Raw genomic sequence first — 185,530 nt, 5'->3', positions numbered from 1 at the left:
TTTCTGTCAAACATGGTAATGCCAAACATCGGCGCGTTTATCGCGTGGGGCTTTATCACTGCTCTATTTATCCCAACTGGATGGCTACCAAACGAAACGTTAGCCTCTATGGTTGGCCCAATGATTACCTACTTGCTGCCACTACTTATCGGTTACACCGGTGGTAAATTAGTTGGTGGCGATCGTGGTGCGGTAGTCGGTGCAATCACAACAATGGGTGTGATTGTCGGCACAGACATCCCAATGTTTATGGGGGCAATGATGGTCGGCCCAATGGGCGGCTGGGCTATCAAGAAATTCGATAACTACATCGATGGTAAAGTAAAAAGTGGCTTCGAGATGTTGGTTAACAACTTCTCTGCGGGCATCATCGGCATGCTATGTGCGATCCTTGCCTTCATCTTTATCGGTCCATTCGTAAAAATTCTTTCTGGTGGCTTGGCGGCTGGCGTTAACTTCCTAGTTTCTGCTCACCTACTACCACTGACTTCAATCTTCGTTGAACCTGCGAAGATCCTGTTCCTAAACAATGCGATCAACCACGGTATTTTCTCTCCACTGGGTATCCAACAAGCGTCTGAAACAGGTCAGTCGATCTTCTTCCTAATCGAAGCAAACCCAGGTCCTGGTCTAGGTATCCTGCTAGCTTACATGGTGTTTGGTAAAGGTACGGCTCGTCAAACGGCAGGTGGTGCATCAATCATCCACTTCTTCGGCGGTATCCACGAGATTTACTTCCCATACATCCTAATGAACCCTCGCCTAATCCTTGCGGCTATCGCAGGTGGTATGACTGGCGTATTCGTTCTAACTATCTTTAACGCAGGTATTGTTTCTCCAGCATCACCAGGTTCAATCTTTGCAATCTTGTTGATGACTCAGAAAGGCTCAATCGTTGGTGTTCTAGCGTCTATCGCAGCAGCAACAGGTGTGTCATTCGCGGTAGCAGCACTGCTAATGAAGACGCAAACGTCAACAGAAGAAGACGGTGATGAAGCAGCACTAGAAAAAGCAACATCACAAATGAAAGACATGAAATCTGCATCTAAAAACGATGCGGTGGTAAACAGCCAAAGCAAAGGTGACGTAGACCTAGCGACAGTACAAAGCATCATTGTCGCTTGTGATGCGGGCATGGGCTCGAGTGCAATGGGCGCGAGCATGCTACGCAAAAAGGTTCAAGACGCAGGTCTGAACATCCACGTAACCAACCTTGCCATTAACAGCTTACCAGAGAGTGCAGATATCGTGATTACTCATAAAGACTTAACGGATCGTGCACGTAAGCATGCTCCAAACGCACACCACATTTCATTGACTAACTTCCTAGACAGCGAGATGTACAACCAGCTAGTCACCAAACTACTAGCAGCGCAAAACCAATCCGCAGCCAATGACGACCAAATGGTAAAAGTGTCGCTCGTGGCTGCAAACGACGACAACTTCGAGCCACAGCAAACGTCGGTGTTCCAAATCCAGCGTGAAAACATTCACCTAGGTTTGAAAGCTGCCAACAAAGAAGAAGCGATTCGCTTCGCGGGCAACAAGTTGGTCGAACTTGGCTACGCAGAACCAGAATACGTAGACGCGATGTTTGAGCGTGAAGCATTGGTTCCAACTTACCTAGGCGAATCTATCGCAGTGCCTCACGGCACGGTAGAAGCGAAAGACCGCGTGAAGAAAACCGGCATTGTAATCTGCCAATACCCATCGGGTATCCAATTTACTGAAGACGACGATGATGTAGCGAAACTGGTTATCGGCATTGCCGCTAAGAACGATGAGCACATCCAGGTGATTACCACCATTACGAACGCGCTCGATGAGCCGGAGGCAATTGAGAAGCTAACCAGCACCAACGATGTGGAAGAGATTCTGAACATCCTTGGCGGTCAACAAGCGGCTTAATTACCCCTTTAATTTGCTCCTGAGGCAAATGAGGTCAGCTGTCACCCCCTATGCGGTTGGCCTCCCCCTAGTTTCGTAAGTCAACATTTTAGACATTGGTAGGTAAGAATTATGAAAAACGCAGTTCATTTTGGCGCAGGTAACATTGGTCGTGGCTTCATTGGAAAACTCTTAGCAGATGCAGAAGTCGAGGTCACATTTGCAGACGTTGACGCTCCACTCGTCGACCAACTGAGTCACAAGCAAGAATACAAAGTAAAAGTGGTCGGTACTGAGTGCCAAATCGACACAGTAACTCACGTCACCGCGGTAAACTCAGCCAGTGAAGATGTCATCGACCGCATTGTAAAAACCGACTTGGTAACAACAGCGGTTGGCCCTAACGTACTGGACATCATTGCAAAAACCATCGCTACCGGCATTGCTAAACGCTTTGCAGCAGGTAACGATAAACCATTGAACATCATCGCGTGCGAAAACATGGTTCGTGGCACGACTCACCTAAAAGGTGAAGTGTACAAACACTTGGATGAATCATTGCACGCAAAAGCAGACGAGTTGGTTGGCTTTGTCGATTCAGCGGTAGACCGCATCGTGCCACCAGCAGAAGCGGCGAACGATGACCCACTAGAAGTGACGGTAGAGAGCTTTAGCGAATGGATTGTGGATGAGCAGCAATTCAAGGGCGAAATCCCTGACATCGCAGGCATGGAAAAAACCAACAACCTAATGGCGTTTGTAGAGCGTAAGCTGTTCACTCTCAATACAGGTCACTGCATTACCGCTTACCTAGGTTGCTTAAAAGGCCATCGCACTATTCGTGAAGCGATCGAAGACCCAAGTATTCATTCTGAAGTAAAACAGGCGATGCAAGAGAGTGGTGAAGTGCTGATCAAACGTTACGGCTTCGACCGTGACATGCACAACGCCTACATCGAGAAGATTCTGGGACGCTTTGCCAACCCATTCTTAGTGGATGAGGTTGATCGCGTAGGTCGTCAACCAATTCGTAAATTAGGTGCAAACGATAGATTAGTGAAGCCTTTACTCGGTACAATTGAGTATGGCACTGAAAATAAAACACTTTTGAAAGGCATTGCCGCTGCGTTGAAGTACACTAACGACACTGACCCACAAGCCGTAGAGCTACAAAACTCATTAAAAGAAGTGGGTGTGAAGAAGACGCTAGCGACATACACAGGTCTTGCAGAAGACAGTGATGAAGTGACTCAAATCGAGACACTTTACAACCAACTTTGATTTACCTAGGGGAGCTCGGCTCCCCTTCTATGTCCTTCTCTGCTTGAAGAGTTGGGATAGCTAATAATTAGAAATGTATTCAGTATATGGCAGATAACATCAACGAAACCGAGATCATTGAGCGATTAAACAGCGCACCATCGGTACGAGGCTTTTTCATTGCAGCAGTCGACGTTTTTAACGATTCGATCGACGGGTTGGTGCAAAGAATCTTTCGTAAAGATAACTTCGCTGTTCAATCGGTTGTCGGTCCGCTGCTACAAGACTCTGGACCGCTGGGCGATCTGTCTGTTCGTTTGAAGTTATTGTTTGGCTTGGGAGTGCTCCCCGATGACATTTACCACGACATCGAAGACATCATCAAACTCAAAAACCAACTCAATAGTGACGCTTCAGATTACGAATTCACTGACCCGAATATTCTAGAACCAATTAAGAAACTGCACTTGGTGAAGAAAATGGGCATGGTGCAACTGGAAGTCAGCGAACCAGATGACGACATCGACCTTGAGTTTTATCAGCTACAACTGCAACGTCAACAACAAATCATTAAGTCAGGGCTCTCACTTGCCATTGTCGAGATTTGCAATGAGCTCGGCAAAGACAGCCCTTTTTAATCGAAAAACTGGCAAGGAAGCCTCCTCAACTCGCCCCTCTTTTTGCACATTCTTCTATACAACGTGCGTGAAAGCCATCACAGTCCATATTCCGATGTCTCTGTAACATCAGACCAATCTATCGCTAGTATTGAAACGGGATCGCATGCTTTCAATCGAAGACACTAAAACTAAGTGGGAGTTTTTCCAGAAACACCACTGGGTATCTCCAGAATTTTCCCGCACTCCCGTCCTCGAGTCGTGGGAGCGTTGCATAAAGCAATGCAGCCCTTACACCTGGTCAAAGCCACATATTGCCTCTGGATTTACCTTCTCATCTCTGATGAAACGCAACGAGCACCTCATCGAATGCGCCACGACCGTACTTGAAGACACTTACGACATGCTAGGGGACGAAGACCTGCTATTGATGGTAACCGATGGCAACGGCTGTATTCTCTCCACCGTCGGGCACGACTCTATGCGACAAGAGATGCAAACGCTCGGCATAAAACAAGGCTGTTTTCTCTCCGAAGGAAAGATAGGCACAAATGCAGTCAATCTCTGTATCAATACTCATATCCCGTGTGAAGTTTTTGCTGCCGAACATTTCAATCGCCACTTGCACTCTTATGCCTCTGTAGCTGCGCCTGTTTTTGACCAATTTGGAAAATTACGCGGTACAACATGCCTTTTCAGAAAAGCGGAAAGCTATAAGAAAGAAGACTTAGTCATCATCGCGTCGAGCGCGAAAGAAGTCAGCTTGCAAATCCACATTCAGTCGGAACAAGAAAACATGAACCGCCTCACTTGTGCGCATAACGCAACGTTAGAGTGCATGGATGACGGCCTTCTAGCGTGGGATGAAGAAAATCGCATCACCATGGTAAATCACCAGTCCGAGCGTTTGTTAAACATTGAAGCCAGTCAGGTCTTGGATAAAGAAGTCTTTTCTGTTTTGCGCTTCCCACCGAATGTCCTTACTAGTATTGAGTCAGGTGCGAGCATAAACCGTAAACTCACAACGGTAGAGGTTCGTGGCGAGTTTGTTGAGGCGATCATCACCTTGCGTCCACTCAACGACGGCACACACTTATTGTTCTTGCACCCTATCGATAAAATTCGCGAACTTGCTCAACAACAAATAGGTGGCAGTGCGCGCTATACGTTCAGCACTTTGCCCGTCATTTCACGAAAAATGAAGCATGTCATTACCGTGGCAAAACGGGCCATAAAGTCAAAATCACCGATTCTAATTACAGGTGAAGAAGGCGTAGGAAAAGCCACTCTCGCCATGGCGATTCATAACGAAAGCGCCTACAAAGAAGGACCATTCATTACGCTCAACTGCCGCTCCATCAATACAGAGCAACTGGTCAAAGAAACCCTGGGGTACGACGAAGGGCAAGGCATGCCTTCAAAGTTTGAGCTCGCCCATGGCGGTACGCTCTTTTTAGAAAAGGTGGAATATCTGTCGCCCGATTTACAAGCCGTGCTACTTAAGTTGTTAAAAACTGGGCTCGTCAGCCGCAGCGACAGTTTGCGATTGATCCCCGTAGATTTTCAACTTATTACCAGCACCGCTTCAGAGATCAGCGAGTATGTCACTCAGCGCTCATTTGGTCGGCAACTTTATTATGAAATCTCCTCGAACGAGCTGCATATTCCACCACTACGAAAGCGTAAAGAAGACATTGAATTTCTCGTCCAGCAGCTTATCAGCCATTACGAACGCCGCCACAATGTGACGATCTCGATAGAGCCAGTCGCACTGGAAGCGTTGATGAATTTTCGTTGGTCAGGCAATAACTCCGAATTAAGAAATCGAACTGAGCGAATTTTGCTTAACCGCAGTTCCAACTTAATCAAGCTGAACGATATTCCTGAAGACATTAAACTGAATTCTCGCCATACCGCAGAAAATACGCCAGTAATCACGTTAGAAGAAGCCGAGAGAAGAGCGATTGTTCAGGCTTGGAATCAGTGTGATGGCAAAATGCATGATATGGCGAAAGCATTGCAAATTGGCCGCACGACCTTATGGAGAAAAATTAATAAGTTTGGGCTACAGGAGCAAATGAAGCTGTATTAAGTCGTGAATTGGCGTTCCTATAACAAAAGTAAAACCGGCGTAAGCACGCCGGTACAGGTGTACTAACGATAAGGTATCGATTAAACATCGACAGACAACTGACGAATCTGCGCTTTTAGTCCCGGTAGCATGCTCGAACTGGCGCTGAATTTTCGCAACCCCACGCGGAGCAATGTTTCTGTGGCATTTGGATCGCCAGCCATCTCACCACACATACTAACCGGTATGCCCGCGCGATCGCCTGCTGCACACGTGAGCTCAATGGCTTTTAGTACCGATGGTTCAAAGTAGTTCACCAATTCAGCAACAGCAGCGTTACCTCGATCGGCGGCCATAACATATTGAGTCAAATCATTGGTGCCGATAGAGAAAAAGTCGACTTCTCGAGCTAACGCATCAGCATTCAACACCGCGGCTGGCACCTCAATCATAATACCAACGCGCAAATGAGTCGCATCCAAGCCGAGTTGGTTTGCTTGATGCGCCAACAGCACTTTTACTTTTCTCACTTCTTCAACCTGAGCCACCATCGGTATCATCAATTGAATATTCGGTTGCTCGTGAAAGGCTCTCAGAATGGCTCGAAGTTGAGCGGTAAACAATGACTCATGTTGAAGGCACAACCGCACCCCTCTCAAACCTAAAAATGGATTATCTTCCGCTGGCATAGGATAAGCGGCTAAAGGCTTATCACCGCCAACATCTAGACTACGAATCGTAAGTGGCTTATCACCAAGTGCGGCGGCAATATCACGATACACTTGGTATTGCGCTTCCTCAGTTGGCAACTCATCACTGTTTTGAAATAGAAACTCAGTCCGAAATAGACCAACGCCCTCAGCTCCTGATGTTAGTGCATCATCAATATCTTTCGGTCCACCAATATTGGCGAGTACTGGAATATGGACACCATCACAGGTGACTGCGGCTTGCTGAGCACTCGCTAGTGCACTTTGTCGGGTGCTTTGCCACTCAATTTGTTGCGCTTCTAATTCCTGCTGTATGGCATCTGAAGGAGAGAACCATAAATGCCCTCGAAAGCCATCAATAGTCACCACTTGACCAGCACGCACAGCATCAAGGCAGCCCTGAGCTTTAACGATGGCAGGAATCCCCATCGCACGGGCAAGAATCGCACTGTGAGAGGTTTTCCCTCCCTCACTCAAACAGATACCAAGCACTTTCGATTTATCAAGCCCGGCCACATCAGAAGGCATCAGGTCGCGGGCCAACAAAATACTCGGTTCCTGAATGTCGATGGCATTAGGCGTTACGCCTGTCATTTCGACCATAACTTGGCGTGCGATATCATGTACATCTGCTTCGCGTTCCCGCATGTACTGACTTTCTGCCTGGCGAAACTCTTCGGCCAACGTTTGCAGTGATTCTACCCAAGCTTGCTCGGCTATCATGCCCGTTTGAATTCGCGACTCGACCGATGCCCATAATTCTGGGTCACTGAGCATCATGCTATGAGCAGCAAATATTTCCCCTTTCGGCTGCTTCGCTTGCTCCTGCAAATGTTGAACAACCACGCCTATCGCACGCTTAACCCGTTCAATTTCATCTTGTTCACTTTGGAAATCACGTTCAGGCACTGCTGGCATTTCATGAGTAAAAAGGACAGCAGGAGCAGTAGCGATACCGTCATTGACTCGAATACCAACAACAGCACCTTCAATCTGATTTGAGGCCATGCCATCGAGCAGAGTATCTGAACTTTCTTCAGGTTCGATAATGCCTTGCTCAACCGCCTCTTTTTCTCCGAAGTGCTCATAAGCTAAGGCTTCAAATGCCTTGATTGCTTCACTGGATTGAGAGCCGAGTGCGCACAGCGTGATCGTCTCTTGGCTACGAACGCCAAGTTTCGCAATGCTGTTTAAGCTTTTCGCGTTCACACGGCGCTCGCCTTTTTTCAACCATAATTGGCAGTCAAAAGGCGCGAGTGCACCAACAATGGCCGCAGCGGGACGAGCATGTAATCCATGCGGATTTTGCACTACCCAATCAAATGTCCATTCTTGCTCAAAGTTCTCTGATACTGGCGCTATCTCAGCGGATGTTAGTGGCTGATCACCAAGGTGCTCTTGTTTTACGCTTAACGCATTCTGTGCCTCTTCGACTACCGTCGATAAAGGCAGTCCGGCGGCGGCAGCCACCGACGCCGCCATGGTTCCTTCAACAATAGGTGCCGAGATAAGGGTGACATTTTCCCTCACATGATCATCAATCAGATCCAGAGCCATTTCCGTGCTAAGCAACGCGCTGCCAAGATCCATCAACACAACAACCCCTTGTTGATCTTGTACCTGCTCAATCGCTTCCATCACGGCAATGGCATCGGTTCCGATCGGGTTCTCTGGATCATCAATCCCAGCAGCAATCGCAAGCTTGGCTTTGCCTTGCGTCATTTGGGTGGCAAGTTCTGCCACCCCTTCGGCAAGTCGACGACTATGAGATACAACTACAATTCCCACCATCTTAATTACCTGCTATTGCCTGCTGTAGTGCTTTAATCATTAACAAAGAAGAGGTTGCACCGGGATCTTGGTGACCAATACTGCGTTCACCTAAATAGCTTGCTCGCCCTTTTTTCGCCAACATTTCAATCGTGGCAACCGCGTTCGTTTCTGCTAGCTCAACCATTTCATTAAGTAAGTGATCGGCGCTCATGCCATTTTCTAACGACGCCTTCACGCTAACTAAAACGGGTAACCAAACATCACACATGGTTTTATCACCCAGCTCTGCTTTACCACGAGACACCACGCCATCCACACCGCTTTTTAGTGCATCCACTAACTCTTCAAACGTTAATTGCTCTCGAGTTCCGACAGCGGCAGCCGTACGAATAAACAGCGTGCCATACAGCGGGCCACTTGCCCCACCGACACTAGAAAGCAAGGTCATACCCGTATTCTTGAGAATGCTGCCGATATTTTGGTCCGCAAATTGCGGCAGTTTTTCAGCAACTTTTTTAAAGCCACGGTTCATATTGAGACCGTGGTCGGCGTCACCAATATCACGATCAAGGTCGGTCAGAAAATCTTGATTCTCTTGATACGTTTTTGCACATAACTCTAGCCAGTGAACGATATGTTGTTTTTCAATTTGCATGTTTGCTCTCCCCTGTTACCACTTGATCGCGGCCGTATCGACAGGAGCATCAAACAGCTCCAACATCTCTTTGTCTGCCTTTAGCAACGTAATCGAAACGCCTTCCATATCAAGTGACGTACAGAAGTTACCAACCATATTACGCACGATACGGAACCCTGCTTGCTCGCAGTTATGAGCCAGACGACGGTACACTCCGTAAAGCTCTGAAGTTGGCGTACCACCCATACCATTCACCATCACGATGTAGTCGTGTTCAGCGGCGAAAGGCTCAATGCTGGATTCCACTTCATCCCATTCACCTTCGTCACGATTCCAAATACGCAATGTGCGCTGATAAGGTGTGTTTTCAGCAACTTCAGCAAACATTTCATTCACTAACGTATCGACATCGGTGTATTTCACTCGCTTGATACCTGGTTCACCATGGATACCAACACCAAACTCAACTTCATCATCTTCCAGAACAAAAGATGGTTTACCTGCTGCGGGTACAACACAAGCATTAAGCGCCACGCCAAATGAACGACAGTGATTATTAACGCGACGAGCCAGTGCTTCACATTGCTCCAACGAATAACCTTTGCTCGCGGCAGCCCCAACTAACTTTTCAACCAATACCGTTCCAGCTACGCCACGGCGACCAGCGGTATACAGGCTGTCTTTGACTGCAACATCGTCATCCACCAACACCGACCCAACTTTGATGCCATCGGTATGAAGCAGCTCCACAGCCGTTTCAAAGTTCAACACGTCTCCGGTGTAGTTTTTAATGATAAATAGCACGCCCTCACCGGTATTCACTTGGTTACCACATTCGTACATTTGATCTGGCGTTGGTGAAGTAAACACCTCACCAGGACAGGCGCCTGTCAGCATGCCTTTACCAATAAAACCAGCGTGCAAAGGTTCATGACCACAGCCACCACCAGAAACCAATGCCACTTGCCCCGGCGTTTCCTCATGCCACATGTAACGAGGTTCGTAGTTCGCTTTTAGCTCAGGGCGGGACAATGCCAGGCCTTCCATTTGCTGCAATACAACATCATCAACTTGGTTAATTAATTTTTTCATCGTTCTATCTCATTCCATTTATATTTTTATGTAGGGTATGAATTCATCTTAAACAGAGAAAAAGCGTGCTCAACAAAAATCAATCCGTTTCATATTGAAACGAAATCTTCGGCATTTTTGTTTCAATATGAAACGTAAAACGACAAATTTTCCTGAATAGTGATCGTCGCCATAAAGCATGCTGATGCTTATTACTTCTGACAGTCGGTTTGACACAGAGGTCATAAAAGCATGGAACAAAAGCAGAGATATCCTTCACCACTTACCACACCAAACCTAATATAAACCTTATCCCTACAATGGATATTCATTGCAGTCCAAAACACACATAAAAAGGTTAAAGGTTTGAATTATGGACAAAATTATTATCAGCCCAAGCAAATACGTCCAAGGTGAACAAGTACTTACATCTATCGCTCACTATGTGAAAACATTGGGTGAACGTCCGTTAGTAATTGCCGATGAGTTCGTGACTAACCTGGTTGGTGATGACGTCAAGCAAAGTTTTGCTGACGAAAAGCTTCCACTCACTATGAACATTTTTGGTGGCGAATGTTCGCGCGTTGAGATTGAACGCATCACGGACATTTGTGCGACTCAAAAACACGATGTCATTGTCGGTATTGGTGGTGGTAAAACGTTAGATACAGCAAAGGCTGTTGCGTTTTACACCAAAATTCCTGTCGTGGTGGTTCCTACGATTGCCTCGACTGATGCGCCAACCTCAGCGCTTGCGGTGATATACACACCTGAAGGTGAATTTGCAGAATATTTGATGATCCCTAAAAACCCAGACATGGTCATCATGGATACGTCAGTCATCGCCAAAGCCCCTGTTCGCTTACTTGTATCGGGGATGGGCGACGCGCTTTCCACCTACTTTGAAGCTCGTTCCAACATGACTTCTGGTAAGGCAACAATGGCTGGTGGGTTAGCGACGCGTTCAGCACAAGCGCTTGCGAAACTTTGCTATGAAACCTTGCTTGAAGATGGTGTAAAAGCAAAAGCTGCGGTAGAAAATGGTGTGAGCACCAAAGCGGTAGAAAACATTATTGAAGCCAATACATACCTAAGCGGTATCGGTTTTGAAAGCAGTGGCCTAGCAGGCGCTCACGCTATTCATAACGGCCTAACCAAGCTCGAAGAGTGTCACCATCTCTATCATGGTGAGAAAGTCGCGTTCGGCACACTTGTTCAGCTGGTACTAGAAAACGCAGCGATGGAAGAGATTAATACGGTTCTTGCATTCTGCCGCTCTGTAGGTCTACCAACCAACTTATTTGATATGGGCGTTAAAGAGCTTAACCACGCTAAGTTGCGCGAGGTCGCCGAAGCCTCAACGGCCGAGGGAGAAACCATCCACAATATGCCATTCCCAGTGACGGCAGAAAATGTCTACTCTGCAATTCTAACCGCTCACCAGTTGGGTCAATAACTCACAAACCTTAAATGGGTTTAAATAAAAAAGCGGCACATACTCTCGCATGTGCCGCTCAGGATCTTTGCTGTTAAGCGTAATTACTCAACCGTTACCGCTTTCGCTAGGTTACGTGGTTGGTCTACGTCCGTACCTTTGATCAGTGCTACGTAGTAAGACAGCAATTGCATTGGGATGGTGTAGTAGATCGCCGCCGTGATTTCACTAACGTGAGGCATCGTGATGATCTTCATTGTTTCATCGCCTTCGAAGCCTGCGTCTGCATCTGCGAATACATACAGAAGACCGCCACGCGCACGTACTTCCTCAACGTTTGATTTTAGCTTTTCAAGTAGGTCGTTGCTTGGTGCAACCACAACAACAGGCATGTCAGCATCAATCAGCGCAAGAGGACCGTGTTTTAGTTCACCCGCCGCGTACGCTTCTGCGTGGATGTAAGAGATCTCTTTCAGTTTTAGAGACGCTTCCATCGCGATTGGGTAGAACTCGCCACGGCCTAGGAACAATGTGTGGTGCTTGTCTGCAAAATCCGTTGCTAGTGCTTCAATTTCTTTCTCGAAAGAAAGTGCCGCGTTGATTTGCTTAGGAAGTGCATGCAGCGCTTCAACAATCTCTTTTTCTTTCTCTTTGCTGATGCGGCCTTGCTCTTTACCTAGTGCCGTTACCAACATAAGTAGTGCAGAAAGTTGAGTCGTGAACGCTTTGGTTGAAGCCACACCGATTTCAACACCAGCGCGAGTCATGAACGCAAAATCTGATTCACGAACCAGAGAAGAGCCTGCTACGTTACAAATGGTCATCGCCGCCATATAACCTTTCTCTTTTGCTAGGCGAAGAGCTGCTAGGGTATCAGCGGTTTCACCAGACTGAGACAACGTAATCAATAGGCTGTTTGGACGAGTCACAAACTTGCGGTAACGGAATTCAGACGCAATTTCTACATCACAGCTAACGCCTGCAATGTCTTCAAACCAGTAACGTGCCGTCATACCTGCGTTGTAAGACGTACCACACGCCACGATTTGTACGTGTTCTACTTTGCTTAGAATGTCTGCCGCGTGCACACCGATCGCGTCTGTCACAACAGAGTCTGCCGTGATACGACCTTCCATTGTGTTGATCAACGCTTTAGGTTGCTCATAGATTTCTTTTTGCATGAAGTGACGGTATTGACCTTTATCACCTGCATCATGCTCTGCATTAGATTCAACAATTTCACGCTCAACTGGCTCACCCGTTGCATCAAACACAGTGACTTCACGGCGAGTAATTTCTGCTACGTCACCTTCTTCTAGGTACATGAAACGGCGCGTAACGTTAAGTAATGCAAGTTGGTCAGACGCTAGGAAGTTTTCACCTACACCAAAACCGATCACGATCGGGCTGCCTGAACGCGCTACTACGATGCGTGAAGGATCTTTGCGATCCAACGCTACCGTGCCGTATGCGCCTTCAAGTTGTTTTGCTGTTTTTTGTACCGCTTCTAATAGCGTTTCTGAAGTACGAAGTTCCCACTCAACCATGTGTGCGATAACTTCTGTATCCGTTTGCGATTCAAACACGTAGCCACGAGATTGAAGCAGCTCACGCAGCTCTTCATGGTTTTCGATGATGCCGTTATGTACCACTGCGATATCACCAGACATGTGTGGGTGAGCATTGATTTCAGAAGGTTCACCGTGCGTCGCCCAGCGAGTGTGCGCAATACCAGTTCCGCCGATCACTTTTGCTTCTTCTACTGCATCAGCCAATTCTTGTACTTTACCCAAGCGACGAACGCGCGTTAGGTTTGATTCGCCATCAACAACCGCAACGCCAGCAGAGTCGTAACCGCGGTACTCTAAGCGGCGTAGACCTTCAACCAAAATTTCTGCAACATCTCGTTGTGCTACTGCACCTACGATTCCACACATGTGTTTATCTCCGTTTGTAGTTTTGTTCTTCCCTAGCCATGATTTCAAATAGAGGCAGCAAGCAAAGGCCTTTATCCAGAGGGAAGTAAAATATGAAACTGATTACATTATTAGGCGCAAATGACTTTCACGCCATGTTGTTCAATCTGTACTTTATGCTCTGCTTGGATATCTGCATCGGTCACCAACACATCAACTTGATGCCAAGCGAGCTCTAAGTTTGGGATCTTACGGCCGATTTTTTCGGACTCGATCATTACGATCACTTCACGTGACGCTTCTGCCATTACCTTACTTAAGCCAACCAACTCATTAAATGTCGTGGTTCCACGCTCGAGATCGATGCCATCCGCACCGATAAACAGTTGATCAAAGTCGTAAGCTCGTAATACAGATTCGGCTACTTTGCCTTGAAAGGACTCTGAGTGCGTATCCCAAGTACCGCCAGTCATCAGCAGTGTCGGTTCGCTCTCTAATTCATTTAGGGCGTTAGCAACATGCAACGAGTTGGTCATGACCACTAAGCCACGTTTGTCATTCAACTGTTGAATCAGCGCGGCAGTCGTGCTGCCACTGTCGATCACGATGCGATTATGATCGCGAATCAATGATGCTGCTGCTTTTGCTAAGCTTAACTTTCGAGTCGAAACATTAGCGCCCAATTCTTCGTGAATGACTTCCTTTGGGATAGCAATCGCACCGCCATAGCGGCGTAGAAGTTGGCCGTTTTTCTCTAAAGAAGCTAAATCCTTTCTAATCGTGACCTCTGAGGTTTCGAATTTCTGAGCAAGTTCATCAACGCTGACTTCTCCTAGTTCAGAAACCAAGTTAGAAATGGCGTGTCTTCTTAATTGAGTGTTTCGTTTCGACATTTAAGTTTTGACTTTAAGTTTCGATGTGAAACTTATTATAGTCAAACCGAAACTTTTAAGTCCATTTATTTCGATCCAAAAAATTAATATTTCTCGATAAAACCTTGTCCTAAGACAATTCTTAAACAGTGATATTGGATTCATTCAGTGGTAGAATTCGCCACCGAAAAGAAAAAAAATTACAGAATTGAAGGCTATTTTTTTGCAACTTTCTGCATATAAAGTGGGATTAGTCACAAAAAGGTAACCAAAATCGCCGATCTTTTAGTCATAAAATGACTAAACTTGGTGAAAGACTTTCAGAATCTGAAGTTCTAATAATGAGACGAAAAATCGGTGGGTGACAGGTACTAAATGTCATCAAAAACGTCCTGACTTCAGAGTAAATAACCGACTTTCAAATTGTAACTATACTTACCGGAGAGTATCTTCCATGAAAAAGACCAAAATCGTATGTACGATTGGCCCTAAAACAGAATCTGTAGAGAAGCTAACTGAACTAGTTAACGCAGGCATGAACGTAATGCGCCTTAACTTCTCTCACGGTGACTACGAAGAACACGGCACTCGTATCGCGAACTTCCGTAAAGTAATGGAAGCTACTGGCAAACCACTAGCAATTCTTCTAGATACTAAAGGTCCAGAAATCCGCACTATCAAGCTAGAAGGCGGTAACGATGTTGATCTAGTAGCAGGTCAAGAATTCACTTTCACAACTGACACTTCAGTTGTAGGTAACAAAGATAAAGTTGCAGTAACTTACGCTGGTTTCGCAGCAGACCTAAACGTAGGTAACACTATCCTAGTAGACGACGGTCTAATCGAGATGGAAGTTATCTCTAAGACTGAAACTGAAGTTAAATGTAAAGTTCTTAACAACGGTGCACTGGGCGAAAACAAAGGTGTTAACCTTCCTGGCGTTTCTGTAAACCTACCTGCACTATCTGAAAAAGATAAGAACGACCTAAAATTTGGTTGTGAGCAAGGCGTTGACTTCGTAGCAGCTTCTTTCATCCGTAAAGCGTCTGACGTTCAAGAAATCCGTGAAGTACTTGCTGCAAACGGCGGCGAGAACATCCACATCATCTCTAAGATCGAAAACCAAGAAGGTGTTGATAACTTCGACGAGATCCTAGAGCTTTCTGACGGCATCATGGTTGCTCGTGGTGACCTAGGTGTTGAAATCCCAGCTGAAGAAGTAATCTTCGCTCAGAAAATGATGATCGAGAAGTGTAACCGTGCACGTAAGATGGTTATCACTGCAACTCAAATGCTTGATTCTATGATCAACAACCCACGTCCTACTCGTGCGGAAGCAGGCGACGTTGCTAACGCAGTAATGGACGGTACTGACGCAGTAATGCTTTCTGGTGAAACGGCGAAAGGTAAATACCCTGTTGAAGCGGTAACTATCATGGCTCAAATCGCGAACCGTACTGACTCAGCGCTAAAAGCTGAACTAGGTTCTCGTCTAGACAGCCCACGTCTTCGCATCACTGAAGCAGTATGTAAAGGCGCTGTAGACACAGCTGAGAAACTAGCAGCTCCACTTATCGTTGTTGCAACTGAAGGCGGTAAGTCTGCACGTTCAGTACGTAAGTACTTCCCAACTGCAAACATCCTAGCGCTAACAACTAACAAGAAAACTGCTGCACAGCTAGTTCTAACTAAAGGTGTTACTCCTGTAGTTGTTGATTCAATCGAAAGCACTGACGCATTCTACGTAGCGGGTAAAGAACTTGCTCTAGAATCAGGTCTAGGTAACAAAGGCGATATCGTTGTTATGGTTTCTGGCGCTCTAGTTGCTTCAGGTACTACGAACACAGCTTCTGTACACGTACTATAAGACTGAACTTTTAACACTTCAGTTTCTTGAGAAGGAGGGCTTATGCCCTCCTTTTTTATATGGCTTTCTTGCTCTCATAATAGGCTAATTGTATTATTCACCTCTATCAGAATTTCGTACTGTTTAATTTTATCGTCACGATTAAAGTTTCTTCTATGAGGTGTATGTGTCTAGTCCCACTCTTACCGACAAAGTATTAAGAATGATCCGTCAGGATATTCTCGATGGCGAGCTTAAACCAGGTCAAAAACTCGTGGTTGCCGAACTCAAAGAGAAGTACAACGTAGGAGCGTCACCCATTCGAGAAGCATTGGTGCAATTATCTTGGAGCAAATACGTCAAACTCGAGCCGCAAAAAGGCTGCTGGGTTGCACCTGTATGTAAAGATGAGTTACATGACTTGTACGAAAGCCTGCAAATGGTCTCCGCATGCTTACTCAGTAAGGCAATCATGATTGGCGATGAAAAATGGGAACTGGATGTACTAACTGCTTATCACAAGTTATCCCGAGTAAAACCTGGCGAAAGCTTTTGTTGGAGGGAATGGGAAGAGCGCCAAAATCAGTTTCTTACTGCGCTGTTTGAAGGTGCTGGCTCTGTCAATATGTTTGGGTTTTTCCGCGATCTACTCACGCAAATTAAACGCTACCAATACTTCGCGATGCTGATTTTAGGCACAGGGAACCCTGGGCACTGTAATCTCGATGAGCAAGAAATACTGATGAAGGCATCGCTAGACAAAAAGAGTCAGGATGCTTTAGGTTATCTAGAGCGTTATTTGAGACAGTCAATACAGTGTATCGAAGCCGCCATCGACAACCAATGTCGCATACTGGCTAGCGAATAACGCTGAGACTGAAAAAGCGGGGTCTATCCCCGTTTATTCGTTTTTGTAAAAGCGCTAAGCAATATCATCATAACTATGACACAGCGATACGCAGTTACGCCCTGCACTTTTTGACTCATACAAAGCAATATCAGCACATTTATACGTTCTTGTACGATCAGAGGTTAAATCACTATACCCAGCACTGACAGTAATGCCTCTATCACTACGCATTTGAACCGCGACACGTAGCCTGTTCAATACAATTTCAGCCTCTTCTAGTGTTGTATGCGGCATAATCACTGCAAATTCCTCACCACCGACACGAGATACAAAGTCTGTGCTGCGGACTTCTTCTAGGAGGGTTTCTGCGACACTACAAATCACCTTGTCTCCTTCGTCGTGGCCAAGCTCGTCATTAATACGCTTAAAATGGTCAATATCAAACAACGCCAAACAAGCAGGAGGGCTATCAGGATAGCGTTCAATAATCCCCGCATATTGCGCCAATTGCTCTTCAAATTTTCGGCGGTTCCACAACCCCGTCAAGCCATCTTTTTCGCTTAGGTTTCGTAATTTTTCTTCTAACTCTTTTTGCCCAGAGATATCCACCAGAGACGTAATGTAATAACTCACTTTACCTGATTTGGTTAAATTCGCCTGAATACGCATTATTGCAGTAAAGACTTGATTAAACTTAGTTCGACAACGAATCTCCCCTTCCCATACGTGTTCACTCTTCAGTGTTTTCCAGATACTCAGGTTTGCTTCGAGATCTTCAGGTAAGAGAATTAAATGATGTGCACTCCAACCTTGGGCATGCTTGGTTGAGTAACCCATCATGTTTTCAAACTCTTGATTAACCATGATGATTCTATGTGAAGCATCCGAGATCATCACCGCAGTCATACCATCAAGAGCAGCTCGAGCCAACTTCGATTCCATACTATGACGCCGATAATGCAGAGCAAGGGCTGCCGTCGGCAAAGTGAAGCCGAGCACCAAACTTAGAACAAAAAACGCTTCTTGGATTAAGTCATCAATATCCCTCTGAGCTCGGGATAATAACTGCTCATTGGTAAGATCAATAACCAGATGAAGAGGTTCGCTAGAAACAAACTGGATGGTGCGATACGCGACCAAATTCGAACCATTGTAAGCATAGCCCGAATCTTTTGAATTTAAACTACGCCAAATGTTTGGGTACATCCGGCCAAAATTAAATTGAGAGCGAGCGGGAATTATATGGCCATACAAACGAGCTGATTTAGGGCTATCAATGTAAAATCCGTCACTTTTAATCAGCTCAATATGGAAATCAAGCACTGACGAATAGTTGAGTCGAGAAGATAAATAGTCAATATCAACATTAAGGACGAGATACCCTTCGCGCTTTCCGTTAAGCGAAATAGGCATCAAAATGCGCAGTGACGGGCTATAGGGATAGACTAACTCGCCATACTCTCGTTCTAAACCTATCCCCCACGAAGCGATTTCGCCATCGTCTAAGTTCTTAGCGAATTGAAAGTAATCTCGCTCTGACTTATTTTGCAATTTGATCGCGGGCAACGCAGCGCCTGTTTCAATCTCATAATTAATCCTCACTTTTTCTCGACCAGAAACATCAAGAAAGCGAATTTGCTTATACAACTTTTGATTGATTGCGACCGAGATCCACATGTCTTCTAAGATGGAACGGTTCACCCGGTTAGGTTGGCGCAGATATTCATACAGACTTTGGCTGTGACCAAGTAGGTCACTGATCGTTTCGATTTGATCCTGAATATTGCTGTATTCACGGCCAGTATAGGCCAATTGATGTAACGCTTCTTGAGCGGTGTTCTCAACATTGTTTTCTAACAACGTCAGATATTTCTGATAGTAGTAAGCGGCAGTGAGTGCACTAAAAAATAGTGCTGTCGCCAATAAGGTGCCGACTCGCTTAGGTACTTTCACACGTCTAATGCCTATCATGCTTACTAAAACGACAATTATATCATTAATTGTTATTTTCTAAACAAAAAAGCCACTTAGATTAAGTGGCTTTTCTATATGCAATCAGAGAGTTAAGGTTTGAGGGCTCGCTCTCCTCGCGCAATGCCAACGACACCACTACGAGCAACTTCGACAACTTCGGTCACTTCGGATATCGCTTGAATGAAGGCATCTAGCTTTTCACTCGTACCCGCAAGTTGTACGGTGTATTGGGAAGCCGTGACATCCACGATCTGGCCACGAAAGATGTCTGCCGTCCGCTTCACTTCTGCTCGCGCAAAACCACTGGCTTTCACTTTCACCATCATCAGTTCACGCTCAATGTGCTCATACTCGGTGACTTCTTGCACTTTCAGCACATCGATCAATTTGTGTAACTGCTTCTGAATTTGTTCCAACTGCATCTCATCAGATGTCGTGGTAATGTTCATTCGCGACAGGGTTTCATCATCAGTCGGTGACACCGTCAAAGATTCAATGTTGTAACCACGTTGAGAGAACAAACCAACAACACGAGACAACGCACCTGGTTGGTTTTCCAATAGCAATGAAATAATGTGTCTCATATTAAGTTCTCTCCGTTTTGCTTAGCCACATTTTATCCATACCCTCACCTTTGATTTGCATCGGGTATACGTGTTCGGTTTCGTCTACGTTGATGTCCACAAACACCAGACGATCTTTCATATCCAACGCTTTTTGTAGCCCTTCTTCGAGCTGATCAGGCGTTTCGATACGAATACCGACGTGACCATAAGCTTCTGCAATCGCTGCAAAGTCAGGAACAGAACTCATGTAAGAATTAGAGTGACGACCTTGATAAATAATGTCTTGCCACTGTTTTACCATGCCTAAGAATCGGTTGTTCAGGTTGATGATCTTCACTGGAATGTCGTATTGCATGGCTGTAGACAATTCTTGAATGTTCATCTGAATACTGCCGTCACCAGTCACAACCACGACCTCTTCTTGTGGCATGGCAAACTTCACGCCCATACCAGCCGGAAGACCAAATCCCATGGTGCCAAGACCACCAGAGTTTATCCAACGGCGCGGCTTATTGAATGGGTAGTACAGCGCCGCAAACATCTGATGCTGGCCCACATCAGACGCCACATATGCGTCGCCATTAGTTAGCTTGTGCAGCGTTTCAATTACTTGCTGTGGCTTGATTCGTTCTGGAGACGTTTCATAAGACAAGCAGTTGCGGTCACGCCATACTTGAATGTCATCCCACCATGCAGTGATAGCATCTTGATCATTTCCACTACCTTGCTCTGCAAGCAGCCCGAGCATGGTTGTCAGCACTTTTTCCGCAGAACCTACGATCGGCAAATCCACTTTCACGTTTTTCGAGATCGATGACGGGTCGATATCAATATGCATCACTTTTGCGTTTGGGCAGTACTTTTCAAGGTTGTTGGTTGTACGGTCATCAAAACGCACACCGATACCAAAAATAAGATCGGCTTCATGCATTGCCATATTAGCTTCGTAAGTGCCGTGCATACCCAACATGCCCAGTGAGTTTTTATGTGTACCCGGGAATGCCCCCAAGCCCATCAAAGTACTCACAACGGGTAGGTTCAGTTTGTCGGAAAGCTCTAAAATATGTTCATGGGCGCCAGAAATCACCGCACCACCACCGATATAAAGCACTGGTTTTTTCGCTTCTAATAGCGATTTAAGCGCTTTTTTAATCTGGCCTTTATGGCCCGAAGTTGTCGGCTTGTAAGAGCGCATTGAAAGCGTTTCTGGATATTGATAAGGCAGTTTGATTTGCGGGTTCATTACATCTTTTGGCAAATCAATCACAACTGGACCAGGTCGACCTGTAGTCGCGATATAAAACGCTTTTTTGATTGTTTCAGGAATATCTTCCGCTTTTTTTACTAAAAAGCTGTGTTTGACCACTGGGCGGGAGACACCGACGATGTCACACTCTTGGAAAGCATCATTACCAATTAGGCTATTCGGTACGTTACCCGAGATAACGATCATTGGGATAGAGTCCATATACGCTGTTGCAATACCCGTAATGGTATTGGTCGCGCCCGGCCCCGAGCACACAAGTACGACACCCGGTTTACCGGTAGCTCGAGCGTAACCATCTGCCATATGAGTGGCGGCTTGCTCATGCCTTACAAGTACGTGTTTGATTTGATCGGTTTTGGCATGCAGTGCATCGTAGATATCCAAAACAGAGCCACCTGGGTAGCCAAAGATCTGCTCTACGTGCTCTTCTATCAGAGATTGAACCACCATCTCTGCGCCTGACAACATTGCTGTCATAATTGCTCTCCTTAGCCAGTTTCCTCACCGTAAGGTCAACGGATTGGTCTGGTTTTACATAGTCTAGGTCTTATTCGTAGCCTAATCGAAATACTTCCACGTTTTCGGCTATGTCTTGCGTTCGTCATAACATCCCGCAAGGTTACCCAACAAATGTAACGTTTTATTATCAAAGGGTCTAATGAGAGATTGGTCTACTTTTTAAACAAGATACTAGTAATTAGAATGTTAGTAGGAATAGCAGCCACACATCTCCTATTTCACAGTACAACCTAAAAAATTAACGCTTAAAAAAAGAACATTATTTCATAAGCTTTTAGCTACAGGGTGCGAAATAGCGTTATTTGACGAGCAGAACAGAAAAAATCAATACAAACAAAAATCCCCAGCAATGCGCGATCACATCACTGGGGATTTTTTCATCAATATAAAATCTAAGTCAGCTTAAGTTACTTTTTATCCGACTTTTCCTTATACATTTCTTCAATTTCATCTTGGTATTTGTCATTGATGACTTTACGACGAAGTTTTTGAGTTGGCGTTAACTCACCATCATCCATAGAGAAAGCTCTTGGTAACAATTTAAACTTCTTCACTTGTTCAAACTTTGCCAACTCTTTTTGAAGATCGTTCACACGCTTCTCAAGCATTTCGACCACCTGGTGGTGCTTAATCAACTCAACGCGATCGTGATATTTGATATTCAGCTCTTTCGCGTACTCTTCTAGCGAGTCATAACAAGGCACGATAAGCGCAGAAACAAACTTACGAGTATCCGCAATGACTGCGATTTGCTCGATGAAGTGGTCTTTACCAATCGCACCTTCAATCATTTGTGGAGCGATGTATTTACCACCTGAAGTTTTCATCAACTCTTTGATACGATCGGTGATGAACAAGTTGCCATTTTCATCAATGTAACCAGCGTCGCCCGTTTTTAGGAAACCGTGCTCATCAAAGGTCTTTTCCGTCTCTTCTGGCATTTTGTAATAGCCACGCATCACCATTGGACCACGAACCAGAATCTCGTTGTTTTCGCCGATCTTAACCTGTGCGCCAGGCATCGACATACCAATAGAGTCGGGGTTAAAACATTTATCATCCCAACACGATACTGTCGCCGTGGTTTCAGTCATGCCGTAGCCCAACTTAACGTTGATACCAATCGCATGGAAGAATCGACCGATGGTTTCATCCAGCTTTGCACCACCACAAGGCATAAAGTTGATTTGCCCGCCAAGTAGCGCACGCAGTTTGCTCAGAACCAACTTATCCGCCAAAGCGTATGACTTACGCAGCAAGAGCGATGGCTGACGTTTTTCTTGATGACAAGCGGCCATTTTTGCGCCCATGTTGACTGCCCAAGTAAACATGATCTTACGATGAATCGGCGCGCGAGACACTTTCTCGTGAATCGCAGAGAAGATCTTCTCATAGAAACGCGGTACGGCACACATCACGGTAGGTCGCACCTGGCTCAGTGCATCACGTACTTGCATGGTGTCTTGCAAATAGCAGTTGGTCGCCCCTTTGTACAATACATAAAAGGTCCAAGCGCGCTCAAATACGTGTGACAACGGAAGGAAACATAATGACACGTCACTTTGAGAAAGGCTCAAGCGCTGATCGTGCCCTTCCAATTGCGCCGCAATGTTTGCGTAGTCCAACATAACGCCTTTTGGCTGGCCTGTTGTACCCGAGGTGTAGATCAGCGTGAGTAGATCATCTTCTTTTGCCTGATCTAAACGCGCGTCCAATTCAACTTGATATGTAGCGTCGCCTTTGGCAACAAATGCTTGCCAAGAGATAACGAAATCATGATCGCCAAGTTCTATATCATCAGACATCGCAACAATGAGCTCTAACTGTTCGCACTGGTCGAAAATGCTCACTGCTGCATCAAATTGAGGCTGTTCACCAACAAACAGAACTTTGACGTCTGCATTGTTAATGATGTACGCCGACTGGGCGGCAGTATTGGTTGGGTAAATAGGTACTGTCACGCTGCGTAATTGCAGTGCTGCGATATCAGCGATCGTCCATTGCGGCATGTTGTTCGAGAAAATGCCGATCTTATCTTGGACTCCTAATCCCTGAGCCAAAAGTGCAAGTGATAAAGCATCAACTTGCTGACCAAATTGCGTCCACGTAATACCTTGCCACTCCTCACCCACTTTATGCTTGAGTGCAACGCGTGTACCACCGTTCGCAATTTGTTCACGAATACGTTTAACGATATGAAAATCTAACTTGGCCATTCTTTTACTTACCTTTTGGCTTACAGGCGTAAGCTAATTGAGCGAACAAGTGTACTCACGGCTTGCTAAAACGCAACTGACCAGTATCAAACTTATCACTAATAAGAGACAACTATCACTTATACGTCGCGAACGTACCTCAAATTGCTGAATGATTACTCTATTTAACTTACTGTTTCGATTGTTGATTACGAAAACAAAAAGCCCCGAGAGACAAAAATCGCTCGGGGACCAATGAATTGTAAAAATTGATGATTACCAATATGGTCTAATCGAGAAGACCAAACGTCATCTTATTTTGCGGCAACGACTTCACCACAAGTGATCATCAGTTGATCGCGCAGCCAAATGTGGCCTTTATCTTTTTCGCTTGATTCATGCCAGCTTAAGAAGCCGCTGATTTCTTTGTTCGCAAATGGGAAATCAAGAATTTGCAGTTGATCGCTGTTTACCGCATTTTCCGCCATCCAACGTGGTGCAATAGTCACAAGCTCAGATTGACCCACCACGTATAGTAGGTTGCTTAAACTAGAACCTTCATACGCCGCTTGGCAATCCAGTTCACGGTACGCTTGCTCTGAGAAACTACGTTGGCCATGCACTTTCGATAACTTCGCATGCTTTTCGTTAAGCAGTTGCTCAGCCGTCACACCACCTTGAATGCGTGGGTGTGTTTTTGATGCGATAACCACTAATTCATCTTTGAAGATTTCAGTACTTGAGAAACCTTGCTCATCAAAACGAGCGTAGTCGATCACGAAATCAATTTCTTGGTAGCGCATACGCTCAGACAACAAACGGTCAAATTCTGCATCTAGGTGAAGCTGAACGTTTGGTGCTTGTTGATTCACTTTTGCCATGATCTTCGGAGCAAAACGCATGTCACAAGGGCTGCAAATCGCAAGCTTGAATAAGCGAGTCGAAGATTCTGGTTGGAATACAGAGCTAGGAAGTTCATTGCGAATCAGCTGTAGTGCTTGGCGAATAGGGCCAAACAGTTGACGAGCTCGTTGCGTAGGCTGAATACCACGGCCTTGGCGCATGAATAGCTCGTCGTTAAACATCACTTTTAAGCGTGCCACGGCGTTACTTACTGCCGGTTGAGACATGCCTAGGTTATGTGCTGCACGAGTAATATTTTGCTCTTGCATTACAGCATCAAATACAGTCAGTAGGTTTAAATCTACACCACGCAAAGTGCTTTCCATACGGTAGCTAGCAATTGCGCTCATCGCGTCTTTCTTCTCTAACATTGAGTGCGCCTCTTTTGTAATCGTCAACTTTGTTCATTAAATTCATAACGAATAGAATCCCATCTCGCACAAAAGACGGCGGCTGGATTCGAATCATTTTACGAATAGATAACCTAACTTTTTATTATATTTATCGTCCGGATACTTCCGGCTCGAACTGTACTATCAACTAATCGATTGCGGTTTCGCAACTAGATTGATATTTAATCAGTAAATTTTAGCCAATTAGGTATTTATTTGTTAAATAACAAATACTTGATAAAAACATAAAAAACTATAAAACACGTAAAAATGCATTCTTTGAGGACGTATTTAGCAAATTGATAGGACAGGCGGTCAACACAAGCATGCATTTAGCTCAGTTATTAGTTGGAATAAGAACAACAGATGACAGCTATATCTCTGATTGAATTTTGCACTTATCAGTCAAATTATCAGCAAATACACACTGAATAGAAATGAGAGAGGAAGAATAAAAATGCAGCCTTCCAAACAGAAAGGCTGCAACAAAATCGTGTCAAAAATGGAAGGAACAATGTACTTAGAACAACGTACTTAAATGTTCGACACGTAACTTGGAAAATCAACCTGCTCCCACAGCTGTCTGGATAACTCTGCTTTTGAATCCCATGCACCTTGCAGTACCCAATGAACAATAGCCTGAGCAACATCTGGGTATTTCACACTTTCGGCTTGTTGCTCCTTTAGCCACTGGCGTACTGCGGAAATGTCTAAGCTCTCCATCGACATCGCAAGCCCTAAATCTTCTAAGGTCGCAACATTGCTCTGCTGCTCGAATTGACCCGCGAGTGGCTTTAGTAACAATTTTTTCCCCAAAGACAAGGCTTCTGAAGGAAGCTCAAACCCACCATTAGCAATGACACCACTACAGCGATGCAAATGATGCTGGAAGTTGCTGTGGCATAAAGGGCGCAGTTCTATGTTTTCTACCTGCTCACATTCGATCACATCCGGGTGATAACAGATAAACGCTTGTTGATTAAAGTGGAACAATAAGTCCGAGATATCTTCAATCGATTCGAACGGTAGATACACCAACACGAAGTCGTCGTTTTCTGCTTGGCTATCGACGGTATGCACTATCGGTGGTAACAAAGGTTGATCAAAATGATGCCAATGCAAACCAAGGTGGTGTTGAGAAGGCGCAAAGTATTCAATGACGGATTTATCTAACCAACTTGCTCCCTTTAGTGGCACCGGATAACGGAAAGCATTTTGGTGGCTGATACCAATAGAAGGCTTATTTTGTTGTCTCGCTGCCCACGCAGTCACAGGTTCGAAATCATTAATGATAAGATCGTAGGACGATAGATCGAGTTGCTTAACTTCTTTGAAAAACTGCACCAAATTGTTATTCAATGCTGTTTTCGCGTAGTTTACAGAGCCTTTTTCGGTAATAAAGGTGAAGCCTCGGCGAGTCTGGTAATCGCCAAATGCTTCCATTGAAAAGTATTTTTCCGGCGCTCGCCCAGAAAACAAAAAGTCGACCTCAACATCGTGCTCTTTAAACGCATGACTCATCGCCCTTGCGCGTGCAATATGTCCGTTTCCTGTCCCTTGAACACCGTACAAGATTTTCATCAATTAGCCTCCTAACATCGCAATCGCTAATCCACCACAAAGACTGCCAAGCAGTGCACCAATGATGACATCGGTAAAAAAGTGCACACCCAATAAGATTCGCGCGGTTCCGATTAAACTTGCCCAAAAGAATGCAGCAACGCCTAGGCTCGGATAGAAATGATCAATCAGCGTCGCCATGACAAACGCAGCGGCAGTGTGTCCTGAAGGAAGACTATAGCGATCAGAGGGGGTAATAAAAGCAGGAAGGAGTGCACTAAGCTCTTCAGGGCGACGACGCTTAAAACTATTTTTCAGCGTCCAATAAATTGGTAGCTCGATAGCAAAAGCAAGTAAACCCGCCAGTAAAAACCAGACTCCTTGCTCCTTATCTAAATACCAAGCTAATAACCCCAACACCAAGTAAAGATGCCCGTCACCACTGTGGGAAACTCCTTTACTGATATTGGCGACTTGTTGATTAAAACGGTGCTTAAGACAAACACTAGAGAGCGCTAAATCAAACTTAGCAATGGTTGCAATTGGCTGTGTAATTGTCTCTATGGTTCTCATGTGACCTTTCCTTACTTTGACAACGCCTTTTTGTGAAAAGTAGGAGGTTTAGGTGACAACAGCATGACGGGAGTTTGGACAATTAATGACAAAGGCCAAATTAAGGTGTGCCCAACGATTTATCTATTGGGCATAACCATAAAAATAGAACATTAAGAAGGGTTTGATGGTTGCGGTTGAGGGGTGTCTATATACCAGACTTTTCTCTTCTTGCGGCAGGCGCGCAAAGAGCCTGTCGTCATGTCACCATCTTTTGTTAGCTCATAGCTCAGTGAGCGGCAAGTATAGTTTCCCGACAGTTCATGCTCTATACTCGTTTTCTCCGTTTTACTCGAGTTAGGCTCTAGTAGAGGGTTAGGCTGAGTAGATAAAATGTCACGATTTATCACATTGCTGCGCGCATAATCCTTATGGACATAACCTTTTATCACTCCTTTCTGTTCAACGAGAAACCAAGGTTGATCAACCACTTTTGCTAGCACATTAAAGACTTCCCCTTTCGATAATACGCCAAGCTTTGCCCCTTCAAGACTCGGTTTGGAGCGTAGGTTTAATGTGGTCTTAGAGCGGTAAGAGACATCCATAAACTCTACTGGGTTTGAGGTATCGACACCTTCAGTGGTTGGTCGGAAAACTTCCGCTTGCTGTTTCTCACTAGGCTGGACACGGATCTTCCACCAAGAATACGTTTCCGGATCTTTACCTTTAAACTTATTTCGGCTGTCAGACTCAAGGGCAACAAGCATCTGATTCAAGAACGATTCGCGTCCTTCATAACTCAAAAATCGATCCATTTGATCATTGATGACCATGACGCTCTGTGAGTGATCATTCATAACAACGGGGGAAGCCACTTCCACATAGGTCTGCGATTGAAACAGCTGACAACCCGACAAGCTGACCAGAGTAAATACTATGGCTGAACGTCCAAATTGTTTTGTTAACCTCATTCTTTCCCTAACCCTTATATTTCTTTTACCTAGTGCAACTGCACTACTATAAATGGTCATTCAAAACTTTTGCCAAACAATTCGGACCTTTGTGTGACAAGTCGCAATCCCGATGCTTGTTTTGGTAATGAAACGTCGCAAACTTGATGAGAACTTACTTCTTCTAGCACGTTTCTATCGCATCATGTCGTTTCACTTAGTGCATCATTTTTTTCAAGCAAACGAAAAGACTCATCCGATATGAATAAAAAATCGACTTTAGGGTTGACGCGCTTCATGGAGTGCGGTACTAATTTGTTAACTTAATTATGTGGAAAGCTTAACAACTATGTCAGCTCATTTTTCTATCCTGCTTAGCCTCCTCCTGATCGTGACCAGTTCGCGCGGGTAGGCTGTGGAAGAAAAATAACCACACCAATTTCTAAGAACCCGCATGAGAATGCGGGTTTTTTTATATCTAAATACTGGAAGTAAACGATTCACTTGCGCGAAAGTGCAGAAATCAGGAAGGAAGCAAACATGAACGATCAGGTCATTATATTCGACACCACATTGCGTGATGGCGAGCAAGCGTTGTCAGCAAGCTTGACGGTTAAAGAAAAACTGCAGATTGCCTATGCGCTGGAAAGACTCGGCGTTGATGTTATCGAAGCTGGCTTCCCAATCTCTTCACCAGGTGATTTCGAGTCTGTACAAACCATCGCAAAAAACATAAAAAACAGTCGAGTTTGTGCCCTTTCGCGTGCCGTTGCGAAAGACATTGATGCTGCCGCTGAAGCCTTAAAAGTGGCCGACCAATTCCGTATCCACACGTTTTTAGCCACTTCCACCATTCACGTAGAAGACAAACTACGCCGCAGCTACGACGATGTACTAGAAATGGCAGTCAACGCCGTTAAACATGCACGTAACTACACTGATGATGTCGAGTTTTCTTGTGAAGATGCTGGTCGTACTCCAATCGACAACCTATGTCGCATGGTAGAAGCCGCCATCAATGCAGGTGCGAGTACAATCAACATTCCAGATACCGTTGGCTACACCGTACCAAGTGAGTTTGGTGGGATTATTGAAACTCTATTTAACCGCGTTCCGAACATTGATAAAGCGATCATCTCCGTTCACTGTCACGACGATTTGGGGATGTCAGTTGCCAACTCTATTGCCGCCGTTCAAGCTGGCGCACGTCAGATAGAAGGCACGATCAATGGCATTGGAGAGCGAGCGGGTAACTGTTCACTTGAAGAGATCGCAATGATCATCAAGACTCGTCAAGAGTTTTTGGGCGTTCACACTGGCATTAAGCATGATGAAATTCACCGCACCAGTAAGTTGGTTAGCCAGCTATGCAATATGCCTATTCAAAGCAACAAAGCAATTGTGGGTGCAAATGCGTTTAGCCACTCTTCAGGCATCCACCAAGATGGCATGTTGAAGAATAAGAATACCTACGAAATCATGACCCCTGAGTCTATTGGCCTAAAAAACCAAGCTCTGAACCTAACCAGCCGCAGCGGTCGCGCTGCCGTGAAGAGCCATATGGATACCATGGGTTACAACGAAGACGAGTACAACCTAGACGCGCTGTATGCGGATTTCTTGAAACTTGCTGATCGCAAAGGCCAAGTGTTCGATTACGACCTAGAAGCCCTAATGCACTTCTCGAACTTGCGTGAAGAAGATGACTTCTACAAATTGAGCTACCTAAGCGTGCAGTCTGGCAGCGTAATGGCTACCACCAGCATCAAAATGCAATGCGGTGATGAAGAAATGTGTGAAGCAGCGGTCGGTAATGGCCCAGTTGATGCGCTATACCAATGTATCTACCGCGTGACAGGCTACGACATCGTTCTGGATAAATTCGACCTAACCGCGAAAGGTGAAGGTGAAGATGGTTTGGGTCAAGCAGACATCATTGCCAACTACAAAGGTCGCAAATACCACGGTACGGGTGTTTCCACCGACATCGTTGAGGCTTCCGGCCAAGCATTATTGCACGTTATTAACAGCATTCATCGTGCAGATAAAATCGAAGAAATGAAGCAGAAAAAGATTGCGACTGTGTAATAACAACCGGGCTACACGGCTCAGGAAAGAACACGCTCGTTGAAATAATTAAGCTCAAAATTAGAAAACTTAAAGGATTAACATGACAGACAAATCGTACAAAATTGCCGTCCTACCCGGTGACGGCATTGGCCCGGAAGTAATGGCGCAGGCACATAAAGTATTGGATGCAATCGAAAAGAAACATGGTATTGCGTTTGAGCGTGACGAGCATGATGTCGGTGGTATCGCGATCGACAATCACGGTTGCCCACTTCCAGAGAGCACAATAAAAGCATGTGAAGAGTCTGATGCAGTCCTATTCGGCTCGGTTGGCGGCCCTAAGTGGGAGCACTTACCACCAAACGACCAACCTGAACGCGGTGCCCTACTTCCACTACGAAAACACTTCCAACTGTTCTGTAACTTACGTCCAGCGCAAATTCACTCAGGTCTTGAAGCTTTCTCACCGCTACGTGCAGACATCTCGGGTCGCGGCTTTGACATCGTGGTAGTCCGTGAACTGACGGGTGGTATCTACTTCGGCCAACCGAAAGGTCGTGAAGGTGAAGGCGCAACAGAAAAAGCATTTGATACTGAGGTGTACCACCGCTTTGAGATCGAACGTATTGCAAAAATCGCTTTTGAATCTGCACGTCTACGCCGTAAGAAGGTGTGTTCAATCGATAAAGCGAACGTTCTGCAAAGCTCAATCCTATGGCGTGAAGTGGTAGAAGAAATCGCAAAAGATTACCCAGATGTCGAGCTGTCACACATGTACATTGATAACGCAACAATGCAGTTGATTAAAGACCCAGCTCAGTTTGACGTGATGCTTTGTTCAAACATCTTCGGCGACATCATTTCTGATGAGTGTGCAATGATCACTGGCTCAATGGGTATGCTACCTTCAGCAAGCCTAAACGAAAGTAAATTTGGTCTGTACGAGCCAGCAGGTGGCAGTGCACCCGATATCGCAGGTAAGAATATTGCTAACCCTGTGGCGCAAATCCTATCAGCAGCACTGATGCTGCGTTACAGCCTAGGTGAAGAAACTGCGGCGCAAGACATTGAAGCCGCAGTATCAAAAGCACTTTCAGCTGGGGAGCTAACGGGCGATCTTGCTGGTGACAACCCTGCGCTTACAACATCTGAGATGGGCGATAAGATCGCTGAGTACATCTTAAACTCGTAATACAGAACAGATTCATAATAAATACTAAATCCTCTATCCACCAATGACTTACCTCTAAGTCATTGGTGCTAAAACAAAGCAACAAGGATAACGAGGAAAGGAAGCAAACAATGGGCAAAACACTATACGAAAAAGTCTACGACGCACACGTTGCCGTCGCAGCAGAAGGGGAAAACCCAATCTTGTACATCGACCGTCACTTGGTACATGAAGTGACGTCTCCGCAAGCATTTGACGGCTTGCGTGAAAAAGGTCGTAAGGTGCGTCAGGTCAGCAAAACTTTTGCCACCATGGACCACAACGTTTCAACAACCACCAAAGACATCAACGCATCCGGTGAGATGGCTCGTATCCAGATGGAAACGCTATCGAAAAACTGTGAAGAGTTTGGTGTTACGCTTTACGACATTAACCATAAATATCAAGGTATTGTGCACGTTATGGGCCCAGAGCTTGGTATTACCCTACCGGGCATGACCATTGTTTGTGGTGACTCGCACACTGCTACACACGGTGCGTTCGGCTCGCTAGCTTTTGGTATTGGAACATCTGAAGTTGAGCACGTATTAGCAACTCAAACGCTAAAACAAGCGCGCGCTAAAACGATGAAGATCGAAGTAAAAGGCAAAGTGGCTCCGGGCATCACGGCTAAAGATGTCGTGCTAGCGATCATCGGTGAAACCACAGCTGCTGGCGGTACAGGCTACGTGGTTGAATTCTGTGGTGAGGCGATCACCGACCTTTCAATGGAAGGCCGCATGACCGTATGTAATATGGCAATTGAGCTAGGTGCGAAAGCCGGTTTGATTGCACCAGATGAAACCACGTTCGAATACATCAAAGGCCGTAAATTCTCACCCCAAGGTGCCGACTTTGATGCAGCAGTAGAATACTGGAAAACATTAAAAACGGACGATGATGCTCAGTTTGATGCAGTCGTGACACTAAACGCAGCGGATATCAGACCACAAGTCACTTGGGGTACTAACCCAGGCCAAGTGATCGCAGTAGATCAACCGATCCCAGCACCAGAAAGCTTTGCCGACCCAGTAGAAAAAGCATCGGCAGAAAAAGCATTGGCTTACATGGGCCTAGAGGCAGGCAAGTCATTGTCTGATTACAACGTTGATAAAGTCTTCGTTGGTTCTTGTACTAACTCACGTATCGAAGACATGCGCGCAGCCGCTGAAGTAGCGAAAGGTCGCAAAGTCGCGCCTCACGTTCAAGCGCTAATCGTTCCTGGCTCTGAGCAAGTAAAAGCGCAAGCAGAAGCGGAAGGCTTGGACGTTATCTTTAAAGAAGCGGGCTTTGAGTGGCGCCTACCAGGTTGCTCGATGTGTCTAGCAATGAACAATGACCGTTTGGGTCCACATGAACGTTGTGCGTCTACTTCAAACCGTAACTTTGAAGGCCGCCAAGGTCGTGATGGCCGTACCCACCTAGTGAGCCCTGCGATGGCAGCGGCAGCAGCAATTGCTGGTCACTTTGTAGATATTCGTGAACTAGACTAAGGAGCAAACCAATGTCAGGCTTTAAACAACACACAGGCTTAGTTGTTCCTCTAGATGCAGCGAACGTTGATACTGATGCCATCATTCCAAAGCAGTTCCTACAAAAGGTCTCCCGCCTAGGGTTTGGTAAGCACCTATTCCATGACTGGCGCTTCCTAGACGATGCTGGCGAACAGCCAAATCCAGAGTTCGTGATGAACGCACCTCGCTACCAAGGCGCGTCTATCTTGCTGGCTCGTGAAAACTTCGGCTGTGGCTCATCTCGTGAGCACGCACCGTGGGCACTAGCGGATTACGGCATCAAAGCGATGATCGCACCAAGCTTTGCCGATATTTTTTACGGCAACTCGATCAACAACCAAATGGTGCCAGTTCGTTTGACTGAACAAGAAGTGGATGAAATCTTCCAGTTTGTTGAGGCAAATGAAGGTGCAGAAGTCGAGGTCGACCTAGAAGCGAATGTCGTTCGTGCCAACGGCAAAGAATATGGTTTTGAAATCGATTCGTTCCGTCGTCATTGCTTGCTAAACGGTTTGGACAACATTGGTCTAACCCTTCAGCACGAAGATAAGATTGCCGAGTACGAAGCAAATATTCCAAGCTTCTTACGTTAAGACGCGTTAGTAAATACACAAATCAAGGGCTGGCAATTGTCGGCCCTTTTAATGTTTTGGGTAACCGTTCTCATATCGCTTTGCTTACAGAATACCGAACGCCTCTGTTGAAATTCGTCATCCTGAACAGCGGCGAAGGAGTGTAATTCAGGATCTACTGCCAGAGCGCACTGTGCAGATTCATACTGTCTTTACTCAAGAGTTTGTGGGTATTAGATTCCTGATATCGCTTATGCTCCTCAGAATGACGGCGAATAAAGGCCACTGATTACTGAAAGAAAACAAGCACTAAACTGGTCTACACTATCAACAATATCTCATTCAAAGGTATCTCTATGAAGCGTCTGTTATTGCTGTTGTGTGCTCTGGTTTCTTTCTCGACATTGTCCGCTCCAAAATCCGACTTATGGCCATATTGGAAACAATCGAATCAAGCCAACCAAACCCAAATTTCTCATCAAGAATGGCAACAACTACTCGATACTTATTTAGTTGAACAAGGCGAGAATACCTTGTTTCGTTACAGCCAAGTCTCCTCTGTCGATAAAACCAAGCTGAAACAATACATCCAGCGTTTGGCAAAACTAGACCCTCTACAATACAGCCAAGCAGAGCAGTATGCCTATTGGGTAAACCTTTACAACGCCATCACGGTAGATCTTATTTTGGATAACTATCCAGTCGAATCAATCACCAAGCTAGGTGGCTTATTTAGCTTTGGTCCTTGGGGAGACGATGTGGTCGTAGTCAACGGGAAGGATCTAACTTTAAACGATATTGAACATCGCATTTTACGTCCAATTTGGAATGACCCGAGAACACATTACGCGGTTAACTGTGCCAGCTTGGGATGCCCTAATCTGCAGTCTCAAGCATTCACTGCTGACAACACGCAAGTTCTACTGGATAGTGCCGCCAAAACATTTATTAACAGCAGCAAAGGCGTATCTATCCAAGGTAACACGGCACAGCTGTCTTCTATTTATGATTGGTTTGCAACGGACTTTGGTGGAGAAAAACAAGTCTTCAACCACATCGCAAAGTACGCACCGCAATACAAAAATTTCTCTGGTAAAGTGAAATACGAATACGATTGGGACTTGAATCAAGCCAACTAAACTGGAGAGATTTGAGGTCAATTAGCGTTAGGATCATGGTAGGCCAAAAGCTAAAGACACCGGCAACTCAAAAACTAAGACATAAAAAAGGGCACTGAGTGCCCTTTTTAAATCCAATACTTGATAGAAAACGTCCGACTACTTGAAGCCTTTGACTTTCTTAATCAGATCGTAAGCGTTTTGAATCTCTTGAGATTTCTCTTTCGCGACGTTCATCATCTCTGGTGGTAAACCTTTAGCCATCAATTTGTCCGGGTGATGCTCGTTCATCAGTTTACGATAAGCACGCTTAACGGTTTTACTGTCGGCATCTGAAGACACATCCAGAATTTTGTACGCGTCGGCCAACTGATCCGCTTGTGAAGCTTGTTGCCAGCTACCACCAGAAGATTGGCCTTGATGCTGACCATGAAAACCACCCTGGCTTTGGAAACGGAATGCGGCTTCTTGCATTTGCAAGCGACGCTCTAGCTGCTCAGAAGAGAAACCCAAACCACGTGCTATTTTGTGTAACACATTTCGTTCACTAGGATGAATCGAGCCATCTGCAAAGGCCGCCGAGATTTGCAGCTCTAAGAAAAATTGCAACAAGTCAAAGCGACCAGCTGTCGAAATTTTCACACGAACAAGAACATCTTCTAACGGAAAGTCGCTGTCTTTACCTTCACGAAACGCGTCTTGCGCTGCGCGACGCTGTTCGCCATGCAAATTCATGCGGTCCATCATGGCAGAAGCCAGTTGGATTTCCTCTTTGGTGACTTGGCCTTTCGCTTTTGCCACATGTCCCATTACCGCAAACGCCGCTTTAAAAAACTCTTCTTGGCGCTGAGCTTGACTTGGCCCTTTTCCAAAGCCGCCAGTAGAGAACCCGGCTTGACTCAAGCGACGTGCTTTATCGAATTGATGGCCAATAAATAAGCCAAAGAGTAAACCTAGCGGCCCGCCAAGTAACAAGCCAAAAAAGGCACCCAGAATTTTGCCAAAAATATGCATTATGTGTTCTCTATCAATGAATTTTTATCGACGACGGCGGTCTTATAGTGCCGGATGCAACGATTTCCTTTATGATAATGGAATTAGTTTTATTTCGGCTAGGCCATTTCGCCTGCTTATCTTTGCAGCTATTTTGTCGTCATTATGCCACAGTGAATCAATACGCTGGGATAAATGCGACTATAGTTGATTCATTTGGCTATTACGCTAGGGTACAACAAGCCCTATAGCCATCGAGTAGTAGTGACACAGGAAAGTTCAATTCAATGCAACATTTCTCCCGCACATTTTTAGCGGCCTCTATCAGCACCGCCTTGTTTGTACCCACCACTCAAGCTGAAGCGAATATCCATGATAGTGTGCAGGAAATGCCCGCCACAGATCAATGTTTGGTCGATACAAGTGGCGAGGAGGACGCTCTTAATACCCCAGTAGTGGTAGAAGCTGACACCCTGCAAGCCATCAATGGTGACAAAGCTCAGTACTCAGGTAATGTACAAGTCACCCAAGGCCAGAAGAAAATTACCGCAGATAGCGTAACGCTGCACCAACAAGACAACGTCGTGGTTGCCGAAGGCAACGTGACTTTCAATGACGGCCAAGTCAAAGCTCGATCTGATCGTGTTACTAACGACATTAATCAAGATACGTTTTCACTTGAGAACACCGATTATCAGTTCCTTTGCCAACAAGGCCGAGGCACTGCAGCCTATATCGCTCGCACAGGTCAGTCGGTTTATGAACTCGAAGACGGCTCTATCACATCGTGCCCTCAAGGCGATAATTCATGGCGATTGGTTGCGTCAGGCATCGATGTTGACCAAGATGAAGAGACAGCGACGCTGCACCACCCTCGATTTGAAGTGTTAGATGTGCCTGTTTTCTATGTGCCGTATCTAACCATGCCAATTGGAGATACGCGTAAAACGGGTTTCCTCTTCCCTTCTTTATCGTACGGTTCTAGTGATGGTATGGAAGTCGAGGTGCCATTCTATTGGAACATCGCGCCTCAATATGACATGACACTCACCACGCTCTATATGCAGCAACGTGGTACAAAACTCGATACTGATTTCCGCTACCTAACAGATGGTTGGGGAAATGGAGAAATCAAAGGCGAATACCTCAATAGTGATCGCAAATATCAGGACGAGTCTCGTTGGGGCTACCAAGTTAAACACGACGGTATCATCAATAAACAGTGGATAGTCAAAGTCGATTACTCAAAAGTGAGTGATATTGATTACTTCCTCGATCTCGACTCCGACATTGGTAACCGTGAAGATGGTCAACTGGTCCAAGAAGGACAAGTACAATATCGTTCTGACTTCTGGGATGCCTCGTTAACCGTTCGTGACTTCCAAATCTTATTGAAAGAAGAGAACCGCCCTTATCGCCTGCTTCCTCAGTTAGACTTGAACTACTACACGCCGTTGTGGGGAGATTACCTTAACTTTGACGTGAAGAGCCAAGTCAGCCGCTTCGATACCAGCGATGCTGCGCGACCAAATGCGACCCGTGTTCACATTGAACCAGGGCTTACATTACCACTCTCAAACTCATGGGCAACGTGGACAACAGAAGCGCGTGTGCTCTCTACGTATTACTCTCAAGACTTAACGGGTTTGACAGATGTAAACTTGCAAAACCAGTTGGATGATGAAGTTTCTCGTGTTATTCCTGAGTTCCGTACGCATGCGCAACTTTACTTAGAGCGAGATACAAGCTGGATCAAGGGCTACACACAAACACTGGAGCCTCAGCTGCAGTACTTGTACGTACCTGAAGAAGATCAAACCAACATCTACAACTACGATACCACCTTGCTACAAACCGACTACTACGGGCTATTCCGCAGTCGTAAGTACAGTGGCATTGATAAAATCGCCTCGGCGAACCAGTTAAGCTACGGTGCGAGTACTCGCTTCTTTGATGATGACTATAAAGAGCGTCTTAACGTTTCATTTGGTCAGATTTACTACTTCGATAAAAAGACCAAACTGAGCAACAGCCCAAATCTTCCGGATGAGACAACCAATTACTCATCATGGGCAATTGAAGCTGATTTCAACTACAACGATTACTTGTTCTATCACGGTGGAATTCAATACGATATTGATTTGAGCTCCATGCAGTTGGCAAACAGTACCTTGGAATACCAATTCAACGGCGGCTTTATTCAGGGTAACTATCGCTACGTTACGCGTGAATACATCGAAGATACGATCATTCTCGAAAACCTAGACACAATTACTCGTAAAGGTATTTCTCAAGCAGGTATTGTAGCGGCCTACGAGTTCAACCCGAACTGGTCTGCGAGTGGTCAATACTACTACGACCTCAATGAAAATGCGGACCTAGAATGGTTAGCGAGCCTACGTTACCAATCTGACTGTTGGTACATTGGCGTCACTTACTCAAACCAATTGCTTGGTTGGGAAGACCAAGCTATCGGCAGCACCGGGGCATCACCTGAATACGAAAATAACTTCAGCGTTAACTTCGGTATTCAAGGCTTTGCGACCAACCAGCGTGAAGACACTGCTGTCAAAGAACTGGATGGTTCTGACAACGCGATTAAGTACGGCCGCCCATTCTATCTGAACAATTAATCAAAATAGGCGTCTTAAATGAATAAGACGCCTATTCAAAAATACTGACGGAATTTTAAATGAAAATTTGGAAATCAATCTTATTCACGACCCTACTCTCTTGCGGAGCGGTTGCAGCACCAGTAGAGATCGATAAGGTTGCGGTCATCGTGAACGACGGTGTAGTTCTACAAAGCGACATCGAAACAGCGATGAAAACGCTGCAAGCCAACGCACGTCAAAGTGGAAAGAGCTTACCTTCCACCAGCGTGTTAAAAGAACAAGTCGTTGAAAAACTTATCATTGATACGTTGCAAGGCCAAGAAGCAGACCGTATTGGTGTGCGTATTGACGACAACCGTTTAAACCAAGCGATTGCAGAGATCGCACGTAATAATGAGCAATCGGTAGAACAACTCGCCGCTTCTGTAGAAAGTGAAGGTTTAAGTTACCCAGAATTCCGCGAACAAATTCGTAAGGAAATCGCCGCATCAGAAGCTCGCAATGCACTGGTTCGTCGCCGTATTAATATCCTTCCAGCAGAGGTCGATAGCCTTGCTGAGCAACTATCACAAGAAACCAATGCGACTGTTCAATACAAAATTGGACACATTCAACTGCGCTTCTCTGACGATAAAGAAAAGTCAGCTGTAGAAGCAGAAGCTAAAGCGCTCGCGAAAAAGCTAAACGAAGGTGCAGACTTTACGGAGATGGCCTACACCTACTCAAAAGGTCCTAAAGCTTTACAAGGTGGTGACTGGGGCTGGATGCGTAAAGAAGAGATGCCAACCATCTTTGCTGATCAGATCAAGATGCAAAACAAAGGCAGCATTATTGGTCCTTTCCGTAGTGGCGTTGGTTTCCACATCCTAAAAATAGAGGATGTAAAAGGCCTAGAAACGGTTGCGGTAACAGAAGTAAATGCGCGTCATATTTTGATTAAACCAACCGTGATTCTGAGCGACGAAGGGGCGAAGAAGCAACTGAATGAATTTGTACGCCGCATCAAAGCCGGTGAAGCAACGTTCGCTCAATTGGCAACACAATACAGTCAAGATCCTGGCTCGGCAGCACAAGACGGTGAACTAGGTTATCAAACACCAGATCTTTACGTGCCAGAATTTAAGCACCAAGTAGAAACTCTGCCAGTTGGCTCAATCAGCGAACCGTTCAAAACCGTTCACGGCTGGCATATCGTTGAAGTGTTGGATCGTCGCCAAGTTGACCGCACTGACTCAGCGATGAAGAACAAAGCTTACCGTATTCTATTTAATCGTAAATTTAATGAAGAAGCGGGCGCATGGATGCAAGAGCTACGCGCAAGTGCGTTTGTTGAAATCGTGGATGACAACAATGACAACTAATACAATTCGTAGAATTGTCGTAACCGCAGGGGAACCTGCGGGTATCGGCCCAGACTTAGTGCTTGCCCTATCGAAAGAAGATTGGGCGCACCAAATTGTCGTCTGTGCCGATAAGAATATGCTGACGGAGCGAGCCAAGCAGCTTGGCATCGAAGTCCAACTGTCTGATTACAATCCAGAAGAAGCACCTAAAGCACAAAAAGCGGGCACGCTTATCGTTGACCATATCCAAATATCAGAACCTGCGGTCGCAGGCGAGCTCAATGAAGCGAATGGCCACTATGTACTAAAAACGCTAGAAAGAGCGGCTTTAGGCTGTATGAATGATGAATTTGATGCTATTGTCACCGGCCCTGTTCATAAGGGGGTGATTAATCGCGCAGGTGTTGCATTCAGTGGTCATACTGAATTTTTCGCCGAGAAGTCACAAACGCCGCTAGTCGTAATGATGCTAGCAACGGAAGGACTACGCGTGGCGCTGGTTACAACACATATTCCTTTAGCTTATGTGTCCAAAGCTGTCACCGAAGAGCGATTAGAAAAAATCATCGATATTCTTCATAAAGACCTTGTAGAAAAGTTTGCTATCGCACAACCAAACATCTACGTTTGCGGGCTTAACCCTCATGCTGGCGAAGATGGCTGCTTAGGTCGTGAAGAGATCGAAACCATCACTCCGACACTGGAAAAAATTCGACAAGAAAAAGGTATCAACCTGATCGGCCCTCTGCCGGCTGATACCATTTTCAATGAAAAATATTTAAATGATGCTGATGCTGTTTTAGGCATGTACCATGATCAAGTGTTGCCAGTATTAAAATACAAAGGCTTTGGTCGTTCAGTAAACATTACTCTTGGTCTACCTTTTATTAGAACATCGGTGGACCACGGTACTGCATTAGATCTGGCAGGGACAGGTCAAGCGGATACAGGGAGTTTCCGAACAGCGCTCACGCATGCGATAGATTTGGTAGAGAAGAAACAATGAGAAATGATGTCCATTTAGGACACAAAGCGCGTAAACGTTTTGGTCAAAACTTCCTGAACGATCCATACATTATTGATGGAATCGTATCAGCGATTAACCCAAAACCAGGTCAAAACCTGGTTGAAATCGGTCCTGGTCTTGGTGCAATCACTGAGCCGGTAGGTCGTGAAGTAGATAAGTTCACAGTTATCGAATTAGACCGCGATCTGGCGGAACGCCTACGTACTCACCCTGAACTGGCAGATAAGTTGATCATCCATGAGGGTGACGCTATGCGTTTTGACTTCACTCAACTAGTGAAGCCAAACAACAAGCTGCGCATTTTTGGTAACTTGCCATACAACATCTCTACACCATTGATGTTCCACCTTTTTGAGTTCCATAAAGACATTCAAGACATGCACTTTATGCTGCAAAAAGAAGTGGTAAACCGCTTAGCCGCCGGCCCTGGCAGCAAAGCTTACGGCCGTTTAACGGTAATGGCTCAGTACTACTGTAAAGTGGTACCGGTACTGGAAGTACCGCCAACGGCATTCGTTCCACCACCGAAAGTGGATTCTGCCGTTGTTCGTTTAGTGCCTTACGAAGAGCTGCCATGCCCGGCGAAAGATCTGCGTTTGCTCGATCGCGTTTGTCGTGAAGGCTTTAACCAACGTCGTAAAACCGTTCGTAACTGCTACAAATCGTTGTTAAGCACAGAAGTACTAGAAGAGCTAGGTGTTAATCCAAGCATGCGTCCAGAGAACCTGACGCTAGAACAATTCGTCGCAATGGCGAACTGGCTTGCGGATAACCCGCAGCACTAAGAACTCAAACAATGAGCCAAACCCTTGTAGGTTTGGCTTATTATTATTGGGATATTACGTTTCTGAGGAGTGCACATGGACGTCATTCAACCTTGCATCAAAATTCAAGTTCACACCAAATACATCGAAGAACAGTCCAACCCAGAGCTACAACGCTACGTTTTCGCTTATATCATCACCATCAAAAACCTTAGCCAGCAAACCGTACAGTTAGTGAGCCGCCGCTGGCTAATCACAGACTCGAATGGCAAGCAAATGACGGTTGAAGGTGACGGAGTGGTAGGCCAGCAGCCCTTTATTCCAAGCAATGATGAATACACGTACAGTAGCGGAACCGCGTTAGAAACCCCTGTCGGCGTTATGCAAGGACACTACAAAATGCTGGATGAGAAAGGGCAAGAGTTCATCACCGAAATCGAACCATTTCGCTTGGCTGTTCCAAATGTTTTAAATTAGTAAATTGGAGATTCAGTGGCTACCTATATTGTTGGTGACATCCAAGGCTGTTTTGATGAATTGCAGCGACTACTAGAAAAAGTATCTTTCTCTGCGAAAAAAGACCAACTTTGGCTTGCTGGTGATTTGGTCGCCAGAGGGCCTAAATCACTAGAAACGTTACGCTTTGTGAAGTCACTTGGCGCAAGCGCAATCGTGGTGCTTGGTAATCACGACCTCCATCTTCTCGCTGTGGCTCACGGGATAAAAAAGGTCAAAGACAAAGATAAAACCGCACCTATTTTCACGGCCCCCGACAAAGAGGAATTACTGACATGGCTAGCTCAGCAACCTCTATTGGCCGAGCATGACGAGTTCGTGATGTGTCACGCTGGCATATCACCGCAGTGGAATCTAAAAACAGCGAGAAAGTGTGCCCGTGAAGTTGAGCGCATCATCCAAAGTGAAGAGCTGCCTTGGCTATTAAAAAACATGTACAGCAATCAACCGGATTCCTGGGATGACTCTCTACAGGGTTTGGACCGATACCGCTATATTATCAATGCTTTTACGCGGATGCGCTTTTGTTTCCCTGATGGTCGTTTGGATATGGATTGTAAATTGCCACCGCAACAAGTTTCTGGTAACGAACTTATTCCATGGTTTGATGTGCCTAAACGTATCCACTTAAACAAAGCGGTGCTCTTTGGGCACTGGGCTGCACTGCAAGGTTATATGAACAACGAAGTCATCGGGCTAGATACTGGCTGTGTTTGGGGCGGAAGCCTAACCATGATCCGTTGGGAAGATAAGAAAATTTTTACTCAGGATGCGTTAAGTTAAACACTGAATAACAGTCGATAATCCATAGTAGGAGGAATACCTGTCACTTAACACCTCCTGTAGGGTCATTCCAACGAGCCTTAACGAGACTAGAAATCTAATATCCTCGCGCTGCGAATAGATAGAAATACCTTTGACAACAAAGTACTCGTATAGAGGCTCCTGAATCTCGCTCTTTCGTCGCTTTTAAGGATGACGGTAGGTTGGGATGGCCGCTCGCTGTTATACGAGCGGCATTACCGTATTAACTACGCGGTGTTAATCTCGAATTACTTTTCTAACACAGTAAAGCGCATGTTGTAGGCGTTCTTCTCATCGGCTTGATACATTTCTGAGTAAGTTTCCTTAAACTCGTCTCCCCAATCTGGGAACTGAGTATCACCATCAATCGCGGCTTCAATGTGTGTTACATACAGTTTATTGGCCATAGGCAGACAAGTGGTGTAAATCGCACCACCACCAATGATCATCACTTCTTCCACATCACCTGCGACTTCCAGAGCCTGCTCAATCGATGTTACGGTAGTGACACCTTCGATCTTTAGTGTCTCATCACGGCTAATAACAATATTCAAGCGACCTGGTAAAGGGCGACCAATAGACTCATAGGTTTTGCGTCCCATCACAACCGGTTTTCCCATGGTACAACGCTTAAACCAAGCGAAATCGGCGGGAAGATGCCAAGGCATTTGATTGTCTTTGCCAATGATGCGATTGTCGGCCATCGCGGCAATCATACTAATGATCATGTTAGGTCCTTATACAATTGGTCTGCGGCGATAGAATAACAGCCCTGGAACCGCAAGACCAACAGCTAAACCTGCAATAATAAACATGGCCTTAAGAAAGTTTTCCATACAGGTTGCGACAAGCTCGGGTGAGTAGCCAACATGATTGATCTCTACCATAGCGATCATTGCTTTGTACGCAAACACACCCGGCACCATCGGGATCAAAGCAGCCACAGTAAACACTTTTGGATGCGCGAGAAAACGGTGAGACCAGTACACACCAATCATCCCAACTAACGTCGCGGCAAAAAAGGTTGCCCACTCAATAGGAATGCCAAACTGCATCATCAAGTAGCGGCTACCATGACCAATCGCGCCACCAACAGCGCAATACACTAAGGCTCTTTGTGGCACGTTAAAAACCAATGCAAATCCTACGGCGGGAATCGCCGCAAAAAACATGTCATTCAAAAGGCCAAACATCAAATCAAATAAACTCATTAGATAGCCCACCCCCAAATTCCAGTTACACTCATCGCAGCAACGATCCCCAAACATGTCGCCAACGTTAGTAAACTAGCCATCACAAATCGAGCAATGCCCATATTAATGTGGCCTTTCAACATATCTGCGACAGAGTTAATGAGTGGGAAACCAGGTACAAGCATTAATACCGACGATGCCATTGCTACGGTAGGTAGATTACCGATTTGGTAAATTTCCGCCTGTGCTGAAATTAAGGTAGTCACAAAAGCGGTCGCAGCAAAGTTCAATAGAGGGTTGAAATGACGATGACCAATTTCTTGGCGAACGATCATGCCACCAGCTGAAGCTAAAAAGGTCATGATGAATACTCCCCAATCACCACCAGCTAGATGACTGAATGCCGCACAAGACAAGCCAATCATAAACACCACCAACCAGCGGTTATAACGCTCTGGACTGATAGCGTTCAGCTTTTTCTGCGCCATGGTTGAATCGAGCAAACCACGTTCCATCATGATACAGATTCGTTGAATTTGCGTAATAACGCGCATATTGATGCCACGATCAGCGCAGCTTCGGGTGGTGGTGATGCAGTGTCCATCCATTACCGTCGTCACAACCAATGCATTAGCTGATAGTGCTACCGCAACTTCATTCACCCCACAAGCAAGGCCAATACGACGCATAATATCGCTCACAAGAGTACTTTCAGCACCATGAGCAAGTAGCATTTGTCCGGCTTGGGCGACAAGACGAGAAATCGATCGTTGAGTAGATACCGCCAACTCTCTAGGCGGTATGGTTTCTAGAGTCATAAATAAGTCTAATTCCTTTTAGGGTGTTACTCATTCATACGCGCGAGGGCCAAACTAACCCTCAAAAAACACGACGTATCGGTTATTGTGCCGTAAATCACATCACCTAAATATGATTTAGATACAAAAAAAGCCGCAATAAATAATTGCGGCTTAATGAATTATAGGCAAACAGGCATTGTTTGACCGTTCTGATTAGTCACGAACGTAGACAACGTGACCGTCATCTTCTTCATCGTCCCAGTCATCCCAATCGTCGTCGTCATCTTCAGTGATAACGTCTTTACCCGCCATCGCATCTTTATGGTAATCATCCCACATGAAGTTAACTTTATCTTCTTCAGCCACTTCTTCCTCTTCGCGAGGTAGGTTATCCATAAAGTCAGCCAGTTTGTAACAAAGCTCTTTAGTACCGTTACGATTGATCGCCGAGATCTTAAAGTACTCGTCTTCCCAACCTAGTGCGTCTAAGATTTCTTGGATCTTCTCATTCGCTTCTTCTTCAGGCATTAGATCAACTTTGTTGAACACTAACCAGCGCGGCTTACTTGCCAGTTTTTCGCTGTATTGTTCTAGTTCATCAATGATCGTCAATGCATTTTGCACCGGATCGGACTGATCAATTGGCATAATATCGATCATGTGCAGCAACACTCGACAACGCTCTAAGTGCTTCAAGAATCGAATACCAAGGCCAGCGCCATCTGCTGCACCCTCGATCAAACCAGGGATGTCTGCAACAACAAAACTTTTCTCTGGTACGACACTTACGACACCCAAGCTTGGGATCAAAGTCGTGAATGGGTAATCAGCGACTTTCGGTTTTGCTGCTGATACTGCGCGGATAAAGGTTGATTTACCAGCATTAGGTAGACCAAGCATACCCACATCAGCAAGAAGCAATAGCTCAAGGCGAATTTCGCGTACTTCACCTTTTGTACCCAATGTTCTCTGACGAGGCGCGCGGTTTACTGAAGATTTGAAACGCGTGTTACCTAGACCGTGCCAACCGCCTTTTGCGATCATCACTTTCTTACCGTGTTCAGCAACTTCCGCCACGATTTCATTTGTGTGGATATCCACAGCGCGCGTACCCACAGGTACACGAAGAACGATGTCTTTACCACGCTTACCTGTACAGTTACCACCGCGACCGTTTTCACCACGCTCAGCTTCGTAGAAGCGCTGGAAACGGTAATCAATCAGGGTATTTAGGTTTTCATCGGCTTGGATATAAACATCACCACCGTCACCGCCATCACCGCCATCAGGGCCACCTTTAGTGATGAATTTTTCACGCCAGAAACTGACAACGCCACTACCGCCATCACCAGCCTGAACTTTTACTACCGCTTCATCTACGAACTTCATCTTTTACTCCGACTACTTCGTGCGTGGATTAAATCTTACTATGTCATCCGACAATTTTAGCAGATGACAGATCTAAGCTCCCAGATTCAAATCGCTTAGGATCTTAGCGAGAAACTTCGATATGTCGACTGCAACAAATAAAAAACCCCGCCGATTCGGCAGGGCTTTTGAATTCAGCTTAAAGCTATTAAGTAATTTGGTTAAAAACCTAATTACTCAGCTTCGATGCTTACAAACTTACGGTTCTTAGGACCTTTCACTTCGAACTTCACTTTACCTTCAGTAAGAGCGAATAGAGTGTGGTCTTTACCGATACCTACGTTGTTACCAGCGTGGAACTTAGTACCACGTTGACGAACGATGATGTTACCTGCAAGTACAGATTCACCACCGAAACGCTTAACACCTAGACGTTTGCTTTCTGAATCGCGGCCGTTACGAGTAGAACCACCAGCTTTTTTGTGTGCCATTGTTAAACTCTCCTAATAGATTAAGCGTTGATACCAGTGATCTTCACTTCAGTGAACCACTGACGGTGACCCTGTTGCTTACGAGAGTGCTTACGACGACGGAACTTAACGATTTTAACTTTATCGCCACGACCGTGTTGTACAACTTCAGCAACAATTTTGCCGCCCTCTACAAGAGGAGCACCAACTTTGATGTCTTCGCCGTTAGCAACAAGAAGAACTTTATCAAATTCTACAGTTGCACCAGTTTCAACGTCTAATTTCTCTAAACGAAGAGTTTGACCTTCGCTTACACGGTGTTGTTTACCACCAGATTGGAAAACAGCGTACATATTTTACTCCGCTTTTTCCGCACAGCCTTTCTTGAGGGTGTGCGCTAAACTAATCATCAATAGGGCGCAGATTCTACAGAATAGATGCTCCTATGACAAGCCATATTTTGAAAAAATTGGCGAAAAGCTAATCGCCAAAGAAAAGTGCGGCAATCATGCCCTTTAGTAATGTATTAATCAACGTTTTTTAGTGTATTATTCGACAATTATATAAATCGAATAAGCCTTGCAGGGTCTAACTTCAGCCGGATATACGATGGATTTTAAAACTATCCAAGCGCTTACTGCCGATGACATGGCAAAAGTGAATGAAACAATTCAAGCCCAACTTAATTCTGATGTCTCTTTAATCAACCAGCTCGGTTTTTATATCGTGAGTGGTGGAGGCAAACGTCTAAGACCGCTTTTAGCGATACTGTCAGCCCGTGCACTTGGTTACCAAGGCAATGGTCATACAATGGCAGCTGCGTTTATTGAGTTCATCCATACAGCGACTTTGCTGCATGATGACGTGGTAGATGAATCAGACATGCGCCGTGGTAAAGCCACTGCGAATGCAGCATTTGGCAATGCGGCTAGCGTATTAGTTGGGGACTTTATCTATACACGCTCATTTCAGATGATGACGGAACTAGGATCCATGAAGATCCTTAAACTAATGAGCAATGCCGTAAACGTGATCGCCGAAGGTGAAGTACAGCAGTTGATGAACTGTAACGACCCTGACACGACAGAAGAAAGCTACATGCAAGTCATCTACTCTAAGACTGCGCGCTTATTTGAATCCGCAACTCAAATCGGTGCGATCTTAAATGACGCTCCTGAGCATGTGGAAATTGCAATGCAAAATTACGGTAAGTATCTAGGCACTGCGTTTCAGCTCATTGATGACGTCATGGATTACACTTCTGATGGCGAAGACATGGGTAAAAATGTGGGTGATGACTTGGCCGAAGGCAAGCCAACTTTACCTCTACTCCATGCTATGCGTAATACCACACCAGAAAACGCCATCATGATTCGTGAAGCGATTGAGAAAGCGAATGGCATGGATCGCTTAGAAGAAATTCTTGCGGTCATGAAAGAAGCAGGCTCTCTGGAATACACAACGCAAAAAGCTCTAGAAGAAGCAGACAAAGCAATCGCAGAACTATCAGTGTTGCCAGAGTCTGAATACAAACAAGCGCTTGTTACTCTGGCTCATGTCGCTGTACAACGCACGAAGTAATCAATAGCTACCCATAACGCAAGGCTTATAGCTAAAAGGAAGAGCATGCTCTTCCTTTTTTACGTTTGATACCTAATGACGACGCCCGAGACGCTAGTAATATCTGTCACTACCGCCATGCAGTTGTGGATCATCTTCTATTTCATCAAAGCTAACAGCGAGCTGCTGTTCAGTCCCTTGTTTGGACAACAATACCGTCTCTGCTTCATGGTCGACCACTAATATCGTACCGACGCCTTGTTGGCACTCAACAACCATGCCTTTACGGATTCGACTCGCTTCCATCATCTTCTCCTTCACTACGTGGTTTTATTCGACCATTTTTACGAAGTTGAGAAATCAAGGATCAAAAAAGCCGATCAAAATGATCGGCTTTCTTCTTATATAGGCTTTCTAGATTACTTTGCGAATTCAACACCAATGTTGATGTCGCCATTTAGTGTTTCTAGCATACCGTCTAATGCAGACTTTTCGTAATCGCTGAGTTTGCCGTAGCTTAGTACTTCTTCAACGCCTTCTTTACCCAGTTTCACAGGTTGCGCGAAGTACGTCGCGTGTTCGCCGTCGCCTTCAACGTAAGCGCACTCAACTACGCCTTCTTCACCTTGAAGAGCACGAACCAGAGACAGACCAAAGCGACATGCAGCTTGGCCCATTGATAGTGTTGCACTACCACCACCCGCTTTCGCTTCTACAACTTCAGTACCTGCATTTTGAATACGTTTCGTTAATGCTTCTACTTCTTCAGCTGTAAACTCAACACCTTCTACTTGAGACAGTAGAGGTAAGATCGTTACGCCAGAGTGACCACCAATTACTGGCACGCGAACGTCACCTGGATCTTTGTCTTTTAGCTCAGCAACAAACGTTTCTGAACGGATAACATCCAACGTTGTTACACCAAATAGACGACGCTTATCATAAACACCCGCTTTTTTAAGAACTTCAGCAGCAATTGGCACTGTTGTATTTACAGGGTTTGTGATGATACCAACACAAGCTTTCGGACAAACAACCGCAATCTTCTCCGCTAGCGATTTAACGATACCAGCGTTTACATTAAATAGATCCGCACGATCCATACCTGGCTTACGCGCAACACCAGCAGAAATTAGCACAACATCCGCGCCTTCTAGTGCTGGAGTAGGATCTTCACCAGCGTAACCTTTGATAGAAACTGGCGTAGGGATGTGGCTAAGATCAGCGGCCACACCAGGAGTTACTGGAGCAATATCATATAGGGCTAGATCAGAACCAGCAGGAAGACGGTTCTTAAGTAGAAGGGCCAGGGCTTGACCGATGCCACCAGCGGCACCAATAACGGCTACTTTCATGTAGTTCTCCTTGAGAGTATTTCTCTTATAAACGTATTCGTAGGGTAGTTTGTAACCAACTTAAATAAAGCTATCGGAATCACAACTTGATTACAATCAATTAACGCTAGCTTTGCGACCTCGCGCAACTCGCTGTTACCGTGCTACAAATGGGGCTTGGATTATTCTTTTATTCTGTTGAAATGACAAGGAATTCAAGAAAACAGATACAGCCCTACTTCAGCGCGCTAAAGAATTCTATGTGGTTCATAGTTTACAGTGACGCATCTAACATAATCCTGGGACTCTTTGGCACTGCCTGAATATATATGCGAGAATATGCAAAATTGCTGACCCGTAATAAGAGATTTGTAATGACTATGCGCAATTCAGAAAAACAAGACAACTTAGTTCGCGCCTTTAAAGCCCTGTTAAAAGAAGAAAGCTTTGGCTCACAGGGCGAGATTGTTGACGCACTCAAACAGCAAGGGTTTGAGAGTATCAACCAATCTAAAGTCTCACGTATGCTGACTAAATTTGGCGCCGTCCGTACGCGCAATGCAAAAATGGAAATGGTTTACTGTCTTCCTGCTGAGCTAGGTGTCCCAACAGTCAGCAGCTCTCTGCGTGAACTGGTACTAGACATCGATCGTAATGCAGCGTTAGTGGTAATTCACACCGGCCCAGGTGCAGCACAGTTGATTGCTCGCTTGCTTGATTCACTCGGTAAATCCGAAGGTATTCTTGGCGTTGTCGCGGGTGACGATACCATTTTCATTACGCCAACCATGGCAATTACGACTGAGCAACTCTTCAAATCAGTGTGCGAGCTGTTCGAATATACTGGTTAAGTTCTATAAAGCTTCAATCAGCTAACTCATTGTGGGTTATAAAAGAAGTCTCATTTTGTAGCCCATAATTTATGTAAATTTTTTGCTTACTCCGCTCATTATTCAACCACCCATTTTGTGATTAACATCACGCAATTGATCTTTTTCATTTCAGTCACTAAACGTTAATTAAGTAATTGTTATAAAAAGAATTAAATCACAAATTGAATCCTATCCCCTGATACAAAATTCAGACTTATCAACTATAACATTTAACAATTGGATAATTTTCTGCCAATTTTTTGTTATGATTCGCTCGCTTTTTCAAACGATTGGATTGAAAAAGGTGCCGTTTCCAAATAGGAAACTCCAGAAGTGATTTATGGTTATTTCCGGGTAAATAATGAATATAAGGAAGGGAAATTCATGGCATTTAACAAACTTCTCAAAGTAGGCGCTATCGCTGCAGCCGTAATGGGCGCAAGCGCAGTTAACGCTCAAGAGTTTATTACCATCGGTACTGGCTCTGTGACAGGTGTTTACTACCCAACTGGTGGTGCTATCTGTAAGTTGGTAAATAAAGGTCGTAAAGACCACAACATCCGTTGTTCAGTAGAATCGACTGGTGGCTCAATTTACAACGTTAACACTATCCGTGCAGGCGAATTAGATTTTGGTATCGTGCAATCGGATTGGCAGTACCACGGCTACAACGGTACGAGCAAGTTTGAAGAACAAGGCCCGTACAAGAAGCTACGCGCAATGTTCTCTCTTCATACAGAACCTTTCAACATCATTGCGCGTGCAGATTCAGGTATTGAAAACGTTGAAGACCTGAAAGGTAAGCGTGTAAACATCGGTAACCCAGGCTCTGGTGACCGTGCAACGATGGGCGTTGTCATGGAAGCGATGGGGTGGACAAACGACAGCTTCAAATTGGCGTCTGAGCTAAAAGGCTCTGAACGCTCTCAGGCACTTTGTGATAACAAAATTGACGCCTTCATTTACATGGTCGGCCACCCGAACGGTTCAATCAAAGAAGCAACCACATCATGTGATGCGAAGCTAGTTTCAGCAACAGGCCCTAAAATCGATAAAATTGTTGCCGACAACCCATACTACGCCTTTAGCTCAGTACCGGCTGGTATGTACCGCGGTACAGACAAAGACGTAAACAGCTTTGGTGTTGCAGCAACAATGGTAACGACCTCTGATGTTTCAGACGATGTCGCTTACAACGTAGCAAAAGCTGTGTTTGAAAACTTTGATACCTTCAAACGTCTACACCCTGCATTCGCAAACTTGAAGAAAGAAGACATGGTGAAAGCTGGTCTTTCTATTCCTCTTCACCCAGGTGCAGAAAAATACTACAAAGAAATGGGTCTAATTAAGTAATTTCCTCAGACTCTACATACAGGCAGGAAAGAATATTTTCTGCCTGTTTGAGCATACAGGTTGTAGCACGTTCTAACTGTATGCTTCATTCGCCAGTTTTCTTCTGATAACTGCGAGCTCATACCCAAGAAAACTTAAACGCCGCCTAACAGAGTATCCAACAATCAACACTTTGAGTTCAGGCAGCAAAATACTCGAAAGCAAACTTCGCTCCATTCACTACACTGATAGAGGCGAAGTGTGGTTCTCGATAAAAATCAGACAGGACCATCAATAATAAGGAAAAAGTACATGGCGACGAATCAAGCTCCGTCACAAGATGTGCAAGAAATGGTGGCTCAGGCAGACACAGGTGCACGTAGCCCTTCGGGAATGCAAGGACGAATCCTTTGGTTTGTTCCTCTGTGTTGGTCACTATTTCAATTATGGTACGCATCCCCGTTACCATTTATTTTCAATTTTGGCGTACTGAACGACACGGAAGCGCGATCTATCCACCTTACTTTCGCGATCTTTTTGGCTTTCACTGCTTATCCAGCGATGAAGAATTCTCCTCGCGATCATATCCCTCTTGTTGATTGGATACTCGCGTTGGCTGGCAGCTTTTCAGCAGCCTATATATACCTTTTTTATACCGAGCTAGCAGGACGCTCAGGCGCACCGACAACGGTTGATATCGTTGTTGCTGTTATCGGTATGATCCTCCTTTTAGAAGCAACACGCCGAGCTCTTGGTCCACCATTAATGGTCGTGGCTGCTGTTTTCCTTACTTACACCTTTGCAGGCCCTTACATGCCTGACGTTATCGCGCACAAAGGGGCAAGCTTGAACAAGGCCATGTCTCACTTGTGGCTAACAACAGAAGGCGTATTTGGGGTTGCGCTAGGTGTTTCTACCTCTTTTGTCTTCTTGTTTGTATTGTTTGGAGCAATGCTGGAACGCGCTGGTGCTGGTGCTTACTTCATTAAAGTTGCCTTCTCGTTGCTTGGCCATATGAAAGGTGGTCCAGCTAAAGCGGCCGTTGTTGCATCAGGTTTATCTGGTCTGGTTTCTGGTTCTTCAATCGCAAACGTAGTAACAACTGGCACCTTTACCATTCCACTGATGAAGCGTGTTGGCTTTCCCGGCACAAAAGCGGGTGCGGTAGAGGTAGCGGCTTCAACCAATGGTCAGTTAACACCGCCAATCATGGGTGCAGCCGCATTTTTGATGGTGGAATACGTCGGTATCTCCTACGTTGAGGTGATTAAAGCTGCCCTACTTCCAGCGCTAATCTCTTATATTGCTTTAATTTACATTGTTCACCTTGAAGCATGTAAAGCAGGCATGACAGGCCTTCCTCGTCGCCACAACCCAACACTAGTACAAAGTCTGCTGTCCTTTACTGGCACAATCTTAGGATTGTGTGTGATCAGCGCATTGGTTTACTACGGAGTGGGTTGGACAAAGGACGTCTTTGGTGATGCCGCGACACCAATTGTTACCGTCGCACTATTAATCGCGTACGTTGGGTTGGTGAAAGTCTCAGCAAATCACGTGCAAGATGGCGCAATTGAGATTGATGCAGAATTAACAGAAGTACCTGATCCTGGCCCAACCGTTAAGTCAGGCTTGCACTACCTACTCCCTATCGTCGTATTGGTTTGGTGTTTGACTGTCGAACGTTTCTCACCTGGCCTTTCGGCATTCTGGGCAACGGTGTTCATGATTTTCATTTTGCTGACTCAACGTCCGTTGATTGCACTGCTGTCAAAGCAAGGTGACATGCTTCAGCAAACCAAAGATGGCTTTGTCGATCTTGCCGAGAGCTTAGTTTCTGGTGCGCGCAATATGATTGGTATCGGCGTTGCAACCGCGGCAGCGGGCACCGTTGTTGGTGTTGTTACACTAACGGGTATCGGCCTAGTGATGACCGACTTCGTCGAGTTTATCTCTGGTGGCAGCATCATTCTTATGCTGCTCTTTACCGCCATCATTAGCTTGGTTCTGGGGATGGGTCTGCCAACAACGGCGAACTACATCGTGGTCTCTACGCTAATGGCGCCGGTTATTGTTACGCTCGGCGCAGCGCATGGCTTAATTATTCCGTTGATAGCGGTGCACTTGTTCGTTTTCTACTTTGGTATTTTGGCCGACGATACCCCACCTGTAGGCCTTGCGGCTTTTGCAGCAGCAGCAATTGCGAAATCAGATCCAATTCGTACTGGTATCCAAGGTTTTACTTACGATATTCGAACCGCTATTTTGCCGTTCATGTTTGTGTTCAATACCCAGCTATTGTTAATGGGGATTGACTCTTGGTGGCATTTGGCACTCACGGTCATCTCATCGATCATTGCAATGCTGATTTTCTCTGCGGCAACTCAAGGGTGGTGGTTCACGCGTAACAAGTGGTGGGAAACAGTCCTATTATTAGTACTGACGTTTTCGTTTTTCCGTCCAGGTTTTTGGTGGGACATGCTGTACCCAGCGAAAGTTCTTTCTCCTGGCGTTGAGGTAGCTCAAATCACGGAAACACTAAATGTAGGAGAATCATTGGAGTTACGTGTTGCCGGTGAAAACCTTGAGGGCGACTACATTGAGAAAACGGTTCGTCTTCCATTCGAAGACAGTGCGACAACAGCAGACGCACGTATTTCATCTATGGGTCTAATGCTGACCGAAAGTGACAACAAAATGATTGTCGATATGGTTGAATTTGGTAGTCCAGCAGAGTCCGCAGGTATCGACTTTGATTGGGAAATCAAGTGGGTTATCCAGGATGCAGACCGTCCGATGAAAGAGTGGGTGTTTGTACCATGCTTAATGATTTTGCTGGTGCTTGCAATGAACCAAAAACGTCGTGCTCGTAAGGAACAATTGAGCGCATAACCGATTTGGCCCCGAGGATAAAGGGGCCTTAATGAGAGACATTGAATGTACAAACAAATTCTTGTTCCGGTTGATCTAAATGACCAAGGCTTTTCAGACCGAGCGGTTGAACTAGCGGTTTGGCAGGCAAAGCAAGCAAATGCTCAAATCCATCTTCTGACGGTACTACCTGGTATTCACATGTCGATGGTTGCCACATACTTTCCGAAAGATGCTGCGGCCAAAATGAAGCAAGACGTGAAGCAGCAACTAAAAACTTTCGCTAATGAGCATATTGCTGAAGATGTGGTTTACCAAGTGCATGTTGCTGAAGGCAAGGCCTACGCGACCATTCTTGATTATGCAGAACGTTTAGGCGCAGATCTCATCATTATGCCAAGTCACAAGCGCTCTAAAATCAATAAAGTAATGCTTGGCTCTGTCGCGAGTAAGGTTGTGGAATATTCTCCAATCAATGTGATGGTCGTAAAACCGCAAGGCTAAGTAAATACAGAAACGAAAAAGGACGCTAACATTAGCGTCCTTTTTATATTAAACAAGTAAGGGTTATGCCATCACTGGGTAATCGGTATAACCTTCTGCTCCACCCAAATAAAAGTGTTCTGGTTTCGCCTCATTAAGAGGTGCATTTTTCTTAAATCGCTCAACTAAATCTGGGTTTGCGATAAAGGGAACGCCAAATGCGACCACATCAACTTTGTTTTCTGCAATTGCTGTTGCCGCTTCTTGTGCACTGTAGCCCACGTTCGCCATTAAGTGACCTTTATAGTTTTCGCGTGCTGGCTTGAGAACATCTGCTTTTTGTACGCCTTTCAGATCCGCACGCATCACGTGCCAATAAGCAAGATCGAAAGAATTAAGTTGCTCTGCTAAGTAACGCATCAAGCCAACTGGATCACTGTCTTTCATGTCATTAAATCCATTTAGCGGAGATGTGCGCAGACCGACTCTTCCAGGTCCCCACACCTCAACGACTTCTTTCACTATCTCAAGTAAAAATCGAGCACGATTTTCAACCGAGCCACCGTATTCATCGGTACGTAAATTTGAGCCGTCACGAAGGAAGTTATCAATAAGATAACCATTGGCGCCATGTATCTCGACCCCATCAAAGCCGGCTTTCTTGGCGTTTTCTGCACCTTGTTTAAACGCCGCAACAATGGAAGCTATCTCATCCACTTCGAGTGCTCGTGGTACCGTATATGCTTGCTTACCCGAAGGGGTATGGACTAATTCATCACGAATGGCCAATGCGCTCGCCGCTACAGGTGTTTTTCCTTCATTCAGATCAGGATGACAAGCTCGTCCCGCATGCCAAATTTGCAGTACAATCTTACCGCCTCTCTCATGAACCGCATCCGTTACCTTTTTCCAAGCTGCGATTTGCTCTTCGCTGTAAATGCCCGGCTCTGCCATGAAAGCAGACGTACCTTCCATCACCATGGTGCATTCAGCAATGATAAGTCCGGCACTCGCACGTTGAGCGTAGTATTCAACCATAAGGTCATTAGGAATATGGTCCGCACCAGCACGAGCTCGCGTTAAAGGCGCCATAATGGCACGGTTATCTAATGCTAATTGACCGAGTTCGATAGGAGAAAATAAGTCTACAGAGTTGGACATGTTGTTTACCTCAAATGACAATAACTTGATGGCTAAGGATGAGGTGCCAGACTATAATCAGATTAATATTGAAACAATATGGATAATTGAAAGTGATTGTTCGCAATTTAGAAACAATTGACTTTAGAACGCTTTCTATCTTTGTCACAAGCTGTCGACTACTGAGCTTAACCAAGTGCGCGCTGGAGTTAAACCTACCGAAATCTACTGTTAGCAAAGCCATAACCAAACTCGAACAACACTTTGAAGCCAAACTGCTAGAGCGCACAACCCGAAAGTTAGTGATCACCGAAGCTGGCCAAATGGTTTTAGAGCGTGCTGCAAGCTTAGTTGAGGAATTCCACTCAATTGGCCATGACGTTCAGGAGATGGAACAACAGATCCAAGGCCGGCTGCGTATTTCCGCGCCACCAGCGTTGGATGCGTATATGGCGGAGCACATCTTTTTGCCATTTTTAAAACAATGGCCAAAAGTACAAATTGCGTTAGAAGCATCGAACGATTTTGTTGATCTGTTTTCACACGGCTTTGATATGGCAATTAGAGTCGGTCAGATAGTTGATGATCGATTAATCGCAAAAAAATTAGGCTATACCACTCGAGTCCTGGCTGCTAGCCCTGAGTATTTAGCTGAGTTCGGTGTACCTGAAACGCCAGAAGATCTGACAAAACACAACTGTTTGAGGTATCAATATGTTTCAGAAATAGGGCCTTGGACGCTGATCTCACACGATAATACCGTCAATGTTTCAATAACCAGTAACTTCTCAAGTACAACTGTAGAAGCAATATTAAAAGGCGCACTTAAAGGACTAGGCATCGCGAACTTACCTGTGCAGAACATGACGCAAGAGCTAGAAAGTGGCACCTTAGTCAGAGTGTTACCGCAATGGCACACGGTACCAATGCCTATTTATTTAGTCTATCGTCCTGGAGCAAACCGCCCACGGCGTGTACAAGCAATGATTGACCATATCATGAGCTTAAGATCTCAATTTGAATTTGGCCCTCGGCATGGTTTGTGTTGCGGAGAAGCATAACCTAGCAACTATCAGGCACTAGCATGCTGCTCGGATAAATGCCGCAAGCTTCTCACTAGCATGCTGTTCACTCAATGCAGACATATCACCCGCGGCTTCCACTTTACCATCTGCCACAAACACAAAGTGGCTGGCAATCGCTTTGGCATCGCTTAAATGGTGCGTGACCATCAATACGGTTATTCCCCGCTCTGCTGCCAGTTTTTTTACCAAGCCTAGCATCTCTTCACGCAACACCGGATCAAGCGCCGAGAACGGCTCATCCAACAGCCACATGGGATGAGGCTGAACAAAACAACGCGCTAAGGCAACACGTTGACGCTGGCCACCAGAAAGATGCTCTGGCAAACGGTCGAGGTACTCTGCAACACCAACTTGCTGCGCGGCTTGTTCAATCTGACGATTTTGGTCCACCGTAAGCTTTAGCCCTGGGTGTAAGCCCAAACCGATGTTGTCACGCACCGATAAGTGAGCAAACAAATTGTGCTCTTGGAACAACATAGAGAACGGACGCAGATAAGGCTCTTTACGCACAATGGACTCACCATCAACACAAATATCACCACGGTCAGGATGGATGAATCCTGCCACCAACGCCAGCAAGGTTGACTTCCCTGCCCCACTTGGTCCCATCAGCGATACAATCTGTCCTTGCTCAATCGTTAAGTCAAAACGAAACAGTTCACGTTGGTAGGTGTACTGCACATCATCCAACACTAACATTACGCTCTCTCCTTCGTTTTCAATACTTTCTCAATCAAGGCAAAACAGCCCACACTCAACAACAATAGGGTCACCGATACCACCGCAGCTGCGTCCATCTGATAACTGCCAAGCAACTGGAACAAATACAGAGGTAAGGTACGAAACTCTTGTCCACCAAACAGTGCTATGGCACTTAAATCCCCTATTGCAAACATAAAGCTGATCGCAAACGCATGTGCAAACGGCTTGCGTAGCGCCTGCCACTCCACCACTTTAAACCGTTGCCAGCCACGCATGCCTAAGCTGGCACATACATACTGATACTGTTGTTCAATGTGCAGCATTGGCTGCGCTAGCGTTTTGATCACGTAAGGCAAAGCCATCAAACCGTTCACCAAAATCACGACAAAAAATGCCAAGCTAAAAACATCGGTAAATGCGCGCAGTAGTAAGAATAAACCGGTGCTAATCACCAGACCTGGAGTCACCAAAATAACGGTGCCGATTAACTCAATCTGATCGGCTCGCGTGTTTTTGTACTGCAACCGCCAACGGCGACTGGTCAATAGTATGGACACCCCTGCAGCGACCGCAAGCGCGCTAGCGACACAGGCGACTTTGAGGGAGTTCAATAGCGCAGACCAAAAACGCTCATCGGTTAATACTGTCCAAACTTGTTGGTTGATGCCACTCAGTAACACCATCAATAACGGCGGTATTACCAGTAAAAAGGCACCTATGATCCAAAAGCTATCCCAAGCTTTTGACCACCCATGATCCTTCGTTAAATATTGCTGTACCGATGTGCTTCCAGCACTGATAGAAACAGGCCTTGTTAACTTCTGCACTCCAATAGCAAGCAGTCCACATAACAGCATCTGCCACAGCGCCAATAACGCCCCAGCTTGTAAATCAAAATCAAACTTAATCGCTTGGTAAATGGCCAATTCAATGGTGGTGGATTTTGGCCCGCCCCCCAATGCCATTACAGTGGCAAAACTGGTAAAGCACAACATAAACACCAACCCACAAACGTGGGGAAGCTGCTGCCTTAAACGCGGCCATTCTACCCAGCGAAACTTATCCCAATGGCTCATCCCAAGATGCGCGCAAAGCTTATGCTGCTCGGCAGGAATAGACTCCAAGGCTTGCAGAAGCAATCGTGCCGCGTAAGGTAAATTAAAGAACACATGGGCGAGTAAAATGCCGTTCAAACCGTAAATAGAGAATGGCAGTTTAGTGTCGAAACTTTGCAACCACTGCGCCAACAAACCACTGTTGCCATAAATCGCTAACAGCCCAAAAACACCAACCAAAACCGGCAAAACCAGTGTCGATGCAAACAGCTTAAGCAGTAATGATTTACCAATAAATTGGCGACGCGAAAGTGCGTGCGCTACTGGAATGGCAAAGCCAACACTGAGCAATGTGGAAAGAAACGCTTGGTAGAAACTGAACTTGGTGACATGTTGATAGTACGGGTCGCCCCATACCACAGACACATCAAGTGAAGGGGCTTGAACAATCAAAGCACCTAGGGCAGAAATAACAAAGGTCGCGATGATCATCGCGACCCCTAAACCTATTTTTGGAACAGAATTCAAAGGTAAAACCTATCTCATTCAGATGAGGATGGAAACGTCAGCTAAAACGTCAATGCGCTTTGCCATTCGCGAATCCAAGACTTACGCATTTTTGCCACTTCATCAGCACTAAAGCTCAACGACTTGCTTGGAACACTCAAAGTTTCAAAACCTTTAGGTAACTCAACGTCAGTGACTGGGTACATCCAGTTACCCGTTGGCATCGCCGATTGGAACTCATCACTTAAAATGAAACTCATAAATTGATCAGCAAGTTCTGAATTTTTTGCCCCTTTCACTTTGGCGGCTACTTCAACTTGCATGTAGTGGCCTTCAGCAAAATTCGCCGTAGCAAACTTCGAATCGTTTTCCGCAATTAAGTGGTACGCAGGTGAAGTGGTGTAAGAAAGCACTAAATCGGACTCACCATTGAGGAACATAGAATACGCCTCAGACCAACCTTTCGTGACCGTTACGGTTTTGCTCGCTAGCTTCTGCCACGCTTGCGTCACATCGTCGCCATAAATAGATTTCATCCATAGCATTAAGCCTTGGCCCGGCGTTGAAGTCCGCGGATCTTGGTAAATCACTTTCAGATCGTTGCGCGTTTCCACCAGCTCTTTCATGCTTTTCGGCGGATTAGCCAGTTTCTCTTTGTTGTACACAAACGCGAAGTAGCCGTAATCGTACGGTACAAACGTCGTGTCACTCCAACCGTTTGGTAACACTGTGTTAGCCGTATCCACATTGTGCTCGGCAAGCAGATCGGTTTTCTTCGCTTCTGCCATCAGATTGTTATCCAAACCTAATACGATGTCCGCTTTGCTATTACCGCCTTCAAGACGAAGACGATTCAGAATCGACACACCATCGTCCAACGCTACGAAGTTAACGTCACAGCCACATTTTGCTTCAAAAGCTTGCTCGATTTTAGGACCCGGCCCCCAATCTGCGGCAAAAGAGTCGTAGGTATAGATGGTTAATGTGTTTTCAGCGGCAAACGCTGAAGTAGAAGTGATTGCAGCTAAGGCAATCAGATTTAGAGTGGGTTTCACTGCTCGCTCTCCATGAGTATTTCAGAGAAATAAGTTGAGCGGCACAGGGTTTGAGGCGGCTATTAAGGACTTCCAATATCCAGACTCAATTCCTACGCCAGCATTATCTGGTTCAGGTAATACGGGTCCCTAGTTAAACACTTAGGTCTCAGCGCCCCAATGCATTGATTGACTCAATGCTAAATGGGTTTGCTCCCCGATGAGTTGGATGGATTGTAAAGGTATTTGAGTGGTTACACAATCAGCTCACGATCGCTGGTCATAACCCCAACGAGGCACCAAACCTTGCTCAATACCTAAGTGGTCAAGAATTCTCGCCACCATAAAATCCACTAAGTCTTCAATACTCTTTGGCTGATGATAGAAGCCTGGAGCTGCTGGCATGATGGTGACGCCCATTTGCGACAGTTTGTGCATGTTCTCCAGATGTAGCGTTGAAAATGGTGTTTCGCGAACCACGAGCAACAGCTGCCCGCGCTCTTTCATTACCACATCAGCGGCCCGCTCGATCAAGTTATCTGACATACCATGCGCAATCGCTGCAACGCTTCCCGCAGAACATGGGCAAACCACCATTTGCTTTGGTGCAGCAGAACCAGACGCAACCGGTGAGAACCAGTCATCTTTACCGCAAACGGTGATGTTATCGGGATTGCAGTTCAGGTGCTCTACCAATGCTTGCTGCGCCGCTTCTGGGCCACTTGGTAGCTTAAGATTATGCTCGGTTGCCATCACAACACGAGCCGCCGAAGAAATCAGAACGTAGACATGATAATCCGCCGCAACCAAGCATTCTAAAAGACGAAGGCCGTAGGGAGCACCAGAAGCACCCGTTAATGCCAACGTGATGGCTTTTTTATGAGAGGGTTGTGTTTTGTTTTGCATATCAATCAGGCTTTTTGTTTTAACTGCTCAAGAAGTTTTCCGTGAATACCACCAAAGCCACCGTTGCTCATGACTAGAATTTGGTCACCTGGTCGCGCACGTTCGACGATCTTGGCTACAAAGTTATCTATATCCGCATCGACAAACGCTGGCTGTGTGCATTGGTCGGCAATGTCTTGCACAGACCACTCGATATTATCTGGCTGGAACAAGAAGACTTCATCTGCACTGTGTAGTGACTCTGCAAGTGTGTTTTTGTGTACACCTCGCTTCATGGTGGCAGACCGCGGCTCTAACACAGCAAGGATGCGTTTTTCACCTACCTTGTTACGCAAACCACCGACAGTAAGTTCAATTGCCGTTGGGTGATGCGCAAAATCATCGTAAACCGTCACACCTTGTTCTTCACCTTTCAGCTCTAAACGGCGCTTGGTATTGATGAAACGCCCTAATGCCTGGCAAGCAAGATCCGGAGTGACTCCAACATGTCGTGCAGCAGCGATTGCCATCAGCGCATTATCCACATTGTGGTCACCCACCAAATTCCATTCGACGGTACCAACCTTCTCGCCTTGCAACGCAACGTCAAATTTTGAGCCATCAAGCACTAATTTGTGCGCTTGCCAGTCACCATTCTCACCAGAGAACTGTTTTTCAGTCCAGCAGCCACGCTCTAATACATCCGCTAACGCTTGATCTTTCCTCGGCGCTAAGATCAATCCATTGCCCGGTACAGTTCGCACTAAATGATGGAATTGGCGCTTGATCGCTTCTAGATCATCGAAGATATCAGCATGATCGAACTCAAGGTTATTCATGATTAAAGTGCGAGGATGGTAATGCACAAACTTAGAACGCTTATCGAAAAAAGCACTGTCATATTCGTCGGCTTCAACGACAAAAAACATGCTTTCACCCAAACGAGCAGACACTCCGAAGTTACCGAGTACCCCACCGACTAAGAAACCCGGTTGATAACCACAATCTTCAAGTATCCAGGCAAGCATGCTCGACGTGGTCGTTTTCCCATGTGTACCCGATACCGCCAATACCCAACGATCATGCAGCAAAAACTCGTTGAGCCACTGCGGGCCAGAGGTGTAACGCATGTTAGTGTTGAGCACATGCTCGACACAAGGGTTGCCACGGCTCATCGCATTACCAATCACCACAAGATCTGGTTGAGGGTCGAGTTGAGACGGGTCAAAGCCTTCAATAATTTCAATACCTTGAGACTCAAGCAGTGTGCTCATTGGCGGATAAACGTTGGCATCAGAACCAGTGACTTTATGTCCTAATTGGCGCGCTAGAATCGCTGCGCCGCCCATAAATGTGCCACAGATACCCAAGATATGAATGTGCATAAACTAAACCTTGTAATGCGTTTTTTAATGCTTTCATTATCGCGATTACCGCCTGAAAAGCGAGTGACTTTAGCCTTCTTCTTGCAGTCCCTTTCACAAATATGACAAGGTTGAACACAGACTGTACAACCTCTTGCTTACTGATGAATCCCTCAAACAAGTCTACAAATAAATTGAGATCTCAAACAGTTACTTCATTACCATTAAAAAGATCTGCGACTTAAACTTACATCCAGCGCAATCGTTTAACATCCATAAAGAGATGCTCACTTGCGCACTACCCCCAATGAAATGAAAATGTAAGGATTAACCATGTCAGGACTGCGCACCCTAGGCGAGTTCATTGTCGAAAAACAAGCGGATTTCCCCCACGCTAGCGGTGATCTATCATCCCTTTTAGCCTCCATTCGTTTAGCTGCAAAAATCGTTAACCGCGAAATCAACGCAGCGGGTCTCGGTGATATCACTGGTGCTGTAGGCACGGAAAATGTCCAAGGTGAAGATCAGCAAAAGCTCGATGTTTACGCGAACGATAAGTTCAAAGCCGCGCTTGAAGCTCGTGATCAAGTGTGTGGCGTTGCCAGTGAAGAAGAAGACGAAGCAGTTGCGTTCAATAAAGAACTCAACCAAAACGCCAAATATGTAGTACTGATGGACCCACTTGATGGTTCTTCTAACATCGATGTGAACGTCTCTGTTGGTACTATCTTCTCGATTTACCGTCGTGTTTCTCCAATCGGTACCCCACCAACTGAAGAAGACTTCCTACAACCTGGTCACAAACAAGTGGCTGCGGGCTACGTAATTTACGGCTCCTCCACCATGTTGGTATACACAACTGGTAACGGTGTAAACGGCTTTACTTACGACCCATCTATCGGCAGCTTCTGTCTTTCTCATGAAAACATGATGATTCCTGATGATGGTAAGATCTACTCCATCAACGAAGGTAATTACATTCGTTTCCCTCAAGGGGTGAAGAAGTACATCAAGTACTGCCAAGAAAACGTGCCAGAAGACGGTCGCCCATACACTTCTCGCTACATTGGCTCGCTGGTTGCTGATTTCCACCGCAACCTACTGAAAGGCGGTATCTACCTTTACCCAAGCACACAAAGCCACCCACAAGGCAAGCTACGCCTGCTTTACGAATGTAACCCTATGGCATTCCTCATTGAGCAAGCTGGCGGCATTGCATCGGACGGCGTGAATCGCATTATGGACATCAAGCCTACTGAGTTGCACCAGCGTGTACCTTTCTTTGTGGGTTCGAAGAACATGGTTCGCAAAGTTGAAGAGTTCCTTGAACTGCACCGCGACGAAGAATAATTTCAGACCTTTGTCCAACGCGGCAGGTGTTTACCTGCCGCGTTTTTGTCGCTAAAGTGAAACGCGAATTTATCATCAGATGAAGCCGCTTTTGTGTGACTCATCGTTAATGAAAAGGAATATTCTAATGAGCTTAAACCATGTACCAGCAGGCAAGTCGCTGCCTGAAGATATCTATGTCGTGATCGAAATTCCTGCAAATGCAGATCCAATCAAGTACGAAGTAGATAAAGACTCTGGTGCTGTATTTGTCGACCGTTTCATGTCTGCACCAATGTTCTACCCATGCAACTATGGCTACGTGAACAATACCCTGTCTCTTGATGGCGACCCAGTCGACGTATTGGTACCAACACCATACCCACTCATGCCAGGTTCAGTCATTCGCTGCCGTCCTGTTGGCGTTTTGAAGATGACAGATGAATCGGGTGAAGATGCAAAAGTGTTTGCGGTTCCCCACTCAAAAATCTCGAAAGAGTACGAGCACATCCAATATGTGGACGATATCCCAGAACTACTGAAAGCGCAGATCACGCAATTCTTTGAGCGTTACAAAGAGCTTGAAGCAGGCAAATGGGTGAAAGTGGATGGTTGGGCAGATGTTGCTGCCGCCAAAGCTGAAATCCTAGAATCTTACGAGCGAGCTCAGAAAAAATAAGCATCACTGCTGATACAAAATTAAAAAGAGCTGCTCTAGGGCAGCTCTTTTGCTTTCATCTTACCTGTGTCAACTAGATAGGTGCGCCTGCTGAAGACATTCGTCCAGCGTCGTAGTCATGTTGAAAGAAGGGGTCAACATCATCACAAATGCCAAAATACGGCCGCCCGATAACACCGAGCATATAAGCACTTTGCTCGCAATACTCTTGCTTGCCTTGCTGGTAACCCGCTTGATAAGCCATTATCAGTTCTGGCGTCGCATGGTTAACATCATCCAGCTTCGCAATTCGCTCCTCAGATAACTCCCGTAATCCATCTAAAGCTGACTGCTTACCAAACACTTGCCAATCGGTCACATTATTCGAAGTCGGTAGTGTTGTTTGTGCGCATGCAGCAAGAAGCAACGCCATTGATCCAATTACGAATGTTTTCATCGTGACTCCTTAGTGTTTAGCTCGTTGCTATTGATAATGTCAGTATAGCTCACACCTTTTGACACCAATCTCCGGAAGCGATTTCTTCGGTTAATTGCTCAGTATCTTGATATAAGTAGATCCAAGCTTGGCCAAACGGCGTAACGATGCTCTCTCGGCGATATTCCACTGGCACATCTTCTAACCTATCTAGCTCGGATAAGGTTTCATCATCAATCAGATACACTTCACCTTGAATCGAGCGTTGCCCATCAGACAACGCTGGATAAGGGCCTAAGTCATACATTGCAAATTGAGCATCCGTTTCATGTAAACCAAGAAACTGCGCCGAGCGCAAATACTGATGGTTGTACTCTCCCTTGCGTAACGTGCCGTAGACAAAAATCAAATGCTGCATAACCACTCCTTAGTCATGACTGTGTATGCTTAGGTTAAAGCACTTTAATCGAACTCAAACTGATAGAGTAGGTCAACGGCGCTATCTACACCAGATACCGCTTCTAAATACAAGTCTTGCATCAATCGGTAACGCACAGTGAACTCACCTAGGGAGTTAAAGATGCCGACACCATATTTCACCTGCAAACCTGGCAGAATATAACCACTCACCGTCACTTGCGAGTCATCGCCCGACCCAGCAGTGTCCAGCTGTAAATCCTGTACGCCAAAGGCTTCACCGATTTCACCAACCACACGCCCACTCTTCGCCAAGCTTAAACCAATTAAGGTAGTCGTCATTGCATTACCACCGGCTTCACCATCAATATCTTGACCACGAAGTAGATAAGAAAGTGCATTGGCTTGGTTCATCGCGGGCTCTGAGAAAATTTCTATACTCGGATCAGATGCTGGGCCCGACACTTGTACCCCCGCAATGACATCATCTTGGGTATTGTCTGGATTACGAATCGCTTTGATAGACAAGTAAGGTTGATCTGGTGGACCATTCATCAGAATCTTACCTTCTTTAATCAATAAGTCCTGACCAAACGAACGATAAGAACCGTCGACAACATTCACTTCACCAACGATGAAAGGACCTTTGTCTTTTTGTGTCACGTTTAGGTTCCCTTTCAACCCACCTTTTAAACCAAAAGCGGCAAGTTGGAAGTCATCACCAATTTTAATGTTGATGTTCGTTTCCACATCAAACGGCATCGCAGCGACATCGTCCACTGGCTGCAAGTTTTTATCGAGAATAACGGTATCACTCGATACACCTACCGCACTTGGTGGAAGCTCTTCGACGACAATTCTGCCCCATGGCAAATTAATATCACCCTCAATTTTCGCAAGCTGAGGAGTCACATCTATTGTCATGTCAGGCTCAACTTTGATTTTTACCATTGGAGGCAAATCAACATTGAGCTCTTTAGCAAATACACGCGCTTTAGTGCGCCAGTTCTGTAAGTCCTGCCAGTTGGCATCACCGGTAACGTTCAACTCACCATCCGGGGTTAAAATTCCGGCATCCAAGTCCGCTTGATGGCCTTTAAAGTTGATGACGACCTGCCCTGAGTTTATATCTATCGGTGTGACTTCACCCTGTAGCTTCATTTGGTCAATCAAGAACTGACCATTAACCTTCGGATGCATGACGTCACCTGATATCGTTAGGTCAGTATTCATGTTTGCTTTAAACAAGCTGTACTCACCAATCAACGGTGCCAAGAAATCCAAGTGGAACGTAGAGAGTGAAACCTTACCATCAATAGTGGGCTTTTCAGTCGAGACATTCAGTAAAGAAACCTTACCAGACAAGTCGCCGTTATCTTTCACATCAAATAGCCACTCGGCATCAAGCTTGTCTTTCGCTAATGCTGCTTTAAAGTTGAAGCTTTCCCAACCGACTTTAATTGGCTGTTCAAGCGCTTGTTCAACTTGGCCTTTTGGCATATTGACACTTAAGGTTACTTCAGGCTTTTTCTCTGGTGCCCATTTAGCAAAAGCCTGTGCATTAACCGAGCCTTGCAGCTTGGTTTCTGGCGGCAGGAATTGTTTGATTTGGTCAAAATCAAAATCATTGATGGCTAACTTCGCCTGGCCACTCTTACCGACACTAATGTCTTCGGTTAGACATACGCTCGACTCCGCTTGCAACCAACAATGCGCTTGAACGTTCGCGATCTGTTTGTCGATATTGACCTTCACCGCGGTCGATTTTTGCAACGCCCACGGGCCTTGTTGCGAGCTCAGCGTCAAGCGGCGCAGCGCCCCATCCCAAATCATTTCTGGTTTCTGCTGGAATGTCCCTTCAATTTCTAAACTGGTCGACACCAGGTCAGACACTACATCGAGTGTCAGTTGATGCAGTTTTTCATCCCCAGAGACTTCAAGGTCAGCACTATCAACTTTTATGTCGTCATAGGTAATGTTGTTCGCAATTAGGCTTATGTTCGCTTTTGGTGCTGGCAGAGGCTTCACATCACCCTTTAAGGTGATCGTTTCTACGTTCGCCTGTTGCTGCCAGTTTATCTGATTTAAAGCGAGATCAAGATTGATGTCTGGTTCTTTCAAGCTACCACGTAGTGCGACTTTACCTTGCATTTTACCTGCAAGGTCCGGAACACTTTTTGCAAAATCAGGGAAGTTAACCTCAACATCCATCAGAATTTGCTTATCGATCTTACCCTTTGCACTCAGTTGGTTCGGGCCATGAGAAAGCGCTAAACCCTGAGTGGTAAGTTGGATGTCTTCGCCTTTGCCGTTCTTATCAGACGCTTCAAGTTGCCCTTCAACATTCAGCGGATACCCTCGCAAAATGCCGTCAATGTCTAACTTAGGCAAACTGACTTGCCAACCGCCTTGTTCTGTTAACGACCCCGAAGTCGAAAGATTACCGCTGATATCCCCTTCGGCTTCTTTCCACTGCAATCCTGGTTGAATGTTCTTCAGGTTTAAGTCAGCTTGCCAGTTGATTGGCGCGGCCCAATTGGCCATGACTTTCCCAGAGAGTTCGCCCCCTAAGGTTTTCACTACAAGGCTTTCGAGGTCAATTTGCTCTAACGTACCTTTGCCGTTTAGTGCGACATCAACGGCGGGAATATCTTTGCCTGACGCTTTGGTTTCTAATGCGACTTCGTAGCCATCAAGTGAGCCTTTTGCCGCCAAGCTTGGTACAGAAACCTGGTAATCGCTTTGTCCAAATAGCGGCCATTGCGCCTGTACATTTTTAATCGCGACATCAAACGGTAACTGCGTTTTAAGCGGTTGAATATCACCTTTGATCTCCGCTTGTACAAGCTCAGAAAGCGTAGCATTTAGTGACAAATCACCAACCGAACCCGAGACCGAAAGCGACAGTTTTTGTCCCTTCGCATCTGCTTGCTTCACTAACGCGTCCAATTGCGCTTTGATAGGGTAATCAGAAGAAAGCGTCACTTGTGTGCTCAACTTGCCTTCCACTTCTGGCATGTCGAGCTCTAACGTTTTGACATCAACACGCTCACCGCCTGCTCTTGCAACCAAACCAAGATGATTGACGATCACTGGCGTTTCACCTGCCAGTTTAAAGTTGTGAATATCCAGACGGCGCGCTTCCACCGTCAGTGGAATCCATACTTCGGGTAACACAATATCTTGCGGCGTAGCATCGGCTTCTTTCGGCTCTTCAACAACCGCTTCTGGGGCCGCTTCACTTGGTGCGAGCGCAACATTAATGTCTTTCAACGCAGTTGGTGCGATCACCAAACGATCGCCTTGCATCGACAAAGCGGTCGAGAACGTTTGCCAATCAATTTGATTACCCAGCACATTGACATTGATGTCATTAAAGCTGACTTTATTAACAAAAATTGGCACTGGCGTACTGATAGAACGCAGTGGTGGTGTTTCCTCTTGCTCCTCGCTTGCTGGCGGTAGCTCTGGCATCTTAAAGTCAAGCCCCTGCAGTCTTAACTCATCGACACAGACCTTAGGGTCAAAGAAACAGCGGAAGTTCACTGCCAAAGCTAAACGCTCGACTTTGGCGTCGATATTCAAAGACTCATCGACAAAACTGACGTTATGCAGTTCGAAGCGAGGAAACAATGAACCCTGCACTTTTTCAATCTGCAATTGTGGTAGTGCTTTTTCGGCTCCCCACAAGGCAAATTTGAGGCCTGGGTGGGTAAATAAAACTGTCGCGACAATAATGATGAGCAACAGCAATAGACCAATCAAACTGAGCGACAGCCATTTGGTCCACTTAAACATCATTTTGATCATAGCTCAGGCCCCAATGAGAAGTGGATACGAAACTCTCGTTCTGGTTTTGCATCCAACCCCCATGCAAAATCAAAACTAACAGGGCCCACCGGAGACGCCCAGCGGATACCAACACCAGCACCTGATTTCCAATCTGGTGTTTCATTAAACGCATCACCAATATCGTAAAACGTTGCAGCCCACCAGTTTCCATAAACACGATATTGGTATTCTAATGTACTGCTAACAATGTATTTACCCCCCGTCAGGGCGCCACTCTCATCCACAGGTGAAATAGATTCATAGCCGTAACCACGAATATTATTGTCACCACCAGCGAAGAAACGCAGCGACGGTGATAGTTTTTCAAGTTCATCGGTAATATTCGCACCACCTTCTAAGCGGAACAAACCACGATGATTCTCTCCAATACCACGAATCCAAGAAGTCGAGCCAATTAAGCGGAGCACTCTAGTTTCAGAAAGCATAGCGGTATCACCATACTCAATAGTGATGCTTTGCTTGTCTCCCCACATTGGCATATTGCCCCCTCGAACCCTAGTCCGAGAAAATGTCGCACCTGGAAGTACGAAGTTGAATTCATCATCTTGTAAACCTTGCGTAAAGCTCTCGTACAAATGACGAACATAAACGGTATTATGCCAACCACCGTCTGCTAACCAATGACGCTCCACTGCAAGGTTAGACTCGATACTCTGCGTGTCACGGTTGTCTAGGTTTTTAAGCCCATATTGAACTTGATAATAATCGTTAGCGACATCTTCTAAAGGAATTTTGTAAGAAGCAGTCACGGTTTGCTCTGGCTTAGATAGGGATAAAGCAGTGTTGAAACTGTGTCCTCGGGAGCTCACCCAAGGTTTCTTCCACTTCAACGTTCCTCGAACGCCGACATCCGTTGAGTAACCAATACCCGTCTCGATCTGATTCTTAGAAGCAGGAGATAAAGACACTTTAATTGGCAAGTCTCGGCCATCATCAAGCCTATCCAATTCAGGCTCAACAAAAACTGAGGAAAACCACTCCGTATTTGATAGCTTCTGGTTAAACTCGCCCAGCTTCGAAACGTTGTATGGGTCCCCTTCTTTAAAAGGTTGTAGTGATGCGACACGGTCTTCCCAGATGTGGTTGCCAATAAAAGAAACGTCGCCAAAATTGAAACGTATTCCACTGCTGTAGTGCAAACGGACATTAGCTTCGTTCAGATCAGGGATAACCTCTAATCGACTTAGCGTAAACTCACCATTGAAGTAACCACGCTGAAGCGCCAAGTTACGAATGCCTGACTTAAGGCTGTCGTATTGGCCTTGATTCAAAACTTGACCAACTTTTAGCGGAGAGCGCTCAATAAGTTTTGCAAACTCTTCATCGTCCTTAGCCTCTCCAGTGATGACCACATCCATGACTTTCACTTTCACTGGCAAGCCCGGCTTGATGAGCACAATTAACTCATCATTCGCTTCAGGAATAGAGTATGAAATTTTTGCATGATAATACCCAAGCGCGTTAAGCGCTTCAGTGATACTTTGATCTAATCTCGCTTGAAAACGCAGAGAAGTGGAGTAATCCTTCTCTGGAATAGATGATAGATACGCACTGACATTCTCTTCTAAAGCGCCATCAATGCCTTTCAAAGTCAAAGAAACATCGGCATAGGCACCATGAGAAAAGGCAAACAGGCCAACAATGGTGGGGAGAGCTTTTTTTATCATGCTTTTATGGCTGAATGAGGTTAAGTAAACGTAAATAATGATAACGCCAATTAGATTCTAAGTCTGTAATATTAATAGGTTTAACGCGGTCTATGTCATCACAGCATCAGATACAGACGAAATGAAAAAGTTCGCAAATTTAAGACACGTATTGAAGGACAAATACCATGCTCAACAAACAAACATTGATCAGTATAGAAGATGCCTTGCCAGGTAGAGATCAACCAATGCAGATTGACGATCATCATTTTGTAAATAAATCTAACCTAAAGGCGCCTCTTGCGTCACACCAACAGCAGATTTTGCTCGGAATGGGCTGTTTTTGGGGCGCTGAGCGCGTATTTTGGCAACTCGACGGCGTTGTATCTACTTCGGTCGGTTACGCTGGGGGGTACACACCCAATCCCACGTATGAAGAGGTCTGTACAGGTAAAACGGGTCATACAGAAGTCGTACGAGTCGTTTTCGATGAACGCGTCATCTCATTAGAAAAGCTACTGGCTGTTTTTTGGGAAAAACACGACCCAACTCAGGGAATGCGTCAAGGTAACGACTTAGGTACTCAATATCGTTCTGCAATTTACACTTATTCGACGGGGCAACTCGAGAGCGCAGAGAAATCGAAACTCTTGTATCAGCAAGCACTGCAAGAAGAGCAACGCGCGAACATCACCACCGAAATACAACCAGCAGGTCCGTATTACTTTGCGGAAACCTACCACCAGCAATATTTGGCGAAAAACCCTGATGGTTACTGCGGCATCGGAGGAACGGGAGTTTGCTTCCCACCAAGCCTCCAAGGATAAACCTAACCAGCAACAAAAAGAGCGACCGATATGGTCGCTCTTTTCTAAATCTAAGTGGGTACCAAGCTAACTAAGCCGATAATGATGCTATCACTTGGTTGACTTCTTTAAAGATGGTGAGCCTTTTATGATCGTTGACGTCAGGTAGTAACACTTTGCCATTGTCGAACTGAAAACAGCCAACCCCAACAATAAAAAACTGACCTTTGAACAACGTTTTAACAAAACGGGCCACTTGTAATGGTCGATATACAGCAAACTCACGTAGCATAACTCACCTCAATTCCTTTGAGAAAACACGGATTGCTTATTTTTCCTCTGCAATCTTAATGCGCAATTTGCGACGGAACTCATTTTAGCAAATTCTAAATATAACGCAAGATTACACCACTCCATACGTTAAATAAATGTTACCAACGGTCCTACAAATTTCTAGGTTCTGGATATATACTGGAAGCTTCCAAACCTCGTACGGAATATAACAATATGAAAACTAAGACTCTCCTACCTCTATTACTGGCCTTAACGCCAAGCTTGACCTTTGCACACAACTTGTCAGTGGGAAAAAGCGTTCCTCCTGTCAATGTTGCCGCTTACGGCGAGATTGTTTTACAAGGCGAAGGCGTTGCATACCAACCCTGGGCAACTCAACATATGCAAGGCAAAGTTCGTGTCATTCAAGCCATTGCAGGCCGTAGCAGTTCAAAAGAAATGAATGCCCCTTTAATGTCGGCAATAACAGCGGCAAATTTTCCACAAGAAAGCTACCAGACCACAACTATCATCAACCAAGATGATGCAATTTGGGGGACAGGCTCTTTCGTGAAGTCTTCAGCTCAAGACAGCAAAAAAGAGTTCCCATGGTCATCCATGGTTCTTGATGAAAATGGCGTAGTTGCTAATACTTGGGACCTGAAAGAAGAAAGTTCGGCCATTATTGTTCAAGACAAAACGGGCAAAGTTCTGTTTGTCAAAGAGGGCGCACTTGAGCAAGATGAGATAACAAAAGTCATTGAGCTTATTAGACAGAACATCTAGCTTCATTGAATGGCTCCTTGTTCTTGTTGTAAGGAGCTATATGAATTTGATTAGAAGCATGGGCAGTGACAACTCTGCTCTTTATAAGTGCGACACTTCCACAGAGAGTATTACCAATATTTTTCGGCACGTATGTGTGGAGTTAAATTTTTCTGCTAGCCAACAAAAGAGTGAACTTTTATTCATTATGGGTGTTATATTATAACAGTCGGTAAGAGGAGCTCAGATGTACCACCACCAGCAAAAAACACTAAGATATTGGTATCGCACTGCTTTATTTTTCAGTGTTGCGTTGCTGATCGCTTGGAACTTTGCGGTTGTACTCCATCAAGTCGATCTGACGCCCGACCATCATACCCATCATCATTGCCAATTATTTTCTGGTGTTCAGCACGGTATAGCAAAGGTACAACCTACCCTCTCTACACCGACTTTTACGCGCGCCCAGCATCATCATGTTTTTTTGCATCTCGTGTACGGCGAAGAAGTTCTTGGCGCTGCTCGTGCCCCTCCTTATTTTGCTTAATTTCCAAACTATTCCACACTCAAAATTATTGAGTTCATTTCCGCACCTAGTGTGTCAGGAACAATAACTTAGTGAAACTCGAATCTGAGCAATACCGCCTTTGGTTAATGCCAGTAAAATTAGGAAAAATACAATGTCATCAAAACACGTTTTAGCCCTTGCTATTGGCCTCACTTTATCGACAGCAGCGAATGCAAACGAATACCGCCAGCATGGTGCTCATGTGCATGGTCACGTCGAGTTTAATATCGCCCAAGATGGCAAAGATCTGTTAGTAGAGATCACAGCTCCTGGAGCTGATGTTGTGGGTTTCGAACATGCTCCAGAAAACGCACAACAAGAGCAAGCGCTTAAACAAGCCGTCGCTACACTCGAAGACAGCAACGCATTGTTCGCTATTAACTCACAAGCTGATTGTAATGTTGAAGAAGCTTACGTGAGCCACAACCTAAGCGAAACTCATGAGGAACATGATCATAGTGAGCACGACCATGATGACCATGCACATCACGATCATGAAGGACACGAACACCATGATCATAATGAACATCATGATAAACATGACCACCATGACGATCATGATGAGGCGCACGATCATGGCGGTCACGGTGAATTTTCGGTGCAATATCGCTTCAATTGCGAACAAGTTAATCAGCTTAGCCAAATCCAAACCGATTGGTTTAACCAATTCCCAACTACAGAGTCCATCAGCGTCAATATATTCACTGATACCATGCAATCAGCAATTAAATTAAGCAAAGATAACACCCAAATCGTAATCAAATAACACGAGTGGCGTGTGAGTACCCACTTACACGCCACAGCTTTGGTGATTTAATATGACTGAAACCACACCAAATGTTGTCGAGCTAGAGGATGCCCAATTTTTCTGGCCCGGTTCAACCAACCCAACCATCCACATCCCCAAATTACACATTACACAAGGCGAGCATGTGTTTATCAAAGGTCCAAGTGGCTGCGGTAAATCGACCTTGCTCGCTTTGTTGACGGGGATTAACACATTAACTTCAGGCTCTCTATCTGTACTCGATACTGACCTTGCTAGTTTAAGTGCCAGTCAGAGAGACCGCTTTCGCGCCAATCATATTGGCTACATCTTTCAACAGTTCAATTTATTGCCGTACCTTAACGTACTTGAAAACGTATTATTGCCATGTCAGTTCAGTAAAATACGACGTGACCGTGCCCATTTAGGTGCCTCATCTCAAACATTAAATGAACAGGCTCAGGCCCTACTAGAACGACTGCACTTGCCAAACGAGCTTCATACACGCCCTGTCTCTGAATTGAGTATTGGTCAACAACAACGTGTGGCTGCGGCTCGAGCTCTGATAGGACATCCAGAGTTAGTGATCGCTGACGAACCAACCTCAGCTTTAGACTATGACAATCGTAAAGCATTTATTGAGCTCCTTATGGAGCAAGCGAATCAAGCCAATGCCACACTGGTATTCGTTAGCCACGACCCAACACTCGAACCCTTATTCGATCGCACGCTCAATCTACCCGACATTAATCAAGTATCTAGCCTAGGAGCCATATCATGAGTGCTGTTGTAAAGCTCGCCTGGAAAAGCTTGATGAACCGCAAAGCGACGGCAATTCTAACCATCATGACCGTTGCGATTTCAGTGGTACTCCTCTTGGGCGTCGAGCGTATCCGAACTCAAGCCAAGGATAGCTTCTCCAATACAATTTCAGGCACTGACCTCATTATTGGTGGACGCTCTGGGCAAGTGAACCTATTGCTCTATTCTGTGTTTCGTATTGGTAATGCGACCAACAACATCGATTGGAAAAGCTACCAAGAGTTTGTCAATCATCGTTCAGTCGATTGGGCTATTCCAATCTCGCTTGGCGACTCGCATAAAGGCTTCCGAGTTATGGGAACCAATCACAGTTACTTTGAGCATTACAAGTTTGGAAGTAAGCAACCACTAACATTTAGCAAGGGCAGAGAATTCAATGGTTTATTTGAAACCGTGCTAGGTTCTGATGTCGCTAAACAACTTGGTTATGATATCGGTAGCGAAATCATCATTGCCCACGGCATTAGCGACGTTGGCTTTAGCCGTCATGACAATCTGCCATTTAAAGTTGTCGGTATCCTTGCACCTACAGGAACACCAGTCGACAAAACTGTCCATGTATCATTGGAAGCCATCGAAGCCATTCACGTCGGATGGGAAAGTGGTGCGCGTTTGGGCCCGACACCCAAGGCACAAGATCTCAAAAACAGAGACTTTCAGCCCAAACAAATTACCGCTATGCTCGTTGGTTTGAAATCTCGTATTCAAACTTTCGCCCTGCAAAGACAAATTAACACCTACCCCAAAGAGCCGCTCAGCGCCATTATGCCCGGCGTTGCGTTGCATGAGTTATGGGGAATGATGTCGGTTGCAGAGCAAGCCCTAATGGCAGTATCTGGTTTTGTCGTGATCGCAGGGTTGTTAGGTATGTTAAGCAGTCTATTAACTAGCCTACAGGAACGCCGCCGTGAAATGGCGATTTTGCGAGCCATGGGAGCAAGGCCTCGTCATGTTTTCTCACTATTAATTAGTGAAGCCAGCTTGCTCACTGCTGCTGGTATTATTACTGGCGTTACTGGGCTGTATGCCATTCTGGCTATCGCGCAGCCGATCATCCAACAGCACTATGGAATACATCTCACCTTAAGCATCTTATCTACTTATGAGTGGATGCTATTAGGTTTCGTACAATGCGCTGGTATTGTGATTGGTTTCATTCCCGCACTCCGCGCCTACCGACAGTCACTGAGTGACGGAATGACAATAAGGATTTAATAAAATGTGGAAAAAAATACTCGCAAGTTGCTTGCTGGTCGTCGCATTCACAGCGCCTGTTATGGCCAGCGAAGAACCATTAAAGCTTGACTGGATTGACCTTGTTCCAGAAAAAGAGCGTAAATTGTTCGACAGTATAGGCATGCCCGCATCTGATCACAGTGGTGGCGCAGCCCAGCAGTCCAAGATTGGTAACGTTCGACCAGAACTGAACGGAAGCCAAGTTAAAATTCCGGGGTTTGTTATCCCACTTGAAGGTGATGCCGATACCGTCACCGAATTTTTATTGGTGCCATATTTTGGAGCTTGTATTCACGTGCCACCACCGCCTCCAAACCAGATCATTTACGTGAAGTTTCCGAAAGGCGCGCCTGTTCAAGAGTTGTGGGATGTTATATATGTGGTTGGAACGTTGAAAACCGAGACGATAAACCACGAACTGGCAGAAACGGCTTACGTTATTGAGGGATCAGAAATAGAAGCCTACGACGATATGTAATTTAAGTCGTCGATAAGCCTCGCTACACCTAAGGCGTCACACTGGCGCCTTTTTTAGCTTTGTGCTACACGATATAACGAGATAAATACGCTAATACGCCCACATAAATAACCAAAAGAAACGCTATCGACAGGTGCTTTTTGAGTTTACCTGCTTCTGAGAACTTCATAGCCCCTCCAAAATAACGATAACAATTTTAACAACTCATTATCATTTTGAATAGCCCTATTCGTTCAAAAACTGAGAACTCCTGTCTGGTCGCTTGGTCAGATAAGGTGTAAATTTAAACGTGCGAACCGCGCAGTTCTTGGTAGGAAAACGAATGGCAGACCCGACAAAGCAACCTGTTGTCATCGAACATCAGTCAGACACAAAAAAAAATACGCAACAAGAAAAGAAACAAGGCTACATAAAAGACAGTGCTAGTAAGGTAAAAACCATTGCCCAAATACACGGTCTTGACGCCTTACTGCAAACCGAACCGCCAGCCAAATCTGCGTTTGAAAGAGCCCAATTGCGAGAGCAAAGACGCCAAGAACAGCGACAAAAAAACTTAGAACAGATTTTAAAATTAGCGCACAGTTCATGCCGAGATGAGACAGCGGGAGAGCCAGACCAAGATTGGTTGCATCGATTTTTTGAGATGGCTCAAGACATCCATAACAGCGCGATGCAAAAGCTATGGGCTCAAGTGATGAAGCGTGAAGTGACCAATCCGGGTTCAACATCCATGAAAGCGTTGAAAACCCTCAAAGATATGTCACCAAAGGAAGCACAAACTCTGCAAAGAGCCGCCTCTTTAGCGTGCAGTTTTGGAGGGGATCACAGCAGAAAACTGCTGATTGGTTACAAAGCGCAAGGAGGCATATTTAGCTTCGGCAAGCGAGACGTCGCTAACAGCCTAAATATGGGAAGTTTTCAACTGCCGTATTCAAGCTTGTTGCTCTTAATTGAATTAGGGCTGCTGCACAGTGCCGAACTTGAATCTGGCGAAATTAGTATCGAGACACCGTTGGTCCTCACCTACCAAGGTAAAAACTTGTCGCTGAACGTAAACAGTAAAGGTGTCCGCCTTTTATATTACCGCTTCACACCCACAGGCAATGAGCTCTGTACCTTGCTCGGAAACAAACCACATGCCGAATACTACGATCAAATGCTTGCACTGTTAAATCATAGATTTAGTGTCCATAGTGAAGCTAAAAGTACGGTTCATCATACTGTCTAGCCAGTTGGAGAAGCATTTGACCACCTATGATCCAAATACTTCTCCAGCCGCTCAAAGAGCTTTAGGTCACCTATGATCTAAATGCTTTTTTATCGGATCACACCGCGTTGTTTAAGATCGATTAAGCACAAATCCACCAACTCCTCGACACTCTTTTCTCCTGCGGGCAAATCGATTTCAGGGTTCTCTGGCGCTTGATATTCCGAATCAATACCAGTGAAATTAGGAATCTCTCCCGCACGGGCTTTACGGTATAAACCCTTAGGATCTCGACCTTCGCAAACCTCTAGAGATGCATTGACATACACTTCAATAAACTCGCCTTCTGGCAATAAATCGCGCACTAACTTCCGCTCTGCACGATGCGGTGAAATAAACGCCGACAGAACAATTAAACCCGCATCTGCCATCAACTTCGCCAGTTCACCAATGCGACGAATGTTCTCGCGACGGTCCTGTTCAGAAAAACCTAAATCGCTACACAAACCATGCCGTACATTGTCACCATCCAATAAATAGGTGTGGTAACCCAATGCTGCAAGGCGATTTTCCAACGCCCCTGCTACGGTTGATTTACCCGCTCCAGATAAACCAGTGAACCACAATACGGCAGGTTTTTGCTTCTTTAATTCAGCACGAAACTGTTTATCAACCGAATGCTGGTGCCAAACAATGTTTTCATCTTTTACCGTAGTTTCGGCAGTCATAACGTATCCTTGTAAATATCGGAATTAAAACGGGAAAAAGACCGGGATCAAAGTAAGTACTAATACAGAGTACACAATCGAAATTGGCACTCCAATTCTCACGTAGTCGGTCAATTTGTAATTTCCTACGCTGTACACCAGCAGGTTAGTTTGGTAACCGTAGGGAGAGATAAAGCTCGCACTCGCGCCGAACAAAACCGCCATGATGAATGGCATCGGATCCACGCCATAACCCACCGCCATGCTATAGCCGATAGGAAAAGAAAGCGCAGCCGCGGCATTGTTTGTCACCAATTCAGTGAGTACCAATGTCATGATATAAGTCGCCACCAAGGCACCAAATACTCCCCAGCCATTAAACGCTTCAATAAACATCACTCCCATTCTTTCTGACAATCCAGAAGAGATCATCAGTTGAGCAATAGACAAAGCGGAACCGACAATCACGACGATATCGATCGGAAAACGGCGGCGCAGTTCTGAAATCTGCACAATACCAAACGCAATAAGCGCGATAAGGTACGCAGCTAGACCTTTAATAATCGGTACTAACTCTAATAGAGCGCATCCAATTACGGCTGCAAAGCCCAGTAATACAATAGAAGACTTATTCGTATCAAGCCGAGCGCTAGAGTCCAAGTCATGCACTAAAACAAACTCTTTACGATGAGCTCGGCGTTCAGACTCAAAACGCTTTCCTGGAACCAGAACTAACGTGTCTCCTGGCGCTAAGGCAATACTACCCAAGCCACCTTCTAGGCGTTCGTGGCCTCGGCGAATCGCCACAACAACGGCATCGAATCGATCGCGGAATCGGCTCTCTTTGAGGGTTTTGTAGCAAAATGTCGCCGACGAGCTCACCACAACTTCGATAAAGTTTTGCCCATTTAAGTGCTGCTGACCAAACAACTTGAGGCCCGGAATTTCTTGCAGGGTCGCGACGCTCTCAACATCGCCACAAAATAACAGACGGTCTTTTGCATTGAGCACAAAATCCGGTCCCACAGAAGAAACAGTAACACCATCGCGCACCACTTCTGCAAGAAACAGTTTGCGCAGCGCACGTAAATTATTCTCGCTGATCGTACGCCCAACTAGCGGTGAGCCTGGCTCAACGCGAGACTCAAGAAAGTAAGGTAAATCTTCTTGACTTTGATCATCATAATTCGGTAGCAAGTAGCTCAGTGGGATAAGAATCAGCATCCCTCCCACCAGCACAGCCAAACCTATCATCGTAGGTGTAAAAAAGCTCAGGCTCGGTAAGCCTGCGTCTTCGACAAAGCTGTTGATGATTAAGTTAGTCGACGTACCAATCAAAGTTAACGTGCCACCAAAAATGGCGGCATAAGACAAGGGAATAAGTAATTTCGAAGGTGCATGCTGCTGATTACGCTTAATCGCCCCAATCAATGAGACAACCACAGCGGTATTATTCGTAAATGAAGAAAGCAAGGCGGTCGACACACCGAGCTTAGCAATCACGCTGCCTAACTGACCCTCAGAGATACTTCGGCTCACCCAACTGATCAGCAGTGTTTTTTCTAGAGCACAGGATGCAAGAATCAATAGAACCAGGGTTAACAATGAAGAGTTGGTAAAATTGGATGCGATAGTGGCTGAATCCATCATCCCAGCCATGAATGCAATAAAAGCGGCACCCGCAAAGACGTAACTAGGCTTAATTTTCGTGACAAGCAAGCAAGTGATAATGCCAAGCAAAATCGCTAACACAAACCCTTGTTCCCACATAGCCTTTCCTTACCAAATAGCCCCAAAGGGCACAACAACGACTCATTTATCCATGAAACACCGACAAACGAGTAAACAGACAAAAATCAGCGCAAGCGAAAAGAACATCAGAATGCTCGGTTTTCTTGGGCTCCACCGAAGCATTCTGGTATTAGGAGAATACCTAACGACATCTCGCAATTCAGTTAGGTAGCGACGCCCCAAGTACAACAGCAGACAGAGCCTGAAATTATCGTACTTGGGTAAGCCAGTTACTTTTTCAGAAACTGGCTGACGTCTTTTGCTTCCCAGTGTGGGAAGTGTTTACGGACAAGCGCATTAAGCTCAACTTCAAACGCAGAGATGCCCGTCAAATCGCGCTCAACCACGGCGAGGCTCTCTTTAACCATGCCAGCACCAACCGTCACGTTTGTCAGACGATCGATAATGATAAAGCCACCGGTATCTGCACAGTCTTGATAATTGTCCAGCGCGACTGACTCATTAAGAGACCATTCACACAAACCAATACCATTCAATGGCAGCTCTGCCGAGCTATGAGTCGAGAGATTATTAATGTCATATTGATGACGAATCGCTTCAACATGACCTACGGTTTTCTTACCTGCGATTTTGATGTCATAGTCACGACCCGGTTGCAGGGGGTGCTCTGTCATCCATACCACATCGGCAAGCAAATGGTTTGTGGTTTCCACTTGAGCATTATCTAGAACAATCAAATCGCCACGGCTAATATCGATCTCATCGCTTAGCGTCAGAGTGACAGCTAATCCGGCACGAGCTTCTTCGATATCACCATCAAAGGTCACAATACGAGCCACAGTTGACGTTTTACCCGATGGCAATGCTTTAATGGCATCACCGACTTTGATCGAACCAGAAGAAATGGTCCCCGCAAAACCACGGAAATCGAGGTTAGGACGATTAACGTATTGCACAGGGAAGCGGAATTCACCCGCGCCTTTTTCTTGATCCACATCGACCGTTTCAAGAAGCTCAAGCAATGATGGGCCTTTAAACCAAGTCAGGTTTTGGCCTTTATCCACCACATTGTCCCCTTCAAGCGCTGAGATCGGGATGATTTGAATATCAATATCCCCTGTCAGATTCTCAGAGAACTTCAGATACTCATCGCGGATCTCTTCAAAGCGCTCTTGGGAGTAATCCACTAAGTCCATCTTGTTGATCGCGACAACAAAGTGCTTCAAGCCCAACAGGTTGGAAATGAAAGAGTGACGACGAGTTTGATCGAGAATGCCCTTACGTGCATCAACCAGAATCACAGCTAAGTCACATGTCGATGCACCTGTAGCCATGTTACGTGTGTACTGCTCGTGTCCAGGAGTATCTGCAATGATGAATTTACGTTTCTGCGTCGAGAAATAGCGGTAAGCTACATCAATCGTGATCCCCTGCTCGCGCTCAGCTTGTAAGCCATCGACCAACAACGCAAGGTCAGGTTTTTCACCCGTGGTGCCCACACGTTGGCTGTCTGAATGCACTGCCGCTAGCTGATCTTCATAAATTTGTTTTGAGTCATGGAGTAAGCGACCGATTAATGTACTTTTACCGTCATCCACCGAGCCACAAGTCAAGAATCTAAGTAACGACTTGTACTGGTGTTGTGTTAAATAGCCTTCGATACCAAGCTCGGCTAATTGAGCTTCAACTGCACTGTTCATTATCTTTCCTTAGATCCTTTAGAAGTAACCTTGACGTTTCTTAAGCTCCATCGATCCTGACTGATCGTGGTCGATCGCTCGGCCTTGGCGCTCACTCGACGTTGCCACTAGCATCTCTTCAATAATGCCAGTTAAAGTGTTTGCTTCAGACTCGATGGCCCCGGTCAATGGATAACAACCAAGGGTACGGAAGCGCACACTCTTCTCTTCAATCACTTCACCCGGTTGAAGCTCCATACGATCATCATCAACCATGATCAGCATGCCATCGCGTTCAACAACTGGGCGTTTGTCCGCGAGGTAAAGCGGCACGATCTCGATGTTTTCTAAATAGATGTATTGCCAGATATCAAGCTCAGTCCAGTTAGACAGCGGGAATACACGAATGCTCTCACCCTTATTGACCTGGCCGTTGTACGTCTTCCATAGCTCAGGACGTTGGTTTTTAGGATCCCATGTATGGTTCTTATCGCGGAATGAATACACGCGCTCTTTCGCCCGTGATTTCTCTTCGTCGCGGCGCGCACCACCAAAGGCCGCATCAAAACCGTACTTGTTCAGCGCTTGTTTTAAGCCTTGAGTCTTCATGATGTCAGTGTGCTTAGAAGAACCATGAACAAACGGACTACAGCCCATGGCTAGACCTTCTGGATTCTTATGTACCAAAAGCTCAAAACCGTATTTGGCCGCGGTGCGATCACGAAATTCAATCATCTCGCGGAACTTCCAATCGGTGTCGACATGCAGCAATGGAAATGGAATCTTACCTGGGTAAAAAGCTTTACGCGCTAGGTGCAGCATCACTGATGAGTCTTTACCAATCGAATACATCATGACTGGGTTATCAAACTCAGCCGCAACTTCGCGGATAATATGGATACTCTCCGCTTCGAGTTGTTTAAGGTGAGTTAAACGTTGTTGGTCCATGTTTTGTATTTCCTTTTTAAGCTTGAAGGCGCATTACGTCTCTAATCTTTGGTCTGAAATTATATGGAGTTGGCAATAGCACTTTTGTTGAATTCAGTACTAGACAAAAACCAGTCTAACTTTTGAGACAGTCGCACTACCTCTCCGACAACAATCAAAGATGGCGATTGTGCTTCCTTCGATAAATCAGAGAGTTGGGAGAGTTCTCCCGTAAATACTTTTTGTTGAATCTGCGTGCCACGCTCAATAATGGCAATCGGAGTCGACGCTGAACGGCCATGCTTAATGAGTTGATTCTGAATATAGTGTGATTTCATCAGCCCCATGTAGATCACTAAAGTCTGATTCCCACGCGCCAACGTGGACCAATCCATCTCATCACTTTCTTCTTTCAAGTGGCCAGTCACAAAGATGGCCGATTGCGCATAATCACGATGAGTCAGTGGAATACCAGCATAAGCGGTTGCGCCAGCTGCTGCGGTAATGCCAGGGACAACTTGAAAACGAACGCCGGCATCAGCAAGCACTTCTAACTCTTCACCACCACGACCAAATACAAACGGATCCCCACCTTTAATGCGCACTACTTTGTAGCCCTGCTTGGCAAAATCCACCAAAAGCTGATTCGTCTTCTCCTGCGGCACACTGTGATGCCCAGCTCGCTTCCCAACGCACACCAAAATCGTATCGCTTGGAATCAATGCCATGATTTCTTCAGACACCAAGTAGTCGTACAAAACCACGTCAGCTTGCTGCAAGCAGTTCAGTGCTTTCACCGTCAGAAGTTCAGGATCGCCTGGTCCTGCACCTACTAAGGCGACTTCACCAGGCTGTAGCGATTGCTTTGCAAAACGAGTAACACCAGCGACTGGGTTGTCAGAAACTAACCGGGGCTTTGGTTTAGGAAAAGAAGTGACTGAATCGTTCGTTGCCATGTGCTTGCTCATCGTCCATTGATATCGTCATGCAAGCATTATGGCGGGGCGTTTATATTACCTGAAATTCTAAAATTTCATTTTTTATTCAAAAATCTGCTAAGAAGTTTTTGTTTGGTCTCATTCAAAAGCGTGAAAAAGTCGGCGGTTAATATGAATAAGGTTCAGTAAACTGATTAATGTTCACAGTTTTCTGTATCTTTATCATCGAGTTGCATCTGTGTTTGATACATTACGCAGTGCGATTTCCCCTTATCATTGAATTGGAGCACCAAATGAAAGTGGCAGTTCATCCTATTTCCCTCGCAGTATTAAGTGGCATGCTAACGCTTGCTGGCCCAACAATGGCCGATACCATCAAGCTTCGTATTATCGAAACCACCGACATTCACACCAACGTGATGGATTACGATTACTACAAAGACCAACCATCACAGCAAATCGGTTTAAGTCGCGCAGCGACAATAGTGAAACAAGCTAAGTCCGAGACAGAAAACACGGTACTAGTAGATAACGGTGATTTAATTCAGGGCAGCCCAATGGGCGATTACATGGCGGCGAAAGGGATTAACGCTGGCGAAATCCACCCGGTATACAAAGCGATGAACCAGTTGGATTACGATGTGGGTAACATTGGTAACCACGAATTCAACTACGGCCTTGAGTTCCTGAAAAACTCTATCGACGGTGCGAACTTCCCTTATGTTAGTGCTAACGTTTTCGACAAGAAGACAGGCGAGCACTACTTCAAACCTTATCTAATTAAAACGCACACGTTCAAAGACACTGATGGTCAAAGCCACGAAATCAAAGTGGGTTACATCGGCTTCGTCCCGCCACAAATCATGGTATGGGATAAGAAGAATCTAGAAGGAAAAGTCTTCGCTGAAGACATCACTGAGACAGCGAAAAAGCTGGTTCCTCAGATGAAGAAAGAAGGCGCAGACGTTATTGTGGCGATTCCACACTCAGGCATTTCTACTGATCCATACAAACTAGGCGCTGAAAACTCTGTTTACTACCTCACAGAAGTTGAAGGTATTGATGCGATTGCTTTTGGCCACTCTCACGCCGTCTTCCCAGGGAAAGACTTCGCAAACCTACCTGGTGTTGATATAGATAAAGGGACCATCAATGGTGTAACGTCCGTGATGCCGGGCCGCTGGGGAAGTCACGTAGGTGTGATGGATTTGATGCTGAAAGAGAAAGACGGCAGATGGCAAGTCGTCGAAGGCCAAGCAGAAGCACGCCCTATCTTCGATAAAGTAAATAAGAAGTCATTAGCTAAAGCCGATGCAGATATTGTGAAAGCGTTAGAAGAAGATCACAAAGGCACTCGTGAATTTGTAAACCAACCAATCGGCAAAGCAAATGATGTCATGTACAGCTTCTTGGCATTAGTGCAGGACGACCCCACCATTCAAATCGTTAACCTTGCTCAGAAAGACTACGTAGAACGCTTTATTCAAGGCGACCCAGACCTTTCTGACATTCCAGTACTGAGTGCGGCAGCACCATTTAAAGTCGGCGGTCGTAAGAACGATCCGAATAACTTTACAGAAGTAGAATCCGGTCAGCTCACCTTCCGTAATGCGGCCGATCTTTACTTATATCCAAACACCTTGGTTGCGATGAAAGTGAAAGGTAAAGAAGTTCGCGAATGGCTAGAGTGCAGTGCGGGTCAATTCAACCACATCGACATCAACAATCCTAAACCGCAATCTTTGATTGATTGGGATAATTTCCGTACGTACAACTTCGATGTTATTGATGGGGTTAACTACCAAATCGACGTTACCCAACCGCCGAAGTACGATGCGGATTGTAAAGTGATTAATCCAGATTCTCAGCGCATTGTGAATCTGACGTTCAATGGTAAGCCTGTCAATCCGAAGCAAGATTTCATCATCGCAACCAATAACTACCGTGCTTATAGCAATACTTTCCCTGGTACAGGCCCAGATTTCATTGCATTTGACGCACCAGATGAAAACCGCTCTGTCGTCGCCACTTATATTTCTCGCGTGAGTGAAGAAAAAGGAGAAGTGACACCAAGCGCTGACAACAACTGGTCTTTCGCACCGATTAAGTCCGATAACAAGCTAGATATTCGTTTCGAAACCTCCCCTAGCGATAAAGCGGCGCAGTTCATCAAAGAGAAAGGACAATACCCAATGAAACGCGTGTCAACAGACGACATTGGTTTCGCAATTTATCAAATCGATCTGAATAAATAAGGTTGATTTGACAGCAACACTAAGCGGCTCTCATGAGCCGCTTTTTTGTTATCAATAAAACCCGTTAAAATAAAGAAAACCGTTTCCGAGTTATCACATGCACATCGATCTTTTTTCAGACTTAGTCAATCATGGCTTTTTAGAGACAGAAGCAAACCAACTTATTGAAAATGGTGAGTTGCTCGAACTGCCTACACGCCACATTCTTAATCACCAAGGGGAGTTGAGCTCACACCTTTACTTCATCATTGAGGGGTTATGCCACGCAAGCTATCTCACGGAGCACGGCAAAGAATTCAGTAAAGAATTTTATTGGGAGAAGGACTGGGTTATCGGGTTTGAGAGCATAATAAAGGACCAACCTTCGCCTTACTTATTGGAAACGCTGAGCGCTTGTCAGCTATTTTGCTTGCCAATTGAAACGTTGCATCACTGGCGAGCAGAAAAGCACGCCATTTACTTAAAGCTACTCGAAAACCAACTGGTTAATAAAGAGAATAAAGAACGCTTTATGTTGCTCTACTCTCCAGAGGAACGATATCAATTATTTTGCGCTCATTACCCAGATTTAAAGCAACGTATTACCGATAGTCAAATTGCGGCCTACCTGGGCATTACGCCAATCAGTTTGAGTCGAATCAAAGCACGCTTAACCAAAGATCACACTCTCAAATAAACTCAAAAAAGAAAAAAGCTCTTCAAACGAAGAGCTTTTTCTCTGCTATTTGAGCTATTTAAGAATTCGCGCCCGGAACTGGCGCCCTTTCATCTTGCCGTTACTAATGGTTTGTAGAGCCTTTTTAGCCACAGACTTTTCGACGGCAACATAAGCGCGCACAGGGAATAGGTGAATCTTTCCGACTTGAGAGCCTAGAATACCATTTTTTCCTGTCAAACAACCTAAAATATCACCCGGTCGTACTTTCTGTTTCTTACCGCCATCAATGTTAATCGTCACCATTTTCGCTTGGTATGGCTGCTGATTTGATTTGGCAGGCAATGTTGCTGGTACCACGTCCATCTCTAGGTATTCTTCAATACGAGCTACACGTAAACCGTCTTTCTCACCAAAAAAGCTAAACGCTAAACCTTTACTACCCGCACGACCTGTACGACCAATACGGTGCACATGAACCTCAGGATCGCGTGATAGCTCAAAGTTAAAGACAGCATCAAGATTATCAACGTCTAAGCCACGCGCCGCAACGTCTGTTGCAACAAGGATAGACACACTCTTGTTAGCAAACTGCACCAATGCTTGGTCGCGTTCACGCTGCTCTAAGTCCCCATGGATATCGATAACGCTGAATCCTTTGTGATGCAACTCATCTGCGACACTTTGCACTTCTTTTTTGGTATTACAAAAAACCACCGCGGACTCTGGCTGGTGAGTCAGCAGCAAATTCGCCAACGCTTCATCACGTGCTTCCGAGCCTTCAACTTTATAGAAGTACTGCGCAATGCTTGAGGTATCATGCGTCGATTCCACCTTAATCACTTCCGGTGTCTGCATTATACGCTGCGCAATTTGCTCAATTTTCTCTGGAAAAGTAGCACTGAAAAGTAGAGTTTGGCGCTGCTTTGGCGCTGCATCGATGATTGCATCTAATGCGTCTTGGAAACCCATGTCCAACATGCGATCAGCTTCATCTAGCACCAAGGTATTCAGTTCGCTAAGATCAATTCGGCCTTTCTCAAGGTGATCCAAAATACGACCAGGAGTACCAACTAGGATATGCGCACCATGCTCTAACGAACCAATTTGTGGCCCCATTGGCATCCCACCGCAGAGAGTAAGCACTTTAATATTATGAATGCCGCGACCTAAAGTACGAATTTCCTTCGCTACTTGATCTGCAAGCTCACGTGTTGGACACAATACTAATGACTGGACACGAAAGCGTTTGACGTTGAGGTTCGATAAAACCCCTAAACCAAATGCAGCGGTTTTACCTGAGCCCGTTTTACCCTGCCCGATGACATCACGATGTTTTAGGATTGCAGGCAAGCTCAAAGCTTGAATTGGCGTCATGTGGGTATAGTTCAGGGAATCAAGTGTGGCGAGTAACGCTGGGTTCAGCCCAACTTGATCGAATGTTTGTTTGCTCACGGGGATATCCTCAGGTGAGATGGAAAGAGGGCACATTATCACCAGATTTGGTGGGAAAACCAGTGCTAATTAACCTTTGTTAATGAGTATGAGCTCAAAACAAAGTAAAGTCAGTCACTCTATTCTCATTACGGATAACAACATGCTCACTTGGATTACTTTGCCCTTTGCTCAGCTAACAACCACACAGCTGTATGAAATGATGAAATTGCGTGTGGATGTATTCGTTGTTGAACAAACCTGCCCTTACCCTGAACTTGATGGTAAGGACACACTGGAAGGCGTTTATCATCTAATAGGCTATCACGGTGATGAACTGGTTGCTTGCGCAAGATTACTGCCCGCAGGCACTACGTATGACAATGTGAGTATTGGTCGAGTGGTGACAAAGCAGACCGCGCGAGGCGGTGGCTTAGGTCATAAGTTATTGGACAAGGCCTTGGCACAATGCGAAACATTATGGCCAGGACAGACAATAGATATAGGTGCTCAAGAACACCTCATCCAGTTTTATGCTAGTCATGGATTCAAGGTTATCTCAGAGTGCTATCTTGAAGATGGTATCCCTCATGTGGATATGCGGAAAGAATCCGTAGCGCTATAAGTTTCAATTCGATTGGTTACTATGAAAACTAATCGAATTAAAAAACTAACTAAAAAGACGCGATATATTCGCGTCTTTTCATTTGAAGCGTTTACTTGTTACGCCCAAAGGCCCCATCCGACAAACGGAAAAACATAACGGACCGCCCGCTTTTTTCCAGCTGTAGCATATCTAACTCGCCTTCGTCACTAAGCTTAAAGCGAATCAACTGTCCCTGCTTTATTTGGCTTAGCGGCTTATCACTGCCTTCTATTTTGACCAGAGCGCTAAGATCCGCCATAGAGAGCTGATTACTTCTGAAAACCTGCGCTAATGTATCACCATTTTTAACCGTGTACTCTTTCCAATCTTCAGATTTCGGTCCAGAGTTCTGAGAGGTTCTCTGCTGGCTTAAACTCTGCGCGTTCAGCTCAATCGCTACGCGTTGATGATCGACCTCAGTCTGCTCAACTGGTTGATCTGTTTTATTTGGCAAAGGAATAACAAGGAGTACCAGAATCAATGGCACTAAGACCATCAAAGCACGCTGATGAAATTTAGGCAGACGCAACCAAAACTGCTTAACAGGCTGTATACGCTCCAACCATTGCTCTTTGTTGAACGGCTGCTTCCAGTCGATAGCAGCGAATTTTTGTTTAACCAATTCGACATAGTCGACTTGCTGCTTTTTCTTTCTGCGACGATTCATTGTAATGAGTCCCTTAATACTTCTACGGTCAGTATAAAAATACCGACGCGGAGAGTATATGTTTTTCACCAAACTAAAATGGAATTGGGATTAAATTAGCAGAAATTTCACTTGGAGTAAGAGATAAGTCACAACCTGGCCGCCTCAATTAAGCATTCAGTCGCAATCATTTAAACCTAAGCTCGAAACTGATATCCTGTTACCTTTATCACTCCTAATAAGAGCGACATTCATGTCTGAAATTAAATTTGAAACTGCAGAACAAAAAGCAAGCTACGGCATTGGTCTGCAAATGGGTCAGCAACTTGCAGGCTCTGGTCTTGAAGGTCTTAGCGTTGATGCTATCGCAGCAGGTATTGCAACAGCACTAACTGGTGACATGCCATCAATCGAAATTGATGAAATCAACAAAGCACTACAAGAACTTCACACTCGTGCAGAAACAGCTCGCCAAGAAGCAGCAAAAATTGCGGCAGCAGAAGGCGAAGCGTTCCTAAAAGACAACGCTCTACGACCTGAAGTTAACGTTCTAGACTCTGGTCTTCAGTACGAAATCATTTCTGAAGGTACTGGTGCAGTTCCTACAGCAGAAAGCTCAGTTCGCGTTCACTACCACGGTGAGCTAACTGACGGTACTGTATTCGATAGCTCTGTATCTCGCGGTCAACCTGCTGAATTCCCTGTTACAGGTGTAATCAAAGGTTGGGTAGAGGCACTACAACTAATGCCTGTTGGCTCTAAGTGGAAGCTATACGTACCACAAGATCTTGCGTACGGTGAGCGTGGCGCTGGTGCGGCTATCCCTCCATTTGCAGCTTTAGTTTTCGAAGTAGAACTATTAGATATTATCTAATTGAAACCATTTTCAATTATGATTAAATAAAACGGCGCACTAGCGCCGTTTTTTTGTCTAAACTGAATAGACTTTCTCACCTCTGAACCTTTCACTCTGATAGCCTTTAAAAATAAAATCACTTTTAAAAAACGCTCAACCTTTGGAGGTACTATGCGTAAAACACTCCTAACTCTAGCACTCCTATCAATCAACATTGGTAGTGCGCACGCATTCTTAGATTCAGTCACTCAAAAAAGTAAAGAAAGTGGCCTGATGGACATGGTCGGCAGCAGCTTGAACACCGAGTCGTCTCCATTAACAGACATGCTAACTAGCCAATTACCAGTATCCACTGAGCAAGCAGCCGGAGGCAGTGGTGCACTACTCGCTTTGGCTCAAAGCCAGCTTTCGCAAGAAAATAGTAGTGAGTTACAGTCTTTGATTCCTGGACTTTCAAACTTGCAAGGAGCACAAAGCTTACTAGGAAATATTGAGAATATCAGTGCAGTAAAAAGTGCATTCGATACGTTAGGTTTAGACCCATCTATGATCAGTCAGTTTGCTCCAGTAATCTTGGATTACTTGAACAAGCAAGGCGCTAGCGAAGGGCTTCTAAGTTCGTTGGGCGGGTTGTGGAATACTAGTAAATAAGCGCAAGTGATAGTCACTTTTTAAATTGCCAGTCTGCATGGGTTGAAATAAATGCAGGCTGGATATAAAGGTTTACTGAATTACAGATACAAAAAAGCCGAGCTAATGCTCGGCTTTCTCGTTCTTACGAACTGATTACTCAGCAGCTTCTTCAGCAGCTGGGCGATCTACAAGCTCAATGTAAGCCATTGGAGCTTTATCACCAGCACGGAAGCCAGCTTTTAGGATACGAGTGTAACCGCCCTGACGAGCAGCAAAACGTGGACCTAGTTCGTTAAATAGTTTTGCAACTACTTCGTTGTCACGAGTACGTGCAAATGCTAGACGACGGTTAGCAACACTGTCAGTCTTAGCTAGTGTAATCAAAGGCTCAACTACGCGACGTAGCTCTTTTGCTTTTGGCAAAGTAGTCTTGATAACTTCATGACGTACTAGAGAGCTAGCCATGTTGCTGAACATCGCTTTGCGATGTGAGCTGTTGCGGTTGAGTTGACGACCACTCTTACGATGGCGCATGACCTAATCCTTCTAACTAGTATCGATTAATCTTCAGCGATTGATGCAGGTGGCCAGTTTTCTAGGCGCATGCCCAGAGACAGACCACGTGACGCAAGTACGTCTTTAATCTCAGTAAGAGATTTTTTACCAAGGTTAGGCGTTTTAAGTAGCTCAACCTCAGTACGTTGTACTAGATCACCGATGTAGTGAATCGCTTCTGCTTTCAAACAGTTAGCAGAGCGAACTGTTAGTTCAAGATCGTCTACAGGACGCAGTAGGATCGGATCGAATTCTGGCTTCTCTTCCTTCTCCTCAGGAACTCGTACATCACGAAGATCTACGAATGCATCCAATTGTTCAGCTAGGATTGTAGCTGCACGACGGATTGCTTCCTCAGGTTCTAGAGTACCGTTTGTTTCCATATCGATAACAAGCTTGTCTAGATCAGTACGCTGTTCTACACGAGCTGCTTCTACAGCGTAGGCAATTTTGTCTACTGGGCTGTAAGTAGCATCTACTAGTAGGCGACCGATAGGACGCTCGTCTTCTTCGTTATGGATACGCGCAGAAGCTGGAACATAACCACGACCACGTTCAACTTTGATACGCATTGCGATCTCAGCGTTGTCATCCGTCAGGTGACAAATTACGTGTTCAGGGTTAGCGATCTCTACATCACCATCATGGGTGATGTCACCTGCAACCACAGGGCCCGAGCCTGATTTGTTCAAAGTAATGAACACTTCATCTTTGCCTTCGGCAACGCGCACAGCCAAACCTTTAAGGTTTAGAAGAATTTCAAGAATATCTTCTTGAACGCCTTCTTTCGTGCTGTACTCATGAAGTACGCCTTCAATTTCTACTTCTGTTACAGCACAACCTGGCATAGAAGATAGAAGGATGCGGCGAAGTGCATTACCCAGAGTATGACCAAAGCCACGCTCTAATGGCTCAAGAGTTACTTTTGCGTGAGTCGAGCTGATTTGTTCGATGTCAACTAGACGTGGCTTAAGAAATTCTGTTACAGAACCCTGCATTGTGTCCTCTCTTTAGTTTAAACCTTACTTAGAGTAAAGCTCGACGATCAATTGTTCGTTGATGTCAGCTGATAGATCAGAACGTTCAGGCATACGCTTGAATGTACCTTCCATCTTGCCACCATCTACTTCAATCCAAGTTGGTTTTTCACGTTGTTCAGCAACTTCTAGAGCTGCTTTGATACGAGCTTGCTGTTTAGCTTTCTCGCGAATAGAAACAACGTCATTAGCCGCTACTTTGAAAGAAGGAACGTTTACAACTTTACCGTTTACTAGGATAGCTTTGTGGCTAACTAGCTGACGTGCTTCTGCGCGAGTTGCGCCAAAGCCCATGCGGTAAACTACGTTATCAAGACGACCTTCAAGAAGCTGAAGTAGGTTTTCACCAGTGTTGCCTTTTAGGCGAGCAGCTTCTTTGTAGTAGTTACGGAATTGTTTTTCTAGAACGCCGTACATACGACGTACTTTTTGCTTCTCACGAAGCTGAACGCCATACTCAGATAGACGACCGCGACGAGCGCCGTGTACACCTGGTGCGTTATCAATTTTACACTTGGTATCGATCGCGCGAACACCAGACTTAAGGAATAAGTCAGTGCCTTCACGACGGCTAAGCTTCAGCTTAGGACCCAAATATCTTGCCATGATTCTTCTCCAATTGTCCTAGAAACGTTATACGCGACGTTTCTTAGGTGGACGACAACCGTTATGAGGGATTGGTGTAGCATCAACGATGTTTGTGATGCGGAAACCAGCGGCGTTTAGTGCACGAACAGTAGATTCGCGACCTGGACCAGGACCCTTAACCATAACTTCCAAGTTCTTTAGGCCGTATTCTTTAGCCATTTCAGCACAACGCTCAGCAGCAACCTGTGCAGCGAACGGAGTAGACTTACGAGAACCACGGAAACCAGAACCACCTGCAGTAGCCCATGCAAGAGCGTTACCTTGACGGTCAGTAATGGTTACGATTGTGTTATTGAAAGAAGCATGGATGTGCGCAACGCCATCTGCAACTTGCTTGCGTACGCGCTTACGAGCGCGAGTTGGTTGTTTAGCCATTGTACTCTACCTTCCCGATTATTTCTTGATCGGCTTACGCGGACCCTTACGGGTGCGAGCGTTGGTTTTAGTACGCTGTCCACGTAGTGGTAGACTGCGACGATGACGAAGACCACGGTAACAGCCAAGGTCCATAAGACGCTTGATGTTCATAGATACTTCACGACGTAGATCACCTTCTACAGTGTACTTAGCTACACCATCACGCAGTTGATCGATCTGCTCTTCAGTTAGTTCACTGATCTTAACATTTTCAGCAATACCCACTTCAGCTAGGATAGCTTGAGAGCGAGTTTTACCGATGCCGTAGATCGCTGTTAGAGCGATTACTGCATGTTTCTGATCAGGAATGTTAATGCCTGCTATACGGGCCATTATTCACTCCTAAGTGTTTCTATAAAAGAATTAGCCGCAGCAAAGCCCGTTATGGATACGCTGCGGAATACTACTTCTTTTGCACGCAAAAGGTAGGCCGAGGAATATACTCGACCCAACCTTCATTTTCAAGTAAAAATTTCTGCTAATTAGCCTTGGCGCTGTTTGTGCTTTGGCTCACTGCAAATCACGCGAACGACACCGTTACGCTTGATCACTTTACAGTTACGGCAGATTTTTTTAACGGAAGCACGAACTTTCATTGCTAAACTCCGTAAATGAAACTGAGTCTACCGCCGGATTAACGGCCGTAGCCTTTCAGATTCGCTTTCTTCAACACAGAATCATACTGTTGAGACATCAGATGAGTCTGTACCTGTGCCATAAAGTCCATAATTACAACAACTACGATTAGTAGCGATGTACCGCCGAAGTAGAAACGTACGTTCCACGCGACCATCATGAACTCGGGAATCAGACAGATAAAGGTAATGTACAGTGCACCAGCAAGGGTTAAACGTGTCATTACTTTATCAATGTATTTCGCTGTCTGCTCACCTGGGCGGATACCGGGTACGAATGCACCAGACTTCTTCAAGTTATCTGCTGTTTCACGCGGGTTGAAAACCAACGCCGTGTAGAAGAAACAGAAGAAGATAATTGCTGCTGCATAAAGCATTACATACAACGGTTGACCTGGGCTAAGAGCCAAAGACACGTCAGTTAACCAACCGAACGCGCTGCTCTCACCGTTTTGACCAAACCACTGAGCCAATGTTCCTGGGAACAAGATAATACTTGATGCAAAAATCGCTGGAATTACACCTGCCATGTTAATTTTAAGAGGCAAGTGCGAGCTTTGCGCAGCAAATACTTTACGACCTTGTTGACGTTTCGCATAGTTAACGACGATTCGGCGTTGACCACGTTCCATGAAAACAACGAAGTAAATTACTGCAAAAGCTAATACCGCGATTAGCAACAGAAGAAGTACATGCAATTCACCTTGACGCGCTTGCTCGATTGTTTGACCGATTGCAGAAGGCAATCCAGCAACAATACCTGCAAAAATCAGTATCGAAATACCGTTACCAATTCCGCGCTCTGTAATTTGTTCACCTAACCACATCAAGAACATGGTACCGGTTACTAAACTTACGGTAGCAATTAGCGTAAACATGGTTTGGTTGATAACAACCAGATTGTCGACCATGTTTGGTAGGCCAGTTGCAATACCTATAGCTTGGAAGGTTGCAAGTACAAGCGTGCCGTAGCGTGTGTATTGGCTTATCTTACGACGGCCTGCTTCACCCTCTTTTTTGAGTTCAGCTAACGCTGGATGAACTACAGTTAGCAATTGGACAACAATAGATGCCGAAATATACGGCATGATGCCCAATGCTAATATAGATGCACGCTCAAGAGCACCACCGGAGAACATGTTAAACATTTCAACGATGGTACCTTTTTGCTGTTCGAACAAATCGGCAAGTACAGCAGCGTCAATACCAGGAATCGGCACAAAAGAGCCGGCTCGGAATACTAAAAGTGCACCAATTACGAATAACAAGCGCGACTTTAGTTCACTTAAGCCGCTCTGAGCACTACGAAAATCTTGTCCTGGTTTCTTAGCCATCTGTACCTCGTTCCTCGAGATTATTCCTCGATTTTACCGCCTGCAGCTTCGATTGCAGCTTTAGCGCCTTTAGTCACACGTAGACCTTTAACAGTCACTGCTTTGTTGATTTCACCAGAAAGAACAACTTTTACAAATTCGATGTTCTTAGTGATGATGTTAGCAGCTTTAAGACTGTTTAGATCAACTACGTCACCAGAAACTTTCGCTAGCTCAGCTAGACGAACTTCAGCAGACACTAGGCTCTTACGAGAAGTGAAACCGAATTTTGGTAGACGTTGTTTCAGAGGCATCTGACCGCCTTCGAAACCTGGACGAACACTGCCGCCAGAACGTGATTTTTGACCTTTGTGACCACGGCCACCAGTTTTACCTAGGCCTGAACCGATACCACGACCTACTCGCTTCGCAGAAGTTTTCGCGCCAGCAGCCGGTGCTAGAGTATTCAAACGCATTCTGATTACTCCTCAACTTTAACCATGTAGTAAACCTTGTTGATCATACCGCGAATACACGGAGTATCTTCAAGTTCTACTGTGTGGTTGATTTTACGAAGACCTAGACCGCGCAAAGTAGCTTTGTGCTTTGGCAGACGACCAATTGAGCTTTTAGTTTGAGTTACTTTAATAGTTGCCATGGTGTTCTTACTCCGAAATAGATTCAACAGTTAGACCACGTTTAGCAGCAACCATTTCTGGTGACTTCATGCTACCTAGTGCATCGATCGTTGCACGAACGATGTTGATAGGGTTCGTAGAACCGTACGCTTTAGATAGTACGTTGTGTACACCAGCAACTTCTAGTACTGCACGCATCGCACCACCTGCGATAACACCAGTACCTTCTGCAGCAGGCTGCATGTAAACTTTAGAGCCCGAATGGCGACCTTTCACTGGGTGGTGAAGAGTGCCTTCGTTTAGAGCGATCGTAGTCATGTTACGACGCGCTTTTTCCATTGCTTTTTGAATCGCTGCAGGTACTTCACGAGCTTTGCCGTAACCGAAACCTACACGACCGTTACCGTCACCAACTACTGTTAGTGCAGTGAAGCTCATGATTCGACCACCTTTAACCGTTTTAGAAACACGGTTAACTGCGATTAGCTTTTCTTGCAAATCATTCGCTTGAACTTGTTGTTCTTTAGCCATCTTCCAACCCTACCTTAGAATTTCAGACCAGCTTCGCGAGCAGATTCTGCTAGCGCCGCTACTCGACCGTGGTATTGGAAACCAGAACGATCAAATGCAACTGCAGTTACGCCCTTCTCTAGAGCGCGCTCAGCAATAGCTTTACCCACTGCTTTAGCTGCATCAACGTTACCAGTGTATTTCACTTGCTCACGGATCGCTTTTTCTACAGTAGAAGCTGCTGCGATAACCTCAGAGCCGTTAGCCGCGATAACCTGTGCGTACACGTGACGAGGAGTACGGTGTACAACTAGGCGAGTCGCACCCAGTTCTGCAATCTTACGACGTGCACGTGTAGCACGACGGATGCGAGATGCTTTCTTATCCATAGTGTTACCTTACTTCTTCTTAGCTTCTTTAGTACGCACATTTTCATCTGCGTAACGAACACCTTTGCCTTTGTATGGCTCAGGCTCACGGTAAGAACGAATGTCAGCCGCAACTTGACCAACTAGTTGCTTGTCAGCACCAGTGATCACGATTTCAGTTTGGCTTGGACATTCAGCTTTAATACCCGCTGGCAACTCGTGCTCAACTGGGTGTGAGAAGCCTAGTGTTAGACCTACAGCGTTGCCTTTGATAGCAGCACGGTAACCTACACCTTTAAGAGTTAGCTTCTTAGTAAAGCCTTCAGTAACACCAACAACCATGTTGTTAACTAGAGCGCGAGCAGTACCTGCTTGAGCCCATGCGTTAGCAACACCTTCTTTAGGACCGAAAGTCAGGTTATTTTCTTCCTGAGCGATTACAACTGCGTTGTTAAGAACGCGAGTTAGTTCGCCTTTCGCACCTTTTACAGTGATTTCTTGGCCGTTTAGTTTCACCTCTACGCCAGCTGGAATAGCGACAGGTGCTTTTGCAACACGAGACATAGTCTACTCCTTATTAAGCTACGTAAGCGATGATTTCACCACCAAGACCTGCTTTACGTGCAGCGCGGTCTGACATAAGACCCTTGGAAGTAGAAACGATAGCAATACCAAGACCACCCATTACAGAAGGAAGTTCATCTTTCTTCTTGTAAACACGTAGACCTGGACGAGAAACACGTTTAAGTTGCTCGATTACTGGTTTAGCTTGGAAGTACTTAAGTGTAACTTCTAGCTCAGGTTTTGCTTCGCCTTCAACAGCGAAGTCAACGATGTAACCTTCAGCTTTTAGTAGTGCAGCAATTGCAACTTTAAGCTTTGAAGAAGGCATTTTTACAGCAACTTTGTTTGCTGCCTGACCGTTACGAACGCGGGTCAGCATATCCGAAATCGGATCTTGCATGCTCATATGATTTACTCCAAATGATTAAGTGGCAATTACCAGCTAGCCTTACGAAGACCCGGAATCTCGCCTTTCATGCAAGCTTCACGAACCTTAATACGGCTTAGACCGAACTTACGTAGGTAACCGTGTGGACGACCAGTTTGGTTGCAACGGTTGCGCTGACGTGATGCACTTGAATCACGTGGAAGAGATTGCAGTGTAAGAACCGCGTTCCAACGATCTTCTTCAGATGCGTTTACATCGCTGATGATAGCTTTTAGCGCTGCACGCTTTTCAGCGAACTTAGCTACTAGCTTCGCACGTTTTGCTTCACGTGCTTTCATTGAATTTTTAGCCATAACAGTAACCCTTCACCTTACTTACGGAATGGGAAGTTAAAGGCAGCCAGCAGAGCACGGCCTTCCTCATCAGTACCAGCAGACGTCGTAATAGTGATGTCTAGACCGCGTACTCGATCAACTTTATCAAAGTCGATTTCCGGGAAGATGATTTGCTCGCGAACGCCCATGCTGTAGTTACCGCGACCGTCAAAAGACTTAGCGCTAACACCACGGAAGTCACGTACACGTGGAAGAGCGATGTTAATTAAACGCTCAAGAAAATCCCACATACGTTCGCCACGCAAGGTTACTTTACAACCGATAGGGTAGCCTTCACGGATTTTGAAACCTGCAACAGATTTGCGCGCTTTTGTGATAAGTGGCTTTTGACCAGAGATCGTTGCCATATCAGACGCTGCATTTTCTAGCAGTTTCTTATCGTTGATTGCTTCACCAACACCCATGTTTAGGGTGATTTTCTCGATTCTAGGGACTTGCATGACGCTTGTGTAACCGAACTGTTTGGTCAGTTCAGCGACTACAGACGACTTGTAGTAATCATGCAGTTTCGCCATAGTAGAACTCCAAATTACTTCTATTAGTTAGAAACGGTTTCGCCGTTAGACTTGAAGAAACGAACTTTTTTGCCGTCTTCAAAACGGAAACCGATACGGTCAGCTTTACCAGTAGCTGCGTTAAAGATAGCCACGTTAGAAACGTCGATAGCTGCTTCTTGCTCTACGATACCGCCTTGGATACCCATAGCTGGAACAGGTTTCTGATGTTTCTTAACTAGGTTGATACCTTCAACGATAACTTTACCAGTTGCTAGAACCTTAGTTACTTTACCTTTCTTGCCTTTGTCTTTACCAGCAAGAACGATTACTTCGTCATTACGACGGATTTTAGCTGCCATTTCTACGTGCTCCTTACAGAACTTCTGGAGCCAGTGAAACGATCTTCATGAACTTATCGCCACGAAGTTCGCGTGTCACAGGACCAAAGATACGTGTACCGATTGGTTGCTCAGTATTGTCGTTTAGCAATACGCAAGCATTTCGGTCGAAGCGAATGACAGAACCGTCAGGACGACGTACGCCTTTACGGGTGCGCACTACCACCGCCTTCAGAACATCACCTTTTTTAACTTTACCGCGAGGGATTGCTTCCTTCACAGTAACTTTGATGACGTCACCGATATGTGCATAACGGCGGTGAGAGCCACCCAGAACCTTAATACACATTACGCTGCGTGCGCCTGAGTTATCAGCTGCGTCCAGCATACTTTGCATTTGGATCATGTTAGTGCTCCGCTAAATATTAATAACTAGACCCATCACGGGTCGGGCTGCCTCTTTAAAAGGGACGCGAATTGTACCACCCTTTTTTGTGATTGGGTAGTCAAAAAATAAACGGCTCCAAAAATATTTTGGAGCCGCTTTAGTTTCATAGAATTAACGAGATTAAATCTTCGCCTTTTCTAGAACTTTTACCAAAGTCCAAGACTTAGTCTTAGACAGTGGACGACACTCTGCGATTTCAACTGTGTCGCCTAGGCCACACTCGTTGTTCTCGTCATGTGCGTGTACTTTAGTCGTACGTTTTACGTATTTACCGTAGATTGGGTGTTTTACGAAACGTTCGATAGCAACAGTGATAGACTTGTCCATCTTGTCGCTAACAACACGACCTTGTTGAGTACGTTTTACTTCGCTCATTATGCGCCTGCCTTCTCAGTCAAAACAGTTTTCACACGTGCGATATCACGGCGTACAGCTTTCAGAGTATGAGTTTGCTGTAGTTGACCAGTCGCAGCTTGCATGCGCAAGTTGAACTGTTCGCGTAGCAAATTCATTAGCTCAGCGTTAAGCTCTTCAACGCTTTTCTCGCGTAGATCTTGTGCTTTCATCACATCACCTGCTTAGTTACAAATGTAGTTTTGAAAGGCAGTTTACGTGCCGCAAGACGGAACGCTTCACGTGCCAATTCTTCAGGTACACCACCCATTTCGTACATAACCTTACCAGGTTGGATTTGGGCTACCCAGTACTCAACGTTACCTTTACCCTTACCTTGACGAACTTCAAGTGGTTTTTCTGTGATTGGTTTGTCTGGGAACACACGGATCCAGATTTTACCTTGACGCTTAACGTGACGTGTCATTGCACGACGTGCCGCTTCGATTTGACGAGCAGTTAGACGACCACGGCCAACAGCTTTAAGACCGAATTCGCCGAAGCTTACATCAGTACCTTTAGCTAGACCACGGTTACGACCAGTCTGAACCTTACGGAACTTAGTACGTTTAGGTTGTAGCATCTGTCGACTCCTTACTTACGGCCTTTACGCTGCTTCTTAGGCTTGTCGCCTTTAGGCTCTACAGCGTTAGCTGCTGGCATACCACCTAGGATTTCACCTTTGAAGATCCAAGTTTTAATGCCGATCACACCGTATTGAGTGTGAGCCGAAGAAGTTGCGTAATCAATGTCAGCACGTAGAGTGTGTAGAGGCACACGGCCTTCACGGTACCACTCTGAACGTGCGATTTCAGCGCCGCCTAGACGACCGCTTACTTCCACTTTGATACCTTTAGCGCCTAGGCGCATTGCGTTTTGTACTGCGCGCTTCATAGCACGACGGAACATAACACGACGCTCTAGCTGAGACGCGATGCTGTCACCAACAAGTTGCGCATCTAGTTCAGGCTTACGTACTTCAGCGATGTTAATTTGCGCTGGTACACCTGCAATTTTAGCTACAGCTGCGCGTAGCTTCTCAACGTCTTCACCTTTCTTACCGATAACAACGCCTGGACGAGCAGTGTGAATAGTCACACGGATGCTCTTAGCAGGACGCTCGATAACGATACGTGATAGAGACGCTTTTTTCAGTTCACTTGTAAGGAACTGACGTACCTTGAAGTCGCCGTCTAGGTTGTCAGCGAAATCTTTGGTGTTAGCAAACCATGTAGCATTCCAAGGCTTAACGATGCCTAGACGAATACCATTTGGATGTACTTTTTGACCCATTGCTTACTCTCCTAGTCTCTAGCGATCTGCTACAACAACAGTGATGTGGCTTGAACGCTTCAAGATACGATCCGCACGACCTTTAGCACGAGGCATAATACGCTTCATGGTTGGGCCTTCATCTACAAAGATTTTTGCGACATTCAGATCGTCAATATCTGCACCTTCGTTGTGCTCCGCGTTAGCGATAGCAGACTCTAGAACTTTCTTAACTAGTGCAGCAGCTTTTTTGTTGCTGAACGTTAGGATTTCTAGAGCTTGGTCAACAGATTTACCACGGATTAGATCCGCAACTAAGCGAGCTTTCTGAGGCGAAATGCGAGCAAAGTTATGTTTAGCAATTGCTTCCATTATCTACTCCTTAGCGCTTCTTAGCTTTCTTATCCGCAGCGTGACCGCGGTAAGTACGTGTTGGTGCGAATTCACCCAGTTTGTGACCGATCATTTCATCAGTTACAAATACTGGTACGTGCTGACGACCATTATGGACAGCGATGGTCAAACCGATCATCGTAGGGATGATCATTGAACGACGGGACCAAGTCTTAATAGGCTTTTTGTCTCCGCTTTCCACCGCTTTCTCTACCTTCTTCAGCAAGTGTAGGTCAATAAAAGGACCTTTCTTGAGAGAACGTGGCATGGCGATTCCTCTTTATATAGATTACTTGTTACGACGACGTACGATGTACTTGTCAGTGCGTTTGTTCTTACGAGTCTTGAAGCCTTTAGTAGGCATACCCCAAGGAGATACTGGGTGACGACCACCAGAAGTACGACCTTCACCACCACCATGTGGGTGGTCAATCGGGTTCATTACAACACCACGAACCGTTGGACGGATACCGCGATGACGTGATGCACCTGCTTTACCAAGTTCACGTAGCATGTGCTCAGAGTTACCAACTTCACCGATTGTTGCACGGCCTTCAGAAAGAACTTTGCGCATCTCGCCAGAACGTAGACGGATAGTTACGTACGCACCGTCGCGAGCAACGATTTGAGCGTAAGCACCAGCCGAACGAGCTAGCTGACCACCTTTACCAGGCTTAAGTTCAACGTTATGTACTGTTGAACCTACTGGGATATTACGCATTGGTAGAGTGTTACCAGCTTTGATTGGTGCATCAACACCAGACTGAATAACATCACCAGCTACAACACCTTTAGGTGCTAGGATGTAGCGACGCTCACCGTCTTTGTAAAGAACTAGAGCAATGTTTGCGCTACGGTTTGGATCGTATTCAAGACGCTCAACTGTCGCTGGAATACCATCTTTAGTACGTTTGAAGTCAACTACACGGTAGTGGTGCTTGTGACCACCGCCGATGTGACGTACTGTGATACGACCCTTGTTGTTACGACCACCGTTCTTAGAGTTTTTCTCTAGAAGAGGTGCGTATGGCTTGCCCTTGTGTAGGTCAGCGTTAACAACTTTAACAACGTGACGACGACCAGGGGAAGTCGGCTTACATTTAACAATAGCCATTTTTAACTACTCCTGTTATTCCGCGCCGCCAACGAAGTCAAGATCTTGACCTTCTTTCAAAGTAACGTACGCTTTCTTAACGTCGCTGCGGCGACCTTGGCGTAGACCTTGACGTTTGGTTTTACCCTTAGTGATAAGAGTATTTACAGACTTAACTTCAACTTCAAATAGCTTTTCTACAGCTGCTTTGATCTCTTTTTTAGTCGCATCTTTAGCTACTTTGAAAACGATAGTGTTCGCTTTCTCAGCTGCCATAGTTGCTTTTTCAGAGATGTGCGGTGCACGTAGAACTTTTAGGATACGCTCTTCAGTGATCATGCTAGCATTTCCTCTACTTGCTTAACTGCTTCTGCAGTCATTACAACTTTGTCAAACGCGATTAGAGATACTGGATCGATACCAGCAACATCACGTGCGTCAACTTTGTATAGGTTACGAGCAGCTAGGAATAGATTCTCATCTACTTCGCTAGTCACGATTAGAGCGTCAGTTAGCTCAAGCTCTTTAAGCTTAGCAACTAGCTCTTTAGTCTTTGGTGCTTCAACTGAGAAGTTATCAACAACGATTAGACGCTCTTGACGAACAAGCTCAGAAAGAATGCTCTTCATAGCACCACGGTACATTTTTTTGTTTACTTTTTGGCTGTGATCTTGTGGTTTCGCAGCAAAAGTAACACCACCTGTACGCCAGATTGGGCTACGGATTGTACCAGCACGCGCACGGCCAGTACCTTTTTGACGCCATGGCTTAGCGCCACCGCCAGAAACTTCTGAACGTGTTTTTTGAGCACGAGTACCTTGACGAGCACCTGCTGCGTACGCAACAACTACTTGGTGTACAAGAGCTTCGTTAAACTCACGTCCGAAAGTAGTTTCGGAAACAGTTAGTGCATCGGCACCTTTAACCATTAGTTCCATTACTTACTCCTGAGACGTTATGCTTTAACAGCTGGTTTAACGATCACGTTGCCGCCAGTTGCGCCTGGGACTGCACCTTTAATAAGAAGCAGGTTGCGCTCAGCGTCAACACGTACGATCTCTAGGTTTTGAGTCGTTACACGCTCAGCACCCATGTGACCTGCCATTTTCTTGCCTTTAAATACGCGACCTGGAGTCTGACATTGACCGATAGAACCAGGAGCACGGTGAGACAATGAGTTACCGTGAGTCATATCTTGAGTACGGAAGTTCCAACGCTTAACAGCGCCTTGGAAACCTTTACCCTTAGATGTACCAGTAACGTCTACTTTCTTAGTTTCGTTGAATAGTTCAACAGTTAGTTCTGAACCAACTTCGAACTCTTCGCCGTTTTCTAAACGGAATTCCCAAAGACCGCGACCAGCTTCAACGCCAGCTTTAGCAAAGTGACCTGCTTCAGCTTTGTTTACACGGTTAGCTTTCTTAGAACCAGCTGTAACCTGGATTGCTGCGTAGCCGTCAGTTTCAAGAGTTTTCACTTGAGAAACACGGTTAGCTTCAACCTCAACAACTGTTACTGGGATAGAAACGCCTTCTTCAGTAAATACGCGGGTCATGCCCACTTTACGACCGATTAGACCAATCATACTTCTAATCTCCCTTAACCTAGGCTAATTTGAACGTCAACGCCCGCAGCAAGGTCTAGACGCATTAGAGCATCAACAGTCTTGTCTGTTGGCTCAACGATGTCGATTAGACGCTTGTGAGTACGGATTTCGTACTGGTCACGTGCTTTCTTGTTAACGTGTGGAGAGATAAGAACTGTGAAACGCTCTTTACGAGTTGGCAGTGGGATTGGACCACGAACCTGTGCGCCAGTGCGCTTAGCTGTTTCAACGATTTCCGCTGTAGAAGCATCGATTAGTTTGTAATCGAAAGCTTTTAGGCGGATACGGATACGTTGGTTCTGCATGAGACAGAGCTCCAAATTTAATAAATTACACAAACAATATCGCCACTCAAACTCGTCAAGACGAGAGAATGCCGATTGATTTATGTGAAACCGTAGCATCCAAGATTAGGACGCATTGTCAGTTAATTTTCGATTAACTATCCCTATATGCCAAAGTCACCTTTGAGGATAGTTTTTCCGAAGAAAAGATAGCTAATTGTATTAACCGCGAACATAAGCTGAGTATACATTACCTCGCAAATCCTTAGATTTGCTCGCTCCTCACTGCTCATTGGTTCACAACTGGCTTAACCAGTGCGCTGCATTATACAGATCACACTTTAGGTTGCAAGCGCTGAGTGAAAAATAATCGGGAATATTCCAAACCCCATACATTCCTCTTCGCTTGGTAGCCATTAAAACAAAAAGGACGCCGAAGCGTCCTTTTCTAAACTGTAATCGTAATAGCGGCTGCTATTATTTCTTACCGCTTGATAGTGCACCGAAACGCTTGTTGAAGCGATCAACACGGCCGCCTGTATCAACGATACGTTGCTTACCAGTGTAGAATGGGTGACACTTGTCACATACGTCTAGGTGGATAGACTCTTTACCTAGAGTAGAGTTGAACTCAAAAGAGTTGCCGCAAGAACAAGTCGCTTTTACTGCTTTGTATTCTGGGTGGATACCAGCTTTCATGGGATAACCTCAATAGTAGGCCGTGTCGCTATACGAATCTAAGCCGCACACCACACGCAATTAATAATAAAATGGGATACCGCATCAACTAATTGCCGAAGCCATATCTCAAGGCGCGATATAGTAAAGAATCACATTGCTCGGATCAACACATTTGGCAACTTTTTCGCCACTTTTTTAGCCAGACTAATCATAGAGGCACGATTCACGCTGAATCGCATTGCTTTACTCGAATTTCCATACCGATTTTAATAGACTCTCATTTCCTTTCCCTCTTTTTTAATAGCTAAGAATTTATGCGTCCAACCATTGCTAGAGTGGCATTACCCGTTCCGCTCGACAAACAATTTGATTACGCCATTCCGGGGCACCTGTTTCCGATCATTGGTGGACGCGTTTCCGTACCTTTTGGACGCCAAACGTTAGTCGGCATCGTCACCGCAATGGTTAATCACTCGGACTTTCCCAAAGATCAACTCAAGCCAATCAAAGCAGTTCTTGATTCTCAGCCGATATGGTCTGAAAAGCTTTATTCGTTGCTGACTTGGTGCAGCCAGTTCTACCAATACCCACTTGGAGATACGCTACACAATGCGATGCCAGCAGCTCTACGTAAAGGAAAGCCTGCAGATTTTGCGACGCTACAAGAGTGGCAAATTACCGAATCCGGTAAAGACAAGCTGATGCAAGGGCTTGATCGTCGAGCGGTCAAACAACAGAAGGTCTTACAAATGTTGGTTAACGGCGCTTTGCCTCACCAGGAATTTGTCGACCAAGAGATAGCCTCAACAGTACTAAAGTCTTTAGAAGAGAAAGGCTGGATTGAACGTATCGAGAAGAAGCCTGCAATCACCCAGTGGGGACAGCACGTTGAATGCGACGTCGAGAAGCCAAAGCTCAACCACGAACAAGCGCTGGCTATTGCGAGTGTAAATAGCCAAACAGGTTTTGCTTGCTATTTATTAGAGGGAGTAACTGGCTCTGGTAAAACAGAAGTTTACTTAAACCTTATCAAACCAGTTTTAGAGCAAGGGAAACAAGCATTAGTTTTAGTACCTGAGATCGGTCTAACGCCCCAAACCATCAACCGCTTTAAACGCCGTTTTAATGTGCCAGTTGACGTCATCCACTCCGGGTTAAACGAGACGGAGCGTATGAATGCGTGGCTTTCTGCACGCGACAAAGCGGCCGGAATCATTATCGGCACACGCTCTGCCCTACTCGCGCCTTTTGCTGATCTCGGGATTATCATTGTGGACGAGGAACATGACACCTCTTACAAACAGCAAGATAGCTTGCGTTATCATGCACGCGATGTTGCTGTAATGCGCGCTCATAAAGAACAAGTTCCGATTGTTCTGGGCTCAGCCACACCTGCACTGGAGACATTGCACAATGCCTTGTCAGGCAAATATCACCATTTAACACTAACCCAACGAGCTGGCTCTGCCGTGCCAACCACTAATAAAGTGTTAGATGTAAAAGGTCAGTATTTAGAAAGTGGCTTATCTGCCCAACTGATTGCCGAGATGCGCAAGCATTTAAAAGCGGGCAATCAAGTAATGTTGTTTCTTAACCGTCGAGGCTTTTCGCCCGCTTTGATGTGCCATGAATGCGGTTGGATTGCAGAATGTAAACGCTGTGATGCGTACTATACGTTCCACCATTACAGCAACGAAATACGCTGCCATCACTGCGGCTCACAACAACCGGTGATTCATCAATGTCAGGGGTGTGGTTCAACCCAATTGGTTACCGTCGGCGTAGGAACGGAACAACTCGAACAACAATTGGCTCAGTTATTTCCAGAATACAACGCCATTCGCATCGACAGAGACAGCACACGTCGCAAAGGTAGTTTGGAAGATGCCCTTGAATCGATTCGTAAAGGTGAACATCAAATTCTGATTGGCACCCAAATGCTGGCTAAGGGGCACCATTTTCCAAATGTAACGCTCGTTGCTCTTTTGGATGTTGATGGCTCTCTCTATAGTAGTGACTTCCGCGCTTCCGAGCGACTAGCGCAGTTGTTTATTCAAGTCGCAGGTCGTGCCGGCCGCGCAAGTAAACCTGGCGAGGTTATCCTACAAACCCACCATCCTGAGCACAGCTTGCTGCAGGCCCTGCTTCAAAAAGACTATCGCCACTTTGCTATGACTGCTCTGGAAGAACGCAAATTGGCTCAGCTTCCGCCTTATAGTTTCTTGACTCTGTTTAAAGCAGAGGCGAACCAAAGTGAGGTAGTTGAAGACTTCCTGCGTCAGGTTCGCTTTACGTTAGAGTCACACCCTCTGTTCGATGATTCCTGCATGGTGTTAGGCCCTACTCCTTCACCTTTGGCCAAGCGGGCTGGTAAATACCGTTGGCAACTATTACTGCAAACTCAGCATCGTTCATTGATGCAAAAGTTATTAACCAGTGCCAAACCTGCTATTGAGTTGTTGCCAAATGCTAAGAAAGTACGCTGGAATTTAGACATAGAACCACAAGATCTCAGCTAGCAAACGTTTAACTATGTAATGAATTACCACTTAATGTGACCAGAATCACACCAAGATTACAATTTTTGTTAAACAGACCGTAACTTTCACTTTAGAAATGAATAGACTATCCAAATTAGAAAAGTCTAAAGTGACTTGTTTGCACAGGCTTAGATTAAAACAATGACTATTCCCACAAATTGATATCGCGGTGAAGAATCCATTTTCCCACTCGTTAACACGAACTGAGCGAAGAGCAAACACAGCTCTAACTCGGTTTGATTACTCTGATTTCAAACCGGAATAACGTCATCTTGGCAAAAAATAAATGAGAGGTTAAAAACTATGGCGACAATGAAGGATGTTGCCCAGCTTGCGGGAGTGTCTACGGCTACGGTATCTCGAGCCTTAATGAATCCAGAGAAAGTCTCTTCTTCTACAAGAAAGAGAGTAGAAGATGCCGTACTTGAAGCGGGTTATTCTCCAAACTCATTAGCGCGTAACTTACGTAGAAACGAATCAAAAACCATTGTTACTATCGTTCCCGACATCTGTGATCCTTATTTTTCTGAAATTATTCGCGGTATTGAAGATGCAGCCATGGAACATGGCTATCTAGTCCTGCTGGGCGATAGCGGACAACAGAAGAAACGCGAAAGCTCTTTCGTTAACCTCGTATTTACTAAGCAGGCAGATGGAATGCTACTGCTTGGTACAGATCTACCATTCGATGTCAGTAAGCCAGAGCAAAAGAACTTACCTCCGATGGTAATGGCGTGTGAATTTGCGCCTGAACTCGAGCTTCCGACAGTACATATTGATAACCTGACCTCTGCATTTGAAGCAGTGAATTACCTGACCCAATTAGGTCATAAACGCATTGCTCAAATCTCTGGACCAGATACAGCAATATTGTGTCAGTTCCGCCAGCAAGGCTACCAACAAGCCCTGCGCCGTGCCGGCATCAATAAAGATCCACAATATAGTGTCATTACTGAGTTTTCTTTTGATGGCGGAGCAAAAGCCGTTCGTAAACTGCTCGAATTGCCAGAACCACCAACGGCTATTTTCTGTCACTGTGACACAATGGCCATCGGCGCAATTCAAGAAGCGAAAAAGCTTGGCTTACGAGTACCGCAAGATCTCTCTGTTGTGGGCTTTGATGACATTAACTTCGCTCAGTACTGCGATCCACCGTTGACCACCATCTCTCAACCTCGCTATGAGATTGGTCGACAAGCGATGCTAATGATGCTCGAGATGTTAAAAGGCCACGACGTGCATTCAGGCTCGCGTCTGCTTGAAACTAATCTCGTCATTCGTGGAAGTGCAGCGCCACCACAGCGCCCTTAACCTGAAGATTAGGTATTCATCCCCAAAGCGGTGCTAAGGCGCCGCTTTTTTATTTACCCCTCCTGCTTTTTGTATATCCCCGAATAAATATAAGCGAGAACAGAAACACACTCCTACACTCGGGCGTTGTCGCGCTTTAGCTATCAAGATTCTATCAATAGGGTGTTTTCTCAACTCGTTCTGGATTAACATATTTGCAAGAATCCTTGATGACCAGAAATAACCGTGGCAAATAGAGATTATGTAAGACGGGGGCGAGGCGCCCCAAAAAAGTCGACAAAAAAACAGCCGCCGAGAAGAAAAAAACCTTGGCGCAGTGGCCTGCTCGCTATCTTGCTCGTGGGCGGTTTTGGCTATGGTCTTTACCTTTTGAGTAGCGACCCAGAACCTAAACAACCAGTCGTGAAGCAGCCAACAACCACTGTAAGCAAACCAAAGCCGAAAAAAGACTTGCCGCCACCACCAGAAGAAAAATGGGAATATGTTGAGTCACTACCGAAACGTGAAGTTGAAGTTGTGGCCAAAGAAATTGAAGTTTCTAAAATTCCTTACATCATGCAGTGTGGCGCGTACAAAACTCAGGCACAAGCCGAAGAGCGCAAGCTTGCAATCGCGTTCCAAGGGATGTCGAGCAAGATTCGTAAGAAAGAAGGCAGTTCATGGTATCGCGTGGTGCTAGGTCCGTATAAGTTCAAACGTGATGCAGAACGTGACCGTCATAAACTGCAACGCGCGAAAATCGAGCCGTGTGCGATTTGGAAAGAAAATCTTTAAACTCAGGCCCTAGGAGCTAAGATCCTAGGGCCTTTCTTTTTGCCCCCTTGAATCCCCATTTCTCCTCCCCCATATACTGAATTAAATCCAAAGAGAAATAATCAAGAGGTCGACTGTGACTACCATTGTATCTGTACGTCGAAATAATAAAGTCGTCATCGCGGGTGATGGCCAAGTATCTCTAGGCAATACCGTAATGAAAGGTAATGCGCGCAAAGTTCGCCGCCTATACAACAACCAAGTACTAGCGGGCTTTGCCGGCGGTACTGCGGATGCCTTCACCCTTTTTGAGCGCTTCGAAAGCAAACTGCAAATGCACCAAGGTCACCTAACCAAAGCGGCAGTTGAGCTAGCCAAAGACTGGCGTAGCGATCGTGCTCTGCGCAAGCTCGAAGCCTTACTTGCCGTTGCCGACGAAACCGCATCGTTAATCATTACCGGTAATGGTGATGTCGTACAGCCAGAACACGACCTGATTGCGATTGGCTCTGGTGGTGCTTACGCACAAGCTGCCGCAACCGCCCTACTAGAAAACACAGATCTAGATGCTCGTGAGATCGCGGAAAAAGCTCTCAATATCGCGGGTGATATTTGTGTCTTCACGAACCATCACCACACGGTAGAAGAGCTAGACTCAACAGTAGAGCCTGAAAAACCAACCGCGTAATCGTAACGAAGTAAGGAAAGAATATGTCTGAAATGACGCCTCGCGAAATCGTTCATGAATTGAACCGCCACATTATCGGTCAAGAAAAAGCCAAGCGTTCGGTTGCGATTGCACTTCGTAACCGCTGGCGCCGCATGCAGCTTGAAGAAAGCTTGCGTGCCGAAGTGACGCCAAAAAACATCTTGATGATTGGTCCTACTGGTGTTGGTAAGACTGAAATCGCACGACGCCTCGCAAAACTGGCAAATGCCCCTTTCATCAAAGTTGAAGCGACAAAATTCACCGAAGTGGGTTACGTTGGTAAAGAAGTTGAAACCATCATCCGTGACCTAACAGATGTCGCTGTGAAAATGACGCATCAACAAGCGATGGAGAAAGTGAAATTCCGCGCAGAAGAGCAAGCGGAAGAACGTATTCTTGATGCGCTACTGCCACCAGCACGTGATAGTTGGGGTCAAGCAGAGCAAACGGAAGAGTCTTCTCACACTCGCCAGATCTTCCGTAAGAAACTGCGTGAAGGCCAACTAGACGATAAAGAAATTGAAATCGACGTAGCCGCACCACAAATGGGCGTAGAGATCATGGCGCCTCCTGGTATGGAAGAGATGACTAACCAGCTGCAAGGCATGTTCCAAAACCTGGCAGGCGACACTAAGAAAAAACGTAAGCTGAAAATCAAAGACGCAATGAAAGCGTTAGCGGAAGAAGAAGCGGCGAAACTGGTAAACCAAGAAGAGCTAAAAGAAGCAGCGATTTTCAACGTTGAAAACAACGGCATCGTATTTATCGATGAGATCGACAAGATCTGTAAACGCGGCGAGAGCTCAGGCCCAGACGTTTCACGCGAAGGTGTTCAGCGCGACCTACTTCCATTGATTGAAGGCAGCACGGTATCAACCAAGCACGGCATGGTAAAAACAGACCATATTCTGTTTGTTGCATCTGGTGCATTCCAAGTGGCAAAACCATCTGACTTGATCCCAGAATTGCAAGGTCGTCTACCAATTCGTGTTGAGCTAGAAGCACTAAGCAGCAACGACTTCAAACGCATTCTGACAGAACCAAAAGCCTCTCTAACAGAGCAGTACGTTGCGTTGATGAAAACGGAAGATGTGGACATCGAATTCACAGAAGACGGCATCACGCAAATCGCGGAAGCGGCATGGACGGTCAACGAAAGCACAGAAAACATCGGTGCTCGTCGCTTACACACCGTAATGGAACGCTTGATGGATGAAATCTCTTACGACGCAGCGGAGCAATCTGGCGCTAAATTCGTTATTGATTCCGCTTACGTGAAAGCGCGCCTAGGCGACACAATTGAAGATGAAGATCTAAGCCGCTTTATTCTTTAAACGCAATCTATTTTACCAAAGCCCAGAACCTTGTTTATGGGCTTTTTGTTTAGAATGGCGGTGACTTTGACAACATCTAAATCAAAAGCTCTCGTCATTCTAGCGAGCTCAAGCGAGACTAAGAATCTGGTAACAACAGACGCCTACTCTTCCTCGCTCACCTTAATCACCGCACAATCGGACGATAGATTCTGAATCACACTCGTTCCTCGCTGTTTAGAATGACGGTGACTTTGACAACATCTAAATCAAAAAGATCTCGTCATTCTAGCGAGCTCAAGCGAGACTAAGAATCTGCTAACAGCAGACGCCTATTCTTTCTAACTCACCTTAACCACTTCACAACCGGACGATAGATTCTGAATCACACTCGTTCCTCGTTGTTCAGAATAGCGGTGGCTTTGACAACATCTAAATCAAAAGATCTCGTCATTCTAGCGAGCTCAAGCGAGACTAAGAATCTGCTAACAGCAGACGCCTATTCTTTCCAACTCACCTTCACCACCGCACAACCGGGACGATAGGTTCTGAATCACCTCGTTTCTCGCTGTTCAGAATGACGGTGACTTAGATAACATCTAAATCAAAAGATCTCGTCATTCTAGCGAGCTCCAGCGAGACTAAGAATCTGCTAACAGCAGACGCCTTTCTTTCCCACTCACCTTCACCACTGCACAACCGGATGATAGATTCTGAATCACCCTTTGACTTCTAGTTGAGTTGTTTTAGGTCAATAGCGTATCTGCCTCTTTGTGCTTATACTGGGCACATTGGTTACTAGCACGAAATTTCCATGAAACAATCTCTACAGATCTGGCTTGAAGCCGCTCGTCCAAAAACATTACCTCTGGCATTGGTCTCTATCTTAACAGGTAGCGTGCTCGCCTACTCGGCGGGTCATTTCTCACTGACGATTGCCATCATGGCTTTCGTAACCGCGACATTGCTGCAAATTCTGTCCAACCTGGCAAACGACTATGGCGATGCCGTTCAAGGTACAGATAACGACAAACGCCTCGGCCCATTACGAGCGATGCAGTCAGGCGCGGTAAGTGCTAAACAGATGAAACAAGCGATTATCTTTAACATCGTTCTGACCGCCATTTCAGGCTTGGTGTTAGTTTTCTATTCACTAAGTTCACTGGAAAGCATTGTTACTTTTATCGGGCTGGGAATTTTGGCCATTCTCGCAGCCATTGCTTATACCATGGGTAGCAAACCATACGGTTACGTGGGGCTTGGCGATATATCAGTGTTCTTGTTTTTTGGTTTACTCGGCGTATCAGGTACCTACTTCTTGCATACCGGTCACGTAGACACCACGCTATTCTTACCTGCTTTAGGCTGCGGTTTACTCGCTGTTGCAGTACTCAACATCAACAATATGCGTGATATAGAGAACGACCGAGAGTGTGGTAAACGCACGGTGGCGGTACGCTTAGGTCAACGTAAAGCCAAGCAGTACCACTTTATCTTACTTGGCGGAGCTATCCTTGCCTTTGCGGCTTACTTGTTAATTCAAGACAAACCCGTTTGGATTAGCTTGCCATTTTTACTTAGTATTTATTTCGTGGCCGATCATGGTAAAGCAGTTTGGCATACACAAAAGCCCGCTCAGATAGCACCAATGATGCCAGTCATCGTGAAATGCTCTCTAGTCACCAACGTTTTGTTTGCAACAATTGTGGTAGCTCAAACTCTAGTAAGTTAAAAAAGGATTGTCATTGCATTGACTTAATGCCTAGATATACTCAAAGACAACCAATTTCTGTTTAGAAAGGTACGCTATGGAATACAATACCTCAGCACTCTGTGATATCTACCTCGATCAGGTAGATGTGGTTGAACCAATGTTCAGTAACTTTGGCGGTCGCGCTTCATTTGCCGGGCAAATCACCACCATCAAGTGTTTTGAAGATAATTCGTTGATCCGCGAGACATTAGAGCAAGATGGACTTGGTCGCGTTTTGTTAATTGACGGTGGCGGTTCCCTACGTAAAGCCCTTATCGATGCAGAAATCGCAACCATTGCGGAAGAAAACGAGTGGGAAGGCATTGTCGTTTACGGCTGTGTTCGTGAAGTAGATGAACTTGAAGATATGAACTTAGGCATTCAAGCCCTCGCCTCTATTCCTGTTGGAGCGACCAGTCAGGGTATTGGCGAATTGGATGTACCAGTCAACTTTGGCGGCGTTAGCTTCCTTCCAGAAGATTACATTTATGCTGATAGCACCGGAATTATCCTGTCGCCTGAACCATTGAATATTGATTTAGAGTTGGATGAAGAAGCATAGCGAGTCTTAGGTGTCTAAGTTATAGGGTCTTCTCTTAGCTATCAGCGCCTAGCCTTGTCTTAACATTTTCTACTTCCCTAAAACACAAACACCCGCTTAGCGCGGGTGTTTTTAATTTGGAATGAAGAAGCTGAATTATTCCACTTCGTCCATTTTGCCAAGTAGTGCACGAATGCGCTCTTGCCATTGTGCGTGCTCTTGCTGTGCTTGTTGTGCTTTTTGCTCTAGCTCTTCACGTTGAGAGCGAAGCTCGTTAGCTTCTTCCGCAAGTTTAGCTTTATCTTCTTTCAGCTCTTCGACTTCCATCTGAAGAAGAGTGATTGTGTCAACTGCAGTTTGAATTTTAGATTCTAGTTGTTCTAGTACTTCAAAAGACATCTTGGCCTACCTATGTTATTCCGTTGGGACGATGTGCGAGATTGATGCACACCTAACCTATATAAGGTTCATTCTACTCAGCGTCGCGATGAGAAACACTCACTATATTCGATATTTTGCATCATTCGGTCAAAAAATCAGCGCAATCTCACTAAACGCTGACTTTTCTTGTCGCCGAAGCATTTTTGAGCAAGGATTTTGCGTCTCGCTACGCTGAAAATCGCCCTAAGTATTGATCAAATTCAAGTTAGATAAAGTAAAAGCCTCGCAAAAAGGCAAACGTTTACTCGACCTTGTGATAGAATCGCCGCGCAAATTCTTCTTCCCTCTTGCTTACTTGGAGACATCATGAAACGCGATTTAGCAATGGCATTTTCCCGTGTGACTGAAGGTGCAGCTCTGGCTGGTTACAAATGGCTTGGCCGTGGCGATAAAAACGCAGCCGATGGCGCAGCTGTTGAAGTTATGCGCACGCTACTGAACAAAACAGATATCAGTGGTGAAATTGTCATTGGTGAGGGTGAAATCGATGATGCGCCAATGCTGTACATTGGTGAGCAAGTGGGTATTGGTGGTGATGAAGTAGATATTGCAGTCGACCCGATTGAAGGAACGCGTATGACGGCAATGGGACAATCGAACGCACTAGCCGTACTTGCCGCAGGTGAGAAAGGCAGCTTTCTTAAAGCGCCAGATATGTACATGGAAAAACTGGTTGTTGGCCCTGGTGCAAAAGGCGTAATTGACTTAGAAAAGCCGTTAAAAGAAAACCTAGAGAACGTAGCAAAAGCCCTGAACAAGCCACTTGATAACCTAGTCGTTATTACCCTTGCGAAACCTCGCCACGATGACGTTATTGCAGAAATGCAAGCAATGGGCGTACGTGTTTTTGCGGTGCCTGATGGTGACGTCGCTGCCTCTATTCTGACTTGTATGCCAGACAGTGAAGTGGACATGATGTACTGCATTGGCGGCGCGCCAGAAGGGGTAGTATCAGCAGCGGTAATTCGAGCGCTAGACGGTGACATGCACGGTCGTCTGCTTCCTCGTCACGAAGTAAAAGGCGATACTGAAGAAAACCGCATTTACGGTGCAGATGAACTAAAACGCTGCGATGAAATGGGCGTAAAAGCAAATGTTGTCCTCAAAATGGAAGACATGGCTCGTAGCGACAATGTGGTATTTTCAGCTACAGGCATCACTAAAGGTGACTTGCTGGAAGGTATCTCTCGTCAAGGCAATATGGCGACCACAGAAACGCTGCTCGTGCGCGGTCGATGCCGTACTATTCGTCGCATTAAGTCGACTCACTACCTAGATCGTAAAGATCCAGAAGTACGCGATATTATTCTTTAAGCATTTCTCGAGGCTCTCGCTCAGTCTGAGCTTGAGCCTTTCTTTCCGCACAGCCGGACAGTAGATTCTGAATCACTCTCGTTCCTCGTTGTTCAGAATGACGGTGGCTTTAACTAGCCCTAAATCAAAAGAATTCGTCATTCTAGCGAGCCCCAGCGAGACTAAGAATCTAGTAGTAACAAGCTCCTATTCTTGCCTGGTCACCTTAACCACTACTCAACCAAAAGATAGATTCTGAATCACACTCATTCCTCGCTGTTCAGAATGACGGCTACCATAGCAAGCTCTAAATCGAAAAAACTCGTCATTCTAGCGAGCCCCAGCGAGACTAAAAATCTAGTAGTAACAAGCTCCTATTCTTTCCTGATCACCTTAACCACTGCTCAACCAGAAGATGGATTCTGAATCACCTCGTTCCTCGCTGTTCAGAATGACGACATATATTGGCTCATATGAACATAGCCCCTACAAATCCACACTCAAATTAAGTCAACACTTTTCTTTACTAACCCTATCGCGCATAATATGTACTGACGTATAAATGGTGGGTATATGAAGACCGTAGATAGGATATTGCAAATCGTTAAGCGTGATGGCTCCGTCACTGCAAAACAACTCTCTTCTGAGCTAGGTATGACAACCATGGGGGCTCGTCAGCACCTACAAAGTTTAGAAGATGATGGCATTCTTTCTATCCATGACGTAAAAGTGAAAGTTGGTCGCCCTGCTCGTCATTGGTCTCTCACTCAAAAAGGTCATGAGCAATTTGCTGACCGTCACGGTGAGTTGACCATTCAGTTTATAGAAGCTGTCGAACATATCTTTGGCAAAGATGGACTGGAAAAAGTCACATCAGAAAGGGAAAAACTCACGTTACAAAGTTATCGTCAGCATCTTGAGCAATGCGACTCTCTGCAAAGCAAACTAGAAACACTTGTCACATTAAGAGAGCAAGAAGGCTATATGGCCGAGCTCGAGAAAGATGAGAACGGATTCATCTTGATCGAAAATCACTGTCCGATTTGTAAAGCCGCAACTCGCTGCCCAAGCTTGTGCCAATCAGAATTAAGTGTCTTTCAGTCTTTACTTGGACGTGACACCAAAGTAGAGCGTACCGAACACATCATTAGTGGCCAAAGACGCTGCGTTTACCGCATCCAACAACTGCAGTAACCACCACAACCAAACATCGACATGCCGCACTTATTCAATCTCAAGCTTGAAAGCTTCTCTTATAAGTGAGACGGCTGAAGAATTCATCCTCTCTCCTCTTTCTAGTGGTATAGGCTTTTAGTAACTAAAGGCAATTTCCATAAGGATTTGGAGAGCATCGATGTCTACTCTACGTCATATCCCACCCCAAACGCTTCCTCCATTCGATGAAATGGTTCGAATGGCAGAGCGAGACCCAGAAGCTTTTGAGCAATTTCGTCATAAGATGGCGAAAGAGATGATCGAAAGCGCATCAGAAGATATGAAAGAAAGATTGTGGGCTCAACAAAGCCACATTGATAGAGTCATCAGCACGTGTAAAAACCCTCATCACACCAATGTGGTATTGATGAACGAGTTGCGAAAACAGGTCGTAAAGTTCAAAGCAGCGCTAGAAGGGGAAGCGGCACCGACACAAAAAGCGGATGTGGTTAGCTTAAATGCGTTTAAAGATAGGGATGATTTTTACTGATACTCAATAGATAGATCGAGAAAGTTAGGGTTCGTTTCTCTTACCAAGGCTAACTTCCACTCACGCTTCCACTGCTTGAGCTGCTTTTCTCGGTTTATAGCATTAGCCATATCGTCGAATAACTCAAAGTAAACGAGCTTATGAACGTTGTATTTCTTGGTAAACCCTTCCACTACTCCATTTTTATGTTGCCATATTCTTTGGGGCAGCTGACTGGTAACACCTATGTAGAGAACGGCGTTGTTATTTGACGTTAGGATATAAACGCAAGGTGTCTTATCGATGATTCATTCTCCTTCATTATTCGCTGTTACTTTTCCATTGTAATTCGCGAGCTCAGTCAGTTTATTTCAAACTCGGAGCACTCTGTGCGTAGATTCTGAATCACACTCGTTCCTCGTTGTTCAGAATGACGGTGGCTTTAACAGCCTCTAAATCAAAAGAGTTCGTCATTCTAGCGAGACTAAAAATCTCGTAACAGCAAGCTCCTACTCTTTCACACACAGCTTAACCAGGGCTCAAGCGGACGATAGATTCTGAATCACACTCATTCCTCGCTGTTCAGAATGACAGTGGCTTTAAGAGCCTCTAAATCAAAAGAGTCCGTCATTCTAGCGAGCCTCAGCGAGACTAAGAATCTAGTAACAGCAAGCTCCTATTCTTTCCCACTCAGCTTAAACACTGCTCAAGCGGACGATAGATTCTGAATCACACTCGTCCCTCGCTGTTCAGAATGATGATGACTTTAACAGCCTCCAAACCAAAAAGGATCGTCATTCTAGCGAGCCTTAGCGAGACTAAGAATCTACTTTCAGCACGCACGATACTTGAGGCAATTACTCCGGCTCAGGGCCATATTGGTTTGGTCCTGATGTCCCCTTTAAGAGACCACATTCAATTAGAATCCATAAACCACAAATCAGAGAAATGGAAGCGACGAACATCTGTGGGGTCGACGGCTCTTGCACGGCTGGGCTGGTCATTGGCGTGGCAATTCGTCCGATAATCAACGGAATATTCAGTGCTAGCCAATAGATCGATTTGTTGCGGTCGTGCCAACGCTTGGTAGTTATCGCCAAATCAGGGAGCAACAGAACCACCAAGAAAATAGGAAGAAGCACATAGGAGAGAGTAGGAAGCAGTTGGCTGATACCGGCACCAAAGCCTAGAATGGACACATAGTAAATGACGTTCCAAATCCAGTAGGTTTTACGGTTTATACGTCCTTGAAAAGAAAACAGTAACTCTTTAGTCGACATCAAATTTTACCCCAAAGTAGAAAGGTTATAGATTAGCCGAGTCGATATAGTTTGGAAAGGACACCGATAGCTTGGGTGCCCACAACGTCCATATAACAAGCAGAGCCAGGCTGAGAATTCGTAACAATAACCCCTCGCTATTCTCGGGCAATCCAGCACCACCTAGTTCACTACCTTTTGGAAGCTATCTATATCCATGTCTCGGATATTGACCGTTAAACTGTGCACGTGACTAGCTTGCTCTTGAAGTATCGCCATCAAGGCTCGTGACAGTTCTCGCTTTTGTTCTTGGGAGCGACCAGATAACAAATCAAAGTTGATATGGATAAAGTCGAGGCTATCACCCTCCTCTCCTATCAACCAATTGTGGCACCGGAGCGTTCTAGATTTCACTGACGCGAGTTCAAAAAGGCCACTTTCTAACGCCGTTTTATGTAAATCCTCCAGCAACCCCTGAACATTGACGCGTTCTTCCACCGAGTTTGAATACTCTAAAACGAGATTTGGCATTTCGATTCCTTTCTACAACAATTAATTCCAGCGCGTAGTAATACCAATCTCAGCAGCAATTTCCGAGGAATGAACTATCATTCTGTCTACGCGATCACCAATCGGTTGCTTTTGACAAAAATAACAGGATCGATGCTTGGTCGAATCAACAAAGAAAGCCGGACAAGACATGACGCCAATCATGATCTGTTCACATTATTCTGTTATATTCCTACGTAGATTTTTTACATTAATTGACTATTTACATTAAAGATAAGGGAGATATTCCTATGCGTCGTCCTGTAGTGATGGGTAACTGGAAACTAAACGGCAGCAAAGCAATGGTAACTGAGCTGCTAACTGGTCTTAACGCTGAACTTGAAGGCGTTGAAGGTGTTGACGTAGCAGTCGCTCCACCAGCACTTTACATCGACCTAGCAGAGCGCGTAATCGCTGAAGGCGGTAACAAGATCATCCTGGGTGCTCAAAACACTGACCTAAACAACAGCGGTGCGTTCACTGGCGATATGTCTCCAGAAATGCTGAAAGATTTCGGTGCTACTCACATCATCATCGGTCACTCAGAGCGTCGTGAATACCACAACGAATCTGACGAGTTCATCGCTAAGAAATTCAATTTCCTAAAAGAAAACGGTCTAACACCTGTTTTCTGTATCGGTGAATCTGAAGCGCAAAACGAAGCTGGCGAAACTGAAGCAGTATGTGCACGTCAAATCAACGCAGTTATCGACACTTACGGTGTTGAAGCTCTAAACGGCGCAATCATCGCTTACGAACCAATCTGGGCTATCGGTACTGGTAAAGCAGCAACTGCTGAAGATGCACAACGCATCCACGCTTCTATCCGCGCACTAATCGCAGCGAAAGACGAAGCAGTTGCAGCACAAGTAATCATCCAATACGGCGGTTCTGTTAAGCCAGAAAACGCTGAAGCTTACTTCTCACAACCAGACATCGACGGCGCTCTAGTTGGCGGTGCTTCTCTAGACGCGAAAAGCTTCGCAGCAATCGCTAAAGCAGCGGCTAAAGCAAAAGCTTAATCTCGTTTTTACTGAGAGTAAAAATAACAAAGGGATGCATCATGCATCCCTTTTTGTTTGTGTATTAGATTACACACGATCATCTTAACTAAAGTCTAATCACTACCAAATAGGTCTCGCGTGTACACCTTATCAGCCACATCAGTAAGTTCTTCAACCATACGGTTAGAGACAATCACATCGGCGCTTTGTTTAAACTCATTCAGGTCGTTGATTACACGTGAGTTAAAGAACTCGTCTTCCTGAAGTACTGGTTCATACACCACCACTTCAATACCCTTTGCCTTGATACGCTTCATAATACCTTGAATAGACGAAGCGCGGAAATTATCTGAGCCAGCTTTCATTATCAAACGGTATATCCCAACCACTTTAGGTTCTCGTTTGAGAATAGACTCAGCAATAAAGTCTTTACGAGTGCGATTGGCTTCCACTATGGCCCCAATAATACTGTTTGGGACATCTTGATAGTTTGCACGAAGTTGCTTGGTATCTTTTGGTAAACAATAACCACCATATCCAAATGAAGGATTGTTGTAGTGGTTACCAATACGGGGGTCCAAACCAACACCTTCGATAATTTGGCGAGAATCAAGATTATGCGCCTCAGCATAAGAATCTAACTCATTGAAATAAGCTACGCGCATTGCAAGGTAAGTATTTGAGAACAACTTAACCGCTTCAGCTTCTGTAGAATCAGTAAACAAAACTGGGATGTCTTCTTTTACCGCCCCTTCAACTAGAAGATTGGCGAATGTCTCAGCACGTGCACTGCGCTCACCAACAATGATGCGAGATGGGTGGAGGTTATCGTAAAGTGCTTTGCCTTCGCGAAGAAACTCTGGCGAGAAAATAATATTTTCACAACCTAACTCTTGCTTAATGCGTGCAGTATAACCCACAGGCACTGTAGACTTAATTACCATTACAGCATTTGGATTAATCGCCATTACATCTTTTATCACCGCTTCGACGGAAGCCGTATTAAAGTAATTGGTTTGTGGGTCATAATCCGTTGGCGTTGCTATAACAACAAAATCAGCACCTTTGTAGGCGAGCTCTTTGTCCGTGGTAGCAGTAAAGTCTAGTTCTCGATTAGACAGAAAATCTTCAATTTCTTTATCTACAATGGGTGAACACTTGTTGTTAAGCAACTCAACTTTTTTTTCTACAATATCAAGTGCAACAACTTGGTGGTTTTGGGCTAACAACATCGCATTAGAGAGCCCGACATACCCCGTACCGGCAACCGCTATTTTCATTCCAATACCCTAATCTTTAGTTCTTATATCAGAATATCAATAGTTTTAATTTTTGGATAGTGAAACAATATTGTGCAACCTAAGCTTCATACATTAGAAAATAAAAAAGCGGCACATTGGCCGCTTTTATACATCGTACTGTTCTATGGGTTTAGTCTAACTGAGTTGATAAGTAACGCAGGTAGGCGTTACGTAAGCGAATCTTATTCTCTTCAAAGTAATCGCTACCATAACGACCACGGTTGAAGTAACGACGTAGCATGCTGTTGTCCATGATAAGCTCATCACCTTGTCCATCACTTAAGAAATTGACGTCATTGCCTACTCGCGTCATCACATTAAAGTCATAAGCTTCGTTACCTCGAACCTGCAATAAGCCAGGAGACATATCACGCCAAGGTGTTAGTGGTAGCTTGACTGACACAGCGACAAACTGCTCTTCATCAGTATCTTTGTACTTAGTAACCTGATAAGTAGCAGAAACCTCAATATCCTCAAACCAATGCGATGTTGTTAGCTTAGCACCAACATCGCCCCGCCAAAACTCACCCGCTGTCGCGTTAAACTGCCAATCCCATTCGGGCATTGAAAAAGTATAGCGAGCTAGCGAAGTTTGACGATCGAGAGTTTCATAGCCATTTTCATCTTTCTCATCGACGTGCTGGAAGTAGCTCATTTCCAAACTCAAAGCGTGCGCACCAGACTGAGAAAACCATGTAGACTCACTTCTCGCGCCAATATAATCTGTTTTCGCCAAACCGATGGATACTTGGTTCGCAATATCGACATAAGGTAAACGGAAGAATTGGTGCAGCATTGCGCGTTCGATATCATTTTCGTAAGCACTATCCTCAAAGTATCCCCATTTTTCATAATCGTCAGTTTCCGCTAACGGCAAAATATGGCGAACATCGACAGCCGCGCCAGACCAAAGGTAGGTATATAAGTTGCTCGACATCGCAAAAGAGTAGTCATAAACACCAAACTCGGTCGCAACGGCATGACGAACCATTGGTGAAAAGACAAGTTGAGAGGCTAGTGCGCCGCTATTTACGCGCTCTGTTTTCCAGTTAACCAACTCAAGTTTTTCGGCTAAATCTCGTGTCGTGAACTTAATATCCTCGCACGCAGCAGAACCATTGATAAAACTCTGATAGCACGTTGAATTCACTTGCACGCTCACAACGGGCTTTTGGTTTGCGAGCATAAATAGCTCAATACGCTCTGAATCACCACCCACTTCTGATACCGCGTTTTGACCTAGGTGGCTAGAGATGATCCCCATAGCAACACCTAAACCATCTACTTGGTTATGGTTATAACGACGGTTTTCTAGCGCCACTACGGTTGTTTGATTCAGCAAACCGATTTGAATATTCACAAAGCCTTCATTACGAAGCGCGCTCACTAAAGCAGAGATAGAAGCCTCTTTAGCTTTATTCTGCTCCAAAGACAGCTTTTCCATTAACGTGAGATTATTGCGCGAGTAATCGCGAGAACGTGTATACCCAGTAACTAGAGGTACTGAAAGTGCCGCGTTCCAAATATTTTGTTCATCAGTATTGTGGCCAGAGTAAAGCTGATAACTGAGCGAGGCTGTCACATCATAAGGCAATGTGCCTTGTGGGGTAAAAAGCTTGACCGAAGAGTTAAACTCCACTGCGTCGTATTCTCCGCTAACCTGCAAAAAGCTCAATGGTTGATATTCAATACCACCGAACGGGCCATCCATCACACCCAATCCGATATCAGAAAGCCCATAACCTGCAGAAACGCGAACCGGAGCAAAGCCGAACGAGTAATCTGCAACCGCATATTTCGTACTGAACTGATTGGCTGAGCCACCTAAGTCCTGAATACCTAGAGCAAAGTCGAGATTCTCCGAACCCCAAAAGTTAGGGACCTGATACTTGAAAGACATAGATAAATCACGGGTATCACCACAATCGTAAAAACAATTTGAAGTATAGTCATCCGTTACAATTCTTCCGTGAGCTTCCAAGCCATCAAACATACCGAACGAGAATTTTAGAGAATCTAAATCTTGAACTGCCGTCCTAAATGGTAAGCCTTGAGCGTAGGTAAAAGAAAAATCGCCGTAATTTAAAGACTGTGCATTGGGCGTAAAAGTCAATCCGGTAAAGCTTTGGTTCGAAGGCAGCGTCGCCAACTCCTGAGCGGTAAGAGAAGTACTTACCAGTAGCGGCAGCGATAATGCTGCTATCCCTGTTTTTATCGTTTTCTGTGCCATCAGTTTTAGCCACTGTTAATGTATTGAATACAGAAAAAGGCACTCAGAAGTGCCTTTTTGAGATTACGACATGTTCACGTTACGCTCGTAGTAAACAAATCACCACTGCGAGTACCAAGACAACATATCTTATTAATTTTTCTATTATTTACCAACCAGACAAAAGCATCAAGTTTCACTTGCATTACTTTGCTTTGGTTCAAAAGTATATAACTCCGCAGTGCGAGTATTTTGCTTCCATACGAGATCTTCAATGCCGTCCACCGGATTAAAGCCTGTAGGAGCATCGAGTAACAAGCGACGAATCACTTCGTGTTGGAAGTTGTGACAGGCGACATCGAGCTTGTCGATTAAGATTTCATACTCCTTTAGTGGTAGGTAACTTTCTTGCGCGGTCATAATACGTGCGTGTGCCGTTTCGGAAACATTGTCATCTCCAATCAACAGCTCTTCATATAACTTCTCTCCCGGTCTCAAACCTGTGAAGAGAATCTCTATATCGCCATGAGGATTGTTTTCATCTTTAACTTCGAGCCCTGACAGGTAAACCAAGTTCTTCGCTAGATCGACAATCTTAACGGGCTCCCCCATATCGAGAACAAATACATCGCCACCTTTACCCATCGCCCCAGCTTGAATAACCAACTGGGCCGCTTCTGGAATTGTCATAAAGTATCGAGTAATGTCTTTGTGGGTGACCGTAATAGGTTCTCGCTTCTCAATCTGTTTTTTGAATACAGGAATTACCGAGCCAGACGAACCCAAAACATTACCAAAGCGCACCATGCAGAAACGCGTACCCAGATTAGGGTTGCTCTCACGAATTCGGTTTTGTTGCTGTGCCAACGCCTGTAGACCCAACTCAGCCATACGTTTAGTCGCACCCATCACGTTCGTTGGTCTAACAGCCTTATCAGTAGAAATAAGAACAAAATTCTTCACACCTGCATCAATCGCCGCTTGCGCTGTATAGTAAGTGCCAAACACATTGTTTCTTACACCTTCAACAACGTTGTACTCCACCAGCGGAACATGTTTGTACGCCGCAGCATGGTAAACCGTGTCCACTTCAAAGGCTTTCATGGTAGTTTCTAAGCGATTTTGTCTCTGCACAGAGCCAACCAATGGAACGACGACAATGCTCAGATTGTTAGCTTTAATGATTTGACTCAATTCACTGTGCACCTGATACAACGCAAATTCAGACAGTTCAAATAAGATCAATGATTTTGGCGAGTAGTTTAAAATCTGACGACATAACTCAGAGCCAATTGAACCACCAGCTCCCGTCACCATCACTACTTGATTCTTGATGTTCGCTTCCATTAATACTTGTTGCGGCTGAACAGGGTCTCGACCTAACAAATCACCAATCGGAACCTCTTTCAGTTCATCAATTTTCGCCTTACCCGTAAGGATATCTTTCATATCTGGAACGGTTTGGATTTCAACAGGCAGTTTAGAAATTCTATCTAATACTTCCTTACGGCGTTTGTTTGAAGCGCTAGGAATAGCAAGTAAGATTTTTTTTACTTCATACTTTCTAATCGCCTTCATCGCGTTATCCGCTGTATAGACTCGGTAACCCATTAGCATTGTGTTTTGAAGCGTTTTGTCTTCGTCGACAAAGCCAATAACTCGGTAGGTTTCTGATTGTCGCAGCGCAAACGCAAGCTCACGACCGGCACTACCCGCACCATAAATAAGAACTGGCGCTCCAGCTTTGTGTACCGATTGAGCAACCAAACTCCTTACCAGCAGACGGCTAGTCCCTACACCGATCGCAAGATAAGCGGCATAAATAAAAGGAATCGAGCGTGGTAGTTGGGCATCAAATGCGAAAGCAAAGCTGGCCACACAAAGCGCAGATAGAATCGTACCCAACCCGACGACTGCCAGAACATGAAAGCCTAAATAGCGTAGCACCGCTCGGTAGAGGCCAAACGAGACAAAAACAGCAAGAGTACAGACAATGGTTGCCAACAGTACATAGTTACTGCTTATATCTGGAAGTGGGCGGAATTCACCAATGCGAGACCAATAAGCAAACATAAAAGCAGCAGAGATAATAAAGAAATCCACTCCGATACTAATAAGGCGCTTTTGATATCTCGGTAAAGACCAAATGACGTTAAGTTTGGAATTATTTTCAATCATGACAGTATGTAAGCCTCATTACCCCAAGTTTATTTTTAGAGTTTGGTGGTAATGCTAGTTAATATTATGAGATAGCCTGAGCAAAGATTATACAACCTGATGATTATGTATAGAACCATTAATTGCATATTATCTCACTGCATCGCATCTTTTAAGCAATCTGCGTAGCAGACATTTTACATTTTCATCAAGTGGTGGGACGCTGTTACAGGAAAACATAAATAACGACATATTAAAGCACTATTATTTATGCGTCCCACTTAGACTGAACTGGTTTACTTCTGCGCTTCTAACAACACTTCACGGATCACACCGCACGTTTTAGCGACTTCTTCTGACGATAATGTTGGATGAACCAAAAACATTAAACTGGTTTCACCTAACTGCACTGCATTCGGCAAACGTTTTTCTGGTCGCCATGGCGTATTATCAAATGCTTTTTCTAAATACACCTCAGAGCAGCTACCTTGATAAGCCGGAACACCACGCTCCACAATGGCTTCCACAATGCGATCTCTCGTCCAGCCCTCTGCCAAATGTTTAGGCTCAACAAAAAGGTAATGTTTGTATTCAGCGTGCTGCGAATGCTCAGGCACGTGAACGCGTCGAACGATATTGAGATCTGCAACAGCCTCATCGATTTGTGCCGCATTGGCTTGGCGTTTTGCCGTCCACTCTGACATGCGAGTCAATTGAATACGACCAACCACAGCTTGTAGCTCAGTCATACGCCAGTTGGTTCCAAAGCTGTCGTGCAACCAGCGAAAGCCTGGTGGATGCTGACGGTTATAAATCGCGTCATAGTTTTTACCATGATCTTTATAAGACCACATTTTTGACCACAAATCTTTATCATTCGTGGTCACCATGCCGCCTTCACCGCCTGTCGTCATGATCTTATCTTGACAGAATGACCAAGCACCAATGTGACCAATTGTGCCGACACTGCGGCCTTTATATTTCGCGCCATGTGCTTGAGCACAATCTTCAATAACATAAAAACCATGTCTTTCTGCAAGCGCCATGATGTCATCCATTTCTGCCGGCATACCAGCCAAATGAACAACGATGACCGCTTTAGTCTTAGGAGTTAGGACCGCTTCAATCGACGCTGCCGTAATGGCTTGGCTATTGAGATCCACATCAGCGAACACAGGGTTGGCGCCAGCCGTAACAATAGAAGACGCAGAAGCAAGGAACGTTCTAGGCGTCGTAATAACCTCGTCCCCTTCACCAATCGCTAACGCTTTAAGCGCGACATCGAGTGCAAGGGTACCATTGCTTAGTGCAACAGCATGATCACATCCAACCCAAGCTGCGAATTCTTTTTCGAACTCACGGCACTCACTACCCGTCCAGTAGTTTACTTTGTTTGACAGTAGTACACGACTAACTGCGTCGGCTTCTTCTTGAGTAAAAGAAGGCCATGGAGAAAATGGAGTATTAAGCACGATGCCACCTAAATAAAAATTATTCTGAGAATGTTATTTTGAGTTTACGAGCTGTGCAGGCGTACCCACAACAGTTTGCAAGTCTGGTACATGGTTCAGGACAGTCGCGCCGGCTCCTACCATTACGCCCGTACCAATGGAAATAAGTTGTTTAACTTGGCTTCCGATACCGAGCCAGCTACCCTCACCGATGGTCACTCCACCAGCAATATTGCAACCAGGACTAACGTGCACACCATCAGCCAAACTGCAATCATGGTCTATAGTTGCAGCCGTGTTAATAATGCATGCTTTACCAACTTTGACAAAAGGATTGATGACAGCACCAGCCATGACCACCGTACCTTTATCAAGCTGACTATGCCGACTAATTGTGGCCCTAGGGTGCTCTAGTACAGAGAATTTAGCGCCAGCTATACTCAGTTGCTTCTGCTTTTCTAACCTGATTTTATTATTGCCGATGGCTATCACCGTTAGATCAAACTGCGCCGCTATCTTTAACAAGGTTTCGGAATTCCCTTTGACTGGCCAATGCTCCACATTTTGCAACCCTGGCCAGCGATCATCAAAAAACTCAATGTTTGTATAACCATTTAGCTCCGCAATTTCAGCAACGACTTTCCCGTGACCACTAGCGCCTAAAATTGCGCAAGTTCTATTCATGGACTTCGCTCTGCTTTGATTGACCAGTAAAAGGTTCTATCGTGACATGGCCATCTGCCGATATTCCTTCTTTCACAAACACTTTTTTAACGGTTAGGAACAGAATTTTGATATCTAGCCATAGGTTACGATTATCGACATACCAGACATCGAGCTTAAACTTATCTTCCCAACTAATCGCATTACGCCCATTAATTTGAGCCCAGCCCGTTACGCCAGGCCTGACTTCGTGACGTCTTGCTTGCTCTTTACTATAAAGCGGTAAGTACTGCATTAATAAAGGACGTGGCCCCACTAAACTCATCTCACCTTTCAATACGTTCCACAACTCCGGAAGCTCATCGAGACTTGAATTTCTCAATTTGTCTCCGAACGGAGTCATTCGCTCGGAATCAGGAAGTGGATTTCCTTGTGAATCGACTGCATCTTTCATGGTACGGAACTTAACCATTTCAAATGGTTTGCCATGCAAACCAGGACGTGTTTGACGAAACAACACGGGCGAGCCTAAGTTCTTGCGTATTTTCCAAGCTACGAGCGCGATAATCGGTGAAAGTAAAATAAGGGCAAATAAAGAAGCCGTGAAATCAAATGATCTTTTCATTATTTACCTCTGCAGATTTCACATCTGTTTGAGCCGTTCCTACTACCCACTGAACCCATTTATCAGCTAACAACTGACGGTCAAACTGACTTTCAGCAAGCTGTCGAGCGGATGCCCCCATGTTAACAAGCGCCCCTCGATTATCTGCCGCCTGCTCTAAGGCATTTGCAAATGCCTGCGGATTTTCCGGAGCCACAGTAAAGCCACACTGAGAATCTTCTATCATCCCTGCTAACCAACCTGGGTAGTTATTAATCACAGGGAGGCCCGCAGAAATATAATCGAAAAATTTATTCGGAGATGTTCCGTAATAAAAAGCAGGGATATTTGCCAACACTTGCATTCCAACATCAGCGCTTGCCATCAAACCCGCCAACTTCTGCTTATTTACAGGAGGGTGAAATACAACGTTATTCAGCTGCATCTCTTTAGCTTTCGCCTCCAATTGTGGTTTTAGCTTACCTTGCCCCACCAAAACTAACTTAATATCGTTTCGGCCACGGCTTTGTAACTCTGTCGCTGCATCTAAGACAGCATCCAAACCGTTCGCCATACCATGAGTGCCAGTGAAAACCGCCATCAAATCTTCTTGCGTGACACCTTCTGGTCGCCATGGCTCGCTTGGTTGAGTAAAGATGGAGAGATCACAGCCATTGGGCACCATCGCGATTTTGTCTTTAGGTACTCCACGCTTCTTGATTCCCTCGACAATGCCAGGAGAAAGGCCAATACAGCGATTCGCACTGCGATAAGACGCCCATTCTAATAGAGACATCAAACCCAAAATGATAGGGTTTGTAATTACCCCCATTTCTTTTGGTAATTCAGGCCACAAATCCCTTACTTCAAATACAAACGGCTTTCCACGTAACCAACGTGCAAAAATACCTGGAATACCCGCTGTTAATGGTGTTGTTGTTGCAAACAATACATCGTATTTCTCTGTAAAAGCTAAGCCGATACTTTTGAGTGCAAACTTAACAAATGTCATGCTTCTTTTAAGAAAGCCATCTGAGTTGGAATACGCCAAATCAAACTCAATGATGCGGATACCATCGACGACGCCCTCACGTTTGCCACCAATAAACTCTGACTCTAACCCTGTCTCTCCTCCACCATATGTGCCACATACCATAGTGACATTATGCCCATGGTGAATTAGGCGCTTTGACATCTCGTAGGAACGTATTCCTGTGGAACCTTTAGGTGTTGAAAAATGTTGATGAAAATAAAGAATATTCATTATCTGTAATTATACTCTGTCGTTATTTTGCCATCTGACGTTACTTCGATTTCCAAAACAGGAATGGAAGTTTCTTGGTAGTAATAGCGAGACTCTTTTCCTTCGACTAACTCAAGTCGTTTGATGTCGGTATTACTATTTATCGTTATAGAATGAATATGGTTGGTGATGCGATTGCCTTCTATCATCCATTCCCCTGGACTCAGGCGCCAACGTAGTATCGCTTTGTTCTGTACACCGTGGATATCATCGACAACTCGCAGCGCACTGTTCGAAAGAGAAATCTCTCTTTTATGACTGCACCCCAAATAGTCACGGTAACTAGCGCTACAATATTGGCGATCTTCATCCCAATGGACATTTTCAGCCTTAAGCCAAGCACCTAAGAGAAATCTGCTCAAGCGTGGCATTTGTTCATGCTCATCAAACTGAACCGTATTATGACTTTGCGTTCCACCATAGTAATCGATATATGCTTGACCAGCATTGTAACTAAAGGTGCCACCGTCTCTTAACAGGTTTACACCATCAAGCCAAAAGTCCACATGTAGAGCATCGTTTTGAGCAGGTCGAAAACGAAATATAGGGTAATTGAATAGTGCAAACGCTCCAGTTTGGCTTCTTAATCCGGCGTATCCGCCTTGCGCAAAATGAAACGAACTTGGTTTGTTAAGTGCTTGCTGTGGTTTACTTAACCCCAGAAGTTTAAGTGGTTCATCATAGCTACCTGCTTTTTCCCAAGCAGATGACTGCAAGAACAGGACTGAGGCGAGCTGAACCGTTGGGCGAAAATCTCGATAATCCGAGTCACTTAAAGGTAACAACCTTGCGCCATCGTTATGACCTAAATTAGGTGCATCCCCATTTACTTCTTGAGTCAACTGATATAACCATTGAGTCGCCAAACCAATTTTTGTATACAACGACGGACTAAACGACTTGAGATTAAGCTCCCGTCTCCATAGCTCTGCCATTGAGTAAGTATCTAACATAACTCGGTGATAGTTGACTGAATACTGGCTGAATGTTCCATCACAATCGATTAAATGCTTTGCTCGATTCTCTAACCACTTACGCCCCATTTTTTGCCAGCGCATAGCGCTTTTATCACCACTGGAAACAAGCCAACTTCCACCGATAAATAGGGCGGCAGCTTCCGAAGTGCCATGGTTGTTATCTTGAGCAACGGCATAAGAGATGGTCGGGGCAATGCGTTTTAAGTGGGCTTTAACAAATGCCAACAGTGCAGGTTCAGGACTTTCAACTTGATTCAGTAATTTAGCAGCCATAGCCAAATGCATGACTCTTATTGAGGCTTCTTGACCACACTTCCAGTTCGGCCCCAAATAAGGAGAATTGTGTTTTAGCCAATCTTTCGTAGTTGCATTCAGCTCATCAAGCGCTTGCTCTCTTCCAGAAAGATAATCCTTCGCTAAGCCTAGTACCCAGTCGAATCTAGATGCTTCCCAAATCCCTTTAATATCACCAACATTAGAATCAAAGTCAGACAAACAAAACCAAGGTTTATTCATGTTGGAGTAGCATTTTCCAGTTAATGCGCTCTCCGCCCATCGCAATTCACTGACTAATCGCTTCGGCCTCCAACCAAAAGGGGAGAATTGGTATCGCTGACTAGATTTACATTGAACTGAAGCAGATAAAGGACGAAACAAAAGCCCCGATATCGAGGCTTGATTGAGACGCTTAACTGGGTTTAATCCGCTTCGGACACCTAGTTGGTAAACTGCCACTCTGGCTAAATTGAAAACACCCAAGTTCTTTGCAGTTTGCGCTTTTAGTTTGAGACTCATTGTTGTTTACGCAATTGCTCTGCTATTTCAATTGTCACTCTTGCTACTTCGAATAGCTCTCGAGGTGGAATCGGCGACTCTTTACCTGATTCAATAGCACTAAGGAAAGCAGCCGCACAACCTGTTTGCCCTTTGTCTTGTTTCCATAAATTCATTTTACTAAAGCCAGGCCAACCAAAACCTTTTAACTTACGGAAGTTGTCTAATTGAAGTACTCTACCTGCTGCGAAAACTTCTACGCGCTCTTTCGGGAAGTTAGCAGCACCATTAGCTAAGTAGTGGATAGTGCCGAAAGAACCATCAGCAAAACCAAGAATAATCGCAGCTTTATCTTCCGTGATATCAACACTATCAACATCACCCATACGACGACACTGCACAGAAACAATCTCTGAATCAGCTAGGTATCTCATTAGATCAATGAAATGGCACGCCTCGCCAATAATACGACCACCGCCAATTTCATTATCTTGCGTCCAGTGATCCGCAGGGATAGATCCAGCATTCATGGTCATCATAAAGCTCTTAGGTTCTTTCACTGACGAAAGTAGCTCTTTCATTTTTTGCACTTGAGGCGAAAAACGGCGGTTAAAGCCAACCATTAACTTTGGCGCTGAAGCAGTAGATGCTTTCGAATAATAGGTAGCTTCCACTTCCGCAAGCTCTTCTAGAGTGACGGCTAAAGGCTTTTCTACAAATACGTTTTTACCTGCATTAAGCGCTTCAGAAACAAAATGAGCATGGCTGTTATGGCGCGTAACAATTGCAATTGTGTTAATTTCTGAGTCAGAAATCATGGCGCTTGTATCAGTGGTGGTTTTTGCAAAACCAGCTTTTTCGCCATGAGTTACTCCATTAATACCACCAGAAGTGGCAATAGTATGTAGTTGAGCGCCTCCCGATTTAAACGCAGGGATCAACATGCGAGAAGCGTAGTTCCCTGCCCCAACAAACCCAACAACAGGCTTAGATGCTTCAAAAGTCGCTTCGCTGTTAAGTGTGATAGACTTTTCGTGGCGAACACTGGAATCACTCTGATATTGAAGCAAAATACCTAGCGCTGACTTATCAGAAGTCAGTAATTCATATGCTTGCGCTGCATCTTCAAATTTAAATCGATGAGTAATAAGTGGTTTAACATCAACTTGGCCAGAGGCCATCATGTCCAATATAGCTTCGAAATTTCGTTGTTCAGTCCAACGTACAAAAGCATATGGGTAATCTTGACCATTATCTTCGTAGTTGGCATCGTAGCGACCAGGGCCATAAGAACAAGAGACTTGGAAGGTTAGTTCTTTCTCATAGAAATCCGCACGATTTAGCTCTAAGCCAGTCACACCAACAAGGATAATGCGGCCGCGCTTACGACTCATTCGTGCAGCTTGTGTCACTGGATCATTTGATTTTGTCGAAGCAGTAATAATTACGCCATCGACGCCGTTTCCACGGCTAAATGCCATACCAGCTGCAACAGGATCTTCACCTTTACCAGGGTTACAAACTTCCGCGCCGAATTGCTTCGCCAGCTCCAACTTCGCATCATCGTAATCAATCGCCAGTACACGACAACCTTGAGCACGAAGCAATTGAACGGTTAGTAAACCAATTAAGCCAACACCAGTAACCACAAACGCCTCACCTAATGTTGGTTCGGCTAAACGAATCCCTTGTAGACCAATACTCGCCACAACCGTAAACGATGCTTCCTCATCGGATACGTTGTCTGGAATTAAAGCGCACAAATTTTTAGGCACACGGACGACATCTGCATGAGGGCCGTTCGATACAACGCGATCACCTTCTTTGAAGCCCTGAACACCCTTACCAACGGCGTTAACGACACCAACGTTGCAATAACCCAAAGGTAATGGTTGTGCCAACTTAGACTGCACTGCTTCTAATGTTGTCACCAAACCATCTGTCTGCACTTTTTCCAACACCATTTTTACTTTGTCTGGCTGCTGGCGGGCTTTATCTAACAAACTCGCTTTACCAAAATCTACGAGCATACGTTCTGTGCCCGCAGAAATTAAAGAGATAGTGGTATCGATTAACACATTACCAGCAGTAGCTTTTGGTGCAGGGGCTTCAACTAAATTAGAGCCACCTTTAGCCATATCTTGGAGTATTTGTTTCATTCTCTAGCCTTAATTATTTTTGCAGGTACACCTGCACAAATTGAATTTTTTGGTATATCTTTAGTTACGACGCTCCCTGCGCCGACAATACTTCCAGAGCCTATAGTAACTCCGGGGAGAATCACGCATCCAGCACCAATCCATACATCATTCTCGATATACACTGGCTTTTTAACATGTCCAGACTGGAAAACTTTCAATGGAAGGTTTGGGATTTTGTGGTTCGAAGTTAAGATATGAGTATGGTAACCGATTAGTACTCTATCACCGATACTCAATCCACCATCAGTTGTTACTAAAACACCCTTCGCAAAATCAACATCATCTCCAATAACAAGATTTCTACCAGAAAAAATCCAGACACCAGGGTAATATACAATCCTTCTCCCAACTTTAGCCTTAAACAAAAACCTCAAATACAAAGACTTAAAACTGTTAAAAAAGCGCAGCCTTGGAAGGAAAAATACAATATAGCTTAAATATTCAACCAAACAAACAGCATCATATCTAACGTAATCCTTATATAAACTCTTCAATAATTTTGACATATTCTCTAAACTTTTCTTTCGTACTAGGCAATTCTTTTAGTTTCAATTTACCTGCGTCTATATAAGATTTATATCTATCCGCATCAATCACTACTTTATAAACTTCAACCGCAGATGCTTGAACATTATCCAGGTCTATATATATTGCGGCATTTCCACACGAATCACGAGCATATCCAGCATCTTTACATACTAATAATCTACGCGAAGCCCACGCCTCAACCCAATTATTAGAAAAACTCTCAAGCTCAGCTACATTTATGACAACATCCGATTCCAATAAAACTTTAGGAACATCATCTGGCTTTATAGGCCCGATATTATTTAACACACCATCAATACTGAGTCGGGAAAATTCTTCCATAATTTTGTCAAAGTAAGCACCTTCCGGCAAAGTCACCGTCATATTTACCTTTAGACCAAGCTCAATTATTTCTTTTAAAAAAGGCCCTAATCTGTGAATGTTCTTATTAGGATGAGCTCCAGATAAGTAAAGAAAATTAACAACCCCCTCCTCACAACGTGAGTTAAATCTCTTTGCGTCTGGGATTTCCTTGAGACGCTTTAGAATCAGCGAGCTAGGAGCCATATTAACTAGCCGTAAAGGCGTATCATTAAACACCTCATTACTTCTGGCCAATTCAATTAGTCTATTAGTTTCAAGAATAATAACATCACTAGTGCTAACAAGTTTTCTTATCAACTCATCTTTTATATTCTTTATCCATTTTTTCCAGAATGGTAGAAATGCCCAAAAATCAACTTGACGCTCGATTATATTAGATCTCGCGAAACCAGATATTGCAATTGAACGGCCTCTAAATAAAGGAGCAGTACCAAATAAGGTAAATATGGCAACCACATCATTTTTTCTAGCAAAAAAATAGTTGCCAAATATTTCGTACCGTATACGAAACAGAAAGGTGCAATTAAATGATCGATATGGCAGGTTTTGTTCTATACAAAATAGCTCTAACTCACTTCCTTTTCTAACAAAAACGGTAAACTTAAAACTTACATCAGTCATACTGAGTTCAGTCAAAAATGAAAGCGCATTTTGCAACCCTCCACCGGCCGCAACAGGAATTAAGTTAATGATTACCATTATTAATAAGACCTCTATAAGTCAATAAACTAACCAAATAAGAGACAAACATTACCAAGCCCATCTCAAATGCTGAGGAGGCCAAGAAAAATGCGCCGGAAATATATAGAGCAGCATAAAAAGCACTCATAATAAACGCCTTTTTATAGATGCCATTAGCAAAGAAAATGTTTATTTTCGCCTGATAAATAACACTTAATAAAGCACAAAAAACATATACTACAATTACAGGGGTTATTTGCTCGGAATATCTTGGATATATCATTGATGATAAATATGATAGCGGAAGAATAAACACGGATGTTAATACACATAAAAATAACAGGCTTCTTTTATATACTTTAACATAATATTCATCCCTTAAATTTGCTACGGAAACATTGCTAACCATCCCTGGAATCAGGGTAATCAAAATAAACCATTGAAAAGCAATATTAAGTAAAACGACTTCAATTTTATCAGCGGCTATTTGAAGGATGTTTAATGCAGCCAAATGTACTGGCGCACCCATAAACACCGTAAGAACTAGAAAAGTCAAATCACTTGATTTAAAATTTTTTGATACTGTTTTTGATTGTGGCACTTTGCCTGTTCTATTATTAATATATATAAATGTAATCACTGACAATAGAGGAAAGATTAAATATAGGATGTAAAAATAAAATTCACTTTTAGATGCGACTGCATAGACGACAAGAAAAGAAAATAGGAAACAACCCACAAAATTAACTTTATTAAGAACTTTACTATAATCCAGAGAAATAATTCTTAAATTAAAAACCCCTGATATATATACAAAAGCAAAAAACGCTAATGAAAAAAAGCAACCCAACATGTCCAGATCAAAAGAAAACAATGAAATAAGAGCTACACCACTAGCCCCAAGCCACATTAAAGTGCATGTGATTAACTTAAAAGAAAGAGTATTAAAAAAATTTGCAATATAGTTATTTATAGCAATTAGCGGTGTGGCAACCATTGCTGAAACAACATATGCCGAAGACAAAGCATAAAAATCATTTTCTGATAAATAGTATGCAGATAATATGTTAGCAATAAAAACAGCTCCTCTTGAAAAAAACAAAGGTATAAGTTTAGTTGCCAAGCTTATATATGTACTAAATCTAGCCTTCATTTTTAATTCTTACTAACTCTTTAGGAGTCAATTGGTAAATAAACCAATAAAATAGAGAGCAGTAACAAAATGATTTAAGAAAGAAACCAAAATCTGACCGCTGACCTGAAACAAAATAAACAGCTAGCAATATAGCAACACCAAACTTAAGATCTGAATGATTCTTTTCATGCTTGACAATGAAATATATAACAAAAATTGCCAACATGGCATACATGAAATAACCAAAAAATCCAAAGTTCCAATAGAAATCCGCTAGTAACATAAAATCATAGCCCATATTTTCATTAGTATTAAATAAATCGTTAAATAAGTAGGATGATCTTAAGTAGAATTCATTACCATCAAATGCATAAAGAATAAAACTTGGCGTAAATATTCCAATCAAATAATTGATAAATGTTTCGCCATATAGGAAACCTGTCGTATTAGCCACATAATATTTGACATAAGCAAGAATCTGAGATGCTCCCAAACCACCGATAGTGCCACTAAGAAAACCATAGATTAGATAATCAGCTTTAGCCGTACCTTCTGCCCGCACTATATAAGATATTAAAATGGAAAAGAAACCTAACATTAGGTATATCATTTTTCTAGAAAAAATAATTTTTATAATCTTACCATCATCATTTCTAAATAAGAAAAAAATCAACATGACTAAGTATGAGAAAACTATCCTTCTATCACCATTAGATATTTCAGAGAAAATAGATAGTAATACAAATAATATAATGACAATCTTTGATGTTTGATATCTCCAAAATGCGACAGTGTATATTATAACTAAAGGAAAAGTTAGAATCCCCAACCTAGATATAGCAGACATGAAGCCTCTGTCGAACTGACCAACCCCTCTACTAATTGTAGAAAATGTCCAATTGACATTTAGCAATGCGGTGATTGAAAACAATAGCAATATAGCTGTCATAACATAATATAAATAACCTCTTTTATATCTTGTCACATATACTCTAGCCTTATGGTCACAGCCAATTTTTAGCTTACAGAAGATAGTATATATAGTGATCAATAAAGCAAATACTAGAATAGAGTCGTAAATAGCACTTTCTTCATAGCCTAGTGGAAAAAAAGGAGAGAAGTCAAAAACCCCAGCATAATCTGCATACTTTGTAACGATATAAGCACCAAAAAAGTTACAAAAAAGACCAACTAATAAAACTATACTTGCACGCATCTCTTTCCCATACTTTAATAGATACCCTTGGTATCGATAATCAAGCCATTAGTTAGAGTTACTAATTTGAACTCTTTATGATCAACTAATATAACCTGGACATCACCTTCATTTGCTGCGATATCAAAGTCTACAAGTTCAACTTTCTTTAGCTTCTCAGGAATTGAGTCAATATTTGGCTCTACAACAACAACACGGCCAGCATGCATTTCAGCAATTTTTTGTGTGATAGCCATCGCTGGGCTTTCACGTAAGTCATCAATATCAGGTTTAAATGCCAAACCGTAACAAGCAACCGTTACTTCACGGGCTGTTTTATCTGGGTTAGCTTGCAAAAACTCGGCAATTGCCAGTTTTACTTTATTAATTACCCATTCTGGTTTCGCATCGTTTACTTTGCGTGCGGTATGAATGATTCGTGCTTCTTCTGGTGTTTTCGACACAATGAACCAAGGGTCAACCGCAATACAGTGGCCACCAACACCAGGGCCTGGCTGAAGGATGTTTACGCGAGGGTGGCGGTTCGCGAGTGCAATCAATTCCCATACATTGATGTCTAGCTTGTCGCAAATGATTGAAAGTTCGTTAGCAAAAGCGATTTGAACATCACGCGAGCTGTTTTCTGTCAGTTTTGCCATTTCCGCTGTGCGCGCATTTGTCACGACACATTCACCTTGCACAAAAGTACGGTACAACTCTACTGAGCGCTCAGAGCAGCGAGTAGACATACCGCCAATAACGCGATCATTTTCTACCAATTCACGAACAACGTGACCAGGCAATACACGCTCCGGGCAGTGAGCGATATTCACATCTGCTTGTTCGCCATGCGTTTGTGGGAAAGTCAGATCACCACGAGCTTCAGCTAGCCAAGCGGCCATTTGCTCTGTGGCTCCCACTGGTGACGTAGATTCAAGAATAACGAGGTCACCTTTTTTAAGAACTGGTGCAATGGCTTTACTTGCCGCTTCAATGTAAGACAAATCAGGCGCTGGTACTTCGCCTTCTTTACATGGCAAAAATGGCGTTGGGACCGCAATCAGAAATGCATCTGCCGGCTCTGGCGTTGTGGTTGCTTTCAAGTAACCTTCAGACACTGCTGCACTTACGATCATATCGAGATCCGGCTCAACAATATGGATTTTGCCTTGGTTGATGGTATCAACTGCGTGCTGGTTTACGTCAACACCTACTACCTTTTTCTTACGTGATGCAAACATCGCTGCGGTTGGCAATCCGATGTAACCTAAGCCAATAACTGAAATTGTTTCAAAAGACATGATTTTTCCTAACTAAATGATTATTTTGCTAATTCTTCTAAAATACGCTGACATGCTAGACCATCACCATAAGGGTTGTGTGCAAAGCTCATCGCTTGGTAAGCCTCTTTGTCATTAAGTAGCACATCTAAACCAGTGACAATCTTATCTACATCTGTACCCACTAGCTTTACTGTGCCCGCGGCAACGGCTTCTGGTCTTTCTGTTGTGTCACGCATAACTAATACAGGTTTGCCTAGGGAAGGCGCTTCTTCTTGGATGCCGCCAGAGTCGGTAAGAATGATATGTGCTCGACTCATTAGGTAGATAAATGGCAGATATTGTTGAGGCTCGATAAGATGCACATTATCTACGTTTGACAGAATGCGATTTACTGGCTCTCTTACATTCGGGTTTAGATGTACTGGGTATAAGATTTGTGCTTCAGGGTGGTCTTGCGCAGTTTTAGCTAAAGCTTCACAAATGCGTTCAAAACCGCCACCAAAACTTTCGCGACGGTGACCAGTAACCAAAATCAGTTTTTTGTTTTCATCAAGCATTGGAAACTGGCTTGCCAATTGTTGGTTAAGCGCGCTGTCGTTATCAATTTTGTCTTTAACCATCAATAGAGCATCGATAACGGTATTACCTGTGATGCTGATATTGTCTGAATTGATGTTTTCTTGTAGCAGATTGTGTTGCGAGGTTTCTGTAGGAGCAAAGTGATAAGTAGTTAACGCACCAGTTAATTTTCGGTTTGCCTCTTCTGGCCATGGCGAGTAAATATTGCCAGTGCGCAGACCTGCCTCTACATGGCCCACAGCAATTTGCTCATAGTAAGCTGCAAGGCTTGCAGCAAAGGTAGTTGCAGTATCACCATGTACAAGCACTACATCTGGCTTAAACTCCTGAAGTACTGGTTTAAGTTCCAGTAAGATACGGGCCGTTACATCGTTCAGTGATTGACCAGCCTTCATCAGGTTAAGATCGTAATCAGGCTTAATTTCAAATAACTCTAAAACCTGATCCAGCATTTCTCGATGTTGAGCGGTAACGCAGCACTTAGCGTCAAATCGCTCATCATTTGCAAGCGCATGAACTAGAGGAGCCATTTTTATGGCTTCTGGACGTGTACCGAATACGGTGAGAATTTTCTTTTTAGACATTGTAAATAACCTAGGCCAAAGAATAGGACGTTGATGTGAATAATCGCGAGTGGTGGACACAACACTTCTTCTTACATTAAAAAGCAACAAAGCATTGTTTCCGGACAGCACAATAACCCCAGAGGAAAATACGCAAACGAACGCGCCATACCTTTGAGGAGCAGAAATCTAGGTAGACAATTTAGGCAAGTCAGTCATTTTCGCAAAGAGGAAACTCTTGTGAAGACTGTGGTTGATAGGTATTGGTTGATAAACCTGATGCCTAGCCATTATCTTTTTAAAACAGTGTTCATTACTGTTTTGTCCTCCTCTGACGTAATAGGAGGTGCTTTAAGTGTTTGTTTGAAGTCTCTATTTTACTTATAGAGCCTTGCCAGAAATGCAACAGTGTGCTTAATTGTATTTATTGTCTGACGACATTTTTATGTCACTCGGAGAACTTTTTTGCTTTTTGGCACGCTACCGCCCTTAGGTCTGGCTCCTAAAGGCAATGCATTTGTTTTTTTATCATTTGTGCTCAAGGCAAAGGATTGTATAGCAAACAGGTTGCAACGAAAAGCACAACGCTGACAAAAAAATGGCTTTCTTATGACAACTGGCCAAAATGCAAACTGTCAGTTTGACAAGAAGATCGTAAATTCTGCCTACCTAAAACGCGTTTTATAATACGCATTTATTCATTTTTATTTATTACAAAATGCAAAAAGTTGACCATGTGGAATATGCATCACAATTTAGTGCAACTAAAAATACCATTTGACACTCTCCTAGCATTTTGACTCCTACTTTTGTGTTTATCTGGCTGGTTGCCTCTCCCTCTTCTTTCTTGAATTCATTACATTGATGCTCATGAAAAGGAGATCGTTATGAAAGTACTTCATCATGGTGGGAAGAATACGGTGACAGGCTCTTGTCACGAACTGCAACTCGAGCACGGGAGCATTTTGATCGACTGCGGATTATTTCAGGGTAAGGATGCATTGGTAGGCCGTCATGACCGTTCGATGGCGATAGAATTTTCCTTAGCCAAGGTAAAAGCACTGGTGCTGACTCATGCTCATATTGACCACATAGGCCGATTACCGTGGTTACTCGCTGCGGGTTTTAAAGGAAAAATTTACTGCACACAAGCTACTGCTGAGTTGGTCCCTCTTATGCTAGAGGATGGATTAAAGCTGCAGCTGGGTTTAGGCAAGCATCAAAGACAGCACATCTTAAATCTAATTAAGCAGCGATTGGTGCCGTGCCGGTACAACACATGGCTTCCTCTTAAGGGGTTGGCTTATTTACGCTTTCAACCTGCGGGCCATATTTTAGGCTCTGCTTATTTGGAATTTAAACTCTCAAATAATGACGTAATTGTATTCTCCGGCGATCTCGGCCCAAGTGATACGCCTTTACTTCCTGATCCTAAGCCACCAGAAAAAGCGGACTATTTGTTTATCGAATCGACCTATGGTGATAAGCATCATGAAAGTGTGAAAAGTAGAAGTGCTCGGCTGCTTTCTATTGTCGAACATGCACTGGAAGATGGTGGTGTGATTGTTATTCCTGCTTTTAGTGTAGGTAGAACACAAGAACTGTTATTCGATATTGAACAGCTTTTGTACCAGGAGTCTTTACATGGAGCCCTACCGATTATTCTTGATTCGCCTTTAGCACGGAAGGTGACAAAAACTTATCGGCGCTTTAAAAAGCTTTGGGGTAAAGAAGCGAAGCAGCGTTTGGAGCAGCAACGTCACCCTTTAGCGTTTGAACAATGTATTACGATCGAGACTCATGCTGAACATATGAGATTGGTGAATCGTCTGGCGAGCACGTCTGAGCCAGCTATTGTGGTTGCGGCTTCTGGGATGTGCGAAGGTGGTCGAGTGGTAAATTATCTTAATGCGTTGTTACCCGATAGCCGTAATGATGTGCTGTTTGCTGGCTATCAAGCAGAGGGAACGCTAGGGAGAGAAATTCAAGAAGGGGCGAGTAAGGTTGATATCGAAGGAAAGAAAATTAAAGTGAAAGCTCAAATACATACGATGTCTGGCTATTCTGCTCATGCAGATCAATCTGATCTAATTCGATTTGTAGAAGGAATTAATCCGCCGCCAAAAGAAGTGCATTTGATTCATGGTGAAAGAATGGCAAAAGCGGAGCTGTATCAACATTTTGCCAGGAAAAAAACGAACATTGTGCTTTAATTTACTGATAAGTAAATCAGGAGAAATAGTGTAAAAGTAACGTTTTGCTACCATTTCGTTGCTTATTTTCTCCTTGAGATAGTTACCTTGTCGGTTAAAATAGCCGTCGAATAATTACAATGGCAGTTGGCACTATTATGTTTCTGGAACTTCTATTTATCTTCTTTTCTTCGTTTGCCACTTTGTTTCTCATGCGTAAGGTTGCTAAGTCGGTTGGCTTAGTCGATAAACCAAACGAAAGGAAGTTACATGAAGGTGCTGTTCCACTTATCGGTGGGATCTCTATCTGCATTGTTCTTATCCAGTTTCTCACCTTTAAACCACAAGTTATCGAATACAGTTGGCTGTATGTATGTTCTATCGCACTCTTAACGCTTATCGGAGCCATCGACGATAAGGTCGACTTGAGTTTCAAGATACGCATGGGGGTTCAGGCTGGCTTGTCTTTAGTGATGATTCATATTGCTGGTATTGAACTGCACAGTTTAGGAAACATGTTCGGTTTTGGTGAAATCAACTTAGGTTGGACTGGCATTGTGATTACAGTGTTAGCGGTGATAGGTGCAATCAATGCTTTTAATATGGTAGACGGCATTGATGGTCTTCTGGGTGGGCTTTCTATTGTAACCTTTGGCGCTCTTGCCTATTTATTGAGGGTAGACGCCCAACACGGCTTAGCTTACCTCTGTGTGGTAATTATTGTTGCCATGCTGCCGTATATTTTCATGAACTTGGGTATTTTAGGGCGCGCTCGAAAAGTATTTATGGGTGACGCAGGCAGCATGATGATTGGCTTTACAGTTATTTGGCTGTTGCTCGGTGTCAGCCAAGCAGAAAGCAAACCTTTGATGCGTCCAGTAACAGCATTGTGGTTAATTGCGGTTCCGTTGATGGACATGGCGGCGATTATGATTCGCCGCGTTCGCCGCGGGGATTCGCCATTCAAACCTGACAGAGAACACTTGCATCATATTTTCCAACGTATGGGTTTAAGCTCGAAACAAACTCTTGTTGTGATTTGCCTGATTGCATCTGCATATGCGGCATTTGGTATCTATGGTGAATTGACCGGTCTATCTGAAGCTATCATGTTCTATACCTTCATCGCCTGTTTTATTGTGTATTCAATTTTACTTGCTTATGTGTGGCGAATTACGAGTTACTTTCGTAGTAAGTTAAATAGTAACGAAGCGACAGCAACCGAGCTTTGATACAAAAAGGGCTCTCAGCCCCCTTTTCAAACTCGACCTACAGTTTGTTTGCTAAAGCTAAGTAAACATATTTTGTAAGCTTTATTTGTCTAAATATTCTTGATGGCTCAGAGAGTAGTCGATATAGCCATTCTAAGTTCAGACGACACCAAAAATCAGGCGCTCTCTTAACCTCACCGACAAAAACATTATAAGTTCCGCCAACCCCCATCATAAAGCAAGTTAAACCACTATCTTTTGCTTTCTTCATAAATAGCTCCTGCTTTGGAGAACCAAGAGCCACAGAAAGGATTTTAGCTCCGGAGCGCTGAATCTCACTGATAAGTAACTCTTCGTCAGAGAAATAACCATCCTGAAATCCAACAACGTTAACACCTTGTTGCTTGAGCTTCTCCACCGTTCTGAGCAATACGTTCTCTTTTGCACCCAAAATAAAAACAGGAGTGTCGGCTTCAGCCGCTGCGAGCATTAACCGCTCCCAAAGCTCGCAACCAGGAATTCGACTAACTTTTTGGCCAAGTTTCTTTGATGCGACCCAAACGGCTCCCATTCCGTCTAAGTAACGAAAACTTGCAACTTCAATGGCGTTTTTTGTTTCTAAGTTTGTTCTAGAAGCGAGAATTTTTTCAGGATTGATAGCTACAGCGATTGTTGCGTTATCAAGATTGTGAGTCATGATAGTGCTCACAGCAGATTCCATTTTTTCGAAGCAATGAACCTCAAAATTATCGATATTAGTCTTAAGCACTGTATTCGACATTCTTTAAAAACCTCTTTGTAACTGGCTCGGGAGAATATTTACTAAGTACATATTCATCTCCTTTTATATCTCTCATTTCTGCTGCTTCTTGTATGGCACAAGCCAAAGAGACAGGGTCATCATTGTCGATCAAAACTCCCATGCCTTCAGGCACTACGTCTGGTATCGCTTGGAAATTGAGAGCTACAACGGGAATATTAGCTGATAAAGCTTCTAAATAAACCATACCAAAAGAGTCGAATCGAGAAGGTAGACAAAACAGGTCAGTATTGGAAAACAATTCAAGCTTAGACCCATAATCAACCCAACCAAGAAAGGTAACTCTATCGCTCAGTCCTAATGCTTGAACTTGCTTCTTAAGTTGCTCTTCTAGAGGGCCCGAGCCAGCAATTGAAAGTTTATAATTACTAGGTAGTATATGGAGTGCGTTAATAATTTCTCTAAACCCCTTTCCTTCGACGAGCCTAGTCATTGCAAGTATGTTAACGAACGCCGTTTCTTCGAGTTTCTTACCTTCTAAAAAACGCACTTTATTTTCTTCGATAAGCTGGACTAACTGAGAGTCTATCGGATTAGGTGAGACAAATACTTTTTCATCAAATCCATGATGTGCAAACTCACTTTTCCACCAATTGGTCAAAACAACAAAGTGATCAGAAAGGAAATATAGACATTTAAGACAGAGTCGGCCAAATGAACTATGTAAGTAATGATGAGTTTTAGCTGAATGAAAGTGTACTACGACCTTAGCTCCTTTCAATTTGCATATTAGTATAAAAATACTTTTCCTAAGAATTGAAAACCAAGGACCAACGTGAAACCAGCAAACATCACCACTTTTTACTCGAAAAGCAGAAGCCAAAGCTTTAAAGAAATTACCAACCTTGTTAACCCCTGAGTGAGTTGTAACTAGGTTTATTGGAACATCACGTTCACGCAATGATTCAACGTAACCTACTAAAGCGGTGCTAATACCACCTTTACCACTTTTTAATTCCGTACTAAAAATATGAATCATGCCTTTTCTCATAAATAATCAAACAGGAACACCACTAGGCAAAAGATACATTAAAAAGACAAAAACTAAGTTCGTAACTAAAATTGCAAAACAGGAAAAATGCAGCAACAAATTACTCTTTCTATTACTTACAAAAGTCAAAACCTTAACAAGTAAAAATGCAACTAAAACAAAAGAAAGCTCAGCAACTCTAGATGCAATGATAAATTGATTTGATAGCATAAGAGATATTGACAAAAACACCAAAAGGTTAACCATCCTTATCGAAACTCTAATATTTTTATCTTTCAAAAACAAGCTAGAAATATTTTTGTTTATAAAATAAACCAAACAAAACACAAACAAACAACGACCTAATATTAATATATACTTTAATAGCTCAGTACTATTTTCAAAAGAATTTTTTCCATCCCTCATTAGAATGGCATTGATTGACACTAGCACTGGATTATTGAACCCTAAAAAATCAATAACTACATTCAATAATATTAGAGTTATTGGAAATGCGAATAATATTATTGCATAAATAAGTCTATCTGATAATAATAGATATCGAGCAAAACAATATAAAAAGTAGAGCAATGGCATTAATATTATTGTTTTATGAAAAAAAAATGCCAACAATATAAATAAGAATGAAGTTAGATATGACCTATTACTAAAAAATGCAATTGCAACAAGAGAAATAACAATCGCTATAGCAGATCTAATAGCCTCATATGGACCTGGTAAAAAAGCAATCAATATATAAGCTGATATGAAAGGGGAAAACTTTACACCAGTGATTAGAGAAGATAAACTCAAAAATAACAATGTCATTAATGCAAATAAAAACAACACCCCCCTAAAACCTAAATTATAATAACTCGAAAAATGAACTAATATATGAAAGGTTGGTTCATACTTTTTATTTAACAAACCAACAGAATTATTAAAAGTAATTAGAGAAAAGTCTAAGTTAGAAATTTCAGAATAAATACTATAATAATTATTTAAATCATACCCAAGCTGCCTTACCGTAATTAATATCAATATAGGAAAGATAAAAAACAGCATTAGTTCTTTATAACTATGCTGATAAGCAACATTAGCATATGAGAAAACAAATAATAATGTTAAGAGAAGCAACTCAATTAGCATTTTATTCTACCAGTTTAGAAAAAATCTTCTTGTAGTTTTTTTCTAAATAAACTGCCTGATAAATATCACACACTTTTTTCCTTGAGTTATCTAGATCTTTAAATTGAAATTTAGATAACTCATCGTAGAAAAGAGGGTAATCATTGCCTAACAAGCTCACCAAAGGCTTATGCCTTAAAGATATAATAGGCAACTTCCAAGACACATAATCAAGAATTTTGATAGGAAAGGTCATTGAGTCATATTTGTTCAATGGTCTAGTATGTACAGCAGCAATAACATTACCTCGGCCAATTCTTTCTTTAACTCCGTCGCGATCATGAGAAAGTAGCTCAACTTTTTCGCTTACTAAAGAAAAATCTGGATGTTTGTAAATCAGTGCTTTATCTCTAGTTATCAGTAGGAGCCTTACATTACTATCTAAGCTCATCGCAAACTTAATTAGGTTATCTACACCCGAGTATTTATATCCCAACCCGCCGACGTGTAGGATATAGTTAATACGTTGACTTGAAATTGGAAAATCAAAAGAATCATATTCATCGACAACAATCCCTGGTGGTAAGTCAGAAGTGGGAGAATTACAATTATAGTAGTCAAGAAATTCTTTAGCCATATCTTTTGTTGGAAAGTACAATTTTGTTGCAACAGAAATATATAATCTATTCGTGATATCTAACAATAATTTAGTAACTTTTTTCCTTAAGGATCTATAATCTTCTGGAAATAAGATCGTGTAACAATCCCTAATGTAAACTCTTATATCGCATCTTTTGATATATTTTAAAAAAACAAGAGAGATAATATCAGCGATATTGAGTCTGTTTGTTGAAGATTCAACATAAACTAAGCTCTTTTTATGCAAGCTCATAACTGAAGTTATTTTTTCTAAAAAACCACCGGAAACTATAGCATCAAATACATTTGACTCTACAATGTTAGTGACCCTAACTGATGGACCACTATTTTTATTTGAAATATCAGGAACGACATATAAAATTTTACTTTTCATCTTGAATTACAATTAACCTAAATTATTTAATAATCATATTTTTCTATTTTTAACAAATAATAACAACTTTCTAAAGTTAACTTTGTACGTGATAAGCAAAAACACAAGAAAAGTAAGCCATAGTGTTGGTATATATAAAGGGAAATTTTCTCCGTATAAAGCAGAAGAAATCGCCCCCACAACTAATAGAAATGTAACTGTATATAACTTTAATCTTTTAATCGGAATCCACAGCCTTGATGAGAATTCTGTTCTTAAAACAAATAAAACAAAAAATGCAATACACGTGCTAATGCCAGCACCTTTGGCTCCCAATTGTGGTACTAACAAATAATTACCAATAATATTAGTTAGAAACGCAATTATCGAAGCTAACATTGAGAAGCTTGATCTGCGTGTTATCCCTATGCCTACTGCTGTTGTTTCTGATAGGGTATACAATAATGGCGCACCCATGCACACAATTAAAACCCATTGGACGCTAATATACTCTTCAGGTAATAGAAATGTTACTAACCATGAACATGCCCCAGCTAGTGAAAACAATACTCCAACTGCTAGCGTAATGTAGCTTGTTACTTCATGTACTTTATCTATATTTTCATTATTACTAGCCCACTTATAAACCGTTGGAGCCCATACAGTAGAGAACACAGACTGTAGAATAGTTGCAGCACTCGCAAAACTAATCGCAACAGAATATAAGCCTAATTCCTTATAAGTGGACAATGCCCTTAACATTAATTTGTCAGCAGCTGTTAGCCCCCAATATGCAAATGCACCTAGAACTAAAGGTAATCCAAACGAAAGCATTTCCTTGAATTTAGTCGAATCAAAGACTTCATCGATTGCTTTCTTTATTGTGTTTCTGACAGTCCAGGCCAATACAACTCCCCCACCTACCCCAGCAATTACATAAGCGTAAAGTAGGTGGTCAAAGCTTTTCCTTATATCAAGGATTATGTAAAGCCCAAGGACAACCAACACCATAATTTTTGGTAGCACTTGACTTAGCGAATAAGCTAGTCCTCTCTCCTCCATTCTCAGGATAAGAGAGAAGAATCGAGCACTCAGCGAAGTGACAATCAAAAGTATTGTCAATAAAGTAAGAGAAATTGAGTCTAACTCGAATAATAGAATAGATAATTTTGTATCAGTAAAAATGATGGTAAGTGTCGCGGCAACTAATAGAAATAGTGAGGTCGGTAACCATACTATCTTGAATAAACGTGCTTTATTATTTTCGTCATGATACTCCCTAACATAACTTTGATCTAACCCTAGGCAAAATACAAGAGTAGTCAAGCTAACGGTAATTTGGAGCATTGATATTCTGCCAACATCCTCCTGATTAAAAAACCAAGTTATAATTGGTAATGAAACTAAACCTAGGAGTGCACCAGCAATAGGACCTAATGCAAATTTAATTACTTTCTTCAACTCCATTAGTTCACTCAATTAGTTTTCTTGCATCGATCAATGCTTTGGTTTTAACTTCCATTGAGTCTCGTCCTATGTATGCTTTTAGGAATGTGATATTTTCCTCAATTTCATCTTTAGTCAATCGAGACTTCCAGCTGTCTTTTTCTAACTCTCCGATTTCAAAAACATGAACATTATGGCTTGTTAGGAAAGTATATATTGGATTTTCCTTATCAAGGAAGACTTTTGCACCAATAGATAGTGCAATAAATATATTACCTAGCCCTTGTTGCCTTTTATGAGGCATAATAACATATGCACACTCTTCTAATATTGAAAAGTATTCATTAATCGGAAGAAATTCCTTTAGAAAGTTAGCATTCCCTTGGTAATTTTCATTGACATAATCTTCAACTAATTGAGCATACTTACTACATCCATAGCTTAACGGAAAAACTAATTCATTCTTCATGCCGAGTCGGCTTACCAAGTCTATTGCATCAAAATGATTACAAGTTATATCAGCACTATTGCCTATGAGAATTTTATCTCCAGAAGCTGTGACACTGCCAACACTCCAATTATCCTCATATGTACCATAATTCCAGTCCATTAGTTTAGGTTTTTTTATTTTAGCCCAATTAATTAAATCATATTCTACATCTAATACAGGACAAAAGTAGTCAACTCTCTCAATCATACGAATTTTCTTAAGCATTCGAAAATGCTTTATAATTTTAAAATTCTTTACTTTACTAATGATGCTAGAATTCAGTTTTTTTTGATTAATATATACTTCTTTTGTTTTTTCAGATAAAAAAGACGTATAATCCCCGATAAGATCATAATAATCATACCCAAAACCAATCCAAATAACCTTAATCCCACTCGGTATATTGAAACCACTACAAAACAATGAATGAATAACTACTAGTCTGTAATCGCTCCAGAAACCTTCTTCTTTTGCTTCTTTTATTAATTGTTTCTGTGAAATAATCTTGTGAGGTTTACTTTTTACGTAAAAGAGACTGTCTCTATTCGATAAAATGAGCAAGTCGTTATTTCCAGAAGAAACAGATTCAAACATATTTAAGCCCATGTCTATGAACTTTTCATCTTTTGCAATATGTAGTATTCTGCTCATTATTTATTGCAACCAAATCTACTCAAAAAGTCAGCTTCAAAATTAAGTAATTCTCTTCGTCTTTCTTTTACCTTTCTTGCAGGACTCCCAGAAATAATAACAAATTCACCATATGACTTTGTTACGAGGGATAGAGCACCAACAGCAACTCCAACACCCAATTCCACTCCTGGTAAAACAATGCTGCCACTCCCGACAATTACATGCTTACTAAGGAATACGGGCTTAGAGCTTACATTGGTAAACTCATCTCCGACGGTTGGATTAGTCATAAACGCACCAGAATAGTCATCATTACTACTATAGATACTTACTCTGGATGATATTCCAGAAAAGTCATCAAGACTAATTTTACCCTGCCCCATGATTGAGCTATATATTGCAATATGAACATTTCTTCCAATATATATCCCTCCCTCACCAGCAGACAAAACTGCAAAGTCATCAATTCTAGAATGATCTCCAATTGATATATTCTTATGATTATATATACTGGCTTTACGTGATATTTTTACGTTATCACCTAAATATTTAAAACCCATACCATCTAATTCTTGAGAAGTGTAAAAACTCATTCTAATACTCCAGAAACTATAGCCGAAATCATTTTAACTTGTTCTACAGTCATGCCTGCATAAAAAGGTAAGCAAAGAATACGTTTGCTAACACACCTCGATTTAGACTGAACATTCATAGAGCATGTATGGTAAATAGTATCTAGTGAAGGGTAGAAATAGCGCCTCGGATATATGTCATTTTTCTCAAGGGCATCTTTAACACTTATAAGCTCTTTCTCATCTTTAAATATGACTGGCATATAGGATAATAATTCAGACGCTCCACTTATTAAGGCTTGCCTCCCAATATATTTAGGCAAAAACGTGTTATAAGCTAATAATAGTTCACGCCTTGCTGCTTTAATATGTTCTATTTCATCTAGCACACAGAGGCCCATTGCTGCCTCAAACTCATTCATTTTTGCATTAGTGCCCAAACTATCGACAAGCTTTCCATCTTCTAAGCCGAAGTTTATTAATCTCTTGACCTTCGCAGCAATTTCATCACACTGAGTGATAATTGCCCCACCTTCAATAGTGTGGAAGATCTTAGTAGCATGAAAGCTAACTGTACTTATATCTCCATAACTAAACAAACTTTTATTTAAATAGTTTACAGAGAACGCATGAGCAGCATCATAAATAACTTTCAAATTGTGCTCACTAGCTATTTTCCCAATATTTTCAACATCACAAGGATTACCAAAAACATGAACAGGGAGAATACACGATGTATAATCATCAATTAAAGACTCTAGAAGGTTAGGGTCTAGATTTAGGGTATTCTCATCAATATCACAATATACAGGTTCAAGCCCTTCCCATACTAACGTACTTGAAGTCGCAGCAAAGCTAAAAGGAGTGGTTATTACTTTACCTCTCAACTCTAACGCTTTATAAGCCACTTGGAGCGCTACACTACCATTTGCAACACAAATTACATGCTTAACTCCCAAATAACTCTCTAACCTTCGCTCCAATTCTTTTTGAAGTGGCCCCGAGTTGGTTAAATGACAAGAGCTATAAATATCATCAACATATGATTTGTACTTTTTTTTACTTGGTAAGTAGGATTGCGTAACATTTAACATTATTATCTCTCGACAAGACTCATCAAATATTGACCATATTCATTCTTTTTCATTTTTGAGCCTGATTTTTTTATATCCGAGCTACTAAGCCATCCATTGTTAAAAGCAATTTCTTCTAAACAAGCAATTTTAAAGCCTTGTCTCTTCTCTATGGTTTCAACAAATTGCGCTGCCTCAAGTAGACTTTCATGGGTTCCTGTATCTAACCAAGCAAACCCTCGACCTAGAAGCTCAACCTTTAGCTCTTTATTTTCTAAGTACTTTTGATTAATAGAAGTTATTTCTAGCTCACCTCTCTCCGATGGCTGAATTGATTTCGCAAATTCTATAACTCTATTATCATAAAAGTATAAGCCCGTTACAGCATAGTTCGACTTAGGATTTTCTGGTTTTTCTTCTATTGATTTTGCATTAAAGTCTTCATCAAACTCAACAACACCAAAACGCTCCGGGTCTTTCACTTGATACCCAAAGACTGTTGCTCCCACTTCTTTATTAAAAGAATCTTTTAGTTTTGTTGAAAAACCTGGACCATAGAAGATGTTATCTCCCAAGACAAGACAAACCGAGTCTTTGCCTATAAAATCTTCCCCAATAATAAATGCTTGGGCTAAACCGTCAGGACTTGGTTGTACTGCATAACTAAGATTAATTCCAAATGCAGAGCCATTACCAAGTAGGCGCTCAAAGTTTGGTAAGTCTTCAGGTGTAGTTATCACCAAAATATCTTTGATACCAGCGAGCATTAAAACTGATAATGGATAATATATCATCGGTTTGTCATACACTGGAATCAGTTGCTTAGAAATACCTTTTGTAATTGGGTAAAGACGTGTGCCAGAACCTCCAGCTAAGATTATTCCTTTCATTGTTTTCCTACACCTAAACGTTCTAGATTATAAGAACCATCTAAAACACGTTGCCACCAGTTCGTATTTTCTAAGTACCACTCAACAGTTTTCTTAATCCCACTCTCAAATGATTCATTTGGTGTCCAACCTAACTCTTTCTCAATTTTACTCGCATCAATTGCATACCTCTGGTCATGCCCAGGACGATCGGCAACGAATGTAATGAGATCTTCATAATTTTTGATATTTTGGAGTTTATTTGGTTTTAATTTGTCGAGTATTCGACAAATCGTCGTCACTACTTCAAGATTCGTTTTCTCGTTGTGTCCACCGATATTGTATGTTTCTCCAAGAACCCCTTTTGTTGCCACAAGATACAAAGCACGTGCATGATCCTCTACAAACAGCCAGTCTCTTATTTGTTGACCATCGCCATAAATAGGTAGAGCTTTTCCTTCCAGTGCATTTAATATAACTAAAGGTATAAGCTTTTCAGGAAAGTGATATGGCCCATAGTTATTGGAACAGTTTGTAACGACTGTAGGAAATTGATAAGTTCGAGCCCATGCTCTTACTAGATGGTCACTCGAAGCCTTTGAAGCAGAATAAGGGCTACTTGGAGAATAAGAAGTCGTTTCTGTGAATAAATCGGAAGTACCTTCTAAATCCCCATAAACTTCGTCAGTTGATATATGATGGAAACGAAAAATTTTTTTTCTCTCTTCATCAAGCTGTTCCCAATAATTTCTACTCACTTCCAACATGGTATAGGTACCAATGATATTCGTCTCTATGAACGCGGATGGACCATCAATGGAACGATCTACATGGGACTCTGCAGCAAGATGCATTACTAAATCAGGGTTATGTTGCTTGAAAACCCTTTCTAGCTCTTCTCTGTCACAAATATCGACTCTTTCAAATGAATAGCGATCGCTACTTGAGACTTCCGTTAGCGACTCTAAATTGCCTGCGTATGTCAGTTTATCAATATTAACAACGCTATCATTAGTATTAGTAATTATATGCCTAATTACAGCGGAACCGATAAAACCGGCTCCACCTGTCACAAGAATTCGCATTACCAGATACCCTTAGTATCAATTAAAAAGTCTGAACTAATAGATTGTTCTTTAAATTCTGTGTGATCAACGAGCATTATATGAATATCAGCAGTCGACTTTGCAAAGTCAAAACTCTGAAGTTCAACGTGCTCCAATGAACTTGGTAACTGGTGAATATTAGGTTCAACAGCAATTACGTTCCCAGTGTGAAAAGAAGCTATTTCTTTTACGATCTGCATTGCAGGGCTTTCACGTAAATCATCGATATCAGGTTTAAAGGCTAAACCATAACATGCAATTGTAATCTCTTTGGCTGTTTTATCAGCATTCTCTTGCAAGAAATCCGCAATTGCCATTTTTGTTTTATTGACAACCCAACTAGGCTTGCTGTCATTCACTTTACGTGCAGTATGAATAATCTGAGCTTCTTCCGGCGTTTTTGAAACGATAAACCAAGGGTCTACGGCGATACAATGTCCACCAACACCCGGACCAGGTTGAAGGATGTTCACGCGTGGATGACGGTTTGCTAGTGCAATTAGCTCCCAGACATTAATTTCTAACTTGTCACAAATAACAGAAAGCTCATTTGCAAATGCAATCTGAACGTCACGAGAGCTGTTTTCAGTCAACTTTGCCATTTCAGCAGTGCGCGCATTAGTAATAACACATTCGCCTTGAACAAATGTTTGGTACAACTCAACTGATCGTTGCGAACATTTAGGTGTAAGGCCGCCAATTACACGATCATTTTCAACCAGTTCTCGAACGACATGACCTGGCAACACACGCTCCGGGCAATGTGCAATGTTAATGTCCGCGTTTTCGCCATGAGTTTGAGGGAAAGTAAGGTCTGAACGTGCCTGAGCTAGCCAATCTGCCATCTGCTCAGTAGCTCCTACTGGTGAAGTCGATTCTAGGATAACTAGATCTCCCTTCTTTAAGACAGGAGCAATTGCTTTACTCGCAGCTTCAATGTAAGAAAGGTCAGGAGCTGGGACTTCACCTACTTTGCAAGGTAAGAAGGGGGTTGGAACAGCTATAAGAAAAGCATCAGCCGCTTCTGGAGTTATCACCGCTTTTAGGTAACCTTCTTTAACTGCGGCATTTACGATCATATCAAGCTCAGGCTCAACGATATGGATTTTACCTTGATTGATAGTGTCAACAGCATGTTGGTTAACATCAACACCAATAACTTTTTTTTTGCGTGATGCGAACATTGCTGCTGTTGGCAAACCAATGTAGCCCAAACCTACAACTGATACTGTTTCAAAAGACATATATACTTCTCGTTAAATTAAATTATTTTGCTAGAACATCTAGAATTCGTTGACATGCTTTTCCATCCCCATAAGGGTTATGTGCAAAGCTCATTTCTTTGTATGCTTGTTCATCCTGAAGCAGCGTCGTTAAACCAACAACGATTCGGTCTATGTCAGTACCAACCAACTTAACGGTGCCAGCTTCTATAGCTTCTGGGCGCTCTGTAGTGTCTCTCATTACTAATACCGGTTTACCTAGAGAAGGCGCTTCTTCTTGAATGCCACCCGAATCAGTAAGTATGATGTGCGCTCTATTCATTAAGTAGATAAACGGTAAGTATTGTTGAGGCTCGATCAAATGCACATTGTTGATGCCCGCAAGAATTCGATTAACGGGCTCTCGTACATTCGGATTCAAATGCATAGGATAAACAATTTGAACTTCTGGATGTTTTTGCGCTGTCAAAGCTAGAGCCTCGCAAATACGCTCAAAGCCGCCACCAAAACTCTCTCTTCTGTGACCTGTAACGAGTACTAACTTTTTATCTTCACAAAGGAATGGGAATTGCTCCGATAACTGCTGATGAAGAGACTTATCATGATCAATTTTATCTTTAATCATCAATAGTGCATCGATAACCGTGTTCCCCGTCACAGAGATATTCTTTTTATCGAAATTCTCTTGTAACAAGTTATTTTGGGATGTTTCTGTTGGCGCAAAGTGATATTGCGTTAATGCTCCCGTCAACTTTCTATTTGCTTCCTCAGGCCAAGGAGAGTAGATGTTGCCTGTCCTTAAACCTGCTTCTACATGACCAACTGAAATTTGTTCGTAATATGCAGCAAGGCTAGCTGCAAATGTAGTTGCAGTATCACCATGGACTAAAACAACATCAGGTTTAAACTCATGTAATACTGGTTTTAATTCCAATAAGATCCGTGCAGTCACGTCATTAAGTGACTGACCTACTCTCATTAAGTTAAGGTCATAATCTGGTTTTATCTCAAATAGCTCAAGGACTTGGTCCAGCATCTCTCGATGTTGGGCTGTCACACAGCACTTTGCTTCAAATCGTTCGTCGGAAGCTAAAGCATGAACTAGAGGCGCCATCTTTATTGCTTCTGGTCGAGTACCAAATACCGTAAGAACCTTTTTTTTCATGGTCAAGATCAATAATCCCTAAGTTATAAAATTCAATGAGCTTAAGACTCAATCGACTTATTCTTCTTAAAAAATGACAACCTTATTAATACAATAGCCACACCAAGCATTCCTCCCAGTAAAGTACCTAAAACACACATAATTGCTCTTTTAGGTCCAGATTTAAGCTCTGGCGCGACAGCAGGATCAACAACTTTAAAGACAAACTCGTCTTGTGCCTGAGCAAGCATTAAACTTTTAGTCTGTTCTTCAATTAAGCTATAGAAGGTTGTCTGCATTTCTGAAATAGAAGTTTTCTCTAACTGAGCATGTAAATAATTAAGATTATTTGTCGCATCAGATATCGCTCTATCTCTCATGACGTCATTAATGTCTTCTATCAACCAGTCTACCCATTGCTTAGCAATAAAAGGAGAAAAGTGGCTTACTGATAAGTTGTAAAGCCCAGTATCTTCATTTAGTGAAACGCTTAGTACCCTTTTAATGAACACTTCATATGCTTCTTGGGCAGTAGGCTCAGCTCCTCGCATTCCGTCCGCTGGTCGCAGCCATGTTTGCGATTGGATGTCATAAACTTCAGGATCGATAACAAGCTCATTATCTCCTAAGTTCCAGCCTGTACTCGCCATTAAAGGAACGAGTAATCCATGCTTAGTAATGAACATATTTACGAAATTTCGGGACTGTATAACTTGAACAGCCAAACCACTTTGACTAGATTCACCAGCACCTAAATTTACCCCTGCTAAAGCCGCAATACTTCCCAATTGTCCGGAAACATTGCCAAACCCAGATGCGGAACTCATCTCGGATGGAGCCAATAGGGCATCTGCTCTGTATATGTTTGGTAAAGATAAGGAGTAAGCAACTGAGGCTATCGCAAAAATAACTAAAAAGCCGATAATAGTCACTTTGCCTTTCCACAGTACCGACAATAACTCTTTCAGTGAAACTTCATCATTATTGAAGTTAACCTGCGGTTCTTGCATAGACATAAAAATCACCTTAAGACCAATTAAAAGAGCACAAATTATCTAAGTGCATTAATCGCAACACCCGTTTGGTAAAGGATCTGTGTAGCAGCAGTCCAGGTGCTTAATGCATCACGGTAGTCTGTATCAATTGGGACTACGATCGTATCACCAGCTTTTAGTTCTTCTGTGTTATTTCCAAACCAATAACCAGAGGATGGTTTGTAAACTGAACCATCAGCTCGTACTACAAAGATACGGTCTTCGTCCGCTTGCTTCTTGGCACCACCGGCTTTGTTAAGATAGTCATCGACATCAAGTTTGTTGTCCAACAAGTAAGTAATTGGAACCTGAACTTCACCCATAATTGAGACTGTGTTGCGGAAGGTCGGCACAAAGAGGAAGTCTCCATCTTCTAGCATAAAGTCTGCTGAACGCTCACCTTTTAAGATACGGTTTAACTGTACCACCATACGGCCAAGTGCTTTGCTGCGACTTGCTTCCTCTACAAACGCTAACGTTTTCTCTGGGTCTGAAATTACAGAACCTATATTACTATCTGCTCGAAACGTCTTCTTCGCTGTTTCTTTTCGCATATCTGCGGCGTATTGATTTAAGAGCTTCTGCTCTTGTAAGCGTAATGCTTCACGCGTAAATATTGCTCCTTGAGGGTGAGCAAATTCGGTTAGGCCGCCCGCTCGGTCCAATAACTCACTTAAGGTTTCACCTTGGCGCACGGTATAGGTTCCAGGGAAGCGAACTTCACCTTGTAAAGTGACTGTGCTTTGTAGCTTCACATTTGGCTTTTCGAGGATGTTCAAACGATCTCGGCCTACGATAATTGCATCGTCTGAAGCACTGCCTTGTATTGCTTTACGTAAATCAATGCGTTCAACATCAATATACGCACGCTCATCCGCACTATTAATCGCGGTTCGCGCTAGTTCTGCATTAATTGTGAATGCGTTGTAAGTCAAACCACCAGCAGCTTCAATAAGCGTTGATACCGTCATTCTTGGAGTGATCGGGTAGCGTCCTGGGTGCTTCACTTCACCAAAGACTTCAGCAATTTGAGGGGCTAGTCCCAAACGAGACTGTTGCTGAAGTTGTAACAACACTGGGGCAAGTAAAGTGCGACGAGTATTTTGCTTCAGCTTTTCAAAATCTTCCTCTGTAATCTCTTTACCACGGAAAATGATTTTAGCAGGTTTCGCCTGCTCTGTGGCGTTCTGGTTGTTCAGCATACCGTTTTCTGAATGCGAAACGGCAACAGAAGAGCTCATAACTTCTTGCTCTTTCTGTTGTTCCAGCTCAGCTTGCTCTTGCGCTTGCTCCAATGTTTTTGCTTTTGAAACAGCCTCTTGTGTTGCCAATGTATCCAAATCTTCGTTATTAAAGCGGTTGAAAACCAATATACGATCTCGTGAGTGTAACTTAAGGTTGTCTTGGCTACCTGGTGATAGAATCGCGTTGGCTAAGCTTAGTTGGAACACCTCAATATCACGCTGTGGATTAATCTCTCTTACCACAACCGCATAGTTAACATCAGCTGTAGAATTAAAAGCTGAGTCAACAGATTTGAAAAGATCGGCAACACGAAGGCCATTGCGCCATTCCACATAGCCAGGATGACGAACATCTCCCTCTATCTGCACGTAACGAGTAAGCTCTTCGCTTTTTTTCAAGATCTTGATGGCGTCTCCATTTTTAACTTTACTCTGTCGATCTTGCGTTTTATTGAAATCAAGCGTCAAAGCCTCACGAGCGCCATGTGAAGCGTAGCGTTTTATCTCCAACTGCTCGGCATGAGCATTCGCAGTAAAACCACCAGCCATCTGAATAAGTTGCTGGTAAGTTTCACCTGCCTTGACTTCATAAATTGCCGGACGGTTGATCTCGCCTTCGATAGACACTGTATCGTTAACAGAACCAATTAAAACAACATCATCCGGTAGTAAGCGCACATCATTACTTGCATCACCTTTTAATAACAGGTCATACATATCCAACTTACGAATGATTTTACCATCACGCTTTAGCTGGATATCTCTCAGCGCCCCACTTTCACCAAAACCGCCGCTGTAATAAATAGCTTGTGAAATTGTCGTTAATGCGCTAACCGTGTAGGCACCTGGCTTATATGCATCACCCATTACAAACACTTGCATTGTGCGCAATTCACCCAATGAAATATCACTGCGCACACCAATCATTTGTTCTTTTACACGTTGTGTAAGAGAGTCTCGAACATCAGAAAAGTGCATGCCAGCAACATTTACCGGCCCAAGTGAGGGGAAGTTGATTGTGCCTGCGCGATTTACACGTAAGCGATGTGTCTCGTTCTCCTTACCAAACAACTGCACAATGATTTCATCACCAGCCCCCACAGTGTAATTTGCCGGTACAGGAACATCACTGATCGGAGCAAACGTGCTTGGAGAACCAGCAAAAAGATCTAAACCAAAGCGTTTAAGCTCTTCCTTCTCGTCTTTTTTGAGCCATTGTTCCTCTATATTGGAAGATACAGCACCACTAGATTCAGCCCTAGGTTTGATTACTTGCGGGTTTTCGTAAGGAGACTTGTTTGAAGATGAACTAGAAGGAATGGAGAAACCATATTTACTCGCCAAGGCCTGTTGTTGGTCGGCGGGTAGATTTTGAAACATTTTTATTTGTTCTGGAGTGGGTGTTTGTGCCATCGAATAAGACGCAAACGTACTTGCCAATATAAAAGCGGCAATAGAGAAATATCCTTTAAACATGGTATGTCACTATAATAATTGAATAAAAGACCCTAGCCCCAAGTTTGAGCTCTAGGTATTTAAATTAGAATCGGTGCTGAAAACCCAGTGTAATCGAGTTAAGGCGAACTTGGTCTTCAGAGACGTTATCAACGAACTCAAATATCACCGCGCTTTGGTTGTTTAAAGCGTAGTGCATACCTAACCCAAAACTAAATCCTTGTTCTTTGTGAGAACCTACATTTTGTAGATCGAGCTGAACGCTTGAATACCCAGCTAAACCATAAAGTGCAACTCGCTCTGAAACTGGCATATTCAACTTAACAAAGCCGCTCAAAACGCTATCAACGGCAAGACCGCTGTCACGTTGAACTGATGTCCCATAACGCCCTTCTAAGCCAATATAGTCATTAAAGAAATAACCAGCTTGCGCACTAAGAAGAAAAGGACTCCCCTCTTTTACGGACTCAGAAGACGAGCTTTTCAGTTCTGCATTTGAGTAGCTCACTAACGCACCAGCATAAAAATCGGCTGACGCTGAAAAAGAACTCAGGCTTAAGCCCAGTGCACTAAGTATTCCTAAACAATGCTGCTTTCTTATCACGTAAAAAGTTCCTAGTACTGGTAATAATATGGACTGCCAAAGCAAAGTTAAGCGTGCTATGCAGGCCATTAAATACTGAAGAGTTGGTACGCTACCGCCCTGAGGCGTTGAGCGTAAGCCACTGTATCGCTTTCCATATGGTGTAAGTAAAAACGACCTATTAACTCCAAACCTCTAGTCCTGGAGGAAATAGGCCGACAAATTATGCACTCTTGATAGTTTATCAGCAAGCAAGGGAGCAAGATAACCGCACAATGTCACGCTGGTGTTAGAAATGAGATCGTAAGCCATAGCAAAATAAGAAACTATTTACATGCTAAGGCTTTTTTATCTAGAATATAATTTGGAGCATTTTTTATGCTACCAAACATCGATGTTTTTATACCGGATATACAAGGATTAATAATGAAGAATACAGCTCTAGCTATTCTTATGGCTCTAAGCGCATCAACTGCATTTGCAGCAGAAGAAGCAGGTTCAGCAGGCGCAGCTTCTGCATCTGCAACAGGCACAACAGCTGTAGCAGTAGGTGCGGCAGCAGCAGTAACTGTAGTAGCAGTTGCAGCGTCAGATAGCGATTCAACATCTACTTCAACATCTACTTCTACTTCTACTTCTACTAACTAATTTCGTTTCGTAGACAGAAGATAATCGCCCTGAATGATTCAGGGCGATTTTATTTGCAAGAGGGATCAATGAACATCTTCAGAACGTCCAAATGGATACAACCACTCCTCACTCTTCCGCTACTAGGTTTGCTCTTTGGCTGCACACAGAAATTCAATGATGTTTCAGCAACCGTCCAAGAAGCTTACGGTAACTACATCGATGTAGAGATGACCCCAGAAGAAATAAATGCCGTTCCTTATGCCAGTGCCTATTTGAGACTTGGGAATCAAAAACAGGTCTTTGTTGTTTTAGCTTTTGCAGAGAAAAACCCTCTCAATGGAAAAACACAACTAAAATGGGTAAGTGCTGACAAAGCTATGATCGTTACGGAGAATGGGCATATCGTCAAAACGATAGGTCTACAGAATGGGGACTTAGCGGGTGTTTATGGTGATGTGCCAGATTTTTCTTCTGATTCAGCCTCTGTCAACTACGCACTCTCATACGACTGGGCGACACAATATCGTTATGGCTTTCCAGCAAGTGTGACTCGTTCTTACTCTGGTCAAGAAACGTTGACGACACCAATGTCTAGCGCGACGACCAATGTATATAAAGAAACTGTTGAGTTTAGTAGTCTTTCCCACAGTGTCGAGAATATTTATTGGGTTGATGAACTAGGTCAGGTTGTTAAAACCTTACAATATTTAGGACCTAATATGATTCCGGTTGAGTTGACCATTTTGAAGGGGTATCGCAAATCATGAGCAAGCGACTAATCACATTATTCTGTTTGGTCATGCCACTTTTGAGCTCATATAGTTTAGCTCAAACAGAAACCTCTACTACACAGCCATTAAATGTTGAGTTGCTGGACGTAGGCAAACAGCTACAATTCCAAGGTTCAGCTCGTTTAGAAAGTGTGTTAGAACTTGCTAAGGAGCAAAGCGCCTCTCTGCAATACTCTCTTGGTACGACTTTGTTTGACAAATCGGATCGTGCCGAGAAAACCTCTACCGCTTTAAAGAACTCGGTACTCAATCAAATGATTCAACACAATTTGGTTGCACACCCATTCTACAAATTCATTAAGAAGCAAAGCTTTGCTCCACGCTTACTGTCCGCGATCGATGTTGATAAAATTCGACTAAATAAATTCGACAACCCACTGTTGCGCGGCAATTACCTACTCGCAAGCCCTCTACGCGAGGAGAAAGTGTATTACTTGGGAAACCTAAATAGCGTGTATTCCGTTAAGGACCAGGCAGGCATCCCTTTGCAGAGACAAATAGAGAGTTTGAAAAGTAACATTGGTACGTTATCAACACCGCCAGTGTTGATCTACCCAGATGGTCATGTAGTTAAACCGCATCACGGAGCTTGGTTAACAACACAATATTATTTACCACCTCTGACATTGGTATATGTCCCGTTTGGTGATCTTGAATACTCCGAAATGGACCAAGATATTGTCCGCCTACTCACTCAACTGATACCAAATTCCGCAAAGAGACCACAATGATGCCAATTAGAAAAAGCTTAACTCTTGCTTTAATGGGCCCAGCATTGGTTTGGGCTCAAGAGATGCCCTTTGAGGCTCCTCCTTTACGACCATCCCAAACAGACTTCGGTGGCGTTGGTTTAATGCAAATGCCAACAGGACGTATGGCTCCTGAAGGGGAATTCAACTTTTCTGTTACCGGTAGTGATGAGTACCTTTTTTACAACATCACTCTACAACTCATGCCTTGGCTAGAAACAACCATTCGTTATACTTCTGTTCGAGATTTACTTTATAGTAGTGACCCGAGTTTCTCCGATGATACTAACTATACTGATAAAGGCATTGACTTCAAAATTCGTTTACTGAACGAATCAGAATACCTTCCCGAACTTTCGCTTGGAGTGAGAGATTTTGCGGGCACTGGCTTGTTCGATGGAGAATACATAGCGGCAACCAAGCGATACTCCAATCCAAAGTTAGGTACCTTTGATCTTACCTTAGGTATGGGCTGGGGTTCGCTAGGCACTCGTGACAATATTTCTAATCCGGCTTGTAAGCTATCAGAGCGATTTTGTGAACGTCCTGCCGATTTTTTAGAAACGGGTGGGACAACCAACTTTGACCGTGTGTTCAAGGGAGCAGCAGCATTGTTTGGTGGTGTTGAATATCAGACATTACACGCCCCTCTTCGCTTTAAGCTTGAGTACGACAGTAACGATTACAGCGAAGAATTCCCTGTGGTGAGCGGTGGCGTAGACATGACACCACATACTCCATGGAACTTTGGTGTGCTCTACCGTCTAGGAATGGCCGATTTCCGTTTAAGTTATGAACGCGGAGACACTTTGGTCGCAGGTTTAACGCTCAACACTAACTTCAATGACATGCCATCATTCTGGCGAGATGAGCCTACGCCAGAAGTCGAAGATAACCAACCAGAAGAACTGTCTGATGTTGACTGGGAACGTGTAACAGAAGATTTAGACAAAATTGCTGGTTACCGAAACACGCGTGTTTATGTTGATAACAATACAGTAACTGTCGTTGGTGAGCAGAAAAAATATCGTGACCGTACAGAGGCACACGAAAAAGCGGCAGCTGTACTCCATAATGAAATGCCTGACGATATTGATACCTATGCGATCAATGAACGTAGCCGAGGCTTAGTCGGCGAACAAACGATTATTTCCAAGGAGAAATATCGCGACTTTGCCCAAGTTAATTACATCAACCCCAAAATAGAAGACGCAACCGCAAAAGCTAGCAATAAGCCAAGTGGAGAATCTGTCTATGATGGTTTTGAACGTTTTGATTGGGGTTTTGCACCGAAGCTTGTTCAAACTCTCGGTAACGCAGAAGACTTCTACCTCTTTAGTGTAGGACTAAGCGGTAATGCCTCATACTGGCTGACGGACAACCTTGAAATTGGCGGCTCGTTATACTGGGATTGGTATAACAACTACGATAAGTTTAACTATGTCACTCCACCTGATGGTACTACCGTTCCTCGTGTTCGCACCATGTTCCGCGCTTACCAAAATGAACATGCTGTAACCATGTCAAACCTACAATTGACTTGGTTCCAAGAGTATTCCAATACAATGGACCAGCAATTCTACGCGGGTTATCTGGAGAGCATGTTTGCCGGAGTAGGTACCGAGTTTCTTTACCGACCACAAGGAGCTAACTGGGCGATTGGCGCTGACGTCAACTTAATTTCTCAACGTGATCCACAAAGTTACTTCGGTGTTTACGATGAGAAATGGCAAAACGTGCCAGAATATGGACGTCCGTTCCAAGTTATTGATAAAGGCTTCACTGGTTTTGTATCTGGATACTACTACCCTCAATGGGAATTCCTACAAGATTTGATGATCCAAGTCGATGTTGGTCAGTTCCTAGCTGGTGATGTTGGTACACAAATCAATGTTTCTAAGCAGTTCAAGAGTGGCGTAATTGCTGGTGCCTTTGCGTCATTTACAGACTTGTCTGCGGATGAATTTGGTGAAGGTAGCTTTACCAAAGGTTTCTACTTGTCGATTCCATTTGACATCATGACCGTTAAGCCAAGCAACAATCGTGCGAACTTTAGTTGGCAGCCTCTTACTCGTGACGGAGGACAGAAACTCGGACGTAAATACAGCTTGATTGAGTTGACCGATGAGCAAAACCCTTGGTATCAAAGGCCTAACCGTTCGGATGTGGAATAAAGTAATCAAGGGAGCTTCGGCTCCCTTTTTCATATCTAGATACTGAGTCATAGAAGACTCAAACCTATCTCCCTGCTTCCAATAGCGCTACTTTTCGTTTCTTGCTAGAATTCGTGAGAAAATTTTAATCTATGGTGGAAGTTCTATGATCATCGTAACTGGTGGCGCTGGCATGATCGGCAGCAACATTGTTAAAGCACTAAACGAAGCTGGTATTAACGATATCCTGGTTGTCGACAACCTAAAAAATGGCAAAAAGTTTAAGAACTTAGTTGATCTGGACATCACAGATTACATGGATCGTGACGACTTTCTGACCCAAATTATGGCGGGCGATGATTTTGGTCCGATTGAGGCAATTTTCCACGAAGGTGCTTGCTCTGCAACGACTGAGTGGGATGGTAAGTACATGATGCTAAACAACTACGAGTACTCTAAAGAGCTGCTTCATTACTGTTTAGATCGCGAGATTCCATTCCTATACGCTTCTTCAGCAGCCACTTACGGCGATACAGATACTTTCGTTGAAGAACGCGAATACGAAGGCGCACTAAATGTATACGGTTACTCGAAACAGCAGTTTGATAACTACGTTCGTCGTCTATGGCAAGACGCTGAAGAACATGGTGAGACCCTTTCTCAAATCACCGGCTTCCGTTACTTCAACGTATATGGCCCACGTGAAGATCACAAAGGCAGCATGGCATCTGTTGCATTCCATCTGAACAACCAACTAAACGCAGGTGAAAATCCAAAACTGTTTGCAGGTAGCGAGTCTTTTAAGCGTGATTTCGTTTACGTTGGTGATGTATGTAAAGTAAACCTGTGGTTCCTTGAAAATGGTGTTTCTGGCATCTTCAACTGTGGTACTGGTCGTGCAGAATCTTTTGAAGAAGTAGCAAAAGCGGTCATTGCCCATCATGGAAAAGGCGAGATTGAAACCATCCCATTCCCTGAGCACCTAAAAGGCGCTTACCAAGAATTCACACAAGCGGATCTGACCAAACTGCGCACCGCAGGCTGTGATGTTGAATTCAAGACAGTTGCAGAAGGCGTTGCCGAATACTTGACTATCCAAAACAGTTAAGCACCACAAGGTGGTAGAACCATAACCTGCCACCTTTACTCAAATGCAATAGCCTGTATCATTCCTAACTATCTTTTTTCTCATTTAAACCACTTCGCCCGTACACGAATAGGTAACTAGACACGCCATGACCATAAAACGTGATGACTTCGACCCTAAAGCATATAACCCTGAGTTTAAGCGCCACTTTCTGTCGCCTAAGTACTGGGGCACGTGGTTAGGTGTTATCTTATTTTTACCTTTATCATTAATGCCACTGGGTTTACAAAAGTGGTTGGCGAAAACCATAGCCAAAAAACTGTCGAAATCCCACAAGGGGCCAGCTCACCGAGCGAGGGTTAACTTTGAGCTGTGTTTTCCGGAAAAGTCGTTCCAAGAACGTGAAGCTTTGATAGAAAAAACACTCTACACAGCAGCCATGTTCTTTTTTCGCTTCGGGTTACTAAGTTTACGCTCACCAAAATGGCTTCAGAACCGTTGCCAAATTCGCGGCCTAGACATTTTACGACAGCACATTGATAACAACGAAAATGTGATTTTAATGGTTCCCCACTCTTGGGCAATTGATGTGCCTGCTATCTTGCTCGCGTCAATGGGAATGCCAGTTTCTGCAATGGCGAAGAAACAAAAGAATGATGTTGCTGACTGGCTAATGCACAAGCAAAGAGTCCAATACGGTGGCCGTGTTTATGAACGCTCAGGTGGCATTAAGCCTTTCCTGAAATCCATTCGAGATGGCTATGTAGGGTATTACCTACCCGATCAAGATCACGGCCCAGAGCATAGTGTGTTTGTGGATTTTTTTGCAACACGTAAAGCAACGCTACCTGGTTTAGGCAAAATTGCGAAACTATCACGCTCAAAAGTACTGCCTCTATTTGCGTCGATGAACACTGAAGATGGTACGTTTGATATTGAGATTTTACCAGCGTTTGAGCTGGATAAAGGCGAAGAGCAAGACGCTCGTACCTGTAATGAAGCCATTGAATATTTTGTCGGTGATAAACCCGAACAATATATGTGGGTACTACAGTTGCTGCACTCTCAAGAAGACGGCAATAACTATTACAATTTGTTTAAACCAAGATATAACAGCGACTGGAAAGTGCAGTGAAAGTATTTGTCGTAAGCTTGGCTCGATCTCTAGATCGCCGAGAACGTATTGAAGAAAAGTTAAAACAACAAGGCATTACGTTTGAATTTTTTGATGCAATAGATGGCTCTGTTGACCGTTTTCTTCATTCAGAAAAAAGTCGTCCTACCATTACTCTACGCCGCAAAGGGTATCAATTAAAAACCAGTGAAGTCGCCTGTTTTGCAAGCCATTACGAGTTGTGGGTTCGCTGTGTTGAGCTTGATGAACCGATCGTCATCTTAGAAGACAACGTCGACCCCGTCGAAGGGCTGAAGCAAGTACTCGAACATACCCTTCCATTGACTTCTAATTATGACTACATCAAGTTGTCTGCCACTCAGAAGCGTGTATTCACCCCAATCGTACCTATTGATGATAATCATATGCTAGGGGGATACTCAGCAGGCACTTGTGGTACCACCGCTTATATCGTCACACCTAAAGCAGCCTCAAAGTTTGTTATGCATGCTCAAGAGTTTATTGAACCAGTCGATGACTACATGGAAAAACCATGGAGACATGGTGTTCAAGTTTACAGCGTGTCTCCAGATCTCTTTACTAGAGCAGAGATTGCTTCGACGATTGGTGGTAAAAGAAAAGATAAATCCAAAATGACTCTTGCGAATAAAATATACGCTGAACTTTTTAGAACTTATGAGTCAATTTTGAAATTCCTATACTGGAAAAACAAAGCATGAAGATTTTAGTCATTGGCCCTGCATGGGTCGGCGATATGGTAATGTCGCAATCGTTATATATCGTATTAAAGCAACGCCATCCAGATAGCCAAATTGACGTTATCGCTCCAGGATGGTGTAAACCGATTCTTGAGCGTATGCCAGAAATCCATCAAGCGATTGAAATGCCTATCGGTCATGGTGAGTTTAACTTATTAGGCCGCAGGGAAATTGGTAAATCATTACGTGAAAAGCAATACGACCACGCCTATATCTTGCCTAAATCAGCAAAATCAGCACTGATCCCATGGTTTGCAAACATTCCTCTTCGTACTGGCTGGAAGGGCGAAATGCGCTATGGTTTATTGAATGACTTACGCCCTAACATGAAGTCTTTTCAGTACATGGTAGAGCGCTATGTAGCGTTAGCTTATCCAAAAGCAGAAATGGTGGATTCTAACTCTCTCGGCGGGCTTGAAACCTTGCCTCGCCCACGCCTTGCAATCAACGCGGCAGAGCAACAAGCCACGATAAAAAAGTTCAACTTAACGCAAGACCAACCAATTATTGGACTGTGCCCAGGAGCAGAGTTTGGTCCAGCCAAAAAATGGCCCGAAACACACTACGCTGAAGTTGCGACGCAAATGGCTCGATCTGGGCATCAAATCTGGTTGTTTGGCTCTCAAAAGGACTTAGAGACTTGTAACAATATTCGCGCACTTGTTCCGACACAATTCCATGAGCACATTCATGTTCTAGCAGGCCAAACTAGCTTAATTGAAGCGGTCGACCTACTTGCTGCATGCAAGACTGTTGTCGCGAATGACTCAGGCTTAATGCATGTGGCAGCTGCGGTTGGTTGTAATGTTGTTGCCGTATATGGCTCAACTTCACCGAAGTACACCCCCCCACTCGCAGAAAAAGTGGAGATTGTTCATACCGATATTGATTGTCGCCCTTGTTTCCAGCGTGAATGTCAATACAAACACCTCAAGTGCTTGACAGAACTTTCGCCTAAGCAAGTGCTAGATAGCATCCAAAAATTTGACGCCATTACGATAAGCTCATGTTAGTTCGTATTGTTTATACCTTACTACTCGCCCTAGCGTCACCGCTACTTTTATTTGGTTTGTACAAGAGCAAACCAAATAAGCCTAAGTTCGGCTCTCGCTGGAAAGAGCACTTTGGTATCACTCCCAAGCTAAAAAGCAACGACAAACCTATTTGGATACATGCCGTATCTGTTGGTGAAAGCATAGCAGCAACACCTTTAATTAAAGCCCTTAAGGAACAAAACCCCGAACAATCTATTCTAGTTACAACAACAACAAGTACGGGAGCTGAACAGATTGCTAAGTTGGGTGATTTAATTGAACACCGCTATATGCCAATTGACTTTGGGTTCGCTATCAAAGGTTTTCTTAAAGCAGTGCAGCCAAAACAGATGTTGATCATTGAGACTGAGCTGTGGCCAAACACGCTTCACAATGTTCACAAAGCGGGTATCCCTATAACTGTCGTGAATGCGCGCCTATCTGAAAAATCGTGTCAGAACTACGCCAAAATACAGCGGCTTTTTAACCAGCTTCATCCATGCCTAACTCAAGTACTCTGCCAAACGGATTCAGATGCAGAGCGCTTCGAACGCTTAGGCGTTGAGAAAAAGAAACTATCCGTTACTGGCTCGATTAAGTTCGATATTCAAATATCAGAGCAAGTGAAACAGCAAGGACAGCAGCTTCGAGCCCAACTTGGAAACGATCGTCCGATTTGGATTGCAGCTAGCACCCACAAAGGCGAGGACGAACAGGTATTAGATGCACATAGACAAGTTTTAAAATCTCATCCAAATGCTTTACTCGTTTTGGTTCCTCGCCATCCAGAACGATTTGATGATGTATTCACGCTTTGCCAACAGCAAGGATTTAAAACTGTGCGTCGTACTTCAACGCATGCAGTAGAGACGAATACTCAAGTATATCTCGGCGATACAATGGGTGAGATGCTAACGTTGATGGGCGCAGCGGACATCTGCTTTATGGGTGGAAGCCTAATTGGAGATAAGGTTGGTGGTCATAATGTGCTAGAGCCTATTGCACTCTCTAAACCAACTATCAATGGACCAAGCTACTTCAACTTTATAGAAATAATAAATAGTCTTCGTGAATGTAAGGCGATCTACCTAATTGATGATTTTACATCCTTAGCAGAAACAATACTAATCATTCTATCATGTAACACAGCGTCAAAAAGTGTTCATAGAGCTAACTTGTGGCTAAAAGAAAATAAAGGCGCATTAAATAGAACTCTTAACAAAATATAAGTATCTAATATAAAAATTCAACCCCATTATTAATGAACAACTCTTTTCTAGTTTTTATCGTATTTGAGAGGCAAAATGACTAATAAAATCTTAGTCCAACTTCCAATTGGAGCTCATAGTCCAAACCTAGAAATAACGCTTAGCTATACTAATGAACTGATTAAGCAAGGTAATGATATTACGATATTAACTTGCTCGGGTTCCGATGATAGCTGCTTATACAATCCTCTAGGCCTTCCATCTACCTGCCGTTCTTGTAAACGTCGGACTCGAGAAGCGTTGTCTCACCTTATCGGTGGCTATAAACACGAGGAAACTTTAGGATTAAGAAGTTATAAATTTAACTACCATTCCACTGAAGAACTAAAAGCTATTAAATATAAAGGTACAAATGTGGGCTACTCAGCCTTATCTAGTTATGCATCTCTTACACGTAGTGTTGATATTGACTATAGTAATAAAAAAACTAGATTAATTATAGATAAATATCTGTCTACTGCCTGTAAGCTAACCGATTCTGTTGTGCAGTTACAACAACATTTTTCATTTGATAAGTTCGTATTATTTAACTCTCGTTTGAATACTTATCGTAGTTTTTTTGATTTAGCAAAAATAAAAAATATCCCAGTTACTGTTGTTGAGTTAAACTTTAGCAAAGACAATGCAATGATTTTTGAAAATGCAATGCCTCATGATATTGCATATAATGGATATTTAGTAGAAAGCTTGTTTAAAAATCTGGGCTATGCAAAGACTGAACAAAGAGCGATAGAATTCTTCAATAATAGAGCAAAATCACTATTTAGCAATGAAGAGTCTTATACCAAACAGCAGAATAAAGACCTCTTACCTGACAACTGGGATCCAAAAAAAAAGAAGATCGCTATATTCAATAGTTCAGAAGATGAATTTATGGCCATTGGAGGAAGCTGGGAAGAAAACAGATTATTTAAAAACCAATATGAAGGCCTTACGTTTATTTCTAATTACGCGAAGGATCATAATATTATTTTCTATCTTAGGATTCACCCAAATCTTCGTGGCACTCAAAAATCTTACCTAGAAAAACTATTGGCACTAAAAAGTGATAACTTTGTTGTAATTCCACCTGAAAGTAAAATTTCAACTTATAATCTAATGTATAATTGCGATGCAATTATAACATTTGGTAGTAGTATTGGTGTAGAGGCGACATACTGGAGCAAACCATCAATCCTATTAGGTAACTGTTTCTATCGACATTTAAATATAACTTACAACCCAACATCAACCAAAGAACTAATTACCTTAATAGAAAGCGATTTGGAGCCAATAGATAATAAATTAGGTTGCCTAAAAATGGCAAGCCATATGATAAATCCAGGATTCAAGGTTCACGGATATTCGTTTAATAACAAGAAAGGCTATATAAATGGCAAAGAAATAAAAAGGAAGAAGTCTCTACTACAAAAAATAGAGAGTAAATATACAAAATATTACTTAAAATCAATAAAATCGTAGTTCTACTTTTTAACCAAACATAAGCAATGCTCAGCTAGGTATTGCTTATGTCTAGACTAGAAAATAAAAACTCATCATTAAAGCACTTAAATCCTCTTTAATCGTCTTACCTTTCAATCTATTACTACTTTCTAAAAATCACACACTACTTTTAAAGTATAGATAGGAGTGTGTGATTTTTTACTCGCTATTAGAATATAAAAAGAGGATTGAACTTAGTTATAACCGTTAGATAAGTTCAAAAGAGACTGGAGTTCCACGACTAATATTCTTTTTTACAGTTTTTCCAATCACTTCATCATAATACTTTGGTGCTAGACCAAATCCGGGACGAATACTACGAACATGTTCTGGCGTTAATATTTCGCCCTCTTTAATATCTTTCACAATGTAAAGAGAGCGACGAAACTTCACATTACCTTTTTCCGCTTCAGTTCTTTCATAATTAACCTTACCAAGAGCTTGCCACGCTGTTTTCGTATCTTTACACAATGCCTGTAACTCTAGAGGCTCCAGTGAGAAGCTATCATCAGCGCCACCACCATTGCGATCCATTGTTACATGCTTCTCAATTAAGCAAGCACCAAGGGCGATAGATGTCACTGCTGTCGCGTTATCAATAGTGTGGTCAGATAAACCTGAAAGAACATCAAAACGCTCGGCAATATCTGCAATCGTTCTTAGATTGTATTGGTCTGCAGGTGCAGGGTAACCACTGACACAATGAAGCACAACCAACTCCTGACAACCATTATCTTTTGCTGTCTTAATAGCTTCAGCAATCTCTTCTTGATTCGCCATTCCCGTTGAAATGATCATTGGCTTGCCTGTTTGGGCAACGCGTTTAATAAGAGGTAGATCAATCACTTCAAACGAAGCAATCTTATAAGCCGGAGCATCGAGTTCTTCCAAAAGCTCTACTGCGCTAAAATCGAAAGGAGAACTAAAGATAGTAATACCTAACTCTTGAGCTTTTTCGAATAACGGCTTATGCCATTCCCATGGCATATGAGCACCTTTATATAACTCATACAAAGTCTGCCCATCCCATAAACCACCATGAATTTGAAACTCTTCAGAGTCACAATCCATAGTAATAGTTTCATGAGTATAGGTTTGTAATTTTATCGCGTCTGCACCCGCCTTCTTCGCTTCTTCCATGATTTGGAAAGCACGATTAATATCCCCATTATGGTTAGCGGATAATTCTGCGATGATATAAGGAGGGAAGTCTGGCCCAACTTTACGGCCGTCAATGGTAATAAATGGTTTCATTTTTGCCTCAATCGATTGGTCGTCGAATGTAAGTTTCTTCGTCGATTTGTTGGTAGCAACATTTTTGGAAGAGTCGTTGAGATGCACTATTTGCTTTCAATACCGTAGCATGTAGAGTGACATCAGGATGAATTGCATCCACAATACTTAGAGCTTTAAACGCAATCCCTTTTCCATAGCTTTTAGGGTCAAGAAATATTGATACCAAATAATGTCCAGGTTCTGTTCTATCTAAGCGTACTGCTCCAACTTTATTGCCGTCATCCCTACTAACAATCATGTAAAAGTAGTCAGAGGCTGATTTCAGTTTTTTAAACATCCAAGCTTGGTGCTCAACCCATGTAGGGACCTCAGGAGTCAATGCGTACTTTCTCGTCTCTGGGTGACACTGCCATTCATAAATCAATGCGATATCTTCTTGCGAAGCAGGCTTGAGAGATAATCCATCAGTCGTCTCATCAAGTAACAACTCAACCTCATAAGAGACTCGTCGCGCCCCCCGCCCGTCGCAAAGGGAAAGATTAGCATCTTTGAATTGGGGCCACTGCTTCAGAACTGTCAAGAACTCACTTAGCAATCGACTAGGGATATCCTCGATATCAACTTTTAATGATGCTGAATGCTTTACTAACTGCTTACAGATTAGTTGCTGGTTCTCTGCTAAAGGAACGATTACGTTGGGTAGCCCAAGACAAGCTCTTTCCCAACTTGTGGTACCTGGAGCCCCTATAGCGATGTCATGCTCTAGCATTAAACTTGCCATATCAGAGACAAAGTCGAGATGCGAAACGTCAGCTCTAGATGCACACAACTCTTTAACTTGGTCAAAGTGAGGCGCTCTAGGCGACAACAATACAGTAAACTTGGCCTCTACTTTGCCACATAAAGATTCTAATACTTTGAAAGTTGCGTTAGGAGCATCAATCCCACCCATCGATACCAGCACTTTCAGAGGATTGTTAGAAATATCTCTAGAAAGCGCTGATTCTCGCTTGCTCGCGAAATCTGATCTCAATAAAGCAAACTCACTGCCCGCTAAGACCTTAGATTGGGATGCAGAGTAAGCAGCTTCATCACGCCCTAACGTTTGATCCAAGATCAAGTCAGCTTTATGGCATCGCCCGAGATCATCAATAGCAAGCATTCGACAATCTAATGAAGCGATAACTTGCTCTTGCCATTCAATCCCGATTGCATAGTGATCAGTGACAACAAGGTCTGCATAAGTGATTTCTGTTAGGAAATCTTGCACATCTTCAGATATGCTCTTTTGAAGCCAAGCTGCATAATCGGCATCGTGAAGCGGTTCTATAACTTCCCTTGGTTTGGCAAGAGTTGTCACCTGAAATCCACGTTCACGAATAAACGCACGCATGTCTCCTTCTAATGGAGAACAAGCAAATTCGACGTCATGTCCTTTGTGCGCAAACTCTTCAGCCAAGACGAGACAACGCATAACATGCCCACTACCAACCAACAAAGATGCATCGACTCGAAAAACAACCTTCATACTTCATCCTAAATGTTAATTGGTGAGCTTTAGCACAGAAAATAAAGATTCAGCAAGCTCCCAATCTTCGGGGGTATCAATATCTTGAACTCGATTACGAGGTAAAAGTACCGCTTTCGAATGAGGAGAAAAAATAGAGTACTTTTCTAAAAATGCTCTGGTTTTCCCCCAATAAAACTGTCCTGCATCGTGATAAGCCTCTTCGAGATCTTGAGACCTTACCTGTTCATTTTCAGGGGAAAACATCGAAACAGAGCCGTCTGAATCAAGTTTAATCGCGCGTTGAATTGGGAATGGAAATGAAGTAGCACTAAAAGCAAATTGCACACCTTCGCCTTGCAAAAGTGCATAGCCTTGTTGTAAATCCTTCGGCAATACAAATGGAGCCGTTGCATATAAACAACATACAGCGTCAATATCCCAACCTTCATCTTGACACCAATGGATAGCATGAGCCATGACATCCATTGTTGTAGCATAGTCATCGGAGATATCTGCTGGACGGAGAAATGGAACATGCGCACCATGAGCCTCGGCAACGGCTGCAATTTCTGTATCGTCGGTCGAAACGATCACTTTATCAAAGCAGCCAGAGGCAATGGCAGCTTCAATAGAGTAAGCAATCATAGGTTTACCATGAAATACTTTGATATTTTTTCTCGGTATGCGCTTACTACCGCCACGTGCAGGAATAATTGCGACTTTCATTAACGCCCCTGCAATACATCAGTAAGAACTCGAACAACCGTATCTTGCTGCTCTTCACTCATCGCGTGGAACATAGGAAGAGAAATAGCTTCACGGTAATAGCGTTCAGATTCTGGGAAATCACCTTCACTGAAGCCCATTTTTTCATAGTAAGGTTGAGTATGGACTGGAATGTAGTGCAGGTTGACTCCGATACCTTTGCCTCTCAGTGCGTCAAATACCTCTTTGTGTGTCAAAGAGATCTTGTCCAACCGCAAACGAATTACATAAAGGTGAAGGCCCGAGTAGGTATTCTCCAATTGATATGGCAATACCACTGGTAAAGACTTCAATAGCTGATTGTAACGATCTGCAAGGTGATGACGAGCGGTAATAAAAGCGTCTAAACGATGCATCTGAGATACACCCAGTGCCGCCTGAAGCTCGGTCATACGGTAGTTAAAACCTAAATCAACCTGTTGATAATACCAACCACCATGGCTTTCACCCTCCATTTGCTCAGGGTCACGAGTAATACCGTGACTTCGAAGCAAAGTCATCTTGTCAGACAAAGCCTTTTGGTTGGTCATTGCTGCGCCACCTTCAGCCGTCGTAACAATTTTAACGGGATGGAAGCTAAAGACAGTGATATCCGAGTATTCGCAATTCCCTATCGGCAAGCCTTGATATTTGCCGCCAATTGCATGTGAAGCATCTTCAATGACTTTGAAGTCGTACTCTTTCGCCAGTTTGGCGATCGCCACCATATCGCATGGTTGACCACATAAGTGCACCGGCACAACAACTTTCGGAAGCTGACCTTCTGCTTTCGCTTTGATTAACTTTTCCTCAAGGCGTTTTGGACACATATTGTAAGTATCAGGGTCAATATCTACGAAGTCGACTTGTGCACCACAGTATAAACCGCAGTTTGCTGACGCGACAAAGGTAATAGGCGACGTCCAAAGCCAATCCCCCTCACCTAGTCCCAGCGCAAGACAAGCAATGTGTAATGCTGATGTAGCGCTATTTACAGCCAGGGCATAGCTTGCACCTGTATGATCGATAAGTGCTTGCTCAAATACAGGAACTTGGGGGCCCTGCGTCAGAAAATCCGACTTCAAAACGTCAATAACACTGTCAATGTCTTGCTGGTTAATATCTTGCTTACCGTAAGGAATCACTACTATTCTCACACTGTAAAGTTTGGATCAACGTGCTCTTTGATTAGCTCACGTAGGCCTTCAATACTTTCCCACTCTGTATTCGTACCTGAATTGTATTTGAAACCAAACGGTACTTTTTTCGCTTTGTGGTGTTCGAGGTATTCTTGCTCTGTATAGGTGAACGAAACAGAAGGAAGAATTGCGTAGTATTTGCCAAGGTCGATCGTATTTAGCGAATCAGTATCGGTGATCATCTCTTCATGGAGCTTTTCACCTGGGCGAATACCTACAACTTTAGTTTCACACTCAGGAGCAATAGCTTCAGCGATATCTAAGATTTTGTAAGATGGGATTTTCGGTACAAAAATCTCACCACCTAAGTGATTTTCCAGAGCGTACATCACCATGTTCACACCATCTTGCAATGAGATATTGAAACGCGTCATATCTTCATGAGTGATTGGTAGAATACCTTCTTCGCGTTTGCTCAAAAAGAATGGGATCACTGAACCACGAGAGCCCATGACATTACCATAACGTACAACGCTGAAACGGATATCTTTAGAGCCTTTGATGTTATTGGCAGCAGTGAACAACTTATCAGACGCCAGTTTCGTTGCACCATAAAGGTTTATGGGAGCGCACGCTTTGTCTGTGGAAAGAGCTACAACATCTTTTACACCGCAATGTAACGCCGCATTAATAACGTTCTCTGCGCCCGTAATATTAGTTCGTATACACTCAGTTGGGTTATATTCTGCAGTATCAACTTGCTTTATCGCCGCGGCATGGATGATGACATCAACGCCTTCACAAGCTTGAATCATACGATTTTGGTCACGCACATCACCAATGAAGAAGCGAAGTTGAGGAAAGTCTTTTGCAGGATACTTTTGTTTCAGCTCAAACTGTTTTAGTTCATCACGAGAAAAAATGATGATTTTTTTAACTTCTGGATAGCGTCCAAGAATGGTTTTAATGAACTGTTTACCGAACGAACCGGTACCACCTGTAATTAAGACTGTTTTTGAATTCAACATAATATGCTCTTTCTTGTTCAGGTTCGAAACCTGTACCTCAAATAATTTAGAATGCTAATTGCGATATTTTAGCACTTAGACAAATGTGTTGTACTAGGTATAAACTCTTAGCAATGTCCTCACTTTACATATCCTAAAAATTCACAACGGCACTTACGAGTTCATCAAAGTCCGTTTTAGACCAAATAATATTCTTACTTTTTAATTCTTTCTCAAAAGAGCGCTTTAACCTATCTAGGTTTTGATGCTTCCAGTCACCAGAAGTTTCAAAACGACACTTATCAAAATCGATAATCCATACCTTATCTTTGTCGTCGATCAAGATATTGTGGATATTCAAATCAGTATGGTTAACGCCAACCTGATGCATCTTGGCAATTTCTTGCCCTATTTTCTGATACATTTCTACCGATAAAGACTGTTCTTGCAAGATACTAACCAGATCTCTGGCGTTTGGGATTCGCTCACTTAATAAATCAGCTTGATAGAAGAGTCCTGACTTTACGGCTCTTGCTGCAATAGGACGAGGAACGTGCACCCCAGCCTCAATTAGCGCCAACAAAAGCTGAAACTCTTGCGCACAACGGGTGTTATCCCAGCCAGAGAACCAATAATGATCGTTAACTAACTTCCCAAACAAACCGCCACGACGGTAATGACGTAGTGCCGCTTGCATGTTCTCTAGTTGGATAAACCATGTCGTGCCTCGCCCTGTCGCACTGCCAACCACCTTGTCGGAGGACTGCCAGTATTCCGCATCAAATATCGGTTGGCTAGGGTCTGTAATGATCTCGTCATCAAACCAGATCACTTGGTTGTTGTTTTTATACTGTTGAATCATACGCTCACCCTCTAGCCTAAATACCGGCTGGCTAATATATACAACCAAGTAAATGCAGCAAACGCCAAAGCAACCATAACGGCAGCAGAGCCTATATCTTTAGCTCGACCACTGAGTTCATGCCGTTCAATACCGATACGATCCACTACCGCCTCAATCGCTGAGTTTACAAGCTCTACAATCAAGACTAATACCACGACCCCGATCATTAAGATACGCTCAACCATGCCGACATCCACTAGCCAAGCCAAAATCACAGCAATACTCAACAGAGCCAACTCTTGTCGAATGGCAGCTTCATGCTTAAAAGCCGCTTTTAATCCTTGGATCGAATAACCCGTCGCTTTAACGATGCGCTTTAGTCCGGTATTACCCGGCTTGCCAGATTCTTGCGATTGATGTGGTGTTGTCTTTGACATTGCAGAACACTTATCAGTACTTAGCTATATTCGAGCCGTGTATTTTACATTTATTGGGGATGTCTGCATAATTTACCTGCCTCTATTCATCGAATCAGACAATAATTATGTTCACTTCTGCCCCATCGTCACTATGCGTCTTGCGTTTGTCCGCTATCGGAGACGTTTGCAATACTATCGCCACCATTCAAGCTATTCAGAAACACTGGCCTTCGACCCAGATTACTTGGATAACGGGTAAACTTGAAGCCCAGTTATTAGCCGCCATCGATGGTGTAGAAGTGATTGTTTTTGATAAAAAAGCGGGACTTGATGGCTACAAATCACTTTGGCGACAGCTGAAAGGCAGAGAGTTTGATGCGCTATTGCATATGCAGTACGCGATTCGAGCGAGTGTCGCAACGTTGGGCATTAAAGCAAAATACAAACTTGGTTTCTCTTCTGATAGAAGCCAGGACTTTCAAACACTATTTACCAATGTCAAAGTGCCTTCCCCGCAATCTCTGCATGTCGCAGATGGCTTAATGGCCTTTGCCCATCAAATTGGGGTACCAAAGGCAGGACTAGACTGGGTACTTTCTTATTCAGACCACGACCAAGCTTGGGCAGAGTCTCATATTTCTCGTAGTAAACCTAACCTGCTGATTGTGCCTGGTGCGAGCAAAGCTTATAAAAACTGGAACGCGGAAGGTTATGTGGATGTGATTCATCACGCCAGAGCAAAAGGCTGGAACGTGATTCTGGCAGGCAGCCCTGCTCAGGTAGAATTGGATCTGGCAGAAGCCATTCAATCTCGCTTGGAAGAGCCGTGTCTAAATTTAGTTGGACAAAGTTCAATTCTGCAAATGCTTGCGTTAATAGATAAGGTTGAAATGGTCATCGCCCCCGATACCGGACCAGCACACATGGCGAATGCCATGAAAACGCCAATCATCGGGCTCTATGCACACCATAATCCGCTGCGAGTGGGACCTTACCGTTATCTAAAATACGTTGTCTCAGTGTATGAAGAAACGATCTTTGCGGAAACAGGTAAAAACAGTCACGAGTTAAGTTGGCGAACTCGCGCTAAAGATGAAACGGCAATGAACCGCATTACCAGCACTCAAGTAATGAGCATGTTCGATCAAGTCTTAGAAGATTTGTATCCTCAATACCAGTAAACTTACTGTCTTGATTTGTTAAGAAGGAAATGACCTTGCCCAAACCAACCTTAGCCGTTGCCTTAATTGTAAAAAATGAAGAGAAGCACTTACAAGCTTGTCTAGACACAGTAAAAGATTGGGTCGATGAGATTGTCCTTCTAGACTCGGGCAGCACTGATCGCACTGAAGAAATCGCCCGACAATACACAGATAAGTTTTACACCAACCTAGATTGGCCAGGATTCGGTAAACAGCGCCAACTGGCGCAGCAATACGTTACGGCAGACTACGTTTTGTGGCTTGATGCGGACGAACAAGTCACTCCAGAGCTAAAAGAAAGTATCTTACACGCGGTATCAGCCAATAAGCCGAACGTTTTATACAAACTTAATCGACTAAGCTCAGCGTTTGGTAAGTTCATCTACCATTCTGGTTGGTCTCCAGACTGGATTGTGCGCTTATATCGCACCGAATATACACAATATAATGATTCGCTCGTTCATGAAAAAGTTGATGAGAAAAACTATCAAACTGAAAAACTGGATGGTCGACTGCATCACTACACTTACGAGCACCTTCATCATTACATCAATAAAACCACTGGCTACCTCAAGGCCTGGACGGATGAACGTGAAGGTAAAAAGAAAGCGGGTTTAACGACCGCTATCGTTCACGCTCTTGCTAGCTTTTTGAAGATGTATGTTCTCAAACGAGGCTTCCTTGATGGCAAGCATGGCTTCATTCTAGCTTGGCTAAGCATGCACTCTACTTTTGTAAAATATATCGATCTCTACTTACGTGAACAGGCAAAAAAATCATGAAAACGACTTTAATTATCACCACTTACAACTGGAAAGAAGCATTAAAAGCGGTGTTAGAAAGCGTGAAACGTCAAACCGTTTTGCCTGACGAAGTAATTGTTGCAGATGATGGCTCTCGAGACGATACCAAAGCAATGGTTGACCAAATGCGTGAAGGTTTTCCGGTTCCACTGATTCATAGTTGGCACGAGGATAATGGCTTTCAGCTTTCAATGAGCCGCAACCGTGCGATCGCCAAAGCATCAGGTGACTACCTCATCATGATTGATGGCGACATGGTGCTGTCCCAAACGTTTATTGAATCACATAAGCAAGTCGCAAAACCAAATTGGTTTGTGCAGGGTGGACGTGTGTTAACGGATGAAAGCTGCAGCAAGGCCATCATGGAAAACGGCTTAGTGCCTTCCATTTTCAGCAAAGGCATTCGCAATCGTAAAAACTGCATCACCAACGCCTTGCTATCGAAATGGTTCTCTTACGAGCGGAATAACGATAAAGCCACTCGCGGTTGCAACATGGCATTTTGGCGACAAGATGTCATCGAGGTGAATGGCTTCAACCAAGATTTTGTTGGATGGGGACGCGAAGACAGCGAGTTTGTTCATCGCATGTTGAATGCGGGTAAGTCACGTCTTTACCTAAAATTCGCAGGTGTAGGCTACCACTTGTACCACGTAGAAAACTCTCGTGCGTCACTCGGACAAAATGATGAGATTTTAGAGAACACCATTAAAAACAAGCTTAAACGCTGTGAGAATGGTGTTGATCAATTTCTAGAAGCTTAAGATTATAAAAAAGGGGCGTTTCGCCCCTTTTTTATTGTTGCTGAGATAAAGCGAAGTACTTATCGGCAACCATCAATGAGATCAAACGCTCTTTACGTTTATCTTTGAACTGCTCAACCCACTGGTGCGCATTTTCAATGATCGCTAATGCTTCTTGCTCATTCGCTAGGTAATAATCCATCTTTTCGGGTAAATCCGAATAGTCATCCTTCACTTCAACATAGTGGACGCCTGCCTCTAACTTACCTTCCATAAACCAAGTCTCATATTTTGGCTTTGACATAATAACCAAGGAGTTAGACGACATAGCCCACTTAAGGTTGGTGGCCACATCATTGCCTTCTATACAGAGCAAAAACTTATACTGCAGTTGCTCTTCAATACTCATAAAGCCCTTTTCCCATGGTTTCCCTTCTACCGGGCGGGTCTGGCCAATATTGCATTGCGGATGGTTGTAAAACGCATGAATCACCTTTTTACGATGCGGCTGAAAACCCACGCCGCGCCACGCTACCATGTCCTTTTTATCTTGATAGCGAACAGGATCATCAATAAATTTAAAATGACGAACTTGATTAAGTTTCAACACCACTGAATTTTGGTTGTTACCAAAAATAGGGCGGCTTTTTATAAAGCTCGGTACATTGGGGATGTGTGTAACATCGCCGTTGATGTAGTTAAACGCAAAACTGGAAGGGAAATAGCGTACAACTTGGCGAAGATCGAAAAAATACGTCCAGCCTTTCGTTTTTTTGAATGTATCGATGGTCGAGTAACTTTGTTCTCGGCTATCAACTGAAAACGGCGTTTCACACTTATTGTAATAGTTCACCCGCTCAATACAGCGTTGCTGCTCTGCTTCGGTCAGATTCGAAAGTAAACGCTTGGCTTGTGCTCGATATACAAAGCGAGGGATAAGTATCGAGAGAGCGTTTGAGAAATAATAAGGGAACTTACTGTCTTTCATTCAGTTTTTCCCCAATCGCGATGGCTACTGGCTTGGGAACGAATTGTTCGATACTTCCGCCATGAATCGCGACTTCTCTCACGATAGTCGACGATAAAAACGCAAACTCTTCTTCAGGAGTTAAAAATACGCTCTCAATTCCTGGTAATAGCTTTCGGTACATGTTGGTCAGTCCAAACTCGTATTCAAAGTCTACCGTTGTTCGTAAACCACGAATAAGAACCTTAGCTTTCTCATTTCTCGCGAAATCCACTAATAACCCGGAGAACCCCTTTACCGTCACACCAGGTAAATGCGCTACAACGTCCTGCATCAGTGCAACGCGCTCTTCCAATGAAAACATGGTGTTCTTCGATGGGCTTGCGGCTACGCCAATCACAACCTCATCAAACATTTCGTGAGTACGTTCTATTAGATTGAGGTGACCATTGGTCACTGGATCAAAAGTGCCTGGATAAATGACTTTCATATAATTTACTAAGTTATTCGAAACTGATTGAATTATTGAGGCTCGAACGCAAGATTACAACAACTTAAGCTCGATAATAGCTCGACTTACTTCTGACACTCACTACAAAAGAAGGTATTACGTTGGCCAATCTTTAGCTCTTGAAGTCGTTCGCCGCACTCTTGGCATGGCTCTCCGGCTTTTCCGTAAACCAATAACTCTTGTGCAAAGTAACCCGGCTTTCCATCGGCTTGCGCAAAGTCTTTCAGCGTAGTCCCACCTTGCGTAATGGCAATCTCAAGTGTCATTTTGATATTTTCAACAAGTAACCCCCACTCTTGAGAAGTCAACTTACCTGCGGGCCTTGAAGGGTGAATTCGAGATTTAAACAACGACTCATTCGCGTAGATGTTCCCAACACCAACCACGACTTTGTTGTCCATGATGAACTGCTTGACGGCAACACGCTTATTTTTAGCTTTCTCTACTACATATTCCGCATTGAATTCTTCAGTTAAAGGCTCAGGCCCCATGTTTGCTAGTACAGCATGTGACTCACCAGGAGCACACCACAGCCATGCCCCAAAACGACGCGGATCGTTATAACGCAGTATTTTTCCACTGCTTAGTTTGAGATCCACATGATCGTGCTTTGCTGGCGGAAAGTCGGCGTCTAGAACACGTAAAGACCCCGACATGCCCAAATGAACAATGGCTGTACCTGTGTTTGTCTCGATCAGTAAGTATTTCGCACGACGACTAATCGCACGGATCACCTGCCCTTCCAATTTTTTAAGCTCTGTAGGAATATCCCAGCGCAATTTAGGCGTTCGAAAAGTAAACGACTGGATCGTTTGTCCAACCATGTGGGGGCTAATCCCCATACGGCTGACTTCAACTTCTGGCAACTCAGGCATTAGATTCTCCAATTCACCGGCTAATAGTTCTCGCTGCTAGCATAATCGAAAAGAAAAACGATAAATAGGGAAGCTTATTAGGGGTATAGACGCAAAAAGGCTTTACTCTGGCATAAGGTAGTTTTCATCAACGGAGATAGCTACCCATTTGTCTTGCCAGGTTTTAAATAGCCAAAAATCAGGTAAACGAAAGAAAGTCACCCGCTGCGGCTCTTCGAGATCCTGATACCAGACTTCTACCGTTTCAGGTACCGCTAGGTTAGGTTTTAAATGGTCGTACTGTTCTGAGGTAAGCTCGGTCCCTTCCAATGATTGCCAGCGTGATACAAGCTCACTGATCGGTGCATCAACTTTGATGTTGGATTGCCACCGTCCATCATGCAGCTCAAACTCCCAGCCACTATAGTACAAAGACTCCACCGTATAGTCGGAGCGAAGTACATTTGGGTAAGGGTCTGCTTGGGCTGTTAATAGGTAAGTTTTGATCCACATCGGCGCATTTAAGATCACTATAAACGCGATAATGCCCAGAATAAGAATATTGTTCCATCGGCGGCGACGAGCCGGACTCACACGCATAACCATCTCTACTCTCTTATCGTTATGAGTAAATTACCAAAGAGTATTGAGCTTGACTAGAACAACGGTGTGCAAGTGTGTAGGGAGTGGTGACTAAGCGGCAGAGGCGATCAATCAAAAATTCGAGTATAGAGTCGGACCAGTAGAATAACTTCAGCAGTGCCTTATAACCCGATGACGTACTGAGCCTTTTCTTCAGCACTTTTATTCAGGTAATAAAAAACCCAACTCGAAAGTTGGGTTTTTCAATTCATCAAAGAGACTGAAACCAATTATTTGATTTTTGCTTCTTTGTACATAACGTGCTGGCGAACTACTGGATCAAACTTTTTGATCTCAAATTTGCCTGGCATGTTACGCTTGTTCTTATCAGTTGTGTAGAAGTGGCCTGTACCTGCAGAAGATACTAGACGGATTTTCTCACGAACGCCTTTCTTTGCCATTGCTTATTTCCTCTTAAACGTTTTCGCCACGTGCACGCATGTCTGCAAGAACAGTATCAATACCTTTCTTGTCGATGATGCGCATACCTTTAGCAGATAGACGTAGTTTAACAAAACGTTTTTCGCTCTCTACCCAGAAACGATGAGTTTGTAGGTTCGGCAGAAAACGACGCTTAGTAGCATTTCGTGCGTGTGAACGGTTGTTACCCGTTACTGGACGCTTACCAGTTACTTGGCATACTCGTGACATGAATGTCTTCTCCAAAATCGTTTCAGCTCGATATCAACCTTGGTGGCCGAACCTCTCTATCTCTCGAAAAGAAGTTAGAGGTTAAGAACCGCTATGGAAAATCCATACAAGGCTATCAAAGGTCGCGCATTATACTAACTTGATATGCATTGCTCAAGACCCGAACAGATCCTTTTTACAGGTTTTCGTGATCTTTTTTTAGACAGCAGATTTTTTTAGCAGTCCAAGCTGAATTCAGTTAAAAATTTAGTGGCGTGGATGATAGCAGATTTTTAGCAACTAACAACCTAAAAAACGCACAGTTATATCCAGCCTCTTTCAGCAAAAGAGACACTTTCCCCATCTCCGATGACGAAATGGTCCAAAATACGAATATCCACCAATGCTAATGCGTCGGTGAGACGCCTTGTAATCCTTCTGTCAGCTTGGCTCGGCTCAGCAACGCCTGAAGGGTGATTGTGCGCTAGCAAGAATTAATTTTTGTATTTATGAATCCTGAGAGAAGCCAGTAATCTCAATGGATTCACAACTTCCTCCACAAAAA

General features: G+C 43.9%; 181 protein-coding genes, 1 pseudogene and 1 riboswitch. Of the genes and pseudogenes, 65 read left to right on the top strand and 117 right to left on the bottom strand.

Annotated elements, in window-relative coordinates; translation table 11 throughout:
- From R7070_RS11710 to dhaR, 4 genes are all read left to right on the top strand, one after another.
- Positions 1-1,908 (top strand): PTS mannitol transporter subunit IICBA (locus tag R7070_RS11710; protein WP_318128694.1); only part of this gene is annotated, 1,908 nt, incomplete at its 5' end.
- 111 nt (positions 1,909-2,019) lie between these two features.
- Entirely contained in the window at positions 2,020-3,168 is a 1,149-nt protein-coding gene (locus R7070_RS11705) for a mannitol-1-phosphate 5-dehydrogenase (protein WP_054728471.1), read from the top strand.
- An 86-nt stretch (positions 3,169-3,254) separates the two neighbouring features.
- Positions 3,255-3,785, top strand: coding sequence for an MltR family transcriptional regulator (locus R7070_RS11700; RefSeq protein WP_005379708.1), 531 nt, complete (start codon positions 3,255-3,257; stop codon positions 3,783-3,785).
- Between the two features lie 145 nt (positions 3,786-3,930).
- Positions 3,931-5,856, top strand: a complete 1,926-nt coding sequence (gene dhaR / locus R7070_RS11695; RefSeq protein WP_054728466.1) for a dihydroxyacetone kinase operon transcriptional regulator DhaR — start codon at positions 3,931-3,933, stop codon at positions 5,854-5,856.
- An 80-nt stretch (positions 5,857-5,936) separates the two neighbouring features.
- Here dhaR and ptsP read toward each other — a convergent pair whose 3' ends face one another.
- Genes ptsP through dhaK form a run of 3 tightly spaced genes read right to left on the bottom strand, consistent with a single transcriptional unit; the run spans position 5,937 to position 10,047 of the window.
- Positions 5,937-8,336, bottom strand: coding sequence for a phosphoenolpyruvate--protein phosphotransferase (gene ptsP, locus R7070_RS11690; protein WP_256900293.1), 2,400 nt, complete (start codon positions 8,334-8,336; stop codon positions 5,937-5,939).
- 1 nt (position 8,337) lies between these two features.
- On the bottom strand, positions 8,338-8,973 hold the full coding sequence (gene dhaL, locus R7070_RS11685) for a dihydroxyacetone kinase subunit DhaL (protein ID WP_005379705.1): 636 nt from the start codon (positions 8,971-8,973) through the stop codon (positions 8,338-8,340).
- Between the two features lie 15 nt (positions 8,974-8,988).
- Positions 8,989-10,047, bottom strand: coding sequence for a dihydroxyacetone kinase subunit DhaK (gene dhaK / locus R7070_RS11680; protein WP_149192006.1), 1,059 nt, complete (start codon positions 10,045-10,047; stop codon positions 8,989-8,991).
- A gap of 352 nt (positions 10,048-10,399) precedes the next feature.
- Between dhaK and R7070_RS11675 the strand changes: the two genes are divergently transcribed.
- Entirely contained in the window at positions 10,400-11,482 is a 1,083-nt protein-coding gene (locus R7070_RS11675) for a glycerol dehydrogenase (protein WP_206958327.1), read from the top strand.
- An 83-nt stretch (positions 11,483-11,565) separates the two neighbouring features.
- Here R7070_RS11675 and glmS read toward each other — a convergent pair whose 3' ends face one another.
- Both glmS and R7070_RS11665 read right to left on the bottom strand, forming a co-directional pair.
- Positions 11,566-13,398, bottom strand: a complete 1,833-nt coding sequence (gene glmS, locus R7070_RS11670) for a glutamine--fructose-6-phosphate transaminase (isomerizing) (RefSeq protein WP_033906046.1) — start codon at positions 13,396-13,398, stop codon at positions 11,566-11,568.
- A gap of 110 nt (positions 13,399-13,508) precedes the next feature.
- Positions 13,509-14,270 carry a DeoR/GlpR family DNA-binding transcription regulator gene (locus tag R7070_RS11665; RefSeq protein WP_005379701.1) on the bottom strand — a complete coding sequence of 254 codons (762 nt, stop codon included), beginning with the start codon at positions 14,268-14,270 and terminating at the stop codon, positions 13,509-13,511.
- Between the two features lie 433 nt (positions 14,271-14,703).
- Here R7070_RS11665 and pykF point away from each other — a divergent pair, with 433 nt between their 5' ends.
- Together pykF and R7070_RS11655 are read left to right on the top strand one after the other, a co-directional pair.
- Positions 14,704-16,116 (top strand): pyruvate kinase PykF, encoded by a 1,413-nt coding sequence (gene pykF / locus R7070_RS11660; RefSeq protein ID WP_005392243.1) that lies wholly within the window; start codon positions 14,704-14,706, stop codon positions 16,114-16,116.
- A 160-nt stretch (positions 16,117-16,276) separates the two neighbouring features.
- Positions 16,277-16,963 carry a GntR family transcriptional regulator gene (locus R7070_RS11655; protein WP_213869777.1) on the top strand — a complete coding sequence of 229 codons (687 nt, stop codon included), beginning with the start codon at positions 16,277-16,279 and terminating at the stop codon, positions 16,961-16,963.
- Between the two features lie 54 nt (positions 16,964-17,017).
- Here R7070_RS11655 and R7070_RS11650 read toward each other — a convergent pair whose 3' ends face one another.
- The 8 genes from R7070_RS11650 to R7070_RS11615 form a co-directional block, all read right to left on the bottom strand.
- A complete protein-coding gene (locus R7070_RS11650; RefSeq protein WP_005379698.1) occupies positions 17,018-18,898 on the bottom strand; it encodes a GGDEF domain-containing protein in 1,881 nt (626 codons plus the stop codon).
- A gap of 110 nt (positions 18,899-19,008) precedes the next feature.
- Positions 19,009-19,503 carry an acetolactate synthase small subunit gene (gene ilvN, locus R7070_RS11645; RefSeq protein ID WP_005379697.1) on the bottom strand — a complete coding sequence of 165 codons (495 nt, stop codon included), beginning with the start codon at positions 19,501-19,503 and terminating at the stop codon, positions 19,009-19,011.
- 1 nt (position 19,504) lies between these two features.
- Positions 19,505-21,229 carry an acetolactate synthase 3 large subunit gene (locus R7070_RS11640; RefSeq protein WP_005379695.1) on the bottom strand — a complete coding sequence of 575 codons (1,725 nt, stop codon included), beginning with the start codon at positions 21,227-21,229 and terminating at the stop codon, positions 19,505-19,507.
- Between the two features lie 449 nt (positions 21,230-21,678).
- Positions 21,679-23,487, bottom strand: coding sequence for an AMP-dependent synthetase/ligase (locus tag R7070_RS11635; protein WP_005379694.1), 1,809 nt, complete (start codon positions 23,485-23,487; stop codon positions 21,679-21,681).
- Between the two features lie 293 nt (positions 23,488-23,780).
- Entirely contained in the window at positions 23,781-24,740 is a 960-nt protein-coding gene (calR, locus tag R7070_RS11630) for a LysR family transcriptional regulator CalR (protein ID WP_005379693.1), read from the bottom strand.
- 555 nt (positions 24,741-25,295) lie between these two features.
- Complete coding sequence (locus tag R7070_RS11625; protein WP_005379691.1) at positions 25,296-26,342, bottom strand: MJ1255/VC2487 family glycosyltransferase; 1,047 nt, start codon at positions 26,340-26,342, stop codon at positions 25,296-25,298.
- A gap of 3 nt (positions 26,343-26,345) precedes the next feature.
- A complete protein-coding gene (locus R7070_RS11620; protein WP_005379690.1) occupies positions 26,346-26,894 on the bottom strand; it encodes a phosphatase PAP2 family protein in 549 nt (182 codons plus the stop codon).
- Between the two features lie 152 nt (positions 26,895-27,046).
- The gene (locus R7070_RS11615) at positions 27,047-27,844 is read right to left on the bottom strand and encodes an SH3 domain-containing protein (protein ID WP_256900294.1); all 798 of its coding nucleotides are present in this window, start codon (positions 27,842-27,844) and stop codon (positions 27,047-27,049) included.
- A 519-nt stretch (positions 27,845-28,363) separates the two neighbouring features.
- Between R7070_RS11615 and leuA the strand changes: the two genes are divergently transcribed.
- The 5 genes from leuA (at position 28,364) to R7070_RS11590 (ending at position 34,328) form a co-directional block, all read left to right on the top strand.
- A complete protein-coding gene (leuA, locus tag R7070_RS11610) occupies positions 28,364-29,911 on the top strand; it encodes a 2-isopropylmalate synthase (protein WP_005379685.1) in 1,548 nt (515 codons plus the stop codon).
- 82 nt (positions 29,912-29,993) lie between these two features.
- Positions 29,994-31,085: a 3-isopropylmalate dehydrogenase gene (gene leuB, locus R7070_RS11605; protein ID WP_042522421.1), complete on the top strand. Its 1,092-nt coding sequence runs from the start codon at positions 29,994-29,996 to the stop codon at positions 31,083-31,085.
- A 110-nt stretch (positions 31,086-31,195) separates the two neighbouring features.
- Positions 31,196-32,596 carry a 3-isopropylmalate dehydratase large subunit gene (leuC, locus tag R7070_RS11600; protein ID WP_042522422.1) on the top strand — a complete coding sequence of 467 codons (1,401 nt, stop codon included), beginning with the start codon at positions 31,196-31,198 and terminating at the stop codon, positions 32,594-32,596.
- An 11-nt stretch (positions 32,597-32,607) separates the two neighbouring features.
- A complete protein-coding gene (gene leuD, locus R7070_RS11595) occupies positions 32,608-33,210 on the top strand; it encodes a 3-isopropylmalate dehydratase small subunit (protein WP_005383071.1) in 603 nt (200 codons plus the stop codon).
- Between the two features lie 335 nt (positions 33,211-33,545).
- Positions 33,546-34,328, top strand: coding sequence for a DUF547 domain-containing protein (locus R7070_RS11590; protein ID WP_256900295.1), 783 nt, complete (start codon positions 33,546-33,548; stop codon positions 34,326-34,328).
- 138 nt (positions 34,329-34,466) lie between these two features.
- Here R7070_RS11590 and djlA read toward each other — a convergent pair whose 3' ends face one another.
- On the bottom strand, positions 34,467-35,321 hold the full coding sequence (gene djlA, locus R7070_RS11585; protein ID WP_005383076.1) for a co-chaperone DjlA: 855 nt from the start codon (positions 35,319-35,321) through the stop codon (positions 34,467-34,469).
- Positions 35,322-35,587: 266 nt separating this feature from the next.
- Between djlA and lptD the strand changes: the two genes are divergently transcribed.
- The 6 genes from lptD to apaH all read left to right on the top strand — a co-directional run bounded on the left by lptD (position 35,588) and on the right by apaH (position 42,348).
- The gene (gene lptD / locus R7070_RS11580; RefSeq protein WP_005379673.1) at positions 35,588-37,933 is read left to right on the top strand and encodes an LPS assembly protein LptD; all 2,346 of its coding nucleotides are present in this window, start codon (positions 35,588-35,590) and stop codon (positions 37,931-37,933) included.
- A 59-nt stretch (positions 37,934-37,992) separates the two neighbouring features.
- Positions 37,993-39,276, top strand: coding sequence for a peptidylprolyl isomerase SurA (gene surA / locus R7070_RS11575; protein ID WP_005379672.1), 1,284 nt, complete (start codon positions 37,993-37,995; stop codon positions 39,274-39,276).
- Positions 39,266-40,264 carry a 4-hydroxythreonine-4-phosphate dehydrogenase PdxA gene (gene pdxA, locus R7070_RS11570; protein WP_005383085.1) on the top strand — a complete coding sequence of 333 codons (999 nt, stop codon included), beginning with the start codon at positions 39,266-39,268 and terminating at the stop codon, positions 40,262-40,264. Before surA ends, pdxA begins: the two co-directional genes overlap by 11 nt.
- Positions 40,261-41,070, top strand: coding sequence for a 16S rRNA (adenine(1518)-N(6)/adenine(1519)-N(6))-dimethyltransferase RsmA (rsmA, locus tag R7070_RS11565; protein ID WP_085569674.1), 810 nt, complete (start codon positions 40,261-40,263; stop codon positions 41,068-41,070). Before pdxA ends, rsmA begins: the two co-directional genes overlap by 4 nt.
- A 75-nt stretch (positions 41,071-41,145) precedes the next feature.
- On the top strand, positions 41,146-41,526 hold the full coding sequence (gene apaG, locus R7070_RS11560; protein ID WP_005379668.1) for a Co2+/Mg2+ efflux protein ApaG: 381 nt from the start codon (positions 41,146-41,148) through the stop codon (positions 41,524-41,526).
- A 15-nt stretch (positions 41,527-41,541) separates the two neighbouring features.
- The gene (gene apaH / locus R7070_RS11555; protein WP_047101938.1) at positions 41,542-42,348 is read left to right on the top strand and encodes a bis(5'-nucleosyl)-tetraphosphatase (symmetrical) ApaH; all 807 of its coding nucleotides are present in this window, start codon (positions 41,542-41,544) and stop codon (positions 42,346-42,348) included.
- 269 nt (positions 42,349-42,617) lie between these two features.
- Here the strand turns inward: apaH and folA are convergent, their stop codons facing one another.
- The 6 genes from folA to rplU all read right to left on the bottom strand — a co-directional run bounded on the left by folA (position 42,618) and on the right by rplU (position 46,553).
- Complete coding sequence (gene folA / locus R7070_RS11550) at positions 42,618-43,097, bottom strand: type 3 dihydrofolate reductase (RefSeq protein ID WP_005379666.1); 480 nt, start codon at positions 43,095-43,097, stop codon at positions 42,618-42,620.
- Between the two features lie 9 nt (positions 43,098-43,106).
- A complete protein-coding gene (locus R7070_RS11545) occupies positions 43,107-43,580 on the bottom strand; it encodes a threonine/serine exporter family protein (protein ID WP_005379665.1) in 474 nt (157 codons plus the stop codon).
- Complete coding sequence (locus R7070_RS11540) at positions 43,580-44,380, bottom strand: threonine/serine exporter family protein (protein ID WP_005379664.1); 801 nt, start codon at positions 44,378-44,380, stop codon at positions 43,580-43,582. Before R7070_RS11540 ends, R7070_RS11545 begins: the two co-directional genes overlap by 1 nt.
- Before the next feature lie 195 nt (positions 44,381-44,575).
- Entirely contained in the window at positions 44,576-45,751 is a 1,176-nt protein-coding gene (gene cgtA, locus R7070_RS11535) for an Obg family GTPase CgtA (protein WP_005383091.1), read from the bottom strand.
- Between the two features lie 212 nt (positions 45,752-45,963).
- Positions 45,964-46,221, bottom strand: coding sequence for a 50S ribosomal protein L27 (gene rpmA / locus R7070_RS11530; RefSeq protein ID WP_005383095.1), 258 nt, complete (start codon positions 46,219-46,221; stop codon positions 45,964-45,966).
- A gap of 20 nt (positions 46,222-46,241) precedes the next feature.
- Positions 46,242-46,553, bottom strand: a complete 312-nt coding sequence (gene rplU / locus R7070_RS11525; RefSeq protein ID WP_005383096.1) for a 50S ribosomal protein L21 — start codon at positions 46,551-46,553, stop codon at positions 46,242-46,244.
- Between the two features lie 256 nt (positions 46,554-46,809).
- On the opposite strand from rplU, the gene ispB reads away from it, so the two are divergent.
- The gene (gene ispB, locus R7070_RS11520) at positions 46,810-47,781 is read left to right on the top strand and encodes an octaprenyl diphosphate synthase (protein WP_005383097.1); all 972 of its coding nucleotides are present in this window, start codon (positions 46,810-46,812) and stop codon (positions 47,779-47,781) included.
- Between the two features lie 93 nt (positions 47,782-47,874).
- Here the strand turns inward: ispB and R7070_RS11515 are convergent, their stop codons facing one another.
- Positions 47,875-48,066, bottom strand: coding sequence for a hypothetical protein (locus R7070_RS11515; RefSeq protein ID WP_005379661.1), 192 nt, complete (start codon positions 48,064-48,066; stop codon positions 47,875-47,877).
- Between the two features lie 113 nt (positions 48,067-48,179).
- Positions 48,180-49,115: a malate dehydrogenase gene (mdh, locus tag R7070_RS11510; RefSeq protein ID WP_005379660.1), complete on the bottom strand. Its 936-nt coding sequence runs from the start codon at positions 49,113-49,115 to the stop codon at positions 48,180-48,182.
- Between the two features lie 359 nt (positions 49,116-49,474).
- On the opposite strand from mdh, the gene argR reads away from it, so the two are divergent.
- From argR to R7070_RS11490, 4 genes are all read left to right on the top strand, one after another.
- Positions 49,475-49,945, top strand: coding sequence for a transcriptional regulator ArgR (argR, locus tag R7070_RS11505; RefSeq protein ID WP_005379659.1), 471 nt, complete (start codon positions 49,475-49,477; stop codon positions 49,943-49,945).
- Positions 49,946-50,350: 405 nt separating this feature from the next.
- Positions 50,351-51,319: a TAXI family TRAP transporter solute-binding subunit gene (locus tag R7070_RS11500; protein WP_054579268.1), complete on the top strand. Its 969-nt coding sequence runs from the start codon at positions 50,351-50,353 to the stop codon at positions 51,317-51,319.
- Between the two features lie 291 nt (positions 51,320-51,610).
- Positions 51,611-54,190, top strand: coding sequence for a TRAP transporter permease (locus tag R7070_RS11495; RefSeq protein ID WP_005383099.1), 2,580 nt, complete (start codon positions 51,611-51,613; stop codon positions 54,188-54,190).
- Positions 54,191-54,235: 45 nt separating this feature from the next.
- The gene (locus R7070_RS11490) at positions 54,236-54,673 is read left to right on the top strand and encodes a universal stress protein (protein ID WP_005379654.1); all 438 of its coding nucleotides are present in this window, start codon (positions 54,236-54,238) and stop codon (positions 54,671-54,673) included.
- Positions 54,674-54,736: 63 nt separating this feature from the next.
- Here R7070_RS11490 and R7070_RS11485 read toward each other — a convergent pair whose 3' ends face one another.
- Positions 54,737-55,813, bottom strand: coding sequence for an alkene reductase (locus R7070_RS11485; protein WP_047101924.1), 1,077 nt, complete (start codon positions 55,811-55,813; stop codon positions 54,737-54,739).
- A gap of 92 nt (positions 55,814-55,905) precedes the next feature.
- Here R7070_RS11485 and R7070_RS11480 point away from each other — a divergent pair, with 92 nt between their 5' ends.
- On the top strand, positions 55,906-56,853 hold the full coding sequence (locus R7070_RS11480) for a LysR family transcriptional regulator (protein ID WP_005379650.1): 948 nt from the start codon (positions 55,906-55,908) through the stop codon (positions 56,851-56,853).
- 18 nt (positions 56,854-56,871) lie between these two features.
- Here the strand turns inward: R7070_RS11480 and thiQ are convergent, their stop codons facing one another.
- The 5 genes from thiQ to mpl all read right to left on the bottom strand — a co-directional run bounded on the left by thiQ (position 56,872) and on the right by mpl (position 62,445).
- On the bottom strand, positions 56,872-57,576 hold the full coding sequence (thiQ, locus tag R7070_RS11475; RefSeq protein WP_047101922.1) for a thiamine ABC transporter ATP-binding protein: 705 nt from the start codon (positions 57,574-57,576) through the stop codon (positions 56,872-56,874).
- Positions 57,576-59,162 carry a thiamine/thiamine pyrophosphate ABC transporter permease ThiP gene (thiP, locus tag R7070_RS11470; protein WP_017820277.1) on the bottom strand — a complete coding sequence of 529 codons (1,587 nt, stop codon included), beginning with the start codon at positions 59,160-59,162 and terminating at the stop codon, positions 57,576-57,578. The genes thiQ and thiP overlap by 1 nt, the downstream gene beginning before the upstream one ends.
- A gap of 41 nt (positions 59,163-59,203) precedes the next feature.
- A complete protein-coding gene (thiB, locus tag R7070_RS11465) occupies positions 59,204-60,196 on the bottom strand; it encodes a thiamine ABC transporter substrate binding subunit (protein WP_047101920.1) in 993 nt (330 codons plus the stop codon).
- Between the two features lie 72 nt (positions 60,197-60,268).
- Positions 60,269-60,405, bottom strand: a riboswitch (TPP riboswitch).
- A gap of 37 nt (positions 60,406-60,442) precedes the next feature.
- A complete protein-coding gene (locus R7070_RS11460) occupies positions 60,443-61,081 on the bottom strand; it encodes a flavin prenyltransferase UbiX (RefSeq protein WP_033906022.1) in 639 nt (212 codons plus the stop codon).
- A 5-nt stretch (positions 61,082-61,086) separates the two neighbouring features.
- Complete coding sequence (mpl, locus tag R7070_RS11455) at positions 61,087-62,445, bottom strand: UDP-N-acetylmuramate:L-alanyl-gamma-D-glutamyl-meso-diaminopimelate ligase (protein WP_033906021.1); 1,359 nt, start codon at positions 62,443-62,445, stop codon at positions 61,087-61,089.
- A 312-nt stretch (positions 62,446-62,757) separates the two neighbouring features.
- Here mpl and fbp point away from each other — a divergent pair, with 312 nt between their 5' ends.
- Complete coding sequence (gene fbp / locus R7070_RS11450) at positions 62,758-63,774, top strand: class 1 fructose-bisphosphatase (protein WP_005383114.1); 1,017 nt, start codon at positions 62,758-62,760, stop codon at positions 63,772-63,774.
- Positions 63,775-63,901: 127 nt separating this feature from the next.
- Positions 63,902-64,432, top strand: coding sequence for an inorganic diphosphatase (ppa, locus tag R7070_RS11445; protein WP_318141224.1), 531 nt, complete (start codon positions 63,902-63,904; stop codon positions 64,430-64,432).
- A 73-nt stretch (positions 64,433-64,505) separates the two neighbouring features.
- Here the strand turns inward: ppa and R7070_RS11440 are convergent, their stop codons facing one another.
- The 4 genes from R7070_RS11440 to R7070_RS11425 are packed head-to-tail and all read right to left on the bottom strand — an operon-like array spanning position 64,506 to position 70,783.
- On the bottom strand, positions 64,506-64,868 hold the full coding sequence (locus tag R7070_RS11440; RefSeq protein WP_053306847.1) for a DUF2799 domain-containing protein: 363 nt from the start codon (positions 64,866-64,868) through the stop codon (positions 64,506-64,508).
- 49 nt (positions 64,869-64,917) lie between these two features.
- The gene (locus R7070_RS11435) at positions 64,918-65,265 is read right to left on the bottom strand and encodes a gamma-glutamylcyclotransferase (protein WP_033906019.1); all 348 of its coding nucleotides are present in this window, start codon (positions 65,263-65,265) and stop codon (positions 64,918-64,920) included.
- A 44-nt stretch (positions 65,266-65,309) separates the two neighbouring features.
- Positions 65,310-69,074, bottom strand: a complete 3,765-nt coding sequence (locus R7070_RS11430) for a translocation/assembly module TamB domain-containing protein (RefSeq protein WP_318141223.1) — start codon at positions 69,072-69,074, stop codon at positions 65,310-65,312.
- Positions 69,071-70,783, bottom strand: coding sequence for an autotransporter assembly complex protein TamA (locus tag R7070_RS11425; protein WP_005383121.1), 1,713 nt, complete (start codon positions 70,781-70,783; stop codon positions 69,071-69,073). Before R7070_RS11425 ends, R7070_RS11430 begins: the two co-directional genes overlap by 4 nt.
- 167 nt (positions 70,784-70,950) lie before the next feature.
- Here R7070_RS11425 and msrA point away from each other — a divergent pair, with 167 nt between their 5' ends.
- A complete protein-coding gene (gene msrA / locus R7070_RS11420; RefSeq protein WP_017820282.1) occupies positions 70,951-71,589 on the top strand; it encodes a peptide-methionine (S)-S-oxide reductase MsrA in 639 nt (212 codons plus the stop codon).
- Between the two features lie 70 nt (positions 71,590-71,659).
- On the opposite strand, the gene R7070_RS11415 is transcribed toward msrA, so the two are convergent.
- Complete coding sequence (locus R7070_RS11415; RefSeq protein ID WP_005379612.1) at positions 71,660-71,860, bottom strand: DUF1107 domain-containing protein; 201 nt, start codon at positions 71,858-71,860, stop codon at positions 71,660-71,662.
- 215 nt (positions 71,861-72,075) lie between these two features.
- Here R7070_RS11415 and R7070_RS11410 point away from each other — a divergent pair, with 215 nt between their 5' ends.
- The 7 genes from R7070_RS11410 to R7070_RS11380 all read left to right on the top strand — a co-directional run bounded on the left by R7070_RS11410 (position 72,076) and on the right by R7070_RS11380 (position 77,704).
- Positions 72,076-72,627, top strand: a complete 552-nt coding sequence (locus R7070_RS11410; protein ID WP_213869768.1) for a YtfJ family protein — start codon at positions 72,076-72,078, stop codon at positions 72,625-72,627.
- Positions 72,628-72,853: 226 nt separating this feature from the next.
- Positions 72,854-73,153: a DUF2607 family protein gene (locus R7070_RS11405; protein WP_005379608.1), complete on the top strand. Its 300-nt coding sequence runs from the start codon at positions 72,854-72,856 to the stop codon at positions 73,151-73,153.
- Positions 73,154-73,286: 133 nt separating this feature from the next.
- Positions 73,287-73,940, top strand: coding sequence for a zinc uptake protein ZrgA (gene zrgA / locus R7070_RS11400; RefSeq protein WP_025768357.1), 654 nt, complete (start codon positions 73,287-73,289; stop codon positions 73,938-73,940).
- Between the two features lie 52 nt (positions 73,941-73,992).
- Complete coding sequence (locus tag R7070_RS11395; protein WP_005379603.1) at positions 73,993-74,721, top strand: ABC transporter ATP-binding protein; 729 nt, start codon at positions 73,993-73,995, stop codon at positions 74,719-74,721.
- Complete coding sequence (locus R7070_RS11390; RefSeq protein WP_213891728.1) at positions 74,718-75,977, top strand: ABC transporter permease; 1,260 nt, start codon at positions 74,718-74,720, stop codon at positions 75,975-75,977. Before R7070_RS11395 ends, R7070_RS11390 begins: the two co-directional genes overlap by 4 nt.
- 4 nt (positions 75,978-75,981) lie before the next feature.
- Positions 75,982-76,476 carry a DUF3299 domain-containing protein gene (locus R7070_RS11385; RefSeq protein WP_005379600.1) on the top strand — a complete coding sequence of 165 codons (495 nt, stop codon included), beginning with the start codon at positions 75,982-75,984 and terminating at the stop codon, positions 76,474-76,476.
- Positions 76,477-76,798: 322 nt separating this feature from the next.
- Entirely contained in the window at positions 76,799-77,704 is a 906-nt protein-coding gene (locus tag R7070_RS11380) for a TIGR03899 family protein (RefSeq protein WP_005379599.1), read from the top strand.
- Between the two features lie 89 nt (positions 77,705-77,793).
- On the opposite strand, the gene cysC is transcribed toward R7070_RS11380, so the two are convergent.
- The 5 genes from cysC to cobA form a co-directional block, all read right to left on the bottom strand.
- Positions 77,794-78,411 carry an adenylyl-sulfate kinase gene (cysC, locus tag R7070_RS11375; RefSeq protein ID WP_033906013.1) on the bottom strand — a complete coding sequence of 206 codons (618 nt, stop codon included), beginning with the start codon at positions 78,409-78,411 and terminating at the stop codon, positions 77,794-77,796.
- Positions 78,412-78,435: 24 nt separating this feature from the next.
- The gene (locus R7070_RS11370; protein ID WP_318141222.1) at positions 78,436-80,160 is read right to left on the bottom strand and encodes an SLC13 family permease; all 1,725 of its coding nucleotides are present in this window, start codon (positions 80,158-80,160) and stop codon (positions 78,436-78,438) included.
- Positions 80,161-80,411: 251 nt separating this feature from the next.
- A complete protein-coding gene (gene cysN / locus R7070_RS11365; protein ID WP_047101905.1) occupies positions 80,412-81,842 on the bottom strand; it encodes a sulfate adenylyltransferase subunit CysN in 1,431 nt (476 codons plus the stop codon).
- A gap of 18 nt (positions 81,843-81,860) precedes the next feature.
- Positions 81,861-82,769 carry a sulfate adenylyltransferase subunit CysD gene (cysD, locus tag R7070_RS11360; protein WP_005379592.1) on the bottom strand — a complete coding sequence of 303 codons (909 nt, stop codon included), beginning with the start codon at positions 82,767-82,769 and terminating at the stop codon, positions 81,861-81,863.
- Between the two features lie 59 nt (positions 82,770-82,828).
- A complete protein-coding gene (gene cobA / locus R7070_RS11355) occupies positions 82,829-83,704 on the bottom strand; it encodes a uroporphyrinogen-III C-methyltransferase (protein WP_031780800.1) in 876 nt (291 codons plus the stop codon).
- Positions 83,705-83,979: 275 nt separating this feature from the next.
- Between cobA and cpdB the strand changes: the two genes are divergently transcribed.
- Complete coding sequence (cpdB, locus tag R7070_RS11350; RefSeq protein WP_047101902.1) at positions 83,980-85,941, top strand: 2',3'-cyclic-nucleotide 2'-phosphodiesterase; 1,962 nt, start codon at positions 83,980-83,982, stop codon at positions 85,939-85,941.
- 97 nt (positions 85,942-86,038) lie between these two features.
- Positions 86,039-86,617: a Crp/Fnr family transcriptional regulator gene (locus R7070_RS11345; protein WP_005379584.1), complete on the top strand. Its 579-nt coding sequence runs from the start codon at positions 86,039-86,041 to the stop codon at positions 86,615-86,617.
- Between the two features lie 54 nt (positions 86,618-86,671).
- Here R7070_RS11345 and dbpA read toward each other — a convergent pair whose 3' ends face one another.
- Positions 86,672-88,051: an ATP-dependent RNA helicase DbpA gene (gene dbpA, locus R7070_RS11340; protein ID WP_318141221.1), complete on the bottom strand. Its 1,380-nt coding sequence runs from the start codon at positions 88,049-88,051 to the stop codon at positions 86,672-86,674.
- Positions 88,052-88,193: 142 nt separating this feature from the next.
- On the opposite strand from dbpA, the gene R7070_RS11335 reads away from it, so the two are divergent.
- Complete coding sequence (locus R7070_RS11335) at positions 88,194-88,655, top strand: GNAT family N-acetyltransferase (RefSeq protein ID WP_017820295.1); 462 nt, start codon at positions 88,194-88,196, stop codon at positions 88,653-88,655.
- 91 nt (positions 88,656-88,746) lie between these two features.
- On the opposite strand, the gene R7070_RS11330 is transcribed toward R7070_RS11335, so the two are convergent.
- Complete coding sequence (locus R7070_RS11330) at positions 88,747-89,343, bottom strand: LysM-like peptidoglycan-binding domain-containing protein (RefSeq protein WP_206225462.1); 597 nt, start codon at positions 89,341-89,343, stop codon at positions 88,747-88,749.
- A gap of 232 nt (positions 89,344-89,575) precedes the next feature.
- Here R7070_RS11330 and R7070_RS11325 point away from each other — a divergent pair, with 232 nt between their 5' ends.
- Both R7070_RS11325 and R7070_RS11320 read left to right on the top strand, forming a co-directional pair.
- Positions 89,576-90,196, top strand: coding sequence for an FKBP-type peptidyl-prolyl cis-trans isomerase (locus R7070_RS11325; protein ID WP_005383137.1), 621 nt, complete (start codon positions 89,576-89,578; stop codon positions 90,194-90,196).
- A 153-nt stretch (positions 90,197-90,349) separates the two neighbouring features.
- Complete coding sequence (locus R7070_RS11320; protein ID WP_017820297.1) at positions 90,350-90,829, top strand: DUF2780 domain-containing protein; 480 nt, start codon at positions 90,350-90,352, stop codon at positions 90,827-90,829.
- Between the two features lie 135 nt (positions 90,830-90,964).
- Here R7070_RS11320 and rplQ read toward each other — a convergent pair whose 3' ends face one another.
- From rplQ to rpmE, 29 genes are all read right to left on the bottom strand, one after another.
- On the bottom strand, positions 90,965-91,345 hold the full coding sequence (gene rplQ / locus R7070_RS11315) for a 50S ribosomal protein L17 (protein ID WP_005383141.1): 381 nt from the start codon (positions 91,343-91,345) through the stop codon (positions 90,965-90,967).
- 26 nt (positions 91,346-91,371) lie between these two features.
- The gene (locus tag R7070_RS11310) at positions 91,372-92,364 is read right to left on the bottom strand and encodes a DNA-directed RNA polymerase subunit alpha (RefSeq protein ID WP_005383143.1); all 993 of its coding nucleotides are present in this window, start codon (positions 92,362-92,364) and stop codon (positions 91,372-91,374) included.
- Positions 92,365-92,388: 24 nt separating this feature from the next.
- Positions 92,389-93,009 carry a 30S ribosomal protein S4 gene (gene rpsD / locus R7070_RS11305; protein WP_005383146.1) on the bottom strand — a complete coding sequence of 207 codons (621 nt, stop codon included), beginning with the start codon at positions 93,007-93,009 and terminating at the stop codon, positions 92,389-92,391.
- A gap of 27 nt (positions 93,010-93,036) precedes the next feature.
- Positions 93,037-93,426, bottom strand: coding sequence for a 30S ribosomal protein S11 (rpsK, locus tag R7070_RS11300; protein WP_001118870.1), 390 nt, complete (start codon positions 93,424-93,426; stop codon positions 93,037-93,039).
- An 18-nt stretch (positions 93,427-93,444) separates the two neighbouring features.
- Positions 93,445-93,801, bottom strand: a complete 357-nt coding sequence (rpsM, locus tag R7070_RS11295; RefSeq protein WP_005383154.1) for a 30S ribosomal protein S13 — start codon at positions 93,799-93,801, stop codon at positions 93,445-93,447.
- Between the two features lie 149 nt (positions 93,802-93,950).
- Positions 93,951-94,064, bottom strand: a complete 114-nt coding sequence (gene rpmJ, locus R7070_RS11290; protein ID WP_000868186.1) for a 50S ribosomal protein L36 — start codon at positions 94,062-94,064, stop codon at positions 93,951-93,953.
- A gap of 38 nt (positions 94,065-94,102) precedes the next feature.
- Positions 94,103-95,437: a preprotein translocase subunit SecY gene (secY, locus tag R7070_RS11285; RefSeq protein ID WP_005379562.1), complete on the bottom strand. Its 1,335-nt coding sequence runs from the start codon at positions 95,435-95,437 to the stop codon at positions 94,103-94,105.
- A gap of 20 nt (positions 95,438-95,457) precedes the next feature.
- Positions 95,458-95,892, bottom strand: coding sequence for a 50S ribosomal protein L15 (gene rplO / locus R7070_RS11280; RefSeq protein WP_005383155.1), 435 nt, complete (start codon positions 95,890-95,892; stop codon positions 95,458-95,460).
- A 5-nt stretch (positions 95,893-95,897) separates the two neighbouring features.
- Positions 95,898-96,074 carry a 50S ribosomal protein L30 gene (gene rpmD / locus R7070_RS11275; RefSeq protein ID WP_005379565.1) on the bottom strand — a complete coding sequence of 59 codons (177 nt, stop codon included), beginning with the start codon at positions 96,072-96,074 and terminating at the stop codon, positions 95,898-95,900.
- Between the two features lie 7 nt (positions 96,075-96,081).
- Complete coding sequence (rpsE, locus tag R7070_RS11270) at positions 96,082-96,585, bottom strand: 30S ribosomal protein S5 (RefSeq protein ID WP_004745894.1); 504 nt, start codon at positions 96,583-96,585, stop codon at positions 96,082-96,084.
- Between the two features lie 14 nt (positions 96,586-96,599).
- Positions 96,600-96,953, bottom strand: a complete 354-nt coding sequence (gene rplR, locus R7070_RS11265) for a 50S ribosomal protein L18 (protein ID WP_005379568.1) — start codon at positions 96,951-96,953, stop codon at positions 96,600-96,602.
- Positions 96,954-96,962: 9 nt separating this feature from the next.
- Positions 96,963-97,496, bottom strand: coding sequence for a 50S ribosomal protein L6 (rplF, locus tag R7070_RS11260; RefSeq protein ID WP_005379570.1), 534 nt, complete (start codon positions 97,494-97,496; stop codon positions 96,963-96,965).
- Between the two features lie 13 nt (positions 97,497-97,509).
- Positions 97,510-97,902, bottom strand: coding sequence for a 30S ribosomal protein S8 (gene rpsH / locus R7070_RS11255; RefSeq protein WP_005379572.1), 393 nt, complete (start codon positions 97,900-97,902; stop codon positions 97,510-97,512).
- A gap of 29 nt (positions 97,903-97,931) precedes the next feature.
- On the bottom strand, positions 97,932-98,237 hold the full coding sequence (gene rpsN / locus R7070_RS11250; RefSeq protein WP_004410442.1) for a 30S ribosomal protein S14: 306 nt from the start codon (positions 98,235-98,237) through the stop codon (positions 97,932-97,934).
- Positions 98,238-98,254: 17 nt separating this feature from the next.
- Complete coding sequence (gene rplE, locus R7070_RS11245; RefSeq protein ID WP_005379573.1) at positions 98,255-98,794, bottom strand: 50S ribosomal protein L5; 540 nt, start codon at positions 98,792-98,794, stop codon at positions 98,255-98,257.
- A gap of 23 nt (positions 98,795-98,817) precedes the next feature.
- Entirely contained in the window at positions 98,818-99,135 is a 318-nt protein-coding gene (gene rplX, locus R7070_RS11240) for a 50S ribosomal protein L24 (RefSeq protein ID WP_005379574.1), read from the bottom strand.
- 13 nt (positions 99,136-99,148) lie between these two features.
- On the bottom strand, positions 99,149-99,520 hold the full coding sequence (rplN, locus tag R7070_RS11235; protein ID WP_004410450.1) for a 50S ribosomal protein L14: 372 nt from the start codon (positions 99,518-99,520) through the stop codon (positions 99,149-99,151).
- Between the two features lie 162 nt (positions 99,521-99,682).
- Complete coding sequence (gene rpsQ / locus R7070_RS11230; RefSeq protein WP_005379575.1) at positions 99,683-99,937, bottom strand: 30S ribosomal protein S17; 255 nt, start codon at positions 99,935-99,937, stop codon at positions 99,683-99,685.
- Entirely contained in the window at positions 99,937-100,128 is a 192-nt protein-coding gene (gene rpmC / locus R7070_RS11225) for a 50S ribosomal protein L29 (protein WP_005379576.1), read from the bottom strand. The genes rpsQ and rpmC overlap by 1 nt, the downstream gene beginning before the upstream one ends.
- The gene (gene rplP, locus R7070_RS11220; RefSeq protein ID WP_005379577.1) at positions 100,128-100,538 is read right to left on the bottom strand and encodes a 50S ribosomal protein L16; all 411 of its coding nucleotides are present in this window, start codon (positions 100,536-100,538) and stop codon (positions 100,128-100,130) included. Before rplP ends, rpmC begins: the two co-directional genes overlap by 1 nt.
- An 11-nt stretch (positions 100,539-100,549) precedes the next feature.
- Positions 100,550-101,248 (bottom strand): 30S ribosomal protein S3, encoded by a 699-nt coding sequence (gene rpsC / locus R7070_RS11215; RefSeq protein WP_005383161.1) that lies wholly within the window; start codon positions 101,246-101,248, stop codon positions 100,550-100,552.
- An 18-nt stretch (positions 101,249-101,266) separates the two neighbouring features.
- Positions 101,267-101,599 (bottom strand): 50S ribosomal protein L22, encoded by a 333-nt coding sequence (gene rplV, locus R7070_RS11210; RefSeq protein ID WP_005383164.1) that lies wholly within the window; start codon positions 101,597-101,599, stop codon positions 101,267-101,269.
- A gap of 10 nt (positions 101,600-101,609) precedes the next feature.
- Positions 101,610-101,888: a 30S ribosomal protein S19 gene (gene rpsS, locus R7070_RS11205; RefSeq protein WP_004394525.1), complete on the bottom strand. Its 279-nt coding sequence runs from the start codon at positions 101,886-101,888 to the stop codon at positions 101,610-101,612.
- A 21-nt stretch (positions 101,889-101,909) separates the two neighbouring features.
- Positions 101,910-102,734 (bottom strand): 50S ribosomal protein L2, encoded by an 825-nt coding sequence (gene rplB / locus R7070_RS11200; protein ID WP_005383168.1) that lies wholly within the window; start codon positions 102,732-102,734, stop codon positions 101,910-101,912.
- A gap of 15 nt (positions 102,735-102,749) precedes the next feature.
- The gene (rplW, locus tag R7070_RS11195) at positions 102,750-103,052 is read right to left on the bottom strand and encodes a 50S ribosomal protein L23 (protein WP_004398471.1); all 303 of its coding nucleotides are present in this window, start codon (positions 103,050-103,052) and stop codon (positions 102,750-102,752) included.
- Entirely contained in the window at positions 103,049-103,651 is a 603-nt protein-coding gene (rplD, locus tag R7070_RS11190; RefSeq protein ID WP_005379556.1) for a 50S ribosomal protein L4, read from the bottom strand. The genes rplW and rplD overlap by 4 nt, the downstream gene beginning before the upstream one ends.
- A gap of 17 nt (positions 103,652-103,668) precedes the next feature.
- Positions 103,669-104,298, bottom strand: a complete 630-nt coding sequence (rplC, locus tag R7070_RS11185; protein ID WP_005379555.1) for a 50S ribosomal protein L3 — start codon at positions 104,296-104,298, stop codon at positions 103,669-103,671.
- 14 nt (positions 104,299-104,312) lie between these two features.
- Complete coding sequence (rpsJ, locus tag R7070_RS11180) at positions 104,313-104,624, bottom strand: 30S ribosomal protein S10 (protein WP_004410492.1); 312 nt, start codon at positions 104,622-104,624, stop codon at positions 104,313-104,315.
- A 456-nt stretch (positions 104,625-105,080) separates the two neighbouring features.
- Positions 105,081-105,302 carry a 50S ribosomal protein L31 gene (gene rpmE, locus R7070_RS11175; RefSeq protein WP_005379546.1) on the bottom strand — a complete coding sequence of 74 codons (222 nt, stop codon included), beginning with the start codon at positions 105,300-105,302 and terminating at the stop codon, positions 105,081-105,083.
- A 296-nt stretch (positions 105,303-105,598) separates the two neighbouring features.
- Here rpmE and priA point away from each other — a divergent pair, with 296 nt between their 5' ends.
- From priA to rraA, 7 genes are all read left to right on the top strand, one after another.
- Entirely contained in the window at positions 105,599-107,803 is a 2,205-nt protein-coding gene (gene priA, locus R7070_RS11170) for a primosomal protein N' (protein WP_171344406.1), read from the top strand.
- A 303-nt stretch (positions 107,804-108,106) separates the two neighbouring features.
- On the top strand, positions 108,107-109,135 hold the full coding sequence (gene cytR, locus R7070_RS11165) for a DNA-binding transcriptional regulator CytR (RefSeq protein ID WP_254901949.1): 1,029 nt from the start codon (positions 108,107-108,109) through the stop codon (positions 109,133-109,135).
- Between the two features lie 225 nt (positions 109,136-109,360).
- Complete coding sequence (gene ftsN, locus R7070_RS11160) at positions 109,361-109,909, top strand: cell division protein FtsN (RefSeq protein ID WP_017820300.1); 549 nt, start codon at positions 109,361-109,363, stop codon at positions 109,907-109,909.
- A 115-nt stretch (positions 109,910-110,024) separates the two neighbouring features.
- On the top strand, positions 110,025-110,576 hold the full coding sequence (gene hslV, locus R7070_RS11155) for an ATP-dependent protease subunit HslV (protein ID WP_005383176.1): 552 nt from the start codon (positions 110,025-110,027) through the stop codon (positions 110,574-110,576).
- 23 nt (positions 110,577-110,599) lie between these two features.
- Positions 110,600-111,931 (top strand): HslU--HslV peptidase ATPase subunit, encoded by a 1,332-nt coding sequence (hslU, locus tag R7070_RS11150; protein WP_025768349.1) that lies wholly within the window; start codon positions 110,600-110,602, stop codon positions 111,929-111,931.
- A gap of 793 nt (positions 111,932-112,724) precedes the next feature.
- Complete coding sequence (locus R7070_RS11145) at positions 112,725-113,642, top strand: 1,4-dihydroxy-2-naphthoate polyprenyltransferase (protein WP_005383178.1); 918 nt, start codon at positions 112,725-112,727, stop codon at positions 113,640-113,642.
- Between the two features lie 76 nt (positions 113,643-113,718).
- Positions 113,719-114,225 (top strand): ribonuclease E activity regulator RraA, encoded by a 507-nt coding sequence (rraA, locus tag R7070_RS11140; protein WP_005379537.1) that lies wholly within the window; start codon positions 113,719-113,721, stop codon positions 114,223-114,225.
- Between the two features lie 135 nt (positions 114,226-114,360).
- Here rraA and zapB read toward each other — a convergent pair whose 3' ends face one another.
- Complete coding sequence (zapB, locus tag R7070_RS11135) at positions 114,361-114,603, bottom strand: cell division protein ZapB (RefSeq protein WP_005379536.1); 243 nt, start codon at positions 114,601-114,603, stop codon at positions 114,361-114,363.
- Between the two features lie 348 nt (positions 114,604-114,951).
- On the opposite strand from zapB, the gene glpX reads away from it, so the two are divergent.
- The 3 genes from glpX (at position 114,952) to R7070_RS11120 (ending at position 117,643) form a co-directional block, all read left to right on the top strand.
- Positions 114,952-115,959: a class II fructose-bisphosphatase gene (gene glpX / locus R7070_RS11130; RefSeq protein ID WP_262628102.1), complete on the top strand. Its 1,008-nt coding sequence runs from the start codon at positions 114,952-114,954 to the stop codon at positions 115,957-115,959.
- A 552-nt stretch (positions 115,960-116,511) separates the two neighbouring features.
- A complete protein-coding gene (locus R7070_RS11125) occupies positions 116,512-117,132 on the top strand; it encodes a helix-turn-helix transcriptional regulator (RefSeq protein WP_005379532.1) in 621 nt (206 codons plus the stop codon).
- Positions 117,133-117,292: 160 nt separating this feature from the next.
- Positions 117,293-117,643, top strand: a complete 351-nt coding sequence (locus R7070_RS11120; protein WP_053306840.1) for a DUF3135 domain-containing protein — start codon at positions 117,293-117,295, stop codon at positions 117,641-117,643.
- Here R7070_RS11120 and R7070_RS11115 read toward each other — a convergent pair.
- The 3 genes from R7070_RS11115 to R7070_RS11105 all read right to left on the bottom strand — a co-directional run bounded on the left by R7070_RS11115 (position 117,637) and on the right by R7070_RS11105 (position 119,412).
- Positions 117,637-117,903: a GIY-YIG nuclease family protein gene (locus R7070_RS11115; RefSeq protein WP_394623038.1), complete on the bottom strand. Its 267-nt coding sequence runs from the start codon at positions 117,901-117,903 to the stop codon at positions 117,637-117,639. The genes R7070_RS11120 and R7070_RS11115 overlap by 7 nt on opposite strands.
- 576 nt (positions 117,904-118,479) lie before the next feature.
- Positions 118,480-118,902: a DUF805 domain-containing protein gene (locus R7070_RS11110; RefSeq protein WP_186584499.1), complete on the bottom strand. Its 423-nt coding sequence runs from the start codon at positions 118,900-118,902 to the stop codon at positions 118,480-118,482.
- A gap of 162 nt (positions 118,903-119,064) precedes the next feature.
- Positions 119,065-119,412 (bottom strand): 5-carboxymethyl-2-hydroxymuconate Delta-isomerase, encoded by a 348-nt coding sequence (locus tag R7070_RS11105; RefSeq protein WP_053349707.1) that lies wholly within the window; start codon positions 119,410-119,412, stop codon positions 119,065-119,067.
- Positions 119,413-119,681: 269 nt separating this feature from the next.
- Between R7070_RS11105 and tpiA the strand changes: the two genes are divergently transcribed.
- Positions 119,682-120,452, top strand: coding sequence for a triose-phosphate isomerase (tpiA, locus tag R7070_RS11100; RefSeq protein WP_005384863.1), 771 nt, complete (start codon positions 119,682-119,684; stop codon positions 120,450-120,452).
- A 95-nt stretch (positions 120,453-120,547) separates the two neighbouring features.
- Here tpiA and R7070_RS11095 read toward each other — a convergent pair whose 3' ends face one another.
- From R7070_RS11095 to wecB (R7070_RS11025), 15 genes are all read right to left on the bottom strand, one after another.
- The gene (locus tag R7070_RS11095) at positions 120,548-121,714 is read right to left on the bottom strand and encodes a nucleotide sugar dehydrogenase (protein ID WP_047101868.1); all 1,167 of its coding nucleotides are present in this window, start codon (positions 121,712-121,714) and stop codon (positions 120,548-120,550) included.
- A gap of 151 nt (positions 121,715-121,865) precedes the next feature.
- The gene (locus R7070_RS11090; RefSeq protein ID WP_213885607.1) at positions 121,866-123,965 is read right to left on the bottom strand and encodes a YjbH domain-containing protein; all 2,100 of its coding nucleotides are present in this window, start codon (positions 123,963-123,965) and stop codon (positions 121,866-121,868) included.
- A 168-nt stretch (positions 123,966-124,133) separates the two neighbouring features.
- Positions 124,134-126,122, bottom strand: a complete 1,989-nt coding sequence (locus R7070_RS11085; protein ID WP_318141220.1) for a nucleoside-diphosphate sugar epimerase/dehydratase — start codon at positions 126,120-126,122, stop codon at positions 124,134-124,136.
- 275 nt (positions 126,123-126,397) lie between these two features.
- The gene (locus R7070_RS11080) at positions 126,398-127,573 is read right to left on the bottom strand and encodes a DegT/DnrJ/EryC1/StrS family aminotransferase (RefSeq protein WP_258655218.1); all 1,176 of its coding nucleotides are present in this window, start codon (positions 127,571-127,573) and stop codon (positions 126,398-126,400) included.
- 33 nt (positions 127,574-127,606) lie between these two features.
- Positions 127,607-128,236 carry an acetyltransferase gene (locus R7070_RS11075; RefSeq protein WP_318141219.1) on the bottom strand — a complete coding sequence of 210 codons (630 nt, stop codon included), beginning with the start codon at positions 128,234-128,236 and terminating at the stop codon, positions 127,607-127,609.
- Positions 128,229-128,840, bottom strand: a complete 612-nt coding sequence (locus R7070_RS11070; RefSeq protein ID WP_047103859.1) for a sugar transferase — start codon at positions 128,838-128,840, stop codon at positions 128,229-128,231. Before R7070_RS11070 ends, R7070_RS11075 begins: the two co-directional genes overlap by 8 nt.
- Entirely contained in the window at positions 128,824-130,083 is a 1,260-nt protein-coding gene (locus R7070_RS11065) for a glycosyltransferase family 4 protein (RefSeq protein WP_318141218.1), read from the bottom strand. The genes R7070_RS11070 and R7070_RS11065 overlap by 17 nt, the downstream gene beginning before the upstream one ends.
- A complete protein-coding gene (locus R7070_RS11060) occupies positions 130,083-131,615 on the bottom strand; it encodes a heparinase II/III-family protein (protein WP_318141217.1) in 1,533 nt (510 codons plus the stop codon). Before R7070_RS11060 ends, R7070_RS11065 begins: the two co-directional genes overlap by 1 nt.
- 275 nt (positions 131,616-131,890) lie before the next feature.
- Positions 131,891-134,032, bottom strand: coding sequence for a bi-domain-containing oxidoreductase (locus R7070_RS11055; RefSeq protein ID WP_318141216.1), 2,142 nt, complete (start codon positions 134,030-134,032; stop codon positions 131,891-131,893).
- Positions 134,029-134,580 carry an acyltransferase gene (locus R7070_RS11050; RefSeq protein ID WP_318141215.1) on the bottom strand — a complete coding sequence of 184 codons (552 nt, stop codon included), beginning with the start codon at positions 134,578-134,580 and terminating at the stop codon, positions 134,029-134,031. Before R7070_RS11050 ends, R7070_RS11055 begins: the two co-directional genes overlap by 4 nt.
- Complete coding sequence (locus R7070_RS11045; RefSeq protein WP_318141214.1) at positions 134,552-135,685, bottom strand: glycosyltransferase; 1,134 nt, start codon at positions 135,683-135,685, stop codon at positions 134,552-134,554. The genes R7070_RS11050 and R7070_RS11045 overlap by 29 nt, the downstream gene beginning before the upstream one ends.
- On the bottom strand, positions 135,672-136,820 hold the full coding sequence (locus tag R7070_RS11040; protein ID WP_318141213.1) for a hypothetical protein: 1,149 nt from the start codon (positions 136,818-136,820) through the stop codon (positions 135,672-135,674). The genes R7070_RS11045 and R7070_RS11040 overlap by 14 nt, the downstream gene beginning before the upstream one ends.
- A complete protein-coding gene (locus tag R7070_RS11035; protein WP_318141212.1) occupies positions 136,810-138,018 on the bottom strand; it encodes an O-antigen polymerase in 1,209 nt (402 codons plus the stop codon). The genes R7070_RS11040 and R7070_RS11035 overlap by 11 nt, the downstream gene beginning before the upstream one ends.
- A 14-nt stretch (positions 138,019-138,032) precedes the next feature.
- Complete coding sequence (gene wecC / locus R7070_RS11030) at positions 138,033-139,298, bottom strand: UDP-N-acetyl-D-mannosamine dehydrogenase (protein WP_318141211.1); 1,266 nt, start codon at positions 139,296-139,298, stop codon at positions 138,033-138,035.
- Between the two features lie 20 nt (positions 139,299-139,318).
- Positions 139,319-140,443 (bottom strand): non-hydrolyzing UDP-N-acetylglucosamine 2-epimerase, encoded by a 1,125-nt coding sequence (gene wecB / locus R7070_RS11025; protein ID WP_256900465.1) that lies wholly within the window; start codon positions 140,441-140,443, stop codon positions 139,319-139,321.
- A gap of 866 nt (positions 140,444-141,309) precedes the next feature.
- On the opposite strand from wecB (R7070_RS11025), the gene R7070_RS11020 reads away from it, so the two are divergent.
- Together R7070_RS11020 and wecA are read left to right on the top strand one after the other, a co-directional pair.
- A complete protein-coding gene (locus tag R7070_RS11020; protein WP_258482103.1) occupies positions 141,310-142,635 on the top strand; it encodes an MBL fold metallo-hydrolase RNA specificity domain-containing protein in 1,326 nt (441 codons plus the stop codon).
- A 137-nt stretch (positions 142,636-142,772) separates the two neighbouring features.
- Positions 142,773-143,846, top strand: coding sequence for a UDP-N-acetylglucosamine--undecaprenyl-phosphate N-acetylglucosaminephosphotransferase (gene wecA / locus R7070_RS11015; protein WP_171344418.1), 1,074 nt, complete (start codon positions 142,773-142,775; stop codon positions 143,844-143,846).
- A gap of 37 nt (positions 143,847-143,883) precedes the next feature.
- Here wecA and R7070_RS11010 read toward each other — a convergent pair whose 3' ends face one another.
- The 15 genes from R7070_RS11010 to R7070_RS10940 all read right to left on the bottom strand — a co-directional run bounded on the left by R7070_RS11010 (position 143,884) and on the right by R7070_RS10940 (position 160,648).
- Entirely contained in the window at positions 143,884-144,606 is a 723-nt protein-coding gene (locus tag R7070_RS11010; RefSeq protein ID WP_171344419.1) for a WecB/TagA/CpsF family glycosyltransferase, read from the bottom strand.
- Positions 144,587-145,624: a glycosyltransferase family 4 protein gene (locus R7070_RS11005; RefSeq protein WP_171344420.1), complete on the bottom strand. Its 1,038-nt coding sequence runs from the start codon at positions 145,622-145,624 to the stop codon at positions 144,587-144,589. Before R7070_RS11005 ends, R7070_RS11010 begins: the two co-directional genes overlap by 20 nt.
- 18 nt (positions 145,625-145,642) lie before the next feature.
- Positions 145,643-146,764 carry an EpsG family protein gene (locus tag R7070_RS11000; protein WP_171344421.1) on the bottom strand — a complete coding sequence of 374 codons (1,122 nt, stop codon included), beginning with the start codon at positions 146,762-146,764 and terminating at the stop codon, positions 145,643-145,645.
- 1 nt (position 146,765) lies between these two features.
- Positions 146,766-147,776, bottom strand: coding sequence for a hypothetical protein (locus R7070_RS10995; RefSeq protein WP_171344422.1), 1,011 nt, complete (start codon positions 147,774-147,776; stop codon positions 146,766-146,768).
- Between the two features lie 33 nt (positions 147,777-147,809).
- Positions 147,810-149,234 carry a lipopolysaccharide biosynthesis protein gene (locus R7070_RS10990; protein WP_171344423.1) on the bottom strand — a complete coding sequence of 475 codons (1,425 nt, stop codon included), beginning with the start codon at positions 149,232-149,234 and terminating at the stop codon, positions 147,810-147,812.
- Positions 149,227-150,342 (bottom strand): TDP-N-acetylfucosamine:lipid II N-acetylfucosaminyltransferase, encoded by a 1,116-nt coding sequence (locus R7070_RS10985; protein WP_171344424.1) that lies wholly within the window; start codon positions 150,340-150,342, stop codon positions 149,227-149,229. Before R7070_RS10985 ends, R7070_RS10990 begins: the two co-directional genes overlap by 8 nt.
- Positions 150,342-150,917, bottom strand: coding sequence for an acyltransferase (locus R7070_RS10980; protein WP_171344425.1), 576 nt, complete (start codon positions 150,915-150,917; stop codon positions 150,342-150,344). Before R7070_RS10980 ends, R7070_RS10985 begins: the two co-directional genes overlap by 1 nt.
- Complete coding sequence (locus R7070_RS10975; RefSeq protein ID WP_216600559.1) at positions 150,914-151,990, bottom strand: DegT/DnrJ/EryC1/StrS family aminotransferase; 1,077 nt, start codon at positions 151,988-151,990, stop codon at positions 150,914-150,916. The genes R7070_RS10980 and R7070_RS10975 overlap by 4 nt, the downstream gene beginning before the upstream one ends.
- Positions 151,991-151,992: 2 nt before the next feature.
- Positions 151,993-152,859 carry a glucose-1-phosphate thymidylyltransferase RfbA gene (gene rfbA, locus R7070_RS10970; RefSeq protein WP_171344426.1) on the bottom strand — a complete coding sequence of 289 codons (867 nt, stop codon included), beginning with the start codon at positions 152,857-152,859 and terminating at the stop codon, positions 151,993-151,995.
- Positions 152,856-153,923: a dTDP-glucose 4,6-dehydratase gene (rfbB, locus tag R7070_RS10965; protein WP_256900475.1), complete on the bottom strand. Its 1,068-nt coding sequence runs from the start codon at positions 153,921-153,923 to the stop codon at positions 152,856-152,858. The genes rfbA and rfbB overlap by 4 nt, the downstream gene beginning before the upstream one ends.
- The gene (gene wecC, locus R7070_RS10960; protein WP_171344428.1) at positions 153,923-155,188 is read right to left on the bottom strand and encodes a UDP-N-acetyl-D-mannosamine dehydrogenase; all 1,266 of its coding nucleotides are present in this window, start codon (positions 155,186-155,188) and stop codon (positions 153,923-153,925) included. Before wecC (R7070_RS10960) ends, rfbB begins: the two co-directional genes overlap by 1 nt.
- Before the next feature lie 22 nt (positions 155,189-155,210).
- Positions 155,211-156,332 carry a non-hydrolyzing UDP-N-acetylglucosamine 2-epimerase gene (wecB, locus tag R7070_RS10955; protein ID WP_256900476.1) on the bottom strand — a complete coding sequence of 374 codons (1,122 nt, stop codon included), beginning with the start codon at positions 156,330-156,332 and terminating at the stop codon, positions 155,211-155,213.
- Positions 156,333-156,373: 41 nt separating this feature from the next.
- Positions 156,374-157,327 carry a Wzz/FepE/Etk N-terminal domain-containing protein gene (locus R7070_RS10950; protein WP_256900477.1) on the bottom strand — a complete coding sequence of 318 codons (954 nt, stop codon included), beginning with the start codon at positions 157,325-157,327 and terminating at the stop codon, positions 156,374-156,376.
- A 35-nt stretch (positions 157,328-157,362) separates the two neighbouring features.
- On the bottom strand, positions 157,363-160,065 hold the full coding sequence (locus tag R7070_RS10945) for an SLBB domain-containing protein (protein ID WP_256900478.1): 2,703 nt from the start codon (positions 160,063-160,065) through the stop codon (positions 157,363-157,365).
- A 64-nt stretch (positions 160,066-160,129) separates the two neighbouring features.
- A complete protein-coding gene (locus R7070_RS10940; protein ID WP_047103814.1) occupies positions 160,130-160,648 on the bottom strand; it encodes an outer membrane beta-barrel protein in 519 nt (172 codons plus the stop codon).
- A 405-nt stretch (positions 160,649-161,053) separates the two neighbouring features.
- On the opposite strand from R7070_RS10940, the gene R7070_RS10935 reads away from it, so the two are divergent.
- From R7070_RS10935 to R7070_RS10890, 10 genes are all read left to right on the top strand, one after another.
- Positions 161,054-161,275 (top strand): hypothetical protein, encoded by a 222-nt coding sequence (locus R7070_RS10935; RefSeq protein ID WP_005535462.1) that lies wholly within the window; start codon positions 161,054-161,056, stop codon positions 161,273-161,275.
- A 68-nt stretch (positions 161,276-161,343) separates the two neighbouring features.
- Positions 161,344-162,024, top strand: coding sequence for a YjbF family lipoprotein (locus R7070_RS10930; RefSeq protein ID WP_047103810.1), 681 nt, complete (start codon positions 161,344-161,346; stop codon positions 162,022-162,024).
- Positions 162,021-162,779, top strand: coding sequence for a capsule biosynthesis GfcC family protein (locus R7070_RS10925; protein ID WP_256900479.1), 759 nt, complete (start codon positions 162,021-162,023; stop codon positions 162,777-162,779). Before R7070_RS10930 ends, R7070_RS10925 begins: the two co-directional genes overlap by 4 nt.
- Positions 162,776-164,971: a YjbH domain-containing protein gene (locus tag R7070_RS10920; protein ID WP_256900480.1), complete on the top strand. Its 2,196-nt coding sequence runs from the start codon at positions 162,776-162,778 to the stop codon at positions 164,969-164,971. Before R7070_RS10925 ends, R7070_RS10920 begins: the two co-directional genes overlap by 4 nt.
- Before the next feature lie 145 nt (positions 164,972-165,116).
- Positions 165,117-166,058 (top strand): ADP-glyceromanno-heptose 6-epimerase, encoded by a 942-nt coding sequence (gene rfaD, locus R7070_RS10915; protein WP_256900481.1) that lies wholly within the window; start codon positions 165,117-165,119, stop codon positions 166,056-166,058.
- A 127-nt stretch (positions 166,059-166,185) separates the two neighbouring features.
- The gene (gene lpxM / locus R7070_RS10910) at positions 166,186-167,172 is read left to right on the top strand and encodes a lauroyl-Kdo(2)-lipid IV(A) myristoyltransferase (protein ID WP_017634970.1); all 987 of its coding nucleotides are present in this window, start codon (positions 166,186-166,188) and stop codon (positions 167,170-167,172) included.
- Positions 167,169-167,891, top strand: coding sequence for a glycosyltransferase family 25 protein (locus R7070_RS10905; protein ID WP_053307407.1), 723 nt, complete (start codon positions 167,169-167,171; stop codon positions 167,889-167,891). The genes lpxM and R7070_RS10905 overlap by 4 nt, the downstream gene beginning before the upstream one ends.
- On the top strand, positions 167,888-168,943 hold the full coding sequence (waaF, locus tag R7070_RS10900) for a lipopolysaccharide heptosyltransferase II (RefSeq protein WP_149192302.1): 1,056 nt from the start codon (positions 167,888-167,890) through the stop codon (positions 168,941-168,943). The genes R7070_RS10905 and waaF overlap by 4 nt, the downstream gene beginning before the upstream one ends.
- On the top strand, positions 168,937-170,193 hold the full coding sequence (waaA, locus tag R7070_RS10895) for a lipid IV(A) 3-deoxy-D-manno-octulosonic acid transferase (protein WP_256900482.1): 1,257 nt from the start codon (positions 168,937-168,939) through the stop codon (positions 170,191-170,193). The genes waaF and waaA overlap by 7 nt, the downstream gene beginning before the upstream one ends.
- Positions 170,194-170,268: 75 nt before the next feature.
- A complete protein-coding gene (locus R7070_RS10890) occupies positions 170,269-171,693 on the top strand; it encodes a hypothetical protein (RefSeq protein WP_065275032.1) in 1,425 nt (474 codons plus the stop codon).
- Positions 171,694-171,921: 228 nt separating this feature from the next.
- On the opposite strand, the gene pseI is transcribed toward R7070_RS10890, so the two are convergent.
- The 7 genes from pseI to R7070_RS10855 all read right to left on the bottom strand — a co-directional run bounded on the left by pseI (position 171,922) and on the right by R7070_RS10855 (position 178,631).
- Positions 171,922-172,968, bottom strand: a complete 1,047-nt coding sequence (pseI, locus tag R7070_RS10885; protein WP_065275031.1) for a pseudaminic acid synthase — start codon at positions 172,966-172,968, stop codon at positions 171,922-171,924.
- A gap of 7 nt (positions 172,969-172,975) precedes the next feature.
- The gene (gene pseG / locus R7070_RS10880; protein ID WP_065275030.1) at positions 172,976-174,478 is read right to left on the bottom strand and encodes a UDP-2,4-diacetamido-2,4,6-trideoxy-beta-L-altropyranose hydrolase; all 1,503 of its coding nucleotides are present in this window, start codon (positions 174,476-174,478) and stop codon (positions 172,976-172,978) included.
- A gap of 15 nt (positions 174,479-174,493) precedes the next feature.
- Positions 174,494-175,186 carry a pseudaminic acid cytidylyltransferase gene (gene pseF, locus R7070_RS10875; RefSeq protein ID WP_256900483.1) on the bottom strand — a complete coding sequence of 231 codons (693 nt, stop codon included), beginning with the start codon at positions 175,184-175,186 and terminating at the stop codon, positions 174,494-174,496.
- Positions 175,186-176,361, bottom strand: a complete 1,176-nt coding sequence (gene pseC / locus R7070_RS10870) for a UDP-4-amino-4,6-dideoxy-N-acetyl-beta-L-altrosamine transaminase (protein ID WP_256900484.1) — start codon at positions 176,359-176,361, stop codon at positions 175,186-175,188. Before pseC ends, pseF begins: the two co-directional genes overlap by 1 nt.
- On the bottom strand, positions 176,358-177,371 hold the full coding sequence (gene pseB / locus R7070_RS10865) for a UDP-N-acetylglucosamine 4,6-dehydratase (inverting) (RefSeq protein WP_065275027.1): 1,014 nt from the start codon (positions 177,369-177,371) through the stop codon (positions 176,358-176,360). The genes pseC and pseB overlap by 4 nt, the downstream gene beginning before the upstream one ends.
- A 133-nt stretch (positions 177,372-177,504) precedes the next feature.
- Positions 177,505-178,212, bottom strand: coding sequence for a 3-deoxy-D-manno-octulosonic acid kinase (locus tag R7070_RS10860; RefSeq protein WP_256900485.1), 708 nt, complete (start codon positions 178,210-178,212; stop codon positions 177,505-177,507).
- A gap of 11 nt (positions 178,213-178,223) precedes the next feature.
- On the bottom strand, positions 178,224-178,631 hold the full coding sequence (locus tag R7070_RS10855; protein WP_005395798.1) for a diacylglycerol kinase: 408 nt from the start codon (positions 178,629-178,631) through the stop codon (positions 178,224-178,226).
- Positions 178,632-178,738: 107 nt separating this feature from the next.
- Here R7070_RS10855 and R7070_RS10850 point away from each other — a divergent pair, with 107 nt between their 5' ends.
- Genes R7070_RS10850 through R7070_RS10840 form a run of 3 tightly spaced genes read left to right on the top strand, consistent with a single transcriptional unit; the run spans position 178,739 to position 181,382 of the window.
- Positions 178,739-179,794 (top strand): glycosyltransferase family 9 protein, encoded by a 1,056-nt coding sequence (locus R7070_RS10850; RefSeq protein WP_005384789.1) that lies wholly within the window; start codon positions 178,739-178,741, stop codon positions 179,792-179,794.
- Between the two features lie 35 nt (positions 179,795-179,829).
- Complete coding sequence (locus tag R7070_RS10845) at positions 179,830-180,597, top strand: glycosyltransferase family 2 protein (RefSeq protein ID WP_318141210.1); 768 nt, start codon at positions 179,830-179,832, stop codon at positions 180,595-180,597.
- Complete coding sequence (locus tag R7070_RS10840; RefSeq protein ID WP_171344436.1) at positions 180,594-181,382, top strand: glycosyltransferase family 2 protein; 789 nt, start codon at positions 180,594-180,596, stop codon at positions 181,380-181,382. Before R7070_RS10845 ends, R7070_RS10840 begins: the two co-directional genes overlap by 4 nt.
- Positions 181,383-181,413: 31 nt before the next feature.
- Here R7070_RS10840 and R7070_RS10835 read toward each other — a convergent pair whose 3' ends face one another.
- From R7070_RS10835 to R7070_RS10805, 7 genes and pseudogenes are all read right to left on the bottom strand, one after another.
- Complete coding sequence (locus tag R7070_RS10835) at positions 181,414-182,349, bottom strand: glycosyl transferase family 90 (RefSeq protein WP_053303391.1); 936 nt, start codon at positions 182,347-182,349, stop codon at positions 181,414-181,416.
- Entirely contained in the window at positions 182,336-182,818 is a 483-nt protein-coding gene (coaD, locus tag R7070_RS10830) for a pantetheine-phosphate adenylyltransferase (protein WP_017820709.1), read from the bottom strand. Before coaD ends, R7070_RS10835 begins: the two co-directional genes overlap by 14 nt.
- Positions 182,819-182,904: 86 nt before the next feature.
- Positions 182,905-183,714 (bottom strand): bifunctional DNA-formamidopyrimidine glycosylase/DNA-(apurinic or apyrimidinic site) lyase, encoded by an 810-nt coding sequence (gene mutM, locus R7070_RS10825; protein WP_256900486.1) that lies wholly within the window; start codon positions 183,712-183,714, stop codon positions 182,905-182,907.
- Between the two features lie 102 nt (positions 183,715-183,816).
- Positions 183,817-184,293: a hypothetical protein gene (locus tag R7070_RS10820; protein ID WP_047103885.1), complete on the bottom strand. Its 477-nt coding sequence runs from the start codon at positions 184,291-184,293 to the stop codon at positions 183,817-183,819.
- Positions 184,294-184,565: 272 nt separating this feature from the next.
- Positions 184,566-184,736 carry a 50S ribosomal protein L33 gene (gene rpmG / locus R7070_RS10815; RefSeq protein WP_004410866.1) on the bottom strand — a complete coding sequence of 57 codons (171 nt, stop codon included), beginning with the start codon at positions 184,734-184,736 and terminating at the stop codon, positions 184,566-184,568.
- 13 nt (positions 184,737-184,749) lie between these two features.
- Positions 184,750-184,986: a 50S ribosomal protein L28 gene (rpmB, locus tag R7070_RS10810; RefSeq protein WP_005384783.1), complete on the bottom strand. Its 237-nt coding sequence runs from the start codon at positions 184,984-184,986 to the stop codon at positions 184,750-184,752.
- 302 nt (positions 184,987-185,288) lie between these two features.
- Positions 185,289-185,456, bottom strand: a pseudogene (locus tag R7070_RS10805) (JAB domain-containing protein); the annotation flags it as partial.
- Positions 185,457-185,530 lie beyond the last annotated feature (74 nt).

It is taken from the genome of Vibrio sp. 1557, assembly GCF_033340175.1.
Lineage (GTDB): Bacteria > Pseudomonadota > Gammaproteobacteria > Enterobacterales > Vibrionaceae > Vibrio > Vibrio alginolyticus.
The sequence above is the reverse complement of the archived record's forward strand: the minus strand, read 5'-3'. Positions and strand labels throughout refer to the sequence as shown.

Bases quoted from the DNA above. Each gene is read 5' to 3' on its own strand.
- dhaK (WP_149192006.1), bottom strand. From the start codon at position 10,047: ATGAAAAAATTAATTAACCAAGTTGATGATGTTGTATTGCAGCAAATG.
- rpsE (WP_004745894.1), bottom strand. From the start codon at position 96,585: ATGGCTAAAGAACAACAAGTTCAAGCGAATGATTTGCAAGAAAAGCTA.
- R7070_RS11325 (WP_005383137.1), top strand. From the start codon at position 89,576: ATGTCTGAAATTAAATTTGAAACTGCAGAACAAAAAGCAAGCTACGGC.
- rpsJ (WP_004410492.1), bottom strand. From the start codon at position 104,624: ATGCAGAACCAACGTATCCGTATCCGCCTAAAAGCTTTCGATTACAAA.
- R7070_RS11045 (WP_318141214.1), bottom strand. From the start codon at position 135,685: ATGGTAATCATTAACTTAATTCCTGTTGCGGCCGGTGGAGGGTTGCAA.
- R7070_RS10835 (WP_053303391.1), bottom strand. From the start codon at position 182,349: ATGAAAGACAGTAAGTTCCCTTATTATTTCTCAAACGCTCTCTCGATA.
- ispB (WP_005383097.1), top strand. From the start codon at position 46,810: ATGGATTTTAAAACTATCCAAGCGCTTACTGCCGATGACATGGCAAAA.
- R7070_RS11075 (WP_318141219.1), bottom strand. From the start codon at position 128,236: ATGAATAGAACTTGCGCAATTTTAGGCGCTAGTGGTCACGGGAAAGTC.
- R7070_RS11145 (WP_005383178.1), top strand. From the start codon at position 112,725: ATGAAACAATCTCTACAGATCTGGCTTGAAGCCGCTCGTCCAAAAACA.
- R7070_RS10820 (WP_047103885.1), bottom strand. From the start codon at position 184,293: ATGCGTGTGAGTCCGGCTCGTCGCCGCCGATGGAACAATATTCTTATT.
- wecC (WP_318141211.1), bottom strand. From the start codon at position 139,298: ATGTCTTTTGAAACAATTTCAGTTATTGGCTTAGGTTACATCGGATTG.
- R7070_RS11020 (WP_258482103.1), top strand. From the start codon at position 141,310: ATGAAAGTACTTCATCATGGTGGGAAGAATACGGTGACAGGCTCTTGT.
- wecB (WP_256900465.1), bottom strand. From the start codon at position 140,443: ATGTCTAAAAAGAAAATTCTCACCGTATTCGGTACACGTCCAGAAGCC.
- R7070_RS11000 (WP_171344421.1), bottom strand. From the start codon at position 146,764: ATGCTAATTGAGTTGCTTCTCTTAACATTATTATTTGTTTTCTCATAT.
- R7070_RS10925 (WP_256900479.1), top strand. From the start codon at position 162,021: ATGAGCAAGCGACTAATCACATTATTCTGTTTGGTCATGCCACTTTTG.
- R7070_RS11635 (WP_005379694.1), bottom strand. From the start codon at position 23,487: ATGGCCAAGTTAGATTTTCATATCGTTAAACGTATTCGTGAACAAATT.
- rpsK (WP_001118870.1), bottom strand. From the start codon at position 93,426: ATGGCTAAACAACCAACTCGCGCTCGTAAGCGCGTACGCAAGCAAGTT.
- rplR (WP_005379568.1), bottom strand. From the start codon at position 96,953: ATGGATAAGAAAGCATCTCGCATCCGTCGTGCTACACGTGCACGTCGT.
- rplE (WP_005379573.1), bottom strand. From the start codon at position 98,794: ATGGCGAAACTGCATGATTACTACAAGTCGTCTGTAGTCGCTGAACTG.
- rpmE (WP_005379546.1), bottom strand. From the start codon at position 105,302: ATGAAAGCTGGTATCCACCCAGAATACAAAGCAGTAAAAGCGACTTGT.
- apaG (WP_005379668.1), top strand. From the start codon at position 41,146: ATGGACGTCATTCAACCTTGCATCAAAATTCAAGTTCACACCAAATAC.
- R7070_RS11395 (WP_005379603.1), top strand. From the start codon at position 73,993: ATGACTGAAACCACACCAAATGTTGTCGAGCTAGAGGATGCCCAATTT.
- calR (WP_005379693.1), bottom strand. From the start codon at position 24,740: ATGTTAGAGAAGAAAGACGCGATGAGCGCAATTGCTAGCTACCGTATG.
- rpmB (WP_005384783.1), bottom strand. From the start codon at position 184,986: ATGTCACGAGTATGCCAAGTAACTGGTAAGCGTCCAGTAACGGGTAAC.
- ilvN (WP_005379697.1), bottom strand. From the start codon at position 19,503: ATGAGACACATTATTTCATTGCTATTGGAAAACCAACCAGGTGCGTTG.
- R7070_RS11440 (WP_053306847.1), bottom strand. From the start codon at position 64,868: ATGAAAACATTCGTAATTGGATCAATGGCGTTGCTTCTTGCTGCATGC.
- rpmA (WP_005383095.1), bottom strand. From the start codon at position 46,221: ATGGCACACAAAAAAGCTGGTGGTTCTACTCGTAACGGCCGCGATTCA.
- R7070_RS11370 (WP_318141222.1), bottom strand. From the start codon at position 80,160: ATGTGGGAACAAGGGTTTGTGTTAGCGATTTTGCTTGGCATTATCACT.
- mdh (WP_005379660.1), bottom strand. From the start codon at position 49,115: ATGAAAGTAGCCGTTATTGGTGCCGCTGGTGGCATCGGTCAAGCCCTG.
- leuD (WP_005383071.1), top strand. From the start codon at position 32,608: ATGTCAGGCTTTAAACAACACACAGGCTTAGTTGTTCCTCTAGATGCA.
- pseB (WP_065275027.1), bottom strand. From the start codon at position 177,371: ATGTTGAATTCAAAAACAGTCTTAATTACAGGTGGTACCGGTTCGTTC.
- rplP (WP_005379577.1), bottom strand. From the start codon at position 100,538: ATGCTACAACCTAAACGTACTAAGTTCCGTAAGGTTCAGACTGGTCGT.
- rsmA (WP_085569674.1), top strand. From the start codon at position 40,261: ATGAGAAATGATGTCCATTTAGGACACAAAGCGCGTAAACGTTTTGGT.
- R7070_RS11425 (WP_005383121.1), bottom strand. From the start codon at position 70,783: ATGATAAAAAAAGCTCTCCCCACCATTGTTGGCCTGTTTGCCTTTTCT.
- argR (WP_005379659.1), top strand. From the start codon at position 49,475: ATGCGCAATTCAGAAAAACAAGACAACTTAGTTCGCGCCTTTAAAGCC.
- R7070_RS10855 (WP_005395798.1), bottom strand. From the start codon at position 178,631: ATGTCAAAGACAACACCACATCAATCGCAAGAATCTGGCAAGCCGGGT.
- rplF (WP_005379570.1), bottom strand. From the start codon at position 97,496: ATGTCTCGTGTTGCAAAAGCACCTGTCGCTATTCCAGCTGGCGTAGAG.
- rpsH (WP_005379572.1), bottom strand. From the start codon at position 97,902: ATGAGCATGCAAGATCCGATTTCGGATATGCTGACCCGCGTTCGTAAC.
- rfaD (WP_256900481.1), top strand. From the start codon at position 165,117: ATGATCATCGTAACTGGTGGCGCTGGCATGATCGGCAGCAACATTGTT.
- zapB (WP_005379536.1), bottom strand. From the start codon at position 114,603: ATGTCTTTTGAAGTACTAGAACAACTAGAATCTAAAATTCAAACTGCA.
- rplB (WP_005383168.1), bottom strand. From the start codon at position 102,734: ATGGCTATTGTTAAATGTAAGCCGACTTCCCCTGGTCGTCGTCACGTT.
- wecB (WP_256900476.1), bottom strand. From the start codon at position 156,332: ATGAAAAAAAAGGTTCTTACGGTATTTGGTACTCGACCAGAAGCAATA.
- leuC (WP_042522422.1), top strand. From the start codon at position 31,196: ATGGGCAAAACACTATACGAAAAAGTCTACGACGCACACGTTGCCGTC.
- R7070_RS11095 (WP_047101868.1), bottom strand. From the start codon at position 121,714: ATGAAAATAGCGGTTGCCGGTACGGGGTATGTCGGGCTCTCTAATGCG.
- R7070_RS11545 (WP_005379665.1), bottom strand. From the start codon at position 43,580: ATGAGTTTATTTGATTTGATGTTTGGCCTTTTGAATGACATGTTTTTT.
- R7070_RS11090 (WP_213885607.1), bottom strand. From the start codon at position 123,965: ATGGCACAGAAAACGATAAAAACAGGGATAGCAGCATTATCGCTGCCG.
- R7070_RS11620 (WP_005379690.1), bottom strand. From the start codon at position 26,894: ATGAGAACCATAGAGACAATTACACAGCCAATTGCAACCATTGCTAAG.
- R7070_RS11700 (WP_005379708.1), top strand. From the start codon at position 3,255: ATGGCAGATAACATCAACGAAACCGAGATCATTGAGCGATTAAACAGC.
- R7070_RS10860 (WP_256900485.1), bottom strand. From the start codon at position 178,212: ATGATTCAACAGTATAAAAACAACAACCAAGTGATCTGGTTTGATGAC.
- cgtA (WP_005383091.1), bottom strand. From the start codon at position 45,751: ATGAAGTTCGTAGATGAAGCGGTAGTAAAAGTTCAGGCTGGTGATGGC.
- R7070_RS11005 (WP_171344420.1), bottom strand. From the start codon at position 145,624: ATGATTCATATTTTTAGTACGGAATTAAAAAGTGGTAAAGGTGGTATT.
- rplN (WP_004410450.1), bottom strand. From the start codon at position 99,520: ATGATCCAAATGCAAAGTATGCTGGACGCAGCTGATAACTCAGGCGCA.
- rpsN (WP_004410442.1), bottom strand. From the start codon at position 98,237: ATGGCTAAAAATTCAATGAAAGCACGTGAAGCAAAACGTGCGAAGCTA.
- rplC (WP_005379555.1), bottom strand. From the start codon at position 104,298: ATGATTGGTCTAATCGGTCGTAAAGTGGGCATGACCCGCGTATTTACT.
- rpmC (WP_005379576.1), bottom strand. From the start codon at position 100,128: ATGAAAGCACAAGATCTACGCGAGAAAAGCGTTGAAGAGCTTAACGCT.
- waaF (WP_149192302.1), top strand. From the start codon at position 167,888: ATGAAGATTTTAGTCATTGGCCCTGCATGGGTCGGCGATATGGTAATG.
- R7070_RS11310 (WP_005383143.1), bottom strand. From the start codon at position 92,364: ATGCAGGGTTCTGTAACAGAATTTCTTAAGCCACGTCTAGTTGACATC.
- R7070_RS11615 (WP_256900294.1), bottom strand. From the start codon at position 27,844: ATGAGGTTAACAAAACAATTTGGACGTTCAGCCATAGTATTTACTCTG.
- R7070_RS11060 (WP_318141217.1), bottom strand. From the start codon at position 131,615: ATGAATAAACCTTGGTTTTGTTTGTCTGACTTTGATTCTAATGTTGGT.
- R7070_RS11320 (WP_017820297.1), top strand. From the start codon at position 90,350: ATGCGTAAAACACTCCTAACTCTAGCACTCCTATCAATCAACATTGGT.
- R7070_RS10985 (WP_171344424.1), bottom strand. From the start codon at position 150,342: ATGAGCAGAATACTACATATTGCAAAAGATGAAAAGTTCATAGACATG.
- rplX (WP_005379574.1), bottom strand. From the start codon at position 99,135: ATGGCAGCTAAAATCCGTCGTAATGACGAAGTAATCGTTCTTGCTGGT.
- R7070_RS10935 (WP_005535462.1), top strand. From the start codon at position 161,054: ATGAAGAATACAGCTCTAGCTATTCTTATGGCTCTAAGCGCATCAACT.
- R7070_RS11105 (WP_053349707.1), bottom strand. From the start codon at position 119,412: ATGCCAAATCTCGTTTTAGAGTATTCAAACTCGGTGGAAGAACGCGTC.
- R7070_RS11435 (WP_033906019.1), bottom strand. From the start codon at position 65,265: ATGCAGCATTTGATTTTTGTCTACGGCACGTTACGCAAGGGAGAGTAC.
- R7070_RS10930 (WP_047103810.1), top strand. From the start codon at position 161,344: ATGAACATCTTCAGAACGTCCAAATGGATACAACCACTCCTCACTCTT.
- R7070_RS11065 (WP_318141218.1), bottom strand. From the start codon at position 130,083: ATGAATATTCTTTATTTTCATCAACATTTTTCAACACCTAAAGGTTCC.
- R7070_RS11665 (WP_005379701.1), bottom strand. From the start codon at position 14,270: ATGTCGAAACGAAACACTCAATTAAGAAGACACGCCATTTCTAACTTG.
- rplU (WP_005383096.1), bottom strand. From the start codon at position 46,553: ATGTACGCTGTTTTCCAATCTGGTGGTAAACAACACCGTGTAAGCGAA.
- R7070_RS11345 (WP_005379584.1), top strand. From the start codon at position 86,039: ATGCACATCGATCTTTTTTCAGACTTAGTCAATCATGGCTTTTTAGAG.
- mutM (WP_256900486.1), bottom strand. From the start codon at position 183,714: ATGCCTGAGTTGCCAGAAGTTGAAGTCAGCCGTATGGGGATTAGCCCC.
- R7070_RS11050 (WP_318141215.1), bottom strand. From the start codon at position 134,580: ATGTCAAAATTATTGAAGAGTTTATATAAGGATTACGTTAGATATGAT.
- mpl (WP_033906021.1), bottom strand. From the start codon at position 62,445: ATGCACATTCATATCTTGGGTATCTGTGGCACATTTATGGGCGGCGCA.
- wecC (WP_171344428.1), bottom strand. From the start codon at position 155,188: ATGTCTTTTGAAACAGTATCAGTTGTAGGTTTGGGCTACATTGGTTTG.
- priA (WP_171344406.1), top strand. From the start codon at position 105,599: ATGCGTCCAACCATTGCTAGAGTGGCATTACCCGTTCCGCTCGACAAA.
- R7070_RS11035 (WP_318141212.1), bottom strand. From the start codon at position 138,018: ATGCGTGCAAGTATAGTTTTATTAGTTGGTCTTTTTTGTAACTTTTTT.
- leuA (WP_005379685.1), top strand. From the start codon at position 28,364: ATGAACGATCAGGTCATTATATTCGACACCACATTGCGTGATGGCGAG.
- R7070_RS10920 (WP_256900480.1), top strand. From the start codon at position 162,776: ATGATGCCAATTAGAAAAAGCTTAACTCTTGCTTTAATGGGCCCAGCA.
- R7070_RS11410 (WP_213869768.1), top strand. From the start codon at position 72,076: ATGAAAACTAAGACTCTCCTACCTCTATTACTGGCCTTAACGCCAAGC.
- R7070_RS11495 (WP_005383099.1), top strand. From the start codon at position 51,611: ATGGCGACGAATCAAGCTCCGTCACAAGATGTGCAAGAAATGGTGGCT.
- secY (WP_005379562.1), bottom strand. From the start codon at position 95,437: ATGGCTAAGAAACCAGGACAAGATTTTCGTAGTGCTCAGAGCGGCTTA.
- msrA (WP_017820282.1), top strand. From the start codon at position 70,951: ATGCTCAACAAACAAACATTGATCAGTATAGAAGATGCCTTGCCAGGT.
- cysC (WP_033906013.1), bottom strand. From the start codon at position 78,411: ATGACTGCCGAAACTACGGTAAAAGATGAAAACATTGTTTGGCACCAG.
- cysD (WP_005379592.1), bottom strand. From the start codon at position 82,769: ATGGACCAACAACGTTTAACTCACCTTAAACAACTCGAAGCGGAGAGT.
- pykF (WP_005392243.1), top strand. From the start codon at position 14,704: ATGAAAAAGACCAAAATCGTATGTACGATTGGCCCTAAAACAGAATCT.
- R7070_RS11705 (WP_054728471.1), top strand. From the start codon at position 2,020: ATGAAAAACGCAGTTCATTTTGGCGCAGGTAACATTGGTCGTGGCTTC.
- cpdB (WP_047101902.1), top strand. From the start codon at position 83,980: ATGAAAGTGGCAGTTCATCCTATTTCCCTCGCAGTATTAAGTGGCATG.
- pseI (WP_065275031.1), bottom strand. From the start codon at position 172,968: ATGAAACCATTTATTACCATTGACGGCCGTAAAGTTGGGCCAGACTTC.
- R7070_RS11430 (WP_318141223.1), bottom strand. From the start codon at position 69,074: ATGATCAAAATGATGTTTAAGTGGACCAAATGGCTGTCGCTCAGTTTG.
- R7070_RS11010 (WP_171344419.1), bottom strand. From the start codon at position 144,606: ATGTCGAATACAGTGCTTAAGACTAATATCGATAATTTTGAGGTTCAT.
- R7070_RS11405 (WP_005379608.1), top strand. From the start codon at position 72,854: ATGTACCACCACCAGCAAAAAACACTAAGATATTGGTATCGCACTGCT.
- R7070_RS10840 (WP_171344436.1), top strand. From the start codon at position 180,594: ATGAAAACGACTTTAATTATCACCACTTACAACTGGAAAGAAGCATTA.
- R7070_RS11490 (WP_005379654.1), top strand. From the start codon at position 54,236: ATGTACAAACAAATTCTTGTTCCGGTTGATCTAAATGACCAAGGCTTT.
- wecA (WP_171344418.1), top strand. From the start codon at position 142,773: ATGTTTCTGGAACTTCTATTTATCTTCTTTTCTTCGTTTGCCACTTTG.
- rpsC (WP_005383161.1), bottom strand. From the start codon at position 101,248: ATGGGTCAAAAAGTACATCCAAATGGTATTCGTCTAGGCATCGTTAAG.
- thiQ (WP_047101922.1), bottom strand. From the start codon at position 57,576: ATGTTAGTGTTGGATGATGTGCAGTACACCTACCAACGTGAACTGTTT.
- R7070_RS11040 (WP_318141213.1), bottom strand. From the start codon at position 136,820: ATGAAGGCTAGATTTAGTACATATATAAGCTTGGCAACTAAACTTATA.
- zrgA (WP_025768357.1), top strand. From the start codon at position 73,287: ATGTCATCAAAACACGTTTTAGCCCTTGCTATTGGCCTCACTTTATCG.
- glpX (WP_262628102.1), top strand. From the start codon at position 114,952: ATGAAACGCGATTTAGCAATGGCATTTTCCCGTGTGACTGAAGGTGCA.
- rplV (WP_005383164.1), bottom strand. From the start codon at position 101,599: ATGGAAGCAATTGCTAAACATAACTTTGCTCGCATTTCGCCTCAGAAA.
- R7070_RS11335 (WP_017820295.1), top strand. From the start codon at position 88,194: ATGCTCACTTGGATTACTTTGCCCTTTGCTCAGCTAACAACCACACAG.
- glmS (WP_033906046.1), bottom strand. From the start codon at position 13,398: ATGTGTGGAATCGTAGGTGCAGTAGCACAACGAGATGTTGCAGAAATT.
- djlA (WP_005383076.1), bottom strand. From the start codon at position 35,321: ATGCATATTTTTGGCAAAATTCTGGGTGCCTTTTTTGGCTTGTTACTT.
- R7070_RS11380 (WP_005379599.1), top strand. From the start codon at position 76,799: ATGGCAGACCCGACAAAGCAACCTGTTGTCATCGAACATCAGTCAGAC.
- R7070_RS11330 (WP_206225462.1), bottom strand. From the start codon at position 89,343: ATGAATCGTCGCAGAAAGAAAAAGCAGCAAGTCGACTATGTCGAATTG.
- lpxM (WP_017634970.1), top strand. From the start codon at position 166,186: ATGACCATAAAACGTGATGACTTCGACCCTAAAGCATATAACCCTGAG.
- hslU (WP_025768349.1), top strand. From the start codon at position 110,600: ATGTCTGAAATGACGCCTCGCGAAATCGTTCATGAATTGAACCGCCAC.
- cysN (WP_047101905.1), bottom strand. From the start codon at position 81,842: ATGAACAGTGCAGTTGAAGCTCAATTAGCCGAGCTTGGTATCGAAGGC.
- R7070_RS10975 (WP_216600559.1), bottom strand. From the start codon at position 151,990: ATGTTAAATGTTACGCAATCCTACTTACCAAGTAAAAAAAAGTACAAA.
- folA (WP_005379666.1), bottom strand. From the start codon at position 43,097: ATGATCATTAGTATGATTGCCGCGATGGCCGACAATCGCATCATTGGC.
- R7070_RS10850 (WP_005384789.1), top strand. From the start codon at position 178,739: ATGTTCACTTCTGCCCCATCGTCACTATGCGTCTTGCGTTTGTCCGCT.
- R7070_RS11640 (WP_005379695.1), bottom strand. From the start codon at position 21,229: ATGACAGCAATGTTGTCAGGCGCAGAGATGGTGGTTCAATCTCTGATA.
- R7070_RS11460 (WP_033906022.1), bottom strand. From the start codon at position 61,081: ATGCAAAACAAAACACAACCCTCTCATAAAAAAGCCATCACGTTGGCA.
- rpsD (WP_005383146.1), bottom strand. From the start codon at position 93,009: ATGGCAAGATATTTGGGTCCTAAGCTGAAGCTTAGCCGTCGTGAAGGC.
- R7070_RS11055 (WP_318141216.1), bottom strand. From the start codon at position 134,032: ATGAAACAAATACTCCAAGATATGGCTAAAGGTGGCTCTAATTTAGTT.
- R7070_RS11390 (WP_213891728.1), top strand. From the start codon at position 74,718: ATGAGTGCTGTTGTAAAGCTCGCCTGGAAAAGCTTGATGAACCGCAAA.
- R7070_RS11120 (WP_053306840.1), top strand. From the start codon at position 117,293: ATGTCTACTCTACGTCATATCCCACCCCAAACGCTTCCTCCATTCGAT.
- pseG (WP_065275030.1), bottom strand. From the start codon at position 174,478: ATGAAGGTTGTTTTTCGAGTCGATGCATCTTTGTTGGTTGGTAGTGGG.
- rraA (WP_005379537.1), top strand. From the start codon at position 113,719: ATGGAATACAATACCTCAGCACTCTGTGATATCTACCTCGATCAGGTA.
- R7070_RS11625 (WP_005379691.1), bottom strand. From the start codon at position 26,342: ATGAAAATCTTGTACGGTGTTCAAGGGACAGGAAACGGACATATTGCA.
- rpsM (WP_005383154.1), bottom strand. From the start codon at position 93,801: ATGGCCCGTATAGCAGGCATTAACATTCCTGATCAGAAACATGCAGTA.
- waaA (WP_256900482.1), top strand. From the start codon at position 168,937: ATGTTAGTTCGTATTGTTTATACCTTACTACTCGCCCTAGCGTCACCG.
- lptD (WP_005379673.1), top strand. From the start codon at position 35,588: ATGCAACATTTCTCCCGCACATTTTTAGCGGCCTCTATCAGCACCGCC.
- R7070_RS11515 (WP_005379661.1), bottom strand. From the start codon at position 48,066: ATGGAAGCGAGTCGAATCCGTAAAGGCATGGTTGTTGAGTGCCAACAA.
- rpmG (WP_004410866.1), bottom strand. From the start codon at position 184,736: ATGGCAAAGAAAGGCGTTCGTGAGAAAATCCGTCTAGTATCTTCTGCA.
- R7070_RS10950 (WP_256900477.1), bottom strand. From the start codon at position 157,327: ATGTCTATGCAAGAACCGCAGGTTAACTTCAATAATGATGAAGTTTCA.
- R7070_RS10945 (WP_256900478.1), bottom strand. From the start codon at position 160,065: ATGTTTAAAGGATATTTCTCTATTGCCGCTTTTATATTGGCAAGTACG.
- rpsQ (WP_005379575.1), bottom strand. From the start codon at position 99,937: ATGAGCGAAGTAAAACGTACTCAACAAGGTCGTGTTGTTAGCGACAAG.
- dhaL (WP_005379705.1), bottom strand. From the start codon at position 8,973: ATGCAAATTGAAAAACAACATATCGTTCACTGGCTAGAGTTATGTGCA.
- R7070_RS11070 (WP_047103859.1), bottom strand. From the start codon at position 128,840: ATGAAAAGATCATTTGATTTCACGGCTTCTTTATTTGCCCTTATTTTA.
- R7070_RS11590 (WP_256900295.1), top strand. From the start codon at position 33,546: ATGAAGCGTCTGTTATTGCTGTTGTGTGCTCTGGTTTCTTTCTCGACA.
- rfbB (WP_256900475.1), bottom strand. From the start codon at position 153,923: ATGCGAATTCTTGTGACAGGTGGAGCCGGTTTTATCGGTTCCGCTGTA.
- ppa (WP_318141224.1), top strand. From the start codon at position 63,902: ATGAGCTTAAACCATGTACCAGCAGGCAAGTCGCTGCCTGAAGATATC.
- dhaR (WP_054728466.1), top strand. From the start codon at position 3,931: ATGCTTTCAATCGAAGACACTAAAACTAAGTGGGAGTTTTTCCAGAAA.
- R7070_RS10890 (WP_065275032.1), top strand. From the start codon at position 170,269: ATGACTAATAAAATCTTAGTCCAACTTCCAATTGGAGCTCATAGTCCA.
- tpiA (WP_005384863.1), top strand. From the start codon at position 119,682: ATGCGTCGTCCTGTAGTGATGGGTAACTGGAAACTAAACGGCAGCAAA.
- pdxA (WP_005383085.1), top strand. From the start codon at position 39,266: ATGACAACTAATACAATTCGTAGAATTGTCGTAACCGCAGGGGAACCT.
- R7070_RS11125 (WP_005379532.1), top strand. From the start codon at position 116,512: ATGAAGACCGTAGATAGGATATTGCAAATCGTTAAGCGTGATGGCTCC.
- rpmJ (WP_000868186.1), bottom strand. From the start codon at position 94,064: ATGAAAGTTCGTGCTTCCGTTAAAAAAATCTGCCGTAACTGTAAAGTG.
- rpsS (WP_004394525.1), bottom strand. From the start codon at position 101,888: ATGCCACGTTCTCTCAAGAAAGGTCCTTTTATTGACCTACACTTGCTG.
- pseF (WP_256900483.1), bottom strand. From the start codon at position 175,186: ATGAAAGTCGCAATTATTCCTGCACGTGGCGGTAGTAAGCGCATACCG.
- surA (WP_005379672.1), top strand. From the start codon at position 37,993: ATGAAAATTTGGAAATCAATCTTATTCACGACCCTACTCTCTTGCGGA.
- R7070_RS10995 (WP_171344422.1), bottom strand. From the start codon at position 147,776: ATGAAAAGTAAAATTTTATATGTCGTTCCTGATATTTCAAATAAAAAT.
- R7070_RS11540 (WP_005379664.1), bottom strand. From the start codon at position 44,380: ATGACTCTAGAAACCATACCGCCTAGAGAGTTGGCGGTATCTACTCAA.
- R7070_RS11500 (WP_054579268.1), top strand. From the start codon at position 50,351: ATGGCATTTAACAAACTTCTCAAAGTAGGCGCTATCGCTGCAGCCGTA.
- R7070_RS11385 (WP_005379600.1), top strand. From the start codon at position 75,982: ATGTGGAAAAAAATACTCGCAAGTTGCTTGCTGGTCGTCGCATTCACA.
- rplO (WP_005383155.1), bottom strand. From the start codon at position 95,892: ATGCGTTTGAATACTCTAGCACCGGCTGCTGGCGCGAAAACTTCTGCG.
- coaD (WP_017820709.1), bottom strand. From the start codon at position 182,818: ATGAAAGTCATTTATCCAGGCACTTTTGATCCAGTGACCAATGGTCAC.
- R7070_RS11415 (WP_005379612.1), bottom strand. From the start codon at position 71,860: ATGCTACGTGAGTTTGCTGTATATCGACCATTACAAGTGGCCCGTTTT.
- cobA (WP_031780800.1), bottom strand. From the start codon at position 83,704: ATGGCAACGAACGATTCAGTCACTTCTTTTCCTAAACCAAAGCCCCGG.
- rplW (WP_004398471.1), bottom strand. From the start codon at position 103,052: ATGATCACTGAAGAGCGTATCCTAAAAGTTCTACGTGCACCGCACATC.
- rplQ (WP_005383141.1), bottom strand. From the start codon at position 91,345: ATGCGCCATCGTAAGAGTGGTCGTCAACTCAACCGCAACAGCTCACAT.
- R7070_RS11675 (WP_206958327.1), top strand. From the start codon at position 10,400: ATGGACAAAATTATTATCAGCCCAAGCAAATACGTCCAAGGTGAACAA.
- R7070_RS11085 (WP_318141220.1), bottom strand. From the start codon at position 126,122: ATGATTGAAAATAATTCCAAACTTAACGTCATTTGGTCTTTACCGAGA.
- R7070_RS11485 (WP_047101924.1), bottom strand. From the start codon at position 55,813: ATGTCCAACTCTGTAGACTTATTTTCTCCTATCGAACTCGGTCAATTA.
- R7070_RS11110 (WP_186584499.1), bottom strand. From the start codon at position 118,902: ATGTCGACTAAAGAGTTACTGTTTTCTTTTCAAGGACGTATAAACCGT.
- rpmD (WP_005379565.1), bottom strand. From the start codon at position 96,074: ATGGCAACTATTAAAGTAACTCAAACTAAAAGCTCAATTGGTCGTCTG.
- rfbA (WP_171344426.1), bottom strand. From the start codon at position 152,859: ATGAAAGGAATAATCTTAGCTGGAGGTTCTGGCACACGTCTTTACCCA.
- leuB (WP_042522421.1), top strand. From the start codon at position 29,994: ATGACAGACAAATCGTACAAAATTGCCGTCCTACCCGGTGACGGCATT.
- R7070_RS10980 (WP_171344425.1), bottom strand. From the start codon at position 150,917: ATGAGTTTTTACACTTCTCAAGAATTAGATGGTATGGGTTTTAAATAT.
- fbp (WP_005383114.1), top strand. From the start codon at position 62,758: ATGTCAGGACTGCGCACCCTAGGCGAGTTCATTGTCGAAAAACAAGCG.
- rplD (WP_005379556.1), bottom strand. From the start codon at position 103,651: ATGGAACTAATGGTTAAAGGTGCCGATGCACTAACTGTTTCCGAAACT.
- ptsP (WP_256900293.1), bottom strand. From the start codon at position 8,336: ATGGTGGGAATTGTAGTTGTATCTCATAGTCGTCGACTTGCCGAAGGG.